Annotated in this window: 184 protein-coding genes, 1 pseudogene and 2 riboswitches (2 of these 187 only partly in view); of the genes and pseudogenes, 96 read left to right on the forward strand and 89 right to left on the reverse strand. The window is 50.5% G+C overall.

Features of this window, described 5'->3' with window-relative positions; all coding sequences use genetic code 11:
• On the reverse strand, positions 1-882 hold the 5' portion of the coding sequence (gene prfA / locus B156_RS0101735; protein WP_018617884.1) for a peptide chain release factor 1. 192 nt of this gene lie to the left of the window's left edge; 882 of the gene's 1,074 nt are visible here — the first part of the coding sequence; it begins with the start codon at positions 880-882; the stop codon falls past the left edge of the window.
• Between the two features lie 169 nt (positions 883-1,051).
• Here prfA and B156_RS0101740 point away from each other — a divergent pair, with 169 nt between their 5' ends.
• Complete coding sequence (locus tag B156_RS0101740; RefSeq protein ID WP_245563663.1) at positions 1,052-1,633, forward strand: hypothetical protein; 582 nt, start codon at positions 1,052-1,054, stop codon at positions 1,631-1,633.
• A 30-nt stretch (positions 1,634-1,663) separates the two neighbouring features.
• Positions 1,664-2,305, forward strand: coding sequence for a Uma2 family endonuclease (locus tag B156_RS0101745; RefSeq protein ID WP_018617886.1), 642 nt, complete (start codon positions 1,664-1,666; stop codon positions 2,303-2,305).
• On the opposite strand, the gene mnmH is transcribed toward B156_RS0101745, so the two are convergent.
• Together mnmH and B156_RS0101755 are read right to left on the reverse strand one after the other, a co-directional pair.
• Positions 2,278-3,327: a tRNA 2-selenouridine(34) synthase MnmH gene (gene mnmH / locus B156_RS0101750; protein WP_018617887.1), complete on the reverse strand. Its 1,050-nt coding sequence runs from the start codon at positions 3,325-3,327 to the stop codon at positions 2,278-2,280. The two genes, B156_RS0101745 and mnmH, sit on opposite strands and share 28 nt — an antisense overlap.
• On the reverse strand, positions 3,324-4,043 hold the full coding sequence (locus B156_RS0101755; RefSeq protein ID WP_018617888.1) for a pyridoxine 5'-phosphate synthase: 720 nt from the start codon (positions 4,041-4,043) through the stop codon (positions 3,324-3,326). The genes mnmH and B156_RS0101755 overlap by 4 nt, the downstream gene beginning before the upstream one ends.
• A gap of 134 nt (positions 4,044-4,177) precedes the next feature.
• On the opposite strand from B156_RS0101755, the gene B156_RS0101760 reads away from it, so the two are divergent.
• The 4 genes from B156_RS0101760 to B156_RS0101775 all read left to right on the forward strand — a co-directional run bounded on the left by B156_RS0101760 (position 4,178) and on the right by B156_RS0101775 (position 7,928).
• Positions 4,178-4,627, forward strand: a complete 450-nt coding sequence (locus B156_RS0101760) for a GatB/YqeY domain-containing protein (protein ID WP_018617889.1) — start codon at positions 4,178-4,180, stop codon at positions 4,625-4,627.
• Positions 4,628-4,735: 108 nt separating this feature from the next.
• On the forward strand, positions 4,736-5,263 hold the full coding sequence (locus tag B156_RS0101765; protein WP_018617890.1) for a CvpA family protein: 528 nt from the start codon (positions 4,736-4,738) through the stop codon (positions 5,261-5,263).
• 56 nt (positions 5,264-5,319) lie between these two features.
• The gene (rlmN, locus tag B156_RS0101770; protein ID WP_018617891.1) at positions 5,320-6,381 is read left to right on the forward strand and encodes a dual-specificity RNA methyltransferase RlmN; all 1,062 of its coding nucleotides are present in this window, start codon (positions 5,320-5,322) and stop codon (positions 6,379-6,381) included.
• 125 nt (positions 6,382-6,506) lie between these two features.
• Positions 6,507-7,928, forward strand: coding sequence for an inorganic phosphate transporter (locus B156_RS0101775; RefSeq protein WP_026260535.1), 1,422 nt, complete (start codon positions 6,507-6,509; stop codon positions 7,926-7,928).
• A gap of 12 nt (positions 7,929-7,940) precedes the next feature.
• On the opposite strand, the gene B156_RS0101780 is transcribed toward B156_RS0101775, so the two are convergent.
• Positions 7,941-8,816 carry a transglutaminase-like domain-containing protein gene (locus tag B156_RS0101780; protein WP_018617894.1) on the reverse strand — a complete coding sequence of 292 codons (876 nt, stop codon included), beginning with the start codon at positions 8,814-8,816 and terminating at the stop codon, positions 7,941-7,943.
• Positions 8,817-8,946: 130 nt separating this feature from the next.
• Here B156_RS0101780 and galE point away from each other — a divergent pair, with 130 nt between their 5' ends.
• The 10 genes from galE to B156_RS0101830 all read left to right on the forward strand — a co-directional run bounded on the left by galE (position 8,947) and on the right by B156_RS0101830 (position 17,359).
• Entirely contained in the window at positions 8,947-9,993 is a 1,047-nt protein-coding gene (gene galE, locus B156_RS0101785; protein WP_018617895.1) for a UDP-glucose 4-epimerase GalE, read from the forward strand.
• A 58-nt stretch (positions 9,994-10,051) separates the two neighbouring features.
• Positions 10,052-11,119, forward strand: coding sequence for a dTDP-glucose 4,6-dehydratase (gene rfbB, locus B156_RS0101790; protein WP_018617896.1), 1,068 nt, complete (start codon positions 10,052-10,054; stop codon positions 11,117-11,119).
• A gap of 81 nt (positions 11,120-11,200) precedes the next feature.
• A complete protein-coding gene (gene rfbA, locus B156_RS0101795) occupies positions 11,201-12,061 on the forward strand; it encodes a glucose-1-phosphate thymidylyltransferase RfbA (protein WP_018617897.1) in 861 nt (286 codons plus the stop codon).
• Between the two features lie 414 nt (positions 12,062-12,475).
• A complete protein-coding gene (locus B156_RS0101800) occupies positions 12,476-12,880 on the forward strand; it encodes a hypothetical protein (protein ID WP_026260536.1) in 405 nt (134 codons plus the stop codon).
• Positions 12,881-12,955: 75 nt separating this feature from the next.
• A complete protein-coding gene (locus B156_RS0101805) occupies positions 12,956-13,570 on the forward strand; it encodes a hypothetical protein (protein ID WP_245563664.1) in 615 nt (204 codons plus the stop codon).
• 114 nt (positions 13,571-13,684) lie between these two features.
• Positions 13,685-14,497, forward strand: a complete 813-nt coding sequence (locus B156_RS0101810) for a sensor histidine kinase (protein ID WP_018617900.1) — start codon at positions 13,685-13,687, stop codon at positions 14,495-14,497.
• A 67-nt stretch (positions 14,498-14,564) separates the two neighbouring features.
• On the forward strand, positions 14,565-15,239 hold the full coding sequence (locus tag B156_RS0101815; protein ID WP_018617901.1) for a response regulator transcription factor: 675 nt from the start codon (positions 14,565-14,567) through the stop codon (positions 15,237-15,239).
• 173 nt (positions 15,240-15,412) lie between these two features.
• The gene (locus tag B156_RS0101820; protein ID WP_018617902.1) at positions 15,413-15,994 is read left to right on the forward strand and encodes a LemA family protein; all 582 of its coding nucleotides are present in this window, start codon (positions 15,413-15,415) and stop codon (positions 15,992-15,994) included.
• Between the two features lie 92 nt (positions 15,995-16,086).
• A complete protein-coding gene (locus B156_RS0101825; RefSeq protein WP_018617903.1) occupies positions 16,087-16,515 on the forward strand; it encodes a TPM domain-containing protein in 429 nt (142 codons plus the stop codon).
• On the forward strand, positions 16,508-17,359 hold the full coding sequence (locus tag B156_RS0101830) for a TPM domain-containing protein (protein ID WP_018617904.1): 852 nt from the start codon (positions 16,508-16,510) through the stop codon (positions 17,357-17,359). The genes B156_RS0101825 and B156_RS0101830 overlap by 8 nt, the downstream gene beginning before the upstream one ends.
• 20 nt (positions 17,360-17,379) lie before the next feature.
• Here the strand turns inward: B156_RS0101830 and lpcA are convergent, their stop codons facing one another.
• Together lpcA and B156_RS0101840 are read right to left on the reverse strand one after the other, a co-directional pair.
• On the reverse strand, positions 17,380-17,952 hold the full coding sequence (gene lpcA / locus B156_RS0101835; RefSeq protein WP_018617905.1) for a D-sedoheptulose 7-phosphate isomerase: 573 nt from the start codon (positions 17,950-17,952) through the stop codon (positions 17,380-17,382).
• A 41-nt stretch (positions 17,953-17,993) separates the two neighbouring features.
• The gene (locus tag B156_RS0101840) at positions 17,994-19,775 is read right to left on the reverse strand and encodes a hypothetical protein (protein ID WP_018617906.1); all 1,782 of its coding nucleotides are present in this window, start codon (positions 19,773-19,775) and stop codon (positions 17,994-17,996) included.
• 124 nt (positions 19,776-19,899) lie between these two features.
• Here B156_RS0101840 and upp point away from each other — a divergent pair, with 124 nt between their 5' ends.
• Complete coding sequence (upp, locus tag B156_RS0101845) at positions 19,900-20,550, forward strand: uracil phosphoribosyltransferase (RefSeq protein ID WP_018617907.1); 651 nt, start codon at positions 19,900-19,902, stop codon at positions 20,548-20,550.
• Between the two features lie 269 nt (positions 20,551-20,819).
• Complete coding sequence (locus B156_RS0101850) at positions 20,820-23,471, forward strand: S8 family serine peptidase (protein WP_018617908.1); 2,652 nt, start codon at positions 20,820-20,822, stop codon at positions 23,469-23,471.
• An 88-nt stretch (positions 23,472-23,559) separates the two neighbouring features.
• Here the strand turns inward: B156_RS0101850 and lolA1 are convergent, their stop codons facing one another.
• From lolA1 to cysM, 4 genes are all read right to left on the reverse strand, one after another.
• Positions 23,560-24,189: an outer membrane lipoprotein periplasmic chaperone LolA1 gene (lolA1, locus tag B156_RS0101855; RefSeq protein ID WP_018617909.1), complete on the reverse strand. Its 630-nt coding sequence runs from the start codon at positions 24,187-24,189 to the stop codon at positions 23,560-23,562.
• A 117-nt stretch (positions 24,190-24,306) separates the two neighbouring features.
• A complete protein-coding gene (locus B156_RS0101860) occupies positions 24,307-26,880 on the reverse strand; it encodes an FtsK/SpoIIIE family DNA translocase (RefSeq protein WP_018617910.1) in 2,574 nt (857 codons plus the stop codon).
• Between the two features lie 150 nt (positions 26,881-27,030).
• A complete protein-coding gene (locus B156_RS0101865; protein ID WP_018617911.1) occupies positions 27,031-28,080 on the reverse strand; it encodes a quinone-dependent dihydroorotate dehydrogenase in 1,050 nt (349 codons plus the stop codon).
• Positions 28,081-28,138: 58 nt separating this feature from the next.
• On the reverse strand, positions 28,139-29,011 hold the full coding sequence (cysM, locus tag B156_RS0101870) for a cysteine synthase CysM (protein ID WP_018617912.1): 873 nt from the start codon (positions 29,009-29,011) through the stop codon (positions 28,139-28,141).
• A 253-nt stretch (positions 29,012-29,264) separates the two neighbouring features.
• Here cysM and B156_RS0101880 point away from each other — a divergent pair, with 253 nt between their 5' ends.
• Positions 29,265-29,720, forward strand: a complete 456-nt coding sequence (locus B156_RS0101880; RefSeq protein WP_018617914.1) for a LytR/AlgR family response regulator transcription factor — start codon at positions 29,265-29,267, stop codon at positions 29,718-29,720.
• A 49-nt stretch (positions 29,721-29,769) separates the two neighbouring features.
• On the opposite strand, the gene B156_RS0101885 is transcribed toward B156_RS0101880, so the two are convergent.
• On the reverse strand, positions 29,770-31,473 hold the full coding sequence (locus B156_RS0101885; RefSeq protein WP_018617915.1) for an AMP-binding protein: 1,704 nt from the start codon (positions 31,471-31,473) through the stop codon (positions 29,770-29,772).
• Positions 31,474-32,165: 692 nt separating this feature from the next.
• Here B156_RS0101885 and B156_RS0101890 point away from each other — a divergent pair.
• A complete protein-coding gene (locus B156_RS0101890) occupies positions 32,166-32,636 on the forward strand; it encodes an Lrp/AsnC family transcriptional regulator (RefSeq protein ID WP_018617916.1) in 471 nt (156 codons plus the stop codon).
• 47 nt (positions 32,637-32,683) lie between these two features.
• Here B156_RS0101890 and B156_RS0101895 read toward each other — a convergent pair whose 3' ends face one another.
• Positions 32,684-33,898 (reverse strand): tetratricopeptide repeat protein, encoded by a 1,215-nt coding sequence (locus B156_RS0101895; protein ID WP_018617917.1) that lies wholly within the window; start codon positions 33,896-33,898, stop codon positions 32,684-32,686.
• Positions 33,899-34,028: 130 nt separating this feature from the next.
• Between B156_RS0101895 and hpt the strand changes: the two genes are divergently transcribed.
• Positions 34,029-34,559 carry a hypoxanthine phosphoribosyltransferase gene (gene hpt / locus B156_RS0101900; protein ID WP_018617918.1) on the forward strand — a complete coding sequence of 177 codons (531 nt, stop codon included), beginning with the start codon at positions 34,029-34,031 and terminating at the stop codon, positions 34,557-34,559.
• Positions 34,560-34,591: 32 nt separating this feature from the next.
• Here hpt and B156_RS0101905 read toward each other — a convergent pair whose 3' ends face one another.
• A complete protein-coding gene (locus B156_RS0101905) occupies positions 34,592-35,812 on the reverse strand; it encodes an NADH-quinone oxidoreductase subunit D (RefSeq protein ID WP_018617919.1) in 1,221 nt (406 codons plus the stop codon).
• A 159-nt stretch (positions 35,813-35,971) separates the two neighbouring features.
• Between B156_RS0101905 and rpmG the strand changes: the two genes are divergently transcribed.
• The 6 genes from rpmG to rimO all read left to right on the forward strand — a co-directional run bounded on the left by rpmG (position 35,972) and on the right by rimO (position 40,125).
• On the forward strand, positions 35,972-36,157 hold the full coding sequence (gene rpmG, locus B156_RS0101910; RefSeq protein ID WP_012929817.1) for a 50S ribosomal protein L33: 186 nt from the start codon (positions 35,972-35,974) through the stop codon (positions 36,155-36,157).
• 81 nt (positions 36,158-36,238) lie between these two features.
• Entirely contained in the window at positions 36,239-36,394 is a 156-nt protein-coding gene (locus B156_RS30680; protein ID WP_012929818.1) for a DUF4295 domain-containing protein, read from the forward strand.
• Between the two features lie 233 nt (positions 36,395-36,627).
• Entirely contained in the window at positions 36,628-37,593 is a 966-nt protein-coding gene (gene ftsY, locus B156_RS0101920; protein WP_018617920.1) for a signal recognition particle-docking protein FtsY, read from the forward strand.
• Between the two features lie 32 nt (positions 37,594-37,625).
• Positions 37,626-38,054, forward strand: coding sequence for a hypothetical protein (locus tag B156_RS0101925; protein ID WP_245563666.1), 429 nt, complete (start codon positions 37,626-37,628; stop codon positions 38,052-38,054).
• Between the two features lie 4 nt (positions 38,055-38,058).
• Positions 38,059-38,763, forward strand: coding sequence for a PH domain-containing protein (locus tag B156_RS0101930; protein ID WP_018617922.1), 705 nt, complete (start codon positions 38,059-38,061; stop codon positions 38,761-38,763).
• A gap of 51 nt (positions 38,764-38,814) precedes the next feature.
• Positions 38,815-40,125 (forward strand): 30S ribosomal protein S12 methylthiotransferase RimO, encoded by a 1,311-nt coding sequence (gene rimO / locus B156_RS0101935; RefSeq protein ID WP_026260538.1) that lies wholly within the window; start codon positions 38,815-38,817, stop codon positions 40,123-40,125.
• Between the two features lie 76 nt (positions 40,126-40,201).
• Here rimO and B156_RS32045 read toward each other — a convergent pair whose 3' ends face one another.
• Together B156_RS32045 and B156_RS32470 are read right to left on the reverse strand one after the other, a co-directional pair.
• Positions 40,202-41,221, reverse strand: coding sequence for a hypothetical protein (locus B156_RS32045; RefSeq protein WP_245563688.1), 1,020 nt, complete (start codon positions 41,219-41,221; stop codon positions 40,202-40,204).
• A gap of 12 nt (positions 41,222-41,233) precedes the next feature.
• Positions 41,234-41,857: pseudogene (locus B156_RS32470) on the reverse strand (glycosyltransferase family 39 protein); the annotation flags it as partial.
• A 419-nt stretch (positions 41,858-42,276) separates the two neighbouring features.
• Here B156_RS32470 and bshC point away from each other — a divergent pair.
• Genes bshC through B156_RS0101955 form a run of 3 tightly spaced genes read left to right on the forward strand, consistent with a single transcriptional unit; the run spans position 42,277 to position 45,129 of the window.
• Complete coding sequence (gene bshC / locus B156_RS0101945) at positions 42,277-43,836, forward strand: bacillithiol biosynthesis cysteine-adding enzyme BshC (RefSeq protein ID WP_018617925.1); 1,560 nt, start codon at positions 42,277-42,279, stop codon at positions 43,834-43,836.
• A 7-nt stretch (positions 43,837-43,843) separates the two neighbouring features.
• Positions 43,844-44,440 (forward strand): 5-formyltetrahydrofolate cyclo-ligase, encoded by a 597-nt coding sequence (locus B156_RS0101950; RefSeq protein ID WP_018617926.1) that lies wholly within the window; start codon positions 43,844-43,846, stop codon positions 44,438-44,440.
• A gap of 56 nt (positions 44,441-44,496) precedes the next feature.
• Entirely contained in the window at positions 44,497-45,129 is a 633-nt protein-coding gene (locus tag B156_RS0101955) for a porin family protein (protein ID WP_018617927.1), read from the forward strand.
• A gap of 79 nt (positions 45,130-45,208) precedes the next feature.
• Here B156_RS0101955 and pseG read toward each other — a convergent pair whose 3' ends face one another.
• The 6 genes from pseG to B156_RS0101985 form a co-directional block, all read right to left on the reverse strand.
• Complete coding sequence (gene pseG, locus B156_RS0101960; RefSeq protein WP_018617928.1) at positions 45,209-46,240, reverse strand: UDP-2,4-diacetamido-2,4,6-trideoxy-beta-L-altropyranose hydrolase; 1,032 nt, start codon at positions 46,238-46,240, stop codon at positions 45,209-45,211.
• Between the two features lie 54 nt (positions 46,241-46,294).
• A complete protein-coding gene (pseF, locus tag B156_RS0101965) occupies positions 46,295-46,987 on the reverse strand; it encodes a pseudaminic acid cytidylyltransferase (protein ID WP_018617929.1) in 693 nt (230 codons plus the stop codon).
• Positions 46,984-48,159, reverse strand: a complete 1,176-nt coding sequence (gene pseC / locus B156_RS0101970) for a UDP-4-amino-4,6-dideoxy-N-acetyl-beta-L-altrosamine transaminase (protein WP_018617930.1) — start codon at positions 48,157-48,159, stop codon at positions 46,984-46,986. Before pseC ends, pseF begins: the two co-directional genes overlap by 4 nt.
• Before the next feature lie 27 nt (positions 48,160-48,186).
• Positions 48,187-49,203 (reverse strand): UDP-N-acetylglucosamine 4,6-dehydratase (inverting), encoded by a 1,017-nt coding sequence (pseB, locus tag B156_RS0101975; RefSeq protein ID WP_018617931.1) that lies wholly within the window; start codon positions 49,201-49,203, stop codon positions 48,187-48,189.
• A gap of 93 nt (positions 49,204-49,296) precedes the next feature.
• Positions 49,297-50,199 carry a hypothetical protein gene (locus tag B156_RS0101980; protein ID WP_018617932.1) on the reverse strand — a complete coding sequence of 301 codons (903 nt, stop codon included), beginning with the start codon at positions 50,197-50,199 and terminating at the stop codon, positions 49,297-49,299.
• 72 nt (positions 50,200-50,271) lie between these two features.
• Positions 50,272-51,312 (reverse strand): GNAT family N-acetyltransferase, encoded by a 1,041-nt coding sequence (locus B156_RS0101985; protein WP_245563668.1) that lies wholly within the window; start codon positions 51,310-51,312, stop codon positions 50,272-50,274.
• A 312-nt stretch (positions 51,313-51,624) separates the two neighbouring features.
• Here B156_RS0101985 and B156_RS28740 point away from each other — a divergent pair, with 312 nt between their 5' ends.
• The gene (locus B156_RS28740; protein ID WP_018617934.1) at positions 51,625-52,185 is read left to right on the forward strand and encodes a hypothetical protein; all 561 of its coding nucleotides are present in this window, start codon (positions 51,625-51,627) and stop codon (positions 52,183-52,185) included.
• Positions 52,186-52,234: 49 nt separating this feature from the next.
• Here the strand turns inward: B156_RS28740 and B156_RS0101995 are convergent, their stop codons facing one another.
• Positions 52,235-53,119 (reverse strand): Ppx/GppA phosphatase family protein, encoded by an 885-nt coding sequence (locus B156_RS0101995; protein WP_018617935.1) that lies wholly within the window; start codon positions 53,117-53,119, stop codon positions 52,235-52,237.
• 265 nt (positions 53,120-53,384) lie between these two features.
• Positions 53,385-53,492: riboswitch (SAM riboswitch) on the forward strand.
• A gap of 107 nt (positions 53,493-53,599) precedes the next feature.
• On the opposite strand from B156_RS0101995, the gene metH reads away from it, so the two are divergent.
• Positions 53,600-57,391: a methionine synthase gene (metH, locus tag B156_RS0102000; RefSeq protein WP_018617936.1), complete on the forward strand. Its 3,792-nt coding sequence runs from the start codon at positions 53,600-53,602 to the stop codon at positions 57,389-57,391.
• A gap of 161 nt (positions 57,392-57,552) precedes the next feature.
• Positions 57,553-57,720 carry a lmo0937 family membrane protein gene (locus B156_RS31240; protein ID WP_018617937.1) on the forward strand — a complete coding sequence of 56 codons (168 nt, stop codon included), beginning with the start codon at positions 57,553-57,555 and terminating at the stop codon, positions 57,718-57,720.
• Between the two features lie 103 nt (positions 57,721-57,823).
• Here B156_RS31240 and tsf read toward each other — a convergent pair whose 3' ends face one another.
• The 4 genes from tsf to rplM form a co-directional block, all read right to left on the reverse strand.
• Positions 57,824-58,657 carry a translation elongation factor Ts gene (gene tsf, locus B156_RS0102010; RefSeq protein WP_018617938.1) on the reverse strand — a complete coding sequence of 278 codons (834 nt, stop codon included), beginning with the start codon at positions 58,655-58,657 and terminating at the stop codon, positions 57,824-57,826.
• A gap of 196 nt (positions 58,658-58,853) precedes the next feature.
• Complete coding sequence (gene rpsB / locus B156_RS0102015) at positions 58,854-59,687, reverse strand: 30S ribosomal protein S2 (protein ID WP_018617939.1); 834 nt, start codon at positions 59,685-59,687, stop codon at positions 58,854-58,856.
• Between the two features lie 188 nt (positions 59,688-59,875).
• The gene (gene rpsI / locus B156_RS0102020; RefSeq protein WP_018617940.1) at positions 59,876-60,262 is read right to left on the reverse strand and encodes a 30S ribosomal protein S9; all 387 of its coding nucleotides are present in this window, start codon (positions 60,260-60,262) and stop codon (positions 59,876-59,878) included.
• On the reverse strand, positions 60,262-60,711 hold the full coding sequence (rplM, locus tag B156_RS0102025) for a 50S ribosomal protein L13 (RefSeq protein ID WP_018617941.1): 450 nt from the start codon (positions 60,709-60,711) through the stop codon (positions 60,262-60,264). The genes rpsI and rplM overlap by 1 nt, the downstream gene beginning before the upstream one ends.
• A gap of 291 nt (positions 60,712-61,002) precedes the next feature.
• Here rplM and B156_RS0102030 point away from each other — a divergent pair, with 291 nt between their 5' ends.
• Positions 61,003-62,160 carry a zinc-dependent alcohol dehydrogenase gene (locus tag B156_RS0102030; protein ID WP_018617942.1) on the forward strand — a complete coding sequence of 386 codons (1,158 nt, stop codon included), beginning with the start codon at positions 61,003-61,005 and terminating at the stop codon, positions 62,158-62,160.
• Positions 62,161-62,233: 73 nt separating this feature from the next.
• Positions 62,234-63,289: an SDR family NAD(P)-dependent oxidoreductase gene (locus tag B156_RS0102035; RefSeq protein WP_018617943.1), complete on the forward strand. Its 1,056-nt coding sequence runs from the start codon at positions 62,234-62,236 to the stop codon at positions 63,287-63,289.
• A 67-nt stretch (positions 63,290-63,356) separates the two neighbouring features.
• Here the strand turns inward: B156_RS0102035 and mraY are convergent, their stop codons facing one another.
• The 6 genes from mraY to B156_RS0102065 all read right to left on the reverse strand — a co-directional run bounded on the left by mraY (position 63,357) and on the right by B156_RS0102065 (position 71,283).
• Entirely contained in the window at positions 63,357-64,565 is a 1,209-nt protein-coding gene (mraY, locus tag B156_RS0102040; protein ID WP_018617944.1) for a phospho-N-acetylmuramoyl-pentapeptide-transferase, read from the reverse strand.
• Between the two features lie 99 nt (positions 64,566-64,664).
• Positions 64,665-66,143, reverse strand: coding sequence for a UDP-N-acetylmuramoyl-L-alanyl-D-glutamate--2,6-diaminopimelate ligase (locus B156_RS0102045; RefSeq protein WP_018617945.1), 1,479 nt, complete (start codon positions 66,141-66,143; stop codon positions 64,665-64,667).
• A gap of 83 nt (positions 66,144-66,226) precedes the next feature.
• Positions 66,227-68,362: a penicillin-binding protein gene (locus B156_RS0102050; protein ID WP_018617946.1), complete on the reverse strand. Its 2,136-nt coding sequence runs from the start codon at positions 68,360-68,362 to the stop codon at positions 66,227-66,229.
• Positions 68,346-68,765, reverse strand: coding sequence for an FtsL-like putative cell division protein (locus B156_RS0102055; RefSeq protein ID WP_018617947.1), 420 nt, complete (start codon positions 68,763-68,765; stop codon positions 68,346-68,348). Before B156_RS0102055 ends, B156_RS0102050 begins: the two co-directional genes overlap by 17 nt.
• Positions 68,766-68,855: 90 nt before the next feature.
• Positions 68,856-70,364 (reverse strand): M20/M25/M40 family metallo-hydrolase, encoded by a 1,509-nt coding sequence (locus B156_RS0102060; RefSeq protein WP_018617948.1) that lies wholly within the window; start codon positions 70,362-70,364, stop codon positions 68,856-68,858.
• Between the two features lie 220 nt (positions 70,365-70,584).
• A complete protein-coding gene (locus B156_RS0102065; RefSeq protein ID WP_018617949.1) occupies positions 70,585-71,283 on the reverse strand; it encodes a DUF3431 domain-containing protein in 699 nt (232 codons plus the stop codon).
• A gap of 132 nt (positions 71,284-71,415) precedes the next feature.
• On the opposite strand from B156_RS0102065, the gene B156_RS0102070 reads away from it, so the two are divergent.
• The 4 genes from B156_RS0102070 (at position 71,416) to B156_RS0102085 (ending at position 76,753) form a co-directional block, all read left to right on the forward strand.
• Positions 71,416-73,548: a S9 family peptidase gene (locus tag B156_RS0102070; RefSeq protein WP_018617950.1), complete on the forward strand. Its 2,133-nt coding sequence runs from the start codon at positions 71,416-71,418 to the stop codon at positions 73,546-73,548.
• A gap of 81 nt (positions 73,549-73,629) precedes the next feature.
• Positions 73,630-74,226: a hypothetical protein gene (locus B156_RS0102075; RefSeq protein WP_018617951.1), complete on the forward strand. Its 597-nt coding sequence runs from the start codon at positions 73,630-73,632 to the stop codon at positions 74,224-74,226.
• 81 nt (positions 74,227-74,307) lie between these two features.
• Positions 74,308-75,300 carry an aspartate-semialdehyde dehydrogenase gene (locus B156_RS0102080; RefSeq protein ID WP_018617952.1) on the forward strand — a complete coding sequence of 331 codons (993 nt, stop codon included), beginning with the start codon at positions 74,308-74,310 and terminating at the stop codon, positions 75,298-75,300.
• Positions 75,301-75,436: 136 nt separating this feature from the next.
• The gene (locus B156_RS0102085; RefSeq protein ID WP_018617953.1) at positions 75,437-76,753 is read left to right on the forward strand and encodes a cryptochrome/photolyase family protein; all 1,317 of its coding nucleotides are present in this window, start codon (positions 75,437-75,439) and stop codon (positions 76,751-76,753) included.
• 23 nt (positions 76,754-76,776) lie between these two features.
• On the opposite strand, the gene B156_RS0102090 is transcribed toward B156_RS0102085, so the two are convergent.
• The 4 genes from B156_RS0102090 to recQ all read right to left on the reverse strand — a co-directional run bounded on the left by B156_RS0102090 (position 76,777) and on the right by recQ (position 82,915).
• Positions 76,777-78,006 (reverse strand): lytic transglycosylase domain-containing protein, encoded by a 1,230-nt coding sequence (locus B156_RS0102090; RefSeq protein ID WP_018617954.1) that lies wholly within the window; start codon positions 78,004-78,006, stop codon positions 76,777-76,779.
• Between the two features lie 57 nt (positions 78,007-78,063).
• Positions 78,064-79,302 carry a lytic transglycosylase domain-containing protein gene (locus tag B156_RS0102095; RefSeq protein ID WP_018617955.1) on the reverse strand — a complete coding sequence of 413 codons (1,239 nt, stop codon included), beginning with the start codon at positions 79,300-79,302 and terminating at the stop codon, positions 78,064-78,066.
• Positions 79,303-79,541: 239 nt separating this feature from the next.
• Entirely contained in the window at positions 79,542-80,606 is a 1,065-nt protein-coding gene (locus B156_RS0102100; protein ID WP_018617956.1) for a lytic transglycosylase domain-containing protein, read from the reverse strand.
• A 182-nt stretch (positions 80,607-80,788) separates the two neighbouring features.
• Positions 80,789-82,915, reverse strand: a complete 2,127-nt coding sequence (recQ, locus tag B156_RS0102105; protein ID WP_018617957.1) for a DNA helicase RecQ — start codon at positions 82,913-82,915, stop codon at positions 80,789-80,791.
• Positions 82,916-83,126: 211 nt separating this feature from the next.
• On the opposite strand from recQ, the gene B156_RS0102110 reads away from it, so the two are divergent.
• From B156_RS0102110 to B156_RS0102120, 3 genes are all read left to right on the forward strand, one after another.
• Positions 83,127-83,735 (forward strand): hypothetical protein, encoded by a 609-nt coding sequence (locus B156_RS0102110; protein ID WP_026260539.1) that lies wholly within the window; start codon positions 83,127-83,129, stop codon positions 83,733-83,735.
• A 266-nt stretch (positions 83,736-84,001) separates the two neighbouring features.
• Positions 84,002-84,664, forward strand: coding sequence for an NAD-dependent epimerase/dehydratase family protein (locus B156_RS0102115; protein ID WP_018617959.1), 663 nt, complete (start codon positions 84,002-84,004; stop codon positions 84,662-84,664).
• A 7-nt stretch (positions 84,665-84,671) separates the two neighbouring features.
• Positions 84,672-85,388 carry a pseudouridine synthase gene (locus tag B156_RS0102120; protein ID WP_018617960.1) on the forward strand — a complete coding sequence of 239 codons (717 nt, stop codon included), beginning with the start codon at positions 84,672-84,674 and terminating at the stop codon, positions 85,386-85,388.
• A 51-nt stretch (positions 85,389-85,439) separates the two neighbouring features.
• Here B156_RS0102120 and B156_RS0102125 read toward each other — a convergent pair whose 3' ends face one another.
• Complete coding sequence (locus B156_RS0102125) at positions 85,440-86,645, reverse strand: FG-GAP repeat domain-containing protein (protein WP_018617961.1); 1,206 nt, start codon at positions 86,643-86,645, stop codon at positions 85,440-85,442.
• Between the two features lie 16 nt (positions 86,646-86,661).
• Entirely contained in the window at positions 86,662-89,535 is a 2,874-nt protein-coding gene (locus B156_RS0102130) for a PVC-type heme-binding CxxCH protein (RefSeq protein ID WP_018617962.1), read from the reverse strand.
• A gap of 152 nt (positions 89,536-89,687) precedes the next feature.
• Here B156_RS0102130 and B156_RS0102135 point away from each other — a divergent pair, with 152 nt between their 5' ends.
• Positions 89,688-91,460 carry an ABC transporter ATP-binding protein gene (locus B156_RS0102135; protein ID WP_018617963.1) on the forward strand — a complete coding sequence of 591 codons (1,773 nt, stop codon included), beginning with the start codon at positions 89,688-89,690 and terminating at the stop codon, positions 91,458-91,460.
• 182 nt (positions 91,461-91,642) lie between these two features.
• Here the strand turns inward: B156_RS0102135 and B156_RS0102140 are convergent, their stop codons facing one another.
• Positions 91,643-92,422: an O-methyltransferase gene (locus tag B156_RS0102140; protein ID WP_018617964.1), complete on the reverse strand. Its 780-nt coding sequence runs from the start codon at positions 92,420-92,422 to the stop codon at positions 91,643-91,645.
• Positions 92,423-92,512: 90 nt separating this feature from the next.
• Complete coding sequence (gene apaG, locus B156_RS0102145) at positions 92,513-92,899, reverse strand: Co2+/Mg2+ efflux protein ApaG (RefSeq protein WP_018617965.1); 387 nt, start codon at positions 92,897-92,899, stop codon at positions 92,513-92,515.
• 141 nt (positions 92,900-93,040) lie between these two features.
• Between apaG and ung the strand changes: the two genes are divergently transcribed.
• On the forward strand, positions 93,041-93,706 hold the full coding sequence (ung, locus tag B156_RS0102150; RefSeq protein ID WP_018617966.1) for a uracil-DNA glycosylase: 666 nt from the start codon (positions 93,041-93,043) through the stop codon (positions 93,704-93,706).
• A gap of 12 nt (positions 93,707-93,718) precedes the next feature.
• On the opposite strand, the gene B156_RS0102155 is transcribed toward ung, so the two are convergent.
• The 6 genes from B156_RS0102155 to B156_RS0102180 all read right to left on the reverse strand — a co-directional run bounded on the left by B156_RS0102155 (position 93,719) and on the right by B156_RS0102180 (position 99,751).
• Complete coding sequence (locus B156_RS0102155) at positions 93,719-94,438, reverse strand: N-acetylmuramoyl-L-alanine amidase (RefSeq protein ID WP_018617967.1); 720 nt, start codon at positions 94,436-94,438, stop codon at positions 93,719-93,721.
• A 431-nt stretch (positions 94,439-94,869) separates the two neighbouring features.
• A complete protein-coding gene (gene lepB / locus B156_RS0102160; protein ID WP_018617968.1) occupies positions 94,870-96,042 on the reverse strand; it encodes a signal peptidase I in 1,173 nt (390 codons plus the stop codon).
• A gap of 157 nt (positions 96,043-96,199) precedes the next feature.
• Entirely contained in the window at positions 96,200-96,931 is a 732-nt protein-coding gene (gene dapB, locus B156_RS0102165; RefSeq protein ID WP_018617969.1) for a 4-hydroxy-tetrahydrodipicolinate reductase, read from the reverse strand.
• Between the two features lie 81 nt (positions 96,932-97,012).
• The gene (locus B156_RS0102170) at positions 97,013-97,858 is read right to left on the reverse strand and encodes a DUF5683 domain-containing protein (protein ID WP_018617970.1); all 846 of its coding nucleotides are present in this window, start codon (positions 97,856-97,858) and stop codon (positions 97,013-97,015) included.
• A 68-nt stretch (positions 97,859-97,926) separates the two neighbouring features.
• Positions 97,927-98,847, reverse strand: a complete 921-nt coding sequence (locus B156_RS0102175) for a ParB/RepB/Spo0J family partition protein (RefSeq protein WP_018617971.1) — start codon at positions 98,845-98,847, stop codon at positions 97,927-97,929.
• Positions 98,848-98,968: 121 nt separating this feature from the next.
• A complete protein-coding gene (locus B156_RS0102180; protein WP_018617972.1) occupies positions 98,969-99,751 on the reverse strand; it encodes a ParA family protein in 783 nt (260 codons plus the stop codon).
• 334 nt (positions 99,752-100,085) lie between these two features.
• Here B156_RS0102180 and B156_RS0102185 point away from each other — a divergent pair, with 334 nt between their 5' ends.
• From B156_RS0102185 to B156_RS0102195, 3 genes are read left to right on the forward strand one after another with little or no spacing between them, the layout of a single operon-like run.
• A complete protein-coding gene (locus tag B156_RS0102185; RefSeq protein ID WP_018617973.1) occupies positions 100,086-102,827 on the forward strand; it encodes a bifunctional YncE family protein/alkaline phosphatase family protein in 2,742 nt (913 codons plus the stop codon).
• Positions 102,828-102,868: 41 nt separating this feature from the next.
• The gene (locus B156_RS0102190) at positions 102,869-105,379 is read left to right on the forward strand and encodes a bifunctional YncE family protein/alkaline phosphatase family protein (RefSeq protein WP_018617974.1); all 2,511 of its coding nucleotides are present in this window, start codon (positions 102,869-102,871) and stop codon (positions 105,377-105,379) included.
• A 9-nt stretch (positions 105,380-105,388) separates the two neighbouring features.
• On the forward strand, positions 105,389-106,228 hold the full coding sequence (locus B156_RS0102195) for a polysaccharide deacetylase family protein (RefSeq protein WP_018617975.1): 840 nt from the start codon (positions 105,389-105,391) through the stop codon (positions 106,226-106,228).
• An 88-nt stretch (positions 106,229-106,316) separates the two neighbouring features.
• Here B156_RS0102195 and B156_RS0102200 read toward each other — a convergent pair whose 3' ends face one another.
• From B156_RS0102200 to B156_RS0102225, 5 genes are all read right to left on the reverse strand, one after another.
• Positions 106,317-107,339 (reverse strand): SPASM domain-containing protein, encoded by a 1,023-nt coding sequence (locus B156_RS0102200; protein WP_018617976.1) that lies wholly within the window; start codon positions 107,337-107,339, stop codon positions 106,317-106,319.
• Positions 107,340-107,431: 92 nt separating this feature from the next.
• The gene (locus B156_RS0102205; protein ID WP_018617977.1) at positions 107,432-109,423 is read right to left on the reverse strand and encodes a hypothetical protein; all 1,992 of its coding nucleotides are present in this window, start codon (positions 109,421-109,423) and stop codon (positions 107,432-107,434) included.
• Between the two features lie 250 nt (positions 109,424-109,673).
• Entirely contained in the window at positions 109,674-111,455 is a 1,782-nt protein-coding gene (locus B156_RS0102210; RefSeq protein ID WP_157626891.1) for a M28 family peptidase, read from the reverse strand.
• A 682-nt stretch (positions 111,456-112,137) separates the two neighbouring features.
• Positions 112,138-112,713 carry a DinB family protein gene (locus B156_RS0102220; protein WP_018617980.1) on the reverse strand — a complete coding sequence of 192 codons (576 nt, stop codon included), beginning with the start codon at positions 112,711-112,713 and terminating at the stop codon, positions 112,138-112,140.
• An 88-nt stretch (positions 112,714-112,801) separates the two neighbouring features.
• Entirely contained in the window at positions 112,802-113,386 is a 585-nt protein-coding gene (locus B156_RS0102225) for a hypothetical protein (protein WP_018617981.1), read from the reverse strand.
• Positions 113,387-113,490: 104 nt separating this feature from the next.
• Here B156_RS0102225 and B156_RS0102230 point away from each other — a divergent pair, with 104 nt between their 5' ends.
• Positions 113,491-114,558: an Ldh family oxidoreductase gene (locus B156_RS0102230; RefSeq protein WP_018617982.1), complete on the forward strand. Its 1,068-nt coding sequence runs from the start codon at positions 113,491-113,493 to the stop codon at positions 114,556-114,558.
• A 51-nt stretch (positions 114,559-114,609) separates the two neighbouring features.
• On the forward strand, positions 114,610-115,596 hold the full coding sequence (locus B156_RS0102235) for an aldo/keto reductase (RefSeq protein ID WP_018617983.1): 987 nt from the start codon (positions 114,610-114,612) through the stop codon (positions 115,594-115,596).
• Between the two features lie 96 nt (positions 115,597-115,692).
• Here B156_RS0102235 and B156_RS0102240 read toward each other — a convergent pair whose 3' ends face one another.
• Positions 115,693-116,244: a fasciclin domain-containing protein gene (locus B156_RS0102240; protein ID WP_018617984.1), complete on the reverse strand. Its 552-nt coding sequence runs from the start codon at positions 116,242-116,244 to the stop codon at positions 115,693-115,695.
• Positions 116,245-116,735: 491 nt separating this feature from the next.
• Between B156_RS0102240 and B156_RS0102245 the strand changes: the two genes are divergently transcribed.
• The 5 genes from B156_RS0102245 (at position 116,736) to B156_RS0102270 (ending at position 121,540) form a co-directional block, all read left to right on the forward strand.
• Positions 116,736-117,107 carry a hypothetical protein gene (locus B156_RS0102245; protein WP_018617985.1) on the forward strand — a complete coding sequence of 124 codons (372 nt, stop codon included), beginning with the start codon at positions 116,736-116,738 and terminating at the stop codon, positions 117,105-117,107.
• An 860-nt stretch (positions 117,108-117,967) separates the two neighbouring features.
• Positions 117,968-118,639: a sensor histidine kinase gene (locus B156_RS0102255; protein ID WP_018617987.1), complete on the forward strand. Its 672-nt coding sequence runs from the start codon at positions 117,968-117,970 to the stop codon at positions 118,637-118,639.
• An 80-nt stretch (positions 118,640-118,719) separates the two neighbouring features.
• Entirely contained in the window at positions 118,720-119,367 is a 648-nt protein-coding gene (locus B156_RS0102260) for a response regulator transcription factor (protein ID WP_018617988.1), read from the forward strand.
• Between the two features lie 44 nt (positions 119,368-119,411).
• Positions 119,412-120,446 (forward strand): dipeptide epimerase, encoded by a 1,035-nt coding sequence (locus B156_RS0102265; RefSeq protein ID WP_018617989.1) that lies wholly within the window; start codon positions 119,412-119,414, stop codon positions 120,444-120,446.
• Positions 120,443-121,540: an aminotransferase class I/II-fold pyridoxal phosphate-dependent enzyme gene (locus tag B156_RS0102270; protein ID WP_018617990.1), complete on the forward strand. Its 1,098-nt coding sequence runs from the start codon at positions 120,443-120,445 to the stop codon at positions 121,538-121,540. Before B156_RS0102265 ends, B156_RS0102270 begins: the two co-directional genes overlap by 4 nt.
• A 36-nt stretch (positions 121,541-121,576) precedes the next feature.
• Here the strand turns inward: B156_RS0102270 and B156_RS0102275 are convergent, their stop codons facing one another.
• The 3 genes from B156_RS0102275 to B156_RS0102285 form a co-directional block, all read right to left on the reverse strand.
• Positions 121,577-122,407, reverse strand: coding sequence for a sugar phosphate isomerase/epimerase family protein (locus B156_RS0102275; protein ID WP_018617991.1), 831 nt, complete (start codon positions 122,405-122,407; stop codon positions 121,577-121,579).
• Between the two features lie 75 nt (positions 122,408-122,482).
• Positions 122,483-123,406, reverse strand: a complete 924-nt coding sequence (locus B156_RS0102280; protein ID WP_018617992.1) for a DUF1338 domain-containing protein — start codon at positions 123,404-123,406, stop codon at positions 122,483-122,485.
• 21 nt (positions 123,407-123,427) lie between these two features.
• Positions 123,428-124,177, reverse strand: a complete 750-nt coding sequence (locus B156_RS0102285; RefSeq protein WP_018617993.1) for an acyl-[acyl-carrier-protein] thioesterase — start codon at positions 124,175-124,177, stop codon at positions 123,428-123,430.
• A 286-nt stretch (positions 124,178-124,463) separates the two neighbouring features.
• On the opposite strand from B156_RS0102285, the gene B156_RS0102290 reads away from it, so the two are divergent.
• From B156_RS0102290 to B156_RS0102300, 3 genes are all read left to right on the forward strand, one after another.
• Positions 124,464-125,969, forward strand: a complete 1,506-nt coding sequence (locus B156_RS0102290) for a circularly permuted type 2 ATP-grasp protein (protein WP_026260542.1) — start codon at positions 124,464-124,466, stop codon at positions 125,967-125,969.
• A 157-nt stretch (positions 125,970-126,126) separates the two neighbouring features.
• Entirely contained in the window at positions 126,127-127,107 is a 981-nt protein-coding gene (locus B156_RS0102295) for a glycosyltransferase (RefSeq protein WP_018617995.1), read from the forward strand.
• Between the two features lie 79 nt (positions 127,108-127,186).
• Positions 127,187-130,072, forward strand: a complete 2,886-nt coding sequence (locus tag B156_RS0102300) for a T9SS C-terminal target domain-containing protein (protein WP_018617996.1) — start codon at positions 127,187-127,189, stop codon at positions 130,070-130,072.
• A 78-nt stretch (positions 130,073-130,150) separates the two neighbouring features.
• Here the strand turns inward: B156_RS0102300 and B156_RS0102305 are convergent, their stop codons facing one another.
• Entirely contained in the window at positions 130,151-130,864 is a 714-nt protein-coding gene (locus B156_RS0102305; RefSeq protein WP_018617997.1) for a YebC/PmpR family DNA-binding transcriptional regulator, read from the reverse strand.
• Positions 130,865-130,977: 113 nt separating this feature from the next.
• Positions 130,978-132,234 (reverse strand): diaminopimelate decarboxylase, encoded by a 1,257-nt coding sequence (gene lysA, locus B156_RS0102310; protein WP_018617998.1) that lies wholly within the window; start codon positions 132,232-132,234, stop codon positions 130,978-130,980.
• A gap of 41 nt (positions 132,235-132,275) precedes the next feature.
• On the opposite strand from lysA, the gene B156_RS0102315 reads away from it, so the two are divergent.
• The 4 genes from B156_RS0102315 to B156_RS0102330 all read left to right on the forward strand — a co-directional run bounded on the left by B156_RS0102315 (position 132,276) and on the right by B156_RS0102330 (position 135,860).
• Positions 132,276-132,560, forward strand: a complete 285-nt coding sequence (locus tag B156_RS0102315) for a hypothetical protein (RefSeq protein ID WP_018617999.1) — start codon at positions 132,276-132,278, stop codon at positions 132,558-132,560.
• A gap of 185 nt (positions 132,561-132,745) precedes the next feature.
• On the forward strand, positions 132,746-133,477 hold the full coding sequence (locus tag B156_RS0102320; RefSeq protein ID WP_018618000.1) for a glucosamine-6-phosphate deaminase: 732 nt from the start codon (positions 132,746-132,748) through the stop codon (positions 133,475-133,477).
• A 58-nt stretch (positions 133,478-133,535) separates the two neighbouring features.
• On the forward strand, positions 133,536-134,864 hold the full coding sequence (locus tag B156_RS0102325) for an NCS2 family permease (protein ID WP_026260543.1): 1,329 nt from the start codon (positions 133,536-133,538) through the stop codon (positions 134,862-134,864).
• Positions 134,865-135,023: 159 nt separating this feature from the next.
• A complete protein-coding gene (locus tag B156_RS0102330) occupies positions 135,024-135,860 on the forward strand; it encodes a 5'-methylthioadenosine/adenosylhomocysteine nucleosidase (RefSeq protein WP_018618002.1) in 837 nt (278 codons plus the stop codon).
• Between the two features lie 2 nt (positions 135,861-135,862).
• Here the strand turns inward: B156_RS0102330 and B156_RS0102335 are convergent, their stop codons facing one another.
• From B156_RS0102335 to B156_RS0102350, 4 genes are all read right to left on the reverse strand, one after another.
• Positions 135,863-136,591, reverse strand: coding sequence for an esterase family protein (locus tag B156_RS0102335; RefSeq protein ID WP_018618003.1), 729 nt, complete (start codon positions 136,589-136,591; stop codon positions 135,863-135,865).
• A gap of 58 nt (positions 136,592-136,649) precedes the next feature.
• Positions 136,650-137,258, reverse strand: a complete 609-nt coding sequence (locus B156_RS0102340; RefSeq protein ID WP_018618004.1) for a GDSL-type esterase/lipase family protein — start codon at positions 137,256-137,258, stop codon at positions 136,650-136,652.
• A gap of 3 nt (positions 137,259-137,261) precedes the next feature.
• Positions 137,262-138,341, reverse strand: a complete 1,080-nt coding sequence (locus B156_RS0102345; protein WP_018618005.1) for a homoserine O-acetyltransferase family protein — start codon at positions 138,339-138,341, stop codon at positions 137,262-137,264.
• A 69-nt stretch (positions 138,342-138,410) separates the two neighbouring features.
• Positions 138,411-139,724, reverse strand: a complete 1,314-nt coding sequence (locus tag B156_RS0102350; protein ID WP_018618006.1) for an O-acetylhomoserine aminocarboxypropyltransferase/cysteine synthase family protein — start codon at positions 139,722-139,724, stop codon at positions 138,411-138,413.
• A gap of 167 nt (positions 139,725-139,891) precedes the next feature.
• A riboswitch (SAM riboswitch) is annotated at positions 139,892-139,996 on the reverse strand.
• Positions 139,997-140,284: 288 nt separating this feature from the next.
• Between B156_RS0102350 and B156_RS0102355 the strand changes: the two genes are divergently transcribed.
• The 3 genes from B156_RS0102355 (at position 140,285) to B156_RS0102365 (ending at position 144,586) form a co-directional block, all read left to right on the forward strand.
• A complete protein-coding gene (locus B156_RS0102355; protein WP_018618007.1) occupies positions 140,285-141,868 on the forward strand; it encodes a M61 family metallopeptidase in 1,584 nt (527 codons plus the stop codon).
• 81 nt (positions 141,869-141,949) lie between these two features.
• Complete coding sequence (locus B156_RS0102360; RefSeq protein WP_018618008.1) at positions 141,950-143,026, forward strand: glycoside hydrolase family 130 protein; 1,077 nt, start codon at positions 141,950-141,952, stop codon at positions 143,024-143,026.
• A 30-nt stretch (positions 143,027-143,056) separates the two neighbouring features.
• Positions 143,057-144,586: an amidase gene (locus B156_RS0102365; protein ID WP_018618009.1), complete on the forward strand. Its 1,530-nt coding sequence runs from the start codon at positions 143,057-143,059 to the stop codon at positions 144,584-144,586.
• Positions 144,587-144,738: 152 nt separating this feature from the next.
• On the opposite strand, the gene B156_RS0102370 is transcribed toward B156_RS0102365, so the two are convergent.
• From B156_RS0102370 to B156_RS0102380, 3 genes are all read right to left on the reverse strand, one after another.
• The gene (locus tag B156_RS0102370) at positions 144,739-145,956 is read right to left on the reverse strand and encodes an MFS transporter (RefSeq protein WP_018618010.1); all 1,218 of its coding nucleotides are present in this window, start codon (positions 145,954-145,956) and stop codon (positions 144,739-144,741) included.
• Positions 145,957-146,029: 73 nt separating this feature from the next.
• Positions 146,030-147,727 carry a sodium:solute symporter family transporter gene (locus B156_RS0102375; protein WP_018618012.1) on the reverse strand — a complete coding sequence of 566 codons (1,698 nt, stop codon included), beginning with the start codon at positions 147,725-147,727 and terminating at the stop codon, positions 146,030-146,032.
• Positions 147,728-147,930: 203 nt separating this feature from the next.
• Positions 147,931-148,899 (reverse strand): YihY/virulence factor BrkB family protein, encoded by a 969-nt coding sequence (locus B156_RS0102380; protein ID WP_018618016.1) that lies wholly within the window; start codon positions 148,897-148,899, stop codon positions 147,931-147,933.
• A 221-nt stretch (positions 148,900-149,120) separates the two neighbouring features.
• Here B156_RS0102380 and B156_RS0102385 point away from each other — a divergent pair, with 221 nt between their 5' ends.
• The 15 genes from B156_RS0102385 to B156_RS28745 all read left to right on the forward strand — a co-directional run bounded on the left by B156_RS0102385 (position 149,121) and on the right by B156_RS28745 (position 165,475).
• The gene (locus B156_RS0102385; protein WP_018618017.1) at positions 149,121-150,167 is read left to right on the forward strand and encodes a sialidase family protein; all 1,047 of its coding nucleotides are present in this window, start codon (positions 149,121-149,123) and stop codon (positions 150,165-150,167) included.
• Positions 150,164-152,002, forward strand: coding sequence for a D-apionate lactonase family protein (locus tag B156_RS0102390; protein ID WP_018618018.1), 1,839 nt, complete (start codon positions 150,164-150,166; stop codon positions 152,000-152,002). Before B156_RS0102385 ends, B156_RS0102390 begins: the two co-directional genes overlap by 4 nt.
• 124 nt (positions 152,003-152,126) lie before the next feature.
• A complete protein-coding gene (locus B156_RS0102395) occupies positions 152,127-153,023 on the forward strand; it encodes an alpha/beta hydrolase (RefSeq protein ID WP_018618019.1) in 897 nt (298 codons plus the stop codon).
• 85 nt (positions 153,024-153,108) lie between these two features.
• The gene (locus tag B156_RS0102400) at positions 153,109-153,729 is read left to right on the forward strand and encodes a thioredoxin family protein (RefSeq protein WP_018618020.1); all 621 of its coding nucleotides are present in this window, start codon (positions 153,109-153,111) and stop codon (positions 153,727-153,729) included.
• A 234-nt stretch (positions 153,730-153,963) separates the two neighbouring features.
• Complete coding sequence (locus B156_RS0102405; RefSeq protein WP_018618021.1) at positions 153,964-154,467, forward strand: Rad52/Rad22 family DNA repair protein; 504 nt, start codon at positions 153,964-153,966, stop codon at positions 154,465-154,467.
• Between the two features lie 172 nt (positions 154,468-154,639).
• Entirely contained in the window at positions 154,640-155,200 is a 561-nt protein-coding gene (locus B156_RS0102410) for an RNA polymerase sigma factor (protein ID WP_018618022.1), read from the forward strand.
• A gap of 246 nt (positions 155,201-155,446) precedes the next feature.
• Positions 155,447-155,779, forward strand: a complete 333-nt coding sequence (gene mscL, locus B156_RS0102420) for a large conductance mechanosensitive channel protein MscL (protein WP_018618024.1) — start codon at positions 155,447-155,449, stop codon at positions 155,777-155,779.
• 91 nt (positions 155,780-155,870) lie between these two features.
• Complete coding sequence (gene murD, locus B156_RS0102425; protein WP_018618025.1) at positions 155,871-157,223, forward strand: UDP-N-acetylmuramoyl-L-alanine--D-glutamate ligase; 1,353 nt, start codon at positions 155,871-155,873, stop codon at positions 157,221-157,223.
• Between the two features lie 32 nt (positions 157,224-157,255).
• Positions 157,256-158,377: an FtsW/RodA/SpoVE family cell cycle protein gene (locus B156_RS0102430; RefSeq protein WP_018618026.1), complete on the forward strand. Its 1,122-nt coding sequence runs from the start codon at positions 157,256-157,258 to the stop codon at positions 158,375-158,377.
• Between the two features lie 5 nt (positions 158,378-158,382).
• Entirely contained in the window at positions 158,383-159,480 is a 1,098-nt protein-coding gene (gene murG, locus B156_RS0102435; RefSeq protein ID WP_018618027.1) for an undecaprenyldiphospho-muramoylpentapeptide beta-N-acetylglucosaminyltransferase, read from the forward strand.
• A gap of 82 nt (positions 159,481-159,562) precedes the next feature.
• On the forward strand, positions 159,563-160,948 hold the full coding sequence (gene murC, locus B156_RS0102440) for a UDP-N-acetylmuramate--L-alanine ligase (protein WP_018618028.1): 1,386 nt from the start codon (positions 159,563-159,565) through the stop codon (positions 160,946-160,948).
• A gap of 37 nt (positions 160,949-160,985) precedes the next feature.
• On the forward strand, positions 160,986-161,759 hold the full coding sequence (locus tag B156_RS0102445; RefSeq protein WP_018618029.1) for a cell division protein FtsQ/DivIB: 774 nt from the start codon (positions 160,986-160,988) through the stop codon (positions 161,757-161,759).
• Positions 161,760-161,767: 8 nt separating this feature from the next.
• Positions 161,768-163,159 carry a cell division protein FtsA gene (gene ftsA, locus B156_RS0102450; RefSeq protein ID WP_018618030.1) on the forward strand — a complete coding sequence of 464 codons (1,392 nt, stop codon included), beginning with the start codon at positions 161,768-161,770 and terminating at the stop codon, positions 163,157-163,159.
• A 70-nt stretch (positions 163,160-163,229) separates the two neighbouring features.
• Positions 163,230-164,699, forward strand: coding sequence for a cell division protein FtsZ (ftsZ, locus tag B156_RS0102455; protein ID WP_018618031.1), 1,470 nt, complete (start codon positions 163,230-163,232; stop codon positions 164,697-164,699).
• Positions 164,700-164,761: 62 nt separating this feature from the next.
• Positions 164,762-165,475, forward strand: coding sequence for a DNA alkylation repair protein (locus B156_RS28745; protein ID WP_018618032.1), 714 nt, complete (start codon positions 164,762-164,764; stop codon positions 165,473-165,475).
• Positions 165,476-165,549: 74 nt separating this feature from the next.
• Here B156_RS28745 and ffh read toward each other — a convergent pair whose 3' ends face one another.
• Entirely contained in the window at positions 165,550-166,869 is a 1,320-nt protein-coding gene (ffh, locus tag B156_RS0102465) for a signal recognition particle protein (RefSeq protein ID WP_018618033.1), read from the reverse strand.
• Between the two features lie 342 nt (positions 166,870-167,211).
• Here ffh and B156_RS0102470 point away from each other — a divergent pair, with 342 nt between their 5' ends.
• Positions 167,212-167,523: a hypothetical protein gene (locus tag B156_RS0102470; protein ID WP_018618034.1), complete on the forward strand. Its 312-nt coding sequence runs from the start codon at positions 167,212-167,214 to the stop codon at positions 167,521-167,523.
• Positions 167,524-167,575: 52 nt separating this feature from the next.
• Here B156_RS0102470 and B156_RS0102475 read toward each other — a convergent pair whose 3' ends face one another.
• From B156_RS0102475 to B156_RS0102490, 4 genes are all read right to left on the reverse strand, one after another.
• On the reverse strand, positions 167,576-169,231 hold the full coding sequence (locus B156_RS0102475; RefSeq protein ID WP_018618035.1) for a glycerol-3-phosphate dehydrogenase/oxidase: 1,656 nt from the start codon (positions 169,229-169,231) through the stop codon (positions 167,576-167,578).
• A 95-nt stretch (positions 169,232-169,326) separates the two neighbouring features.
• Entirely contained in the window at positions 169,327-169,938 is a 612-nt protein-coding gene (locus B156_RS0102480) for a Cj0371 family chemotaxis-regulating polar lipoprotein (RefSeq protein WP_018618036.1), read from the reverse strand.
• A 98-nt stretch (positions 169,939-170,036) separates the two neighbouring features.
• On the reverse strand, positions 170,037-170,789 hold the full coding sequence (locus B156_RS0102485; RefSeq protein WP_018618037.1) for a hypothetical protein: 753 nt from the start codon (positions 170,787-170,789) through the stop codon (positions 170,037-170,039).
• A gap of 85 nt (positions 170,790-170,874) precedes the next feature.
• Complete coding sequence (locus B156_RS0102490; protein WP_018618038.1) at positions 170,875-172,473, reverse strand: N-acyl-D-amino-acid deacylase family protein; 1,599 nt, start codon at positions 172,471-172,473, stop codon at positions 170,875-170,877.
• Between the two features lie 228 nt (positions 172,474-172,701).
• On the opposite strand from B156_RS0102490, the gene B156_RS0102495 reads away from it, so the two are divergent.
• A complete protein-coding gene (locus tag B156_RS0102495; RefSeq protein ID WP_018618039.1) occupies positions 172,702-173,448 on the forward strand; it encodes an HAD family hydrolase in 747 nt (248 codons plus the stop codon).
• An 81-nt stretch (positions 173,449-173,529) separates the two neighbouring features.
• On the forward strand, positions 173,530-174,666 hold the full coding sequence (locus B156_RS0102500; protein WP_040585012.1) for a TIGR03364 family FAD-dependent oxidoreductase: 1,137 nt from the start codon (positions 173,530-173,532) through the stop codon (positions 174,664-174,666).
• A 39-nt stretch (positions 174,667-174,705) separates the two neighbouring features.
• On the opposite strand, the gene B156_RS0102505 is transcribed toward B156_RS0102500, so the two are convergent.
• Positions 174,706-178,086, reverse strand: a complete 3,381-nt coding sequence (locus B156_RS0102505) for a fibronectin type III domain-containing protein (RefSeq protein ID WP_018618041.1) — start codon at positions 178,084-178,086, stop codon at positions 174,706-174,708.
• Positions 178,087-178,409: 323 nt separating this feature from the next.
• Here B156_RS0102505 and B156_RS0102510 point away from each other — a divergent pair, with 323 nt between their 5' ends.
• From B156_RS0102510 to B156_RS0102535, 6 genes are all read left to right on the forward strand, one after another.
• Entirely contained in the window at positions 178,410-181,613 is a 3,204-nt protein-coding gene (locus B156_RS0102510) for a SusC/RagA family TonB-linked outer membrane protein (RefSeq protein ID WP_026260545.1), read from the forward strand.
• A gap of 59 nt (positions 181,614-181,672) precedes the next feature.
• Complete coding sequence (locus B156_RS0102515) at positions 181,673-183,241, forward strand: SusD/RagB family nutrient-binding outer membrane lipoprotein (RefSeq protein ID WP_018618043.1); 1,569 nt, start codon at positions 181,673-181,675, stop codon at positions 183,239-183,241.
• 85 nt (positions 183,242-183,326) lie between these two features.
• Entirely contained in the window at positions 183,327-184,244 is a 918-nt protein-coding gene (locus B156_RS0102520; RefSeq protein ID WP_018618044.1) for a metallophosphoesterase family protein, read from the forward strand.
• A 121-nt stretch (positions 184,245-184,365) separates the two neighbouring features.
• The gene (locus tag B156_RS0102525) at positions 184,366-184,911 is read left to right on the forward strand and encodes an HD domain-containing protein (RefSeq protein WP_018618045.1); all 546 of its coding nucleotides are present in this window, start codon (positions 184,366-184,368) and stop codon (positions 184,909-184,911) included.
• Positions 184,912-184,917: 6 nt separating this feature from the next.
• Positions 184,918-187,764, forward strand: a complete 2,847-nt coding sequence (locus B156_RS0102530; RefSeq protein WP_018618046.1) for a phosphoesterase — start codon at positions 184,918-184,920, stop codon at positions 187,762-187,764.
• A gap of 39 nt (positions 187,765-187,803) precedes the next feature.
• On the forward strand, positions 187,804-190,623 hold the full coding sequence (locus tag B156_RS0102535) for a bifunctional YncE family protein/alkaline phosphatase family protein (RefSeq protein ID WP_018618047.1): 2,820 nt from the start codon (positions 187,804-187,806) through the stop codon (positions 190,621-190,623).
• 662 nt (positions 190,624-191,285) lie between these two features.
• Here B156_RS0102535 and B156_RS0102540 read toward each other — a convergent pair.
• Entirely contained in the window at positions 191,286-192,488 is a 1,203-nt protein-coding gene (locus tag B156_RS0102540; RefSeq protein WP_018618048.1) for an alpha/beta hydrolase family protein, read from the reverse strand.
• Between the two features lie 755 nt (positions 192,489-193,243).
• Between B156_RS0102540 and B156_RS0102545 the strand changes: the two genes are divergently transcribed.
• From B156_RS0102545 to B156_RS28750, 3 genes are read left to right on the forward strand one after another with little or no spacing between them, the layout of a single operon-like run.
• Entirely contained in the window at positions 193,244-194,518 is a 1,275-nt protein-coding gene (locus tag B156_RS0102545; RefSeq protein WP_040584944.1) for a DUF5690 family protein, read from the forward strand.
• A 42-nt stretch (positions 194,519-194,560) separates the two neighbouring features.
• Positions 194,561-195,232, forward strand: coding sequence for a class I SAM-dependent methyltransferase (locus B156_RS0102550; RefSeq protein WP_018618050.1), 672 nt, complete (start codon positions 194,561-194,563; stop codon positions 195,230-195,232).
• Positions 195,195-195,695, forward strand: coding sequence for an AAA family ATPase (locus tag B156_RS28750; RefSeq protein ID WP_245563669.1), 501 nt, complete (start codon positions 195,195-195,197; stop codon positions 195,693-195,695). The genes B156_RS0102550 and B156_RS28750 overlap by 38 nt, the downstream gene beginning before the upstream one ends.
• 192 nt (positions 195,696-195,887) lie before the next feature.
• Here the strand turns inward: B156_RS28750 and B156_RS0102560 are convergent, their stop codons facing one another.
• From B156_RS0102560 to B156_RS0102610, 11 genes are all read right to left on the reverse strand, one after another.
• Positions 195,888-198,518 (reverse strand): M14 family metallopeptidase, encoded by a 2,631-nt coding sequence (locus B156_RS0102560; protein ID WP_018618052.1) that lies wholly within the window; start codon positions 198,516-198,518, stop codon positions 195,888-195,890.
• A 145-nt stretch (positions 198,519-198,663) separates the two neighbouring features.
• Positions 198,664-201,486: a M14 family metallopeptidase gene (locus B156_RS0102565; protein ID WP_018618053.1), complete on the reverse strand. Its 2,823-nt coding sequence runs from the start codon at positions 201,484-201,486 to the stop codon at positions 198,664-198,666.
• A 43-nt stretch (positions 201,487-201,529) separates the two neighbouring features.
• Complete coding sequence (locus B156_RS0102570) at positions 201,530-202,156, reverse strand: hypothetical protein (RefSeq protein WP_018618054.1); 627 nt, start codon at positions 202,154-202,156, stop codon at positions 201,530-201,532.
• Positions 202,157-202,168: 12 nt separating this feature from the next.
• Entirely contained in the window at positions 202,169-203,767 is a 1,599-nt protein-coding gene (locus B156_RS0102575; RefSeq protein ID WP_018618055.1) for a SusD/RagB family nutrient-binding outer membrane lipoprotein, read from the reverse strand.
• Between the two features lie 77 nt (positions 203,768-203,844).
• A complete protein-coding gene (locus B156_RS0102580) occupies positions 203,845-207,090 on the reverse strand; it encodes a SusC/RagA family TonB-linked outer membrane protein (protein ID WP_026260547.1) in 3,246 nt (1,081 codons plus the stop codon).
• 554 nt (positions 207,091-207,644) lie between these two features.
• Positions 207,645-208,994: an argininosuccinate lyase gene (gene argH, locus B156_RS0102585; protein WP_018618057.1), complete on the reverse strand. Its 1,350-nt coding sequence runs from the start codon at positions 208,992-208,994 to the stop codon at positions 207,645-207,647.
• A 161-nt stretch (positions 208,995-209,155) separates the two neighbouring features.
• Entirely contained in the window at positions 209,156-212,809 is a 3,654-nt protein-coding gene (locus tag B156_RS0102590; protein ID WP_018618058.1) for an ABC transporter permease/M1 family aminopeptidase, read from the reverse strand.
• Between the two features lie 69 nt (positions 212,810-212,878).
• Positions 212,879-213,781 carry an ABC transporter ATP-binding protein gene (locus B156_RS0102595; RefSeq protein ID WP_018618059.1) on the reverse strand — a complete coding sequence of 301 codons (903 nt, stop codon included), beginning with the start codon at positions 213,779-213,781 and terminating at the stop codon, positions 212,879-212,881.
• 145 nt (positions 213,782-213,926) lie between these two features.
• Complete coding sequence (locus B156_RS0102600) at positions 213,927-215,195, reverse strand: MFS transporter (protein WP_018618060.1); 1,269 nt, start codon at positions 215,193-215,195, stop codon at positions 213,927-213,929.
• Positions 215,196-215,274: 79 nt separating this feature from the next.
• Positions 215,275-215,886: a hypothetical protein gene (locus tag B156_RS0102605; RefSeq protein WP_018618061.1), complete on the reverse strand. Its 612-nt coding sequence runs from the start codon at positions 215,884-215,886 to the stop codon at positions 215,275-215,277.
• A 54-nt stretch (positions 215,887-215,940) separates the two neighbouring features.
• Complete coding sequence (locus tag B156_RS0102610) at positions 215,941-216,384, reverse strand: DMT family transporter (protein WP_026260548.1); 444 nt, start codon at positions 216,382-216,384, stop codon at positions 215,941-215,943.
• A gap of 357 nt (positions 216,385-216,741) precedes the next feature.
• Here B156_RS0102610 and B156_RS0102615 point away from each other — a divergent pair, with 357 nt between their 5' ends.
• Positions 216,742-217,356 carry a porin family protein gene (locus tag B156_RS0102615; RefSeq protein WP_018618063.1) on the forward strand — a complete coding sequence of 205 codons (615 nt, stop codon included), beginning with the start codon at positions 216,742-216,744 and terminating at the stop codon, positions 217,354-217,356.
• A 77-nt stretch (positions 217,357-217,433) separates the two neighbouring features.
• Here the strand turns inward: B156_RS0102615 and B156_RS0102620 are convergent, their stop codons facing one another.
• Entirely contained in the window at positions 217,434-218,591 is a 1,158-nt protein-coding gene (locus tag B156_RS0102620) for a hypothetical protein (RefSeq protein ID WP_245563670.1), read from the reverse strand.
• 236 nt (positions 218,592-218,827) lie between these two features.
• On the opposite strand from B156_RS0102620, the gene B156_RS0102625 reads away from it, so the two are divergent.
• The 3 genes from B156_RS0102625 to B156_RS0102635 are packed head-to-tail and all read left to right on the forward strand — an operon-like array spanning position 218,828 to position 222,105.
• Positions 218,828-221,074 carry an ATP-binding protein gene (locus B156_RS0102625; RefSeq protein ID WP_018618065.1) on the forward strand — a complete coding sequence of 749 codons (2,247 nt, stop codon included), beginning with the start codon at positions 218,828-218,830 and terminating at the stop codon, positions 221,072-221,074.
• Between the two features lie 21 nt (positions 221,075-221,095).
• A complete protein-coding gene (locus tag B156_RS0102630; RefSeq protein ID WP_018618066.1) occupies positions 221,096-221,518 on the forward strand; it encodes a response regulator in 423 nt (140 codons plus the stop codon).
• Positions 221,515-222,105: a biliverdin-producing heme oxygenase gene (locus B156_RS0102635; protein ID WP_018618067.1), complete on the forward strand. Its 591-nt coding sequence runs from the start codon at positions 221,515-221,517 to the stop codon at positions 222,103-222,105. The genes B156_RS0102630 and B156_RS0102635 overlap by 4 nt, the downstream gene beginning before the upstream one ends.
• On the opposite strand, the gene B156_RS0102640 is transcribed toward B156_RS0102635, so the two are convergent.
• Positions 222,092-224,131: a PAS domain-containing protein gene (locus B156_RS0102640; RefSeq protein WP_018618068.1), complete on the reverse strand. Its 2,040-nt coding sequence runs from the start codon at positions 224,129-224,131 to the stop codon at positions 222,092-222,094. The genes B156_RS0102635 and B156_RS0102640 overlap by 14 nt on opposite strands.
• Before the next feature lie 148 nt (positions 224,132-224,279).
• Positions 224,280-224,780, reverse strand: coding sequence for a low affinity iron permease family protein (locus B156_RS0102645; RefSeq protein WP_018618069.1), 501 nt, complete (start codon positions 224,778-224,780; stop codon positions 224,280-224,282).
• Between the two features lie 325 nt (positions 224,781-225,105).
• On the opposite strand from B156_RS0102645, the gene B156_RS0102650 reads away from it, so the two are divergent.
• Positions 225,106-226,632: a T9SS type B sorting domain-containing protein gene (locus B156_RS0102650; protein WP_018618070.1), complete on the forward strand. Its 1,527-nt coding sequence runs from the start codon at positions 225,106-225,108 to the stop codon at positions 226,630-226,632.
• Between the two features lie 43 nt (positions 226,633-226,675).
• On the opposite strand, the gene B156_RS0102655 is transcribed toward B156_RS0102650, so the two are convergent.
• From B156_RS0102655 to B156_RS0102670, 4 genes are all read right to left on the reverse strand, one after another.
• Complete coding sequence (locus tag B156_RS0102655) at positions 226,676-227,884, reverse strand: MFS transporter (RefSeq protein ID WP_018618071.1); 1,209 nt, start codon at positions 227,882-227,884, stop codon at positions 226,676-226,678.
• A gap of 86 nt (positions 227,885-227,970) precedes the next feature.
• Positions 227,971-228,633, reverse strand: a complete 663-nt coding sequence (msrA, locus tag B156_RS0102660) for a peptide-methionine (S)-S-oxide reductase MsrA (protein ID WP_018618072.1) — start codon at positions 228,631-228,633, stop codon at positions 227,971-227,973.
• Positions 228,634-228,893: 260 nt separating this feature from the next.
• Complete coding sequence (locus tag B156_RS0102665) at positions 228,894-230,459, reverse strand: RagB/SusD family nutrient uptake outer membrane protein (RefSeq protein WP_018618073.1); 1,566 nt, start codon at positions 230,457-230,459, stop codon at positions 228,894-228,896.
• 81 nt (positions 230,460-230,540) lie between these two features.
• On the reverse strand, positions 230,541-230,686 hold the final stretch of the coding sequence (locus B156_RS0102670) for a SusC/RagA family TonB-linked outer membrane protein (protein WP_018618074.1). Its footprint extends 3,085 nt past the window's final position; 146 of the gene's 3,231 nt are visible here — the last part of the coding sequence; its start codon lies beyond the right edge, outside the window; its stop codon occupies positions 230,541-230,543.

Genomic DNA, 230,686 nt, shown 5'->3' on the forward strand with positions numbered 1-230,686 from the left:
CGTTTTGCGCTGGGAAGCAATAGCCTCGTTGTGCTTCTTGAGTTCCATCTCGTAGATACGGGAACGCAGAACGGTCAGGGCTTTGTCGAAGTTTTTCAACTGCGAACGTTCATCCTGACACTGCACGACCATTCCCGTGGGGATGTGGGTCAACCGAACGGCGGAGTAGGTTGTGTTTACGGACTGACCACCCGCACCCGACGAGCAGAAGGTATCTTTCCGAATATCGTTCATGTTGATGTCAACATCCACCTCTTCCGCTTCGGGCAGTACGGCCACGCTGGCCGCGGAGGTATGAATGCGTCCCTGCGTTTCGGTGGCGGGTACGCGCTGCACCCGGTGAACGCCCGATTCGAATTTGAGTTTGCCGTACACATCCTCTCCTTCTATTTCGGTCACGATTTCCTTGTAGCCGCCCGATGTGCCTTCGGTAAAATCAACCAGCGACATGCGCCAGCCCATTTTTTCGCAGAAACGCTGGTACATCCGGAAAATATCGCCCGCAAAAATAGCGGCTTCGTCGCCCCCGGTGCCGCCCCGAATTTCCAGAATGACGTTCTTGCTGTCATTGGGGTCTTTCGGCATTAGCATCTCTTTCAGCAGCTCCTCCAGCTCCTCCCGGCGGGGTAGTAACTCATCAAGCTCCGCTTTGGCTAAGTCTCTGAAATCTTCGTCCTTTTCGGTCGCCACGATCTGTTTGGCATTTTCGATTTCCTCGAGCAGTTGCGTATAAGCCCGATACTGCGCTACAATCTTCTCCAGATCTTTATATTCTTTACTCAGCTTCATAAATCGCTTCTGGTCAGAAACGGCTTCTGGCTGCACAATTTGCTGGGATACTTCGTTGAAGCGTTCGCGAATGGCTTCTAACTGGTCAAGCATAGTATATTACTTTATCTGCCAGGGTTGTGGCAGTGATACAGACAAGTATGAAATACAAAATTACAAAAATCGCGGCAGTTCGATTATGTATTGGTTGATTGCAACCAAGCCGTTGTTGGTGTGGTTTTCTATCTGAATGACGATATGTATCACTATTGAGTTCCTGTTTATGAAACGCCACCTGCTTTCCAGTCTATTACTAATTACTTTTTTATTTTCCTGCAATCCCGAGCGGGTGCATTATACCACCGAATTAAAGCAGGAAATGGCCGACTCAAAAATCAAGCGTATAACCAACGCCGACCTTATTGCCACGGTAGATAATCTGGGCGGAAAGATTAGTGCGGTTATTCAGAAAGATTTAGCGACGCAGCTTCAGAGAACAACCGACCCGGCGGAGCGGGCCAAACTTTGCCAGTTAGTGAACTTGCCCCGAATCAAAGCCATTGCTAAGAGTTATGAAGTCGATATAAGGCTGCTGGGAGCGGCTGATATACAGAGCAAAATGCTGGACGCAAAAGAACGGGAAATTCTGGATGCGTACCGGTATAGCGTGGGGCAGAAACAGGTACCAATTTCCAATATTCAGAAAATCGATGATACATCGTACGTGTACAACGCGGTTGTTCCGCTGAATAGTCTAATCTGCGATGCCTGTTTCGGGAAAGACACCCTTCCCTTTGCCGTCTGGCACATCGGTTTTCAGAAGCGTGAAGTGGTCCGTCGGATGCAGTCCTCGAAGAAAAAGTAAGTATCTTTCGTAGAAACAGATTTTGCTGACATGGAAGCAGTTGCTCTTAAACTACCGATGACTCTCCAGGAGCGTAGTGATGCGCCTGACGAAATTCGTATTCAGGCTACGTGGGAGGAATACCTGGAACTGGCCGGGCAGGTTCCCTATAACATTGACTACTATGAAGGGGAAATTATTTCGATGAGCCAGGCCACTGATTTACACGAGCAGTTGATTGCACAACTTATTACGCTGTTTAACAATTTTCTCGACGACCAACCCGATTATCGGGTGCTGGGCAGCAATGTCAAAATTTGTATTTCGGAGGGATTGGCCGAATTCAACGCTGATTTGTCCGTTGTCAACGGGCCTTCAGACTATGCGCTTTTGCCAAGTGGACGCCAATCGACAGCCCGTATTAAAAACCCGGAAATTGTAGTCGAGGTTTTATCAAAGAGTACCAAAGCCTATGATCAGTCCGATAAACTGGACCAGTATCGGCTAATCCCGTCTCTGCGACATATTCTTTTCATTAGCCAGGAAGAGGTATTTGCGCGGGTGTATTCCCGCACGGAGCAACCCTTTCAGTGGATTGATACCGATTACCGGTCTATTAATGATGCCATTCAGGTAGGCCAGCTGGCACTACCCCTGCGAACTATTTACCGTAAAACGGCTTTAGCTGTCTGACCATCAGCCCAGGCAATCAACTGCCTTGCCGTTTCTGTCGGCTTATCTTCCCGAATTTCTATAGGATGAACCTGAGTCGCATCGCGCTGGGACAGGCCGTGTAAATAGGCTTTATCGTAGTAGTCCAGCGTAAGGTCGGCCACGGTAGCATAATCGTTTCGCATCAGGGCATCCAGTGCCTCTTTCGTTACTTTCCCGCCCAGGCGCTTCTGAATCCGTTCCGTTGCATCCACTAATAGCTGATGGTCGATACCGGCGTATTCGTGAACCAGACGTTCTACCCGGCACGATTTTGTTACATCGATAAAAGCAACCGGCGCGGCCCGCATCTGGTGCCAGAGTGGCATCGGAATAAAGCAGGAACCGATGCTCCGGCTTTCGTCTTCAAGCCAGATGCGTTTGGTACAGTCGAGTTGCCGCCACTGCTGATGAATAAGATTTTCAAACTGTTCCGTAGCGGGTTGTGGGTCCTGACCAATAGCCCCGTAGGTTGAGCCTTTATGATTGGCCAGCCCTTCCAGGTCGATGATTTGTTCACCCTGCCGGGCCAGTTCCTTCAGAATATCGGTTTTGCCGCTCCCCGTTTTACCCCCCAGAATTAGCAGCTTTTTAGGCTCCAGAAAGGCTGAAAGTACCGTGTTTCGGTACGCTTTGTAGCCGCCCACCAGCGTCGATGCCGTGAGTCCGGCAGTGTCCAGCAACCAGGCAAACGAGCTGCTGCGCATGCCGCCACGCCAACAGTGAACCAGTACTTCTTTCCCCTGTGGGTTGAGTTTTTTCGACTGTTTTACAAAGTCAGCCAATTTTGGTCCTACCAGAGAAAGTCCGAGCAAAACCGCTGAATCTTTGCCCGCGTTTTTATACTTTGTACCCACCTGCGCCCGCTCGTCATTATCGAATAGGGGAATACTAACCGCCCCCGGAATATGCGCATGCTGGTACTCTCCCGGCGACCGGACATCGATAATGGGCAGGGTTTGGGCTTTGTCTAAAAACTCTTCAACCGGGTGTTTGTGAATCATTGGATGCTCAGGCAGCGTAAATAGAGTTGAATAGTATTCTCCAGACCCAGATAAAGAGCATCGCTTATCAGCGCATGGCCAATGGAAACTTCTTCGAGGTGGGGTATCTGCTCATTAAAATAACGTAGATTTTCCAGGCTCAAATCGTGCCCGGCATTCAGGCCCAGGCCAATTTCCGTAGCTCGTTTGGCCGCGCGAACAAAGGGAGCAACGGCCGATTCCGGGTCCTGGAGATACTGCGTGGCGTATGGTTCGGTGTACAGCTCAATCCGGTCCGTACCAACTGCTTTCGCGCCATCAATCATCCGTTCGTCGGCATCCACGAAAATGGAAACGCGGATACCATCGGCTTTAAACGTGTCGATCAGTTTTCGCAGGTGGTCGGCGTGGCGAATGGTGTCCCAGCCTGCATTGGATGTAATGGCATCGGGCGCATCGGGCACGAGCGTTACTTGGGCTGGTTTTACCCGTTTCACTAACTCAATAAATCGCTCGTCGGGATTGCCTTCAATGTTGAACTCAGTCGTAACCACTTCATGTAGGTCCAGCACATCCTGATACCGAATGTGCCGTTCATCGGGGCGGGGGTGTACGGTAATGCCCTGCGCACCAAAACGTTCACAATCGAGGGCAACCTGTACCAGATTCGGGTTATTGCCGCCCCGCGCATTCCGAAGGGTCGCAATTTTGTTAATATTTACGCTTAAACGGGCCATGTATAGTAAAGAGCGAAAGTACGAAAGAGCGAAAGAGTTAATTGGCGCTCTTGGTTTTGTAACTTTGCAGCAAGAGTGAAGGTTCAGTAGTTTTTTATCGCTCTTTCACTCATTCACTCTTTCGTTCTTTAACTATGTCGCTAAAACAACAAATCGACGCGGATATAAAGCAGGCCATGCTGGCTAAAGATCAGGATAAATTACGGGCACTCCGGGCTATAAAATCAATGATTTTGCTCGAAGAAACCAAAGAAGGACAGCACGGCGATCTTAAACCCGAAGACGAGACCCGAATTCTGACCAAAGCGGTGAAGCAGCGAAAAGACTCGGCCGATATTTACCGGCAGCAAAACCGCCCCGATCTGCTGACCGTAGAAGAAGCCGAGATTGCCGTTATCGAGAAATACCTGCCCCAGCAACTATCGGAAGCTGAGTTGAAAGAAAAACTACAGACCATCATGAATCGCATCGGTGCATCGGCTTCCTCGGATATGGGTAAGGTGATGGGAGTTGCCACGAAGGAACTGGCTGGTCAGGCGGATGGGAAAGCCATCTCCGCCATGGTGAAGACGCTACTTTCTTAAAGAGCAAAAGAGTGAAAAGTGAAAGAGTGAATGAACGACTCCGATAACTTTCACTCTTTCGCTCTTTCACTCATTCGCTCTTTAAATTTGAACACACTCGACTTACTTATGCTGATTCCCCTGGCCTGGGGAGCGTTTAACGGTTACCGCAAAGGACTTCTGGTCGAAATTGTGGGCATCATTGCGTTTGTGGTGGCTATGATTGTGGGCTTCAAGTTTCTGGGATTTGGTATTGAGCTTTTAAGCCCGTATATCAGCCGGGAAGTGGCCCGACGAATTCTGCCGTGGCTGGGTTTTTCCATCATCTTTTTCCCGACGGTGATGATGATTAATCAGGTAGGCTTCACTATCCGGCGATCCCTCAAATACTCGGTGCTAGGTACGTTCGATAGCGTAGCGGGGGCAGCCGTCGGTGTTTTTACGTGGGTATTTGGAATTAGTGTCATTCTTTGGCTGTTGAGTTATATGAATGTAAAAATGCCGCCCCGCCAGGTCGAAACGGCTTTTTTGTATCCTTATATTCGGCCCATTGCCCCAAAAGTGATGGATAAAGCCGCGGTATGGGTGCCGAAAGGACTGGAAGAAGGGAAAAAATGGCGGGCAGAAAATATAATGAGTGAAAGAGCGATAGAGTGAAAGGCCAGTTTTATTCCTGACGCTCTTTTATTCTATCGCTCTTTCACTCTTTGACCATGAAACAGGACATCCGCAAAACAACGCCCGCTCAACTGAAAGACTGGCTTACCCAGCAGGGTGAACAGGGCTTCCGGGCGAAACAGGTGCACGAGTGGCTTTGGAAGAAATCGGCCCGGTCGTTTGAGCAAATGACGAACCTGTCATTGTCCACGCGGGACTTGCTCAATGCTCATTTTGAGATTCGACCGCTTACCATTGCTGAAGAACAGCGCAGTAACGACGGCACCATCAAATCCTCGTTCCGGCTCTTCGACGGTAATCTGGTGGAAGGGGTGCTGATTCCAGCTTTGCGTAATAGCGACCAGGAGCGCGACGGCGCACCGAGAATGACGGCCTGTGTATCGAGTCAGGTAGGTTGCTCGCTGACCTGCAAATTCTGCGCGACGGGCTATATGGACCGTAAGCGCAACCTGGATGCCGCCGAAATTTATGACCAGGTAGTGGCCATTGACCGGCAGGCGAAAGAGAATTATGATGCCCCGCTTTCCAACATCGTGTACATGGGCATGGGAGAGCCGCTGTTGAACTACAAAAACGTCCTCGAATCCGTCGACCGCATCACCTCGCCCGATGGCCTGGGAATGTCGCCGAAGCGAATTACGGTTTCTACAGCGGGTATCGCCAAAATGATACGGCAACTGGGCGATGATGCCGTGAAGTTTAATCTGGCGTTGTCCTTACACGCGGCTAATGACCAGAAACGCGATCAGATTATGCCCATCAACGAGAGCAATACGCTTGACGTGCTGGGCGATGCGCTGGGTTATTTTTACAAAAAGACGGGTACCCGGATTACCTTCGAATACATCCTGTTCTACAACTTCAACGACACAGTACAGGACGCTCAGGAACTCTGGAAGTTTACAAAGCGTGTTCCGGCCAAGATTAATATCATTGAATACAACCCCATTGCGGAGGCAAACTTCAAAAATACCGATCCTCAGACACTGGATAAGTTTGCCGGATTCCTGGAAAGTAAAGGCGTGACGGTCAATGTGCGTCGGAGCCGCGGAAAAGACATCGATGCCGCCTGTGGTCAACTGGCCGGAAAGAAGTAACGGGGTCAACTACCTTACGTGTGTTAACAATTTGGTAATACGGCTCTGCGCTGTTTGGCGTACTTTTGTGGCAATCATCAGCTTACGGACCCACCGTTGGCCTGTTCACAGAAGACAACTTTCTCATGTTTGGATTAGAAACGGATGTTTTTATCCTCCTCTTCATCAGCCTCTTCGCTGCCTGTGCCTTTGAATTTGTAAATGGTTTTCATGATACGGCAAACGCCGTTGCTACCGTCATTTACACCAACTCGCTAAAACCAACCGTTGCCGTTGTCTGGTCGGGCATTTGCAACTTTGCGGGGGTTTTACTGGGCGGTATCGGGGTGGCCATGGGTATTGTGAACCTACTGCCGGTCGAGTTGCTGGTCGATCAGAACGTATACCACAGCATCGCCATGGTATTAGCCCTGCTGATCAGCGCTATTATCTGGAACTTGGGAACCTGGTATTTTGGTTTGCCCAGTTCCAGTTCGCATACGTTGATTGGTTCTATTCTGGGAGTGGGCCTGGCGTTTGCCACAATGCCCGAAAACAAGACAGGGTCTGCCGTTAACTGGGATAAAGCCATCGAAACGGGCGAAGCGCTGCTGCTGTCACCCCTGCTGGGTTTTAGCCTGGCCATTATATTGATGTTTTTACTTCGCCGGTTCGTGAATGAGGAAGCCAAAGCCCAGTTGTTCAAAGAGCCTAAAAAAAATGCTCCTCCGCCAGCCTGGATTCGGGCTATCCTGGTCACGACCTGTTCGCTGGTGAGTTTCTTCCACGGAAGTAATGACGGTCAGAAAGGAGTAGGGTTAATTATGCTTATCCTGATTGGCGTCGTTCCGTACCATTTTGCCATTAAAACCGATCTCGACCCCAGCCTTCTAAGTACTAATATTAGCGGGATTGAGCAAAGCATCGCTACGCTGGATTCAACCCGCCTTTCGGCGGTTAACCGGGCCCGGTTAATGCAGACGCGAAACGAACTGGCCGGATTGAATAAACTGGTCAATGGTCCTTTGGTTGACAACAGGATTCCAAACGAGGAGAGACTGGAAGTTCGTCGTGACCTGTTGCTGATTAACAGCAATATGAAAAAAATTGTGGAAGACGAAGGGGCTAACCTGAGTGCGAGTCAGGTGGCAACGCTGAACGTAAACCTGGGCGAAGAAAAAGGGCTGCGCCGGTTCACGGACTACGCGCCGTTGTGGGTTATTTTGATGATTGCCCTATCCTTAGGACTCGGGACCATGATTGGTTGGCGACGGATTGTAGTGACCGTAGGCGAAAAGATTGGTAAACAGCACCTGACGTACGCGCAGGGTGCGTCTGCCGAGCTGGTAGCCGCCGTCATGATTGGCGTAGCGTCGGGCCTGAAACTACCCGTTAGTACTACACACGTGCTCTCATCGGGCATTGCGGGTACTATGGTAGCTAACAAAGGCATTAAAAACCTCCAGGCTGATACGGTTCGTAACATTGCTCTTGCCTGGATACTTACACTGCCCGTTACGGTACTGTTATCGTTTACGCTCTACATATTCTTCCGCTGGCTGTTGTAGAAGCCAGGTTCGTTAGCGTTGCGTGTAATCAGACAAAGGTAAGCCGTCGCCATCATCGCGAACGGTATTGAGAATCTGTTCAACTTCGCGAACCCGTTCGGTATCGCCGTTTTTCTCGAAAGCCAGGGTCAAATTCCGGAGTACCCGCCGAACGATGTCGGCATTGGTGCAGGGCTGATAAAAGGTGTCCAGCCGTTTAATGTTCAACTGGTCGATGTACTGGTCAATGTCCTTGGTAGTGAAAACCAGCCCCCGGTTAAATACGTTGATGTAAAACTGAACACCCGCGTTGTTTTTGTAGGTGAGCACAAACAAGTTAGGCAGATTTACGCCGTAAACGGGCAGATTTAACCGTTTGGCAATGAGCATATACAGTACACAAAGCGTGATGGGATTGCCCCGGCGCGATTCGAGCACCTGATTGATCATGGAATTGGCCGGGGAGTGGAAATGCTTCGTGTTGGGCGCAAATTTCAGTTTCGAGAAAAAAGCCGTATTCATCGCCTTTATCTGTTCATCGGGATGCATATCCATTTTGAAGTCCACCCACACATCATAGAACAACTGTTCAACATCCTGCTTGAGCTTATGCAGCGAGAGGTCAGGATATTGATAGGTGGCCACAATCCACAGTCCTTCCAGTAAATCCATTGCCCCGCCGTTTTTCCAGTCGCGCATCCGGTCCAGAACGGATTCGTATTGGAGGTCATGGATAATTTCTTCGATGCGCTTCTGGAGGGCGGAATTAAAACTCCCTTCCCACTCCGTTTCCAGGAGTGGAATCATTTGCCCGCCCATCTGCCGAATTCGCTGTTCGACGTGGTCCACAACTTCCGGGTCTTCGTCGTCCAGAAGCGAAATAAGGGCTTTCAACTCGTTGTCGTTCATTCGTATAGATTACCAGGCTGAGTATCCTCAGAATAAATACTACTTTCGTAAACCTCCTGAATATACTACTTTTGTTGGGTTGTACGACCTGCTACGTTAAAGTAGCAACAAAATTTTCATAGAAAACAGTTTGACTCCTACAGGCAATTCCCCCAAAATTCTGGTTACCGGCGGAGCTGGGTTTATTGGTTCCCACACGGTTGTTTCGCTGGTTGAGGCTGGTTTTGAACCGGTTATCATTGATGATTTCTATAACTCAGAGCGTTCTGTACTCGACGGATTAAAGGCGATTTTAAATCGGGATATTACCTGCTACCCGGTTGATTGTAATGACGCTGCGGCCATGGCCGACATCTTCCAGAAAGAAAGCCCCGCTGGTATTATTCACTTTGCGGCTTACAAAGCCGTTGGTGAATCGGTGGCTGAACCGCTGAAATACTACCGTAATAATCTGGACTCGCTGTTATTATTGCTGGAAATGATGCCCAAATACGGTGTGCAAAACCTCGTGTTTTCGTCGTCCTGCACCGTTTATGGTCAGCCAGAGCAGTTGCCCGTTACGGAAGAAACGCCCCGTCTGCCTGCGCAGTCACCTTATGGGAACACGAAAGCCATTGGCGAAGACATCATTCGGGATGCTGTACGGGCCAAGCTGCCCGTCAAAGCGCTGGCGCTTCGGTATTTCAATCCAATCGGGGCACATCCTTCTGCCGAAATCGGTGAGTTACCCTTGGGCGTTCCCGCCAATCTTGTTCCCTTTATCACGCAGACGGCGGCCGGTATCCGGTCCAGCCTGACCGTGTATGGCAACGACTATGACACGCCGGATGGTACCTGCATTCGCGACTATATTGATGTAATGGATTTGGCGGATGCCCACGTGGCGGCTCTCCGTAAGCTAATCAATGAGTCAGCCACGAGTCTCTACGATGTGATTAACATTGGCACTGGCAGGGGTGAAACCGTTCTAAACGTTATAAAAACGTTTGAACAGGTAACGGGTGTCGATGTAAACTATCAGATTGGCCCACGCCGGGCTGGCGATGTGGAACAGGTTTATGCCGATGTCTCGAAAGCCAATCAGGTGCTGGGATGGACAGCCCGTCGTTCGCTGGCCGAATCATTGCGTGATGCCTGGAAGTGGCAGCAGAAAATCAGCCAGCGTGAGCGAAAGTAAGGTTCGCCGGTATGCTTATTGCACATTGCTAAAAACAGTAGATAAGAAACAATAAATCATGAAACTATTAATCACCGGTGGGGCCGGATTTATCGGGTCGCACGTTGTCCGGCTGTTCGTTACCAAATACCCTGAATACCAGATTTACAACCTCGATGCGTTGACCTACGCCGGGAACCTGGCCAACCTGTCGGACATTGAGCACGCGCCAAACTATACGTTCATAAAAGGGGATATTACCGACGCCAAATTTCTGGAGGATATGTTCACCGAACTTTCCTTTGATGGGGTCATCCACCTCGCAGCCGAATCGCACGTCGACCGCTCCATTACCGACCCCATGTCGTTCGTGATGACCAACGTGGTTGGAACGGTAAACCTGCTCAATGCCGCCAAAGATAGCTGGAAGGGTACCGACGGTAAGGCAGCTTACGAGGGTAAGCGTTTCTATCATGTCTCAACCGATGAGGTGTACGGTTCCCTCCACAATCCGGAAGATTTCTTTACCGAAGAAACGGCTTATGAGCCGCAGTCTCCTTATTCCGCTTCCAAAGCGGCTTCGGATCATTTTGTTCGGGCTTATGGCAACACCTACAAGTTGCCGGTAGTAATCTCTAACTGCTCCAATAACTACGGTCCGAATCACTTCCCGGAGAAACTGATTCCGCTGATGATTCATAACATCCAGACCAACAAACCGCTGCCCGTGTACGGCAAAGGAGAGAACGTCCGGGACTGGCTGTATGTCGTCGATCATGCCCGCGCTATCGATGCCGTTTTCCACACCGGCAAACTGGGCGAAACTTATAATATTGGTGGTTTTAATGAATGGAAGAACCTCGATCTGGTACACCTGCTATGCCAGATTATGGACCGCAAGCTGAATAGGGAAGAGGGTACTTCCGCTAAATTAATTACCTACGTAACGGATCGGGCCGGGCATGACCTTCGGTACGCCATTGATGCCCATAAGATTATGAATGAACTGGGCTGGCAACCGTCGCTTCAGTTTGAAGAAGGTCTCGAAAAAACGGTCGACTGGTTCCTGGCCAATCAATCCTGGCTCGACAATGTCACATCAGGTGCCTACCAAGGCTATTATCAGGACATGTACGCAAATCGTTAACAAAGGTGAAAGAGCGAATGAGTGAATGAGCGTTTTCAATGCTTTCACTCATTTGCTCTTTCACTCTTTTACTCGTTAAACATGAAAGGAATTATATTGGCCGGAGGTTCCGGCACGCGTCTTCATCCGCTTACGCTTGCGGTATCCAAGCAGTTGATGCCCGTTTACGATAAGCCGATGATTTATTATCCGCTGTCGATTTTGATGTTGGCTGGTATCCGGGAAATTCTCATTATTTCGACTCCGCACGACCTGCCTCATTTTGAGAAACTCCTCGGCGATGGTGAACGGCTTGGTTGCCAGTTTACGTACGCCGTTCAGCCTAGCCCCGATGGGCTGGCGCAGGCATTTATCATTGGCGAAGAGTTCATTGGCAATGAAAAGGTGGCTCTGGTGCTGGGCGATAATATTTTTTACGGTTCGGGACTATCTAAGTTGCTTCAGGCCAATAATGATCCGGATGGTGGCGTGGTATATGCTTACCAGGTAAACGATCCTGAACGCTACGGCGTGGTTGAATTCGATGAGCAGTTCAATGTTTTATCCGTTGAGGAGAAACCCGACAACCCGAAGTCAAATTATGCCGTTCCGGGGTTGTACTTCTACGATAATGAAGTAGTTGATATTGCTAAAAACATTAAGCCTTCCCCACGCGGTGAACTGGAAATTACGGATATAAACCGGGTCTATCTGGAGCGTGGCAAACTAAAAGTCGGCGTTCTGGACCGGGGAACCGCCTGGCTCGATACGGGTACATTTGAATCATTGATACAGGCCGGGCAGTTCGTACACGTAATTGAAGAGCGACAGGGGCTGAAAATTGGTTGTCCGGAAGAGATTGCCTATCGCATGAAATTCATCACAGCCGACCAGTTGACAACCATTGCCAAGCCATTGGTTAAAAGTGGTTATGGTGCCTACCTGCTAAACCTCCTGAAATAAGAAAAGAAACTGACCACATCAGCGCCTTGTGGGTTGACTGATAAAAAAATGCCGGGGCAAATTGCTCCGGCATTTTTTATTAACCTAACCTATAAGAAATATCATTATTGGTGCTTGCTCCAGTAGCAATGGCATCAACTATAGGCCAAAGGTACAACCTGAAGCAGGCCAGATAAAGAGAATAAATACTGTTTTTAGTTACTGTAATCAGAGTAGGCGAAAATCCGCACTTTAGTACGTAGTTCTACGTAATAGTATATTCTTTGTTTAAGTTAAACTGTTGTCTATTAGTTAATTAAGTTATTTCGTTAGTGAACAGGAAATATGGGAATAAGCGCTTCATGTTGTATGTTCGCTACGCTTTCCGGTTTTATCCATCCCCCTATTTTTTACTTTATTATCTCTTTTAAGCGCATGAACGATTCTATTTTTAATGAAAATGCAGGGCGTTTTCTCACTGCTAAAGAAACCCAATCCCTCAAAGAGGCATACCGCAATTGTAAATTGGCCTGTGGTGGAAAAGAGGAGGAATACACTCGCTCGGAGTTTTTCGGTCTCGACAGAGTAAAGCAACTGCTGAAGCAAGCTGGCTGTGTGGGGATTCGTGTCCATTATGCCAACCGTTGGGAAAATGAGGATGGGAAGCCTACCGAAGTGGGCAAGGGGGAATTTAAGCCCCGTGTTTTGCTAACGGGTGTCGATGCAAGGGGGAGGGATTTGGGCACTCAGCCAAACACGGGTGGCCTTAAAGATGATGGCGATTCGGGGGATATGGTAGTGGGTGATGGATGGACGTGTCCCAAACAGTGTGCTACGTAGTTGGAAGGGCATTAAATCATGATAGAAAGACTTTTTCATCTAATTGAAAAATACCCTTTAAATTTAGTTTCTCATTTGTTCAGTCTGCTTCCAATCGTGCTGGGGCTGACCTTTTTCAATTGTCTGTCAAAGAGTTATAGGCTTGTTCTGTTGCTGTTTGCGCTCTATTTCATCAGTGATACGTATTCGCTCTGGCTGGTTATGGCGCGGGTGAGTACGTACCCCATCCAAAACCTACAACCGCTATTTGAAATAAGCATCGTAACTGCCGTTTACCTAAACAGTTTTCAAAAAAACGAGACGGAGAAATGGGTGAAACTCGCTGCTATTCTGAGTGCAATCATTATTATTTTCAGTTATCGGCAAAATACTATTTCAACGGTTGGCCTTACCACACAACGCCTGTTTGAAACAGTAGTGGTACTGCTCTACTTCAATAAAATACTGATAGAAGCACGGGTGAAAAATATCCTGTTCCATAGCATGTTCTGGCTAAGTTCGGGATTGTTGATTTATTCGGCCGGTACATTCTTCTTTTCACTTTTTAGCTCATACCTGTACAGCGATACCATTACAAATGAAGAATTCGACCCGTTCTGGAAACTGAATCAAATTTTGTTCATTATACTCTGCCTGATGTCGTCCGTTGGTATATGGGTTTGCAGGTACGAAACGGATAACCTGTCTTAACAGGGAAATCAATAAAACGGGGTTGCCGTTTACTCAATGGTTCGGGTAAGCAATTGACATTCAGTCAGGTATTTTTGACCTTTACTCATCATGGATTACCTGTAAATCGAGATAATGTCGACAAACGCCGGTTTTGCAATTGCCGTTGGGACGGCTATATTATTGATAATGGCCGTGTTCATTATCATCTTTGTCGCCTATTATCAGCAAAAACAAACCCAGCAGCAGCTCGCCATCAAAGAGCTACAGGCGCAGCATCGGCAGCAGCTGATGGAGGCTACATTCCGGGGGCAGGAAGAAGAACGCAAGCGGCTCGCCGAAGATATGCACGACGGTATTGGCACTATGCTGTCAATTACCAAAATGAGCCTGAACCAACTGGAAAAACAGTTGAGTAGTACGATGGAACTGGCGTTACAGTTTCAGAAGACGCGCTCCATGATTGACGAAACCATGACAAATGTCCGGCGTATCAGTCGGAACCTGGTTCCGACAACCCTGGAGCGGTTTGGTTTGCTGGCCGCTCTGGAAGAACTTGCCGAACGCGCAACAACACCCGAAACGGAGGTGCAGCTCGTATACACCGAATCGGCCATCCATTTGCTCCCCGTTACGGAGTTGATGTTTTATCGCATTGCGCAGGAGTTGGTAAACAATGCCATCCGCCATGCCCGTGCCGGGCACATAACGATTCAACTGGTTTATTTTGATAGCGAAGTCAGACTAGCTGTACTGGATGATGGCGTTGGGTTTGATGTTGATGCCGTTATGGAGAACAGGCAAACCGGGCTGGGGCTGCGCAACATTGAGAGTCGCCTGAACGTAGTCAATGGCCATGTAACGTTCGATTCATCCCCCGGCCGGGGTTCCCGAATTCATGTGCAGGTTCATCTGCATGAAATACAGCCGGCAAAAATAATGAGTTGATTTGTTTGCGGGATAATGGCTACTTTCGACTAATGATTATGGCTTTAACCCTAACGCTTCCTTTCCCATGAGAAAAATTAAACTAGCCCTCTGCGACGATCATACGCTGTTCCGCATCGGCATGGCCACCATTGTTGGCCAGATTCATGATTTCGAACTGGTTCTGGAAGCAGGTAATGGTCAGGAATTGATCGACAAAATTCCCCGCAAGATGCCCGATGTGGTGCTGCTCGACCTTCAAATGCCGGTTATGGATGGAACCGCTACCGCCGATTACTTGCGGGAACATTATCCACTCATCAAGATTGTGGTGTTAACGATGCATGACGAAGATAGAATGGTCCTGCATTTACTGGAGAAAGGGGTTAGCGGCTATCTGCTCAAGGATGCCGAAGCGGGTGAAGTAGAAAAAGCCGTTCGTAAGGTGATGGATGAAGGGGTATACCTAAACGAGTTCGTATCGAAGGCTATGCTTCGCAAAATGACTAATAAAACAACGGTCAATAAGCCGGTCAACGCTTTCTACAACAGTAAAGTACTCTTATCGGAACGGGAAAAAGAAGTACTGATGCTCATTTGCGAAGGCCTTTCGACGAATGAAATCAGCGAAAAAATCTTTTTGAGTCCCCGCACGGTCGAAGGGCATCGGCTACGTATTCTTGAAAAAACGGGTACCAAAAATACGGCCGGTATGGTGGCTTATGCCTTTAAGAATGATCTGGTTAGCAACACTATGGTTTAGGGAAGCGGATTCGATGGGTCCGGTAGCGGGTAAACCCATTAGTCGATTACCAGTTATCAAAGCAGAGGCCGGATAAAATTGGTAAAAACGCCGTTGGCGTAGTTTTACACCAACAAATTAGTAGTTTTGACCAACTTTGCCCCTAATCACATAACACTGGTCTCTGCTATACCATGTCAAAAACATTAATTGTCGTAGTTGTTATCGCCCTCGCGCTGGGTGTGTTTGGTTGCAGTTCGTACAACGGTCTGGTTCAGGAAGACACGAACGTGCAGGAGAAATGGGCGCAGGTTCAAACCCAGTACCAGCGCCGGTCGGACCTGATTCCCAACCTGGTTCGAACCGTACAGGGAGCGGCCAATTTCGAGAAGAGTACGCTGACCGAGGTCATTCAGGCCCGTGCCAGAGCAACTAGTATCAACCTTAATGCTGATCAGCTTACCCCCGAAAACATTCAGAAATTTCAGGCGGCACAGGATCAGTTGAGTGGTTCGCTGTCCAAACTGCTGGCGGTAGCGGAGGCTTATCCGCAACTGAAAGCAACGCAGAATTTCTCTGAGTTACAGGCCCAGTTGGAAGGGACGGAAAATCGAATCTCTGTTTCCCGGAACGACTTCAATGGAGCGGTAAAAACCTACAATCAGTCGGTTCGTTCGTTCCCGAACAACATCTTCGCCGGCATTTTTGGCTTCCCCGTAAAAGGATTCTTCGAAGCTTCACAGGCCGCCCAAAGTGCACCAACGGTTCAGTTTTAATGAACGATGTAGCCTGAATAATGGATGATGACGATCCCGGAGGTAGTCATTGTCCATTATTCGTTAGTCATTTTACATTTTCAGGATAAATCATGAATCCCTTCACCGCCGATGAACAGCAGCGCATTGTAGCCTCCATTCGGCAAGCCGAAAGGAATACATCGGGCGAAATCCGGGTACATGTAGAAGCGCACTGTACGACGGCCGACCCCGTTCAACGGGCTATTGATGTATTTGCTCACCTGGGGATGCATCAGACCAAAGACCAAAACGGCGTCCTGTTCTACCTCGCTCATGCCGACCGTAAATTTGCCGTTGTTGGTGATAAAGGAATCGATGCGAAAGTGCCCGCTGATTTTTGGGAGACTACCAAGGATCTACTCCGTAGTCATTTTGCAAAGGGAGCCTATGCGGATGGCTTGAGCCGGGGAATAGAACAGGCCGGGCAACAGTTGAAACAGTATTTCCCTTACGCCAGCGATGATACCAACGAACTAGCTGACGATATCTCGTTTGACTGATACCGCCGTGACCGTACCGAATTTTTTCTATACAATTGTTCGTATTCTCCGTCTTGCACTCGTGGTACTGCTGCTGCTTGCGCCAGCCGGTGTATGGGCGCAGGACTCCGCCACCGATACCGGCACATCGACTGTAATTCCCGATAAGCCAAATCCACCCCGGCTGGTCAACGATTTTGTGGGTATTTTATCCAGCTCTGACCGGGCCCAACTGGAACAGAAACTCCGGGTTTACAATGACTCAACGTCAACCCAAATTGTTGTTGTGATCGTTAAAACGACCGAACCTTATCCCATTGGCGATTTTGCCTTTCAGGTAGGGCGAAAATGGGGTATCGGTCAAAAGGGAAAAAATAATGGTCTGGTGCTTGCCTGGGCTACGGAAACCCGCAAAGTATACATTGCCACGGGCTATGGACTGGAGGGTGCCATCCCGGATGCCATTGCCAAGCGGATTATATCGAACACCATTGTTCCGGCCTTTAAACAGGAGCAATACTACCAGGGGTTGGACAACGCAACGACCGAAATCATTCAGCGGGCCAGTGGCGAATACAAAGCCGACCCCGACACGGATACGGGTGATGGCGGAATACCAATTATCTTCATCGTTTTTGGTGTCATCCTCATTATCTTTTTCTTTTCCCGACGTAACAACGGGGGTGGGGGAAGCAACCGCAATAGGGGAGGAGGTTGGGGCCCCATCTTCCTGCCAACCTCAACGTACTCTGGCTGGGGTGGCTCAGGCGGTGGTGGCTGGAGTGGCGGTGGTGGAAGTGGAGGAGGGTTCGGTGGCTTTGGTGGTGGTAGTTTCGGGGGTGGGGGTGCCGGAGGAAGTTACTAAAGCCAGATTAACCGAGTCACTTAAACAAGCTGTTTCTCAATTAGCAGGATGAACAGATGAATCACTTTGATGTGAATCTCCTGAATGCGGTCGGCATAGCCAAAATGGGGTACCCGAATCTCAACATCGGCCTGACTGGCCAGCTTTCCGCCGTCTTTACCGGTCAATAAAACCACCTTCATTCCTTTGTGCCGGGCGGCTTCAACAGCTTTCACCACATTGGCCGAATTGCCGCTTGTGCTTAGGCCCAGCAGCACATCACCCTCACTGCCCAGGCCTTCTACAAACCGGGAAAAAACGTAATCGTATCCATAGTCATTACTAACGCAGGAAAGATGGCTGACGTCAGAAATGGCAATGGCTGCCAGGGAACGACGATCATCGCGATAACGGCCTGATAATTCTTCCGCAAAATGCATGGCATCGCAATGGGAGCCTCCGTTGCCACAGGAAATAATTTTACGGCCATTGCGCAGGGCGTCAGCCATCAGCGTTGCCGCCTGTTCAATGGCCGTCAGATGAGCAGGATCGTTGAGAAACGTATTCAAAACCGATTGTGCTTCGGCTAGTTCCTGCCGGATAATATCAAGCATTAATGACGTAGTAAAGTAGAAAATCGGTAAGGCGTGGCGTGTTAAAATACCCAGTTCTGGTAAGGCATATTCCAACGCAGGGCAAAGCTAGCGACTTGTTCGGAATAACTGTTAGGGCGAAACTGGCTGTCCTGAAACCGGTACAGGAAACGACTTTCCAGAAATATGTTGTGCCGAATCATGTAAGAAGCGCGTAAATCAGCGTAGGTCACAACGGTTTTTCGTCCCTGTCCAATAAAATTTCCTTCGTTACGAAAGCGGTACGTATAATCCTTCAGGATATTACCGCCGTAATTAATATCAGCCGCCGGATCGGTGCCGTACATCATGACCCCGGCAATAAGATTACCCGACAAACGCTTTCGCTGATACCGGACAATGCCCAGCCCTTCGGCAAAATTACTACCCAGTGGGTGGGCCAATGGCTGGCTAAAATGGGCGTAGTTGGTTTGACCGGCACTAACCGTTGCCGAGGCTTCGTGCGAGTACGTGTACGGGCGGGCCAGATTGAGTTCGAGTTGCAAATCCAGGTTAGGCACCTGAAACGCATCGATGTATTTGCCGCCAAGCTGAAAGGCAAACTTATTAGTCCAGTCGCCTGTGCCACGCAGTAAGGGCCTTAGTCGGAATTCGTCCAGCATGAACTGGGTGTACACCATGAACTGCGATAAGAAATTAGCTTTCAGGTCGATCCCAATAAACGCGTTATCACTACTGCCCACACTCGACTCTACGTAACGGTATAAAATAATGGGATTCAGGTAGTTAAGGTCCAGTCGGTCGCGGCTAAACACTTCCGCTTCAAACACGCCCAGATTGATATTGTCGGTTATGTTAACGCTCAGGTGGTGCATAGCCGCAAACTTGGGCGGAATGAGTCTGACCCCCGTCGGTAGGGGAGCCTGGGTATTTTGGAGCTGTGTAAACAGGTTGGTATATTGAATCCGGCTCCCTAAGCGCGTGGAGAACTTCATAAATAGGTGTGGGGGGCTGTTATCCGACAGGAAAAGTGACCGGAATCCGTTTCCGAAAAAATTGCGGTCGTGCCCAAATTGTACGTTGATAATCTTGAGGGCATTGAACGTAATGTATCCCCTTGCCGACAGGAAATCGACACCGTTGTTGCGAAACGGTTTTACAAAGCTCTGGCCCGGAGCCGCAACCAGTTGATCGCTTTTTTGGCCATACGTTTGACCATATTGCTGTATGTATTCGGGGTAAATAGCCTGATTGTCGGAGAAGAACGTGTAAAAGCCCAGTTTTTTACCAATCGTTCCCCGGACCTCCAGCCCCCGGCTGTTAACAAAAAGTAATTGCCGGTTATTGGTCAGCACATCCGACTGGCCGGATGTATTGTCGACCCCCACGCCAAAATAGAACGCTGGATTAACGTGCAAATCAAAATCCGGGGTTTGTAAGCTGTAGAAATCTGCTTTCTTTTTATAGAAATGCTTTAGCAGTGGCTTCCCACTTTCCCAGATGGATGGGGCTACGTCTGAACTGCGGGTAAATGGGTTTTTCTGTAACGAATCGTAGTTGGATACCCACTCCCAACTGTCATTGCGAAGGTAATCGAAATTGAAATAGTCGGAGTCGGAAAGGTCACGGCCAGGGTTAGCCTCTATACTATCAACCAACTGAATAATACTTTCCCGATTATAAGGCTTTACGGAGCTGTGAAAACCTTTGGCCCAGCTGTTTTGCCGGATTTCCAGCCGGTCAATGAGGTGGTAATAATCAGCGTTGAGTGGTACAAATGGGCTCTGGGCCCGGACACACAAAGAGAGTAAAAAAAAACAGAAAACGTAAACGGTGCTACGCATGTAACTTACTGGCTGTTGAGCTTATTTATAACGATTGGGCCGCTATTGACCGCTCAAATTAGTTATTTGGTTTGGATATACGCCAACCTTGCGGCTAATTTACGGCGAAAGACACCCACAAACTATGTTTGTTTTCTCGCAACAGCCCTCGGTGGCCAATCAGTTCATCGCCGAACTGCGAAATGTATCGATTCAGCAGGACAGGCTCCGGTTTCGCCGAAATCTGGAGCGGCTGGGCGAACTGATGGCGTATGAAATCTCGAAAGTATTGCCGTATCATTCCATCGACGTACAAACGCCACTGGGGATATGCCGTACGCAGGTACTCCGGCAGCAGCCGGTACTGGCCACTATATTACGGGCCGGATTGCCATTCCATCAGGGATTTGCCAATTATTTCGATCAGGCGGAGAGTGCGTTTGCTGGTGCCTATCGTGGACAATCGGCGGCCGGTAGTGAGGAGTTCGAAATTTCGATGGACTACATGGCGTGCCCTGATTTAAGCGGAAAAGCGCTGATTCTCTGCGACCCCATGCTGGCAACGGGCCGTTCCCTCGAAAAAGTGTACCATGCACTGCTCCAGTATGGTATTCCGTCCCAAACGCATATTGCCGCCATTATTGCCAGCCCGGAAGGGGTCCGGCATATACAGCAACAACTACCGCAATGCCATCTGTGGCTGGGTGCTGTTGACGATTACCTTGATGACCATTTCTACATTGTTCCTGGTCTCGGTGATTCGGGAGATTTGTCCTTCGGTGAAAAAATTTGTTAGCCCCAAACAGCGTAAAACACAGGACTTTTAATGAGTTAGCAAAATAGATTTGCCCATTCAGTAAAAATTCAGGAAGCTATTGAGTATAGTATTGAATTTTTCTTTTTCTTACGCCATAGCCAGTAATCCAATTCAATATATATACTATTAGTAATATGTACTATAACTATGGTATACAAAGGGTACTGGCTGTGTTTCTCTATTTTATCACAAATTAACCCATTTCAATTCTCATGATTAAAAATTTACGAAGGTTTAGAGTTAGTTCAATGCTTGCGCTGGCTCTACTAATAACACCGTTTGCCATTAATGCGCAAACCGTAGACGGCCTGAAGCAACAGGCAAGAGAGGCCAAAGTTTCCAGCGACCTGTTAACCGTTATTTCCAACGGGGGGATTGTCCAGCAGGCACCTATCGCTGGTCTACAGCGGGATAACCTGTTTGTAACCTCCGGTAATTCAATTGCTATCGATGCGGTGGCCAATTCGGAAAGTGAGGGGCAGGCACTTCTGCAGACTTTACAGGCGATGGGACTCCGCGATGGGATTATTTCTCAGCAACGCGTATCGGGGTATCTACCTATTGATAAACTCGACGAGTTAAAGAATGTATCATCCCTGAAATTTGTCCGCCCGTCTTATCAGCCCATCCATAGCGTTGGTGCTGTAACATCGCAGGGCGATACGTCATTACGGTCCTACGTAGCCCGTACAACGTATAGTGTAGACGGAACAGGGGTTAAGGTAGGTGTCCTGTCGGATTCATATAATAATCTGGGTGGTGCCCCTGCCGGTGTTGCTTCGGGCGATTTACCGCCGAACGTGCAGGTGCTGAAAGATATGCCGAGTGGGGGTTCTGACGAGGGACGTGGTATGGCCGAGTTAATTCATGACGTGGCTCCTGGTTCTCCACTGGCGTTTTATACGGCGTTTGTTAATCAACTTGATTTTGCCAAAGGAATTCGGGACTTAGCCACAGCCGGTTGTAAAATTATTACGGATGATGTTTTGTATTTCGCCGAGCCATTTTTTCAGGATGGGCCCATTGCCCAGGCTATCGATGATGTGGTGAATAACGGTGGGGTCACTTACTTCTCATCGGCGGGTAATAACGCGCGGACTTCATACGAGAAGGCCTATAATCCCATTCCTGCCAATACGCTTCCAGCCTCGGTTACACTTCCGCCAGGCTACGTATCGGCGCATAACTTTGGTAGTGGCGATATCCGTCAATCCTTCTTACTGCGTGGTGGTAACCGCACAACCATTATTTCGTTCCAGTGGGATGATCCGTTCTTCTCCGTTAGCGGTGGGGCTGGTGCTCAAACCGATATGGATATACTCGTTTATATTGGTGGAACTTATCGTGGCAACCTTTCGGGAACTTCCGATAACCTGGGAGGAGATCCTTTAGAGATTATTGCTATAAGGAACCCTGGTGCAGACGTTACGATTGAGTTGGTACTGGCCAAATACGCCGGGCCTGATCCAAATATCGTAAAATGGGTCTATTTCGGTAACGGTGTCACGACAACCATCGAATACGACACGAAAAGCTCAACGGCGGTAGGGCATACCAATTCAAGTCGCTGTATCAGTGTAGGAGCGGCTGCGTTCTACAACACACCTGCTTATAATGGTGCTACAACGGCTACAGTTGAGGGTTTTTCATCGGCCGGTGGTACGCCCATCTATTTCACTACTTCGGGTGCGCGTCTTGGGGCACCTGTTACGCGCCAAAAACCGGAGATTACCAGTGTGGATGGCGGTAATACAACATTCTTTGGGTCAGATACCAACAGGGATACCGATGCGTTCCCGAACTTTTTCGGTACGTCGGCAGCGGCTCCTCACGCAGCGGCTGTGGCAGCCTTGATGAAACAGAAAGTGCCAGGTATCACATCGGCGGCCATTTTGTCGACGCTGGAAAATACTGCTCTGGACATGGATGACCCCGTCACGGCGGGCTTCGATACGGGCTTTGACTTTGGCACTGGCTACGGCTTTATCCAGGCTGACAAGGCTTTGCAGGCTTTACAGACTATTACCAGCACCTTTAGTATTACAGGGGTAACGACGGTAAGCTGTGCTACGGTATCGGCTGGCCTGCGCACACTCACCTTCACGCCCCAGTACAGCGGACTGAATGGCCAGCCGGTGAGTTTCTCGGTGGTCAATGAAATGCTGCCCACCACCGCTCCGGGCCCATACACCCTCAACCTGTACATCGATAACCCCACCATCACCCTGAAAGCTACCCAGACGGGCACTCCGGGCGAAGCCAGTTTCGTCTACAACTGGCTGGTGGCCTGTGGTGGCAGTACCACACCGCCCCCCACACCACCAACCTCAGGTCCGTTTTCTATCACGGGGGTAACTACGGTGAGTTGTAGCCCCGTGTCGGCTGGAGCACGGCTGCTGACCTTTAACCCGGAATACAGCGGTGTGAATGGCCAGCCAATCAGTTTCTCGGTGGTCAATGAAATGCTGCCCACCACCGCTCCGGGTCCCTACACGTTGCGGGTTTACACCGATAACCCGGTTATTACCCTGAAGGCCACCCAGAGTGGCACCCCCGGGGAAGCGAGCTTCTCCTACAACTGGCTGGTGGCCTGCAATGGCGGTACTCCGGGCAGTGCGCGGGTGGGTACTGGCTCGGAGCTGAGGGGCAAACTGAAAGCTACGATTCTGCCCAACCCGGTATCGGATGAGTTCCGGCTTCGTCTGGAAGGGTTGCAGGGTCAGACGGTTCGTCTGGAGTTGAGTGATGTGAGTGGTCATTCGGTGATAAATCGTCTGGTTGAGGTGGTCAGTGACGATCATCAGGAGTCGGTACGGTTCGCTCAGCCGGGTCGTGGGTTGTACCTGTTGCGGGTGAGCCAGGGTCAGCAGGCGGTGACTCTGAAAGTGATTCGGGAGTAAGCACCGACCAGTAATAGTCAATAAAAAAGGGTCGGCCTGTCCATCACTGGACAGGCCGACCCTTTTTCTATGCTATCCGTTTATAATTCTAGCGCAAGTCCACGACTTCAACACCTGGATGCTTCGAATTGTCGAAAACGAAGTAAGAATCAGAGACCTTTACGTTCGGCGTGAATTTCGTGATGGTATACGACGTTTTTTTGCCATCCTTATTCGTTATCACCCAATTACGGATAGATTTGTCGGCTTTGTCAACCGAAATCTGCACGTTAGAAACAGCGTTTTTTGTTTGTGTAGGCGTTAACTCGATTACTTCCAGCGTACGCTTACCCTGCTTTTGTTCTTTCAGGAAACGGTAATTGTAGCCCTTCTTATAGAGGGAATAGATCTGCGTAGGGTTTAGCTCACCGCTGCTATTGGCATCGTAATCCTGAACGTTCACTTCGTTTGATTCCCTCATGTAGGTCGACATGGTCTTGCCATCATTATAAACTTCCTGTCCACCTACCGCTAGCCTGAACTTATCATCTTTTACGGTCAAATCACCCTTTTCGGATCCTCCTGCACCGCCGTAGGTGAATGAGGCCTGGTAGGAGTTGAGGGATTTATAGCGACCACTCATCGCATCTAAAATAGTCTGTGCCCGTTTGTCTTTTTGCGCTACGGCTGGTAGTACAGCAAACAACGTCAGGCTTAATATCCATGCTAATTTTTTCATTTTTTATCCTTTTTACTTTTCTGTGCAGGTTTATGTATACCTATTAGACAGCATTCAGGCCCGAAACGTTTAATCCGTTTCGGGCCTGAATTGTTTCGGGTGATATGAGTCAGAGAGCTACTCGCCTTTAAGTCGTTTCAGGATTTCTTCCAAATGCTGTAGATCCTGAACCAGCACCTCCCGGGCTTTACTACCTTCAAACGGGCCAACGATTTTAGCCGCTTCCAACTGGTCGATTAGTCGCCCGGCACGGTTGTAGCCGAGTTTGAGTTTACGCTGAATAAGCGACGTACTACCCTGTTGGTGAATGACGATGAGCCGGGCGGCTTCGTCAAACATAGGATCGCGGTTGTCGAGGTCCACATCTTTGTCGTCGCTCTGACCACCATCATCGCCAACGAACTCGGGCAGCGCGTAGGCATCGTCGTAGCCGCGCTGGTTGCCAACAAACTCGCACAGGTCTTCTATTTCGTTCGTATCCACAAACGGACATTGCAGCCGGATAATATCGGAGTTTGACGACAGCAGCATATCACCCATGCCTACCAGTTGCTCAGCCCCGCCCGTGTCCAGGATGGTGCGGGAGTCTATTTTGGAGGTCACCTTAAACGACAGACGGGCCGGGAAGTTGGCCTTTATCAGACCGGTAATAACGTTTACAGAGGGGCGTTGCGTAGCTACAACCAGGTGAATACCAATGGCCCGTGCCAACTGAGCTAACCGGGCAATGGGCTGCTCTACTTCCTTCCCGGCAGTCATCATCAGGTCGGCTAATTCGTCGATAATGAGAACGATATAGGGCAGGAACCGGTGGCCCTTTTCGGGGTTTAACCGGCGTTTGACAAACTTTGCGTTGTATTCCTTCAGATTTCGGCAGCCGCCATCCTTCAGCAGGTTATAGCGATTGTCCATTTCGATACAAAGCGAATTGAGCGTGTTGACCACCTTCTTCGTATCCGTGATAATCGGCTCTTCGGAATCGGGAAGTTTAGCCAGAAAATGGCGTTCCAGTTTATTGAACAGGGTCAACTCTACTTTTTTTGGATCAACCAGCACCAGTTTCAGTTGCGAAGGGTGCTTTTTATAAATCAACGAAGTAAGCAGCACATTCAATCCCACGGATTTGCCCTGACCAGTAGCACCCGCCATGAGCAGGTGGGGCATTTTGGCCAGGTCGGCTACATAAATTTCGTTCGAGATGGTCTTGCCCAGCACAATCGGTAAATCAAATTTGCTGTTGCTGAACACGTCGCTGGTAATCATCGACCGCATCGAAACCATTTCCCGGTTCTTGTTCGGTACTTCGATACCAATAGTTCCCATACCCGGCATGGGGGCAATGATACGAATACCCAGGGCGGACAGGCTCAGGGCAATATCGTCTTCCAGGCTTTTGATTTTGGAAATCCGGACCCCCTTCGCCGGAACAATTTCATACAGCGTAACCGTGGGGCCGATAGATGCCTGAATGGAGTCTATTTCAATGCCAAAGTTACGGAGTGTACTCTCGATTCGCTCTTTGTTAACCGTCAGCTCATCGTCAGATACCTGCGCTTTCCGGCTGTTCTGGTAGTCGGTCAGCAGATCATTGGTTGGGTATTGGTACTGCGGTAAGTCGAGCGTCGGGTCGTACAAACCATGAACCGAAACCAAGTCGTCTTCCTCAAACGGGTCAGGTTCGAAGGTAGGGGCTGGTACGGCACTAAGTTCGTCGGTATCAATTGGGTCATCCGCTACGGCTTCCCTGTTTTTGATAGTCAGCGTAACGCCCGTGGGTTTATTTGCTGCTTCGGGCTGCGGGGACTCGGGCTCCACCACATCGGGCTGGACGGTATCATTGGAATAAGGGGTAGCCGGTCTGGCAACTGCGTGGCTATGCGTTTCCGGTGAGGTGTCCTGTGGGTCAAATTCGCTATCCTCATCCGGCTCAAGTTCGCTTTCCTCGTACGTTTGTAGCGGGTCGCTACTGTAACTGCGGGGCCGTGGCTGAGTGGGGAGCGATAAATCCGGCAGCTTTATCTGCCGCACATTGAAAAAGTAAACGATGAAGAAGAATAGCAAAAAAGTGATGAATGCTAAATTACCCCAGCCAAACAGGCTATATAGCGTCACATTGGTTTCGTAACCAATACCCCCGCACCATACACTGGCGGTAGCGGCAGAATCGGTAACCAACACTATGTATCCTAAAAACAGGCTCAGCCAAATGGCCATAAACAATAAGGCTGTGGTAGTGCGGCTGAGGGGTAACAACTCCACGCCAAAGGTTAATTTATAACCAGCCAGAAAAACAATAAAGGGCAACGCGAGGGCACCTACTCCAAACCAGCGAAACACGAACGCATGGGCAATGTAGGCACCAACCAGACCAACCCAGTTGCGGGTTTCGCTGGCTGATTCAACCAGGGGTGCCGAAAAGGCGGCCCCTACCACACTCTGGTCGGCGGAGCCGTTGAGCAGGTAGGATACGAAAGCGACTAATAGTCCTATGGCCAGACCCATTAGCAAAACGCCGAATGTAAGTGTTGAGCGTTGGTCGGTAAACCAGCGGTCGAGTGCTGCCCCCCAGTTATACGAATCCCTGCGGGTAGGGCTGGCAGTTTTGCCATTCGGTACGCGGGGGCGAGGCTCATTACGGTCAGCCGGACGTCGGAGTGTATTCTGTCGCGGAGAAGTGGTTGGTTGGGCCATGCGTAGGGTTAAGGACTATAGCAGTAGGTAAATTTCCCACTTTTTGACGAATAAGCGTGACGAATTGAAAAATATTGCGCCTTTTTACCCAACGGGAATTTTACCCACTGCTATTTAGTGATAATACAGTACACGGAAAGAGACCCGGTTCTATAAATCCTGGAGTAGTTTCTGATTGATACGTTTGGCCAGGCCAGGTCCTTCGTAGATAAAACTCGTGTAAACCTGCACCAGGCTGGCCCCGGCACGTAATTTCTCCTGAGCATCTTCGGGTGAGAAAATGCCGCCCACACCAATAATGGGAAAAGCACCCCCGGATTGTTGATGCAGATAACGAATTACTTCGGTTGACCGATCACGCAACGGGCGACCGCTTACGCCACCCGCTCCCAGTTGAGAAACTGTATCCGAATCGGTTAGGAGCCGGTCGCGGCTAATGGTTGTGTTTGTGGCTACTACGCCCGAAATTTTGGTTTCGGCTACAATACCCACAATATCGTCCAGTTGACCATTGGTCAGGTCAGGCGCAATTTTTAATAATATCGGTTTAGGAATGGATTGCCGGTTATTTTCCTGCTGTAGTGCCGTTAGTATTTTCGTGAGGGGTTCCCGTTCCTGCAAATCGCGCAGACCGGGCGTGTTGGGTGAGCTGACATTGACCACAAAATAGTCTACAGCAGCAAATAATTCGCGGAAGCTAATCAGGTAATCTGTCAGCGCGTCCTCATTGGGCGTGTCTTTATTTTTGCCAATATTGCCCCCCACAATAACGCGTCGTTCCCCTTTATTTTTCCCGAAATACTGAAGCTTTGCCGTAGCCACACTAACGCCCTTATTATTAAATCCCATCCGGTTGATAAGACCGCCATCGGCTTTCAGGCGAAAAAGACGGGGGCGGGGGTTGCCGGGTTGCGGGCGGGGTGTAACGGTACCGATTTCAACAAATCCAAACCCCAAATCGCTCAACTCGCTAACCATCTCTGCGTTTTTGTCGAACCCGGCCGCCATACCAACCGGATTGGGAAACGTAAGCCCAAATACGGTTCGGGCCAGTCGTGGGTCATTTATAACGTAAAGTTTCTGGCAAAGGGTAGAAACACCCGGAATAGAAAGGGCTAGCTTGAGTACTGTCGTAACCGTATGGTGAATGGTCTCCGCATCAAAACGAAACAAAATGGGAAGAATAATGCGCTTGTACATACGGGCAAAAGTACGCAAGTCTTGCGTGTCCTATCAACTTTGTCCGATAGAGAATAGGTTAAGCAAACAGGTCAGAGGATAAATACCGATCACCCCGGTCGCAGATAATGCAAACGATCACGCCCGACTCCAGTTCCTGCGCTAACCGAACGGCTGCGTGTACCGCTCCCCCGCTGCTCATACCGGCAAAAACGCCTTCAACGCCGGCCAGTTTACGGGTCATCATCGTTGCCTCCTGGGCAGATACTTCCATAACCCGGTCGACTCGCTGAGGCTCAAAAATTTTGGGCAGATACTCAACGGGCCACTTTCGAATACCCGGAATAGACGACCCATCGGTCGGCTGGCAACCCACAATCTGCACATCGGGGTTTTGTTCCTTCAAATAACGGGAAGTGCCCATAATGGTCCCTGTAGTGCCCATTGACGATACGAAATGAGTTACCTGACCATCCGTATCACGCCATATTTCGGGGCCTGTTGTCCGGTAGTGAGACAGGTAATTATCCGGGTTGGCAAACTGGTTTAGCATCAGAAAGCCACCTTTCTGCACCTGTTCTTCGGCATAATCGCGGGCTTTTTCGATGGTTTCGGTCAGGGTAACTTTAGCCCCGAAGGCTTCCATCGTCAGAACACGCTCATGGGTCGAGTTTTCGGGCATCACCAATTCAATGGCAATGTCGTACAACCGGGCAATCATCGCCAGTGCAATGCCCGTATTTCCGCTGGTTGCTTCAATCAGTTTCATACCGGGTTTCAGTTCACCCCTTGCCAGGGCACCCTGAATCATACTGGCTGCGGCCCGGTCTTTTACACTACCACCGGGGTTGTTTCCTTCGAGCTTGCCGTACAGTCTTACGTTTGGATTGGGATTTAGCCGGTTCAATTCAACCAGGGGTGTATTACCGACTAAATCGAGCAGGGTTGCCATGCTGATTTATTGGAGGCTTGTTCTTGAGTTGTCAAGGTCAAAGACACCAAATAAGTTCGCCAGTGCCTTTTTTGTGGACAAAATCAACTCGTTGAAAATGGGACTGTAACGAGCTTGATGCACTTATTGTCGTACGATTGAATTTATTTTTAATAACAAATTGCCGGATGCAAAATTTTGCGTAAACTTGCTGACACAGAAAGGTATAGCAATGTATCGACTGTTTATTTCACACCTTTAATTCAACCCTACAATGAAAGCATTTCTGCTTACCCAATCGCTCACGCCCATCCATGTTGAGCAGCTCGCCGGTCAATTTGCCCTCCCCGATATGACCCTTCCCTTTTTAGGGAGCCGCCGTAAAATGCCTATGCACCGTATTGTACGATTGGAAGGAGAAGGGAATTACACGTTGTTTCACTTTTCTGATGGCAGCCATTTGATGGTGTCCATCACCCTGAAAAAACTGGAGGAACGCCTGTCTGATAAAGTGTTCGTACGGCCGCACAAAAAAAACATTATTAATCTGCTCTACCTGGAAGCGCTTCATCCAGAAAACCAGCAGCTGAGTGTAAGTCTGGTCAATGGCGACCGGGTGGAGGTATCGCGCCGGAAAGCTAGTTCATTCATGAAACAGGTTCGCGGATTCCAGGAGGAGTTGCTCATACTTAGTGCGAACCCCTTTGCCATCAGTAAGATTGTAGCCTGAATAGTTACCGGTTCCTGATATACACCAGGAACCGGTAACCAATAAAAAGTTATTTTTTCAACTTTGCCAGTTCCTCATCCCGCAGGGGCCGACGCAGGATTTTACCCACGTTTGATTTTGGCAGTTCGTCGCGAAATTCGATTTCGCGTGGTACTTTGTAAGCGGTCAGGTTTTCGCGGCAAAAATCCTTAATTGTTTCTGCCGTGAGGGCGGGATCTTTGCGAACCACAAAAATCTTCACTACCTCGGTCGATTTCTCATTGGGAATGCCAATACAGGCCACTTCCAGCACGCCGGGGCATTGTGCCACCACATCTTCCACCTCGTTCGGGTATACATTGAAACCGGATACCAGAATCATATCCTTTTTACGGTCAACAATCTTGAAAAAGCCGTCTTCATTCATCACGCCAATATCACCGGTTTTAATCCAATCACCCATCATGGAATTGGCCGTTTCTTCGGGGCGATTGTAGTATCCTTTAAATACCTGTGGACCCCGCGCTATAATCTCACCGGCTTCGCCAATGGGTGCATCAGTTCCGTCATCCAGAATAATTTTCATGTCGGTACTGGGCCAGGGAATGCCAATCGTGCCTACCCGCACGCCCCCGTCAATGGGGTTTGAAGACAGGACGGGCGATGTTTCGGTAAGTCCGTAGCCTTCACAGGGTGTATTACCGGTTAGTTTAGCCCAACGTTCGGCCACGGATGTCTGCAAGGCCATACCACCGGCCGATGTTACTTTGAGGTGGCTAAAATCTACCTCACTGATTCGCGGGTGATTGAGCAGGCCATTATACAGCGTATTGACACCGGTAAAGGCCGTGATTTTGTATTTTTTCAGGTCGTCGATAAACGCGTTCAGGTCGCGTGGGTTGGTGATGAGCAGGTTCATCCAACCGCTTTTGAGGGCTGCCAGCGCATTCGTTGTCAGGGCATACACGTGGTAGAGGGGAAGGGCTGCCACAATGACGCCTTCACCATCAGGAATGCCACCGGGTTTCATCCAAAAATCCTGTCCCTCTACATTGGCTATAACGTTCCGGTGGGTTAGCATAGCTCCCTTCGAAACGCCCGTAGTGCCACCCGTATATTGCACAAAAGCAAGATCGGTGTTGCTAATCTCTACCGACCTAAACGGTTGGGTATTTCCCCGCCTTAATGCGTCATTGAATGAGATAGCATCGGGGAGTTTATAAGCAGGAACCAGTTTCTTTACGTATTTGACAACTACGTTGACAAGCTGCTTCTTCGGAAATCCCAGCAAATCACCCAGCTCGGTAACTACCACGTGCTGGATATCGGTACGATCAATTATTTTTTCCAGATGGCTGGCAAAATTGGCCAGAATCACAACGGCTTTGGCACCAGAGTCTTTAAACTGGTGCTGCATCTCGCGGGGCGTATAGAGTGGATTCGTATTGACCACCGCCAGGCCCGCCCGCAAAGCCCCGAACATGGCTACCGGATATTGCAGCGTATTAGGCATTTGGATAGCCAACCGGTCCCCCTTTCGAAGGCCCAGTTCATTTTGCAGAAAAGACGCGAACTGTGCCGATAATTTGTCTAATTCTCCGAACGTAATCTGTTTATCCATGCATGCATAGGCAGGGCGGTCAGTGAACCGGCGGCAACCCTCTTCCAGCAATGCTGCCAGTGATGAGTAGGCATCGGGGTTTATCTCGTAAGGAACTCCCTGCGGATAAAACCGTCGCCAGGGATATGTATTGAGAGTTGATTCTGTATCCATATGGAGATTAATGTTTAAGAGCAGAAAACGCTGCACCCTAGTCCCTTATAATACCTAATAATGCAGGGTATTAGTCGCATTTTTAGACAATTGACGTATGCAACAAAACTAGCAAAATTGTTCAATTTTTTCATGGATGTATATCAATCCTTTCCAAACGTGCTTTGGACACTGTGTACATAGCTATTAATGAGTGCCTTAACCGCTTGTCAATACATTTCACCTCTCATATAAGACTGATGCTAAACTGCAACATTACGCTGGTAAACATGTCCTTACTCTAAACGCCCCAACGCGTTTAAGTTAAGATAAGAGTGCGTAAACGCCGGAACAACGATGTGTCCGGCGTTTTTTGATTTTTTGGCTAACGAACCGATCATTTATCCAATGGGTATATATCGAAAAAAATAACCTGAAAAACCATACTTCAACCTAAAAGGTAAAACAAGCAATCATTATCTGTGCATAACAATTTTACCGGTATACCTGAAATATAAACTAATCGGCACACTATTTGGTAATAGAGGCATATTCGGTGTTCAGCTAGGTTTACTTAATTTTGTGCCGATTTAAGGGGGTTTTGGTTCTATTTCTTTTGATTTTTGCAAAAAATCAATATCTTTTAAGAATTTTCTATTGGAAAAGGTAGTAGCTTTGTGACGTTTTGTAACCAAGTTTCAACTGACTGTTTTATGTCGAGTCAAAAATTAGATCAGATAGATCGCAATGTTTTAGAGATTCTGCAAGCCAACGCTAAAATCACCAACGCACAACTTTCTAAAGAAATTGGCCTTTCGCCCGCCCCCACACTGGAACGGGTTAAAAAACTGGAAACGTCGGGCATTATTCAAAGCTACCATGCGCAGCTCAACCGGGATAAAATCGGGCTGGGGGTTACAACCTTTGTGATGGTTACGCTTGTGGGTCACAAAAAGGATACAACCATGTCTTTTGTGGAGAAAGTCAACCAAATTCCGGAAATCATTGAATGCCACCACATCACTGGCTCCGGTGATTTTTTGCTGAAAGTAATTGCAAAAGATATCTCTTCGTATCAAGCCCTGATGCTGGATGTTATCAACGAAATTGATGAGGTGGCCAGCACACAGACGATGGTTATCATGTCTACCTTCAAGGAAAGCAAAGTGTTGCCAATTCCCTGATGTGAAAGTGAGTTATCAGTTGGCTTGTTACCAACTGATAACTCACTTTATACCCGTTTTCTTCGCTCCTGCCGTCGTGCCTTCTTCGCGTCGTCAATCGCTTTCTTTGCTTCTTTATATTGGCTGGACTTTCGCTCCCCCTTATCAATCACCTCGTTGAAGTAGGTTTGAGCAAGATCATAATCCTTTTCCTCCGTCGCTATCTTTGCCAATCCCAGTACCGACGATAAATAGTAGCCTGTATTCACGGAGTTCGTCTGTTTGGCAAAATCTATCGCTTTCTGATAATAGATTTTTGCTTCGGGTCGATTCTTATAAAATAGCTGGTTTGTATAAGCCAGAATATACGCTGCCGTTCGGCCACTAACTCCTTCATAACCCGTTTTTCCCTGTTCAATCTTCGCCAGAATATCTTTGGAAACGCGTTCTGCTTCCGGTAAACGACCCGTTACGAATGCTGACCGGGCGTAGTAGCGCTCAAAAAAAGGATTATCCGGATATTGCTCCGTCATATACTTCGACATTTCGTACGCTTTGTCGTACTGATTCTCCATGCCATAAATCTGGACCAGAAAGTAGCGGGCCTCCACACGGGTATAAAAAGCCGTATTTGCCGTTTTCTCCAGTTCCTTAATACCTGCATTTTTGTTTCCCTTCGGAAAGAGCATCAAAACAGGCTTCAGCAAGGGGTAATTCTCGGGAATCCACTGGGCGTAGTAATTATACATGCCATCGCCAAAAAGCAGTTCAGGGTTCAAATCAGAATTGCCTTTACATTTCTGAAAATATTTAAGGGCGTTTTTTCCGGCTAAGGTTGCCTTTGTCCATTTCTTCCGCTCGGAGTACAACCGTCCTTTGAAGGCATAGGCGGCTGCCAGAAAAAAGGCAGGTTCCAGCTTATTTTCGCTGTCATCATACAGTTTTTCGGCCAGCGTAATGGTCGTATCCATCAGGGCGAGGCACCGGTCGTCGTAATCCGTAACATCCGTATTCGGAACAATTTTCCACCACTCTGCCAGGCCCATTAAAAAGTAGGGCATAGGGTGGTTCGGATAGCGCAACCGTAACCACCGGAATTCTTTGTCAGCTTCGTAAAACTTATAATTATACATCTGGTTGATGGCCTCTGCCGACTCAATCTGAACGCCGGGGTGCTTGAGCAGGCCATCATATTTCTTATCGAAAGCCGACGGGTCATAGAGCTGGGCTTTGGCTAAAATAGCTAGTCCTAACAGGCATACCGTCAACAATATTTTCTTCATTCGTTAAAATAGCTTTAGTAGTACATCAACGTAAACAGACGTAAGTCCGTTTGCAGACATTTATTTTTCCGGCAATTTTTTTCCCGCTTCCCGCGCATCCGCGTACCTTTGAGATTCCGCCAACATCATTATGGTAACCATTAAAGATAAAACGTTTGTCCCGTTTATTAGTGCTGAAGTCATTCAGGCCCGCATTCAGGAATTGGCTGGTCAGATTAATGAGGATTACGCCCATAGGCAGCCGTTGATTGTTATTGTCCTGAACGGCGCATTCATATTTGCCGCAGATCTGGTCAAACACCTGACCATTCCGTGCGAGATTACGTTTATCCGGGTTGCTTCCTACGCGGCTACGGAGTCGAGCGGTCAGGTTAAAGAAATTCTGGGTTTGACCGATACAATTGCCGGGCGAGACCTGATTCTGGTAGAAGACATTGTTGATACAGGGCTTACCATTAGTGAAGTATGCAGTCAGCTTCAGGCGCAGAATCCTGCATCTCTGGCTGTAACTACCTTATTGTTTAAGCCGGATGCTCTCAAGAAACCGCTTGATTTATCCTATGTAGGCTTTGAAATTGAAAACCGGTTTGTGCTGGGCTACGGACTCGACTACGATGGGTGGGGGCGTAATACTAAAGATATACTCGTATTGGAGTCATAAATCTTCCTGGTCAATGAATACTGGCGGATCAATTAACGGTCCACTTCTCCCATCACCACATCAATTGATCCGATAATAGCTACCAGATCGGCCAGCATGGCTCCTTTGCTGATTTCGCTGATGACCGACAGGTTGTGGAAACAGCATGACCGGGCTTTGCACCGCACTGGTATATCCGATTTGCCATCGGTACGGAAGAAAAACCCTAACTCACCCTTCGCACTTTCGGCACGGGCGTAAAAATCCATGGCTTTGGGCCGTATCTTCTTCGGGACAATTGCCTGAGGGTCATAGTCCGGTGTACGTTGGTAATTGCCAAGAAGCTGGTCGAGACACTGTTCAATGATTCGTATGGACTGATGGCATTCCTGAACACGCACGTTGTTCCGGTCCCAGCAATCCCCAACGGTACCCATCTGTCCCTCACCAATAGGAATATCGAAGTCAAGTTCGGGATAGACAGAGTAACCATCTACCCGGCGTAAGTCGTATCGCAGTCCCGAGCCGCGCAACATGGGGCCGGTACAACCATAATTGATAGCAACGGACAAAGGCAACACCCCCACGTTGGCTGTTCGTTTTATGAATATATCGTTTTCAATGACCAGTTGCTGCAACTCGGTCATTTTGGGTTTTAGGTACTGAACAAACTCCCGGCACCGTTCCTCAAAACCTACCGGAAGGTCATAAAACAATCCGCCAACCCAGATGTAATTGTATAGCATTCGGGCACCGCTAACCCATTCCAATAGTCGCTGGATGTGCTCCCGGTCGCGCATCAGCCATAAAAAAGGCGTGTAGGCACCAATGTCGAGTGCGTACGTGCCAATTCCCACAAAGTGAGCGGCAATCCGGTTGAGTTCTGCCACCAATACCCGAATGTATTCGGTTCGCTTCGGTATGTCCTTCTCAATACCCAGCATTCGCTCTACCCCCATCACGTACGCGTGTTCGCTGTTCATGGCAGCCAGATAATCGAGCCGGTCAACGAATGGGATTGTTTGATTGAAGGGGAGTGACTGAGCGTGCTTCTCGAAACAACGGTGCAGGTAACCCAGGTGGGGCACTACATCAACAATAATTTCGCCATCGGTAACCACCTCAAAACGCAGTACTCCATGGGTGGATGGGTGTTGCGGTCCCATATTCAGGATCATCTCACCCTCATTAAGGTCCGTGGGGCTATAAACACCCGGTTCCGAAGCCCGAAAATGGCCGGGAGCGTAGTCGTATTGAATTTTTTGCGTAGTCATTGCTGGGCCAAATGTCGAAAAAGCCAATCCGAATGCAAAATTGTATTGGCTTTTGTGATCTAATCCACTACAAATCATTAGTTTTTCTGATAAAGCTATTGGCTAAATGAAAGGCATTTTGTACCTTTGCGGTCCTTATCGAGAAAACAGACTTTAGCAATGGCAAAGAAAGGCGCCAATAGAATCCAGGTTATTCTGGAATGCACCGAACAGAAAGACAGCGGTGTTCCCGGCATGTCCCGGTATATCACGACAAAAAACCGGAAAAACACTCCGGCTCGTATCGAACGGAAAAAATACAACCCGTTCCTTAAGAAAGTAACGCTGCATAAAGAAATCAAATAGGTTTTCGTTTTTAGTCTATGATCAATGCCACGGCAACGTGGATCACATACTACAAAACGAACACCATAAACCGACAAAGTCATGGCAAAAAAGGTAGTTGCTACCCTGAAAACAAAGGACAACGGCAAGGCATTCGCCAAAATCATTAAAGCCGTTAAGTCGCCTAAAACCGGCGCCTATACGTTCAAAGAAGAAATGGTGCCAGTTGATGAAGTACAAGCCGCGCTGAAAAGCTAGTCTTTTTACCATCAACTGTACCGGCTAGCCGCATTTTAGGGGCTGGTTTCATGCATAAAGACGTTTGTCCCACATCCCTTTGTGGGACTTTTTTTGTTGAAAAACAGTTAGTGAAATCGTACACTCGGTCCGTTGGTAAGTTAGTCAGCTAATTTTTGCTCATCATTTGACTAACTCACTACCGACCGGGTCTTTGACTGACCAACCTACTAACTCACTCACTACCTTTTCACATGGCTTTATTCGGCTTATTCTCAAAAGAAAAGAAAGAAACTCTCGATAAAGGACTGGAGAAAACGAAAGACAGTTTTTTCTCCAAGCTAGGACGGGCCGTAGCGGGCAAATCGACCGTTGATGAAGACGTACTCGACGAAGTCGAAAATGTCCTGATTTCATCGGATGTAGGGGTAGAGACAACGGTTAAAATCATCCGCCGGGTTGAAGAGCGCGTTGCACGCGACAAGTACGTAAGCACCGATGAGCTGGATCGGATACTGCGGGAGGAAATAGCGGGCCTGCTTTCTGAAACGAATACGGCGGGAAACCACCCGGAGCGAGATGACTTCGATTTGCCTGCGGGCATAAAACCCTACGTTATCATGGTTGTAGGGGTCAATGGAGTTGGCAAGACCACAACCATTGGCAAACTGGCTGCCCAATTTCACAAGCGGGGTAAAAAAGTGGTACTGGGAGCGGGTGATACCTTCCGTGCCGCTGCCGTTGATCAGCTTATCCTGTGGGGCAATCGGGTAGGAGTGCCGGTTATTTCGCACGGGATGAATACCGACCCATCGGCAGTTGCTTTCGATGCGGTAAAGAAAGCGACTGAAATCAATGCCGATGTTGTCATTATCGATACCGCAGGCCGACTCCATACTAAAGTCAACCTGATGAATGAGCTGACCAAAATAAAACGGGTGATGCAGAAATTTACGCCCGATGCGCCCCACGAAGTATTACTGGTGCTGGATGGCTCAACGGGGCAGAATGCGTTTATTCAGGCAACGGAGTTTACAAAGGCTACCGATGTAACTGCCCTTGCCATCACAAAACTGGATGGCACCGCTAAAGGGGGTGTTGTAATTGGTATCTCGGATCAGTTCAAGATTCCAGTCAAGTATATTGGTGTTGGCGAAAAGATAGACGACCTGCAAATGTTCAACAAGATGGAGTTTGTGGATTCGTTTTTCAAGAAGTGATGCGTGAATCATCTGTCATTCTCCTGTTGATCTTGGCCATTTCCATAACCGCCTGCGCTCAGAAGGTTTCCCGTTCTGGTAACACGCAGGGCATTTGCGGAACCGTGCTGGAAAAGCGGGGAAACCACATGCCCAGCCCTGATTCGCCCCCGTCGAAAGGGCATCCCGTTGACCGTGAAATTCTTATTTTCCCCCTTCTGAACATGAGCCAGGTAGAGGCAGGGGATAACGGTTTCATTGAATCCGTTGGAGCGGTAAAACCGGTAAAAACAGTCAAATCCCATAAGGCGGGCAAGTTTTGTGTCTCGCTGCCCGCTGGTCGATACTCTGTAGTGGTTCGGGAGCCGAAAGGTTTATATGCAAACCTGTTCGATGCGCAAAACAATATCTTTCCGGTAACAGTCAAAAAAGGTAAGAAGGAAACTATTTCCGTGGAGATTATCCATCAGGCAGTGTTTTGAGTCTATGGAGACATTTCTTATCCTGCTAACCATCGTAGGGGTTCCTTTCGTCTGGTTCATCATTCGTATGTTGCGCTTCACGGAGGAAACCGTTGGCGAGAATTCACTCGTGTATGGCCTAGAATCATCGGAAAACCGCACGCGTACTTACCATTTTTCAGTTTCTCAGTACTTCGGCACGTTTCTTAAAGTACTGTACGCCATCATGTTCGTTCAGATGCTTGCATCTGCTTTCATCACAGCAAAGGTCATACTGCGGCAGGAACCTATGATATTGATGCTACTCTTATCTCTTGTGTTAATATTTCTCGCCTTTGCCCTCCTCATCGTTTTTTACTTTTACGTCGACTGGAAATTCTGGACCATTACCCGGAGAGTATGGGTTACATTCAACCCGTATGTGCCCAGTATTACCGTGGAGGAACCAGCAGAAATCGATGTTTTAACACCCGAGACAGTTAGTCGTATCGAACATCATCAGATAGAAAGTAGAAACCCCCGTTATCCCCTCAATGGGTACGGTTGTCTTTGCTTTTACAAAACGGACGGTCAGCTTATCTGGCTGAACAATAGCTATTTCGCCAACTTTGGCCCGAGCGAGTTTCTTATAAAATTCTTCTCTCACGTTCCTGTTACCACGATTTGGTATCAGTTTCCGTATCATTCGCTGCTTGCTCAAATCGGAAGTATGCCGACCGCTGAACTTTGACCACCAAAACCAGCGTTGATTAAAATTAATGCGCTGAAATCTGAACTAGTCTTGAAAACCAAAGGAATACGTACCAATAAAATCAATATCGTTACGCTGGGTTGCTCGAAGAATCTGGTCGATTCGGAGGTGCTGTTTACGCAACTCAAGGGTAATGGCATTGCTGTAACGCATGAATCGAAAAAAGATAATGCCAACATCGTTGTGATTAATACCTGCGGGTTTATCGACAACGCGAAGGAAGAGTCAATCAATACCATTCTTCGCTATGTGGATGCTAAAGACGCAGGTGTGGTCGACAAAGTGTACGTAACGGGTTGTCTGTCGCACCGGTACAAGGATGAACTTGAAGTCGAAATGCCGACCGTAGATGCCTGGTTCGGTACGAATGAACTACCCCGACTGCTTAAAACCCTCCGCGCCGATTACAAGCATGAACTTGTAGGCGAACGATTACTCACCACGCCTTCTCACTTCGCTTACCTTAAAATTGCCGAAGGCTGCGACCGCCCCTGCTCGTTCTGCGCCATTCCGCTCATGCGCGGAGGCCATGTATCGAGGTCGATGGATGAGTTGGTGATGGAAGCGAAATCGCTGGCCCGGCGTGGCACTAAAGAATTAATTTTGATTGCTCAGGACCTGACGTATTACGGGTTGGACCTGTACAAAAAGCGTAATCTTTCAGACCTTATCAACCGCCTGGCGGATGTAGAAGGCATTGACTGGATTCGGTTGCAATATGCGTACCCGTCTGGTTTTCCGCTGGATGTGCTGGACGTTATGCGCGACCGTCCCAACGTTTGTAAGTACCTGGATATGCCCCTGCAAACCGGTTCGACGGAGTTGCTGAAAGTTATGCGCCGGGGTATTACCCGCGAGAAAACTGAAAGCCTGATTGAAACTATCCGGGAAAAAATACCCGACATCACCCTCCGTACGACGCTCATTGTGGGGCACCCCGGCGAAACTTACGCGATGTTTCAGGAAACGTACGATTTTGTAGAGCGGATGCGCTTCGACCGTATGGGTGCCTTTACGTACTCGCACGAAGATAACACGCACTCATTCTCAATGCCCGACGATATTCCTGCCGACACAAAGCAGGAACGTGTTGATGACCTGATGGAGTTACAACAGGGAATTTCGCAGGAACTAAACCAGCAGAAAGTAGGCAAAACCTACAAAGTACTGTTTGACCGGAAAGAAGGCGGTTATTTTGTTGGCCGCACCGAAGGCGACTCGCCCGAAGTTGACAACGAAGTACTTGTACCGGTGAGCGGGCAGTACGTCCGGATTGGTGATTTCGCCACTGTCCGCATCAACCGGGCCGAAGAGTTTGACTTGTACGGAGAGGTTTTATAAAATCTCCTTCTTAATCGGTTGGTGTACAGGGATTGGCTATATCAGCTTCACACGCAGCCGCACCGTTCTGACCGCATTAGGGACTTTGTTTGGTCGGCTGATTATACGAAACAGGGACATCCATAACCCGGTATATCTTTATCGTATCAGTTGGAAACCGGGAGAAGGCCCAACTAACGCCCTGCCCATAGAAGCTGTTATAATAATTCGTTGACAAAAAAGTCAGCCAGCTAACCGGTTTTGTCAAATAATTAACGGGTTGAAGTTGAATATCAGCGGGAATTTGCTGACTGTCAATGCCGGTGGGTCTCAGCAAATAATCTCCCCGCCGAAGGTTAATTGAATCAGCCTGCACTTCTTGGAAGCCCTGCTGTTTGGCGTACCACTGCCAGCCCCAGTGCCCAACTGTCCATACTCGCTTTTGCCCAGATAACACGGCTGCTGCCTCGGTTGCTTTCTGACGGTAAAAGTTGGCAAATTGCCAATCAGAAATCGCCAGAATCAGGCAGATAGTAACAGCTACCAGGAGGGTTTGTGCTGCATTAATACTGGATAAATGAGCCAGCCAGCGGCCTCCCAGAAACAATACCGGAGGAATGATTAACAGAACGTGTCGACTGGCAATAAAGGGCGCGAAAAGAATAATAAATCCTCCCATCGCCAGTATCCAAAGCAATAGTATTAAATCTGTAGTGACAAGCCTGTGTGACACGGTTGTCTTTTTCCAGACACTCATTAAAACAAGGCCACTAATAATCAGACCGTTTACCAGAAAAAAGACGGCCAAAATATCATTGGCTATCAAAATGTCTATTCTTTTTTTAGCCGTTGCCACTGTTAAAAAAACAAAGAGAAAAGCAATTAAAGGCGTTAATAGGGTAGCAAGTCTATATCTGGAGAAATAACCGGTAAGGAGTGCCAATGAAAAAGGAGCAATAGCTCCTAGGCAGGTAATATAAGTAATCAGATTGTTACTGACTATAGAAAAATTCAGAGCTTTATGGGGTCTGTTTAGCAAGTGGATGTCCGAAAACTCAATGTAGTTCCAGCATGACCAAAGTCCCAGCATACCAATTGGTATAATCAGCACGTACAACAAGCGGTACTGTTTTCGCCAAAGCAACGTAATCAGTAAAACGACCAGCAAAGGGAGACTGCTGTATTTAATTAACAGGCTTAAGCCGAGTAGCAGCCCAACCGTCCAGTAGCGTTTTGTTTCGGATTGAACATCCTCTTTCAGCAAATAGTATAGGAGCCAAAGAGTAAAACATAGTAAAGGGACATCGAGCATTAAATTCTGATTTATCAGAAATGCCGGACAAAAGGCGAAAAAAGCAGTCAGCAATAATCCTTTTTTAAGCCTTAAAAGCTGCGTTATTTTGTAGAAACAAACCAACGAGAGGAGGGTGAAAATGGATTGAAAAAGGTGCAGGATAATTTCTCCATTTCCGAATAAAGCACTAACAGGTGCTAGTATATAAAAGTATAAAGGCGGCTGGTTCTCCGCGTACATCGGTTGTTTGCTTTCATTCCAGTTAATCAAGCCGGACATGGGCCGGAATGGATGGCTTTTTATCCAGTCAACAGCCTCCAGGTGAAATGTATCATCAATGTGATAGGCTTTATCGATATTGATGGCCGTAGTAACCAGGTAAAGTAATCCAATTATCAACCATTCTTTTCTGAATATATTCGTTGATTGATACTGGTTGTCAGTAGTTTGTTGATTCATTTCGGCTTAAATAATGGTAGTAGGCCGAATACTATTGTAGTAGGACTACCAAAAATTAAAAGACCAATCAGCGTGCAACTAAGCTGGATGCTCTTTCCGCTGCAGTCGTTTGGCAGAATCCATCGACCCGTATTGTTAACCACGCGGCTCCTGCGAAAAAGAAACGACAACTCCGGCCTCCTGATTAACTTATCTGTCAACACTAAGCAGTAACAGGGGCCAGACACCTTAATCCGCATTCGTTTAATTTCAGTAAAACTCATCTGAGTTTCAATTGTACCTCCTCTCAGAGGTATAATCATAGTTTGCCTGAATTGGTCCTGCAAGATAGCGAGTCAACCGACAAGTACCATTCCAAACCCGAACCTTGCGGGTTCTTTCATTGTTAAAATCCGGTAAACGCAACCCCCGCCTACCGCATGAACTGTCAGTACCTGCCGCTTGCCCAAACCGGCCAGTTTTCCTCTCTTTTTCTCGATTACATTAACAAACAAGAAGAACTTACGCCTTTTTACAACCGCTTCCCCGATGTAGCCGCTTTTGGTGGACAATTGGCCGACAAAAAGTTTGATGAGTTGAAACGGCAAATTCTGGTGGATGCACTGGAACGGCAATATCAGGCAATTGAGACTAAACCCGATTTTTCGGTACTGCTTCAACCTAATACGTTTACGGTAACGACGGGCCATCAGCTAAACATTTTTTCGGGACCACTCTACATCGTCTATAAACTGATTACGACCATTAAGCTGGCCAGGAAATTGAAGGAAACCTACCCAGACTATAATTTCGTGCCAGTTTACTGGATGGCTACTGAAGACCACGACTTCGCCGAGATCAACCACTTCTCCCTGTTTGGCAACAATTATTTCTGGCAAACCGAGCAACGCGGGGCTGTTGGGCGTATGAATCCCCAGGAGTTGAAAACACTCTTCAAACAGATTCCCGAAAAATTATTTTTGTTTGAGGAAGCTTATTTAAAGCAAAGCACACTGGCTGATGCCACCCGGTATTATGTTAATGAACTGTTTGGTGCCGAAGGGTTAGTTTGTCTGGATGCTGATGATGCAGCCCTCAAACGGATTTTTACTCCAATCATGCGGGATGAACTGACACAGCAGAAATCGGGTGAGTTGGTACAGCGTCAAACCAAAAAATTAGAAGAATTAGGCTATAAAACCGTAATTGCCCCGCGCGACATCAACCTGTTTTACCTGGATGACCAGGTTCGTGAGCGTATCGAACGCAAAGAAAATGGTACGTACCGGGTGCTGCACACGTCACTGACATTCCCGGGGGACGAGCTACTTGCCGTGTTGGAGGAGCACCCGGAGCGGTTTAGCCCGAACGTAGTACTGCGCCCCTTGTATCAGGAAACGATTCTGCCAAATCTAGCCTACATTGGTGGACCGTCGGAGGTGCCTTACTGGTTACAGCTGAAGCCCGTATTTGACCACTACCAAACGGCCTTCCCGATTTTAATGCCCCGTAATTTTGCTCTTTATGTGCCATCTGTATCGGCCAAACGCATCACGAAACTGGGCCTGACTCCCGAAGAACTTTTTCAGGATATAATTACGCTCAAACGCGAATATGTCGAGCACCACGCCCGACATTCGCTTAAATTCGATACGGAGAATAAAATGGTAAATAAGGCGCTGGATGCTATCCTGCACAAAGCGCAAATGGTTGACCCGACACTGGAGAAAGCTGTTCTGGCCGAAACAAAGCGGTTTGCCAACGCCGTAGCCCGGCTGGAAAAGAAAATGCGACGCGCTGAAGAACGAAACCAGGAAGTGGGTATCCGGCAGTTGATAGGTGTAAAAAACGAACTCTTCCCCAATGGAGGGCCGCAGGAGCGAAGCGAGAATTTTCTGACGTTTTACCTCAATGACCCAACGTTTTTACAGCAAATATTAGCCGCTTTTGACCCCTTTGATTACCGGATGCAACTTTGTCTGGCGCAGACTCTTCAGTAGTTGTGATATGACGAAAACAGCGTTACGCAGAGAGTTCCTGGCTCGGCGCCGGGCGTTAGCACCGGCTGAAATTAAACGACGAAGCCAACTGATTGCGGGGCATTTTTTTGATTATTTCGCAAACGAAGGCCTTACCAGCGAGCCAGCGGTCGTTCATTCTTTCCTGGCTATCCGGCGGCAAAATGAGGTGGATACATGGCCCATTATTACCTGTTTTTGGGCAAAATTTGCACACATTGCTATCAGTGTTCCGGTTATGGACGTTGGTAACCGCCAAATGACTCACTACACCCTCCTCCCCGAAACGCCACTGGTCGAGAATAAACTAGGCATTCCTGAACCGGTTCTTCAGGAAAGGGAAAAAACAGACCTTCAGTTTGTAAAAATCGTTCTGACCCCCTTGCTGGCGTTCGATTTACAGGGGCATCGGGTTGGGTATGGGGGTGGTTATTACGACCGGTTTCTGGCCGAGGATGTACCCCATAGCCGAAAAATTGGCTTGTCACTTTTCGAGCCGGTTGACTCAATTAGTGATGTTGAAGCAACTGATGTGCGGCTGGACGCCTGCATCACGCCTACCCAGGTTTATCAGTTCATCGACTAGTTACCGATTCATTCTCCATTCGTTTTCTTTGTCCTTTTCGCGCAACCACCACTTGTATGCATACTATCTATCAATCATTCCTGCTCGTTTTCATCACCGCAATCACCTCGTTTGGGCAGGTACGCGTGGGCGCAACGGCTGGCTTTCAGCTGGCTACGCACACACCGGCAGATGTAGGCGTCCGGAACAAAATAAAGACAGGCTATTTTGCTGGTGTGCTGCTCGATGTTCCGCTGAGCCCTACTTTGTCCTTACGCCCTCAATTGCTTTATTCGGCCAAAGGGGCTAGGAAAGACATACCCGGACCCCTTGATGTTGACTTATCGCTTAATTATGTTGAAGTGCCGGTACAACTGGTTTATACCATCGAATCAGGAACAGGATACCTGAGTTTTGGAGCAGGAGTATACGTAGCTTATGGACTGAGTAGTAAAGCAATTGTCACCAGCAATGGACAGACCAGAACTTTTACTGACGATTTTGGCCCGAATGCCGACCAGTACCGGCGTAATGATATAGGCGGTCGGCTCTCGATTGATTATGAACTACCCTACGGCCTTTCTATCGGCACCTACTACGCACCCGGTCTAGCTAACCTGAACAACCCGTCTGCTACATCATTGGGAAATGTAGCTACCCATAACTCAGCCCTGGGAATTTCCGTTGGGTACTGGCTGAAAAAGCGGTGAGGTTTTACACGTTGGTAGGAAACAGGTTGAAGGGCGTTGGCTATTTAGCTTTTTTGTGCTGCATAAATAGCCACTTGGTTCAGGCCAGAAGTCGGCCAAATAACGCCTGAAGCCGCTCCCGTGAGGAACCATCAAAAAAACGTCGTTGACTGGCTAATGACTCTGCCACAGTATCGGGCGAAAACTGAAACCCTTGTATCGCCAGTTTTAACATGTTCTCCAAACTAATTACGGGCGTTAACCGGGTTAGCAGCGTTGGGAAATTAACTGAAAGGGCCAGCTTTTCTTCCGACAGAAATTGCGCCAGCCGTGCTTGGTTGTCGGCCGTGACAACTGTAATTAACGGTCGATTGACAGCGCAAACTTCATAGGCAATGGTACTACAGGCAGTAATGGCCAGACTGCATTGCTGTAACGCAGCAACCATTTGAGCAGCTGTCAGATTTTTTCGGATAGTTAGATTGGGCAACTGATTCTGGAATGCGTCGATAGCTACCCGGTCGGGGTGAAATGGCCCTAAAATTAGGTGGACCGGTAGATGCGCATCTACCTGCCGAATGGCTTTCAGTGCGGTTACTGACACGTTTCCCGTATCAGTACCACCGAAACTAACAAAGATAGGCCCATCGGTTAGGGGAGCGCCAAAGCCGCCGGGTTGACGGAATTCGGGTCGGAGCAGGGCGTAGTGCGGTCCCAGATAAAACTGTGTGTAGGATTCAGCCTCATAATCGGCTTCCGTTACGCCACCCGCATGATTGATGACTACATCGGCCACCTGATGCCCGGTTAGTAAGTCATCGATAAAAACCAGTTTCTTCGCCCGTTCCTGAACAGCCCGCTGAAACGCTTCATCGAATACGTATCCGTCCAGCACTACAATAGTATCCGGCTGGATATGGTCTAGAAAAGCCGTTTCAGTGTCTACTACTGGGAGTTCTGTAATGGCTATTCCTGCCTTTTCAATTAATGCCCGAACCTCGATAGAAGGGGTTACCAGCGCAAATTGCATTGAAAAGCCACCCTGTAGCATGTCAGCCAGGGCCAGGCAGCGCATTACGTGCCCGAGTCCAATTTGGGCATTGCCATCCGCACGGAAAATAAGTTTATTCATTATTTAATGGGTGTGTTTGGCGAGTCGTTCGGTATGACGAGGACTAAATACTGTTTATTGCTCAATGTTTATACTAAACTTCATCTCCGCCAACTGCCAGTCAGCTTCAGTATCAATATCGTGCGCTTCCAGTTCGGAAATGATGATACCGCCCGAATTAGGGGGGATGAGTATGCCGCTTTCCAGGAAGCTGGGTACGCGGAAAAAATAGAATTGCCCGGCATCGTGGTAGGCGGGTTCCAGGTCCTGCGAACGGGTTAGGGCATGTTCGGGCTGGAACCACTGTATCTGTTGTGATTCGCTCAACCGAACGGCCCGCTGGATGGGAAAACTAAAGGGCTGGACCGGATACACTGTGTCAAACTGCTTTTCAGTTAGGGTGACAAACGCGTGCTTTAATAATTCTGGCGTTATAAACGGCGCTGTAGGGTACAGGCAACAGGCATAATCAAATACCTGTTGCTGTTCTTCATATTGATTCAATACTTCTAGGAGTACGTCAGCCGTGGTGGCTACATCGCTGGCCGTTTCGACTTTTCGTAAGAATGGGACGGAGGCCCCACACTGCCGGGCAATCGCTGCAATCTCCGCATCATCTGTCGACACCATCACTTCGCTAAACAGGCCGGATGACAGTGCTGCTTCGATGGCATAGGCAATGATAGGTTTCCCCAGAAAAGCCCGGATATTCTTTCGTGGGATGCGTTTGCTGCCACCCCGCGCCGGTATGATGGCTACATTGCTCATGCGCCAACAAAATCGTTGACGGAGTCAATAACATACGCCTGTTCGTCGTCGGTCAGCGTCGGGAACATGGGTAAACTCAGACAGTGAGCGTAAAAATGTTCGGCATTCGGAAAATCACCCGGTTTCCAGCCGAATTGCCGATAATAAGGCATCAGATGTACGGGAACGTAATGTACCTGCGCCATGATGTTTTTTGTCCGTAGAGAATCATACAATCCTTTTCGGTCGTCCACCTGAACAATGTAGAGGTGGTACGCATGATTGACGCTATCGGGTGGGATAATAGTAGTAACATCTGTTCCGGCGAAGGCTTCGTCATAACGGCGGGCAATTTCCTGCCGACGGGCCAGCATAGTACCGGCACGGTTCAACTGACTCATACCTAAAGCCGCTTGCATGTCGGTCAGGCGGTAATTATAGCCCAATTCCTGCAACTCCATATACCAGCCTCCGCGTTCGGGTTCGCCCGGATACGGATCGGTCAAATCGCCGGGTTTGTTGGTGATACCATGGGTTCGGAGCCGGAGTAAGTGATTGTACAGGGATTCACTGTGGGCCGTAATCATGCCGCCTTCTCCAGCCGCAATGTGCTTTACGGGGTGAAAACTAAAAATGGCTAAATCGGCCAGAGAGCTATCTCCACAGCGGTGTTCCTGACCGCTGGCATCCTGAAACGATCCCCCCGGAGAATGGCAGCTATCCTCCAGTAACCAAAGCCCGTATTCATCGGCTAATGCCCTAAAAGCGGTTAAATCGACCGGATAACCTGCGTAATCAACGGGAATAATCCCCGAAAAATACCCTTTGGGGTGTTGCTCCAGCAAGGCTCTAACCGCGTTCACATCGAGCAGGGCCGTGTTGGGGTCAATATCGGCAAAGAAAACCTCGCCCCCGCAGTAGCGTACACAATTAGCCGAGGCCGAAAAGGTAATAGGCGTTGTGATAACCCGTGTGCCCTCCTTTACGCCAAGTGCCATACAGCACAGGTGCAGGGCCGCCGTGCCATTGGCTACGGCCACCGCGTAGGGGCTGCCGATATAGGCGGAGAAAGCTGCTTCAAATGCGCCGACGGTTGGACCTTGGGTAAGGAACGGACCACGCAGTACGTCGGCCACGGCCGCAATGTCTTCCTCTGTAATGTGTTGACGACCGTATGGGATGGAGTGGTTCATAGGTATAGAACGGACAATCCGGCTTGATTATACACTGAAATCAGCATCGACATGTTCCCGAATCTGCTCACGCAGTTGGTCTACATTGAGCCAGTCGGTGTTAGTACCTGAGTTGTATTTGAAACCCATTTCTACCTGCCGTCCGTTGAACGCCTTCATATACGCTTCTACATCCCAGGTAGGTGTTGAGGGCGTAATTACGTAATATTTAGCCGTCTCAACGGTGTTGAGCGAGTCGGTTTCGGTTATCATTTCCTCGTGTAACTTCTCGCCCGGCCGGATACCCACTATTTTCTGCTCACAATTTGGCCCGATAGCTTCGGCCACGTCGGTGATGCGGTAGGAGGGGATTTTAGGAACGAAAATCTCTCCCCCCCAGGCGTGTTCAAGCGCGTGAAACACCATCTCGACGCCGTCTTCCAGCGATATATTGAACCGGGTCATGTCAGTGTGGGTGATGGGTAGTACACCGTCTTTACGCTTCTCCATAAAGAACGGCACAACCGACCCCCGCGAGCCGATTACGTTTCCGTATCGAACCACCGAAAAGCGTAAATCACGACTGCCTTTCATGTTGTTAGCCGCCACAAACAGCTTGTCGGAGCAGAGTTTAGTGGCACCGTAGAGGTTGATTGGTGCGGCCGCCTTATCGGTCGAGAGCGCTACTACACGCTGTACGCCGTTATCCAGGGCCGCGTTTATTACGTTCTCTGCCCCGAATACATTGGTTTTGATACATTCCATTGGGTTGTACTCGGCCGCCGGTACCTGCTTCAATGCGGCTGCGTGGATAATGATGTCTACCCCTTCGCAAGCGCGCTTGAGCCGTTCCGCATCGCGGACATCGCCAATGAAAAAGCGGATGGATTTATAGTTTGATTGGGGGTAGTACTGCGCCATTTCGAACTGCTTCAGTTCATCGCGGGAGTAAATAACCAGGCGTTTCAGGTTCGGGTGGCGCTGATACACCATTTCGACAAACTTCTTGCCGAAGGAGCCGGTGCCGCCCGTAATCAAAATAGATTTATTGGTCAAGTCAAGCATATCTTTTGTTGGTCAGTCAATCAGTTGGCTAATCAAAGAGTTGGTCAGTTAATTGGTCGGTCAGTCGAGTTGTCTATCAGCTGGTACCAATGATTAGACTACTGATTCATCAACTAATTTAGTTCGCTCAAAGGCATCAATGTAACTTTTCGCGCTGGCATTCAAAATTTTCACCCCCCGATGGTCGGCATAGTCACGAAGAACCTCGTATCCCCGAAATACTTTGTGCAGGGATAAAAACTGTGAGGCCATCGAGAACGTGCGTTGCCGCTGGGCATCGGAATATACGGGCTGATGAGTGACATCTTTCGGTTTATCGTAAAAGTGTATTTGCTTGATAAGCAATTGATTCTGCTCGTTCAGGCGAATCTCCTCATGCCACGACGTATCGGCACCGAATAGATAAATCTGCTCAAATTTTCGGTTAATCATCAACGTCAGTGCCGCAATGATAACTGTTTGTGCCTGTGGCATTCCAAGACCCGTAGTGTATAACCAGTAAACCAGCCACTGGAAGCCACGAACCACGGTATAATTGAAATAAACTACGTTGATGCTTGGGTTGCCCTGCTCAATCTGCCGGAGCAGATACGACCCTCGGGCAAAGTGCGGCACGTAGAGGGTCATTGCCCAGTCGACACGCGTCAAAAAAATATTAAGTGTCTGCCTGATATCGTCACGGTCACTGGTCTGCTCCGTAAAAAGAAAGTAGTTGGGGTCGGAGATGATATAGTTCTGCGGACGTAGTTGCGTAAAAACAGCAGCGTGGGCAAAGTTATTGACACAAACAATCTCCGTCTGACGAATAAATTCAAACTGCTCTGCCAGTGACTCTTTAAGGGATGGACCATTGCCTAAAACGGAGCATATGGGTTGCTGCCGGACGGGCAGTTTGGTGGCGTACCGCCCACGAATCACTACTTTCAGTAGTGAGAGCAGTGAGGTAAACAGCTCACTCAAAAATTGACTAAATGAATTGAAACCGGCTTCTATCATGCAAACAGCTCCTGACGCAGAGCCTTTCTACCACAAAATAACGAAGAAAATAGCAGATCAGACTAGTCTGGATCATAGCACCGACAAGTCCCGCTCGAAAACCAGCCGGGGTGATTCCTGCGCACCAAGATTTCGTTTAAATCGCACCAGTCCGGGTTTAGCCTGCCGGTTTTCATCCAGGGACGGGCCAAGATCCAGTAACCCGATTTGGTGTTGCTGACAATACCTATATAATCCTTTCGTCAATAGGACCATTGGGCTGAAAGCAGTATAGTCGGGGTTAGAGGCAGGCTGGAAATTGTATAGAATATCGTGGCGGACCCGGATGGCAATTGTTAGTGCGGCTATCGTATAGCCATCCATCACGGTAAAAGCGGTACACTCACTTGGGAATGTATGCAACAAATCCGCCAGTCGTTCGGGAGAGATGGTCAGCGTATATCCTTTCTGACGGCGCGTTTTTACCAGGAAATTTATCACATCAGTACTATTGGACGACTGCCATTGATTGAAGCGGAAACCTGCTTCGAGACACCGGGCAATTCGTCGTCGTTCTGCCGGAACAAGATTTACGTCGAAAGGGGAATTGGAAACGGGTAGATAGAAGGTAGGATGGGTTTCACCGATGACAAACCCATGGGTAAGTAATTTTTTGGCCAGATGCTCTGCCGATTCAGGAGCGTAACATAGTGGGTAATTGACCAGTTGTAAGGTAACTGCTCCCGCCAAACGGACTGTCTGAATTAGCGTTCGGATAAACAAGTCGAGTACTTCTTCGGGGAGAACAGAGGAGTATTCAATAGAGCCAAATGGCGCGGCAACGGGGCTAACCGCTTTGCCTGACTGAACGAAAAAGGCGCAACGGGCGTCGGCGAACCGGGTTACAGCATTCACTGCCGACAGTATATAAACACCATCCTTTTGCTGATGTTGGAGATGTTCGTACGTATTAAACAAAAAACCGGCCTCACTGAATGGAGGAACAAGGGCGCTGGGCGGTTCATGCTGTAGGATCATTTCATAGTGGCGCATAGAAACGGTGTTGGAGCTATCGATGATGGTGCCCGCGGGAAAGTAACGAAAAGGGAGCTTTATAGTCAAAAGACGAAACATGGCTAGACGGTGGGCTATCATCAACCCCGTTGGGCATGAGTAGTTGGCACAGACTAACTCCTTCTTTCTTCTAGAAAACGTACGGAAATGATAAGTTCATTGCAGGGTGATACTGGATACAGTAAAGGTCGAATCCTGCTTAAAGCAAGTTTCCTGGTTGCTTGTTGCCAGTCACTATTGACCAGCCTATACGCCCAAACTGGTTGTCCGACCGTTACGAATACGAATCAAACGTCGGTAACAGTTTGCACGGGTTATATCGTGGATAGTTTACAGGTTAGGACAACGGCTTTTTTTCCAACCAAAATAGGTATGATTCGATTTGATACGCCCCAGTCCAATCCGTACGAAGGGAGCAATGGCGTGTATCTTGGTGAGTTGATCTCGTCTAACGGCATTGCTACCATGCGAACGATTTCCTTTCCGCCCAATACTGAAACAACCAGCAAAACTTACTACGTGTACGGGTATCTCAAACCCACACCGGCCGATGCCTCCTGCCGCCCATTTGCGTTACTTACGGTTACCATCAAACCCAATCCAGTGGCTACCGTAAAGACTATGGAAGCAACGTGTGCCGGAACCGTTTCGGCCGCCGACGGGTCGGTGGCAATCGTTGGCTTTAAACCGACGGATACATACGAACTGGCAAACAACGGTATATTTTCCGGTACAAGCTATCCAATACCTGGTGATGGTTTGATTGTCAGAAACCTGAGTCGGACGGGTGCGGTCACAACGTACGGAACTCGGGTATACAACTCCTTTGGCTGTTATCTGGAAAAAGCGGTGATGCTGATGAATACGCCCTGCTCCTGCGTGCCGGGATTATGTATTCCGTTTGTTGTTCAGCGAATAGTATCCCGAAAGTAAGACGATTGGTCAGGCAAGTTCCAAGTCTAACTGCTGGTTATAAATCCCGTTAGTGGGATTTTCTTCGCCCCAACTGGCTGTACACCAATTGAATAATACCATCTTTCAGGCCGAGGTCCGGTACAATTATTTTTTCAGCTCCTGCCCATTTCATGACGGATATATAGATGTCTGCTGCCGGAACGATCACATCGGCACGGTCGGCATTCAGGCGAAGTTTATTGATTCGTTCATCCAGACTGAATCCCGCTATGTAGTTTCGAATGCGTTCAATTTCGGTTTGGGTCGTTTCTGAGTCGGCTGTTTTGGAGGCCAGATTAAACAGCTTACTAATATTGCCGCCCGTACCAACAGCCGTGATTTCGCGGGACGACTCAACGTTTTCCTCCACCCAGTCTTCTATTTTTTTCCAGGCTCCTTTTGTCTCTTTCCCTTCCAGTAGACGAACCGATCCAATCTTAAAAGATTTGGAGTTTATCTTCTGCCGGTTTTCATACAGGTTAAGTTCGGTGCTGCCGCCCCCCACATCGATGTGTAAATACTGTTTATCGTCCAGCGCATGAACCACTACATCATTAATAAGTTCTGCTTCTTTACGACCATCGATAATATTGATTTTAATACCCGTCAGCGCTTCTATTCGTTTAGCAACTTCATGACCGTTCGAAGATTCACGTATGGCCGAGGTAGCACAAGCCATGTAATCTTCCACCTCATGCAACTCCATAAGCAGTTTATACACCTGCATCAATTTGGTTGTTCGGGCTTCGCTCTCCGGTGTCAGCGTACCGAAATTGAATACATCGTGGCCTAGTCTGAGCGGAAATCGTACATACTCGATCCGCTTAAAACTCACCAGGCTGTCGTTGTGAAGGACCCTTGAAATTTGCAGTCGGGCTGCATTCGAACCGATATCAATAGCTGCCAGTTTCACAATAAAATAATGCGTTAGGGTAGTAAAAAACGGCCAAATATACTGTTTTTTGCCACCGGAAGCCTCACATTCTGACAGCCTAAAAGCTAGCTCTCAAACAGACCAAGGAGCAATAGGTTCGTAAGGAACGTTATTGCCTGTGTATCATAAGTGACTTCGGCACTACAGGCTACCCTGTATTCTTTGCTGACAGGGCAGAAGCAGAATTGTATTTAGTGGAGTACACGGTTAACCGGCATACCTTTTTTTTTCGTATTTTTGCCAATACTTATCCAGAAAGACGGAGGGAACGGACCCGACGATGTCTTGGCAACCAACCCATTCTGGGAAATGGTGCCAATTTCCTCCTGCCAATAAACAGGATAGATAAGTCAGCCTTCCGCTACGAGGCTTTCTGCTGATAAGTCTTTTCTATTTTGGACTTTTTTAAGGATACTGTTTGTTAAGCACTCTAACAAACACGCCTTGCAGCACTCGCTTTTGAAAACGATATACGAACTTCTGAACGAACGAATCCTCGTCCTCGATGGGGCGATGGGTACCATGATTCAACGGTACAACCTGACCGAAGACGACTACCGGGGTGAACGATTCCGCAGCTGGGAGCACGATTTGAAAGGAAATAACGACTTGCTGTCGCTCACTAAACCGGACATTATTCAGGCTATCCATCGGCAGTACCTCGAAGCGGGAGCTGATATTATCGAGACCAATACCTTCAGTGGAACAACCATCGCCATGGCGGACTACCACATGGAAGAGTTAGCCTATGAGTTAAATTATGAATCGGCCCGGATTGCTAAAGAAGTTGCCGTAGACGTTTCCCGAGCCAATCCCGACAAACCCCGTTTTGTGGCGGGTGCTATGGGGCCAACGAACCGAACAGCCTCCCTATCCCCCGATGTCAATAACCCGGCTTACCGTGCCGTCACATTTGATGAACTGGTGGATGCTTACTATGAGCAGGTCAGCGGCCTGGTAGAGGGTGGGGCCGACCTGTTGCTGGTCGAAACGATATTCGATACGCTCAATGCCAAGGCGGCCATGTTCGCTATCGACAAGTACTTCAATCTGAATCCGCAGCAGGTGGTTCGGCCCATCATGATTTCGGGCACGATTACGGATGCCAGTGGCCGAACCTTATCCGGGCAGACAACGGAAGCCTTTTTGTACTCCGTTTCGCACCTGCCGCTACTGAGTATTGGCCTAAACTGTGCGCTGGGTGCCGAACTGATGCGCCCCTATATCCAGACGCTGGCCAAAGAGTCACCGTTTTTTACATCGGCTTACCCAAACGCCGGGTTACCCAATGAGTTTGGCGAATACGACGAAACGCCGGAGATGATGGCGCTGCAAGTCGAAGATTTTATTAAAAGTAGTTTTGTTAATATCGTAGGCGGTTGTTGTGGCTCCACGCCCGACCATATTCGGGCCATTGCGGAGGCCGCAGCTAAATACCCACCCCGGCAACGGCCTGAGCCGGAAATTTACCAGAAGCTGAGTGGCTTGGAACCGTTGAAAATTACCGAGCAAACCAACTTCCTGAACGTAGGTGAACGAACTAATGTAACGGGTTCTAAGAAGTTTGCCCGTCTTATCAAAGAAGGGAATTACGACGAAGCCCTCAGCATTGCCCGTGGGCAGGTAGAAGGCGGGGCGCAGGTAATTGACGTGAACATGGATGAAGGGATGCTGGATTCGGTAGAAGCCATGACGACCTTCCTGAACCTGATTGCGGCCGAACCCGATATAGCCCGCGTACCCATCATGGTCGACTCCTCTAAGTGGGAGGTTATCGAGGCCGGTCTGAAATGCGTACAGGGTAAAGCTATCGTGAATTCCATTTCGATGAAAGAGGGCGAGGAAGCGTTCATTGAGCGGGCGAAACTGGTAAAACGGTATGGAGCCGCTGCGGTGGTCATGGCGTTTGACGAAGCCGGACAGGCCGACTCTTACCAGCGACGCATTGACATCTGTGAACGGGCCTACCGCATTCTGGTGGACAAAGTCCATTTCGCTCCGCAGGATATTATTTTTGACCCCAATATTCTGACGGTTGCCACCGGTATTGAGGAGCATAACAATTATGCCGTCGATTTTATCAATGCTACCCGCTGGATTAAGCAAAACTTGCCGCTGGCCAAAGTAAGCGGGGGGGTGTCGAATATTTCGTTTAGTTTTCGGGGGAATGATGTGGTGCGGGAAGCGATGCACTCTGCCTTTTTGTACCATGCTATTCGGGCTGGTATGGATATGGGTATCGTGAATGCCGGGCAGTTGGAGGTGTACGATAGCATTCCAAAAGATTTACTGGAGCGTTGCGAAGACGTACTGTTAAACCGGCGGGACGATGCGACCGAACGCCTAGTCGATTTTGCCGAAACGGTGAAGGCCAAAGGTAAAGCGATTGTTCAGGATGAAAGCTGGCGGCTCGAATCCGTACACGAACGGCTCAAACACGCCCTTATAAAAGGTATTACCGACTATATTGATCAGGACGTTGAAGAAATTCGCTTGCAGGTCGAGCGGCCTTTGCACGTTATTGAAGGGCCATTAATGGATGGCATGAACGTAGTGGGTGATTTGTTCGGCGCGGGCAAGATGTTTCTGCCGCAAGTGGTAAAGTCGGCCCGGGTAATGAAAAAAGCGGTGGCTTATTTGACGCCATTTATTGAAGCAGAGAAACTTATTGGTGGAGACACATCGACCAATGCCGGTACTATCTTGCTGGCAACGGTAAAAGGCGATGTACACGACATCGGTAAAAATATTGTAGGGGTAGTGCTGGGCTGCAATAATTACGAAATTATTGACCTTGGCGTGATGGTGCCGACTCAGAAAATTCTGGACGAAGCCCGCAGGCTTAATGTAGATATCATTGGACTGAGCGGTCTTATAACCCCTTCACTCGATGAGATGGTGGGTGTTGCCAAAGAGATGGAACGCCAGGGGTTCAAAACGCCCTTGCTGATTGGTGGGGCAACCACCTCACGGGTGCATACCGCCGTAAAAATTGACCCGCATTATTCAGGACCTGTTGTTCACGTACTGGATGCCAGCCGGAGCGTACCCGTAGCCGGTCGTTTAGTGAGCGAAGCGGAAGATACCCGTGACCTGATTTTTACTGAAATCAAAGCCGAGTACGCCAGGATGCGGGTGGACCATGCAAAGCGGCAGAAAGAAAAAAATACCCTCGGCATTGAAAAAGCCCGGGCTAATCGTGCCCCCATCGACTGGAGTTCTTTCGAGCCAACAAAACCAACATTCCTCGGTAATCGCTACTTCGATGAGTATGATATAGCTGAACTAGCGAAATACATCGACTGGACGCCCTTCTTCCAGACCTGGCAGTTGCACGGCAAATACCCGGCTATTTTTAACGATGCTGTAGTTGGTAAAGAGGCTCAGCAGTTGTTTGATGATGCTAATAAACTGCTGAAGGAAATTATCGCCAATAAGCTCTTGAAAGCAAAGGCAGTAGTGGGATTTTTTCCCGCTAACTCCGCTGGCGATGACATACTGTTGCATGAGTTTGAAGAACAGGTTCGGGATATTTCCTGCGAACGGCACGGTTCCCATCAGCACATTGAATACAAAATTAGCAGGGCAGAATCACAACTGGCGGCTGCTTCGGCAGGAGAATTAGTTTACGACACAAAAACGGTGTTACACTTTTTGCGGCAGCAGAACCAGAAAGCGGCTGGATTGCCTAATTATTGTTTGTCGGATTTCATTGCCCCGCTGGAAAGCGGTCGTGAGGATTACATTGGTGGATTTGCCGTTACGGCGGGAATTGGCATCGAAGCGCTGCTGGATAAATATGAACGCGACCACGATGACTACAACAGCATTATGGTGAAGGCCCTGGCCGATCGCCTGGCCGAAGCCTTTGCCGAGCGGATGCATGAACGTGTTCGTACTGAGTTTTGGCCTTATGCTACGGGCGAAACACTGTCGAACGAACAACTTATCAAAGAAGATTACCAGGGCATCCGGCCGGCGCCAGGCTACCCCGCCTGTCCCGACCACACTGAGAAGGGAACCTTGTTCAATTTGTTGGATGCCAACAAAATTGGAATCGAACTAACCGAAAGTTACGCGATGTACCCAGCCTCGTCGGTGAGTGGCTTCTACTTCTCCCACCCTGAGTCCCGGTATTTTCCGGTCGGAAAAATCAACAAGGATCAAGTGCTGAATTATGCCCAGCGTAAGGATATGCCCCTGGAAGAGATTGAGCGGTGGTTGAGTCCGGTATTGAGTTATGACGTTTAAATAGGAGTTATTTATTGTGATTGGTTTGACTGGAAGTGATGGTCGCGCCCCTCTTTATTCCGTATCAATCTATAGGCGTAAAATCGACTTCTAAAACATTTAGTAAAAGCACTAGTTATACTGGAGAAATCCTTATTCTCACTTTATAACAAAACAAACCAATGGGCAATCTTTTGTATACAATCGCAGTAATCCTGATCATCATTTGGTTACTGGGTTTCCTAGGTGTACTGGGTGCTGGTATAGCTAGTAGCGGTTTAATCCACATTTTGCTGGTTATTGCAGTTATCGCTATTATTCTTCGTCTGATCCAGGGGCGAGGTATATAGGGATTCCATTCATTATAAAAGAAAATAATCCTGTTCTAGAACAGGAACCACAAAAAAGCCCGGCTTATGGCCGGGCTTTTTTGTGGTTCCTGAGCTGTAGCAATTAGCTAATGGCTACCCGCTTGAAAGCTGATACCGTCAGGCCTTTACTGGTTTTTTCCAGCAATTGCGAAATCGTTAGGGAAGTATCCTTCACAAACTCCTGGTTGAGCAGTGTGTTATCTTTGTAAAACTTGTTAAGTTTTCCCAGCGCGATTCGCTCCAGCATGGCTTCGGGCTTGCCTTCCTGACGAGCCTGCTCTTTCCCGATCTCGATTTCACGTTCTACGGTAGTAGCATCAACGCCATCCTTATCCAAAGCAATGGGCTTCATAGCCGCAATCTGCATGGCGATGTCTTTACCTACTTCGTCAACATCAGTTCCGCTGGTGTTGATTAAACCGACCAGTACACCAAGCTTACCGTTCGAGTGGATGTAAGAAACAACCTTATCGGCAGAAACGGTTTCAAATGAAGCTACACTTACTTTCTCACCAATCTTACCCATCAGGTCCGTAATGTGGTCCTGTAAGGAACGACCATCCGCCTGGGGCGTGGCCAGCAGTGCTTCTTTACTGGTAGCATCCGTTGCAACAGCCGTACTCATCACGGTCATCGCCAGGTTTTGAAAATCAGCTACCTTCGATACGGGTTCCGTTTCGCAGGCTAGTGCTATTACTTTTCCTGTCTTGCCATTCTGACTAACGTGCGCCAGTACGATGCCTTCGGCAGTGGCGTTGTCAGCTCGTTTATCGGCTATTTTCTGGCCCTGCTTCCGCAGAACCTCCTTTGCTTTTTCAAAATCGCCATCCGCTTCGGTAAGGGCTTTTTTACAGTCCATCATACCGGCTCCGGTCTCTTGCCGAAGTTTATTTACGTCAGCAGCAGTAATTGCCATAGTAAAAGGGTGTTTATTAAATTAAACGCCAAATAAAAAATAAGTATTGAATTGCTGTTGTTGAAATGGAATAGCCCATAGCGGCTGGCTACGGGCTATTTTTTGTTTACGGTATACGCTTTATCATTTTCGGTTAGCTACCATCCAGTGTACTAACCAGCCAACCAAAAACTGTGAACTATAAACCGTAAACTAATTATCCTTCCTGCTCATCTTCCACTACCGCAGTGGGAGCGGGAGCTGCCTCAGGCTGGGTCTCGCCTTCGGCACTAGCCTGGGCCATGTCCTGCTTGCGCTTTGCTTCCTCTTCTTCCTGAATCCGCTGATCATCTTTATCCTGCTTCCGCTCCATCAGACCTTCTTCGATGGCCTTCCCAATGGCAAGCGTAATCAGTGAAATAGATTTGTAAGCGTCATCGTTAGCCGGAATAGCAAACTCAACATCTTCTGGATTCGAGTTTGTATCGCACATAGCAAATACAGGAATACCCAGCCGGTGCGCTTCAGATACGGCAATGTGTTCACGCTTTACGTCAACTATGAACAAAGCGGCTGGCAAACGGGTCAGATCGGCAATACCGCCCAACACACGCTCCAGTTTCTCTTTGTCGCGGCTACGGGTCAAACGCTCCCGCTTGGCAATGCTCTTGACGGTCTCCTCGTCTTTCAGCATTTTTTCCAGCGTTTGCATTTTTTTCAGCGACTTCCGGATGGTAGCGAAGTTCGTTAACATACCACCTTGCCAACGGTCTGTGACGTACGGCATTTTCAGGCGACGAGCTTCTTCCGAAACAATTTCCTGTGCCTGTTTTTTGGTGGCAACAAACATGATCTTACGTCCCGAACGAACAATACCTTTCAGGGCATTACAGGCTTCGTCGAGCGCAGCTACCGTTTTGTTGAGGTCAATAATATGGATGCCGTTTTTCTCCATAAAAATATACGGAGCCATCCGGGGATCCCACTTGCGCGTAAGGTGGCCAAAATGCACACCAGCGTCTAATAGTTCTTTATATTCGATTTGTGCCATTTCTAAAAATGAACCGGAACGCCGGCGCGAATAAAAAATGAGTAATAATAAAGTACGCAGCACCACGCATCGGCATCATCTAAGCGCAGTCTGGACTAAATCAGGTGCCAGTTGATTCGTTAGCCAGTTAGTCATATAAAATAATATAGACTGACAGACTCACTACCTGAAAAACTGGGGGACTGGTATTAACGTTTGGAGAACTGGAACCGGCGACGGGCTTTTTTCCGACCTGGCTTTTTCCGTTCTACCATACGCGAATCCCGTGTCAGGAATCCCTCTTTCTTGAGGGCCGGACGAAACTCAGCGTTCATTTCGACCAGCGCGCGGGCAATGGCCATACGGGTAGCTTCTGCCTGACCGGCTACACCACCACCACGAACGTTGACTTTTACGTCGTATCCACCCACGCCGTTTACCGTAGCAAAGGGTTGGTTAAGAATGATTTGCAGGACTTCGGTTGGAAAATACTGTTTGTAATCTTTTCCGTTTACCGAGATGGCTCCGCTGCCCGCCGACATATAAATGCGGGAGATGGCAGTTTTACGGCGGCCAATGGTATTAATACGATCCATTATATGTTGAATTTAACTGCGGTGGGTTGCTGTGCCTCGTGCGGGTGTTGATTACCGGCATATACGTACAGGTTGGTGTATAAACGCCGACCAAGCCGATTTTTCGGCAACATACCTTTCACTGCATGTTCGATGATGCGCTCGGGATGTTTCTCGAGCAGCAACCGGGGCGATGCGAACCGTTGGCCGCCGGGATAACCCGTGTGGCGAACGTAAACTTTGTCGGTCATCTTGGCACCCGTAAGGCGCACCTTGTCGGCGTTGATGACAATCACGTTGTCTCCGCAATCAACATGCGGGGTGAAGTTGGTCTTGTGTTTGCCGCGGATCAGGTGAGCAATTTGGCTGGCCAGCCGACCGAGCACTTCACCCTGAGCGTCAACCACAATCCATTCCTTCTGCGCCGTTTCTTTGTTGGCCGAGATGGTTTTGTAACTGAGCGTATTCACTTTATGGAGACTAATTGGTTTGTTTTCAATAGATTACCTATCAAAAAGATAGGCCCGTTTCGAAACGGGAGTGCAAATATAGGCCTTATGACCCTTAAAAGCAAGGGTGGAGCAGGAATATAACTACTGAACGCTCAACCCATTAGGTAGGTAAGAGCTGGCTAATCAAATAATTCCACTCAATAACAAAGTCTGTATTACAAGTAGGTTTTTAAAACCAATGCCAAACCGGATAGTTAGTCTCTTAATTCAGCCTGTTGGCTGATTTTAAAAAACCAACTCAACGTATTTATGAAAGCAGCCGTTTTTCACAAAGTAGGTGATATTCGTTACGAAGCGACGGATGATCCAACAATCGAACAGTCAAGGGATGTTATTCTGCGCGTTACCTCAACGGCCATCTGCGGCTCCGATCTGCATATCTACGATGGGTTCCTGCCCCAGTTTCAGAATGAGGTGCTGGGCCACGAGTTTATGGGTATTGTGGAAGATGTCGGATCGGAGGTAACCAATTTAAAGAAAGGAGATCGGGTAGTAGTACCGTTTACCATTGCCTGCGGGCACTGCTTTTTCTGCGAGCATAATCTTCAGATGCACTGCGAAAATTCGAATCCAGAACACTACGGTCCCGATGGTGGCTTGCTGACAGAAAAGGGCGGTGGCCTGTTTGGTTATTCAGACCTGTATGGTGGTTACAACGGAGGACAGGCGGAGTACGTCCGGGTGCCCTATGCCGATTATAGCTTGCGTCACGTTCCCGAGACTCTGAAGGACGAGCAGGTACTTTTTCTGACCGATATCTTCCCGACCGGCTGGAGTGCTATTGAATGGGGAGAGCTGCGGGGCGGGGAAACAGTAGCCATTTTTGGCTCTGGACCTGTGGGGCTGATGGCGCAGAAATCAGCCTGGCTACAGGGAGCCGGACGGGTAATTGCCATTGATCCGCTGCCCTATCGACTCGAGCGGGCCCGGCGGGTAAACAACGTGGAAACGATAAATCCACACGATGTTGACGTTGTGGAAGCAATCCGCAACATGACTCACGGCCGTGGCGCTGATTTATGTGTTGATGCCGTTGGTATGGAAGCCGAACGGTCGATACTGGACAAGGCAAAAGCTGTTATCAACCTGGAAAAAGGGACAACCAAGGTGTTGGAACTGTGTTTTCAGGCCGTTCGGCGCGGAGGAATTGTATCGGTAGTTGGTGTATACGGAGCCCCATCTGACAATTTTCCAATCGGGCGTCTGTTCGATAAAGGCGTTACCATGCGCATGGGGCAGTCGCAGGTTCATAAAAATATTGACCATCTGCTCGATTTGGTGGTGCAGGGCAAGGTTGTACTCGATGATATTGTGTCGCACATACTGCCGTTAGCCGACATTAGCCGGGGCTATGAGATATTCAAGAAGAAGAAAGACGATTGTACTAAAGTGATTTTGAAACCCTGATTAAAGTAGGAACATGGTTTTGGGCGCCATAACGGGCAGTTAATTGCGTAGAACAAAAAATAATAACTCAACAATGGAAGAACATAAAAATGGAAAAACTGCGCTCATTACCGGGGCAAGCAGCGGCATCGGGCAGGAATTAACCCGGCTTTTTGCCAAAGACGGTTACAATCTGGTGTTGGTGGGGCGTAACCAGGAGAGTCTGGAGCAACTAGCGTCCAACTTTCATAATCAGTATGGTACCCAGACAACCATTCTGACTAAAGATCTGGCGAATACCAGTGCCCCGGAGGAAATCTATGCCGAAACACAGCAAAAGAGTATTCAGGTTGATGTGCTGGTAAACGATGCTGGTTTTGGCGAGTACGGGCAGTTTGCTACCGAAACGGATTTACAAAAGGAGTTAAGCGTTATTCAGGTTAACGCTACAGCACTGGTTCATCTCACCAAGTTATACCTGAACGACATGGTGAGTCGCAACGAGGGTAAAATTCTGATGCTTGGGTCTGAAGTATCGGTCATCCCCAATCCGTTAATGGCCGTGTATGGGGCGACAAAAGCGTTTATCAAGTCATTTTCAGAAGCGATTCGGAATGAGGTTAAACACACGAACGTAACTATTACGGTGCTGATGCCCGGCGCAACCAACACTAATTTCTTCAAAGTCGCCGGTGCAGAGAATATAAAAGGAGCCGACCCGCAAAAAACAGCCAGCCCGGCCGATGTGGCCAAAGAAGGCTATGAGGCTCTTATGCAGGGCAAAGATCACGTAGTAGCGGGTTGGATGAACAAAGCCCGTGTTGCCGTTGCCCACATCCTGCCTGACCCGTTGCTGGCTGCCAATGTACGCAGGGACATGACACCCAAAGATCAGGCGGAAGAAGATCAGAAGAATGTCATAACGATTGCGGTGCTGACGGGTGCCCTTGTACTTGGCGGTCTTTGGCTATTCTCAAAAAAGGGAGGGAGCCTTAATCTGAAGTCGATCAGTGCCTATGACCGCGCCCGTTACCGACACAAAGCGAAAGCGGCCGGAAAATCAGCGAAAAAAACGCTTGAAACGGCTAGTGATGCGGTGAAGGATACCTACAAAAAGGCAAAAACGGCCGTAGAAGAAGAACTGGCCTAACCTGCACGTTACGCTGAACCGACAGTCGAATATAACAAATACTCGATTGTCGGTTCAGCGTGAAAAACTACCGTAGTTTTAACGTAGCCAGGGCCAGGACGGCCAGAATGATACCAACAATCCATAGTCGGGTCACGATTTTGGCTTCGTGGTAACCCAGTTTCTGGAAATGATGGTGTAGGGGTGACATGAGGAAGATTCGCCTGCCCTCTCCGTATTTTCGTTTTGTGTACTTAAAATAACTTACCTGCGTGATTACGGATACCAGTTCGGCCAGAAAAATGCCGCAGATAACGGGGATCATCAGCTCCTTCCGAATTGCCAAGAACAACACGGCAATAACACCGCCCAGCATCAGACTCCCCGTATCGCCCATGAATACCTGAGCCGGATATGAATTGTACCATAAAAAGCCGACACAGGCCCCAACAAAGGCCGCACAAAAAATTACCAGTTCACCCGCATTTGGTATGTACATAATATTGAGGTACTGCGAGAAAACCTTGTTCCCAGACAGATAGGCCAGTACACCAATGGTTAACCCAATAATAACGGATGTGCCAGCCGCCAACCCGTCAATGCCATCGGTAATGTTCGCGCCGTTGGAAACTGCCGTGATGATGAAAATGCAAATGCCTACGTACACAATCCATGTGTAATTTTCCGGCAGGAATCCGAACAGCAGCGAGCTATAATCGAACTCGTTATTTTTCATGAACGGCACCGTTGTTAGCGTGGATTTCATATCCTGGTACACATCGGGAACCGTCGATGTGCTAAACATACGGGGGGCGTATTTACGGATTTTTACGGACTCGTTGAAATATAGGGTAAGACCTACTATAAGCCCCAATCCAACTTGCCCAACTACTTTAAACTTCCCTTGCAAGCCCTCTTTGTTTTTCTTGAAAACCTTGATGTAGTCGTCCAGGAAGCCAATCATACCCGTCCAGACGGTTGATACGATGGCGAGAATAACATACACGTTAGATAGTTTCGCGAAGAGTAAGGCCGGAATCAGTAGCGAAGCCAGAATAATAAAACCACCCATAGTGGGCGTACCGCGCTTCTGCATCTGCCCTTCCAGCCCCAGGTCGCGGATGGACTCGCCAATTTGCAGGTTACGGAGTTTATCAATGATTCGCCGGCCAAATAGGGCCGCTACCAGCAACGACGTGATGACGGCACCCAGAGCCCGAAACGATATGTATTGGAAAACCCCGGCTCCGGGAAAGTTATATTGTTCGTCGAGAAACTGGAAAAGGTAGTAGAGCATAGGGTATGAATGAGTGAGTAATAAGATGACAGAATGAGTGAATGGTAAAAGAACAGTCACTCATTCTGTCATCTTATTATTCGCAATTGATTTTCAAAGTTATTGATTTCCGCGTTCTTCAAAAGACTCCCGTAGTACAAGCCGGTCATCAAAGTCGTACTTGACCCCGCTTATTTCCTGATACGTTTCATGCCCTTTACCCGCCACCAGAATAATGTCGTGCGGATGGGCCAGTGAAACGGCCTGCCGGATAGCTTCGTGCCGATCTTCGATGGTTACTGTCTTTTTGACGTCGACGGGTGGAACGCCAGCCTGCATCTGTTCCAGAATGGCCATTGGGTCTTCATTGCGCGGATTGTCGGAAGTTAGAATAACCCGGTTACTGAAGCGGCAGGCGATTTCAGCCATAATAGGCCGTTTGGCCGCATCACGATTCCCGCCACACCCTACAATGGTGATAATTTGCGGCAGACGTCCCTGGTCATTATCCTGCCGTAAGTCATTGATGGTTTCTAATACATTCTGCAGCGCGTCGGGTGTATGGGCGTAATCGACAATGCCCACAATTTTGTCGGATGATACAATCTGCTCAAAGCGGCCCTGTGGGGGAGTGATACCCGAAAGCAGCGTTAATACATCGGTTGGGTCTTCGCCAAGCAAAACAGAGGCTCCGTATACACTCAGTAGATTATAGGCATTGAAACGACCAATCAATTTAAACCACACTTCCCGGTCATCCACCAGCATCTGTAAGCCAAATAAACTATCAGCCAGTACTTTTCCTTTGAAACTGGCCAGCGTCTGGAGGGAGTAGGTTTCCTTGCGGGCGTTTGTGTTTTGAAGCATCACCAGCCCCCGCTTATCGTCTACGTTAGTTAGCGCGAAAGCAGTGGCGGGGAGTTGATCGAAGAAGCTCTTTTTTGCCCGGATGTAATTATCGAAGGTACCGTGAAAATCAAGGTGGTCGTGGGTAATGTTCGTGAAAATACCACCGGTAAATGTCAATCCCGCCACCCGTTCCTGCACCATGGCGTGTGAACTGACTTCCATAAATACGTGCGTACACCCATGCGCCAGCATTTGGGTTAACAGTTGATTGATGGTAATGGCGTCGGGTGTGGTGTGCGTGGCGGGGAGAATTTTCTCATCAATCTGGTTCTGGACCGTCGATAATAGGCCGCATCGGTAGCCCAGTGCCCGAAACAAACGAAAGAGCAATGTGGCAACAGACGTTTTGCCATTGGTACCCGTTATACCAACCAGTTTGAGTTTGCTTGATGGATGTTCGTAGAAACTGGCAGCCAGCAATCCCATGGTTCGGGCCGCGTTCTGCACCCGTACATACGCTACGTCGGGTGATAGACTGGCCGGTAGTTCTTCGCAGAGAATGGCCGATGCGCCCTGGCTCACCGCCGTATCAATGAAGGCGTGACCATCCGTAACCGTGCCACGCAGAGCAATGAACAAACAACCGGGGCTAACCCGGCGCGAGTCCATTATCATGCTGGTTACCTCGGCATCCATATTACCGGAAGTAGCCAGCAGCGGAATTTTATAGAGAAGATTTTTTAGCAGCATACAGTTTGGACAAACCACCCGTTCGGTTGTCATCTGCAAAAAAACAGGTAGAAAAGCGGACTACCTAATTTTACGGCTCCTGTTTACCCCAACCGTAATGTAATCAGCTTTCCTATCGTTTTAGCAATTTCGATTCCCGGATCTACGGATTGCTGTTTTACCTTACCCTTGCCTTCTACCTGTACCCGAAAGCCACGGTTTTCGAGCAGAAACAGCGCGTCGCGCAGGCTAAGACCCCGCACATCGGGAACCTGGTCAGGGCGGGTCGGGCGTGATTTCCAGCGTCCGCTGGGTGTGGTTTCAACCCATCCCTCAACAGCGGGTTCGCTTTTGATATGTAAGGCATCGCTAATCGTATGCAGATCATCGGCATAGCCCGCCACCATGCTTGTTGTGGATTGCGGCTGCGCGTTGCTGGCTTTCATCGGGGCGTGCATCCGAATATCATACGCCACGATTCGGTCGGCTACCGCCTTGAACACGGGGGCGGACACCGCACCGGCATACAGACTACCGCCGTTTTCTCCCTGATGCGGATTATCCACAACGACAATCATGCTGTACTTTGGCTTGTCGGCCGGGAAATACCCAATGAATGAGGTGTAATACCGACCACGCTGGTAAAGCCCGCCAATTATTTTCTGGGCTGTTCCCGTTTTTCCGGCAATTTCGTAATAAGGGTTGTCGATATGTTTGGCTGTTCCGTGCGCTACCACACCCCTTAGCAGTTCGTGGGCTTTCCGAATGGTTTCTTTCGAGCAGAAGGGTGAGGAGGATACGTAGGGCTTGTTTTCTTCAACCAGTTCATCGGCCAGCTTGATCTGCTTCACCAGCAACGGACGAACCCAGTAGCCGTTATTCGCTACCGCGTTATAAAATGTGAGCATCTGTAAGGGCGTCAACTGCATTTCGTAGCCATACGACATAGACGTAATGGAGGCCCGGCTCCAGCCTTTCATGTCGGGGTTACGAACAACGGGCATCGCTTCGCCTTTCATACGAATACCGGTTGGCTGCGTTAGATGAAACTGGCTCAGGTACTGGCAATATAATGCAGGCCGCTGGTAGAAATAGCTGCGCATAAGCAGGTGGGTGCCTATGTTCGACGATTTCTCAAAGACCTCACGAGCGGTAAGCGGGCCTGAGCCGCCCCCATTGGAATCGGTTATCCAGATGCTATTGTACCGAACCGCGTGGGTGCCTGTCTGTACCATCTGATTTAAAGAAATGGCCTTCTCTTCCATCAGGGCCATCATTGTAGCCAGTTTGAAGGTCGAGCCAGGGTCATTGCTACCAGCCAGGGCATGATTGAAATTCTCTACGTAGTTTCCAGCCTTGGTACGGGTGAGGTTAGCCATTGCCCTGATTTCGCCGGTTGCTACTTCCATCACGATAACGGAGCCTTTAGCCGCCTTGTACTTCTCCAGCGTTTCGTGCAGGGCCGATTCGGCTATATCCTGGTAGTTGACATCAATGGTGGTGTATAGGTCCATGCCCGGTTCGGGCTTCATATCGGGGCCATCATTAACGGGTTTGCGAACACCCCCCGCCAGAACTTCTACCAGACCAACGGCATTTCTACCAGCCAGCTCGGGCTGGAAAGAGGCTTCTAGGCCAATTAGACCACGTCCTGTTTTGGCATCGAGGTTGCCAATGGTACGTTCGGCCATGCGATTGAAGGGGTGATAGCGCTCATAATACGCCCGTAGTACGCCACCCCGGGCATTTACTTTCGATGTTGATCGAAAAAAGGGGGCTTTGAGCAAAATAGTTCGCTCCTGGAACGTGATTCGCCGGTGGTTTAGCAAAACGTAGCGTCGTTTGTGTTTACGCGCATCCCTGATAACACCGGCATAATCGCGGGCAGAACGATCCCGGTAGATCCGGGCGAGTGTTTGGGCGAGGGAATCTACTTTATCCGCGAAGTAAGCCGGTTTGGCCACGGTGGGGTCAATGCCCACAACGTAAGTAGGTAGCGACGTAGCCAGCAGTCGTCCGTCGTTGGCGTAAATATTTCCCCGCATAGCCCGAATCGTGTCCCGCTGAATAAGGGTAGCTGCAACGCGCTCCCGCCAGAACTTACCTTTTACGTCCTTATGGAAATATTGCAGGTAAACGAGCCGAACCATCACGCTGACAGCAAGAACAATAACCAGATAGAATATATGGTCGGCCCGCTGAATGATGTCCTGCTTGATGTTATTAGTTTGGTTCTTCATGGGACTTAACAACAATTTTGTAGGGTGGAGTCTGGCTATCGGACAACCCCAATGGGGCTACACGCCGGCTAATCTCGGATTGTTTGCCGCTTTTATCGAAATCTGCCTGCAATACAGTAGCCTGCGAGCGAAGCTCGCTAACCTGCGCTTTGGTACGCAGGATGCGCCGAAACAATCGTTCTGCGTTGTGATTCAGGCCAATGTACAGGATGAGCAGGAAGGTAACCCACAAAATACGGTCGATGTGGTAAATAGGCCAGGCGTTGTCTTCCCCAAAAAGACGGTTGAGGGGGATAAGATCGTCTAGCCACGCAGCCAGTCGTAATCGTCGGCGTTCCCTTTTTCGTTTGATGACTCGTTCTGGAACAACCCGCTCTGGTTTCCGAAAGGTATTTTTAGCCATTTTTGGGTAGGATGAGATAGGATTACAAAGTAACAAAAACATCCTTTCTCCAGGTGCCTACTATTAAAGTAAAACTTTAATAGTAGGCACTTACTCCTTCCATCGCCATTCGTTGGCAATCTGCAAAGGCGTACGTAGTCCCTGCGTGACCAGGTAATCGCGGGTTTGGGTATCGTTTTGCCGTTTTGCCGGAATAGCGTCGGCACTGGCAAGAGCGTAGAGCAGCATGGTCGAGTACCGAACGGTATTTTTTAATTGTCCGGCATTGACGAGGTTTATCCGGTCACAATTGGCATGGTAGCAGTCGAGCACTTCCTTATCCAGGTGACCGTTCATGCCCACTACGGGAACTCCCTGTAGCATAAAGGGTTGGTGGTCGGAGTGTAATCCCGCCTGATTGCGCATGTCGTTGGCAAAGGCTGGTTCAACCTCCTTCATTGTTTCGCCAATGGCGGTCAGAAAAGGCAACATGGCTGAATGACCAAAGGCATTCAGGCCCGTTGGATCATTGGTCATGTCGAGGTTTAGCATGTACCGTACCTGGTCAATCTGTCCGGTCTTCTTTAATTTGTCGACCAGTGCCTTGGAGCCTAGCAGACCCTGTTCTTCACCCATGAAAAGAACGAATTCAACCGTACGCTTCGGTTTCAATTTAAGGGCTTTAAACGTACGGGCAATGTCCATAACGGCAAAGGAGCCAATACCATTATCAATCGCTCCGGTGGCTAAGTCCCAGGAATCTAGGTGGCCGCCAACAATGATTTTTTCGTCAGGATAGGTAGAGCCTTTGAGGGTTGCTATCACATTACGAGCGCGTATTTTACGGCTCGTGTTGGTCATGTCAATCATAGCCTGTAGTCGACCATGTTCTTCCTGCATCCACGAGCGGAGAGCCTCGCCACTTTCGAGAGAAATGCAAACGGATGGAATTGGAATGAGTTGACCCGTTACCGAAGCCGTCCCGGTGAGCAACACATTGCCGGGCACCAGATTGACCATAATCACACCCGACGCCCCGTATTGGATAGCCAGGGCCGTTTTTTCGGAGCGGTGCAGATTACGGGCACCCTTTACCGGAGCTGCCAAACCGATGTTTACCAGTGCTACTTTACCCTTTATTTTGTCCCGGAGGGCGGCAAAGTCGCCTTCCAGCCCGTTGCCAATGTCCAGGATTTCACCCTTAATGTGGGCCTCTGTTGGCGAGTGCGCCAGGGCTACCACGGGCACATCCCGGAAATTATCACTCTTTTCCGGTACGATTGATAATGTAACCGTATCCCGCATCCAGGCTTCCACCTCAAATGGCTGGTAACGGACATCTTTAGCCCCGTACCCATATGAGGACAATAGATCGAAGGCATACGTTTCGGCGCGAGTTCCATTCGCACTGCCTGTTAGCCGGTGGCCTACCAGATTTGAGGCATCAACCAGCGTTTCGTACGCACGGCTGTGTTCGCTTACTTCCCTGTTAATACGGGTAAAAGCCTTCTGAAAGGAGTCTTTTTCGGGGTAATAGCCAGTCAATACGGTCAGCGTACCAGCGGTACCGATACAGAACAGAACGAGCCGAAATTGGGGCACGTAGAATCTCCGGGCCATGAATAAGTAATGGTAGTTGTTATTGATTAAAGATACGAAAAAGCGTATTTGTTTTTGAATACCAGACAGTAAGACCGCATATTTCTTAAAAGGGTTCGATTTGACCAGTCTTTTTGAGGCAGCTCTACCATTCCCTTTTGTCTGTAGCGATTAGTTTTTAGGTAACGGTAGCCGCTCAATGACGCGTAATTCGTTTGGTTAGATAAAACGGGCTATCGTTTCACTTTATCTGGTCAGGACCAATCGATACCGTTTGCTGGTGTTTCATTGGTTTCATATACACCGTCTGGCGCCCTGCTAGCCAGTCAGGGTTGATGCCAGCCACCCTAAAAACGCGGTCCCAGCTGCGCTCATAGCAATGGGCCGCGTCAGGGAATGACGTAGCTACTGCCAGTGCCCGTTCGTAAAATGAAACGGGTTGCCGCAAAACAATGCTGCGATTCACAACAAATTGAGCACCCAGCACAAACGTGTACTGGTCAGGACCATCCGCTCCGAACAGGGCGAGGTGAAATCCGTTTAAATCAAGTCCCCGGCCATCCTCATTCTTGCTCCACGGCCGAAAAAGGCGATGCCCCTGCTTATCGTCGGTATCGATTAGGTGGCCGAGCCACCGGAAACCGGTTGAGCTGATGGCATCGGGATTAGCGACAAATTCGCGCAGGTTTTTTTTGAAATCGTAGGCGTGGTCGAAGGGTTTGCCTTGGCAAAAAATGGTCCATTCGGCCAATGAATTGTACCGGCTAATGATGTGATGCAGATACGTATGCGCTTCGCGGCCCACATTAGGTACGGGAGTTGCTTTATGCTCGCTTTGCTCGTCAGGCCCTTTGGTATAAACGGTGGTTGCCAATCCAGCGGGCAGGTTTCTCAGCCAGTTCAGGTTTTCGGTATAGTGAGCAACGACGAGTTCGGGCATGATTTCCTGTACGCAGCAAGGTGCAGTGGAGACAAAGGTCGCGGAGTTCTGCCATTTTCTACACTACCGACGCGTGCAAATAAGGGTTACTTTTACAGAAATTTTCCGGAAAGAAACGAGCAGAACTTCATCATGAAACTGATTTGTTCAACGATACTTACTACCCTCACGCTCTACAGCATGACTCAGGCACAAACTCCATCGGCACCAAAAGCGGCTATCAAGGCTAAGGAACTTATCACCAACGGCAGCAAACGGATCGATAATTATTACTACCTCAACGAACGCGAGAATCCCGAGGTAATCAGCTACCTGAACGCCGAAAACGCGTACCTCGAACAAGTGCTGGCTCCTGTTAAAGACCTGCAAGCGAAACTGTTTGAAGAAATGAAAGGGCGCATCAAGCAGCAGGACGAGTCGGTTCCGTACCGGGAGGGAGGCTATTTTTATTACACTCGCTACGTTACCGGGGGGGAATATCCACTGTACTGCCGTAAAAAAGGCTCGCTGCAAGGTACCGAAGAAATTATGTTCGACGGAAACAAGCTGGCGAAAGGGCATAACTACTACCAGCTTGGCGGCTACGAAGTGTCGGATAACGATGAACTGGCCATTTTTGCGGAGGATACCGTTAGTCGGCGGTTGTATTCCCTGCGGGTGAAAAACTTGAAAACCGGCAAAATTTATCCCGAAATCATCCCGAATACCGAAGCCGGTAGTTTTGCCTGGGCTACGGATAACAAAACGCTTTTCTACGTCAAAAAAGACCCGCAAACACTGCTGGGTTACCAGGTCTATCGGCATGTGCTGGGAACCGACCCCAAAGCCGATGTACTGGTGTACGAAGAAAAAGACAACCAGTTTTACATGGGTCTAAGTCGATCCAAGTCAAAGAAGTATATCGAAATCAGCTCCGACCATAACGGCGTATCAACCGAGTTTCAACTGCTGGAAGCCAGTAACCCGATGGGTAAGTTCGTGACGTTTCTGCCCCGTGAAAAGGGGCATGAGTACGACATCGTTCATTATAAAAACAAGTTTTACGTCCGCACTAACTGGAAGGCCGAAAACTTCCGGCTGATGGAAGTGCCCGAAGGTAAAACCACCGACCGAACTGCCTGGAAGGAAGTAATTGCGCATCGCCCGGATGTGTATCTGGCTAATATGGATGTGTTCGTCAACCACCTGGTTCTCGGCGAACGTAAAGCGGGCCTGACCAATATTCGCGTTATCAATCAAAATAGGAACGCCGACGAATACCTCAATTTTGGTGAACCGGCCTATGTGGCTGGTATTGCCTACAATCCTGATTTCAACACGAACGTACTGCGTTACAGCTATTCATCGCTCACCACGCCCAATTCTACCTTCGATTATAATATGGACACGAAGGAGAAAACGCTGAAAAAACAGCAGGACGTGCTGGGAGGCTTCGATAAAAACAATTACGTGTCGGAACGGGTCTACGCCACCGCGCGTGATGGCGTGCAGGTACCCGTTTCGCTGGTGTATCGGAAGGGTACTAAAAAGGATGGTGCGGCTCCGTTGCTGCAATACGCGTACGGCTCCTACGGTTACTCCATGGACCCCGGCTTTAGTTCGACTCGCCTGAGCCTGCTCGACCGGGGCTTTATCTTCGCCATCGCCCACATCCGGGGTGGTCAGGAAATGGGCCGTCGGTGGTATGAAGATGGGAAGATGCTGAAGAAGAAAAATACCTTCAATGACTTCGTTGATGTATCTGAATACCTGATTAAAAACAAGTACACGAGTGCCGACAAACTCTTCGCCATGGGCGGCAGTGCGGGTGGTCTGCTGATGGGGGCAGTCATCAATCAGGCCCCGCAACTGTACCGGGGCGTGGTGGCAGCTGTACCCTTTGTGGACGTGGTAACGACTATGCTCGACGAAACGATTCCGCTTACCACCGGCGAATTTGAGGAGTGGGGGAATCCTAAAAATAAGGAGTATTATGACTACATGCTGTCGTACTCGCCTTATGACAATGTGAAGCAGCAAGCCTACCCGAACCTACTGGTTACCACGGGCCTGCACGATTCGCAGGTACAGTACTGGGAGCCTGCCAAGTGGGTAGCCAAACTCCGCGTCATGAAAACGAATACCAACCCCGGCGAGGAAACCCAGTTGCTGCTGCACACCAATATGGAAGCAGGACATGGGGGCGCATCGGGCCGTTTTCAAGCCCTAAAGGAAATTGCTTTGGAATACGCGTTTATGTTGAATCTGGCAGGAGTGAGAGAGTAGAGGGAAGACGCGAAAATTTACCCGATTTCGATTTGTTTATATGGTCAGTTGTTTATATTTATTCAACTAAACGGACTGAGTATGAAAACGCTTTTCCTTTTCCTCATAATCCTGCCAGCCAGCGTATGGGCACAGACTGAACCGCTTAAGCCAATAGAAACTACATCGGAGCCGACCTATCAATACTTCCATCATGGAAACGGATATGGCCTTAGTCAGCGCTATATCTACGACGGTATCGAAGTCAGGCGTGCCCCGGATCTGGCTCCGTACATAGAGGCTTCCGGCGACAAAAATGCCATTCAGGAATTTCAGCAATACGTTCGCCAACGAAGGTTACGTACAATTATGCTTGTGGTAGGTGGCTCTACAATGCTACTGGGCGGTATTATTACTACCAGATTAGGTGCTTCCCAGACACTTACGGGTCCGCTCACTGCAACTAGTCTTGGCGCATTCACAAACGAGGCAAGAAAAACGCATACAACTGCCTTACTGACAGCGGGCGTAGGTTTTGCTATTGCAGCCATCGGAGCGTTAGCTCTTCACCCGGACTTTCACCTTCGTCGTTCAATACAATATTACAACCGCAGCTTGAAACAGCAGGGTGTTTCCTGGCAGGTAATGCCTTATTCCAGCATTAGCCATTCGGGCATTGGACTGATGGCACAATTCTGACTTTTTTAAACCAATGGGTCTGTACGTCAAACTTTTGGCGTAATTTTGCGGGCAATTTCTTAATCAATTGTTCGTAAAACCATGAAAATTGCCGTTGTTGGCGCTACTGGCCTGGTCGGTAGTGAAATCCTGAAAGTGCTGGAGGAACGAAACTTCCCCGTGTCCGAACTTATTCCTGTTGCTTCCGAGCGGTCGGTTGGTAAACAGGTTGCGTTCAAGGGTAAGTCGTACTCAATCGTAAGCTTTGAGGATGCCATTGCTGCCAAACCAGCCATTGCGATTTTTTCGGCCGGGGGAGGCACCTCACTGGAACTGGCCCCGAAGTTTGCCGAAGCGGGTATTACGGTGGTCGACAACTCGTCGGCCTGGCGGATGGACCCAACCAAAAAACTGGTTGTTCCGGAAATAAATGCCAATACACTAACGCCCGAAGACAAGATTATTGCCAACCCTAATTGCTCGACCATTCAGATGGTCGTCGCCCTGAAACCCCTGCACGACAAATATAAAATCAAACGTGTAGTGGTATCGACATACCAATCCGTGACGGGTACGGGCAAGGCAGCTGTCGACCAGCTTTTCGCCGAACGTGCCGGTAATACGGATGCGCCGAAAGTGTATCCGCACCCCATCGATCTCAACGTGCTGCCCCATATCGACGTTTTCCTCGATAACGGTTATACGAAAGAGGAGATGAAGATGGTGAATGAGACCAAGAAGATAATGGGCGACGATTCGATTCAGGTAACCGCTACTACGGTCCGTATTCCAACGATCGGTGGTCACTCGGAAGCCGTGAACATCGAATTTGAAAATGAGTTTGAACTACCGGATGTCGTTGATTTGCTGAGCAAAGCCGAAGGTGTTATTGTGCAGGACGACCCGGCTAATAAAATTTACCCCATGCCACTGACGGCCCACGGTAGAGACGAAGTCTTCGTCGGCCGTATTCGTCGTGACGAAAGCCAGCCCAAAACGCTGAATATGTGGATTGTGGCCGATAACCTCCGCAAAGGAGCGGCCACCAACGCCGTGCAAATTGCCGAGTACTTAATGAAGCATAAACTGGTGTAAACAGCACTTACGTTGATTTTTAGCGTGTATTTGACTTGTTGAGTCAAGTACACGCTTTTTTTATTGAGAAAGCGCAACGTAGGGTTTGCTTAACATTTCATGTCAACAGCGGGTTTGAAGGCAAAATAGTCCCTGTATGAACGAGTCAGAACCCCTGTCACTTGTGTGGCTTCGCCGAGACCTGCGACTGCACGACAATGCCGCTTTGTATTGTGCCCTCAAAAGTGGGCGGCCTGTAGTGCCCGTTTTCATTTTCGACCGTACCATTCTGGATGATTTGGACGACCGTACGGACCGGCGGGTGGAGTTTCTGGTGCAGGAAGTCAATCGTCTGCACAACGAGCTTGCCAAAATGGAGTCCACAATCATCGTACGTTATGGGCATCCGGTAGAAGTCTGGAAAGAACTAATTGAGCAATATTCCATTGGGGAAGTGTTTGCCAACCGCGACTACGAAGTATACGCCAAAGAACGGGATAAGGCCATTGGCGATCTTCTTAAAGAACACAACATTGGTTTCCAGACCGGTAAAGACCAGACAATTTTTGACCAGGATGAAATCCTGACCGGCAAAAAAACGCCTTATACCGTTTTCACGCCTTACAGCCGCAAGTGGCACGACAAGCTGGACACGTTCTACCTGAAATCTTACCCTACGGAAGAATACTTCGGCCAGTTCTGGCAAACAAAACCGACACCGGTTCCTACGTTGACCGATATGGATTTTCAGCCGGTGAAGGAGCCATTTCCGCCCCGTACGGTTCCTGATACACTGTTAGATAACTACGCCAAAACCCGTGATTTCCCGGCCTTGCCGGAAAGTACGAGTGAGCTCAGTATGCACCTGCGTTTTGGTACCATCAGCATTCGTGACCTGTCCCGGCAGGCGAAGGAAGCCAGCAACAAAACATTTTTGAATGAACTATGCTGGCGGGACTTCTATTTTCAGGTGCTTGACCATTTCCCGCACGTAGAGAAAAACTCTTTCCGGCGGCAATACGACCAGATTGAATGGCGGAACAATGAAGACGAATTCGATAAATGGTGCCGGGGCGAAACGGGCTACCCCATTGTAGATGCCGGTATGCGCCAACTCAATACAATAGGCTGGATGCACAACCGGGTTCGGATGATTACGGCCAGTTTCCTGTGCAAACACCTGCTCATTGACTGGCGGTGGGGTGAGGCTTACTTCGGAAAAAAACTGCGGGATTACGACCTGTCTGCTAATAATGGCGGCTGGCAGTGGGCAGCCGGGTCAGGCACTGATGCCGCCCCTTACTTTCGGGTCTTTAACCCCACGTTGCAGGCGAAAAAGTTCGACCCTGAAAATGAGTATGTGGAGCAATGGGTGCCGGAAGTCAATAAGGGTGACTACCCCAAACCGATGGTTGAGCATACAATGGCCCGCCAACGTGCTATTGATACGTACAAAAAGACACTGGCTAAATGAAGGTAGCACTGGAACAAACTTGACTACAGCTTCCACTGTACAATCCAGCCTGGCTCAACCTTTTTTGGGAGTACCAGACCAGCCATACCCGTAACTGGATTCATGCCAAGCAGCGTAAGCGAAATAGGTTTTTTGGTATCGGCTGGAATTGCTTTGGTAGCCCGAAGAAACAGATTACCCCGTGCATCTACGTCGTCCACAACAGCATATAGAACATCACCAATTTTTAGAGCATCTTCGCCAATCTGCACATCTTCTGTCAGCGTAAATGCCCAGCTTTTGCCCACTTTTAAGGGACCGGCTTTAACCAGTTTAGTGGCTACATCTCCTATATAAACCATTGGTTTGCGGGGTTTGCTTTTCAGCAGTTCTGCCAACAGGCTGTCCACCACGACGGATTCCTTACGTGTGGGACTACCATAGAATGATTCAACGGGTATTCCCTCTGGTTCAGGTTCGTCTTCCTGAAGCCACCCCATTTTCCGGGCCTGTTCCCGTTCTTTCTCGTAGGCGGTCCCGGCTGAAGCCAGCATAATACCCACTGAACCAATGCCGTAGGATGGATTAGTGAATAGTTCTTTCATCGCCAGAATCCGGTAGAGATAATGACCCGTTTCGGCATTCATGGCCATTGTGTAATAATCGCGCCGGCCTGATTTCGTAATCTTCCGCTGTATCATACCAACGCCCCCATTGTAGGCAGCCGCTACCAGCGTCCAGGAACCCAGCTTGCGGTACAAAAATTTGATGTAGGTACAGGCTGCTTCAGTCGATTTCCGAAGGTCGGTACGTTCGTCGTTGCTGGGGGTGATGGAAAGCCCCATATCCTGCGCCGTTTCATCCATAAACTGCCAGTAGCCAACTGCCCCCGCCGACGATACCGCATTGGCGCGCCAGTCACTCTCGATGAGCGGGAGATATTTGAAATCGTTGGGAATATTGTGCTTCTGAAGGATTGGCTCAATAACGGCAAAATGAGGAGCCGAACGGGCTCTCAGGCTATTGATATGCCGGGCGTAGCCCGCGTTACTGGCCAGGGCAAAAGCCAGTTTAGCCGAAACATCGCCCTGTTCAGTTGGTACAGCTTCTCCACAGAAATGCAGCCTGTTTGGGCCAGTCGATACGCGGGACTGATAGGTTGCCTGGTGAAACTGCTTGTTTTTTTTGGAGGGTATTCTCTGGGCACTGGCTGAAACAAAAAGTAGCAGGTGAATCAGCGTTAGTACGGTTGTGCTTGTTGGAGATAAAGTCAAAACTAAGATTGATGGTCAGACGATTGGACAACGAACCGACCTCATGGTTTAGTTCGGTTATAAGGTTTTCCAGGTAAGGATCCACCCTTCTTTCACCTGGTTCACGTCGGGTAGCTTGATGCCAATGCGGCCGGTAGATGCATCAATAGCCGACAATGACAGGTTGTAGGTGTACTTTTCACTGGTCGAGTATAACTTATCGGCACGCAGGTATACTTTGCCCGTTTTTGGATCAATGTCTTCCACCACGGCGTACAGAATATCACCTTCTTCCACCGCTCTTCCATCGGCCATACCGTTTCGGGTGAGGTGAAATACCCAGATTTTTCCTCGCTGCACATCCCCTGCTTCCCATAGCCGGGCCTTGATGCCCTCCCGAAAAACATCCGCAGCATTGGGGAGTGGAATATCCTCCGGTTGGTCGGGGGTTGGATGTAGTACCTCGCCAGCGGTAGCACTGACCGCTACCTGGGTTGCCTCATTCAACACAACTTCTGGCAGTAATACCTCTCCCTCGTCAGGCTCAGCATCCGGGTTAAGCGGTTCGCTCAGATACGCCATCATCTGTTCGGGAATAAGATGCTGGTAGGCCCCGGAGTTAGAGAAAAGTTCTTTAAACGCCAGAATGCGATACAGGTACTTGCCCGTTTCGGCGTTTAGGCGCAGGTAATAATAGTCGTGTTGCTGCTGTCGGCGAATGTTGGAGAGTAGTGCGCCGATACCGTTATTGTAAGCTGCTGCGGCCAGGGTCCAGGAGCCTAGTTGCGTGTGAAGCCACCGCAGATACCGACAGGCGGCATTGGTGGATTTAATCAAATTCTTTCGTTCGTCATTCCCCGGCTTTATGGACAAGCCCAGTTCACGGGCGGTAGCGGGCATAAACTGCCAGTAGCCAACGGCTCCCTTTGGCGACACCGCCATACCTTTAAGCGCACTTTCAACCAGAGGCAGGTACTTGAAATCCAGCGGTATGTGATGGCGGGCCAGAATAGGCTCAATGATGGGGAAAAACACAGCCGCCCGTCGCCTAATCAGGTACAGAGCCTGGTTCTCGGTCGTGTTTCTTACTAATGCCGTCACCAAACGGCGTGCTACGGCTTCTTCATGCAGGGGGACCGATTCGCCACAAAAATAGACCGGCGGCAACAAACGGGTCAGACCTGGCCCCACAGTGGGAATTGGTGCAATTTTAGGTATGAGTGGCCCGTCTGCCAAAGCAGGCAACAGATAGGTTGGTGCCGATGCCGCAGCCACAACTAATCCAGCCGTCAGTGAAAGTGAGGCTATTATGTGCATGAAAAAAGAAGTAAAAATAGCTTATGGGTTCAAATTTTTAGACTTCTTTCTTAATCTCCGGTAACATGATGGAGTTAGTATTATTTATTATGTGGTAGCTAAACAAAAAGAAAAGGCTACCCGGTAAAAGCAGCCTTTCAAACGTATACGAACATAGTGGCTCTATTACCAGAGTAATCCAGTAATAGGAATGGCATAGAGTGTAAGAACGAAGGCCTATCTGGCTAGTTGTGAGGAGATTAAAGCCAATCCCAGAAGTGAACTGGCCGGATGCCCCGCCCTTTTTTCCAGGGCGGTATCCGCGGCCGACGGAAGCGAAGAATCATCAGACCCATCATTAATTTTTGAATAGGCAGATGTGTACCGTGTTGCTCCAAATCAGAAACAGGGGCATTTGGGGTCTTTTGGGTGGCAGTGGCATGGGCAATCAGTTGCTCCGAATCAGACAGCGTTTTGGTTAGTGCTGTATTAGGACGCGGTCCCCAATTGGGAGCAGCGTAGTCTTCGTCAATCAACTCAATTGTTGGTGAGTCCTTAATCTTTTTGGGTTGGGCCAGTGGCTTGTTCCAGCTGGGAAGTGGCTTGGTTAATTCCGCAATCGTTGAGCCACTCAAAAGCTGCGCATACTGCCGGGGGTTGGTGAGCAATTCTTTAAATGCCAGAATCCGAAACAGGTAGTGGCTTGTTTCGCGGTGCAGCCGGAGTCGAAAATAATTCGTCTGGCCCTGTTGCTTCATTTTGTGCCGAACGTGGTTGATACCGCCATTATAAGCAGCAGCTACCAGGGTCCAGGAGCCTAATTCACCGTATAACTGGTGCAAGTGATGGCAAACTGCTACGGTCGACTTTTCCAAATCGAAGCGTTCATCTACTTCACTGTTTACAATGAGACCCAAATCGCGGGCGGTACCGGGCATAATTTGCCAGTAGCCCGCGGCTCCTTTGTAGGAAACGCTGCGGCTATCCAGGGCACTTTCTGCCAGAGGCATAAAACGAAAGTCGCGGGGAATTTTATGTTTACGAAGAATGGGGTCGATGATTCTGAAAAACTCCGAAGCGCGTGAGCGGAGGTCAAGCAAAAACTCCTGTTCAGCTCCGTACGTACGCAGTGTTTGCACCCACCGGAGCGAAACCCGTTTTTCGTTGATCGGTACTTCTTCTCCGCAAAAGTAAACGGGAAATATACGCTTCGTTGAATCGACAACCAATAATTGGGGCGTATCTAACGGGTTCTCATAGGCAATAATCCGACTCGTATCTGCTTCGAAAGCAGGTGCTGCCAAAACCGGTGAAACAGCGGCCATGAGCAGACATAAACTAACTTCTTTTATCAAAATAACCGATCTTTTTGTCTGGTATAAACATAGACAAACCCGCACTGTCGTAACGGGTTTGTCCAAACTCTATAAGACAAATAAAGGTCATTTATTGGTATATACCAAACAATTTCTAAAAATTATCCAACGGTAACCCGTAAAATAGGATTTTATGTTTGTGAGAGGCCCATTACCAGGGTCAGTTTACCATAATCGTATTTACCCTCAAAATAGTCGAACAGGGGCTTTAAACGGCCTTCTTCAAGCCCTGCCACGCCTATGGCCTGCTCAATTTCCCGCCGTTCGGCGGGGGTGATGAGAGTGGATAAATCAATGGTGTAGCCTGCTTTGGAAAGCTGTACCAAATGGCTCGCTACGGAGCCAGTAGTGAGTTGTCGCTCGGCGGCAATCTCCTGCATAGTCATCCCGGTATTGTACAAGTCCAGGGTAATCAACTGCGTAGAGCCTTTGGGCTTCTCGCCCGACTGGACCCGCTCCCGCACGTAGTCGAGAATGACGTCCAGAAATTTCCTGCCAAACAGCTGAAGTTTGCGTTCGCCTACCCCGCTCACATTACGCAGGGCATCGGGCGTGGTTGGCCGCTGACGGGCCATGTCTTCCAGGGTTGTATCGGTGAAGACAACGTAGGCGGGCACATTCTGCTCGTCGGCTACCTGCTTGCGCAGTGTCCGTAACCGCTCGAACAAATCGTCGCGCTGGGTCTCGGTTTTAGCCTTTGTTTTTTCAACTACTGGTTTTGGAGCATCGTCGGGCCGGACTAGGCTGATGGTCTTTCCGCCAAATAACACCTGGTCGGCCAGAATACCCCGACGCAGGGCGTAGTGCTGGTCGTAAGCAATTTCAATGACGCCGATATTAATCAACTGGTGCAGGTAACTTCGCCAGTCTTCAAAGCGTAAATCACGCCCGGCTCCGTAGGTTTTTACTTGGTCGTAACCGCCCTGAATAACCTGCTGGCTACGCGAGCCCCGCAGGATATCAATCAATAAATTCATCGGCACTCGCTCGCCCGTACGGATAATAGCCGACAGGGCTTTCTGGGCCAGCACAGTACCGTCAAACGTAATACGAGGGTCCCGGCAAACGTCGCAGTTGCCGCAGGGTTCGGGTAACTCTTCCGAGAAATAGGAAAGCAGTATCTGACGGCGGCAGGTGTGCGCATCGGCGTACTGCTGCATCCGTTCCAGCTTGGCCAGCTGAAGGCCGAGGTTAGCCGGACTGTTTTCGGCCAGCATCTCTTTATACGTAGCCACATCGGCGAAGCTATAAAACAGAACCGTTTGGGCGGCTGCTCCATCACGCCCTGCCCGCCCAATTTCCTGATAGAAACTCTCGATGTTTTTGGGCATGTTGTAATGAATCACCCACCGCACGTTGGACTTGTCGATGCCCATCCCAAACGCAATGGTCGCACACATAATCCGAACATCATCGCGCAGGAAAGCTTCCTGCGTTTTGGCCCGGTCGGTGGGATCCATTTTAGCGTGGTAGAAAGCCGCGCTAAACCCTTTCTCCTGCAATTTAGCGGCCAGCGATTCGGTCGATTTCCGACTCAGGCAATAGATGATGCCCGAGGTATCGGGTTTTTGCTGAAGCAGCCGAAGAATCTGCTGAATCCGGTTCTGGCCCGGCAGCACCTGCAAGCTCAGGTTTTTTCGGTTGAACGAATCCAGAAAGATGGCCGGGTCGTTCATGCCGAGCCGGGTAGCAATGTCATGTCGGGTAAGTTTATCGGCGGTGGCCGTCAGCGCAATAGTTGGAATGGCTGGAAACTGCTCTTTCAGGATATGCAGTTGCGTGTATTCCGGCCTGAAATCGTGCCCCCAGGAGGAAATACAGTGTGCTTCGTCAATGGCAAAGAGCGAGATAGTCGTTCGCCGGAGGAAATCCATGAAGGACGTCGTCAGGAGTTTTTCGGGCGAAACGTACAGTAGTTTAAGTTTTCCGCTGAGGCAATCGTCCTCAATATCACGCTGTTCGCGGCTGGTTTGGGTACTGTTGTAGAAAGCCGCCTTGATACCGTTCATGTGGAGCGCGTTGACCTGGTCTTTCATCAGCGCAATCAGGGGCGATACCACTACCGTCAGGCCGGGTAGCATGAGAGCCGGAATCTGAAAGCATACCGATTTCCCTCCTCCTGTGGGCATGAGCACTACCGTATCGCGCCCACTCAGAATCGACTGGATAATGGCTTCCTGCGTAGGCCGAAAGCGGTCGTAGCCATAATAACGTTTAAGGTAGTCAGCGGGTGTTTGGGTCAATTGGGTACCAAGCATCAAGGTTGTTCGGAAGAATTTATGCGTCGATACGCGTGATGGCGGATGGTGCACGCTAACTGGCTGTGCCTGATGGCCGTTTTGTTAATTACCAGCCTATCAAATTTAAGCAGAATTTAAGTTATTTTTAGTAAAAAATTCGTGATTTTTTGCTCATCTTTCCGTCTCAAGTTCCTAATATTTTCGTACCATAAACCCCAATCCAATTTTCATGAGAAAGCCCCTTTTGATGTGTTGCCTCGCCATCAGCCTGTTGATGGCTGTTGATGGTATTGCTCAGGAAACCAAACCGTCGCCGAGCAAAGCCAAAAAAGAATTGAAAGCAGAGAATGCTTCGGCTAAAGCAGCCGCAAAAGCCGAAACGAAAGCGGCAAAGGACGCAGTTAAAGCAACCAAAGCCGACGTAAAAGCAACGGCCGATGCTTCTGCCGATGCCGCAAAGAAAGCTGCGATGAACGACCGGATGGCGGCCGCCCGTGCCGCAAAAACGGCCAAGAAGGACATGGCCAATGCCGCAGCAACGACCACGACTAGTACCAAAATGGATAAGGTGACCAAAAGAACGGATAAGATGACCGATAATGCCGGGATGAAAGATGACAGGATGAATAAGTCGGCCACAATGGAAAAAACGACCAAAGTAACAAAGGCATCAAAGCCTGTTATGAAGGAAGAGAAAGCCACGCCTGCTGATTACAAAGCCCCTGTTGACCGCTCGAAAAAGGGCCCTAATGGAGAAGCCGTTATGACAGGCCCACGTGGGGGTAAGTATTACATCAACAAAAATGGAAACAAGACGTATGTAAGTGGTGTAAACTAACGGGTTCTTTTTCTTTCCACCAATAAGCAGCGGGACCCGGTTTTAGACCGGGTCCCGCTGCTTATTGGTGGCATTCACTAACGTTGAAATCACCGCCAAAAGTGCATATCAGAAAGTTAATCCCGGTTGATTTTACGTTGTAGTTCAGGCCAGGATTAGATAATTGGACTACTATAATTTCTTTATGAGTAGCCTATTTGGATGCTGCCGGACGACCCGGTACATTTATCGGATTCGATAGTATAAACTGCCACGGCAATCAGCCTATGAAAATAAGAGCCATTATAACCGGCGCTACCGGCATGGTAGGGGAAGGGGTGTTGCACGAATGTCTGAACGATGCTAACGTTGAACAGGTGCTGGTTATCAACCGGAAACCGGGTGGGGTGTCGCACCCTAAACTACGCGAAATCATCCACGCTGATTTTTTCAATCTGACATCCATTGAGAGCCAGTTGAGCGGTTACAACGCCTGTTTTTTCTGCCTGGGTGTATCATCCGTGGGCATGAAAGAACCGGAATACCGTCAACTCACGTATGACCTGACCCTGCATCTAGCCCAGATGCTGGCAAAACTAAATCCAGATATGACATTTTGTTACGTTTCCGGCACGGGTACCGACAGCACCGAGCAGGGTAGTAGCATGTGGGCCAGGGTAAAAGGCGAAACCGAAAATGCCCTCCTGCGGCTACCGTTCAAAAAAGCCTATATGTTCAGACCGGGATTTATGAAACCCACCCCTGGTCTGAAAAACGTGAAGAGTTATTACAAGTTTATCGCCTGGATTTACCCCATTGGCCGGGCACTTTTCCCCGCTGGCTTTTCCACGTTGCAGGAACTGGCGCTCGCCATGATTAAGTCGGTTAGCCTGGGCTATGAAAAACCGGTACTGGAGGTGAAAGATATTGTTGCGCTGGCCAAACGATAACGGATACATGGATGATTCTGCTCCCGATTTGTTGCCCATTCTGTACCAATCAACTGAGTTGGTAGCCATTAATAAACCGCATGGTCTGCTGGTTCACCGGTCGCCAATAGCGAGTGATGCAACGGAGTTTGCTGTGCAACTTCTTCGCGACCAGTTGGGGCAGCGGGTATACCCCGTTCACCGGCTTGACCGCAAAACGGGTGGTGTTTTACTCTTTGCGTTAACCGAACCCATGAATTCAGTGATGCAGCAGCAGTTTATGGATGGCCATATCCACAAAACCTATATCGCCATTGTGCGGGGTTACGCACCAGATACCCAAACCATCGACTACTCCCTCCGCAACGACGAAACGGGTGTATCGCAGGATGCGGTTACTCACATCAAAACGTTGCACCGCACTGAAATTCCGTTGCCAAACGGCAAGCACGCAACATCCCGGTATTCGCTGCTGGAGTTGACGCCCACTACGGGTCGGATGCACCAGTTGCGGAAACACATGGCCCACATCCTTCATCCCATCATTGGCGACCGGCCCCATGGCTGCAACAAGCAGAACAAACTATTCAAGGAGCATTTCGGGATGAACACCATGCTGTTACACGCCCAGCAACTTACGTTCACCCATCCCATTTCAGCGGAACAAATCAGCATCACAGCTCCCATTCAGGCGGAGTTTACGCGGATGCTGGGTGAGTTGTTTGGTGAGAAGTGGGAAGTTTGACAAATCATATCAATGGTTTTTAATCAGTCATATGCGCTGAACGGTATTTGACTATTTACTTTTTAGCTGGTTCTCAAATAGAAACACCCCGTTCTTGTTGGCAATTACGATGTCGGGTTTCCGGTCGCCGTTCATGTCATGCACGGCAATGTTCAGGCCCGCGCCGGAGTTGCTGTCAATGAGGTGCTCTTTGTAATAAGGTTCCTGACCCGGCGTAAACTCGAACCACATCAGCATAGGTGCATCGGCATCGCCGGAGTCTCGACCGTTATGAGCCAGAAATCGTTTGCCGGTAATGTAGTCAGCTCGGCCATCGCCATTGAGGTCGGCCATGATGGAGGAATGGGTCTGGGCAGTCGTGTTGCTCATCAGATGAGTTTTAAAGTTGAGCTTCCCCGACTCATCGGACACCTGTTCGTACCACCATACGCCCAGGGCATGAGCCGATGCGCTCACTACATCATTTTTCCCGTCGCCGTTAACATCCAGAATCTGCATGTGGGAGCAGGGTTCGCCCAGACTGGCCGGATGAAATAGCCAGTTGCCGGATTTTTTATCCGTCTTTCCCTCAAACCATCCTTCGCGAATAACCACGTCTTTGATGCCATCATTATTTACATCCCCGTAGCCAATACCATGCGAATACTGTTCCGTTCCGGGAACATTCTCCTGACTCAGCGCAAACCGTTTCCATTCCGTTTCGCCAGGTTTGGAGGGCGGTTTCAGCCAGACAATCTGCTTTTTTGCCATGTCGCCACAGAGGATATCCAGCCGACCATCCCCATCTATATCAATAAAACCCGGCGACTCATTGGCGATGCCCACTGAATCGGCAATGATATGCTTTTTCCACTCGCCCGACTTACTCTTTGGGTTCTCAAACCAGAAACCGGGTTTGCCGGGATAATCAACAACCACTACATCGTCCCAGCCATCCTGATTCACGTCCATTCCCAGGTTTAGGAACGAATTGCTGTATTCTTTTCGTGGGTCAAACGTGCGGGATGGGGCCATCTCGTGGCGGGTCCAGTTAGGTGCTTCAAACCAATAGTAACCGGCCACGATATCCATTTTTCCGTCTTTATTCAGGTCGGCAACAGCTACCCCCTCCGAAACAAAATCACGGGTCAAAATTGTCTTTTTGAAACCGCTGGACGGAAGGGCAGTCGGTTGTCCGTTCGACAGCGTAGCGGACAAACAAAGTAGCAGGATGCCACCCAGCAGGTATTGGGAGTTGATATTGGTTGGTCTGTTCATAGTCGTCAGTCAGTTTTTACTCGCCCAGTACCTTGGCAATCAGCATCTGAACCTCATGGGTTTCGGGCGAATGATCGCGTTTGCCTACCCGGTCGTTCAGCTCTTTCAGCAGTTTTTTTGATTCGTCGGTACCGATGGCCCCAATGCGCTGAACGGTATAGGGCAGTAGTTTAGGCATTTTTGCTTTCTCGGCCAGTTGGAGCGCCCGTTTCGCATCCACCGTTGCCAGCGGTTCGGTGGCGTACCACACCATCAGCGGCAGGTTATGGTCTTCTTTATCCTCCGATTTCTGGACGAGGGCATCCATTACATCCCACCGCTGGTTTGGCGGAAGGCGCAGCATAGCTGAAGTCAGGTAAAGTCGCACCATGGCCGAATTATCCGTTTTGGCCAGCGTTGCCATCTGTTTCATTGCTTCGGGCGAAATAGTTTTGTCTTCGGCCAGCAACTGAATGGCCCAACTCCGAATGTAGTCATTTTCATGGCTTAGTAAGTCCGTCAACTCCTTTTTGGAAATTCCCTTCGTGACGTGCAACGCCCAGAGCGCACGAAGTTTGCGGGTGACATCGGGGTTTTTGGTCAATATATCTTTAAGGGCTTTGTGTACTTTGTTGTTCGGGCCACGCTCCTGCAACATTGTTCGGGCTTGCCGTACGTACCACTCGTTGGGATGCAGCTGATAATTGACCAGTTCTTTATCCGACGCTTTGGCTAAATCGACCTGAACCCATTTATCGGTTGAGTGCGTGATTTTGAAAATCCGGCCCATCGTTTTATCGTGGACATCCGGGTTCGGGCTGTGGCATTGATTTTTGTCGTACCAGTCGATGGCCCATACCGAACCGCTGGGATCATATTTCATATTCAGCCACTGCGACCAGGAATCGTTCATGGCCAGAAAATCCGGCCGGTGCGTAACCATGTACCCAGAACCAGCCCGAACGGGATGATCGTGGTTCAGCCGTGCCCCGTTGATGTTGTTCATGAAAATATCATTGCGGTATTCCTTCGGCCAGCTATTGCCGAGGTAAATCATGGCTCCGGAGTGGGCGTGACCACCACCCGCCGAAGCCGACCGGAAGTTCCCGGCGTGCGGACCCCGTTCGCCCAGCCAGTGTACGTGATCGGCATGGGTTTTAAGGTCGTCGTACGTGTAGGGGTTGAAATGCTTGCCACCCTGCCGGAAGTACCGCCCGCCCTGTATCATGTTGTACATGTGCGGAATGACACAGGCGGTGATGAAGGCGTGGCCGTAATCGTTAAAGTCAAGCCCCCAGGGATTGCTGGTTCCTTCGGCAAACAACTCGAACTGGTGCGTGGTGGGGTGAAACCGCCAGACTCCCGCGTTTAGTTTGGTGCGTTCGGAATCAGGTGCCCCCGGCTTGCCTACGTTGGAGTGGGTAAATACGCCATGAGTGCCGTATAACCAACCATCGGGACCCCACCGGAAACTGTTCAGTACTTCGTGCGTATCCTGTGTGCCCCAGCCATCGAGCAATATCTGGGGCGGTCCGGCTGGCGTTGGGGTATCGACATTAATATCGGCAGGAATAAACAGCAGATTCGGGGCCGCCCCGAGCCACACACCGCCCATACCGACCTCAATCCCACTGACGAGGTTTAGCCCTTCAGCAAAAACTTTCCGCTTATCCAGCGTTCCATCCCCATTGGTATCGTCAAAAATAAGCACTCGGTCTTTACCCTGACCTTCGGGCGCGGGGATAGGATAGGTATGTCCTTCTACCACCCACAGTCTACCACGCGGGTCGAAGGTGAAACAGATGGGTCGTACTACATCCGGCTCAGAAGCGGCCAGGGTGATGGTAAAGCCTTTAGGAAGGGTCATCACGTTGGCCGCTTCGGTGCCGGAAAGCCCGGCGTGGAGGACGGGGTCTAGTGGGGGCAGAATGATGATATCAGCCGGTTTCAGTTCGTTGGGGAAGGTGGGGCGGGTGGGATAAAACTGAAAATCATCGAAATTGATGTGCGCCCATTTGTCATTGGGGATGTAGGGAATCTGCGAAATACCGGTCTCGTTGTCGACAATCCGAATGAAAATGGCCTGATTCATGTACGGTTTCAGGTCAACCACAACCGGCTGCAAGGTAGCACGGCCCTGTCCGGTGCTATGAAAGATGACCTTGTCCGTTCCAGCCTGTACCAGTTCGACGCGGGTATCCTGCAAGGCTCCCCCCGACACCAGAAAGGACGCAAATGGCTGGGTTACGGTGAAAGGCACGGAGGTGAGGGTACCAGTAAGTTTAGCATTGGTGACTCCTCCACTGCTCAGAAAATGGCTTCCCGAAAAACCGATGTGCATATCTTTTTCATGCACGGGGGATGGGTCGTTCCCGAAAATCGGGCTGGTAAACGCATCTCCCGTAGCGGTCCAGTCTTTCAGGGTACCCGTCTCAAAATTCAGGTTGACGGGTTGCCCCTTTTTCATGGGTAGTTGGCCCACAAGGGTGACGGTAGAAATTGCTCCTTCGACGACCTCAAACTGACCAACCATACCAGCAGCCCGGTGACCCGGAACGGTACAGAAATACGTATCACTTTTGTCGGCGGTGAAGGTGATGCTGGCGGTGGCTCCTTTTTCATTAATCGACTTGCTTTTCAGGCCCATCTTTTCCAGAGCGATGTCGTGGGTCATAAGTTCGCCATCGGTAATGGTGATGCGAACCCGGTCGCCTTTGTTGGCCTTCAGCGTTGGATTTCGGGCACCATCTTTGGCAAAGTAGCCCAGCATCGTTGCTTCCAGGGCATACTCCCTGTCAATCTTTGCGGTATCAATAGTCGACTTTAGCACAGCACTGTAATCCTTACTCGTCGTACCGGCGAACGCAAAAAGGACAGAAAATATCGGGATCAACAAACGCGACAGGTACATAAGAGTATATTGACGATTATGTGGTACTAGTCACGTTAAAAGTAGAAGAAAAGGAGTTTTACTCAATTGTAATAGGATACACCAGGTCAGGTCGGTAAAAGACCAACTGATTGATTGCTAAACACTACTGGTTTAGCGGGCGTTACTGTCCTATGCCTATTATCTGGAAGTACCTGTATCCGTACCGATGGCTGGCCGGGCTCGCCCTTCTTCTGGCTGGTATCGCTCAGATTCTGGCCCTGGTAGACCCAATCATTTTCGGTAAACTTATTGATCAGTACGCCACCCATCCCGGTCAGAAAACGGAATCAGAGAAAGTGACGGGTGTTCTATGGCTTCTGGCATTGGCAGTCGGAGTAGCTGTACTCTCGAATATTATCAAAGCGTTTCAGGAGTACACGACGCGGCTGGTGGTACAGAAATTCGGTACCGATATCTTCAATGATGGATTGAAACAAACCCTGCGGTTGTCGTACCAGGAATTTGGCGACCAGAGTAGCGGTGCCACCTTGTCGATTCTCCAGAAAGTGCGTACCGATACCGAGAAGTTCATCAACTCGTTTGTCAACGTACTCTTCTCGTCGGTGGTAGGAATGGGTTTCCTGATCTGGTATGCCGTGACGAAGCACTGGGCCCTGGTGCCCGTTTTCATGATTGGTGTCCTGTTTCTGGGCGGACTCACGGGCCTGCTCAGCAAGCAGATAAAAACCACTCAACGTGCCATAAATCGCGAAACAGCCCTGCTGTCGGGTGTCATTACAGAATCATTTCGCAATATCGAACTGGTTAAAAGTCTCGGTCTTACCTTCTCCGAAATTCGTCGGTTAAAGGCTCAAACGGGCCGTATTCTCGAACTGGAAATGTTTAAAGTTCGGCGGGTGCGGATGCTGTCGTTCTGGCAAAGCACAACCCTGAACATTCTGAAACAGTCAGTTCTATTTACGCTTCTCTGGCTTATTTTTAGAAATGTGCTGAGCACGGGTGAACTGATCTCCATGCAGTTTATTTCGGTCGCTATTTTTAATCCGCTCCAGGAGCTGGGCAACATCATTCTGGCCTATCGGGAGGCCGAAGCGGGCTTGAGCAGTTTCGCACAGTTGATGGAAAAACCCATCGAGCGCAATCCTGAATTGCCACAGGAAGTTGGTCCACTTGAACGGCTGCGCTTTGAGAAGGTAGTATTCCGGCATAAAGGGGCGAATCAGAATGCGATTGATGGAGTGTCTTTCGATGCTAATCTGGGCGATACAATTGCGTTTGTTGGCCCATCGGGCTCGGGTAAGTCCACGATGGTGAAATTGCTGGTGGGCCTGTACCGACCCGTTGAAGGAGAGATTTATTATAATGACATTTCGACTAAAGACCTCCGTTTCAATCCAATGCGCCGACAAATCGGGTTTGTTACGCAGGATACTCACCTGTTTGCCGGAACGATTCGGGAAAATCTGTTATTCGTTAAACCCGATGCTACGGACGTTGAGATGCTCGATGCGCTGGATAAAGCTGCCTGCAACCACCTGCTGGCGCGCTCTGAAAAAGGCCTCGATACACCCATTGGCGAAGGTGGCGTGAAAATGTCGGGGGGAGAAAAGCAGCGCCTGTCCATTGCCCGCGCCCTGGTCCGTCGCCCGCGTCTGCTGATTTTCGACGAAGCTACATCCGCGCTGGATTCACTGACAGAAGAGGAGATTACGGATACCGTACGGGAAGTGTCAGCCCTGAATGAGCAGATTACCATTCTGATTGCTCACCGGCTTTCTACCATCCTGCACGCCAACACCATCTTCGTCCTCGAAAAAGGAAAAATCGTCGAGACCGGCAACCATGAGGAGTTGGTGGCCCAAAAAGGACTTTACTACGCCATGTGGCGGCAGCAAATTGGTGAGCGTAAGTCGGTAAGTTTCGCCGGGCTACCAACAGCATAAAGCTTGTGTGTACCTGCCTATACGATACCGTAATGAGTACACCAATAATCGCTTGTGGACGAATAACATTGCCAGATTTTTGAAGCAGTGGACACCTGTCTGGATAAAACTACCTCCGAACAGAAGCCTATTTTAGGTAATTACCTGAAGCGTTGTACTGGTAAACAGGCGACTTCCTACTATCAAAAACGGAGTATGAAATCTTCCCGTGGCTGTTCTTGCCGGAAAAAGACCAACCCGACCCAGAATAGATCGATGGTGACGGTGACGGACGGGTGTTTTTGGATGTACGCCCAGGCCTGCTCCATCTCATCCGACCAATGGATGTCATCGAACACAAAAACGGTATCATTATGAATATGACGCAGACACGTTTCAAAGTAGCGAACGGTCGGTTCGTAGCGGTGGTTAGCGTCGAAGAAAACGAAGTCGACCGGGCCGAGTGAGGCAATGCCGGTAGCGAGCGTTTTGTCCAGATTCCCCACAACGATGGTTACGTTTTGCTGCTTCAGCTGGTCGAAGTTTTGCCGGGCTACGGCGGCTGTTTCGGCACATCCTTCAAAAGTCATTACACGACCATCATAAACTCTGGTAGCTTCGGCCATGTAAGCAGTTGTCAGCCCCAGCGATGTTCCCAGGTCAACAATGGTCGTCGCCTGAAATCGCTGGACAAGGCGAAAAAGAAGCCGTCCAAAACGGGCGGATTTCTGGGAGTGGCGGGCAATATCGCCAATGGTACGTTGTCGGGATGGATTTACTTTAGAGCCCGCGCCCAGGTCTGTAATCGTAATCTGCTGCTGACTTCGGCGAAGTTTTTTTCGTACCGCCTGAATCGGAGCAAAGGCCTTTTCTGGGCTGCGTCTGGCCCGAATCACTTCGGTATATAAGGCGTAAAGAAAGGGGGAATGAAGCGAATGTTCGTCGCGGGCGCGACTTAGGTAACGAAAATAAGCGGTAATCACAAGGGACAATAAGACGCCGGAGCGGATGTAAAATGAACACTAATGCGGCTGCTCCTATTCAGAATTGCCTATCGAAGTCACTTTACCTGTTTAGTTTAACCGGAATGGAACAACCATCGTAAATTCGGGAATCGTTACCCGGAGTTGTTTTCCGTCAATGATGCGCTCAACGAGGTAAGTGCCCGACATTTTACCGATACTGGAACGAAGATTACAACCCGATACATACTCATGTATTTCGCCCGGCTCCAGTACAGGTTGCAGGCCAACTACCCCTTCGCCTTCAACCTCGCGAACGGTACCATTGGAGTCGTAAATAAACCAGTGCCGCCGAAGCAATTGAAGGGTATGATCGCTGGCGTTCTCGATGGTAATGCGGTACGTGAACACGTAATGAGCCTGAAGTGGGCTGGAGTAACTGGACTGATACTCCGTCTTTACGCTAACTTTCACACCTTCTGTGATTGTGGAAACCATAAATTTACGATCGTTTACAACCTTAGAACGAAAATTAGGTTGATTATTTCAGTTAGGCAAGTACTATGCCTAAAAACTTACGTAAACAACGTCAAAACATTTGTAGGCGTATAATTTCTTAACCACTTTATCAGTTCCCTCATGAACGTATCTATTGACGAATCGTGGCAAAGCCGGCTGCAATCAGAATTCGACAAACCTTATTTTACGCAACTGGCTGAGTTTTTACGGCACGAGTACAGCACTCAGCGTGTTTATCCGCCCGGTCGCCTGATTTTCAATGCGTTCAATACCTGTAGTTTTGATGATGCCCGCGTCGTTATTCTGGGGCAGGATCCGTATCATGGTGAGGGGCAGGCGAATGGTCTGGCTTTTTCGGTGGCCGACGGTGTCGCAAAGCCGCCGTCTTTAATCAATGTCTTCAAAGAAATTCAGGATGATCTGGGAAGGCCCGTACCAAAATCCGGTAATCTGGAACGCTGGGCTACGCAGGGAGTGATGCTGCTCAATTCTACCCTCACCGTCCGAGCCGGGCAAGCCGGTTCTCACCAGGGTAAGGGATGGGAAACGTTTACCGATACGGTTATCAAGCTGATTTCAGACGAGAAACAGCACGTAGTTTTTATGCTATGGGGCGCTTACGCCCAGAAAAAGGGAGCCGTTATCGATGGAAAAAAACACCTGATTCTGAAGGCTAAACACCCCTCGCCGATGGCGGCTAATTACGGCGGCTGGTTTGGAAACAAACATTTTAGTCAGGCCAATGCTTACTTGGAAAGCAAGGGACTAACACCGGTAGAGTGGTAAGTATGGGTCTAATCAGCGTGTTTTATAGGCCGTCTGCAAACCACTGCTTATCCAGTTTGCCAATGCCTGCCGGTTGTTGGCTAACAGGAACCGTTGCTGATCTTTCGCATTACGGATGTTTCCTAACTCGATAAAAACGGTGGGAGGATGACAATTCCTGACCACGTATAAATTACTACGGTTCGAGACGGTACCCAGGTAGTTTCGGTTAGGCTGACTGCGCTTATAGCCAGACTGAAAGCTTTTATGAATGTGCGTGGCCAGTTTCTTACCAACTTTGCTGGCCTCGTGGTGATAAAAAAAGACATCGATATTCTGCCCCTCACTTCGACTATCGACGTGAATAGTGACCATCCGCTGATAAGCTCCTTTGTGTTTTCGATGCAAATTATTAACGGCATCCACGCCTTGGCGCAACCGCTTAACCTGGCTTAGGGGAATTTTCTGGCTGGGGTACGTCAGTTCATCGTGATCCAGTTTCAATACCGGTTCATCGCGTATGCCGTCATTCGGGTCGCGAACAATCATGTAAACGGTCGCGCCGTGCTCCATCAGTACCCGGGCCAGCCGGATTGTTACATCGTAGGCATACTCGTCTTCGGCCAGCGGGTACTTGCCATAATGCCCAATGGCACCGGGGTCTGGCCCGCCATGACCCGAAACCAGGTAATAAACAGCGCCTGCCAGCGTACGGTCTTTTATCGTCACACGGGCATATTTGGGCCCCAGCATGGGCACATTCAGCGCAGTGATCGACTTTATTAACGTCTTTACCGTTCGTACAGACTTACTGTTTTTATTGCCAGATACGCTCGTTTTAGTATTGGCAGGACGCTTGATACTCTTTTTCTGAACGGACGAGTGGCTCCTTTTCCCTTGAGCCAGACCAACGTGAACGCTGCTGTGAACAAACAGTAAGACTACTAAAAATGGAAACCAATTATGATTGCGACCGGGTAATTTCTTGGCTGTCTTTACTATGACACTTATCAATAAAAGCGGATTCAACACATCAATACAGGTACGTAGAAAAATCAGGAAACGGTGAAGTTCTTATTTCACAAACGGAGTAACCATGAACAGGAACATAAAACAAATCCCCAATTTGCTACGATACACGTAAACAAACCGGGGGATTTGGGCTAATCGTTACGCGGGCCTCCTCAGTCTACCGTTCTGAACAGGCGGTTCCAGCGAATTTTATTCCAGGCGTTAGCGGGGTTTGGGTCCAGAGACATCCAGACGAACACGGCTTTCCCAACGATGTGGTCTTCAGGAACAAAGCCCCAGAACCGGGAGTCCAGTGAGTTATCCCGGTTGTCGCCCATCATGAAGTAATAATCCTGTTTGAACGTATAGGACGTAATAGGCTGACCGCCAATTTTGATACTCGCGGTGTTGAGTTCTACAGCCTCATTACCTTCATATTGTTGAATAACCGGCCCGTAAAGCGCGACAGTTTGCGCGTTAATGGAAATGGTAGCCCCTTTCTTCGGGATTGTGATTGGTCCGAAGTTGTCGTGGTTCCAGTGGAACGTGGGAGCGCCATAAATCATTGGCGACGTTTCTCCGGGCTTGTCAACCATGGGTTCGATTCCTTTTACCCAGGGGAAGTCCTTGAATTTAGCTATCGTGCTTTCAGTCGTGTTGAGCATGTACCCAACCATGGCCGTTGCTTTGGTCGAGTCGTTATACTGCTCCAGCGGTTTCCAGTTTTCGGTGGGCTGGCTGGGGTCGCGGTAATCATTAACGATATCGTACTTACGGAAGAAAGCTTCATCAAGCACTTCCGTTGTTTTGATAAAATACTTCTGCTCAGAGCGGGGAGGGGTAGGGAAGGGTTTCCCGTTTATATATACCTCACGAAGCCGAACTTCCAGCACATCGCCCGGAATACCAATGCACCGCTTGATGTAGTTGGTTTTCAGGTCAACCGGATAATCAATGTTATCGTTGAGGTACTTTGGCGGTACGTTGAACACAACAACATCACCGTTTTTGACGTGGGTGAATCCCGGTAGCCGATAGGATGGTAACTGGATGGCGGTACTGTAGGAGGGGATATCGGTACCCCATATTTTCTGGTGCGTTAGGGGAACCTGCAAAGGCGTTCGGGGGGTCCGGGTGCCGTAGTGCAGTTTACTGACAAACAGAAAGTCACCCACCATCAGGCTATTTTCCATTGACGGTGTTGGAATCGTAAAGGCTTCCATGAACAGCCATCGGATAAGGGTAGCGGCCACAACGGCAAACAAAACAGAATCGAACCACTCCCGAATGGGTGATTTTTTCGCTCTAGCCGTTCTCTCTTCGGCTCTGGTTTTTACTTCCGACACGTAGGTTGATTATGAATGATTAATGATAAATTATAACCGGTTCGCCGGCAAATGTCAGGCTATGTGATTGATTGTTAACTGCAAGCGGATAAATCAAAGACGAAATTACGAAGATGTGCTGGTTTTAGGTAACCGCTTATCCTGCCTAATTCATCATCTATCCCAAAAGGTCATCCATACCAAACACGCCTTCTTTTCCTGCCAGCCATTCAGCAGCCACTACAGCCCCGACAGCAAAACCCTGTCGGCTATGTGCCTGATGGGTAATCTCAATTCGGTCAACGTCTGATTCGTACCGGACTGTATGTGTACCAGGTACATTACCCTCCCGTAACGACGCTATTTCAATGGTATCTTCACCCGTATTTTCCGGGTTGCTGTCCGTTTCACTGCTTACCCAACGCTGTTTGGTCGGCAACTGTTCCAGTATGCCTTCGGCCAAGGTAATAGCCGTTCCACTTGGGGCATCCTTCTTCTCGATGTGATGAATCTCCGTCATCGAAACGTGATACGATGGGTAGTTCTGCATAAACTGGGCCAGCGTTTTGTTCAGGCGAAAAAACAGATTGACACCAATGCTGTAGTTGGATGCGTAGAAAAAAGCACCCTTCGTTTTCCGGCACACTGTTTCGATTTCTGCCCGATGGCTGAGCCACCCGGTAGTACCGCAAACGACGGGCCAGCCCCGTTTCAGACAGTACGTTATATTGTCAACGGCCGACTCGGGTGAACTGAACTCAATAACGACATCAACCTCATCGGGTTCGAGGTTTTCCAGGTCCGTGTAGTTGTCAGCGTCAATGCGGCCTGCAATCTGGTGGCCCCGTTCGAGCGCAATCTGCTCAATCGTTTTGCCCATTTTGCCGTAGCCAAGGAGAAGAATATTCATAGGAAGTTCACGGTTTTGGTTTAAGGTTGGTGGGCACGTAACTAATGTAGACAGGCTATTCGTTAACCACAAACTCAAAACCTATTTAAACGTAAATGCCATCCGAACACCGGGCACGAAGCCTGTACCGGGTATGGTAAGTACATTAGGTTCAACCTTCATGGAAATGTCGTCGGTCAAATCAAACGTTTTCAGGTGAGCTGCCACATTGGCTTCTACAATGTTTATGGCGTACAAAACTACGGATAAAAGGATATTCAAATCCCGATAGCGCCGAAAGGTATCGTAAACGTTTTTGGCCCCCGCCGTTGTGCGGAACACACCGGCTTTGTCGGAGAGCGGATCAATACCAATTGTTACTTCGGTAACGGGCTGTATGTCGGCTGGTATCAGAACGGGCTGCGTTAGTATAGCCGGTGCGTATCCGGGTGGCAGCATAGCCTCGTAGGCATTTGCCAGTTTATCCCCATACAGCAAACGCCGGTAACCGGTCTCTGCTTCTTTCGCTAAGCCACGATATTTGACGAACAGGTAACCCATAACGCCAAAACCAATGTAGATGAACGGTATTTTGTAATACTGCCTATTGTACGCCTGCCCCAAACCGGGTAGCATTACTGACCGCATGGTCGCTTTGCTGGGAATTATTTTATGAATTCTGGCTTCCTGCTTCGCCGTAACATAGGTCGTATCCGGTTTATCCAGCGTCGTCGAATCGTCATCGAGTTTGAATGGGCTGGTCCTGACCTGAACCCCGTTTCGCCGTATTGTTCCTGGAATCGTATCAGCGGCTGAGCGAATCAGTTTGGTCGAATCGACGGCGATTGGCGTAGGGGCGGGCTCAATGGCTGGTTTTTGAGCAAAGAGTGCCCAGGCAGGCAACAAAAAAAACAGGACGGTAATGAGCAGCGAGACAGGCCATTTCATAGCTGTAAAACGTACGAATTGCCTTTTCTCCCGCCCATTGCTCACCCTTTTAAGGTAATTTAACACGGTTACGTCTGGGAGTTCAGCACTTCCAGGATTTTGGTTAACTCATCCTGCGAGGTAAATAATATCTTTATTTCACCCTTGTGCTTCTCGTCGGCCTTTATGGATACGCGGGTGCCAAACAACGAGGATAACTTAAACTGAAGACTTCGCATCTCCTGCTTGGGCAGCGTAATCCGCCGGGTCGATGCCAGTTCACTGCCGTCTTTTGATAGGTTTCGAACGGCCTCTTCCACTTTTCTCACCGACCATTCTTCGTCCACCGCCTTGGTAAAAAGCTTGATTTGAGTCTCCGGGTTTTCGATGTTGATAATGGCCCGGGCGTGGCCCATGGAAATTTTGTTGTCGCGTAACGAGGCCTGAATAACGGGGGGCAGTTTCAGTAACCGGATGTAGTTGTTTACCGTAGTGCGGTTTTTACCGACACGCTCGCCCAGTTCCTCCTGTTTCAGGCTACACTCCGTAATGAGCCGCTGATAGCTAAGGGCAATTTCTATGGCATTCAGATTTTCCCGCTGAATGTTCTCAATCAGGGCCATTTCCAGCATTTGCTGGTCATTGGCCGTGCGAACATAAGCGGGAATGTGTGACAGGCCAACAATTTTCGAAGCCTGCAAACGACGTTCACCCGCAATGAGTTGGTACTGGTCCTTTCCTAGTTGCCGTACGGTAATAGGCTGGATAATACCCTGCGTACGGATGGAGTCTGCCAGGTCCTGAAGGGCTTCTTCATCGAACCGGGTCCGGGGTTGGAACGGATTGGCTTCAATCAATGACAGACCAATTTCTGTCATGGTACTAATAGACTCGAAAGGCGATGGCTTGGGCTGCCGACTAACCGATTCATTATCGTGTAGCAAGGCACCTAAGCCACGACCCAATCCTATCATTTTCTTGCCTGGTGCTTTGGCGTTTGCGTTGTCCATCTAAAAATGGATTTACGGTTTTCGGTTTATAGTTTTCGGTTGAGCGGTGCGGGTTGAAAAACGACCCACCAGAGCACTGGAACTGCTTCGCGCAACTGTAAACATGAACGGAAAACCTTGATTATGCTTCCTGTGGCATTAAGCCATTCTTAATCAAAATTTCACGGGCCAGGTTCAGGTAACTCACCGCCCCCTTGCTGTCGGCATCCTGCGCCAAGGCTGGTACGCCAAAACTGGGCGATTCGCTCAACCGGATATTACGCGGAATAATGGTGCTGAATACCATTTGCTGGAAATGGCTTGTTACCTCACCTACTACCTGATTCGACAGCCGAACCCGCAAATCGTACATCGTCAGCAAAATACCTTCAATGGTTAGATGCGTATTGAGTCGCGACTGAATAATCTTGATTGTATTGAGCAGTTTACCCAACCCTTCAAGCGCAAAATACTCGCACTGAACCGGAATAATAACCGAGTCGGCTGCGGTCAGGCTATTGATAGTAATGAGGCCCAGCGAAGGCGAACAGTCGATGATAATGAAATCGTATTCATCGCGAAGTCCGTCGAGTGTGTGCTTCATCTTGTCTTCCCGATTCTGCAAGTTAATCATCTCAATTTCGGCCCCGACAAGGTCGATATGAGACGGTAACAAATCCAGGTTTGGAAAGTCCGTATGAATAATGGCATCGTGTGGGCGAACCCCTTCTACCATACATTCGTAAATGCTGTTCTCAATTTCTTTCGGATTGTATCCCAGCCCCGACGTGGAATTCGCCTGCGGGTCTGCATCAACAATAAGCGTCTGAAATTCGAGGGCGGCCAAACTGGCGGCTAGATTGATCGTTGTTGTAGTTTTACCGACGCCACCTTTTTGGTTGGCGATAGCAATGACTTTACCCATGGGTCTGTGCGTTGCAGTCCCAAAGATGCCGGATAGTTTTCATGAATGCAAGAACTGTTTCACGGAATGTTTCACAAAATTTTATTCGGCTTAAACGCGTGTTTGTTTTATTAAGGATTAATGAATGGTCAATGGATGAAGTTTATAATCCTTTAACGCGGTAAGGCATTGGGTGTTAGGATAGAACCCGTACGGCTAAGTAAATTGCTGAAAATTCGGTACAGACGCATTCATCGAGTTCTGCTTTTGTCAGATTAAATGTGGGGTACTTGCCAATAGCAGGTAATAAACGTGAGTTCTTCGGCTTTAGGATGTTGAAGGCTACCAGCATACCATGAAAATCAACAGTACGTTCGCCATTTACGGATCAATTTGTCTTTCGTTACTCGTTCTGCTGGGTAGTTGTCGCCGGGCTGGCTCTAAAGTCAGTCATACCGATGGCATTACGTCTGCCTATAAAACGGCTACGGACGATAGCACGTTAGCAAGCAGTAAGTCGCCGTTTCTAATGCCCTATAACCGGATTATCGATGGAGCGGGGCAATCTGTCAGTTTTGGCGATGCCAGTCTGGAGAATCATAGCCTGGATGCCGTGTTGCTACCCGATAAGCAGACACTGGTGGTGGAAGACCGCTTCGGAATCGCTTTTTTTAACGTAAAAACGCACCAGCTTCTTTCGCGCTGGGATTATAACAAAGGCTCGGCTCTTAAAGGCAGTATGAGTTCTTTCTCCGGCATCAAGGCCATAGTACAGCATGATTCCACCTATATTTTTTGGGGGGCGGGTGGCCGGGGTAAACCAAACTCCTATGTAATGCAGGCCGTTTGGGACGGTACCCGCGCTCAATTGATACAAACTATTCCCTTCGAACCGGTAGCCCCGGCCACCATTGCGCTGCCCAATGAGGTAGCGGTAAAAGAGGAAAATGGTGAATTGTATCTGTACACGGTTCTGAATGGTAACAATCAATTGGTAAAGATTCGGGTGGCGGACAGAAAGGTAGTCTGGACCGTGCCAACTGGTGTGGCTCCCTTCGGTCTGACCATCGTGGGCAACAAAGCCTATGTGACTAACTGGGCAGGCCCCGTACCTGATGCGGCCGATGGGCTGGAAACAGCGGGCGTTCCCTGGGGAAGCGCGTACATTGATCCCAAAACGGGTGCCCTGTCGCGGGGAACGGTTTCTATTATCGACATACAGCAGGGTAAGGCAGAGCGGGAAGTACCCGTTGGACTGCATCCCAACGCTATCATCAGCAGCCCCGACCAGCGGTTTCTGTACGTAGCCAATGGCAACAGTGATTATGTTTCTGTATTGGATGTGCAGAAACAGCAGGTTACCGATTCCATTTTTGTGGGTTTGTACAACCGGGGAAATGGCTATATCGGCAGTACGCCGAATGCGTTGGCAATCCATCCCTCCGGCAACACGCTGTACGTGGCCAACGGGATGGATAATGCACTCTGTGTCGTTGCGCTGGGTAGCCGGGTGGCCACGTCCGGCACCGGCACTACCACTATAAAAGGCTATATTCCCACGCAGGCATACCCATCCGGCATCGTGTTGAACAACGATGAACTGTACGTGACGAATCTGGAGGCATCCGGTGCCCGAATTGCCAACCCTGTCGATCAGAGTGGACAAGGTAAAAGCCCATCCAGGAAAGAGATAAAGGCTTACAACTCCCACAAGCAATTGGCGTCCGTTTCGTTTATTCCCGTTCCCGGTCAATCGGAGTTGGATGCCTTTACGGAGAAAGTGAAAAAAATGAGCATGCAGTTTCGGCTGGCGTTGACGGAACAGATGCCCCGCCCCGGCATCGCGCCCAAACCCGTGCCCGAGCGGATTGGCGAGCCATCTGTTTTCAAACACGTGCTCTACATTATAAAGGAGAACCGCACGTATGACCAGGTGCTGGGCGATATGAAAGAAGGTAACGGGATGCCTGAACTGTGCATCTTTGGCGATAGCATTACCCCAAATCAGCACCGGCTGGCGAAGGATTATCTGTTGATGGATAACTACCACGTTTCAGGAAAATCATCGGCTGAAGGGCACCACTGGGCCAGTGCGGCTATCGTAACGGACTACACCGAAAAAAGCGTGCGGGCCTGGTTCCGCAGTTATCCCCACGTTTTATACGATGCGCTGGTGTACGATAAAAAGGGCCTGATCTGGAACAACGCCCTCGACCATGGCAAAACGGTTCGTATCTATGGCGAAGCCTGCACCTGTCATTTCGATAAAAAACAGTACAACTGGAAAGACCTGTACCAGCTTCAGCAAACGGGTCAGCCGTTTTCCTACACCAATACCACCACCATTTCGCGCGTGAGGCCCATTCTGGCGCAGGATTTCCCCGGCTGCGATGACGAAACCATCAGCGACCAGATGCGGGCCGATGCGTTTATCAAGGAGTTGAACGAAACGGCGGCCAATCCCAACGCCGACCTGCCTAACCTGATGGTAATGTCGTTACCCAACGACCACACGGCGGGCACGAACCCGGCCTTCCCCACGCCCAAAGCCATGGTGGCCGATAATGACCTGGCCGTTGGCCGGATTGTGGATGCTATTACGCACAGCCGGTTTGCGGAATCGACCGTTATTTTCATCACGGAAGATGACTCGCAGGCGGGTTGGGACCACCTATCGGCTTACCGAACCACTGGTTTTATTATCAGCCCTTATTCCCGGCTGAAAACAACTATTCATACGAACTACAACCAGACCTCTATGGTCCGGACGATGGAACAGATACTGGGTCTCCCGCCCATGAATGTCATCGACGCTACGGCCCTGCCCATGTTCGACTGCTTCACGAACAAACCCGACCGTTCGTTCGCGTACACGAAGCAACCGAACCTCGTCAATCTGGCCGAGATGAACCCGTCACCCACCGGTCTGAAAGGGCCAGCCCTGCGATTTGCCACTCAGTCAATCAAGTACAAGTTTGACCTTATTGACCGGGGACATGACGACCTGCTCAATCGTATCTTGTGGTTCAGTGCGAAAGGTAAAAAACGGTATCCAGCCGAGTTGGCTGGTGCCGAGGATGATGACGATGATGATTGAGCCCGAATCTACCTTAAAAACCCTACAATACTTTATCAACCATGGCAAAACATACCACTATTCTGTACGCGCTGGGGGCTTTGGTACTCCTTACTTTAGCAGCCAGTTGTAACCGAAAAAGTAATTCGGCCCAGACCTCCCAGGAAGCCGATGTATACAAAAGTCTGGCCGCCAAACGGGTCAATCTGCCGAATGGGTGGTCACTAACGCCCACCGGTCGGAGTCTGAACCTGGACGATTTACCGCTGAATCTGGTGGTTTCTCCATCCAAAAAGTATCTCGCCGTTACGAACAATGGGCAGAGTACCCAAAGCATCATGCTGATTGATGCTAAAACCGAAAAGCTTATTGACTCCACCAAAGTGGCCAAAGCTTATCTGGGGCTGGCCTTCAGCGATGACGAAACGCGGTTGTATGCATCGGGCGGTAACGACAACAAAATCTTGGTGTACAAAATTGAAAACCAGAAGCTGGTGCCTGGCGAAGCGATTGTACTGGGAAAACCCTGGCCGGTGAAAATTTCGCCGACGGGCTTGTGTGTAGATGATGCGAAGAACCGTCTTTACGTGGTCACGAAAGAAGACAGTTCGCTGTACATCTGCGACACGAAAAACCGGCAAGTGCTGCGCCGGATAAACGTAGGCAATAAAGCCTATACCTGCACGCTCTCCCCCGACAAAAATGAGTTGTTTATTTCGATTTGGGGTGGTGCCAAAGTACTAATGATTAATACGAGTACGCAGGCCATCACGGCTGAAATTGCCACCAATAAAAACCCCAATGACCTGCTGCTCACCCGCGATGGCAAGTACCTTTATGTTGCCAATGGCAATGATAATACAGTAGCTTTAATTGATGTGGCCAAACGGCAGGTTATTGAAACACTGACGTCTTCACTCTTTCCCAACGCGCCCGTGGGCACCACGCCCAATGGACTTGCTCTGAGCGACGATCAAAATACCCTGTATATTGCCAATGCGGATAACAACTGCCTGGCTGTGTTCGATGTAACCCGAAAAGGCCACAGCCAGTCCAGCGGGTTTATTCCAACGGGCTGGTATCCAACGGCTGTAGAAGTGATTGGTTCGAAAGTTTTTGTAACGAACGGAAAAGGGTTTTCTTCCAAAGCCAATCCCCGCGGACCAAACCCCGTGAAATCCCGAACAGCGCAGGAAGTTGGCCCTAATCCACAGGCCAACCTCGGTCCGGTTCAGTACATTGGGGGCCTGTTTAAAGGCACACTCTCCATCATCGACGTACCCGGCACCGATGTTTTAGCAGCCTATTCCCGGCTGGTTTATGCCAATACACCCTACACCAAAACAAAAGAACTTCAGGCCGAAGGGGAAGCGGGTAACCCAATTCCGATGCGGGTTGGTGGCAACGGTCCGTCGTCACGGTCACCCATTAAATACGTGTTTTATATCATCAAGGAGAACCGTACCTACGACCAGATTCTGGGTGATATGAAGGAAGGTAATGGCGATGCTTCCCTTTGTTTATTTCCCCAGAAAATAACGCCAAATCATCACGCGCTGGCGAAGCAATTTGTGTTGCTGGATAATTTTTACGTGGATGCCGAAGTCAGTGCCGATGGGCACAACTGGTCGTCGGCAGCGTACGCTAATGACTACATCGAAAAAAACTGGGTGACCAGTTACGGTGGTCGTGGCGGTACGTATGATTATGAGGGCAGTAAAGAAATTGCTCACCCACGGGATGGCTTCATCTGGGATCACGCACAGCGTGCCGGTATATCCTATCGTAGTTACGGCTGGTTTGCTGATGATGCTAAAGCTAATGTGAAAGTGCTTGATGGTCATTTTTGCCCCGACTTCAAAGGCTTTAATCTGGGTTATCTCGACGTCAATCGTGAAGAGGTGTGGGAAAAGGATTTTGATCAGTTAGTGGCTGCCGGTAAAGTTCCCGCCCTCAATACCGTACGCTTTGGCAACGACCATACCTCGGGGGCACGGGTGGGTATGCCAACGCCAGAAGCCGCCGTTGCCGATAATGATCTGGCCGTTGGGCGATTCGTCGAACACCTGTCCAAAAGTCCTATCTGGAACGAATCCGTTGTGTTTATTCTGGAAGACGATGCTCAGAATGGCCCTGACCACGTAGATGCGCACCGTTCCATTGCCTTTATGGCTGGGGGATATGTAAAACGGGGATTCGTCGATCATACCATGTATTCGACTTCGGGTATGTTGCGCACCATAGAGTTGATTCTGGGTCTCAAGCCCATGAGCCAGTACGATGCGGCTGCTACGCCCATGTGGCGGTGTTTCGCCAAAAAGGCGGACTCGACGCCGTTTAAAGCACAGGAAGCAGGCGTTAATATCAACGAGAAGAACGTGGCTGTCAACCGAAACTCAAAACGCTCGTCGCTGTTCAACCTGACTCATCCCGATGATATTGATGACCTTGTTTTCAGTGAGATTGTCTGGCAAACGGTACGGGGAGAAAGGAGCGTTATGCCCGCCCCCCGGCGCGGTGCTTTTGTGCGATTGGGGCAAAAAGGTGAGGACGACGATGATGATGACGATTAGGTTTACAAAATGAGGCATCTTCTCTTTTTTCTACTGCTTGTTAATACGGCTTTTGCCCAAACGGTACCACCCCGATTGATTATTCGGGGTGATGATATGGGCTATGCACACAGTGGAAATGAAGCACTGATTACCTGCTATAAAGACGGTATCGAAACGTCCATTGAGGTGCTCGTACCATCGCCCTGGTTTCCGGAAGCGGTGCAACTGCTGGCCGAAAACCCGACTGTCGATGTGGGTATCCACCTGACCCTTAGTAGTGAGTGGGACAACCTCAAGTGGCGCCCCGTATCGGATTGCCCCAGCCTGCGGGATGCCGACGGGTATTTTTATCCCATGATTTACCCGAATAAAAACTACCCGAAACGCTCGGTTGTCGAAAACAACTGGCAACTGGCCGATGTCGAAAAGGAATTTCGGGCGCAGATTGAACTGGCCCTGAAAAAGATTCCGCGCATCAGTCATATTTCCGGTCATATGGGGTGCACCAGCATGGGCGATGACGTGAAAGCACTGGTCAAAAAACTGGCGCAGGAATATAAAATTGATATTGATCCAGTAGCAAAGGGCGTAACCAGCATCGGCTACATCGGTGCACACGCCACGTCGGAAGAGAAAATCGCCGGCTTTATGAAGATGCTCGAACGTCTGGAACCGGGCAAAACGTACCTGTTTGTCGACCACCCCGGCCTGGACACGCCCGAACTAAAGGCCATTCACCACATCGGCTACGAGCAGGTTACCCAGGACCGGCAGGGCGTAACCGACTGCTGGACCAACGACCGCGTGAAGGCACTAATTAAAACCAAAGGCGTTCAGCTAATTAGCTACAAGGATTTAGTAAAATGAATTTTGAATGAGCCAATGATAGAGTGAGTGAATAAGTATTGTTGCTAACTATTCACTCACTCTATCATTGGCTCATTCAAAATTCATTTTACGCCCACACCTTCGTTCCCTCGGTGCAATTCCGGCACATCTCAATTTCTGAGCGGGAACGGAACAGGGTTTCGCGGAAATCCTGGTAAGCCGGGCCATGCCAGAGGTCGGCAAAGGATTGGGTTTGTAAGTCGCCGAGCCGGTGATGCGCATCTTTGTCAAAACAGCAGGGCACCACTAGGCCATCCCAGGTAATGACGCAGGAGTGCCACATCTTCCAGCAATGGTCGCCAAAGCCATTTTTAATCTGGTAAGTGCCGTCGGTTTGAGGGGCGTAGCGGCTGTACTCGTCCAGCGAAGGGATGAGTTCATTGCCCTGTTCGTAGTCGTAAATCTGAGCCGTTTTCAGCCCTACTTCATCCACGCCCAGTTCGCGAGCCAATTTTTTGACTTCGGCAATTTGATGCTCGTTGGGTTTTACCACCAAAAACTGAAAGACAACGTGGGGCGTGCGTGATTTCAGTTCTTTTTTCCAGCGTAAAATATTCTTTGTGCCTTCCAATACTTTTTCCAGCTTTCCCCCCACTCGATATTGCTGGTACACCTCCTGCGTAGTGCCATCAATCGAGATAATGAGCCGGTCCAGCCCCGACTCAACCGTTTTACGGGCGTTGGCATCGGTCAGGTAATGGGCGTTGGTGCTGGTAGCGGTGTAGATGTTCCGCTCCGTAGCGTACCGAACCAGGTCCAGAAACTGAGGGTGCAAATAAGGCTCGCCCTGGAAGTAGAAAATCAGATAAAGCAGTGTATCGTGCAGTTCGTCGATGGTGCGTTTGTACAGGTCCTCACCCAGCATCCCCGTCGGGCGGGTAAACGACCGGAGCCCGCTGGGGCATTCCGGGCAGCGCAAATTACAGCTTGTGGTTGGCTCAAACGAGATGGACATGGGCAAGCCCCGCTGTACGGGCTTGCCCGTTTGCTTCGCCAGATAATAACTCGACAGCACCCTGAGCGCATTCGCCACCCGTTTGGGCGTTAGTTTGGACACAAAGTTGAGGCCGTCTGACAGATTGCGATTCATGAAGCAAAGGTACGGCCAATCGGCTACCGAGATACTTTTTTAAACCAGAGGCCTTGTAGGGGCCGACTAAGTAATTTCGCAATGCGACCTGATTACCGGAGCGCATAAACGCGGCAGCCGCTTTCCTCAAAAACAATTTCGCCTGCCGGGATTCCCGCTATTTTCTTCGGTAACTCCCCTGTCATGCTGGCCGCAAAAGCGTAATTAGGAACAGATTCCTCTGTTGAGGCTGCCAGCCTCCAGACAATGTATTTTCTTGTGCTGCCGGGGGGTATCAGACAGGTTGTTTCTTTACCGGCAATATCCGGCCAGATACGCTCTGCAAACTGGCGCATTCGTGAGATAACCACGAACTGGTCGGCGTTTTGCCCCCATACGAAAGGGCCATGCGTTACTTTGTCGGGCTGCCGTTCGTCCTCTATTCTAAATACATACAGTTTTGTGTATTCTTCATTGGCTCCCCGCTGTTCGTGCAGGTTCCGTACTTCGAAGCCAAGCCCTACGTAACTGGGCATATCGGTTAGGAAGAGGGCCGTGAAGTAGCGAAATAGATTACCCGTCCGGTAAAACTCGTCGAAACGAGGGTCATCTTTATCGGCTGTCATCACCGTAAAGTTGGGGGCGAACCGGCGTGTTTTAAGGTAAGTATAATAATCAGCAAACTGGCGTTTGAATTCTTTCGATCCAACCACGAGCGACTGTAAGTCTCCCAGGGTCGAATCGGCTTCGATAGCATCCAGGTGGTCGAGTTCATTACCGTATCCCATCGTGTTTGGGGGAGCCAGGAAGGTTTCGGCGAAGAAGGCGAAATGGGGTACGCCATTTGCCTGAACGTATTTTTTGATGGCCCGTAACGGGTCGTAAAAGTCGCCTATTGCGGCAGGTACGCCACCCGGTCTCATCTGGACGTGGGCCATATCACCCCGCATGAAATCGAAGTTGTACGTGCGCTGGCAGTCGGACACTTTCCGGCAGATGTAGTCCCAGGCGGGTACGTTGGGTCGGTCGAAGTCCAACTCCCAATGCTGATTATTATCTTTTGATTCGTAAAACCGATAGCGCGCCAAAGGGCCAAACACCCGCGACATAGGCTCTGGCTTATTGAACGCGTACTGGTACCAGGTTTGTCCAAAACCATCCAGCACAAAATCAGTCGGATCAATGTGGATACCCCGGTAGGGTGGAGCCATCGTCATGGGCAGGGTTTCAAATCCCTGCGCCACCAGATGCCTGATAAGAGCCAGCCGCCGATTCAGTCGGCCGCCGTGGTCGTTTGGGTAGCCAAATAGTATACGCAAGCGTTGCTCGTCGGTCAAAATGGCAATATCCGTCGAGAAAAAAGTGTCTTTTGTAAATGTCAGCTGGCTAGTATCGGCCGCCCCGTGAAATTTCAGAAACTGCCAGATGGCTTCTTCTACGTATCGGTAAACATAGCTGGAATGATCGATCAATTCGGCAGGTTTTCCCTGCTTAACACCCCGCTGGACCCACTCAAATAAGGATGGGCAAGCCAGTACCATCTCCGACAGACGGTCGGTGTGCGGAATAACGTCCATACCAATGGTTCGACCCAGGGCATGAATCAGGTTTGTAACGACTTTCAACTGCTTCTCAACCGAATCGAGCGCGGGAACGAAACTGGCCAGCGACACGTCGAAAAACTCCGGGTTTATCTGCCAGCTTACCATGCCATATAAACTACCGACTACGCCCGGCTCCCAGATGGGCAATAGGTGAATACTGTCATGGCAGGCGGGTAAGGTGAGGGTATAATTGATAAGCTTCCAGAAGGAGCCAATAGTCCGTACATTGACCCCAATCATGTTGCTTTTCTTTAGCCACGACCCATCAGCGTATTGGCTGGCCGGACTTTCAACGGTTTCGGCTGGATTCAATGCCTTTCGCAGCACGTCATTTCCCAGTCGCTTATGTAGCATGTCGAGCGTTTGGTACACCGTAAACTGTACGGCTGTCTGCGGCAACAGATTTGGTATAAACGACAGCTTACCGGACTGATAGGTGTCAGTACGCTGTTTATATTGCCGATTCCAGTCGGCTTGTAGATTGGCGATTGAGTCGGACATAAGGCAAATGTAAACCAGTTTTTATAAAAGCTGTTTACACCATCGTTTGTGCGTATTGCTAACCAGAAAAGTCCATTCTCTTACCATTACCTGTCGACCAGCAAAAAAATGGTCACGCAGTCAGAAAGGAAGGTAGATAGAGGGTATTCCGGATACTTTTGGGCGACCGGTACCATTAAAATGCCAGGGCCTTTCCCAGTAGCATGATAGCTTGCTGAAAAAGGCCCTGGCACACGGAACAGAATGGATTTTACTGTCTCATCATCATTCGATTGGTAGCAATAACCTGATTGTTAGCCTCAAATGTATAGTAGAACACTTCTATCCGGCCCTCATTTTTATAGTCGAACAGGTATTCATTAAGACCCGACTTAATCTGGATTTTTCTTTTCTCGACCAATGTCCCATCGCCTTTTCTGATGGTTAGGTAAGCATCGTCGAATTGCTGGTCGGCCTCATTTTTCAACACGACATAGGTCGATTCATCAAATGGATTCGGGTAGTTTCGGAGAATTTCTATTCCCTTTATCGGCGATGCTGGTGTTCTTAACACCTGATCCATATAATTGAGCCCTGCCACCATATTCGTTGCAGGGGTGGTAGCGGGTACCGTAACGGATAGTTCGCCCGAAAAGAGACTTTCTACGCTATTGGTATTCACGGAGGCTACACTAACATACCGTACGGTGCTGCCATTGCCAACAAAAATAACCGAAGGAGTTTTGCCGGTAACCGTATACACCGAATCCCAGTCGTTGGTAGCCGAACGCAGAGCCACCCGGTAAGCAGGGGCATTGGTAGCGTCCGTGATGGTCAGTGAAATTTTGTTCGGACTAACGTACTTTGCGGTAAAGCTGGTAGGGGCTTTAACGGATTGTGCAGCCATGGCAATGGCATTGGCATTGATAACCGCATTGCGGGTCAAATAATCGAAATCGACGCTAAAATCATCCAGGATACCATCATTGTTGGTGTCAATCTGCTCATTGTCTTTAACCGTGTGAACGATACCGCAACTGCCCGACCCATCGCCATTTTCATTCTGGCACATAACTCTCATTGCCGCGTAGCCCTTGCTCCGGAAAGGGACGTGGTCACTTGAGCGGCCGGTCCGGTCTTCGGCACTCATAATGTTAATCGTCATCGGTACTGCCGCTATTGGCTTTATTTGCTCTCCGTATTCCAGCTTTACGAAGCGGACTAACTGCTTATGAATGGAGTTAGTACTGCCGTACGAAAAAATCCGCAGGCTATTGGTGGCCACATCCCCCGGTGCACAGGATGGCGATGATGAGCAGGGACCACAAAGCGTAGTACCGGCAATGTCATTATTCAGAACCATTCGGATGCTACGGCTTTTGCTGTACGAATAATTGGCAAATGCGGTACTGCCATACAACCCCTGTTCTTCGCCCACCGTTAGCAGAAACACGACGGTGGCCTTCAGGTTATATTTCGATAAAACCCTGGCTGCTTCCAGTACCAGTGCCGAACCAGTGGCATTGTCTGAAACACCAGGCGCATTACAGTTTACATCACAGTTGCTTTCGCAACGGGAATCCATGTGTCCCTCTACAATAATAATTGACTTGTCGGTCAGGTCGGTACCCGGCAAAACGGCGAATACTTCGTTAAACGTCTTTGTCGATGAGCAGACAGTGGCGGTAAAATTCATTCGGGAAACCAGCAACCGGTTATTACGCTGGGCACTCAGTTGCCTGAATTTTGCTTCTACCCAATTATTAGCAGCTCCCAGACCAGTAATGGTCGATGGGTTGGATATACTACTGGTATTTCGATTGGTGAACGATGCTAACTTCCGGACGTAGGTTTTTAGTGAATCGGCGGAAATAGACTGATTAAGATCAGCCGCAATCGTAGATGGTAACGCATTGATTCCGGAGTTATAACTGGCTGGATTGTAGTTCCCTGCCATAACAGCGTCGGCGGTGGTGTTGGTAACAACCATGTTGGTTTGTGCCCAGGCAAGGTTGCTTACCAGAAAACTAATCAGGTAGAAACATTTTTTCATAAATTGGTAGTTTGAAAAATTATAGATGAGAACGATAAAGTGAAGCATTAAAAAGGTACCCTCGGTGTACGTCTGGTCGTGGCTGATTACCTTACTCGCTTGGTTAGCATTACCATGGCTAGTCACTGTTGATTAAGCGGTATATTGTAACTAAACATCTTTTTTTATTACAAAAGTAGATGTTTAAGTATATCAACAAAGGGAAAGTTAAAATAAACTACTAATGCTATATATAATATTTTTTATAGTAGCAGCATTTACTAACTAGTCCCGGAATTCAGCCGTAGGTTTTGTTATTTACCTTACTATATAAGTTATTGATAATAAGTCATATAAGAGGAGGTATTTCCATATTAACAGAAAAAGGGAGCCGGGTTAAGTCCCTGATGGACTAACAGGATGAGACTGCTAAAATGGGAAGAGTACAGCGGGTGCTGTTCCTGGCGCAGGCGCAAGGTTGCCGTTGAAGAAAGCAGATTGAAAAAAACAGGCTTGAGCGATGCAAGCTGGAAAAGCGTTTTAGGCTTCTGGAATGAGGATTATCGGAGCTGGATCAGCTACAGAGATAATAATCTGAAGCCAGTGCTGGCTTCAGACGTGATGGGTTACAGTGAGGATTAATTATTTCTTAAAAATACAAAGGAGTAACTTATGTAGAAACTGGCAACCAGAATTTCAGGCGCTATCGCGGAAATTCGGTATCTGCTTTGATTTCTTCAATCTGCTTGCGGTGTCGCTCCGAATGGTTAGCCATCATTAGTAAAGCCTGAAAAATATCAATCGTACCAAAAATCTTATTGTCGAAGTAGTGCGACCTCAGGTCTTCCTGCGTGTTTTGACCAAAGTCAATTACGGCATTGCGCACCCTATCGAACGCTTGTAGTGCGCCCGCAGCGTCGCCAAACCGACCCGTTGGTTCAGTACCAGCCGGAGCCAGCCGGGCATTCTTTCGGCTACGCATCGCTTTGATAACATCCACATCCGACACACTTATTTCGGCTCGTCTTTCCCGGTTAACCGGGGTTTCCATACCGAATTGAACGCCCTTGAAAATACGACCTTCAACCAGGGCAATGTGTTCGACACAGGCAGCAACAGACCACCGCTCAGCACTGGGTTTGTAAGAAAGCTGGTAGTCTGATAAGCCTTCGAGCGACTGATGGAGGTCGGCCTGCGTCGTTTTCAGTACGTCGATGGCGTAGGATCGTTCATCATTAGTAAAGGGACCGGTTAGCTCGGTGGGTGGACGATTTTCCATCGTATAATAGTCGTGATTTTTGACCTATTTTGACGGGCAAACTTAACGTAAATTACGTTACCCGATTACGTATTGTTAAGCCAGCTTATCAATACGTACGCAACACCTTAAGCCGGTGGTTTTTGTTTATCTGTATGTGCGGGTTGCTGATGAGGTGAAACAGTAGGCCACTGCCCGCCAGTATGCCCACGACGGGGAGGGTATTACTATAAAATCCCCGATTGTTTACGACATCGGCTAACAGATAAACCCCACCCGCAATGGGAAAAATGGTTCCAGCCGCCGTCACGAACGGAATACGGCGGTGCAATAACACTTTCTCCACTTCATCAAGCCGGAAGGTTACCGGCTCGTCACGATTCATGACTTCATTAGCCATCAGAATGCTGAACGTGCTATCCGTTACCTCGTAAAGCTGCTCGTTGTATTTTTCCCCTCGTGCTTTGAAATGTAGTTCGTCACCAACGAAGAAACGATAGCGGTGGAAACCGCCAGGCGCGTGAAGTACATCCAGGGCCAGGTATCGGGATGGTCGGAGCAAAGCCGTGTAGGCCGTTCCTTTTCGTTGTAGCAGTTGCTCCGTCGTGAGCGTGTCACGCGGCTGGGCGAAAACCGTGCTGCTAAATGAGCATAAAAAGATAATACCGAACAGGAAGGCAAGGGTCAACTTCATAGTAAATGGAGAGTAGATTCTCCAATAACATGAAAAACACAGTCGATAGCCTATTTTTCAGAAAAATTTAACCCATTCGCTCCCGGTTAGCTAAGTTTGCGGGCATGATGACTGCCAATCAACTCCGAACGTTTACCGAACAGATTTTTAGCGCTATCGGCTGTTCCGAAACCGATGCCCGCCTGGCTGCCGATGTGCTGGTCAGTGCTGACCTTAGAGGGGTCGATTCGCACGGCGTAGCGCGTTTGCCGGGTTACGTCCGGCTCTATGACCTCGGACGGATTAACCCGCAGCCCCAGATGCGCATCGTTCACGAAACCCCATCGACGGCAGTAGTGGATGGCGACCGGGGGCTGGGCCTGGTTGTTGGCCCCTGGGCTATGCAGGTAGCCATTGACAAAGCCAGGATAGCCGGAACGGGCTGGGTAGCGGTGCGAAACTCCAATCACTTCGGCATTGCGGGGTATCATGCGTTGCTGGCCACGGAACACGATATGATTGGGCAGGCCATGACCCACGCGGCCCCGCTGGTGGCCCCTACGTTTTCACTGGAGAAGATGCTCGGCACCAATCCCATTGCCGTAGCTGTGCCGGCCGCTACCGAGCCTACTTTTCTGGCCGATTTCGCGTCGACAGCCGTAGCCTATGGAAAACTGGAAATTTTGCAGCGGAAAGGTCAGGACATACCGGCGGGTTGGGCACAAGATGCCACTGGTCAAATTACCAATGATGCCAATGCCATTCGGAATGGGGGTGCCTTACTACCCCTTGGTACCGACCGGGAGCATGGTTCGCACAAGGGGTACGGGCTGGGTGCGATTGTCGATATTTTTTCGGGTGTGTTGTCCGGTGCAAATTATGGTCCCTGGGTACCACCCTTCGCTACAGCCGGCTTTATGCAGGCCAACGAAGGTGTGGGTGTAGGTACCGGCCATTTTTTCGGGGCCATGCGCATTGACGCTTTCCGGCCCGCCGATGAGTTTAAAACGCACATGGATACTTGGATTCAGCGGTTTCGGCAGGCTAAAGCCGTTGAAGGGAAGCAGGTGTTAATTCCCGGCGACCCGGAGCGGATGATGAAAGCAGAGCGGATGGCCAACGGTATTCCCGTGGTTGAACCCGTCATAAAAAGTCTGGAAGAACTGGGTGAACGCTTTGGGATTAAACTATAGGTAGGGCCATTTTCTACACAACGAATTATCAATTTTTACTTACTCAATTGTATGAATTATCGAACACTGGGTAAAACCGGCTTTACTATTTCTGAAATCAGCTTGGGTACCTGGCAGGTAGGAGGCAAATGGGGAGAACCCTTTAGCCATGCCAATGCCGACCAGATTCTGAACGATGCCGTGGATGCAGGCATTAATTTTATTGATACGGCTGATGTGTATGGCGATGGCGAAAGCGAAAAAGCCGTTGGGCGGCTGGTTCGCTCGCGTTCCGAGCGAATCTACGTTGCTACCAAGTGTGGTCGGCGGTTGCAGCCGCACACCAACGAAGCTTATCAGCCCTCTGTACTTCGGGCTTTCGTGGAAGATAGTTTGCGAAACATGGGCCTGGAAACCCTCGACCTGATTCAACTTCACTGCCCACCAACCGATGTCTATTATCGACCAGAAATATTTGAACTGTTCGACCGATTGAAGGAGGAAGGCAAAATTCAGCATCTGGGTGTCAGCGTTGAAAAAGTGGAAGAGGGGCTGAAAGCCATCGAATTCCCGAACGTGACGACGGTACAGATTATTTTCAATATGTTCCGGCAGCGACCAGCCGAACTGTTTTTTACAGAAGCCGCAAAACGAAACGTTGGCATCATTGTGCGGGTGCCGCTGGCCAGTGGAATGCTTACGGGCAAGTTCAGCCCAGATACTAGTTTTTCGGCCGATGACCACCGGAATTTTAACCGGCAGGGCGCAGCCTTCGACCAGGGTGAAACGTTTTCGGGAGTAGACTATGAAACGGGCCTTGCTGCCGTGGATGAGCTGCGAACTATTTTTCCTGGCGATGCTAATCTGGCCCCCGATGCTCTGCGCTGGATTCTGACTTTTGATGCTGTAAGCTGCATTATTCCGGGTGCCTCGAAGCCGGACCACCTCATCTCGAATGTACAGGCATCAGAACGGTCGGCTCCTTCATCAGAGCAGATAACTTCCGTAAAAAAAGTGTACGATACCTACATTAAAAACCCGGTTCATTATCGGTGGTAAAAGCGTTATCTGATAGTGACAACCATTGAAGCGCAAAAACGCCCGACCAGCATTGGTCGGGCGTTTTTATAGGGTTGAATAAATCAGAGAAGCCAATTAGGGCATCAGAACCGTGTCGATTACGTGAATCACACCGTTGGATTGATTTACGTCGGCAATCGTAACCGTCGATGTGCCACCTTTGGCATCTGTCAATACTACTTTCTTGCCTTTTACCATGGCCGTTAGCGTACCACCTTCAACGGTTTTAAGTTCAGCTTTGCCACCGCCATCGGTGATCATTTTCATGAGGTCGGCCGCACTTACTTTACCCGCTACAACGTGGTAGGTTAAAATCTTGGTCAGCGTTTCTTTGCTTTCCGGCTTCACAAGTGTTTCAACAGTACCTTTTGGCAGTTTGTCGAACGCTTTGTTCGTTGGGGCAAACACCGTGAATGGACCAGCACTCGACAGTGTCTCAACCAGACCAGCTGCTTTTACAGCTGCTACCAGCGTCGTGTGATCTTTCGAGTTTACAGCATTCTCAACAATATTTTTAGATGGGTACATCGCGGCACCACCAACCATTACTGTTTTCTCCTGGGCAAATGATACCTGGCTGATAGCCAGCAGACTAAGTATAGCAAACGTGAATTTGAACGTCTTCATTGTCGTTATTCTTTTTTTAAAATGGTTAAACTCTTTACTCAATAGGTTACTACTTGTGTCGATCAACGGGAAGACTTACGGCTTTGTCGTGGTGATTGGATTTAATTCCTAACAAACTTTTTTATAAGCGCCTATCAGTAAGTGGGTTATCATAAAGTAGGGACCAATTAAGGATGCTTGATATGCCACAAAAACAGACCGCCGGACAATGGCCCGGCGGAACTGACATCAGGAAAGTGGGGTGGATAGAAACGACGTTACAAAGTTGCTGATTGACTTAATGCTCCGGTAGGGGAGATGCCACCAAACTGGGCTGGGGAAAGGCTGGTGCCGAATACGGGGATTTTCCCGTATTTTTACTCGAATACAGTAACTGTGTGTAAGTAATAGTCTGATTATCAAATATCTAATTTGGGTGGTAGAAATTGGTCATTTGCTAACTAGTTAATAATCTTATTAACTTAACAACACTAATTTTAAACCACTCTATCATGTCCTCGGAAAAGCTAACGATTACAGAATTAAAGGCTCAGGTTAAAAATTACATTGACTACATGGTCGGTAAAAATATGAAGTCGGATGAGTTTTTTTTGGCCGCTACCATCAACAAAGAGGCACTTAGAAAAATTACGGATAGCTATCCAGATTGTACCGGTGTACGCATTTACCTGACAAAGGAAACATTAGATGGCTCAGGTGATATTTGGCCATTGATTGTACCAGTACGACATGACGCGGATGGTATAGTTACCGATTTAATGAAGGACGAACACGCATTCATGGCCAGTAATGATATGAGTAATTTTGATTGTCGTAATCCGCCCTGTACTCTACGAAATCAAGGTAATATATTGTTGCCGTAATAAATTAAAAATATCGAACAGGAGAAGAGGTAGATAGTTGCCTTGCCTCTCTTGGGGAAATATGGTCTGGCTAAGAAATATTTCAATATTAAATCAAGTCTACCTTACGATTCTAATCGTAGATATATTTATTATAATAATTAAATATAGTAGATTGCCAAATCACTTACGACCATTATTATTTCTGGTGGTAAGTGATTTTCTGGTTGAGTTTATATCCGATTATATAAAGGGTACCGATGATAGTAATAATTTATACCTTTATCATCTATACGCTCCTGTTGAATATGCTTCTATTGCATTTATATTTTATCTTACTCTCGGGAACCGAACCATACAAGACAATATAAAAATTTCAGTATTTATATATGTAATAATAGTGGTTATCAGTACTGTATATTGGCAGCCGCTGACTCATAATAATTCAATTACCTACATGATTGAAAGCACTTTCGTTATTTACTGGTGCTTTATTTTTTTTCAAAATATATTAAAAAGAGAGGACTTATATCAACCAGAAAAAGATCCTACTTTCTGGATTATAGTAGCCATACTTATCTATTTCACTGGCACCTTTTTTACAATCGGTCTAATTGATTATTTCATTATTAGTAATAAAACATTAGCCTCCATGATTTATTATGCTACATTTCCATTTAGCTTTATACTTTACCTGACTATTGGGTTAGTCACTGCAATGTCTACTATACTAAGCAATTATGTCGAATAACTCATTACGAGACGTTCTAATCGCTTCTATAGCTGGTAGTGTTGTCTTGATATTGATGGCGATCTTTAGTATAAGTTTTATTATATATTATTATCGTCGGCGGAGAGAAACTTTTCATGAACGTGAAATAATGAAAGAAACCTACCAGCGGGAACTCCTTCAGTCACAACTCGAAACGCAGAACCAGACCCTCGAATACGTGGGGCAGGAACTGCATGATAACATTGGACAGATGCTGTCAGTAGCCATGCTGCACCTGAATGGTCTGGAAGAAGAACTTGCTCAGTCGACCCATCAATCGGCGGTACGGCGTATGGTGGAGAGTATAGAAGGAACCATTACGGCGGTGCGGCAACTCAGTAAGACGCTGGATAAAAGCACCGTGAAACGCTTCGGGTTAACCGAAAGCCTAAACCTTGAGCTGGAACGAATCCGGCAAACGGGCCGCTACCAGACGAGTTTGCGGGTGTTGGGGCAACCCTACGCGCTTGGCGACGAAGTTGGGATTATTCTGTTTCGAATGGCGCAGGAGTCGCTTAATAACGCCCTGAAACATGCCCGTGCCAAAAACCTCACCATCGAAGCTGATTACCAACCCGATACCTTTACCCTTAGAATACTGGACGACGGACAAGGTTTCGACCAGACGAAAGTGGCCGCCCGTGAATTAAGTCAGTCAGGGTCAGGGTTGCATAATTTACGTCAGCGCGCCCAGCTATTGGGCGGAACCTGCACTATCGACTCCCGGCCGGGTGCCGGAACGCGTGTTTCTATTACGCTGCCACAACCGTCTGCCCAGTGAAAAATACCCCGATTGGGGTATTGACGCCAGTAGGTTAACAGGCTACCTTTCCGCTCCATTACTAACCTGCCCTACAAACCATGACCACAACCATTGCTATCGCTGATGACCATAGCCTGCTGGCTCAGGCCCTGTCCGATCTTATTCAGAGAATTGAGGGCTACGACGTGCTGTACGTTGCGGAAAATGGCCGGGATTTACTCCGGCACCTGAATCGAAAGCAGATTCCTGATATAGTGCTGCTAGATATCAACATGCCCGAAATGAACGGGTTCGAAACCGCAGAGTATTTGCAGCAACACCACCCCGATGTAAAAATAATTGTTCTTTCCATGTTCGACCGGGAAGAAGACGTGGCCAAAATGGTTCGGTTTGGCGTTCGGGGTTACTTGCTGAAAGGATGCCGCCCGTCGGAGTTGCGGCTGGCCCTGGATGATGTCAGTAAAAAAGGATTTCACTACTCCGAGTTTCTGACCAATAAGCTCATCCGTAATTTGGCTCCCGGAGAAAAAAATGGTTTGGCTTCCAAACCATTCCTCAACGAACGCGAACGTGCGTTCCTTAAACTAGCCTGTAGTGACCTGACCTACGCAGAAATTGCTGACAAAATGTGCGTAGCACTCCGAACAGTAGACGGCTACCGGGAGGTTCTGTTCCAGAAACTGAATGTCAAAAGTAAGACGGGTATGATACTGGAAGCCTTGCGTCTTGGCCTGATCGACCTATAGGTATCCCAAAATGAGGGGTATCTTTGTGGGAAATCGCCAGATCCATGCAGTTGCTTTTCCACCGGGTCGATCTTCGCCTGAAGCATACGTTTACTATTGCTCACGACAGCCGGGATGTACAGCCCACGCTGATTGTCGAGCTTCGCGATGGCCGGTTCAGTGGTTTTGGCGAAGCTACGGCTACCCGCTATTATGGCATTACGATTGAGGGCATGGTTGCGTCGCTGGAAGCCATTCGTACCTTGATTGAAGCCGATGATGTAGCCGATCCGGAGCAATTCTGGGCTACCATGCACCCCCATTTGGCAGATAACCCGTTTGCGCTTTGTGCCCTCGATCAGGCTGCCTGGGATTTGTGGGCCAAAAAGCTGGGCCAGCCGCTCTACAAACGCTGGCAACTCGATCCCGGAAAAAGCCCCCTCACCGATTACACCATCGGACTCGACACGCCGGAGCGAATGGTGGAGAAAATGCAGGAATGCCCCTGGCCACTCTACAAAATAAAACTCGGCCGACCGGACCAGGATATCGACCTCGTTCGGGCGTTAAGGCGGCATACCGGCGCCGTGTTCCGGGTCGATGCTAATTGTGGCTGGTCGGTGGAGGAAACCATTACAAAATCAATCCAATTGCGCGATTTAGGCGTCGAGTTTATCGAACAACCCTTACCGGCCAACGATTGGGAAGGGGCTAAAAAAGTATATCAGCAATCGGCATTGCCCATTATCGCCGATGAAAGCTGCATCGTCGAATCAGACGTCGACCGGTGCGCGGGCTGTTTTCACGGCGTAAATATTAAGTTAACCAAGTGCGGAGGTCTGACCCCCGCCCGACGCATGATTGCCCGCGCCCGCGAATTGAATTTACGGGTTATGGTCGGCTGCATGACCGAATCGAGTGTAGGCATTTCGGCCATTGCCCAGTTGCTGCCACTCCTCGACTATGCCGATCTGGACGGGGCCATGCTCATTGCTAACGACCCCGCAACGGGTGTCACCTTCGAGCATGGCCGGGTGGTGTACGCAACCGAAAATGGAACGGGTGTGCAGTTGGTCCCGTATGAAAAGGCGGAAGGATGAGCGAGCCAGGGCAACAGTCAATTTTTACGATCAATCACCTTCCGGGCCGCACCATCGAGCACAACGGTAAATCATACCTTTTTTTCAGCGGTACGGCGTACCTGGGTCTGCCGCAGAATCCGGTTTTTCAGCAGTTGATGATTGACGCCACTCGCCAGTATGGTACTGTTTTTGGCAGTTCGCGCAACGGAAACGTACGACTTGGCATTTACGAGGAAGCCGAAGCGAAACTGGCTACTTTCGTTACCGATAAACTAACGGATAAATTCGCAGCCCTGACGCTATCATCAGGTATGATGGCGGGGCAGGTCGTCATTAACTGGTTGCGGGGGCAGGGTATGTCTATTGTTTACGGCTCCCATACACACCCGGCACTCTGGCATGAGCCGGTTGTGAGTCTGCCCACGTTGGCATTTAGGGATTGGGGGGCACAGGTAACCGACCAACTTGCGAACCTCCCTGCTGGTCCCGTAGCCATTCTGGTCAATTCGCTCGATGCCGTTCGGTCGGTCTACTTTGACTTCGACTGGGTCGAAAGCTTACCCGACGACCGGGCTATTACCCTCGTTGTAGATGATTCGCACGGGCTGGGCGTGTTGACTAACGGGCGGGGTATCTGGCCGCAAATTCCGAAGAAACCGAACGTCAGGCTGGTTGTTACGGCTTCACTGGCTAAAGCGATGGGGTTGCCGGGTGGCGCTGTGTTCAGTGATGGAGAAACGATAGACGAAATCCGTAAAACCGCTTTTTTTGGTGCCTGCTCCCCTATGCCCCCCGCCTGTTTGTCGGCTTTCATGAAGGCGGATAGTGTGTATGACGAAGCAGGGGAACGACTTCGTACAACCATTCGTCTGGCAGAAGAATTATTACTGCCAACGGGCCTATTTCAACACGCCAATGGGTATCCAGTTTTTTTTACGGAGCAGGATGATTTATACCCTTACCTGCTTCAGCAAGGTATCTGCATTTACTCATTCGCGTACCCAACAGCGGCCGACCGGGCCAATACCCGCATCGTGATTAGTGCCTTCCATGAGCCCAATGATATTGAGCAACTGGCCAGGCAGGTTTATGCCTACCTGGAAGCCGCCTGATGAGAGAAAGTGCCGTTCGGGATGTTGAAACGGCTGTTATAACGACCGAAGGAAATCCAGGCTTTGCGGCACCTGCTCCATGGAGCGCGAGGATTCGTCTTCGATAAAAAAGTGCTTCACTCCCGATTTTTTGGCCTGTTTCATTATGGCCGTAATGCCCACATCGCCTTTACCCAGCGTTACGTTCGATTCTACGTCGGCACGGCCATTCTGACTATCGGGTGTGCCGGGTTTGCGGTCCTTGAGGTGCATGAGCGCAAACCGTTTTGGGTACTTCTGCAACAAAGCCACCGGGTCGTAGCCGGGCATTTTTACCCAGAAAACATCCATCTCGAAATGGACTGATTTTGGGTCAAAATTTTCGGCCAGATAGTCAAAGAAAGTCCCGTCTTTATAGGTTTGAAACTCGTAGCCGTGGGTGTGATAGCAGAAGGTCAGGTCGTTGTCGGCCAGGAGTTTACCCGCCGTATTGAACACGTCCACAGCCCGATCCGCATCGTAGATGGTGAAGGCATCGCCAGCGTGCGGAATCCAGGCACAAACGACATATTTAGCCCCCAGTGCTTTGGCTTCAGCAATGATTTTTGGCACGTTGGAGTCCAGGTCCTCATAGCTTGCTCCGGTACTGATGGCCTTGATATTGTTCTTGTCCAGTAACGTTCGGAAGTCGCTTAAACTAAGTCCGTACGTTCCGGCAATTTCAGCCTCCCGAAAGCCCATCTGCTTTACTTTCGCCATGGTGCCCGGCACATCTTTGGCAAACTGGTCACGGAAACTATACAACTGTATGCCAACGGGCGCGGCTTTCTGAGCCAGCGTAGCCAGATTGCCCAGCAACAGAAAGGTGAGGAGATATACGTTTTTCATTAGCAGAATCAGGCTAGTATTGTACGGTGACTGGTGACATTGGTCAATAGTAAACGGTAAACCAGATTGTATCAACTATTTACCCGTTTGGGTCGTAAACGTACTTTCAAAAATTTTGTCGGCATTACCCGTTTCAAACCCTTCGCGCCGGTGCTGCCGGGTAAGCTGGTTGGCGGGCAAATACTGAAACTGGGGCAGTACCCGCCGTTCGGCGAATTCAACGTAAGAACTGGCAATCCGGGCAAAATCGGCAGGCGACCCTGGAGCCCCGGCAAATTCAGCGTCAATCAGTTGTGCCACGGTCGACGCCTGTCGTAAATTTTTGTCCGGGCTGATTTTGATGGTGCCCCCTGCCGAGTTGAGCCGAAATCCCCGATTTTCCAGAAACTGCACGAATTCCTCGATGGTGTTATAGCCCGGCTTGAGGTTATGCACGCTGATGGTGAAATGGTTCAGGTAATACCGGTTATAAATCACCCAGGCTGCGTATTCACTTTCGCGCAGCAACGCCTGATAGTCGGCCAGAGTAGGGGTCTCCCAGAGTGGCTGATGCAGAAAACGGTCGACCGCTTCCCCATCGTCCAGGTTTAGCGCATCGACCGGATCGCTGGTGACGGTAGCAGTATAGCGGTGAATAATTCGCTTTGCTTCGGCAGACAGGTCATCGACGCGGAGTTCACTGGCGAAGATGCGGGGGTAGTGTGGTTCCGGCGGTGCGTACCAGTACGCCGTTAATTTCTTCTCGATGAAGTTGTACTCATCCCGGCGTTCGTAGCCGTAATGCAGGAATATTTTCTCGAACGAAGCCAGCCCCAGATTCGGGACGCCCATTGTACGGAAGGCAATGTGGTCATTCTCAACGTCGCCCGCCGATTGAATGATACCGGCATCGAGCATGGCATCGAACACGTGCTGCACGTCAGGTACGCGTTCGCTGTACCGGCGCATCAGGCCGTTCAGTACGGTATCGAGGGTTGTTTGCCGGGAAGTAGTTATCATACTATTGTCGTTCAGAAGCCATCAATCTGTTACCCACCGACTGCGGGCCAGCAGGACATCCTTACCTGATTCGGTGTGAATAATCCGATGCAGAAACGTTTGCGGGGTTTCAACGGCAGATTGTATCTGAACGGAATCCTGCCAGTGGCTTTCAGTCCGGTAAACTAAATCAATTTCGGTCAATTTTTTCGTTTCCAGTGTTTCATTATCAACGGTTTCGAGTAGCCATTCCACATACGCCACGTTGTTTACATGCTGATTCTGGTCGATACTTAGCCAGCCTACTACACTTTCTTTCGTTTTGGTTGGCGTAAAAGGCGTTGATTGAAAGTCTGGTTTGTGGGGCAGTTTGGGTAAGTGCGTCAGGCCAGCCGGGGGATTCAGGCTGCGAATAAAATCGGGCATTGGCACCATCGACCGTTTTTCGATGCTGAAAACGAGCCACGTACTACCTGCTTCGGCGAGGAGCGTGTCATCCTCCGCCAGTATCCGAAAGTCGCGGTAGATAAAGTACTTTTCCACCTCCGTTGGGTAGGTGACTACGCGAATAGTCTCGCCGTAGCGCGGGTACTGGTGCATCCGCAATTGAAAGCGCATGAGCATCCAGCCAACGCCCCGTTTCGCCAAATCGGCAATGCCGATGCCGTAATCGAGCGCATTCCGGTTGGCCGATTCCTGCATCATATTCATTAATGCCGGAACGCTCATTCGCCCGGATGCATCGCACTCGTAGCCGCGAATGGTAAAGGTATCAGTCTGAATAAATGCCATACGGCAAAGGTAACGGACGGTGGGGCAGGTGCGACGTGAAAAGCACATTTTGGTGTAGCAGGAAACACAATTGACGGAAAATATTTCGCGCCCTGTCGCAACTAAATAACGCAGTCAGGCGTCCTTTAACTGTGAAAAAATCGTTGTAGCGAACGAGTTCAGTGTGCCTCAGCGACAAACTGGGCAATCATGAGTTCATCCGGTACAGGATTACTTTTTATTTGCATAATACCACACAATTCAAAAGAGTGTTTGGCATCTTTGCCGGCTGTACATATATTGTTCCATGAAAAAACAAAACGCCCGCCAATCGCAATCCCAATCGCTCAAAGGCATGACCCAGTCGCAGGGTCAGTCTTCGGCTAACTTTTCCTTCGAGGATTATCAGACCGATAATTTCTTTGACGAGATGTTTGCCACCGAAATGCAGGTTCGGGAAGGGTATGCACCCTTTCAGCAACGGGTGGAACAAATGACCCGAAAAGACCTTGTGGGGCGGCAGCACGCGGCCGAACGTGCGCTGATGAGCATGGGTATTACGTTCAATGTGTACTCGGAAGGAGAAGGTACGGAACGGATTATGCCGATTGATATTATTCCCCGCGTTATTGAGTCGGCAGAATGGAATCAGCTGGAAGCCGGTCTTATTCAGCGTATCAAGGCAATCAATATGTTTCTGGACGATGTGTACAACGATCAGAAAATTCTGAACGATGGCATCGTGCCGCGTGACCTGATTGAATCCAGTAAATCATTTTTACCTGCTTGTCTGGGCGTGAAGCCTCCTAAAGGTATCTGGTGCCACATAACCGGTACGGATTTGATTCGGGGTGATGATGGACAGTACATGGTGCTCGAAGACAATCTTCGTTGTCCGTCGGGGGTGTCGTATATGCTGGAAAACCGGGAATTGATAAAGCAGACATTTCCCGAAGTATTGACCCAGACGGGTGTTCGCCCCGTATCTGATTACCCGATGCGGCTGCTCCAGATGCTCCAGTTCATTGCCGACCGGCCTAACCCAACTGTGGTGGTATTAACACCGGGTATTTATAACTCTGCCTATTTCGAACATTCTTACCTTGCCCAGCAAATGGGGGTAGAACTGGTGGAAGCCCGGGATCTGGTGGTATCGGGTGGGTATGTTAAAATGCGCACGACCAAAGGATTTCAGATTGTCGATGTCATTTACCGACGCATCGACGATACGTTCCTGGACCCGGAAGCGTTCAATCCCGATTCGATGATTGGGGTGCCGGGCATTTTTGAGGTGTATAAAAGAGGGCGTGTTGCCCTGGCCAATGCCCCCGGTACCGGCGTTGCCGACGATAAAGTGATTTACGCCTATGTGCCACGAATCATCAAGTACTATCTGAACGAAGAAGCCATCATTCCCAACGTGCAAACCTACATCTGCCGGGAAGAAGAAGATTGTAAGTACGTGATGGAGAATATTGAAAAACTGGTGGTAAAAGAAGCAAACGAAGCGGGTGGGTACGGCATGCTGATTGGCCCCAAAGCTACCCCGGAAGAACACGATTTGTTTCGGCAGAAAATCAAGGAAAATCCGCGTAATTACATCGCTCAACCCACTATTTCGCTCTCACGGGTGCCGTGTCTGGTCGATGGCCACGCCGAAGGTCGCCATGTGGACCTCCGGCCTTACATTTTGTATGGTGATACGGTGAGCGTCATTCCGGGAGGACTAACACGGGTAGCCCTTCGCAAAGGGTCCCTGGTCGTGAACTCCTCACAGGGTGGGGGTGGTAAGGATACGTGGGTTCTTTATTGAAGTATACAGTTTTTCGCTTGGAGTGACTAACCAATACACCACGCATCGGCCAACAACAAACCAGTTTCGCTTCTCTTCCGTCAGCGGGGGAATTAATTCCCCCGCTGACGGAAGAGAACTCCTTACCTTTGCTGCTCAAACTACTTCAACTGCTGCCTTGCCAGATTTAAGTATCATCATTGTCAACTACAAGACGCCCCAGCTCATTTTGGATTGTCTGAAGTCGGTTTGTCAATACACATCTGACATACGTTTCGAGGTACTAATCGTCGATAATCAGTCTGGAGATGCCAGTCAGGCTATTGTTCAGGCAGCTTATCCAACTGTACGCTGGTTCGATATGGGCTACAATGCCGGCTTTGCCCGGGCTAACAACCTGGGTATCCGACAGGCAGAGGGTCGGAACATTCTGCTCCTCAACTCGGATACGCTCCTGCTGGATGATGTATTGAGCCATTGCGTACGGGTGCTGGATACCCAGCCCGACGTTGCTGCCGTAAGCGCGATTCAGTTGCAGGCCAACAGGCAGGTGCGCCCCAATCTGTACACGACATTCGGGCAGATGCGCCGGGCGTTTTACATCCTGCCCGGTGGCGTGGCAGCCGATAAGTTTCTGTACTGGCTCATGCCCGACCCGCACTACGCCGACCCCAACCAGGTGGAGTGGTTGTCGGGGGCTTTCCTGATGACCCGGCCCTCGGTTATTGAAAAAGCAGGGTTACTGGACGAGAGTTTTTTCATGTACGGCGAAGATGTGGAATGGGGGTATAGGCTGGGAAAACAGGGCCGACTTTTGTTGCTGCAAAACGAAAAGTTTGTTCATCTGGAATATGGCAGCAACGAAGACAATCAACAGCACGTAGTAACGCATATCAACCGCTTTAAACCACAGGTGCAGGTGTCGCAGTTGCTTTGGGTGCGGAAACAGTATGGCGCTGGTGCGTATCTGATTCTGATAGGGCATTATGTGCTGATGATTCCGGTTGTGTTTATCTGGAAGATGGCCGTCAACCTCCGAAACCGGCGGCTTCCGTGGGCTGAACTCGATAATCAGTGGGCTTTTACGAAGCAGGTTGGTATCTTTCTGCGGTTCTTCTGGAAAACCCTGTTCAACCGACCCGGATTTTATAAAGTTTAGTCCGCTTTTCCGGAAGGCCGACGGCAATTAATACACTTTTGCCGGTAGAAATCGTTGTACTTGAAAACCAAATACTGCAATGCGATTTGTTTACCCGATTGGCCTTTTCTGTCTTTTCTTAGGTGCCAGCCTGTGGCCTCATGTCAGTCAGGCTACCCACGTACGGGCGGGTGAGATTACCACCAAACGAATCTCCAATACCTCGCTCACTTATCTGATCACGTTTACTGCCTATTACGATGAAGTAGGCGGCCGGGCCGCGTCTAATCAGGCCGAACCCTATACGTTTTGCTTTGGTGATGGCAGCACGCAGGAAGTAAACCGCAGCGGCCGGAAATTCATTAACGGAAACACCTCGTCCGTCAACAGCTATACGGCTGTGCATACGTATCCTGGTCCGGGGGCTTATACCATTGGCATAACCGTTCAGAACCGAAACCAGGGAACCAACAACCTGCCTCCCCCGGGTTCGTCGCAGAACATTCCTTTTTACGTATCGACCACGATTCTGATTAACGCAAACCTGCTGACCAATTCCACACCGGTGATGCTCAACCCGCCCCTGGATTCGGGCCGTGTGGGTCAGAAGTTCTGCCATAACCCGGCGGCTTTCGATGCTGATGGGGACAGCCTCGCTTATCGACTCAGTGTCCCCAAAACATCCACCACGCCCACTAGCTGCGTGGGGCGTAATATTCCGGTCTATCAGGACCCCACCCGATTCAGCACCGCCAGCGAAGCGGGTGGCGCCCCCACCTTCTCCATCGACCCCCGCACTGGCGAACTCTGCTGGGACGCCCCCGGCGAAGCCGGTCAGTACAACTTCGCTTTCATCATTGAAGAGTGGCGCAACGGGGTACTCATCGGCGAGATTACCCGCGACATGCAGATCATCGTCGTTGACTCCAAAAATAAGCGACCCCTGCTCCAACCCATCCCTGACCTGTGCGTGGAAGCGGGTACTCTCATCAACCAGCCCGTTACGGCCACTGATCCCGACGGGCAGGCGGTTATCATCTCGGGCTTCGGGGGCGTTTTCAACGTCAGTCAGGATGGAACCCCTTTACCAGCCGGGGAGCTTATCCTGCCCGCTTACGCCACTCTGACCCGGGGCGGTATCCCGCAGGCTCAACCCGCCACGGCCATTTTCAACTGGCAAACCAATTGTAGCCAGATTCGGGTGGCTCCTTACGATGTGACCTTCAAGGTGGCCGATGTGCCGCCTAAGCCCACCCCGGCCCTGGTCTCCTTCCAGACCTTCCGCATTCAGATTGTGGGACCCGCCATCAGGAACCTCACGGCACGACCTACCGCTACGGCAAACGGACGAGCGGTACTCCTGAACTGGGATGCCTACAGTTGCGGCAACCCCGGCACCACTATTGTCATCTACCGAAAAGAAGGTTGTGAGACTGCTGTTATCCCGCCCTGTACCACCGGAATTCCGGCCGGTTACACCAGGATAGCCGAAATACCCAGCACGGCCACCACCTATACCGATACGAGCAGTCTACGCCGGGGTACCAGCTATGGCTACCGACTGGTGGCCCAGTATCCCGATGTGAACGGGGGGTTCAACGGCGGGGTGAGCCGGGCCTCCAACCAGGCCTGCCTGGAACTGCCCCTGCTGGCCCCGGTCATCACCCAGGTTACCGTCGACTCCACCAAAACCGTCACCGGCCAGATTACCGTCCGCTGGACGCGGCCCCTGGGGCTGAACCCGGCTGATTTGGCGGGGCCTTACCAGTACCGATTGCAGCGGGCCACCGGGCAGGGGGGCACTAACTTTACTCCCGTTGCCACCATCAACACCACGCTGAGCCCCACAGCCGCTGACACAGTTTACACCGATAAGGGCACGTCGGCTTCGGCTCTCAACACCGATGCTAATGCCTACACCTACCGGCTGGAGTTCTACTACACTAACCCGGCGGGTCAGCTTACCCGGCTGGATGTAACGGATGCGGCCTCCTCGGTGCGGCTGGCAGCGGCCCCAGACAACCGGCGGGTGGTGCTGAGTTGGCAGGCCACGGTACCCTGGAGTAACAACGGTCAGACCCACGACGTGTTCCGCAGCCGGACGGGTCCCAACGGAGTTTTTAATAAAATAGCCGAGGTGCGGGTGAGCAGTCAGCCCTACAGCTTTACTGACACGGGTCAGGATGGTTTTGTGGCCGATGGCAATACAAGTCTGGCTTTGTCGGCCGACAGCAGCTACTGCTACCGGGTTATGACCCGGGGGGCGTACACGGATGCTCAACTGGTGCGGCTAGGGGTGTTGCTCAACTACAGCCAGATTATCTGCGCCACGCCTACTGACACAACCCGCCCCTGTCCGCCTGCGCTGCGGGTGGATAGTTTGAATTGTGCCAGTCTGAACAATGAGAGTTTCTGTGACCAGACCAGTTTCACCAACAACCTGAACTGGACGCCCGGGAGTGGTCCCAACTGTGACCCCAACATTGCTACTTATAAAATTTACTATGCCCGCTATCAGTCCGACACGCTGGGGGTGTTGAGCAGTGTGGCAGCTCCGACGCTGAGTTACGCCCACACGCCATTGAGCACGGTGGCGGGCTGCTACTACGTGACGGCGGTAAGTAAACGGGGGCTGGAGAGCGTTCCCTCCAATAAAGTATGTGTGGATGCGTGTCCGAGCTTCATGCTGCCCAATGTGTTCACGCCCAATGGGGATGGCAAAAATGATTTGTTTGTGCCGTTGCGTTGCCCCCGTTTTGTGGAGACTGTGAATTTTGTGGTCTATAACCGGTGGGGAGCAAAGGTGTACGAAACAACTGGTCCTACACTGGCCTGGGATGGTCGGAGTAGTGACGGAGTGGAACTGCCCAGCGGTTTGTACTACTACCAGGCGAGCGTGAATTATGCGTTGCTGGATCGCAACGCCCCCCCTCAGATTATAAAAGGGTGGGTCCAGATCCTTCGGGAAGGCGTGACTAGCCGGTAATTCAATTCTATCCAAACGCAAAGGGGGAACGTCAGCGACGTTCCCCCTTTGCGTTTGGATAACTTTCCTCTAGTTTCTTTACTTCATATTGTGGTAAACCATCTGCACATCGTCATCTTCTTCGATTCGCTCGATCAGTTTTTCCACATCGGCCACTTCTTCGTCCGATAGTTCTTTAAAATCGTTGGGAATGCGCTCGAATTCGGCCTGCTGGATGTCGAATCCCTTTTCTTCCAGAAACTTCTGGACACTACCGAAGGCCGTGAACTCACCGTATATAACGAACTGATTCATTTCCTCATCGAACTCAACATCATCCCCGCCTACGTCGATGAGTTCCAACTCCAGTTCTTCCTGGTCGATACCATCGGCTGGTATCCGAAACACCGACTTCCGGTCAAACATGAAGTCCAGCATGCCCTGCGTCCCCAGGCTACCACCCAGTTTGTTGAGGTAACTCCGGACGTTGGCTACCGTACGGTTGTGGTTGTCGGTAGCCGTTTCAATCACCAGCGCGATGCCGTGCGGTGCGTAGGCTTCGTACACGATTTCCTTGTAATCTTCCTGGTCTTTGGAAGAGGCTTTTTTGATGGCCCTATCCACATTCTCCTTCGGCATATTAGCCGCTTTGGCGTTCTGGATAATAGCCCGGAGCCGTCCGTTGGAGTCCGGGTCGGGGCCACCGCTTTTCACGGCCATGACAATGTCTTTGCCGATTCGGGTAAAGGTCTTGGCCATTTGCCCCCACCGTTTCATTTTTCGGGCTTTTCTGTATTCAAATGCGCGTCCCATTGGTTGAGGTTTGAGGTTTATGGTTTTAGGTTTACGGTTAATAGTTGGCTGACTGACGTACAAGTGTTGTTTTCGCATCAGTCAGCCGTAAACTGAAGACCGCAAACCGTAAACTATACATCGATTACTTCTGAATTTAAAACGGCAACATCCACCTGCCCCCGTACCAGATCCTCGAACGTTTCGCGCTGGCGAATCAGGTAGGGTTTGCCTTCGTACACCAGCACTTCGGCCGGGCGAAAGCGGGCATTGTAATTCGATGCCATGCTAAAGCCGTAGGCACCGGCATTCTCAAACGAGAGTACATCCCCCGCCTGTACGTCGGGCAATGCCCGGTCGGTGGCGAAGGTATCCGTTTCGCAGATATAGCCTACAACCGTATAGGTTTTTTCGTCTCCGGACGGGTTCGATACGTTTTTTATATCGTGGTACGCGTCGTACATCATTGGGCGAATGAGGTGGTTCAGGCCCGAATCGACTTGCACGAACGTGCGGGTTGGGGTTTCTTTCACCACGTTGACTCCTGCCAGCAAATGGCCACTTTCGCTCACCAGCAATTTACCCGGTTCAAAACAAAGCTCCAGTTCACGGCCGTACCGGTCACAAAATGACCGAAAAGCCGCCGAAACCTTCGTACCCAGTTCGGCAAGATCGGTGGCGTAATCATCTTCCCGGTAGCGAACTTTGAAACCGCTGCCGAAGTCGATAAACTGCAAATCGGGGTAATCTGTTGCCAGGTCGAAGAGAACGTCGGCAATTTTAAGGAAGGTATTCCCATCCTTAAAATCAGAACCGGTGTGGATGTGCAACCCAACGACCGGAATACCGTACTGCTCCGTAACCGCTTTAATCTGCTCGCGATAGCTGTAGGGTATCCCGAACTTAGAATCGCCGTGGCCGGTTTGAATCTTGAAATTCCCCCCTTCGGCAATGTTGGGATTGATACGCAGGGCAACCGGGTAACGGTTGCCGTAGGTCTGGCCAATCTGCTCGAGCAGGGGCAGGCTGTCAGCATTCAGTTGAAAACCCATTTCGAGCGCTTCCTGAATCTCGGACCAGGCGTTACCGCTGGGTGTGTACATAATCTGCGCCGGTTCAAACCCTGCCATCCGCGCTATTCGGGCCTCATTCACAGATACCACTTCGATGTCCACACCCTGCTGACGCATCAGTTTCAGGATGGATACATTGGTAAGGGCTTTGGCAGCATACTTTATCTTTAGGTTCACCCCGCTAAAGGAAGACCGGAGCGAGCCGATTTTTTCGATAATTTTGTCGGCGTCATACACGTACAGCGGTAAGCCGAACTCATCGGCGATAGCCAGTACATTGACACCCTGAATTTGATACGTCTGGTTAGTTAGTTGCATAATTCATGAAACGAGCCGCAAAATTACGCCATCTTTCCCCTATGTACAAGATTCTCTGTTATCTGCTGACCCTTATGCTGTCGGGTACGCACGGGGCGTTCGGTCAGAAGTCCCCCGTTACTCCTGCCCGACCGGATAATCCAGTTGAAAAACTTATTCCCAGTCGCCCTGCCAGTGAGGAAATCACCAACCGGAAAACGACTTTTACAACCCACCTGCTCGCCGGCAAGGTGGACCCCGGCAAAAAGTACGCGTACGGCGGATGGGTAATGGACAGAACGGTGAGCCTGCTTTACCCGAACCCGTATCAAACCCAACCCCAGTAGCTGTGGCCGACCGCCCGCCCGGTTTTTCGTTCCGGCGCCGGAAGCTGACCATACGGCAACGAACCTAAACCGCTCAGTGAGTTGAAATATAGATGAATCGTCGATGGCCAGACGGACCAGCGAAAACAACCACGCGTCAGCCAACCGCTCCGGCAGACTGACATAACCCTAAACCGACAAACCCTATGACCTTTCACCAATTCCCGGATTACGCATCTCTGTCCCAGTATACGGCCGAACATATTGCCGCCATTATCAACCATAAGCCGGATGCGCTGCTTTGTCTTGCTTCCGGCGATACGCCCATCGAAACGTACCACCATTTGGTAGAGCTGGCAAAAGCGAAGCGGGTGGATATGAGCCAATGCACGTTTGTGGGTCTCGACGAGTGGGTTGGTTTCGGACCGGAGGATGCGGGAAGTTGTTCGTACTATGTATTCCGTGACCTGTTTACACCGTTGCAGCTACGCCCGGACCAGGTATATGTTTTCAACGCAAAAGCCTCTGACCTGGCGGCCGAGTGCGCCCGCATCGACGCCCTCATCGACTCGCGGGGTGGCCTGGATTTACTACTGGTGGGGATGGGCATGAATGGCCACATCGCCCTGAACGAACCGGGAACGTCCTTTAAACTGGGTTGCCACGTTGGCAAACTGGCCGAAAGCACCATAACTGTTGGGCAGAAATACTTTGAGCAGGAAACTGTTCTTGAAGAGGGTATTACCCTTGGGCTACGCCACTTAACGGCCGCCTACGAAGTGATTTTACTCGTGAGCGGAGACAAAAAAGCAGCCATGCTACAGCAGGCTCTCAAAGGCCCGGTTTCGGAAGATGTACCCGCCAGTATTCTGCAAACGCACCCCAATGGTCAGATTTGGCTGGATGCAGCTGCCGGAAGTTTACTGACAGGTTTTTGAGTTTTTGGCCGGGAGTTTGTTATTTGTCCGTCTGATTCAACCTGAACCGTAAAACTGCTTGGCCATCCATCTCCCTACCACCCACCCGCCCGTTTCCCGACGGACCGAACTAGTGGCTGGTGTTTCTACTTTTCTGGCAACGATGTACATCATTGTGGTCAATCCAGCCATTCTGAGTCAGGCGGGTTTACCCTTTGGCGGGGTGCTCACGGCAACCGTTCTACTGTCGTTTTTTTGCAGCCTGATGATGGGTCTTTACGCCCGTAACCCCATTGTGGTAGCGCCCGGGATGGGTATGAACGCGTTTTTCACGTTCACCGCCGTGAAGGGAATGGGCATCAGCCCGGAAGTTGCACTGGGTGCGGTGTTCTGGGCCGGGGTATTATTTCTGTTGCTGTCGGTATTTAACATCCGGTCGGCTATTGTACGGGCTATTCCGCAACCCCTTCGCTACGCCGTTTCGGCGGGTATTGGTTTGTTTATTACGTTGATTGGCTTTGAGAATGCCCACTTTATCGTGGCTAATCCGGCCACGTTAATCAGCGTTGCCCGGCTGACCGACCCCATCATTATGACCTTTGTATTTGGGTTGCTCTTAACGAGCGTGCTGGTGGTGCGCAACGTGCCGGGAGGCATCATTATCGGCATTGTGCTGACCACGCTGGCGGCCTGGCCCGTTGGTCGTTTCTGGGGTGATGCCTCGGCGGTTAATTTTGGGCAGAAGACGCTGGTCAACTACCAGGGACTTTTCGCAGCCCCCGATTTTTCTTTACTGGGTAAACTGGACTTGTGGGGCTCGCTCTCATGGTCACTGTGGCCGGTTATTTTTGCCTTTGCTTTCACCGATTTATTCGATAGCCTGTCCACCTTCGTGGGTGTGGCCGAAGCGGGTGATTTACAGGATGAGGAAGGGAACCCACGCAACATGAACCGTTCCCTGCTGACCGATGCTGTGGCCACTACCCTGGCTGGGGTGCTGGGAACCAGCCCCGGCACCGCTTACATTGAGTCGGCGGTGGGGATTGCGCAGGGCGGGCGTACAGGACTAACGGCTATCGTAGCCGGTTGCTGTTTTCTGCCATTCCTTTTTTTATCCCCGATACTATCCGTTATTCCGGCTATTGCCACAGCACCGGCCCTGGTGCTGGTCGGTGCGTTTATGATGAAACCTGTTACCCGCATCAACTGGAGCCAACTGGATGATGCGCTGCCCGCTTTCCTGGCGTTGGTGCTCATTCCGTTTAGTTACTCCATCACGCAGGGGCTGATTTGGGGGTTCTTGTCGTGGACGTTGATAAAAGTTGCCGTGGGCAAATCGGGCGAAGTATCGGCAGGCTTGTGGATTGTAGACGTATTTTGCGTGCTGGCACTAATGAGCAGTGGTTGATGAGGAAATAAACAACGATAAGCACTCAAGTGAAATTAGTTTAGCCTAACCGATTTTTTTGTCATCCCGACGCAGGAGGGATCTCAAGTATCATGACAATCGAGATCCCTCCTGCGTCGGGATGACAAAAAACCAATGTGCTCCTTTCACCTGGATACTATGAAAAAAAGCTTTGTACTGACACTGCTGTTCACGCTTTCGCTCACGTACTCATTCACGTTTGCCCAGCGCTACAAACCCCGACCCGTTACAGGTTTGCTGGGCGCTTTCGGGGCCGAAGTGGCGTTGGTCAAAGAATCGCTGAAAAAGGCTAAGACGGTCTCAGTCGATGGGGTTCTTTTCACGACCGGGCGCATCGGAAAACAACGGGTGGTAGTGGCCGAAACGGGTATCGGCAAAGTGAATGCGGCCATGACAACAGCGTTGATGCTGGATCATTTTCGTCCCCGGCGAGTGTTGTTTACGGGCATTGCGGGTGGCACAAATCCCGAGTTACAACCCGGTGACATTGTAATTGCCAAGCGAACAGCGCACCATGATTACGGTTCCATCACTGATAAGAATACCCCGACCCGCCAAACCCGTAATGCCATTACCAAGCAGTTCAATCCAGCCTATTTTCCCGCCGATTCTGTATTACTCCATCTGGCAGAGCAGGTGGTGAAAACGGTATCGCTGGAAGGTATTCCCCTGGAATCTGGCGGTGTTTCCAGTCGGCCGGTTAAGGTCATGACGGGCACCGTCGTGACGGGGGATGTCTTTGTGGCTTCGCCTGAGAAAGGCAAAAGTTTACGGGCTGATTTCGGGGCCGATGCCACCGAAATGGAAGGAGCCGCCATTGCGCAGGTCTGTTACCAGCTTCAGGTACCCTGCCTGATTATTCGCAGCCTGAGTGACCGCGCCGATGCAGAAGCACACATTGCCTACGATAAATTTTATCCAACTGCCGCCCGAAACTCCGCTAAAGTCGTTATTGCGCTCGTGAAGGCGTTGTGATATTACAGGTATAAAGGTGCCATCTTCTGCCAGTCGTTGGCCTGGTGGGCGCGGCCATCCCAGCAATAGAGTTCATGCGCTACCTGCTTGGACCGAAGCGTTTCGCTTAGGGTAAGGTTGCTGGGTAAAAACGGGTCCGCTGTGCCAACGGTCATCACAATTTGTAGTCGGCGCAAGTGATTGAGTGCTTCGCAATCGCCCAGGTTCGGCAAAAAATGATTGGGACTGTGGAAGTAGATCTCTTCGTCGTAGTAATCATCAAACAGACCACGAAATTCGGCCACTGGTTCCGACAAACTGTAACGGCCGCTAAATGCCACTACTTTGGCGAACCATTGCGGATGCCGAAGCGCAATGTTCATGGCGTGGTAAGCCCCCAGGCTACACCCGTGCGAAATCATAAACGGTTGTGGGTTCTTCAGGCGGGAGAGCGTCAAAACTTCCTGTAAAATGTACTGTTCGTACTGTCCATGCCGCCGAATACGGTCGCAGGGGGATACGTGGCGGTTATAAATGCTTTCCCGATCGATACTATCGACGCAATACAACTGTAGCCAACCCCTCTCAAGTTTGTCGGTTAATGCCTCTACAAGTCCCAGGTCTTCATATTCATGAAATCGTCCCCGGCGGGTAGGGTAAACCAGCACCCGCGCCCCGGCGTGGCCGAAAACAAGCAATTCCATATCGCGGTTCAGGTTCGGGCTAAACCACTTGTGATACTCGCGGTGCATACCATTCCGTTTTAAGAAGTAGTGAAATTGCACGCTTTTACAGTAACAACGAAGTCTCCTAGATGAACAAATCGTTAAAAATTCGGGCCTGTTGCTGAAACGTCTGCGCCCATATCTGATACCCAGCCGGGCTTAGGTGCAATCCATCGTTTTCGAAGAACTCCTGCCGTGGGCTACCATGCTGGTCCAGCAAGGGCGTTGTCATATCGATGTACTGCCAGTCGGGGTACTGCTCAATTTCGCGACTGATCAATCTGTTTGTGTACTGAATTTCATCCGCAATTCCCCAGCGGGCCAGACTGATTTTTACCGACAGAAAATAAAGCGGTACGTCAGGTAGTAAGGTACGCATTTTACCGGCAAAAGCGCAGAAGAACTGGTATATTTCTTCAGGGTGTCGGCCGTTCCCCAGGTCATTATCACCCGCGTAAAACACAACGGCTTTCGGTAGGGTTGGTGCCACTATTCGCTCAAAAAACCAGGTGCAGGCTGCCAGCGTTGAACCGCCAAAACCCAGATTCAGGGTGTCGAGGTGGGGGAAATCCTGGTCCAGTGTTGTCCATAACCGAATGGATGAACTGCCATAAAAAACTGTCTTCTCTGTTGCTGGTGCAAGGGTTTGCACTTTTTCTTCCAATAACCGAACGTCGGCTTCATACCAAATCATACATCATTGATTAACAGGCTCAGTGCCAATTGTATCTCTGTTTATAGGTGGAGCTATGGCTGATTCGCCAGCCTGCATCCATTTCCGGATAATTGTAGTGAGTGGTCGAAATTCAATTAAAAAACCATCGTGCCCATATAACGAATCAATCTCCTCGTAAGACGCATTATGAATGTGACGGGCCAGAAATTGCTGTTCTGACGGTGGAAACAGCAAATCGGACCGAATACCGACGACTAATGTTCGGGCCTTAATCTGGCCCAGTGCATTGAGAATACTACCCCGGTTGCGCCCCACATTGTGCGAGTCCATGATTTTAGTAAGCAGCCAGTAGGTAAAGGCGTTGAACCGTTCCACTATTTTCTCGCCCTGGTATCGCTGGTAACCGGCCGCTTTGTAGCCATCAAGCTGTTCATTATTGTCGAGTGCCTGCGTAAAGCCGTACGTATCGTAGTTTCGGTACGAAATCATGGCCATGGCCCGGGCCGCTTTCATTCCCGCCAACCCGGCATTGTCGCAGTTTTCGGCCCAGGTAGGATCGGCTTCTATCGCCATCCGCTGCGATTCATTGAAGGCAATGCACCAGGGAGAGGCCATAGCACTGGCGGCAATCAGTATCAGATTGTCGATAAGGCCGGGGTGCAGAATAGCCCACTCTACTGCCTGCTCACCCCCCAGCGAACCGCCGATGCAGGTGCGGATTTTTTCGATGTTCAGTTCCTGCCGTAGCAAATCAAAAGCATTGACAATGTCCCGAACCGTAACGGCAGGAAATGCGTGATGATACGGTTTTGCCGTTGCCGGATTAACAGACAAAGGCCCGGTAGACCCATAACACGAGCCAAGCACGTTGGCACAGATAATAAAATCCGTTGCCGGGTCAAAGTACTTGCCCGGTCCAACCATGCCGCCCCACCAGTCGGCCACGTTGGCATTGCCGGTCAGGGCATGGCACACCCACACGACGTTCGACCGGTCGGCATTGAGCGTACCGCGTGTGGTGTAGGCTAGTCGGAAACCCGGCAGGCTTGCTCCCGATTCGAGCGGGAACGAATATTTATAATCGAAGTAAGTCAGGTCCAATCAACAGGTAGTTTGTGGTTTGTAGTTTGCCGTTCGTAGTGCAACTACGAACGGCAAACTACAAACGGCTTAACTCAATACAGGCTCGGCAATTTGGGCAAAAGCCTGCTCGAAGTCTGCCTTAATATCGTCAATATGCTCAATACCGGCCGATACCCGTAATGTGCCTACCTCAACGCCCGCGCTGGCCTGCTCCAACTCGCTTAGTTGCTGGTGGGTGGTGGCCGCCGGGTGAATAATCAGCGTTTTGGAATCGCCCACATTGGCCAGATGGCTAACCAGTTTCAGGCTGTTTACAAACTGGTCAGCTGCCTTGGCATCTCCTTTTACCTTGAATGAGAAAACGCCCCCAAAGCCCCGCTTAAGGTATTTCTTAGCCAGGTCATGGTACTTGCTGCTTTCCAGACCGGGGTAATTGACCGACTCGACCTGCTCATGCTGTTCGAGCCATTTGGCAAGTTCCAGCGCATTTTGCACCGTACGGTCAACCCGCAGGGACAGTGTTTCCACCCCTTGCAAGAGCAGGAAAGAATTGAAAGGGCTGATGGCCGGGCCGTAATCACGCAGCCCTTCAACCCGGGCACGGATGATAAACTGGATATTGCCGAACGGACCGTTTACCCCGAACACATCGCTGAAAACCATGCCATGATAGCCCTCCGACGGTTCGCTGAACTGCGGAAACTTGCCATTACCCCAGTTGTAGTTACCACTATCCACAATTACCCCACCAATACTGGTGCCGTGCCCGCCAATCCATTTTGTGGCCGACTCGACCACGACGGCTGCACCGTGTTCGATGGGCCGGAACAGATAACCGCCCGCCCCGAACGTATTATCGACAATGAGCGGCAAGTCATGTTGCTTCGCTAACTCGGCAAAAGCGTCGAAATCCGGGATGTTGAAACCCGGATTACCGATGGTTTCGAGGTAAATGGCTTTCGTTTTATTGTCAATCAGTTTGGCAAACGATGCCGGCTTGTCGCCATCGGCAAAGCGGGCTTCGATACCCATTCGTTTGAATGAAACCTTAAACTGATTATAGGTTCCTCCGTACAAAAATGACGTGGTTACGAAGTTGTCGCCAGCGCTCAGGATATTGCTCAGCGCAATAAACTGGGCTGCCTGACCCGATGCGACCGCCAGCGCGGCTACGCCCCCTTCCAGAGCCGCTATCCGTTTCTCAAACACATCGGACGTGGGGTTCATGATGCGGGTGTAAATGTTCCCGAAGGCTTTCAGGGCAAACAAGTCCGCACCATGGGCCGAATCGTTAAAAACGAATGAGGTCGTCTGATAAATGGGTACCGCCCGTGAGTTGGTCGTTGGGTCAACTTCCTGACCGGCGTGCAACTGAAGGGTATCAAAATGAAGTTGTGACATGAGTATAAGGGTTAATTGTGATTAAGCAGCAGGCTTTGTGCTGTCATCTGCCTTCGGCGTATAGCCATACATACGACAAACCCTCCCGGTTTTCGTGAGCAATTAGTGGTGAATTCTCAGTAAGCCCTCCGGGGCATACATGACCAGATGTAGCGCATAGTAGTTCCGATTTATAGTCCCTAAAATAACTTTAGGCAGGAGTTAGCACCTTGCCATGTGGTAGGTTGCCAGCGGTTTGCAGAGCCTGATCTCTCCCCGCTTCTGTATAAATCAACGCGCGCTGGTGTAGTTGGAAATAGCGCGAAGCAATTGACTTGATGGCGCAAGTATACTAGCCAGACGGCGAGATTCCAAACGGGAGTCAGCCGAAATGCACGAATGGGTGAATAAATGGGTAGGCCAACGAATAGGCCTTTTCACCGTCATGAAATCGTTTTGTTGATTTTGCCGTTATTTTTAGAAACGGGTTGATTTTACGATTTGAGTCGAAAAAACGTGTCTTTTTGCTAATCTGATCAACGAAAACAGTTTCTTATAGCCTTACACCGCTGCAACTATTTATGCACTACCGCTTATCTGCCGACCCTACTTTGCCCCATTACATTGCCGTTGAAGCCTATTTAGCCGCCATCACCACGCCGGCCGTTGAGTTGCAGTTGCCTGCCTGGCGACCAGGCCGCTACGAGTTGCAGAACTTTGCCAAAAACATTCAGCGGTTCGATATTGTGGATGGAGCGGGGAAACCCCTGCCGTTTCACAAAATCACCAAAGACCGCTGGCGCATACAAACGAATGGGGTAACAGAGCTGGTTGCCCGGTATAATTATCACGCCCTGTTGGCCACCCCCTACCAGCTCAATGCGGGTAGTAGCTTCATTAGCGACACACTCCTGTACGTTAACCCCGTCAATCTTTGCCTGTATGCCGAGGGGCGTATTGATGAGCCCTGCACGCTGGAGATAGGCGTTCCTGATAGCTGGACGCTGGCCTGTGGCCTGAAACAACAGGACGCAACTACGTTGCTGGCGGCTGATTTTTACGAACTGGTCGATTGTCCGCTCATAGCGGCACCCGTGCTGCAACACATTCAGTATACGGTGGGGGATACCCCTTTCCACGTCTGGATTCAGGGGGGGCGACGAACCGATGGAGCTCCCACGTTCGATGCCGAACGGATACAGCGGGATTTCAGGCGGTTTTCAGAAACGCAACTGACCCTTTTTGGCGAGTTTCCCGAAGAGGCTTACCATTTTTTGACCCTTATTTTGCCCGTACCTTATTACCACGGGGTGGAACATCGTACCAGTACGGTGCTCGTTCTGGGGCCAAATGATGAGGGCGAAGGATTATATCAGGATTTGCTGGGTGTAGCTTCACACGAGTTGTTTCACGCCTGGAATATTATCCGAATCCGTCCGGCTGAACTGCTTCCGTACAATTTTACGCGGGAAAACTATTTTACCACCTGTTTTGTGGCCGAGGGTGTAACAACCTACTACGGTGATTTGATGCTTCGGCAGTCGGGCATTTTTTCGGATGAAGACTACCTGAAAGAATTACAGGTGCTGTTTAAACGACACTTCGAGAACAGCGGACTTGCCTTCCAGTCGCTGACGGAATCGTCATGGGATTTGTGGCTCGATGGGTACGAGAAGGGAGTACCCGACCGTAAAGTATCCGTTTACCACAAAGGGGCTATTGCTGCCCTGATTCTCGATTTACACATTCGCCGGGCCACGAACCACACCCGTTCGCTGGACAACGTCATGCAACAAATGTGGCAGCAATTCGGCAAGCCTTTTATCGGCTATACGCTGGACGATTACCGGACTATAACCGAATTGGTGGCGGGCGAGTCGCTGGCCTGGTATTATGACCTGTGCATTTTTGGCAATGAGCCGCTCCAGCCCAAGCTAAATGAGTATTTAGCCTGGGTGGGTTTACAGGTCGTTCAGGAAGAACCCATTGCCGAACAGGCCGGCGGTATCCGACTCCTGGAACTGGATGATGCTGGTGCCGACGGCCTGCTGAGCCGTCAGCACCAGATGCGGTGGTTTGGCAACCCGCTCACTGAGCCAGCGCACGAGGGACAGGCTGAATTGGTGTCGGAACAAAAACCGGGAAAGGACGTAGTTGCCAAGTAGGCACTCCGTGTGATGCCTGTCCGCTTCTAGTAGCCTGACCGCTAATTCTGCTTTAACGTATTTCCCCTTATCATCAAAATCATGGTAAAACAGCTTTGTCTGCTCTTTCTTCTTCCCAGCCTGCTACTGGCCCAGCCAAAACCCGAAAAGCCGTGGATGCTGGGGCCTTTCAAGAAAGAGAATGCGAACAACCCTATCCTGAGTGCTAAATCAGGCACTACCTTCTATTGCCCCGTGCGGAAAGAGACCATTCAGTGGGAACAAAAAGACGTGTATAATCCGGCGGCAGTAGTGCGCAACAACAAAGTGTACATGATCTACCGGGCCGAAGACACAGTCCGAAGCGTGGGGGGGACATCGCGTTTGGGACTGGCTGTCAGTACGGATGGAATCCACTTCAACCGAATGCCCAGGCCCGTCTTTTATCCGGACAATGACCCCATGAAAATCTACGAATGGGAGGGGGGTTGCGAAGACCCGCGTGTGGTAGAAAGCCCCAACGGGGTGTATGTGCTGACCTATACGGCGTACGACGGCGACAAAGCCCGACTCTGCGTAGCTACCTCGCGCAACCTCACCGACTGGCATAAACAGGGGCTGGCTTTTGCTGACGACCGCAACAGCTGGTCGAAATCGGGTGCTATTGTGTGCAAACGAATCGGTAGTCGGCTGGTAGCCCAGAAAATAAACGGTAAATACTGGATGTACTGGGGCGACCAGCCCCAGCTTCGTCTGGCCACGTCCGACAACCTCCTGCACTGGACACCCTTGGAAAACAATGCCGGACAGCCATTGGTGGTGGCCGAGTCGCGGAAGGGTAAATACGACTCCCGCCTGCTTGAACCCGGCCCCTTTGCCATGCTTACCAGTAAGGGTATCCTGCTGATTTACAACGGCATGAATGCCGACCAGAATGGGGACGATGTCCTACCCAAAGGGGCGTATACGGGGGGGCAGCTCCTGTTCGATGCCAGTGACCCGACTAAACTTATCGACCGTTCCGATACGTATTTTATTAAACCCGACCAGCCGTACGAAATGGAAGGGCAGGTAAACCAAGTCGTTTTTCTGGAAGGGATGGTGCCTTTTAAAGGCCGCTGGTTTTTGTACTACGGCACCGCCGACTCGAAAATTGGTGTAGCTGTTGCGAATCAATAAAATGATAACTACCTACTGCTGAACGCAACCATGCAACCCTTCGCCCCAAAGGCCCTGTCTTTCGAGGAGTACGTCAAACACGATGCCACGGCTTTGGCTGAACTGGTCCAGACCGGACAGACTACGTCTGGTGAGCTTTTGCAAACGGCTATTGCCCGCGCTGAAGCCGTTAACCCAACGCTAAACGCCATCGTTACACCCCTGTATGACCAAGGGCGTACGATGGCCGCCCATGTACCGGCAGATGGTCCCTTTTGCGGGGTGCCATTTTTGCTGAAAGACCTGGAAATGGAATGGGCTGGAACGCCCATGAAATCCGGTAGTAAGGGGTACCAGAACTATGTTTCCACTACCGATAGCGAAGTAGTCAAACGGCTAAAAAAGGCTGGACTCGTATTCTTCGGCAAAACAAACACGCCTGAATTCGGGCTGACACCCTACACGGAGTCAACGCTCTACGGCCCGGCCCGTAATCCCTGGAAACTGACTCACTCGCCGGGAGGGTCTAGTGGTGGTTCGGCCGCTGCCGTGGCCGCTGGCATTGTACCCGCGGCTACGGCTAGTGATGGGGGCGGTTCTATCCGCATTCCGGCTTCCTGTTGCGGCCTGTTCGGGTTAAAACCATCGCGGGGGCGCGTTACACTGGGTCCGCGTTTTGGTGAACTATGGAATGGGGCGGTAGCGGGCCATGCCGTTACGCGGAGTGTGCGCGACAGTGCGGGTCTGCTGGATGTTATTGCGGGTGGCCCGACGTACCGTCCGCTGGCTGGTGAACCCTACAGTATTGCCCCGCCCGAACGGCCATTCCGGGAGGAAGTGGGCCGGGAGCCGGGTAAACTACGAATCGCTTTTTCTACCCAGTCGCTTATGCCCTTACAGGTAACGGACCCGGAATGCGTTAACGCCGTACAGGAAACGGCCCGACTACTCGAACGCCTGGGGCATAGCGTTGACGAAGTGCCGTTACCCTATGAGAAAACCATTGTAACGGAGACTTTTTTTGTAAACGTACTCAGCGAAACAGCGGCCGTACTGCGTGAATTGGGTGATTATCTGGGGAGACCCGTTCGGCGCAGCGATGTGGAACTAAATACTTGGGCACAGGCCCGGCTGGCCGAGGGCTTTTCGGCCGCTGACGCAGCGTACCAGAAACGCCGTTGGAATACGCTGAACCGACGTATGGGGCAACTCCATGAAACCTACGACCTGTTTTTAACGCCAACGTTGCCGCGTCCGCCTATCGAAATTGGGGCCTTTCAGAACAAATCATCCGAACAGCGACTACTCAAATTGGTGGATTCTTACGGAGGATTGAAGTACCTGAAAGGCAGTAAAACGGTAGAGGCTCTGGCCGAACGGTCGCTGGGGTACATCTCGTTTACGGTAATTACCAACATGACGGGCCAGCCATCCATGTCCGTACCCTTACACTGGTCGGCAAACGGGTTGCCTGTCGGGGTGATGTTTGCGGCTAAACTCGGGGACGAAGCAACACTGTTCCGGCTGGCAGGGCAACTGGAGCAGGAGAAACCCTGGTTTGATAAACGGCCGGTTTTATAAGAGTTACTCTTTTTATGAACGTGAATTTATAGCTGCGCCTGATTAAGCATTATCAGTCGATTAGCGCTAATAAAACCACCCGCCAGAACACGTTGCAGGCATGGAATAAGGTCGCACCGAAGAAAGTGTAAGGGGGAGTCATTGTTGTGTGTTTACTCGCTGTAATCCAGTTCTTTCCCGAACGTCTCCTCTATCGTTATCAGCGCCCAGAATCCAATACCGAAACAGACAAAGGCTACGATAGCCCCCGCTTCAATGACGCCCATCGTCTGTTTCATCGCCTGGAAAGCGGGGATAGTAAGCAACGTGGTGGCCCGTACATTGTTGGCAACGGATGTGGTAGCCGTAGCCCGCAAATTGGTCCCGAAACTTTCGGCAGTTATGGTCAGGAACATAGCAATATACCCAATCCCAAACCCCAAGGCTACACAAACGGCGTAGAAGGCACCAGCGGTGCCAATACCACCAAACAAATAAATGACGACAAAGAAGAAGGTCAATCCCATCATCAGGCCAATGGCTTTCCGGCGCGAGCGAAGCCACTGACTCAGAAAGCCGCTGAACAAGTCGCCAGTAACGGTGCCGATATACGTAAACATAACGCAACGGCCCGGCTGTATGACCTCCTCAATTCCTATCGCTTTGCCAAACTCATTCCCAAAGGTGGCCAGAATACCAATAATCAGATAGGTGGGAACGGCAATACCCATGCAGCGCAGATAGCGTAAGGTAGTTGCCCGGTTACGAAACAAAGCCCAGAAATTTCCCCGTACCACGCCTGCTTCCTGTGCCCGTTTGAACATACCGGATTCCAATATACTTACCCGCAGGACCAATAACCCCAGGCCTAGCCCGCCACCGATAAAATAAGTTGTCCGCCAGTCGAAGAGAGAAACCGTAAAATAGGCCACTACGGCGCCCAGCAGGCCCACACTGGCTACGAGTGAGGAGCCATAGCCGCGCAAGCGGGGTGGCAAAATTTCACTTACCAGGGTTATACCCGCCCCCAGTTCACCGGCCAGCCCTACACCAGCCACTAACCGAAGAATAGCATATAATTGCGGATCCCGGACGAAACCACAGGCTACATTGGCCAGAGAATACGTGATTATACTCCCGAAAAGAACAGACAAACGTCCACGCTTATCGCCCAATATACCCCATAGAATTCCCCCAATCAGGAGGCCTGCCTGCTGGTAGTTAAGAATACGCCCGCCAACGAGAGAAACATCGGCTTCTGACAGGCCCAAATCGTGCAGGCTTGGTACCCGTACGATGTTGAACAATAGCAGGTCATACACATCGACGAAGTAACCCAGAGCCGCCACGATAACCGGCAGGGTAAAAAGAGGGCGGATATTCGTGTTCATTTCAGGTAATATGATTCGAGGTCATTGATTGTCTCAAAAACAATCAATGACCTCGAATGACCAAACATTTATTTTACCAGAATCGGATATACAGCATGGATACCAGCATAATAATGATGACCGCCATAGCCAGGTTAGTTGGAGCCAGTTTGAACATGGACGCGTCGATGGCCAGTCCTTTAGGATTTATTTTCGGTCCGGCCAGACTAAGGAGCACCATCATGGCAACAGTCAAGAAGAACGCCCAACCCATAGCAATCAGGAAGGGAATTTCATAAACGCCATCACTGTTTAGAAACGCCGTGTACATAATCGTTTCGGGGCCGAACAGGCTGGGTGCGAAATTATTGAACAGGACTGCAAAGCCGAAGCCGCCCAAAATACCGGCAATGGCCGCTACACCGGTGGTGCGTTTCCAGAAGAAACCCAGCAGGAACACCGCGAAAATACCGGGGCTGATATAGCCGGTATATTTTTGAATAAACGTAAAACCACCTTCGCCACCAATGCCAAGGGCATCATCCCAGGCCAGCGCAATGGATAGGGCAACTGCCACCAGAATCGTGATTCGTCCGATCCAGAGCGAACGGGCTTCGCTGGCAGTTTTATTAATGTACTTCTGGTAAATATCGAGGGTGAAAATGGTTGAAATAGAGTTGGCTTTACCCGCCAGTGAGGCTACGATAGCGGCCGTTAGGGCGGCAACTGATAGCCCTTTCAGACCCGTCGGTAAAAACGTCAGTACTGCCGAATAAGCGTTATCGCCCGATACGACGCCATTGCGGAGCATTTCGCCCTGTAGGCCACCGTTCTTGTGAATCACATAAGCGGCAATACCGGGAAGCATTACAATAATAGGCATGAAAATTTTCAGTATGGCTGCAAAGAGAATACCGGTACGGGCGGTTTTGAGATCAGCTCCCAGCGCTCGTTGCGTAATGTATTGGTTACAACCCCAGTAGTTGAGGTTAACAACCCACATACCGCCGAGGTACATAGCAATGCCCGGGAGCGTCAGGTATCGCTTGATATCCTCCTGGGGTGCCCCGGGAGCCGGTTTTTCGAAAATCATGTGGAAGTGATCATCGGCGTCTTTGAACATGGCACCCAGGCCCGAAATGATACCCCCGTCCAATCCCATCGTCAGGCTTACCTGTTGCAGAGCCAGATAGGTAGTAACCAGACCACCAATGATCAGGACCAGCACCTGGATAACATCGGTATAGCCAATGACATTCATGCCGCCCAGGGTGATGAAAATAGCGAATACACTCAGGCAAAGGATGACTATGTGAAAACTATCCCCCCCTATCAGGCTACTGATAGCCAGCGCACCCAGGAATAAAATGGAGGTCAGGTTAACAAATACGTACAGAAACAACCAGAAAACAGCCATTATTAAACTCACCGTTTCGTTGTAGCGCGTACTCAGAAACTGCGGCATGGTGTAAATCTTGTTCTTGAGATAAATTGGAATGAACCACACCGCTACAATAATAAGGGAGATAGCCGCCAGCCATTCGTAAACCGCAATAGCAACCCCAAAACGATAGCCATCACCCGACATGCCGATGAACTGCTCGGCCGATATGTTAGACGCGATAAGGGAGGCTCCGATAGCCCACCAGGTTAGCGATCCTTCGGCCAGAAAAAAATCTTTGGTGTCTTGTTTTGTCTTTTGATTTCGCCGGTAGATCCAGTATCCATACGAGGAAACACCGATAAAATACAGGAAGAAAATAACGTAATCGGTTAGGGCAAGTTGGTTCATTGGAACAGTCTGGTAATTGTGTGTTTAAATCAGCCTGTAAAAAAGCAATTAATTCTTTAAATAGGCTTACAGTCGGTTAAAATCATTTAAAGTTTAATCAATTATCAACCACCTTTCGGCCAAAAACTGTCAATTTGACATTTATACTTAAAAATCGGGTAGTATACGGTCTATTATTCGTTTCCGCCCTCCAAGTGTTGGCGTCATTTTTTTCGAATCTGTTCAGCTTTCTTTTCTGACGGAATGACCGCTACTTTTTCCTCCCGCTCAGTTTGGTCGAGGTATACCGCGTACTCGGCTGGCTGGATTCGTATACCAAAATGATTGGCATATGCCTGCGTAAACTCCGCCCCGAAATACAGAATAATGGCCGTGTAGTAAATCCAGGTCAAAATAACGGTTAGGGAACCAGCCGCTCCATAGGTTGATTGGGTACCGGCCGTCTCGATGTATAAACCAATCAGGTACTGACCCAGCATAAAGAGCAGCGCCGTAAAAACAGCTCCCAGCCGAACATCCTTCCAGGCAATTTTAGCATCGGGAAGCACTTTGAAAATAGTGCCGAACAGTATGGTTATAACAGCCGTACTAATGAAGAAATTAGCGCCACTAATGATATACACACCCAGATCGGGCAACCAATTGGTAAGGTGGCTTCTCAACACCAGCAGAAACCCGTTGACCAACAGCGAGACCATCAGTAAAAACCCCAGACTTACCACCAGTGAAGAGGATAGCAGCCGGTCTTTGATCAACTTCAGCCAGCCCCGCCTGGGTTTCGCCTTGACGCGCCAGATTATATTGACCGATTCCTGGATTTCGACGAATATGCTTGTTGCACCAATTAGCAGTGTGATGATACCGATGGCTAAGGCGGTGTTTGTTTTGCCCGACAGCCCAACGTTTTTGATCATATCCTGAACCTGCTTGGCCGCTTCGTTGCCAACCAACCCGTTTATTTGCGCAAAGATCTGTCCCCGTATAGCTTCCTCACCAAAAAAAATACTGCTCAGTGATATGACCAGTACTAACAGGGGAGCCAGCGAAAAAACAGTGTAATAAGCCAGGGCCGCACTAAGTTTCAAACAACGATCATCCAGGAAACCATTGAACGAATCACGAAGGACAATCCAGGTATTGCTAAAAAAACGTTTGATCGTTTTTGTATCCATAATCCATATACGAATAGAGCGCGTTGAAGCGAGTTATGATGCATGCCAATGAGTCAACTACGTAACCGAAACGAGGTTGGGTTGTTGCTGATTGGTCTATTGATACCCTCAAGTCGATATCAAATATAGCCGTCAGGACCCTCACAGCAGTAGCCACACGTTGTTTTATCAGTAAAGAAGCGAAATAGCTGACTTCTGTCAGCGAAAGCATAGCACATGGTATGATAAAATTTAATTACCCCGTATTCGCGGTTCTTGTCGGGCTGACGCTAACAGTCGATAGCACCTTTGGCCAGTCAGACAAAGCGGTTTCACTACAGAAAGAATGGATTTACGAGCAGGCTCCCTTTCCGGAGTGCCATGCTTCTACTATCGCCGAAACCCCGCAGGGCCTGGTAACGGCCTGGTTTGGGGGCACCCATGAGCGTCACCCCGATGTGGGCATATGGACGAGTAGAAAGACCGCATCAAACTGGACTCCTCCCGTAGAGGTAGCCACGGGAGTGCAACCCGATGGGAAGCGGTTACCCTGCTGGAATCCGGTTTTGTTTCAAATACCCGACGGCGACCTGCTTCTGTTTTATAAAATTGGCCCCAGCCCATCTACCTGGTGGGGTATGCTGAAGCGGTCGGCAGATGGGGGTAAAACCTGGTCAGAAGCTGAACGCCTGCCCGATGGCATTGCGGGGCCCATCAAAAACAAGCCGGTTTTACTCCCGTCAGGCGTGTTGCTTTGCCCAACCAGTTCCGAAGATCACAACTGGCGGGTGCATTTTGAAATGACCAGCGATTGGGGTAAAACCTGGCAGAAAACCGCACCTATCAACGATGGGGTTGAGAACGGAGCCATTCAGCCCAGTGTCCTGTTCCATCCAAATGGTCAGTTGCAGGCCCTGTGCCGTAGTCAGAAAAGTGGCTTCATTCTGGAGACATGGTCTAAGGATGGGGGTAAAACCTGGTCGGCGCTGCAGAAAACCACCCTGCCCAATCCGAATTCAGGTACGGATGCCGTAACCCTTAAAGACGGTCGGCAGGTGCTGGTGTACAACCCTACGTCGCCGGTTAATGGCAAATCCGGGCCACGAACTCCACTGGACGTTGCTATTTCTGACGATGGAAAAACCTGGAGAACGCTGGCCGTGCTCGAAAATGAACCGGGGGAATATTCCTATCCGGCTGTGATTCAAACCAGTGATGGCCGGGTTCACATCACTTATACCTGGAAACGTAACCGCATCCGGCACGTTGTGTTTGACCCGAAGCCATGACCATAAACCAGCAACTTTACGGAAGTGATGCACCCCTGCCGGTCTACACCGAACTAAGGGCTGGCCCGCTGACGGTTGGGTACGAAGAAGGTTCGTTTCGGTACTTCCGATGGGGAAACGAAGAACTGCTGCGGATGATTTACGTTTCGATGAGGGACGAAAACTGGGGCACCCTGACGCCTATCCGCACGAATGAAGAAGTAATTATCGGCGCAGACCATTTTCAGGTTCGGTACGACTGCCATTACGAGCGCGGTACGACCGTATTATTCACCTGGAAAGTAACCGCTGAAGGGAAGGCTGATGGCTCGTTCAGGATGACGATTGATGGACTGGCGCACCAATCATTCCTGCGAAATCGGGCGGGCTTTTGCATGCTGCATCCCATTCAGGGCATGGCCGGGCAGCCTTGTCAGTTGCTCCATCCGAACGGGCAATGGGAGACCACGCACTTCCCGCAGACCATAAGCCTGGAAAACCCCTTCAAGCAAGTTGCCGGGATGCGCTGGCAACAGGCTGATGGTATTTGGTTCAGACTGGATATGACCGGCGATATTTTTGAAACGGAAGACCAGCGCAACTGGACGGATGCTTCGTACAAAACGTTCTGCACCCCGTCGACCCTACCTATTCCGGTTCAACTTCAGGCCGGAGACCGGGTCCGTCAGCAAATCGGGTTTCGACCCGAACAACCGCTGCCGGTTTCATCTACAGTGCAGATGCGGGAGGTTACCGTTCGGGTATTTGAGCAGGAACGCACCCTGCTGCCTGCCATTGGTGTCGGTGCCTCTACCGAAGTTCGGGTCTTGACCGAGTCCGTTCGGGAAGTGCTTCAGTCATGTCACTTTGCCCATTACCGGATTGAGGTAGTTCCGGCTCAGGCTGACTGGGAAACGGATTTTCTGGCGGAGGTTGCCAATGCCCTTGCCTGCGAGACACCCATGCTCGTTGCTTTACATCTAACAAGCAAGCATGCTGCTGAACTAAACGATTTTCTGGCGATTACGCGGCAGCATGCCGTAGCACTGGCTGAAATCATGCTGTTTTCGGTCAATGAGCCGGTCACGATGGCGGCTGTGCTGGCTACGGCTCCCGACATCCTGAGAAAAGCGTTGCCGCAAACGCGTATCGGTGCAGGAACCAACTACAACTTTACCGAACTGAACCGCAACCGGCTGGCAACGTATGAGGCCGATTTTATCAGCTACAGTGTTCATCCGCAGGTACATGCCTTCGATAACCGGTCGATGATAGAGACGCTCGCCACCCAGGGCGATACCGTGCAAACGGCCAGAACATTCGCCGGTTCAGTACCCATTCACGTATCGCCCGTAACGCTCCGGCAGCGGGTTAATCCCTACGCGCACGACCCGAAAGACAGCGTACAGACCAATAGCCAGAAGGCCGATCCCCGGCAACCATCGCTCTGGGCCGCAGGCTGGACGCTGGGTAGTATAAAGTATCTGGCCGAAGCGGGTGCGCAGTCGATAACCTATTTTCAAACGGTTGGTCATCAGGGAATCATTTCGGCTGGTGGGCAATCATACCCGTTAGGAGTGCTTTTGGTAGCTGTACAGAGTTTCAGGAGAGGGGAGGTCATTCGGACCGAAAGCAGTCAGCCGCTGACCTGTAGTACGTTGCTCCTGACTGATGGCACCCATCGGTGTTGGCTGGTGACCAACCATACAGACCAGTCCCTGCCGATTTCGCTACCCGAAAGGGTGCAACGCGGATACAGGATTACGCTCGTACCGGCGCAACGAATGGAGCTGGATGTGGCTAATACCCAGCCGCTAGTTATTGAGCCTTTTGGAACGTGGGTACTATCGTGTTAGCCGGTACTAATCCGGCTGGTTGGTTTTCCATACTCCACGAACTGGTTTAGGCTGGTTAGGGTTAGAAACAACAGCCGGATACCGTCAGGTGTCCGCGTAAAAAAGGCTGTATACTGACTACTGCATGTTTTCTTTATTTTCGTCCCCCTTCCTTTGGCGGGTTCCGGTTGCCCTGCTCACGCTGGCGGTTGTCTTGTTTTCCATGAGTGGTTATGCTATTTCCTGCCAGAGCCATCGCATCAAAGACGTAACCTATGTAGCATCAACTTCTCCCGATTTTGACCCCGAACGGCATATATTAGACCTTTATACGCCCAGTAAAAAATCGGCAACGGCCCGACCGGTGGTGGTTTTTATTCACGGAGGGAGCTGGACTAGCGGGAGTAAAAATATCTACTGGTTTATTGGCAGACGGCTGGCCAAACAGGGTGTAATAACCGCTATCATTAACTACCGCCTGGCCCCGGCGGTAGAAGTACCTTCGATGGCCAGCGACTGCGCCCGGGCGGTGCAATGGACCAAACAGCACATTGGCGAATACGGGGGCGACCCTAACCGCATCTTTGTGATGGGGCACTCGGCAGGAGCCGGTTTAGCGGCTCTGCTGGCCACCAACAACCAGCTATTCACCAACCTAGGTCTTGCCCGGAATCCAGTGAAAGGGGTTATTCTCGATGACCCTGCCGGACTGGATATGTTCGACTATCTGACCAAAATGCAGTACCCCGGCGACGAACGATACCTGATTCCGTACGGGAAGAACCCCGCCCTCTGGCGGACGGTATCGCCGATGTACCACGTTGAAGCCGGTTGCCCACCCATGCTGATTTACGTGGGCGGAAAAACGTATCCCAGCATTACCAGCAGCTCAAAACGGTTCCACGAGAAACTACAGGAACAGGGTGTGAAAAACGAACTAACAACCCTGCCCGGTAAAAAACACATTCCGATGGTGACGCAGCTGTTCTGGAAAGATAACATCATCTACCGAGACCTGCTGAAGTTTGTAGGGGCGGAGTAGGTCGAAAACTCGTTTACCCTCACTTCGGTCGGATTAATCTTTTCGATAGGTTTGCCATCTAAGGCTTAAACGCGTTAAACAAGTAATGGAAAAATACACAGGGCGGTTTCTACTCACAGGACTGTTTCTCCTGCTTACCGGAATCAGTATCCTGGCTCAGTCGGTAAAAGGCTATAATCTGGGCGATGCGGTTGCCGATTTTAACCTAAAAAATATTGACGGACTTTCAGTCTCGCTGAGTAACTATCGCGATAAGAAAGGACTGATTGTGGTATTCACGAGCAATCACTGCCCATTCTCAAAAGCATACGAAGAGCGGCTTATTTCGCTGGATCGGAATTTTGCCGGGCAGGGTTACCCGGTACTGGCAGTGATGGCTAATGACCCGGAAGCCTACAATGAAGATTCATTCGAAAACATGAAAGCCCGTGCCCAGACTAAAAATTATCCTTATCCTTATGTGATGGACGAAGCACAGTCAATAGCCCGCGCTTTTGGGGCTACACGACTGCCGGAAGTATACGTCCTCAAACAGAACGCTGGTCAGTTCATTCTTGAATACAAAGGGGCCATTGACGATAATCCGCAGGATGCCGACAGCGTGCAACGTCGGTATGTTTATGAAGCAGTTAGTGGTTTGTTAGCGGACAAGCCAGTGCAGTCGCCTATTACAAAACCGATTGGGTGCGGTATCAAGTGGAAATGATACATACACCAGACTAGTATAGAAAATAGTTATATTAGTGTGTTTTAGTTGTATTATGTGGTAACTTTATGGCGTTGCTGTACGCAACCCAGAATGAAAACATCAAATACTATTCTGGAAGATAACACTAGTGCCTAACGGGCTGTTAGTCAGATTGAAAATAGACTAGTCAGGATAACCTCCCGTGTTTTTTGTAGTAGATAACCCAACGGAAAATACAACGCCAAACTTACCATGGAGTTAAATGCATTGACTGCCCCACTTACTATACACGAAATAGAATGGCGGGTGCAAAGCCAGACCAAAGACGGTCAGAAAATTATTGTGGTGCCGTACATCACCAACCGCTGTGTGATGCAACGTTTCGATGACCAGTTTGGCTGGGCGGGCTGGCAAAATGAGATTAAGGAAATAGACGGAGGCTTTTTGTGTACCATTACGGCCATTTTGCCCGGTGGCGAAATTGTGAAGAAGACGGATGGTGCCAGTCGCACCGCCGTTGAACCGGTGAAGGGAGGTATCAGCGATGCCATGAAACGTTGCGCTGTGCAGTTTGGCCTGGGCCGGGCTTTGTACGATTTTCCTAAAGTAATGATTCAAACCACAGACAAGTATATTCCAAACTGGGCTGCTCCCCTGCTGGACAAAATGGTAGAGAAACTCAACGCGGGCGGTTTGGTTCGTGATGTGGTAGTGCTTAAACCTGAACACGCTAAGGTTCCCCCGAAGGAAGTATAAAACTACTTCTGATTCTGCCTCAGGCGGACGAACGTATAGACAGCCCACAAATTCATTGATCAGTAAATGCATTCTACTTAGTCAATTATACTCACGGTTCGGTAATTTCGCATCCCTAAATCCAAGAACGCTGAAACTGCGTTTATTTGGTATCTACTTACCGTTACCCTGTATGCATAAAGACTACACTGACGAAGAATTGGTTGACTGGTATTTGAAGACCCGTCAAAACACGTACTTCGAGCAACTCTATGAACGCTACAGTCATAAGGTACACAACAAATGCCTGTCGTTTACCAAAGACAGGATGCAGGCCGACGATCTGACGCAGGATATATTTTTGCGGCTATTGGGCAAACTCGAAAGCTATAAACAAAACGCCAAGTTTTCCACCTGGCTTTATTCCATTACCTCCAATTACTGTACAGATCGGATTCGTTCTATCCGTGCCCGTCATCACCCCATACTACTGGACAACTGGGGAAGTATGACCCTGATATCCGACGATAATGAAGTAGACCAGCAAACGGAGTTGAACCGGGTAAAAATTCAGTACGCGCTCACCCGTATGCCGCTTATCGAACAACATCTGCTGCAAAAAAAATACCAGGAAGATACCAGTATACAGGAATTAGCCATTCATTACTCTCTGACGGAAAGTGCCATAAAGATGCGCTTAAAGCGATCACGTGACCGACTGCGTCAGTTCTACGGAGAGATAAGAATACATTGAGCATTTTATTCCATAAGGCACTATAGAACAGTAGATTAACTGAAAGGCCGAGTTCTTGTATCGATTAGTTAAGTTCATCTGCAAACGCTGGCTGTCAGGATGGTTCATAACCTGCATTCATTCAAAAAGAAGCAGGACGTTCCGAAAGCCACTACCCCTTCAGGCGGTTTTGATTTTACCCAAAAGAGTATATTCTTTGCCTGATTACGCGGTTTCAAAATTCCCTAACCCACAAATCAATTGTTTATGCTAAGTGAATTCAAACTGTTCATTGCCCAGGGAAACGTCCTTGACCTGGCTGTGGGTGTCATTATTGGTGCTGCTTTTAGCAAAATTACAACCTCACTGGTAGAAGATATTCTTAACCCGATTATTGGGTTGGCATTGGGTGGTATTGATTTGAGTCAGTTGAAAATTGTACTGAGAGAAGCCGTTGGAACCGTTCCTGAAGTAGCCATACGGTATGGTAATTTCCTGAATACGCTAATCCAGTTTTTAATCATTGCCTGGGTTGTTTTCCTGATTGTAAAAGGGGCTAATCATATGCGGTTATCTAGGTCGCTGGCTCCGAAAGAATAGATGATTCAAAATAAATTTTTGGTGGAAAAGCCCCGACTGATAGCCGGGGCTTTTTATTTATGCGTTATTTTGCCATTGGTATAGATTTGCTATGGTAGTGCAGAAAATAGTTGTTCTTGGCGGGGGCGAAAGTGGTGTCGGTGCTGCTTTGCTGGCACAGGCAAAAGGGTTTGACGTTTTCCTGTCCGACAAAGGAGCGCTGGCCGACAGTTACCGATTGACGTTACAGGACGCTGGTATTCCCTTCGAAGAGGGACAACATACGGAGGAGCGTATTCTGGCTGCCAGCGAAGTAATAAAAAGCCCCGGTATTCCGGCAACAGTGCCATTGGTACAAAAACTCCGGGCGCAGGGAATTTCCGTTATCTCCGAAATTGAGTTTGCCGCCCGCTATACCAATGCCCGATTGATTGGTATTACGGGCAGCAATGGCAAAACTACCACCACCCTGCTGATTTATCACCTGCTGAAAACGGCCGGACTGAATGTTGGGCTGGCAGGAAACATTGGGGATAGCTTTGCCGAACAGGTGATAACCGATACGTTCGACTATTTCGTGCTGGAGCTGAGTAGTTTTCAATTGGATGATATGTACCATACGCATCTGGACGTGATGGTACTGCTCAACATTACGCCCGACCATCTAGACCGGTACAACTACGACTTTGACCAGTACGTAGCATCTAAATTCAGGATTTTACAGAACGCTCTGCCCGAAGACGATTTCATTTATTTCGCCGAAAGTCAGCCCATTATGACTGAACTGGCCCGGCATACGCCCGCCGTTCAGGCCCTGCCCATCTCGCTAGCGAAAACCGTTTCGCCCGGTGGTCAGTTGATAGATGGTCAGTTGACAGCAACAAACGGGGAGCAGTCATTTACCCTTGCACAGGCCGAAACACCCCTGCGGGGCCCGCACAACGCCATCAATATGCTGGCGGCTATACTGGCCGCACAATCGCTTGGCGTATCAAGGGAAACTATTGAAACCGGCCTGAAAACTTTTCAGAATGCGGCCCACCGGCTAGAGCCAGCTGGAATCATCAACGGGGTTCAATTCATCAATGACTCGAAAGCAACGAATGTCGACTCGGTATTTTACGCCCTGTCCAGTATGGATGCACCCGTGATATGGATTGCCGGTGGTCTGGACAAAGGCAATGACTATAGCCAACTCGACGAATTGGTTGGTCAAAAAGTAAAAGCACTTATCTGTCTGGGTGTAGATAATCATAAATTAGTGGAGTATTTCGGTAACACCCTCTCGTCCATCCACGAAACCCGGCAGGTTGAGGATGCCGTAGCACAGGGGCTTGCCTGGGCACAGCCGGGCGATGTGGTCCTGCTGTCACCCGCCTGCGCCAGTTTTGATTTGTTCAAAAATTACGAAGACCGGGGTAATCAGTTCAAAGCCGCGGTAAGAAACTTACTGATGAATGCCTGATAACGCATTCATCATTCATCATTCAAAAAAACATGGCACTAAGTGAATGGATTCGTACGCATCTGAAAGGTGACCGCCAAATCTGGTGGATTGTTCTTTATCTGTCTATCATGAGTATTCTGGTTGTATATAGCGCAACGGGTACCAAGGCATTTAGAGAACTGGATGGCAACACCGAAGCATTCCTGCTCAAACATGGGCTGCTGTTGCTGATTGGTGTTGCCTGCACGTATTTTGCTCACAAAATCAACTACGTTCACTACGCCCAACTCTCTAAATTCGGTCTCTGGCTGTCTATTCCTCTATTGCTGTGGGCTTACTGGAAGGGAGAAACGCTGAATGATGCATCCCGCTGGGTTACTATTCCCATTATCAATCAAACGTTTCAGCCGTCCGATTTGGCCAAGCTGGCCCTTATTTCCAATCTGGCCGCTATGCTGGCTAAGCGGCAGCGGTTCATGGATAACCCGGCGGTACTGTTCAATCTTATTTTGTGGATTGCCATTATCTGCTCCCTCATTATTCTTTCGAACACATCAACTGCCTTACTGCTGGCGGCCACGTGTTTTTTACTGATGTACATTGGGCGGGTACCCGTTCGCTACCTGGGCTACATGATTGTTGCCTGTCTGCTGTTCGGCGGTATTGCGCTGGCGTATGGGCAGCGGCTGGGTACGGCCGTTAGCCGGGTCAGTATGTTTACCCGGTCGGATACGATTCCGTTTCAGGTCGAGCAGTCCTATATCGCATTGGCCAACGGAGGTATTACCGGACAGGGGCCGGGCAACAGTCACCAGCGTAATACGCTGCCCAACCCATTTTCCGATTTCATCTATGCCATCATTGTCGAAGAATACGGCCTGATACTGGGTGGTATACCCGTGGTATTGGCTTACCTCTGGTTTTTGTGGCGAGGGTTAAAAACACTCCAGAAAGCAACCCGACCGTTTGGCGGGTTATTATCGGCGGGGCTAACGTTCAGCATTGTATTTCAGGCCTTTGCCAGTATCTGCGTAGCGGTCGGTCTGGCTCCCGTAACGGGGCAACCATTGCCACTGCTAAGTATGGGGGGCACATCGCTTATATTCACCGGTCTGGCAATTGGTATTATCCTGAGCGTTAGCCGGGATGAAGCCGACGAGAGTAAAATATAAACGATATGAAAGTTATCATTAGCGGGGGTGGAACCGGTGGCCATATTTATCCGGCTATTGCCATTGCCAATGAACTGAAAGCCATTGACCCTACCACAGAAATCCTGTTTGTTGGGGCCGAGGGTAAAATGGAGATGGAAAAGGTGCCCCGTGCCGGTTATACTATTGTGGGCTTACCGGTGGTGGGTATAAGGCGCGAACTAACGCTGGCAAATCTCGGCTTTCCCATAAAGCTGGGCCGGAGCTTGCTACGTGCCCGGCAAATTGTCCGCGACTTTCAACCCGATGCCGCCGTGGGGGTTGGCGGATACGCCAGTGGTCCCGTTCTGCTGGCAGCATCGCTGAAAGGAATCCCCACGCTGATTCAGGAACAGAATTCGTATGCCGGGTTAACTAACAAGGTGCTGGCCCGCTGGGCAAAACGCATCTGTGTTGCCTATCCGGGCATGGAAGCATTCTTCCCCGCTAACAAAATAAAACTAACCGGTAATCCCGTTCGAAGTGATATCCAGTCTGCTGACAGGCAGGTTGAAGCGGGCCGGGTATTGTTTACCCTTGAGACCAATCGTCCTACGCTGCTGATTATCGGCGGTAGTCAGGGAGCACGAACGATTAACGAGAGTATAGAGGCTGGGCTATCCCGCTTTATTGAGGCAGGCGTTCAGGTAATCTGGCAAACGGGTACGGCGTTTATTGAGCGGGCGCGGGTGGCCGTTTCTATGTTAGGTTCGCCCCTGATTAAACCCTATGATTTTATTTACGATATGGACAAAGCCTACGCCGTTGCTGATGCTGTCGTATCGCGGGCGGGTGCCCTATCGGTGTCCGAACTGTGTCTGGTAGGCCGGGCAGCTATTCTGGTGCCTTTCCCGGATGCGTCCGAAGACCATCAAACCAAAAATGCGATGAGCCTGGTCGATCACAACGCTGCTTTGCTCGTTAGCGACCAGAAAGCACGAACCGAACTCATAACAACCGCATTGGCCCTACTCAACAATCCTGCTCAGCAGCAGAAGTTAAGCACCCGGATTAAAACATTGGCAAAACCCAATGCCGCCCGCGACATTGCCGAAGAAGTAATAAAACTAACTAAACGCACGTAATTGTCACATTAAACCGGTGGTTGTTGCTCATTCCTTAATGACCATCTACTGATGACAGAATGACAATCTGCTACACTATAGAATGACGCTTTCTACGTTCAAATACATTTATTTTCTGGGTATCGGTGGTATCGGTATGAGTGCCCTGGCCCGCTGGTTTGGGGTTAATGGCTACACCGTGGCGGGGTATGATAAGACGCCAACGGCCCTGACGGACGCGCTACAGGCCGAAGGTATGGTTGTCCATTTTGCGGACGCTGTTGACCTGATACCAGCCGCATTCCGGGAAAATCCTGCCGAAACGCTGGTGATTTACACACCCGCTGTGCCGAAAAACCATACCGAATACATTTATTTTACGGAGAATGACTTCACGCTCCAGAAACGGTCGCAGGTGCTGGGTTTACTGGCGGGGCAGATGACCACTATTGGTGTGGCGGGCACACATGGCAAAACCACCACGTCGTCGATGGTGGCGCATATCCTGCGCGATTCGGGAGTGAACTGCGCGGCTTTTCTAGGGGGTATTACCAATAATTACGGTACCAATTTTTTACTAAACGAACCCGCCGATGACCTGAAATCGGTGGTTTGTGTGGTTGAAGCAGACGAGTTTGACCGCTCGTTTCTGACACTGTTTCCTAAATATGCCATTGTCACCTCAACCGATGCCGACCACCTGGATATTTACGGCGCGCACGATGCGGTGCTGGAATCGTTCGGGAAGTTCGTTAGCCAGATTGACGATGACGGGGTTCTTTTTATGAAAGAGGGCTTGTCTCTAACCGACAAAACAAAAGCGGAGGTGCGGCCCTATTCACTCCCGTCGGGACAGTATCACTGCCAGAATCTTCGGATTGAACAGGCTACTTTTGTGTTTGATCTTGTTCATCCACAGGGTGTAATTACCGATATTGCCATGTTGATTCCCGGCTTCCATAACGTAGAAAATGCCGTGGCGGCCGGGGCTGTGGCTCTGGAAGTGGGGGTCTCGCCCGATGCAATCCGGTCGGCACTGAACACTTATCGGGGCGTTCGTCGTCGGTTTGAATATGTTCTCAAAACCGACGGAGCTGTATTGATTGACGACTATGCCCATCATCCGGCCGAAGTACAGGCGTTTCTATCATCGGTGAAAGCTTTGTATCCTGATCGGGAGTTAACGGCTATTTTTCAGCCCCACTTGTTTACCCGCACCCGCGATTTTGCCGACGGTTTTGCCGAAAGTCTGTCGTTGGCTGATTCTGTTATCCTACTGGATATTTATCCCGCCCGCGAATTGCCGATAGAAGGAGTCAGCTCCGACTTAATTTTTCGGGGCATACAATCGAAAAGCAAACAAAAATGCACCAAAGCTGAACTGCCCGGCGTTGTGCGAGAAATGAAGCCTTCTCTGCTGGTTACCATTGGTGCGGGAGACATTGACCAGATGGTGCCTATACTAAAATCAATATTAACCGACCAATAGATAAAAAAATCTTACAAACAATCCATCTTATTTACAGATGTTTTCTACCTTTAAATCATCCAAAAAGTGGTTGTTCACCCTCGGAGGGCTTTTGGGGCTGTTCGGTCTTATCGCTTTTACCGAGATACGGCACGGACAGAAGCACGTTCGGAAGGTAGTTATACAGATCGATCAGATGGACGGAAACCGTTTTTTGACCCGACGTGATGTAATGGGCTACCTCACAAATGAAGGTGCAGACCCCATTATTGGTAAGGATTATGCCAGTGTCAACCTAAAACGGTTGGAAAAAAGGTTGCAACAACACGGATTGGTTAAAAATTGCCAGATTTCGCGTGATCTGCCGGGAGATTTGCTCGTCGTTATTGAGCAACCTCATCCACTGGCCCGATTACTGGTTTCTGGAGAGGGTGTTCGGATATTGTCGGGGCAGTACGTAAGTGAGGAAGGGCGATTTTTTCCAATCTCAATGAATTACTCGGCCCGTGTGCCCATACTGACGGGTCGTTATTTTGAACAGAATCGGTCGTTAACGAGTGAACGGAATCGGCCTTTGCTGGAACTATTGAAACGAATAAACGATGACCCGTTCTGGCGGGCACAGATCGCAGAACTATCTGTGGATAAAGAAGGGATGGTAACAATGCAGCCTCAACTGGGTAATCATCAAATTGAGTTTGGATTGCCTACTGAACTGGATGCGAAATTTAGAAAGTTAAAACTAGTCTATACTGATATTTTACCCGCTAAAACATGGGATCGTTATAGTAGGATAAACGTTCAGTATCGGAACCAAATAATTTGCGAATAACAACGGGCATGGACGATAAGATTGTAGTAGGCCTGGATATTGGGAGTACAAAAATATGCGCGGTGGCCGGGCGTGTAATCAGAAATAACAAAGAGCAGGAAACGCTCGAAGTACTGGGTGTGGGCGAAACGACCCTAACCGATGGGGTAGCCAAAGGATCGGTCGTTAACGTCAACAACACCGTTAATGCCATTCGGAAGGCAGTTGCAGAAGCGTCAAACCAGTCGAATCTGGATATTTACGAAGTGAACGTGAGTTTTAGTGGTTCGCACGTAACCTCCGTCAAAGCGAGTGGGAGTATTACCCGCTCCTCCTTTGGCGATGAGGTGCAAACGGACGACATCGATCATCTGCTCAACGATATGTACCGGACCTCGGTCCCGGCCGACAAGGAAATTATCCATGTGCTTCCCATGGATTTTGTGGTGGATACAGAAACCAATATTCAGCAACCCGTTGGGCGCAATGGGGTGAAGCTTGGGGCCGATTTTCAGCTCATTACGGCGCAGACAACCGCCGTTCGGAACACCCGGAAATGTATTTCGCGCAACAACCTATTGCAGGATACCATGATGCTGTCTGCTTTGGCATCGGGTCTGGCCGTGTTAACAGATGAGGAGAAATACGCCGGTGTAGCCATTGTCGATATTGGCGGTGGTACGACCGAAATGGCTATTTACTACCGAAACGTGCTGCGCCATATTGCCGTTTTGCCCTGGGCGGGTAACAGCCTGACATCGGATATTCAGGCAGGTTGTAAAATTCTGCCCAACCAGGCAGAGTTGCTCAAGAAGAAATTCGGTAATGCCAATCCAAATGAATTTAATCTAAACGAAGTCGTCGCCGTACCCGGTCTGATTAATCGCAAACCGAAAGACGTGCTGCTGAAAAATGTAGCGGTTATTATTGAAGACCGGCTGCGCGAAATTGCTGCCCTGGTGCAGGCTGAAATTGTTCGGTCAGGCTACGAAGGTAAACTGCTGGGAGGCATTGTATTGACGGGCGGCTCAGCACTGATTCCGGGCGTAGAAGCCATTTTTACCCGCGTAACCGGAATTGAAGAAGTTCGGGTTGGGTATCCTGAAAATCTCGAACCTAATGGCCGCGCCGACCTTGTTGGTGATCCTACCTATGCTACGGCCGTTGGCCTGGTGTGGGCTGGCTATAAAACTATCGACAACCGGATTTCGTTTATCAGTGACCCAAACCGGTCTAACAAAGAAGAGGAACTGGTTGCCTCGCCCAATGTCGTTCGGTCTGGCCCCGCGCCATCCAGTCGGCCCGTTGCTCCCGCTCCTGCGCCGGCACCACCGGTTGAGGAACCAAAGAAAAACTGGTACGATAAACTGAAAGAAATGTTCCAACCCATAAAAGGTGATGAAACGGGTTATTATCCGTAATATTTCGACTGTATACCGTTGATATGGGCACTGCTCATTCGTAAACTAACAGACATCACAAACCCACACGATGACTAATCAGGGCTACAAATTTGAAATAACTCCGAACGATAACCCTATCATCATTAAGGTTGTAGGTGTTGGAGGCATGGGCGGTAATGCCGTAAAGCACATGCGGAAAATGAACATGCAGGATGTCAGTTTTGCCGTGTGCAATACAGACCGTCAGGCGCTCATGAGCAATCCCGTCGAAACGAAACTACAGCTGGGAGACGGATTAGGAGCCGGTACCGAAGCTAAAGCGGGCGAAGAAGCTGCCCGTGCCAGTATCGATGAGATACGAAACCTGCTGGCCCCGCCCACCAAAATGGTGTTCATTACGGCGGGCATGGGCGGGGGCACCGGTACAGGAGCCGCACCTGTAGTGGCCGAAGTAGCGCGGGAAATGGGCCTGCTTACAGTGGCCGTTGTAACCGCTCCGTACTGGTATGAAGGCACCGATAAAAAAGATCAGGCCCGGGAAGGTATCGAAAAACTCAAAGTAAGCTGCGATACTGTACTGGTTGTACTGAACGATAAGCTGGCTGAACTATACAGCGAGCTGACCTGGACGGAAGCTTACGCCCATGCTGATGATGTACTCGCCAATGCCGTGAAAAGTATTGCCGAAATTATTACCACCCAGGGGGATATCAACGCGGACTTTGCCGACGTGAAGAAGGTGCTCGAAAAGGCCGGTCAGTCCGTTATGGGTTCGGCCGAGATTGGCGGGGGCGAAGACCGGGCTGTTCGAGCTATCGAAGCCGCCCTGAACTCTCCTTTGCTCAATGACCACGACATCCGGGGAGCAAAGCGGATTCTGCTTACGATTTCCTCAAGTAAAAAGCACGCCATGAAGCTAAAGGAACAAACCGCGATTTCGGAGTTTGTTTCCCACAAGATTCAGAGCGAAGCCAAAATGTTTAAATTCGGAGCTATCACCGATGATAACCTGGGCGAAAATCTGCGCGTAACCATTATTGCCGCTGGCTTTGATGGCGGACCGCTCGATGGGCTGAAGGGTAGCCTCCCTTTGGCCGGTGATACGGTTTTGCAGGAGTTGGAACCACAGTCGGAGCAGGACGATACACCGCAGGATGGGGTATTGCTGGAGGATATACCCCAGGACGAAAACCTGGAAGAACTTGTACTGGTTGATGCCAATGGGGAGGAAGAAGAGCCTAAGCTCAGGATGCCCGTTGATAAGCAAACGCCTACAAATGGACACAACGGAGGAAAAATTATTGTTGCCTCCGAACCACCCGTCATTGATACAAATCCCTATAAGAACGATACCCACGATACCGATGTACTGGAACTGGATAGTGAGGAACGCCCCAGCGATGAGCGCCTGATTGAGCAGATCGTAACGGCCTTCGTGAAAAATCAGTACCTGGCTGCCGATCTCGACAAGCCGGCTTTCGAGCGGAACAAAACGGTGTTATATTCGATTCCTATGCTGGCCGAGCAGGACTTTGTACGGTCAAAACTAAACGATTAGGGTACCCAAACGCTTCATTTACGGCAGAGACGCATAAAACGTCTCTGCTTTTTTTATGACCGATGCAACCATCCTTCACCACCGTTAAAGAGACAATTCTGACATTAGCCCAACCTGAACGGGCTATTGCACTGGCCCGCTTTTTCAAGACAGCGCCGGGTCAATATGGGGAAGGAGATCGTTTTCTGGGCCTGTCAATGCCGCAACAGCATGCCATCGTTAACCAATACCGCCAGCTACCTGTTAGCGAAGCCGAATACTTGGTACGCGACGTGTATCACGAGTGCCGAATGGTAGGTCTGCTCATATGGGTTGTGCAGACCCGTAAAGGCAGTTCGATTCAACGAGCCGAAATACTGGAACGCTATCTGGCAAATCGGCCATACATCAATAACTGGGATTTGGTCGATGTTACGTGTCCGCATATAGTAGGGCGACATATCATTCAGGGTGATCGGTCTGTGTTGTATGATTTGGCTCGTGAAGACCACCTGTGGAGTCAGCGCATAGCCATCGTCTCGACTATTGCCTTGATCCGGTTGGGGCAGTTCAGTGACACCTTCGCCCTTGCTGAACTATTATTACCCCACAGGCACGACCTTATTCACAAGGCCATTGGCTGGATGCTGCGTGAAACAGGCAAGCGCAGTGCCGATGCTCTGGAAGAATTTCTTCACGACCACATTCGGCAATTACCCCACACCACGCTCCGGTACGCCATTGAACGATTTGATGCACCCCCAGGCGCTATTACCTTGATTTATGATGCGGTGTGACTCAATAAAACGAGCCTGCTCAGTAGGAGGTGATCTCCGTCCTGAACAGGCTCGTTTTATGCATTTGGCGTAGGCTATCGCATCATTTTATTGAGCTTACCCGATGCCTGCATTGTATTCATTTTTTTCATCATCTTACGCATCTCGTCAAACTGCTTCAGCAGGTTATTCACCTGTTGAATATCCGTACCACTGCCAGTGGCAATACGCTTTTTACGGCTTCCATCAATGATATCGGGGCGTTGGCGTTCTTTGGGCGTCATAGAGCCAATTATAGCTTCGATAGGCTTGAACGAGTCATTGTCAATGTCCAGATCCTTGACCATCTTACCCATACCCGGAATCATACCGAGCAAGTCTTTCACGTTCCCCATCTTTTTGATCTGTTGCAACTGCGACAGGAAATCATCGAAGTCGAACTGATTCTTGCGCATCTTGGCGTTGATGCGTTTGGCTTCATCTTCGTCGAATGCCTGCTGCGCCCGCTCTACCAGCGAAATAACGTCGCCCATGCCCAGAATCCGGCTTGCCATCCGGTCGGGGTAGAACACATCGAGGGCTTCCATTTTCTCGCCCGTGCTGATAAACTTGATGGGCTTATTAACGACCGTCTTGATTGACAGGGCAGCACCACCGCGCGCATCGCCATCGAGTTTGGTAAGCACAACACCATCAAAGTTGAGCCGTTCGTTAAATGTTTTAGCCGTGTTGACGGCATCCTGCCCCGTCATGGAGTCAACTACAAACAGGGTTTCGGTAGGTGAAATGGCTCGTTTGACGGCCTCAATTTCCTGCATCATGACCTCATCCACCGCTAGGCGACCGGCAGTGTCTACAATCACGATTTTTTTACCCGTTTTACGGGCCTGGCTAATAGCATTGGTCACGATGGCAACTGCATCCTTATTCTCCGGTTCGGCATATACATCCACGCCGACCTGCTCGCCCAGTACTTTCAGCTGGTCGATAGCAGCCGGGCGATAAATATCGGCGGCAACCAAGAGTACATTACGCCCCTGCTTTTTCAGGTAAGCGGCCAGCTTACCCGAAAAAGTTGTTTTTCCCGACCCCTGTAACCCGGCAATCAGAATTACGGCTGGTTCTCCTTTAATATTGATACCCTGCGCTTCGCCCCCCATCAGTTCAGTCAATTCCTCCTGAACGATTTTGACGAACAACTGCCCTGGCTCAACGGAAATAAGCACCTTCCGGTCAAGTGCTTTTTCCCGAATCCGGTCCGTTATATCCTTGGCCACTTTATAGTTCACATCGGCATCGGTAAGCGCACGACGAACTTCCTTTATGGTAGCGGCAACGTTGATTTCGGTAATGCGACCCTGCCCTTTCAGGGTTTTGATGGCCTTATTTAATTTATCCTGGAGGTTTTCGAACATGCGTTTTCAGACTTCATTCCGGTAAAAACCGGCTGGTTTGTCACTCTATAATTTTTAACAGCACAAAGATAAGGGTTTCCGGCGCGTAATAGGTAGTTGTAAGCCATCAATTGGGCATGGGCACAAGGCACGCTGAAACCTTGTTAATTCAGTTTTAACTGCTTTCAGTACAATATTTTTTTGGCATTATAGTTGATAGAGTACAGAAACCAGGTGCTGGTGTTTTCGTTTTAATTCTACTATATGAAGCAATAGTACTATTTGATTGTTATATTCGCGGTGTAATCTTTTTTGCTGAAACGACTGATGTAACTTATACGGTAACCCTAACCTATTGCCTTTATGAGAACTCTTTTGACAAAAAAAGCAGCATGTCTTGTAGTGACTGCTTCGCTGGTTTTTTACCCCATCCTGTCATCAGTAGCACTTAAAATGCCAACTCAGTCAGTTGTTAAAACAACACAACCGGCTGGACCGATCAAGCAGAACGAGAATCCCGCTATGGCGCGTAACACAGCAAAAAAAACGGAATCTCCAGTCACCGAATCACCAGCAAAAGAGAAGGTACAGGACAAAAAGGCCATTGGCCGATGCTGGAAAAGATTAATGAACACCGTCCGGGAAATCAGGCATGCCCAGGCCAACAAAAGATAAGCTTACGCATTTTCTTTCGGATCTCATTCCGGCCCATAATAGTCTTGTACAGTTAGAGGGGAGCGGTGACCGACTGTTCAAAAAGCAGTCCGGCTTCCTGCGTAAAAGCCATCAGTTTCTGCCGGTAATCCTGTACCTGTTGCTGGCTATAGTCGTCACTCCAACCTAATTCCAATGCCATCAACCCGGCAACCTGTGGAGTAACCTGAGCGGTTAATTGCCAATCGGCAAGTTCCAGCCGCCACCGGCGCGCCAGTACGTCCCGGAGGGTAACGGCCATTTCTTCCCGTACCTGATATACTACCTCCGCTTTCAAAAAAGGTAGCTGGTCGATAAGTTTTTCGGCCAGTGCGGGCTGCTCCTGTGTGATTTGTGCTACCTGCCCCGCCCGAACGCCGTAGGTCTGAACCAGGTGTTTACACACATCGTCCGAAAAGCCGTATTGCGTTTGTAATGTCTGCCAAGCGTCGAAACGGTAATTTTCGCCCCCAACCAGGTAATGGGTCTCCGTAGTGCCAGGAACCGATTTTCCCAGTACTTCACCGATGCGGTCAATAGCATCCTGCGCCATCAACCGATACGTTGTCCACTTACCACCGAGCAAACTAAGCAACCCTGACTCCGTATCGTGTTCAACTTCATGGTCGCGGAGCAACGTTTTTGTATCGGCCCGACTGCTGACTATCAACGGGCGAATGCCGCCAAAGCCAGCCTGAACGTCTGATCGGCCCGGCGCTTTGTCCAGATAAGGACGTACCGTTTCAAGAAGGTAATCGACCTCGCTGGATTCCAGTACGGGTTCGTGAGTCAGGTCCTGATAATCATTATCCGTTGTACCAACAAATACATTGTTGTCGAACGGGATAGCGAAAACAACCCGCCCGTCACTCGTTTTTGGAATCAGGATGGCATGGTCACTTTGCAGGGTTTCGCGGGGGAGTACAATATGAACGCCTTTACTGGGCCGGATTCGCTGGTCGAGCCGGGGGTTGGCCAGTAGCCGAATACCATCGGCATACGGGCCGGTGCAGTTAAGAAAGACGGTAGCCCGTACGGTGATTGTCTCGCCGGTAAGCTGGTCTTGTACCAGGGCTGATTTTATGCGCCCCTCTACCTTATCAAAACCAGTTACAGCCGCGTGATTGACTACGGCCGCACCTGCTTCATCGGCGGAATGAGTTAGGGCCAGGGCGTAGCGGGCGTCGTTGAGCTGTCCGTCATAATACAAAACGGCACTGTGCATCTTCCGGGTTAGCATCGGACTTCTGTCCAGGGCCTTTGCTTTGGTAAGCCAGCGGCTCTTCGGAAAATTATCCTTACCCGAAATGAAGCCGTAGAGCGTTAACCCAATGGTCATGTACATACCCTCAAACCAGCTGAACACGGGGGTAAGGATAGCCAGTGGATGCGCCAGGTGGGGGGCATTCCGGATAACCGTCCGGCGTTCGGCTAGTCCATGACGGACCTGTTTAAGCTGGGCCAGGTCCAGTTTTTTAATTGCCTGCTCCAGATACCGGACCCCGCCATGAATCAATTTAGTTGACCGGGACGAGGTTTCTCCGGCGAAATCACCCCGGTCTACCAGCGCAACTCTGTACCCACGAAGGGCCGCGTCCAGGGCCGCACCCGCCCCACTGGCCCCGGCACCAATGATGCAAATATCAAATGATTCCTGTTGCAGCCGCTCCCGGTTCCTGTCCCGATTCATACGGTAAATATAAGGCAAAATTGTGGTGGGGTACTGTTAACAAAGTGAGTATCTGACCGACGGATAGTTCTACCCAGCACCCACGAATCACCCTATCAGGCAGAAAAACCGCGACTGCGTCCGCCAAAGAAGCCACTCCGGCCACGTGATGGCCGGACGGTACGTGTTACGCGGGACGTCCGAATGTTTTCGCCAACCCGCGCAGAGCGCTGGTACAGCGAAGAATTGGCATAAACCCCCGCACCATACCGCTGGGCATCGGCACGATACTGCGGACCCGAAGAGCGGCCCAGCATGTAACCCATACTGCCCCAAAGCAGGACGTTGGCTAAACCGCTGCTATGGTGGTAACCCTGCGGATTATTCAGGTAAGTACTTGTCGACTGGTCGGTTTCTACCAAGCGTTTGGCGGCTTCTACACTCAGCGTGTCCCGGTGACCATCGTGATAACTGACAATGGCACCCGCTCTGGTAGGGTCTGTTTCCTCTTCGTCCGTAATTTTGAAGTTGCCGGGAGCCGTTTCCGTAATGTACGTGCGAACACCCCGCTTAAAGCTGGTTTCGGTTCGCTGCTCATCGTCCGTGTTGTTATTGTTGCCGCAACTTTGCAGCACAGCCGAACCGCTGAGCAGGGCTACTGTAAGCGTGGTGCTAAGGGTAATATCTTTTACGCGCCGAAGAACGGCGTGTCGGCGAATGAGTGTCATGGCCTGTATTAGTAAGAATTGACTACTAAACTACCATACTGCCGGGAAGAAGACAACTCAATACGGATAAACTACGTACCGGGATAGATTAACGGTTGTCAGAAGGGATGATATTTTGTACTGAATAATATAGACAGACCGGCCGATACACCCACTACACTAACGGTACGGTCGCTGCTGTACGACAAACTTTCAGAGCGCTTATCGGTGCTGATAGCCGTTGACGTCAGGTTTTTGAACGTGAAGTCAGACCGGCTATAATCAGCATCGAGGTGCACGGATATGAGCCGACCGAGCCGGTACCGGAGAGATACCCCCCCGCCCAGTGCCAGTGCCATACTTTGGGAACCCGTTGTGGTGACCGACATTTCTGTTCGCCCAAAGTTGCCGGACATTGACGTGTTTGGTAATACCGCCAGCGCACGCCCCGCCAGCAGCCGGGCATCGGCCGAAAAGCGACCCATAGGAAAGGTAACATACGGCCCTGCCATAACCGTCATGACCGACCAGTTATCGGCTTTAGCCGTCCAGATGTCGGAGTCGTTGCGATACAGGGCGTCGAGCATAGCGCCCGTATCGACCGTATTCCGGTGTTGCTCACCACGAACCATCAGGCCCACTGGTCCTGCCAGCCGGTAACCGAGCGCTGCATTAAAAGCTACTCCCTGACCAGCCATGCAGGCCTGAGGGGCTGACGAGTTGCAATTGGCAAAACTGCCCACGGGCAGACTAACACCGGCTGAGGCAGAAATAAATCCTTTTTTATCCTGATGCGATAAAATAAACGTCTTCTGGCAGAAAGCAGTCGTGGTTAGACCAACTGCCAGTATAGTGTAGAAGAGCTTTTTCATGGCGTAATTCGTTGCTATGTAAGTGTATACCTAGCCTTACAAATTCAATGCCACTTTTGCCAAACAGTTAAGATAATGGTAGTTTCTATCTGTTTTTAGTAACATAACCGGGACCCATGAGTAACTGCCCCGGTCGTTGCCCCGTATGGGTACTATTGTCAATAACGGGTGTCCCATTGACAAGTACCCAGACGATGCCCGTCGTATAGGCGTGGGGTTGCTCGTAGGTAGCCCGGTCGGCAATTGTCTTCTCGTCAAACACTACAATGTCAGCCGCATAGCCAGAACGAAGCAATCCCCGGTCGGTCAGTCGGAAACGCTGGGCGGGTAGGGAAGTCATCCGACGGATGGCTTCTTCGAGCGGGATAATATGCCGTTCCCGTACGTATCGCCCCAGTACGCGGGCGTTAGTACCGTAAGCGCGGGGGTGCGGCATACCCGAGCCAAACGCGGCCACCCCGGCATCTGAGGCAATCAGGGTATTTGGGTAGCGTAAAATGGTTTCGACATCCGTTTCCGACATGGTATGGTACACCATCTGAACGCGTTTTAGACTGGCCCGTTCCATTAGGTCCATGATCAGATCGGCCTCCGTATCCGGCGTGTTGGGGCGACCCAGTTTTTGATTGATCTGGCTAATCGCCAGGCCGTTGAACGTGGTGTCGGGTTTGTAACTGGCAACAACGGCATACGCATAATCTTTCCGCAGATTTCTCTTCAGGCTTGCCAGCATTTCCGTTCTGATTTTGGCTCTGGTAACCGGGTTGTGGAAACGTAACAATACGGCCGAATCGCCATCGGCCAATACCCAGGAGGGTAAAATACTTTCCAAAGAAGTACTGGAAGCCGTGTAGGGGTATTGGTCTACAGTCACGTCCAGCCCCTCGCGCCGGGCCGACTCCACCAGGTCAACGGTTTCGGTGCTTTTTCCCCACAGGGGCTTACTGGCTACTTTAAAGTGCGAAATCTCTACCGGTAGCCGGGCTTCCCGACCAATTTGAATCGCTTCTTCAATGGCTTGTTTTACTTGCTCTCCCTCGTTACGTATGTGGGAGGCATACACGCCACCGTAGCGGGCCACTACTTTGGCCAGATTCACTACTTCGGGAGTACGGGCATAGGTGCCGGGGGTGTAAATGAGCCCGGTCGACAGGCCAACGGCTCCGTCCTGCATTGCCTGCGCCACCAGGCTATCCATAGCGGCCTGTTCGCGGGTGGTCGGGTCGCGGAAGGCCAGCTTCATGACCTGCAGACGGACCGAGTTATGGCCAATCAGCGAGGCTACATTAACCGACGTTCCCATTAGCCGGAGGGTATCGAAATAGCTGCGCAGGTTGGCACTCGAACCCCCGCAGTTGCCGGTTATAACGGTTGTAACACCATCATAAATAAAATTGGGCGCGCCGGGCTGTGCTTCCAGACTACCCTCCACGTGGGCGTGGACGTCAATAAAACCTGGAGCAACAACCAGACCAGTGGCGTCGATGGTCCGTTTGGCATCAGTGGACGACAGGGTTCCTATCTGAACGATGCGCCCGTTTTGGATCGCTACATCGGCATACATCCAGGGGTTACCTGTTCCATCGATGACCCGTCCATTTTTTATAAGCAGGTCATAGGACTGAGCATACGTGAGACTGATAGCGGGTAAATAAAGAAGCAGTAACAGAAAACGGCGGGGCATAAACAGATGAAGGAGAGTGAAACGAGCTAACTGACGCTGAATATACCCGGTTTAGGCTATAAATAAAGTCCTCCGTATCGGTTCATTGCAATCTGACCGGCATATTCTGACTGAGCTGGCAACCGCCTGATTTTCTTGTTTTCTTAACATTGCTTAAGCCAGCCTTCGTAAATTTTTGTGTTGCTTTGCCGTTGCACTTTGTGACCAGCCCTTTTTACCTACTCTACTATGCAATCAATTGAGCAGCCCCCCCTGTCGTTAGTGGTGTTCGACATGGCTGGTACCACCGTTACGGATCATCACGAGGTAGAGCGCTGTTTTGCTGAGGCAGCCGCTCAAACGGGACTCTCCGTTTCGGCCGGACGCATTCTGGCCATGCAGGGTTTTGCTAAACGCTACGTATTTGAAACGCTCTGGAAAGAACAACTGGGCAACGAGCATCCCGCTATTCAGACGCGGGTAGATGAGTCATACGCAGCATTCCGGCACGTACTGGAGCAGCATTACAAAACCCAGGGAGCAACACCTACCGAAGGGTGTCTGGAATCGTTTGCCTGGCTGCACAAGCGGGGTATTGCTATTGCCCTCACTACGGGTTTCTACCGGGTTGTGACCGACATTATCCTCGAAAAACTTGGCTGGTTAACCGGGCTTAATGAACAGCGGGTGGGTACGGCTGATAGTCTGATTCAGGTATCCATTGCCAGTGATGAAGTAGAACGGGGCCGCCCGTACCCCAATATGATTGAGCGGGCTATGCAACTGACGGGTATAAGTAACCCGAAAGCCGTTGTGAACATTGGCGATACGCCATCCGATTTATTGTCGGGCCGGGCGGCTGGCGTAGCCCTCAACCTGGGCGTTAGTAACGGCACGCATACCCAGGAACAACTAGCGGAGTACCCGCACGATAAATTGCTGGGGTCGTTGGCTGAATTACCCGCTCTGCTGGCATCCTGGCCTGTTAGTTTGTAGTTGTTATGTCGTCATTACTTGTCAGTCAATCGCCATGCGGTTGTATCGTGATTAATGACTGCCAATGACCAATACCCAATCATGTACGACCTCATTATTATTGGTGCCGGGGTACTCGGTACGTTTCACGCCTATCATGCCGCTAAAGCGGGCAAACGGGTACTGCTGCTCGAAAAAGACCGATACCCGGTTGGTGCAACGGTGCGTAATTTTGGGCAGGTAGTGCCATCCGGACTGGCCGGGCGATGGTTCGGCTACGGGCGAAGAAGCTTGGAAATCTACCGGGATATTCAGCAGGAAACTGATATCACGATTCGGGAAAACGGTACCGTTTATATCGCGTCGGATGAGGATGAATGGACACTGGCTACTGAACTCCACGACCGTTATGAGCGCATCGGCTATGCCAGTGAGCTATTGACCAAAGCGCAGTGTCTGGCCAGATACCCGTCTTTACGGCCGGATTACGCGCTGGGGGGCATCTACTTTCCGCAGGAAATGAGTGTGGAGCCGGAGCAGATGATTCATCGGCTGATTGCCCACACGCAACAGAAATACGGGGTCGATTACCGGCCTGGTTCCGCGGTTGTCGATGTGGAGCCGCGGGCGTTTGGTGCGGTTGTGACGCTCAGTAACCGGCAGCGATTTGAAGCCGGGCAGGTGCTCATCTGCTCGGGCCATGAGGTTCGGCTGTTGTTCCCGGACGTACTGGCTGATGCGGGATTGGTGGTGAGTAAGTTACAGATGTTGCTGGCGGCACCGGTGGCAGGACTGAACCTGCCGGGGAATATCCTGACGGGCCTGAGTATCCGGCGGTACGAAGCTTTTCAGGAATGTCCGTCCTACAAACGAATTGCCGCCCATACCCCCGATCATTTGGCCGAACCCAAAAAATGGGGGATTCACATCCTGTTCAAACAGGCGACGGACGGAAGCATTATAGTGGGAGATTCACACGAGTATGCCCCTGCTACCGAAGCCGAAGACCTGGGCTACCACACGCAGGATTTTATCAACGACCTGATGCTGGCCGAAGCCCGGCGCATTGTCACCTTCCCCTTAACCATCCAAAAAACGTGGGCGGGTTTTTACAGCCAGACCCCGGCCGAAATTTTTGAGCATCGTATTGACAAATCCATTCGCATCATAACCGGTATTGGCGGAAAGGGGATGAGTTCAAGTGCCGGGTATGCTGAAGCGACTATGAAAAACTGGTAGGGTTGGATTAAATCTATTAGCGACGACACCCTGATTTACTCACTGACCCAGTTTCAGTCTGGCATTGGTTCCGTAATTGATTTGTGCCCCGGGCTCAAGTACTACCCGAAGGGCCGTGGCCGTATAACCAGTCGGTAGCGTTACGGTATGTTTAATCTGTACCACATCATAACAAGTTGGTACTCGGTGACACGACCAGGTGGCCGTGTCATACCAAAATCCTGCCTGAACGGTGTAAAAAGCACCACACGTCTGAAATAAGGACGATGACGAGAAGTCCGAACTTTCGGTGGGTGAGCAGACTGCTTTGATCTGCCATTCGTAGTGGGAATCTGTAGACAGGTTTGTTATCACAACACTGCCTGAAGTTCCCGTTCCGGCCAGATCGCTGAGCGTTGTCCAGTCGGGTGACCCAACCACCCGGTAACGAATCTGAAACATTGTTGTATTATCCCCGTAGTAAAAGTACCAGCTCAGCCTGGCTGACGTAGGCCCCAGGATACTAACCGGTTGACTATTGGGTGGGTAACAGGAATAGGTACCAAAGGAACTGGAGGTTGAGTACTCAGAGAAGACACCGTCGCCACAGTTCGATCGGACCTGCCATTCGTAACCAGTGTTTGCCTGTAATCCTGTAATCGTGGTGCTGAAACTTGTCAGGCCACTAACGTTTGTCCAGTCCGTTGTACCACTGCGTCGGTAACGGAGATCGTAGGTAACGCCTATACCCATGATTCCCCAGCTTAGGTAAGCAGAACTGATTTTAGGTGTAGTATACATTCCCGTAGGAACCTGGCAACGGGTAGTAAATTGCTGTCCCGACGTGTACGTTGAGTTGTCGACGGTAGAGCAAACCGTTCGAACATCCCAATCGTAGATTGTGTTATTCGTCAGCCCTGTTAAACTGTAAGCAAATGTGCTGCCATTATCCGTAACCGCCAGCTGATTGAGGGTCGTCCAGTCAGAAGTTCCGGCTATCCGATAACGAACGTCGAATAATGTACCCGTTTCGACGGAGGTGGACCATCGGAGGCTTATGGACGTAGCGGATGGTAGATACGTATATGGGTAGGAAGGAGCTAAACAAACCGTGGTAAAGGAAGCGCCTGTTGCGTAATCAGACTGAGTATTGGACGAACAACTATTCCGAACCCGCCACTCATAGGTTGTATTACTGGTTAGCCCCGTGAGGGAATATGTTAGGCTGGAGCTGGCTGAAGCCGCCATAATGTTGCTGATAGTGAGCCAGTCAGTAGTGCCTGATGGCCGGTATTGCACTTGAAAAGTAGCATTGGTTTCAGGAATATAGGCGTAAGGAATGTACCAGGACAGTTTCGCTGTGGAGGCTTTGGGAGATGCATACAGGTTTATGGGCGTTTGGCAGGTTGGAGTAAAGGTGAGTGTGGTAGAATAGTCAGAACTCTCAGTCATGGAACAAACGCTTTTGACCTGTGCCTCATACATAACGTTGGACGTCAACCCGCTAAGGAGATAGGGGGTATATTCCCCAGTAGTTGTCTGATCAATAGTTGTCCAGGTAGAGCTACCTACAGGACGGTACCGAAGGGCGTACGTACGCCCTGTTTCGTAGAAGGGAGCGCCCCACACCAGTGAGACAGCCGTTGAATTATTCGAACTTACCTGCAAGGTGGGTATCGGGCAGGCCAGGGTAGTAAACAATTGCACTGGGCTAAAATCGGTTGTGACAGTCATTGAGCCAGGACAGGTACCCTGTACCCGCCACTCATAGGATGAGACCGAGTTCAGACCCGATAGGGAATAATAAGTACTGCTAATGCCGTCAATGGTGGTCCAGTCCGTTGAACTCAGGGGACGCCATTGTAGCGTGTGAACTTCGGGGTAACCAGATACCCAACTCAGTGAGGCTGTTGTACGGGATGGGTAGGCAGTATACGGAACGGGGATGGGACAAATGGTTGTAAAATTAACCGGGTTGGTGTAGGTAGTTGTCCCTGTCGTTCTGACCTGCCATTCATAGGATGTATTAGCGGATAATCCGGTTAACGTTGTCGTGAAATCTGGCAGATTAGTGTACAGTATCCAGCTTGAAGACCCCACGGCACGCCATTGTACATCGTAGGTGGCTCCCATCCCGGCACTGTTCCAGTTCAACCGGGCAGAGGTCCCCGTAATGTTGGTGGTCGTGGGGGTCAGGTAGGACACAAATCGGATGGCGAAGGTTGTGCTAAGGCTGCCCGTTGTCGTGTTGGATGGCCGAACGCGATAATAGTATTGCGTATTCAACACCACGTTGTCATCTGTATACGTTGAAACGTTCGGCGCTACACCAGCAATGGGCACAAAACCCTCATTGGGTAAACTGGAGCGTTCAATAAAATACCCCATTGCATTGACCGCATTGGCCTGCCATGTCAGCATAATGGATTGACCACTCACACTCCCGGTCAGGCTGCCGGGAGCCGTTACATTAGTGGCCGGTGCATCGAGGGTGTAAGCGGTGTGCGTTTGCCGCAGTGCCAGGGCAGCCTGCATTCGTTCGTATTGACCGGGAGAAAAATCGTGCGTACACGAACCGTAATAGGACATTATGTTGGTAGTGGATGGCATGTAAGCATCCCCATTCGCATCACGTGCCGTACTGTTGGGGTCATAGTGTAAACAATCATTGGGGTATATCAGGTTTGCTCCGGCCATATTGTACGGGTCGGCGGGTGTATCACAAATCAGATCGCCATCGGTCGTACAGTTGGCACCGGGGCCCCTGGTAACCAACTCCGTTGTTACACCTGTACCCAGCGAACCATTGCCGGAATTCTGACCAAACGTGTGAATCAGGTTGAAGTTGTGCCCCAATTCATGGGGTACCAGGCGGTTTCCCATATCCTCAATGTTGTTTTCGTTAAGTATAAATGACCGGGTAGAGTAAATGGCATTATCCGGATAAGAAGCATAGCCACCCAGCCCCTGAGTTGAAAACTGATTGACATAATATTGATTCATGGCATTATACGCATCATAGGCATCTACTGACTGGCCATCGTACGAATTGTACATAGCATCGTTGTCGATGTAATCAGGTGTTGACCCGGCAAAGTAGAACTGGATGCCCATCCCGTTGAGCAGATAGTAGCTGTTGGTCAAAGCCATTATTTGATTCATGCTGGCCAGATTGTAGCCACCGGTACCATTGCTTAGCCGTATAATGTGCGGACGAATAGGGACGTAAGTGATGGGCTGCGTGGTGGTAGATGTGGTCTTCTTCTGGAGTAACGCTCTGTCACCTTCTGCTACCAGCGCCCGGGCCTGCCCAGGCGTAAGGTCTACGGTGCCGCAAAACGGGATGGGAACAGGAACGGGAGCTGTTTGAGCCTTTACCGCTGAGGCAGTTAGCAACAGGCCTGATAAAGAGCACAGGATTAAAAATAGAAAGTTTAGCATGGGAGGGAGGGGTAGGGAACGGGAGGCAAGTAAGTGAATTTGCTAGTTGTATACAATACCGAATAATATGTTTAGATACTAAGCGGATGAGAAAAGAGGGGAATCGATCTGGTACCAGATTTACGGTATTATTTTTCCGTGACCAACGCGGATAACTAGTCACAATCGCTTGATATACAATTAATAATGGCGTAATCTCATACGTCTACTTTTGCAGGTAGTTACCTACTTACTACTAACCTGTATATGTTATGACGTCTACTTTACCAATCCTGGTATCATCCTCCGGGTCAGCTGCCAATCGTGCGCCAGGCCGATTATGGGTGGTCCTTTTGTTTTGTCTGCTGCCTGGTTTCGCAGCCGTGGCACAAACTATTTCAGGGCGGGTTACCTCTACTGATGACAACCAGCCGCTTCCGGGGGTCTCTATCCTGGTGAAAGGGAGCACCACCGGAACCACTACCCTGGCCAATGGTACGTACTCGATAAGTACACCGGCAAATGCTACGCTGACGTTCTCCTTTATCGGATACGAAGCAAAGGAAGTACTCGTCAGTAACCGCACTACGGTTGATGTTTCGCTGGCTGTTGGTACATCGACGCTGAGCGAGATAGTCGTTACGGCCCTCGGCATCAAAAAAGATAGTCGCACTATTGGCGTGGCTATTCAATCGCTCGATGGAGCCAGCGTGACCAAAGCCCGCGAACCGAACCCGATCAACTCACTAGTGGGAAAGGTGGCCGGACTAACCATTGGGGCCAGTGCCGAGCTGCTGCGCCGACCCAACATCGTGCTACGGGGTAATACCGATGTACTGTTCGTTATTGATGGGGTACCTGTCAACTCGGATACCTGGAACATCAGCCCCGACGACATCGAGACTTATTCGGTTCTGAAAGGGGCTTCGGCTTCGGCCCTGTACGGATTCCGGGGTAAAAACGGAGCCATCATGATTACGACCAAACGCGGCTCGAAAGACAAACGTGGTTTCCAGGTCGACGTGAATACGAGCCAGATGTTCGACAATGGCTTTCTGGCCATTCCCAGGCTACAGAACGAATATGGCCCCGGCGACCACGGTGTGTACGCCTTCCGTGATGGCCGAGGTGGTGGTTATAATGATGGCGATTACGACATCTGGGGGCCTGCTTTTAATGGGCAGTTGATTCCACAGTACGACAGCCCGGTTACCCCTGGCCAGAGCTACACCACTACGTATGCTAATCCGGCGGTTCAGCCGTTCGTTAGCGACCGCCAGCCGACGCCTTATGTGGCCCGGGGTGCTGATAACCTGTCCCGCTTTTTGCAGACCGGCATTCTATCAACCAACAATATTGCCGTTTCATCATCGGGGGAGAAATATGACCTCCGCTTCTCACTCTCGCACAGTTACCAGCGTGGTCTGGTGCCCAATACGAAGCTGAACAGCACTACGTTCAAAATATCGACCGGCTATACTTTTACCGACCGACTCCGGTTTATGGCCGATGTTCAGGTGAACCGCCAGTATACGCCTAATATTCCGGATGTGGATTACGGTCCCAACTCGCTGATTTACAACGTGGGTATTTGGGGTGGTGCCGACTGGGATGTCGATCAGTTGAAGAGCTACTGGCAGCCCGGTAAAGAAGGTATCCAGCAGATTTACGCCGAATACCAGCGATACAACAACCCCTGGTTCGTATCCAGGGAGTGGCTGCGGAGTCATTATAAAACGGACATTATTGGTCAGACTTCGCTGAATTATACCATAGCACCGGGGCTGGATGCCACCTTACGGACGCAGGTATCGACCTGGAACCTGCTGCGGACGGAAAAAATGCCCTACTCGGCTACGGCTTATGGCCGCGAGGAAGCCCGGGGCGACTACCGCGAAGACCGCCGGAATCTGCTCGACAATAACACCGACCTGCTCATTAAATTCAATCGGCAGGTAATGCCCTCCCTGAGCATCAATGCTATTGCCGGGGGTAACATGCGGGTGTATAATTACAACTCGAACTTTACCTCCACCAACTACCTGAACGTGCCGGGTGTTTACACGTTTGCCAACTCGGCCAACCCGCTGATTGCCTCCAGCTACTCGGCCGATATGCGGGTACTGTCGGCCTATTATTCGGCCGATTTCACCCTGCGCGATTTTGTTACTCTCTCCACTACGGGCCGGGTCGACAAACTCTCGACGCTGCCGCAAGGGAATAACACATTCTTCTATCCATCGGTAGCCCTGAGTACGGTGGTATCCGACTACGTGAAACTGCCTGCGGCCATTTCGTTTCTGAAGATACGCGGCTCTTTTGCCAACGTGAAAGATGCCCTCACCCAGTCGACCATTGGGGTGCCGCAGTTTCCTCTGGGCTACGGTCAGCAATACCAGTCGGCTTATGATGGCCCAACGTATCAGAACTCGGCCGTATATGGCACACCCCTTACGTACAACAACCAACCATCGGCCTACTATACCAACACGCTGAATAATCCGGATATTAAACCCAACTCGACCTCCCAGTTCGAGACCGGGCTGGATGTGCGTTTCCTCAACAACCGGCTCACCTTCGATGCCGCTTACTACATCAGCAACGATGGCCCGCGGATTTTTAACCTGCCCATCTCCGAAACCACGGGCTACTCGTCGTTGCTGGTGAACGGCATCAAGACCCAGAAAAAAGGGGTTGAACTCTCGTTAACGGGCCAGGTACTGCGTCGGCCAAACGGGCTGAACTGGAATGTGCTGGCCAACTGGTCGACGTACACCGAGCGGTACAAAGAGTTTTACCCCGGTGTAAATTCGCTAAACACGTTCTTTAAAGTGGGAGATCGCGTCGATAGCTACTACACCAGAACGTACGTCTACTCGCCCGATGAACAAATTATCAATGATGCCGGTGGTCGGCCAATTATCGGACCGGTATCCCAATATGTTGGGAATATCAACCCCGACTGGGTGTGGGGTGTTAACAACCGGTTTAATTACAAAGCATTTTCCTTCAGCTTCCAGTTCGATGGACGCGTAGGTGGCGTTATCTCCGACTATGTCCAGCAGAAGACTTACGCTGGTGGTCGGATTATCAATACGGTGCAGGGCATCATGGGCGAGGCCCGCAAACAGGATGTACTGGGTGTGAAGTCGTACGTAGGTGAAGGCGTCGTAGTCTCCAACGGGGGGCAAATCAACTACGACGCCGACGGTCGCGTGACCAACTACGGAGAGCTTCAATTTGCGCCAAACACAACGAAAGCCTTTTTGCAGGATTACATCGCCCGCCGGTATGGGTTTGATGGGGGCAATATCATCAGCCGCACGTTTACCAAACTGCGGGAGGTTGTCATCGGCTATAGTTTGCCGTCCGGCCTGCTGAGCCGTGTTGGCGTAAAGCAGGCGACGGTATCACTCGTAGGGCGTAACCTGCTGTACTTTGCTGAGCGCAGCGACATCGACATCGACCAGTTTACGGGCAATGGCCGCTCCGATTTACAAACGCCTACCACGCGCCGGTACGGAATTAACCTCAATCTAACTTTTTAAGAACACCAGCCCGGCTCCCTGTCTAACCCGATAGAGAGCCGGGTAAACCATTATATACCATGAGCATTCGTATCTTATTCTGCCTGTCGATAACCGCGCTGTCGCTACTGCTGACAAGCTGCGAAAAGTCGTTCGACGAACTCGAGAAAGACCCCAACCGTCCGGTCAACGCCCCGGCCTCGCTGGTGCTCCGGGGTATTCTGAATGATATGTACAGCAATGTAACCGCCGAACCCTGGGGGAGCGAGCAGCGCTACAACCAGTTTTACGACAGTAATTACAACTACTACGCGACCAACGAGTATTCCTGGACCACTACCCCGCTCAACTTCTACACCCTGAAAGATGTGATCAAGATGGAGCAGGAAGCCAAACGAGCCGGTGCCGCCGACGTAAATCCATACTCGGCTCTCGGTAAATTTTTCCGGGCGTATTTTTATGAGAACATGACCCGGCGCGTGGGCGATGTGCCGCTTTCGGAAGCCCTGCAAGGCCAAACTGCCCTGGAGCCGAAGTACGACGACCAGAAAACGGTGTACATACAGATTCTGAAATGGCTGGAGGAAGCCAACACCGACCTGACTGCTGTCATTACCAAGGGCGACAATACCCTGGCTGGCGACTACCTGCTGGGCAACGATTTGCGCAAATGGCAGAAAGTGGTGAACACCTATAAACTGCGGGTATTAATAAATCTGAGCAAAAAAGAAGGCGATACCGACCTGAACATCAAACAGAAGTTTGCCGATGTTATCACCAATTCGGCAAAGTACCCGGTGATGACCAGTATGGACGACAACCTTCAGTTTATCTACAACAGCGTTACGAAGTACCCCCGAAATCAGGATAACTTTGGTCAGAACGCAACCCGCGAGAACATGGCCAAAACGTATATTGACCTGTTGGTAGTTCAACAGGATCCACGCCTGTTTGTCGTGGCCGAACCAGCCGCTGCCAAATTGAAAGCGGGCCTGAAGCCAACCGATTTTGCCGCTTTTGTGGGGGCTAGTTCGGGGGAGGATTTGCAGGATATGTCGACCAAAGCACTACAGGGGGAATATTCGTTTCAAAATCGTAAACGCTATTACACCACCTACGCGGGCGAACCGGTTTTTATCATCGGTTATCCCGAACTACAGTTCAACATTGCCGAAGGCATCAACCGGGGCTGGTCTACCGGCAATGCCGCCGATTATTACCAGAAAGGCATCAGCGCGTCGATGGGTTTTTACGGCCTGAAGGATGGCGATAATACGGTTACTTTTTCGCGGGATGGCGGCATCAGCAACTTCGATACGTATACCGTTAAATTTACAATGGCCAATTACCTGGCACAGCCGACTGTAAAATATGCTGGCAACACAGCCGATGGCCTGAAACAGATTCTGACCCAGAAGTACCTGGCATTTTTCCAGAACTCGGGGATGGAGGCCTGGTATAACCAGCGTAGGACGGGTGTGCCGACCTTTCTGACAGGGGTTGGTACCGGAAACAGCGGCCGTATCCCAAAACGGTGGCAGTATCCGAATAACGAACGAACCACCAATGGCACCAACCTCAATGCAACCCTGATGAGCCAATATGGTGGTAATGATGATATCAATGCCACCATGTGGCTGTTGAAGTAGGCAATGGACAATGGATAAAGAATAGGGGCAGCGTGACAGCCAGGCTATTCTTTATCCATTATTCCGTTTAACTTGTCCCGAAAAAATGATGAATCGCCGAACCCTTCTCAAATCTGCCGGGCTGCTGCCGCTGTTAACCGCGCCCGGCCTGACAATCGCTGCCGGTACGCGTAAACGCAATCTGCGCTTTGCTTACGTCGGTGATACGCATATCCTGCCCGAAACCAAACCAATGACCGGCGTGGCAAAGTGCCTGCACCAGGTGCAGCAACAGCGCGACAAGCCCGCTTTTATCCTGCACGGGGGCGACGTAATTATGGATGCGCTGAAGGAGGATCGGGCGAAGGTGCAGCAGCAGTGGGACGCCTGGCATTCGGTCATGAAAGCAGAGAATAGTCTGCCGGTTGAATACTGCATTGGCAACCACGATATCTGGGGATTTGACAACGCGAAAAACGACCCATTGTACGGCAAGAAATGGGCCGTCGACCAGATGCAGATTAGTGGGCGGTACCGCAGCTTTGCTAAAAGTGGCTGGCATTTCATCATTCTTGATAGTGTGCAGCCCCGACCCGATGGGAATTGGTACACCGGTGGTATCGACCCCGAACAATTGGAATGGCTGAAAGGGGAACTGGCCAGAATTGACGCTAAAACCCCGATACTGGTCATGTCGCACATCCCGATTGTATCCGTAACGGCCTTTGCCTTTCCAACCAATGTAAAGGAAGGTAGCTGGCAGATTCCCGGTGGCATTGCCCTCCCCGATGCCGCCCAGCTGATTACGCTGTTCAGCAAACACCCAAACGTGAAAGCCTGCCTGAGCGGCCACATGCACCTGCTCGACCAGGCCGTGTACAATGGCGTCACCTACCTCTGCAACGGAGCCGTGTCGGGCAACTGGTGGAAAGCGGATACTTACCAGCAAACCCACGCAGGCTACGCGCTGTTTGATCTGTACGACGACGGCACCGTTGAACGAACGTATTTGCCGTATTCCTAACACCCCACCCCCAGCCCCTCCCCATTAGGGAGAGGAGTGATGACGCATTGCTTGTTCGCCCAAGTAATTTTGCACTCCTCTCTGCCGGGTAGGGGCCGGGGGCGGGGTAAATCCCTCAAAAATGATTGCACAGCTTTTTGCCCAAAGTGGCCAGGATGCCTATTATGGCGAACCCGTTACGCAGCTCGAACACGCCCTGCAGTGCGCCCATTTAGCAGAGCAGCACGGAGCCGACCACGAAACGGTTGCCGCTGCTTTTCTGCATGACATTGGTCATCTATTGCCCTCCGAGCTGGCCAACGGCGAATCCACGCTGGGCTACATGGATGAATACGGCACAGTAGACCACGAAAAACTCGGTGCCGACTTCCTGCGGAAGCAGGGATTTCCGGAAAAAGTAGCACAACTCATTGAAAACCACGTTAACGCCAAGCGGTATCTGGTATTCAAACACCCCGATTACTTTGCCCGGCTATCGGAAGCGAGTGTGAGAACACTGGAGTTTCAGGGTGGCCCCATGAAAGCGGGCGAAGCACTGTCGTTTGAAACCAATCCGTATTTTAAAGGAATTCTGCAGCTACGTGCCTGGGATGAACAGGCCAAAATTCCGGGCCTGCCAACGCCCGACACCGCCCACTACCTATCCCTCTGCGAAAGCTTGTTGTAGCTTTTTATGAAACACTGCCCTCTCTGTTTCCTGCTCCTCTTCTCCATTAGTGCTTTCGCACAGAAAACCTACACCACGCTGCAGGTTCCCGGACGAAACGAGTTCTGTGAAATCGACACCAGTGGGAAATCGGTGCTGCCGAGCGGGCGATATGTAACCCCGGCGGGGCAGACAATCCGCATCACCAACGACCCTTTCGGACTGGCGCTGTCGCCCGACGGGAAACGGGTGGTTACGCTGCACGACGGTGTTTTAACGGTGCTGAATCTGACTGGAAAAATCCCCGTTGCCACCCGGATTCCTGATTACGCCGGTAAAATTCCGTCGCCGGTCGATGGCGCTACGTTTCTGGGTATCGCTTTCGCTGCTAATAATCGGACCGTTTACCTGAGCAATGGCGACAAGGGTCGCGTGATTGTTTTCGATACGGAAACACTCCTTAAAACCGACAGTATCGACCTTAACGGCAATGGCTATGCCGATAGCTTTACCTCAGATCTGCTCCTGAATGGTAATGAACTGCTGGTGCTGGACCGGGCTAATTTCCGACTGGTACGCATTAACCTGAAAACCAAACAGATTACAGCCTCTATCCCCACCGGGAGGCAACCCTTCGGCCTGGCCATCAGCCCGGACAAACGAACAGCGTTCGTGGCCAACGTTGGGTTATACTCGTACCCGTTAGTACCGGGCGTGACCCGGACGAATAAAGACACCATGATGCTCAAATTCCCGGCTTATGGTGCGCATACTAAAGAGTCTCGGGAGGGAGTAGAGATTGAGGGGCGCAAAATTCCGGGACTGGGCAGCCCCCTGGCCGATGAAGCCATGAGTGTCTGGCTGATCAATTTAGCGACGAACAAGGTCACGGCGAAATTGAAAACGGGGGTACAGATTGGTGAAATGATTGAAGACGCTGAAGTTGTGGGCGGGGCATCGCCAAACTCGGTGGTGGTAGGAAGCCGCTATGCTTACGTGTCCAACGCCACCAACGATAACATCTCGATTATTGACTACAAAGCAAGGAAATTGGTAGGTATCATCCCGCTCAAAACGGACCGGAACGCCGGGCCGCCCCGCATTGACAAATACCGGGGTATGACCCCGTTTGGCCTGGCGCTTTCCAGGGATGAAAAAACCATTTACGTAGCCCTGCTGGCCTTTAATGCGGTAGCGGTGGTAGACGTGCCGACCCGCAACGTACGCGGCCTGATTCCCACCGGCTGGGGCCCTACCCGCGTGGCGCTCTCACCGGATGAGAAGGCCCTATATATCACCTCCGCACGCGGTTACGGAGCCGGGCCCAACGGCGGAGCGGGATTCGTGAAACCACCCGCCGGAACCTATATCGGTGACATTCAACTGGGGACGTTTCAGGCAGTAAACATAGACCCCACCCCAACCCCTCCCCCGAAGGGAGGGGCTAATAGCCGAGTCCAAAGCCCCTCCCTTCGGGGGAGGGGTTGGGGTGGGGTACTTGCTACCTACACCAAACAGGTATTGGCCAACACCTACCAGACCGTCTCGATAACTGACAATGGTAAAAACCCGTTGCCAGTCCTGCCGACATCGCGTAAATCGAACCGTCGGACCCCCATCAAACACATCGTATACATCACCAAAGAAAACCGGACCTATGATGAGGTACTGGGGCAGCTTGAAACGGGCAAAGGCGACGCTACCCTGGCCCGCTTCGGCACGAACGTGACAATAAAAACCAACATCAACACCACACGGGGTAACAGCGGCCGCACCACCGATTTGCCCGCTGATTCCGTCAGCGTAGTGGGTGCCGACGTAATGCCCAACCACACTAGACTGGCCCGGGAATGGGCGTTCTCCGACAATTTCTACTGCGACTCGGATGCCAGCATTCACGGCCATCACTGGATGATGGGGACCATCCCGAACGAGTGGGTGGAGGCTAATGAGGCCTCGGCGGGTCGATTCGATGCCTTTTCGAAAGCTCCCGGTCGTCGTTTCCCGAAATCGTCTGGTGCCATCGACCCCGAAGATTACAACGAAATTGGCGGACTGTGGGAGGCTTTGGAACGTAGCAAGGTGTCATTCTACAATTTTGGGCAGGTCAACGAATTTGCGGGGAACTACGAAGAACAGTACGACACCACCTTTGGCACGGCAACGCCGGTTGTTTTTCCAATGCCCGCAGCGGCTTTCCGCCATACCTCGCGCAATTTTGCCGGGTACAACACCAATATTCCCGATCAGTTTCGGATGGACCAGTTCGAGCGGGAGTTTACGGCGAAGTGGCTGGGGAAGAACAAACAGCCCCTGCCGCAGCTTATCACGGCTATGCTGCCCAACGACCACGGAGCAGGGCCGCGCCCGGCAGAAGGTTACCCGTACCTGCATTCGTACATGGCCGATAATGACCTGGCCCTGGGCCGGATGCTGCATTTTCTGTCGCGAACACCCTACTGGAAAAATATGCTGGTGATTGTAACCGAAGATGACCCGCAGGGGGGCGTCGACCATGTTGATGCTCACCGCTCGGTACTGATGATGGCAGGACCGTACGTGAAACGAAACTATGTTTCGCATACCCACGCTAACTTCGGCTCGATTCTGAAAGTGATTTACAATATCCTCGGCGTGAACTACGTGAACCAGTACGACGCAACGGCTTCCCTGTTGCAGGATTTCTTCACGGATAAACCCGTTTATACGCCCTACGATGCCGTCCTGCCCGATGGGCGGGTGTTCAATCCGCAGCAAGCCATGAAGCCCTATAAAAGTCACTCGTTCAACTGGCGCAAAATTCAGCAGGGCCCTGAAATGGATGATAAAACCGACCAGCGCCGGGAACATTATCGACAACAGGGAAATAAATAGCCTTTACAATCACCAACAAACGGGGATTACTTTATTACTATGCGCGCAACGTTCCTTCTTTTTCTGACTTCTCTGAGTGCTATGGGGCAGCCAGTACCCCGTTATGTTATCTCAGCCCCGGCGGGGAATGAACAAACCAAGATTGATAAAACCGGCAAGACCGTGCTGCCCAATGGCCGGTATATTACCCCGCGCGGCACGCAGATTGAAACGGCTCCGCACCCCTACGGCCTGATTCTGAGTCCCGACCGTGGCGACGGTGCGGGGCAAACCGTTATTACGGCCAATTCGGGGATAAATCCGTTTTCGATTTCTATCCTGCGCGACGTGTTCGGCAATAATCCGACGGTGAAGCAAATTCCCGAAGGGGTCAAAACGGATAACGGCGTTCTCGAAGCCTGTTTTATGGGTTTGGCCGTAACACCAGACGGAAAGACCGTTTACGTAGCGGGGGGCGAAACCAACAGAATTTTCTCGTTCGACCTGGCTACCGGCAAACCCGGTGATGTAATTAACTGTAGCGCAAAAACGCCAACGGCTGACTACCGGCACGGCTACATTGGCGATATGGCCCTCACGCGGGACGGTAAAACACTGTATGCCGTCGACCAGATTGGCTTTCGGATGCTGGTCATTGACATGGTTACCAAAAAGATTCTGTACAACGTGCCTACGGGTCGCTATCCATTCGGAATTACCCTGTCGCCGGATGAAAAAACGGCTTACGTGGCCAACGTGGGCGTTTTTGAGTATAAACCGTTCACGGATTTAGATAAAAAAGACCTCAAAGAAACTGCCCATAATTTTCCGGCTACCAAATACGGTTCGACCGAAATGAAGGAAGGCATCCCGACCGAAGGAGTCCCCGCCCTCGGCGATCCGAATGCGCCGGAAGCGTTTTCGGTCTGGAGTATTCGGCTGGGTAGTCAGCCAGTGGTTACGGCTAAAATCAAGACCGGGTTCCTGGTTGGTGAAATGGTCGAGGATTTTCCGGCGGTGGGTGGCAGCAGCCCTAACTCGGTAGTAGCAACTGACCAGTACGTGTTCGTAAGCAACGGCAATAACGACTGCGTATCGGTCATCGACGTGAAAACCAGTAAGGTGCTCAAAAATATTGGTCTTTCGCCCGATCAGCGGCTGGGCAGTCTGCGCGGTATTATTCCCTTCGGGCTGGCCCTTTCGCCAGACCAAAAACGCCTGTTCGTGGCTGAAGCCGGCATCAACGCGGTGGCCGTAGTGGATGTGCCGACGCTTACCGTATTAGGGCATATTCCAACGGGCTGGTTTCCCTCAAAGCTAAAAGTGAGTTCAGACAATAAGAAACTTATCGTCGCTAATGCCAAGGGATTTGGCAGCGGCCCTAATGGAGGCAGAAGCTTCCAGCTTGGGCCGAAAGGCAGCTACATCGGTAGCCTGATGAATGGTACGGTGTCGGTCATGGATATCCCGACGGATGCCCGGCTAAAGGCTGAAACCGAGCAGGTGATGGCCAATAATTTCACGATTCGCCCGGTGTCGGAGGTGAAACCATCGGCAAACCCCATCCCGGCATTCCCCGGTCAAAAGCAGTCGCCGGATGGCCGGACTCCCATCAAACACATTGTTTTTCTGGCGAAAGAGAACCGCACGTACGACGAGATATTTGGACAGGTGACTAACGGTGATGGTGATTCGACGCTGGCCCGCTACGGCGTGGGCGTACCCGTAAAAGCACGGGGCAGTAATCAGGTCGTGGAAAATGCCAGCGTCATGCCGAATCACCTCGCGCTGGCCCGCCGGTTTGCCATGTCCGACAATTTTTACTGCGACTCCGACGTGTCTGCCGATGGTCACCGATGGCTCGTCAACACGTACCCAAATGAGTGGGTCGAAACGGGTACGGCGGCAGCTTACGGCGGCAAACGCACCATGCGCGATACATCCAGCGCACCCGGCAATCTGGCTTTTTACGGGTCGGCGGGGTCTATTTATCCCGAAGACTACAACGAAGGCGGCTCTATGTGGGAACACCTCGAACGCTGGAAAAAGGACTTCTTTAACTTTGGTTTCGGCGTTGAAATGGCGGGTGCTTACAGCGACAGCACCATGAAATACATCGGTGAAAAATACACCATCAACTATCCCCTGCCCGCGCCCCTCTTCGACCGTTCATCGCGTACGTTCCCGACTTACAACATGGCCGTTCCCGACCAGTTTCGGGCCGATGTGTTCATCAAAGAATTCAACGAGAAGTGGATGCCGAACGCTACGGGTAAAGGCGACACATTACCGTCAGTCATTACGTTGATGCTACCCAACGACCACGGCACCAAGCCGCGCCCAAAAGCCGGCTTCCCGTTCACGGAGAGCTACATGGCAGATAACGACCTGGCCGTGGGCCGCACCATCGAATTTCTGTCGAACACCCCCTACTGGAAAAACATGGCCATTTTTATCGTGGAAGACGACCCGCAGGGGGGCGTCGACCACGTTGACGCACACCGTAGCCTGATGGTCGCCATTTCGCCCTACGCCAAAAAGAACTACGTGGGCCACGTACATTACAGCTTTGGCAGCGTGTTCAAAACGTTTTGGAACATCCTGGGCATTCCCTGCCTGAACCAATACGACGCCGGGGCCACCGATATGAGCGATTTGTTCACCGATACGCCCGACTTCACGCCCTTCCGCGCCCTACCCGCCGACGTTCGCCTGTTCGACCCGCAAAAGGCTCTGGACCCATTCGACGAAAAATTCGATTGGAAAGCCTTCTCCGAATCGGAAGAAATGGACCGCACCGAAACCATGCAGAAACGCCGGGCCGAAGACGACGATGATGCGCGGGAGAAAACAAAGAAGAAAAAGAAAGGAAATCGGTAAGTTAATAGCCCATGCAAACGGACAGAAAGAGCGACAATTGGTGCAAACTCCCGGCAAGCTTAGAAGTGCAGGATTATACTAACCTATGTTGAGGTAATTGTCAGTCGAATTGCCTAAAAGACAGGCACATACACGCTACCAGGATGGTTAAAACAGTCCATTAATTGGACTATACGTAGAACACGTATTATGCTGTTTATTTTTTGCAGATAATAGTTGATTAAGTGATTGATTTGGAGCAACTTCATATTGAAATATCTACTGCCCATGACACTTAAATCAATCACTCTGCTAATCTTCGTCGGTATAGCTATACTGGCTGTGCTATTTTACCTTTTTCGAAAGGTTAGATTCAAGAAAGACTGCCCTGTTTGCGGGAACATGTACACCGATCGTATTGCAAGGCCAAAGTGGCTACGAATCCTCCCGAGCAAAGCGTACCAGTGTAACGCCTGTCGTCACCGATATTACTACATTGGCCGGAAGTACGAGCCTACTACGCCGACATTGACGATATAATGTCAATGTGACTTTACTTAGTTTGTTATCGGGTCCACCAGCAGTTGGCTGCTGGTGTCTGGACTTTTTTTGACAGCTAGTTAACCGCCCGGTAGAAAGTCTTCTCCTGAAATCCTGCCTGACCTTTTACTCGGCCACGCCCCCTACTGAACCGAGCCAAAGAAGGCGTAAGTACCGGTGATGAATTCCAGAATGCCGGTGGCATGGGTGGCTCCCTTCATGGTTTTTAGTTCCACATTCGTGGCACCCCTTTTCTGCATAGCCTGGTAAGTGTTTGCAGAATTAAGGTACAGGACGATCTCATCAGCATCGCCATGATAAAGTTGCGTACGGGTATTGGGTTTCCAGTCGTGGATGTCATTATCCTGCACAGCAGCCAGAAACTCTTTATCCGTCCCGTTGTTGATAGCCTGCCTGAAGCTATCCGTGAATAGTTTGTTCAGACTGACGTTGATGGAAGCGTCTTTCCCCTGGGCCTTAATCTGCGAGGCATAAGGCTCTTTGAAATAGTACGTCATGGGGCGATTCAGGCCATAAATGCGGTCGTAGGTGAGCAGTACCCATAGGTAAAGCCGATTGATATAATCCACACCTGCCGTCTCATTATTGATAATCTGTTTCATAAAAGCCGGTTTGTCATAGGCCCCGGCCCCGCAACTCGATGCCACCAGATTAAACTCATTGCCCGTTTCTTCTTCCAGTTTCTTTTGCAGGGACAGTGTAGCGTAGCCTCCTTCCGAATAGCCTGCAATAAACAACCGCTTGTCCCAGTTCACCTGTTGGTCGGCCAGAAAATCGCGGGTGGCCCGCAGCATATCGAGCGAAGCCGTTGCCAGTCCGTTTCGGTGCTCATAGGTATGAGGTAAGTCTTTCGAGGCTCCGTAGCCAATGTAATCGGGGGCTGCAATGATATAGCCCTGCGACGCAAACACCGAACCATAGGTATAGGCTTCGCTGCCCGACCCGAAGTTGGAGGGGGCATCACTGTCACTCGTAATGGTGCCGTGTTGCATACTGAGCAGCGGCAGGGCGGCCTGTGCTACTGGAACAAGGAGGGCACCCGATGCTTTAACGGATTTTCCGTCGGTGTTTGTCGTGGTATATTCCAGCCGATACGCTTTAATGCCGTAGCGGATGAAGAATTGAAGCGGAGCCAAAGCACCACTAAATCGGTTCCGTAACTGATTCGTTGAATACTCACCAATGAGTGTACTGCTGACTAAGGTTCGGGTAGAAACGGGTAAAAGGGAGTCACTTTCACCATTCTGACGACAGCCTGAGGGGGCTATCAATACCAGGCAACCAGCGAGTAATAGCGTGACGATTGATTCGATTTTTAGTAGCATGAAAGCGTGCAATATGACTTCTTTGGGTCTACTTTTTTAACGTTTAATACCCGATTTTCGTTTGCGCCAGCGCATCGCTTCCCAGCGATTTTCTTATTCTTAAACCTGGATTCAGCCCTATAGCTCAATGTATTTCTCCGTTGTTACGGTGAAAAAATTGGGTACTTTTTCTAGGGATGCTACCCTGTGGAACTCACTCGATGAGGCCGGGATGTCCAATGCGATAACCTATTTTAGTGGGTACAGGACAACCTGAGTCGGGAGGTGAATTCTAATGAAGGCACAAAGGTTTTGGGCGGAATTTGTCTATTTTTGAGAAAACGTACGGTATGAAGTACACGGTCAACGTGATTTATGAGAAGGACGAGCATGGGTATTACGTCTTTTGTCCGCAACTGGAAGATTGCCAGCCTTAGGGAGACACTTTTGAAGAGGCACGGGCCAATATTCAGGAAGCCATCGAGTTGCATTTGGAAACTTTGAGTCCCAACAAGATTACTGAGCGTCTGTCGCATGAGGTTATTACTTCATCACTGGAGGTAGCTGTTGGCTAAACTACCTGTTCTTAGCGCAAAGGAGGCTGAAAGCCTGTTGATGAAGAATGGCTTCGCGTGGATACGCATGAAGGGGAGCCATCTAATCTATTAGAAAGATGCGGTAAGAGTTGTTCTGCCTTTTCACGCCGGTAAAAGTATACACCCCAACATCGTCAAAGAAGTGCTACTTGCTATTGACGAACTGTAATGCCAGTTTTTATGCGTTCTCCCGCTTTCCTGCGTAATCCCACTACCTTCACTATCTTCGGCGCGGTGGCGGCTTTTTGTACCTACGCCTGCGCGTATGCGTTCAGAAAAGGCATCACTGCCGTTACGTTTGAGGGTATGGTTGTGGCGGGTATCAGCTACAAGATATGGCTCGTTACAGCGCAGGTGCTTGGCTACGCAGCTTCCAAACGAATTGGCGTAAAGGTTGTATCAGAGATGTCGCCGGGCCGCCGGGCCGGTAGTATTTTACTGTTTATTGGTCTTGCAGGACTGTCTCTACTGGGGTTTGCCCTCGTGCCTCCACCCTACAACATTGTTTTTCTGTTCCTGAATGGCCTGCCACTGGGCATGGTGTACGGCATCATGCTTGGCTTTCTGGAAGGCCGTCGGCAAACGGATGCGCTGGTGGCCGGACTGACCGCTTCCTTTATTTTTGCGTCGGGTTTTGTCAAGACGGTAGCGCTGACTATCCGCGCTGACTGGGGTGTATCGGAGTTCTGGCTTCCCTTTGTAACGAGTTTACTGTTCATTCCACCGCTCCTGCTGTCGGTGTATGCGCTCATGTTGCTGCCCCCGCCCACGGCCGAAGATCGAACCCTTCGGACGGAACGTAAACCAATGGACGGGGCCGAGCGGAGTGCCTTTGTCGGCACCTTCCGGGTGGGGCTGGTGCTGCTCATTGCCTCTTACGTGTTGCTATCGGCCTTTCGTGATTTCCGTGATAACTTCGGTCCTGAGATTCTGCGGGATGCGGGTGTTGAAAACCCGGGCATCTTTGCCAAAACCGAAACACTGGTGGCGCTGGGTATCCTGTTCATGATGGGATTGCTCCAGCGCGTAACTGATAACTTCCGGGCATTTGCCCTGCTCAATGGCCTGATGCTGCTGGGTGGAGCCCTGGTAGGCCTGAGCACCTATGCCTATTCAACCGGATTACTATCGGCAGGCAACTGGTTTTTATTGACGGGCCTTGGCCTGTACATGGCTTATGTGCCCTGCAACGGGCTGTATTTTGAGCGACTGATTGCCTCATTTCGGTATGTGAGCACAGTAGGGTTCATCGTTACCCTGGCCGACTGGTACGGGTATCTGGGCAGCGTGGGGGTGCTGCTGTACAAGAACTTCGGGCAGTCAACCATCAGTTACCGGGAGTTTTTTATGTATGGAGCCTACATCATGTCGGTATCCTACATCCTGCTGGTTGTGGCTTCATTTGTGTACTTTAGAAAGCGATTTCGGGAAGTGCCTGAACCTGTTTCGGCCTGATTAGGTTGGGATGAGGACTGATTTTCCCCGAAAACTACCCCTATGAATCCCTGGAATACCGTACCCTCCGCTGATTATGAACGCCATATGAGCCATGAAACGGTGGGTCAACTGGCTGCGCTAAACGAAATTACTCTTGAGAAGGTAGAACAGCGGTATCCGCAGACGGTGGCTGTGTACGGAGCCTGTACGGGCAATGGATTCGCCCACTTCGTGGATACACAAACGGTCTATGCTGTTGATATTAACCCTGCTTACTTAGCTACTTGCTACGACCGATACGACCCTATTCTGAACAATCTGGTACTGATACAGGCTGATATCAATCACGACGACGTACTTATTCCGCCAGACTCTATCGATCTGATTATCTGTCATCTGTTTCTGGAATACGTCGATCTGGATCGCGCTTTTGCCAGTTTTCGGCAGATACTCCGGCGGGGTGGATTACTCAATGTGGTGTTGCAGCGCAGCAATGATACGGGTTGGGTGAGCAACACGGGTGTAACGACGCTCCGGCCCGTGGCGGCCATCGCTAATGAGGTGACAGACGAAACGTTACGGCAACAGGCGTCGCCGGATTTGCGTTTTGAGGGCAGTCAAACCTACCGGATGCCGAATGGAAAAAGTCTGGTGTCCTACGATTTTATTAACGGGGAAGTTACCCAATCGACGAGTGAAGAAAGTACTGATTTTGAGTGGCCTGAGTGGTAGCGGGAAGTCAACTTTTGCCCGGCAGTTCTGTGCCGAAAACCTAAACTGGCTGCGGGTGAACCGCGACGACCTGCGCCGGAGTCTGCTGCCCGTGTCCCTGCCTGAATATTGGCAAACCTGGCCCGACGACCAGAGAAATCGGATTGAGAATCTGGTCAATGCGTTGCAGCAAACGGCTATTATCGAGGGGCTACGCCAGGACTGGAACGTCCTGATCGACAATACAAACCTCCGGCTGAGTTATATCAACGAGTTTCGAAAATTGCTGTCGGCGCATTTCGATCAGGTTGACGTCAGTTACCGACTTATCGATGTGCCGGTAGCGGAGTGCATTCTGCGCGACAAATACCGCGACGATTCGGTGGGGGAGGCCGTTATCCGAAAACAGGCCGAACAGCTGGCGGTGCTGAAACAGAATTTCAACTTCCAGCCCGAAATTCTCACCCGTCCCATCCGGTTTTAACGCAAACCGGTCGCGGGTTCATCCCAACCGACCTGTTGAATCGTTTTCTTCTTCAGTTGTATTGCCGGTTGCCATCCCGAAATGATTAACCATCGTAGAAGCCGTTCCTATCAGCTCATTTTTGGCGGACACATAAAGCCATTGACCGGGCCAGTAAACAAATTGGGTCTGTCGACAGACAGACCCAATTTGTTATTCACTTTTTCCGGTTGTACTTCCCGCCGTCTTGGGGAGCGTACTTTCGTACAGCGCGTTAAAAATTAGTTTGTACGTAGCGCGTGGCTGACCCCGAAACTGGGGCCGGAACCCGAATAGCACGACACTTCCCTTGTTTTGGTGCGCCCGCAGCACGGCTGCTTTTCCGGCAATGTATTTATCTTCGTTCAATGCCCAACCGCTCATCAACAGGTCTTTTTTGGCGTAGCTGGCAATCAGTTCAACAGTCGGTTCGGGAGCGGCTTTTATGGTTTCTTTACCGCCTTCACCTTCCCTGCGCTGCCGGACTATGTCGAACGCCCGGCTGTTCGAGAACGCGGCTGCCACCTCGGGCTGCATACCGGCAGCGAGGGCATTCCGGGTGTCTATCGTCGTCCGAATCAGGGAGCCGGGAATGTAAAACTGCTGATTGGATAGCCCGTCCGTCACGTTTTTGACCGGCAGGCCCAGCAATTCGATGGCAAAATCACTGGCTTCATCGAAGGTGACGAGCATCCCACCGTTATTTACGTACTGGCTCAGGGCCAGTGTACCGCCCAGCCCTAAACCGCCCGTGTACTGAGCGGGCATGGTGTTCGGCGTGTGGCCGTTTAGAATCTCTTTCACGCTCTGGTCGGGGATGATGATAGCGCTGTAGGCCGACAGGTCTTTTTTGGCGATGTCGGCATCGTGCAGCGTATCGACCGGGAACCCGTAGCTTTCCAGAAACCAGCGCGTCCATCCCTCATCCATGTTGGCCACCCACGATTTGTACAGACCCACTTTGGGTAGTTTGAGGGGCGTAATCCCGCTGGCCGGTTTGCTGTCCAGAGCCGTAAACCGTAAGCCTAACTCAGCCGCTAATTTTTTGACGCTACTTTCGGTATTAGCTCCTTTCTGAATGAAAAACGAATTTGCGTCGGCCGATCCAATGAATACACTCTCGCCCTGGCTCAGTAGCTGGTTCACGGCCATAACGCTGGCGTTCTCCTTACGCGATAACTGATAGCCGTAGCCTGCACTGGTAGCTACTTCACCCGTTTCTGCCGCGGCCATTCCGGTTACCGGACTAGTTGTGGCCGCAAATCCGGCATCGACCCGATTCACCTTTACGCCCATTTGCATGGGGAGTGTCCAGCCCGCCAGGTCATAGGGCGGAATAGGCGGACCGCCCGGATAAAGCCGCTGATTGGGGTGTACCTGCTTCTCCATCAGATCCATTACGTAGGGTATGAACGCCTGCGCTCCGTAAATGATGTACCCCCCCGCCGGGTAGCTGATGTTATTGGCCTGAAACGGCTGGGTTGCTTTGTTGACCTCCACCCCACTTTGCCGCAGCATATTGATGAGATTGATGGCTTCGCCTTTGTCCCACTGATCGGCGGGGATCACGTAGGCGTATGGCTTGGTTTTGCCAACGGCTTCGATGGCATCACGGCCCATTTGATAAATGTTGTACAGAAACTCCTCGCGTTTGTCGGCCGCCAGCACCAGGGTGGCCATTGAGGCTTCTTCCATGTAATTGACGGCATCCCGGAAGTGCGATTCGCCCCCTTTCCACGGATTGGCATAAAAAATCTCGGTTCCGTCAGTAGCCGCCGTCACACCCACGCCCACCGTTTTAGGCAGCGAATCGGGTGGGTAAAAACGGGGCGACGGCGTAGCGTGGGCTGTTTCGGTCAGAATACCGATCTGGTTATGAAAATACGGTACGGTACGCATCCCGCCGTTCCACCACATACTAAAGCGCAGTTGCGATACCACGCCGGGCATCTTTTTCATGGCAAACCGGCTGGCCATAGCCGACCCCACCATATTCACTCCTGATGTAACGCCGGGGTGAATGTGTGGATTGACCGGATTGGCAAAGGGCGGGATGAAAATACGCGTCCAGGCCGGGGATGTCTGGTGCTGGTTGTACACAATTTGTGGGTACCACTGGTTATACAGCACCTCCGATACCGCCTTTGTTTCGGGCATGTTGTTGGTAAACCAGTCGCGGTTGTTGTCGTGGCCAACGTAGTGATGGTAAAGCCAGGGGGGCGAGGTAGTTTCGTAGGGTGTGCCGAGGTTACCATTATACCAGTCGGCCACAATATTGAGTCCGTCGGGGTTCATTTCGATCATGAGCAGCGCTACCACCTGATCGCGGATTTTTTTCATCTCCGTCGACTCTTCAGTGGCCATCCGATACGCCAGTTCAGGCATCATCTGGGCGGCTGCCACTTCCGACGCGTGCAAACCCACGTCAATCCAGACAACCGCTTTACCCGTTTCGGCTAATGTCCGGGCTTGTTTCGCATCGATTTTGGCCCGCGACAGTTGCTCGCTGATGCTGCGCCATTTGTCCAGCTGTTTCATGTTGGCTTCGCTCGATACCATCAACAACATCAGCGGTTTGCCCAGCACCGATTTACCGATTTGCACCATCTTGACCCGGTTGCTGGCCTTATCCAGTCGCTGATAATAGTCCATCAGCAGGTTGTATTTGGCTAATTTGTAATCGGCACCCGGCTCAAAGCCAAACACGTCGACTGGTTTGGGTACCTGCGCCAACACAGTACTCGTTAGGCCGAGAACAGTAAGGAGTAAAAAGATAGCCTGGTTAAGAGTTGTAAGTTGTTTCATAGGGCAGAGGTCAGTCCGTTTAAAGTTAGATTGTTTTTGTCATGCTGAGGGACGAAGCATCTTCGGTAGCAGAATACTTCCGGCTACCGAAGATGCTTCGTCCCTCAGCATGACAAAGAAATGGCTGGGTAGCCGGAATCAGTCCTTACTCCCCGGCAGCATCGCTGCCCGATGCACTGGTTTTACCAACGCTATAAAGCTGATTGAAGAGCATTTTGAAGGTGCCCTGTGCCTGCGCCCGGAAGGTGATTTCCGGACCAAAAGCATAAAACTTACCCGCTCCTATTGGAGCCATGAAAGCCGCTACGCCATCCTGCAGGTACGACTGGCCCCAGGCCCAGCCGCTCCGAAGAGGCTTGTCTGTGTCGAACCAGGCAAGGGGCGTTACCTGTCCTTTGGCAATGGCTTCTGGGGCCAGCTTGAATACGGGACTGGCATCGAAGTACACATCCGTTTGGGAAGGCAAACCCCAGGTGGCCTGCTGGGTCGAATCGACCGCTACGCGGAGTACACTGCCGGGAATGTAGTATTTCTCGTTGGGAAGGGGCCGGTCTTTGCCACTACCGGTCATCTCCACCAGTGCATTGCGAACGGGGAGTTTCAGGTGGTAAGCCAGATTGGTGCTGCTGCCAATGGTAACTACGTTGCCGCCCGCTTCCATAAACGCCTTCAGTTGCGGTATCGACTTTTCGGCCGTGATTTTGCCCAAACGCGGCTGGTATTCGGCGGGGGTGTTTTCTTTCTGCGGCTCACGCTCCATACCCCGGAATGGGTTATCGTCCTCCCCCTTCATCGAAGGAATAGCGCGGGTAACAAACACAATCACGTCATATTTCTTCTTCAGATTCCCGGCATCTACATCATTTGGGTAAATTACGTCTATCGGGAAATGGTATTGCTCCATCAGCCAGCGCACCCAACCCGACGGCATCGACCCGCCATAGGTGTCCCACAACGCAATCCGCATGGGCGATACTTTGCTCAAAGCTGTAGCAGGTCGTTTGGCTATCCCACTTACTTCCAGCCCCAGCTCTCTGGCCGACTTGTCTAACAACGTTTTGGCTTTAGCCGAAGCAGAAACGAAAAAGTCACCAGCTTCGCTACCCGATTTGGCACCCGTACCATTCGGCATACGGAACACCTCGATACCCGAGGCCAGCAGGTCGTTCACTGCAATGAACGAGTTATTGGCTTTGGCACTCAGTACGTAACCCGCCGATGGTGTACCCGTAACGTGGCCTTCCGGCGATTGAAGTTCGCCGATGGGCAGCTTTTTGAATGGCCCATCGAAGCTGTCCAGCACCCGGTCAAACTGCACGTTCATGAGGTAAGCCAGCGTCCAGCCAGCGGCATCATACGGCCGCACGGGCGGGCCACCCGGATACTGAAAATCATTGGGGTGGTCCTGCGGCTCGAACATATCCAGCAGGTGAGGCCGGAACGCCTGATCGGTTTTAACGACAAAGGACCCTGACGGATATTTTTTGCCTGCTACGGTAAAATCGGCGGTGGCCTGCTGAATCTGAATACCCGTTTTGATGAGGGCATTCACGAATTTAGTAGCCGTAGCAAAATCGGGCTGACTGGCCGGTATAATGAACCCACGCGGATCGCGCTGGGTGGGAGCCGTCATGATGGTATCGTAATATTTGATCGGCATACCGCCCCCGCGTGGCACGAAACCATACTGTGCCAGGGCTGCGTTGGTGGGTGGTTTCACTTTTTTCGGATCGCTGTTGAAGGCTTCCTCAATGGCGTCGATACGTTTTGGGGTCAAGGCCCAGTAATCTTTACTGCCCCGCTCAATGGAGTTTTTGCCCATGCGGTATATGTTGAACAGCAGGTCGTCGCGGTAGCGGGCGGCATAACCCAGCACGGCATAATTGAGCGATACCGAATAGTCGATGGATTGCTTGAAATGCCACTTCTGGGGCGTAACCGGAAAGGGTGTGTTACCGTTAGGGATCAATCGTTTGGGTATAAGTGGAATGTCTTCCGGCGTGGGGTTGCCGATGATTTCGGTCAGCAACCCAATCATGTTGTGGAAGTGCGTGGTGGTACGCAGACCGCCATTGTACCAGGTCGAGAAGACCGAGCCACCCAGACGCGTAAAGCCCGGTTTGTTTTCCTGATGGAGCCGGTTAATCATGGCGGCTCCCAGCGCATCAATACCCGTTACCATGAGCGGGTCGAACACATAGTTGAACGGGTCGCGGTAGGGTGGGCCAGCTACCACAGAACCCGCTGGGCCACGCTGGTGGTGGTTGTACATAATCTGCGGTATCCATTCGACAAACAGCTGGCGACCCATATTCTGGGTTTCCTTCATGTTCATGATGAAAAAGTCGCGGTTGTTGTCGTGGCCAATGTACTTCTGGTATAGCCGGGGCAGGTTATCGGTCAGCCGTTTTTCGGGCGTTTTCTCCCGCATGTACCAGTTGCTGACCAGTTCCTGCCCGTCGGGGTTGGCGTGGACAAACATGATGATGTCATTATCCAGAATCCGCATCGTTTCGGGGTCGTTGCGGCTCACAATCTGGTAGATGGTTTCGATAAGCTGGTGTGCTCCCACTACCTCGGTAGCGTGCAGCCCGCCATCAATCCAGACGATAGATTTACCCTCATTGGCCAGCGCGCGAGCCTGCTCATCGGAGAGGTTTTCTGCGCGGGCCAGTTTGGTGGAAATTTCTTTGTAACGGTCTAATTTGGCTAAGTTGGCGGGTGAAGAGACAAGCAGCATATACTGATGTCGGCCTTCTTCGGTAAGACCCATGTCCACTAATTTAACCCGGTCAGATGCTGCGGCTATTTTCTTGAAATAGGCTTCGGTCTGGGTGTAATTGGCCAGGTGGTAATCGTCGCCGATGGCGAACCCAAAATGTTCTTTGGGTGAGGGAATGGTTTGGGCTGTAGCCTTACTCAGACTAGTCAGCAGCAGAAAAACGAGTAGGTAGAGGGGCGCGCGCATTGGGTAAAAAAATAGCGGTTAGATTAATTACTGGTTAGTTAGTCTACTTCTTCCGGAAACGGACACCCACCCGGCAATCGCCGACTTCGCCCCGCGCTTCGTCGCACACGTTTTCCTGAAATCCTTCAATCCGGCGACCGTCTTTCAGATTCAGGATGAATTTGAACACAAAATAGTCGTTCTGAACCACTTTGGTTAGATCAGTACCCGTAAACGCAGCCATCTGAGCCGCCGTTACGGTGAATGTTTTAGGGAATTGGGTAACGGTTTCGTACAGTTTGTCAGTTGCCACAACCCGGCTTGGCAAGGGAAACTGCGTAACACTCGGGTACAAGCCACCGGGGTTGGAGAGGATAATCGGGTAAGACGGATTGCCGGTAGCGGGGGCTTTTACAAACCCCAGATACACCTCGATGGAATTGACCTCGGCTTTGCCAAAACCCTCCCAGTTCAGGCTGTATTCAAACTCCTGACTCGCCAGATTAGCGGCTCCCAGATCGAAAAAGGATGTATTGGCCGTAACTACTGTAGGCAGGGCCGATTTGGCCGTATTCACCGCCACCAGCGGCACAGCGGTATAGGCCCAGTTTTCCCATTCGTACGTTTCGGTTTTACAGGCGTCCAGGGCCAGTAGTCCGAAGAAAGACAGATAAATAAGTATTTTTTTCATGAAGTCAGTTGATTATTTGTCCCAGAAAACGGGCGTAATTTGTTGAGCGGCCTGCAGTTTCTCCGCGTTATCGGACACGCTGCCGTTGGTAGACAGTTCGGTAACGGAGTAGCTCAGGCGCAGTGGAAAGGTGTTCAGTGGGGCAATGGGCGCGGCCAGCACGGGCAAATCCGTTCGGCGGTAGTCGTTGTAGGATTCGATGCCGTTACCAAATTGAGCAATGTACTTCTGGGTCATCACGGCATTCAGTTTACCAGCCGCATTGGCCGCATCATACTGAGCGGTGCGGCTTGCTACAAACGCTGTGATGGTAGCCGTGGGTAGTACGGGGGCCGAGTTGCCGCCCGATGTGGAAATGGTGTTAACGCTGTTCAGGTGCGCCGTAATTCCGTCCTGAAACAACAGCTTCGCATCGCCGGTAGTGCCCATGGTAAGGGCCGCTTCGGCCAGAATAAACTTGACCATCGCGTTGGTAATAAACGGAAATACACCCGCCCCGGAGCCATCCGTATTGGTCACGACCTTGGGTGCACCCGTAACCCCCGAATTACTGACGAACACATTGGCCGCCGTGAGGTTGTTGATGGGTGCGCTGTCATACAGCCCACCCGCCGGATACACGCCAAAGGTGGCTTTCAGGGCGTTGTCGTTGGGCGATGCCGTCGCATCGCCGGTGTAACGGCCAAAATAACCGTTGCCGGTAGGCGTAAACCCGACGGTGTAGTTCGACGTTTGCCGGAAGAAAAAGTAGCGAATTCGGGGGTCGTCGGTACCAAAAAGCCGTTCCATGAAGTTCTGACTCATGTAGTAGCTTTTACTGGCCTGGTACTCGGCCCGGTGCCACGGATGGCGGTTGGCGGGTGTTTCGGACGAGCCGAAGCGGAACGAAAAATCCTGGGCGTTGGTGCTGATAAGCGGGGCGTTACTGCTCAGCAGGGCCGCAATACCCGCCTTGGCTTTGTCGGGTTGCACCAGTCGGATCTGGTTGAATAGCTTCAATTTCAGCGAGTTACCCATCCGAATCCAGGACGCTTTGTCGCCTTTATAGATTAGGTCGGCGGTGGTGGGCTGGATGGCGAAGTTTCCCTTAGCCGCGTCGGCCAGACCGTCGTCGATAAGGGTGAATAGTTTGTCATAAATCACGTCGCCTTTCTCAAAGGCCGGGTCGGTTACGGTTAGCCCTTTTATGGCATCGGTATAGGGAATGTCGCCCCATAAATCAACCATCAGGCTGTAGATGTAAGCCTTCTGGAGTTTGGCGATGGACACATAGTCCCACCGTTGCTGTATGGTACCTTCGCGGATAATAATTTCGAGGTCGCCAAGCACCTGCGTGTACAGGGCGTTCCAGGATGCCTGATAATCGGTGCCCTCCTGAAAGTTGCGGCTGGTGTTAGTGGTATACAACTGCTGCGTCAGGATGGATGCTCCCACGTTTACGTCGCGCAGGCTACCCGCCATAGAAACCTGCGTGGCAGGCAAAATGAGATCGAGTACCGGCGTTGTGGGATTATTGGGGTCGCCATTGATATCGACAAAGTCTTTGCAGGAACCTGCCAGAAAGAGCAATCCCAGCAACGAAGCCGTTCGGATGGTATTGATGAAATTCATACGTTTTTTTGCTTATGGAGATTTTGTCCCAACTCCATTCCCGAACAAGAGGGGTGGAGTATAATGGGATGATCCGATTAGAAACTGAACCGCAGGTTTACACCCAATCGGCGCGTGGTGGGAATACCAATGAAATCAAAGCCCTGCGAGTTGCCAGACCCCAGCGAACTCACTTCGGGGTCGAAGTTGAGGTGCTTGGGGAAGTTAGGGGCCAGGTACCACAGGTTCCGGCCACTAATAGACAGGAAAGCGCCACCGAAGGGCGTTTTAGCCAGCCACGCTTTAGGGAACTGATACCCCAGCGATACTTCACGCAGGCGGAACACCGTAGCATCTAATATGTTGGCTTCGGCAGCACCACCGGGGCCAAAGCCGCCAGTGAAGTAGTAATCTGCCACGCCGATGCCAATGTTGTTCGGGATTTTTCGGCCCTCACCATCCAGAATCGGCTGTAACGTGTTTACGTTGCCCAGTACACCCGGCCCAACCAGAATGGCTTCCCGCTCTTCGGTATCTCTGGTGACACCCCGGCTCAGAAGCTCGTAGGCCGTAAACGAGTACATATCCCCACCCTGTTTCCAGTCGAACAGGGCATTTAGCGTGATACCCTTGAAACTGAACGTGTTGGTAATGCCCCAGATAAAATCGGGATTAGGATTGCCAACAGCTGTGGTGCGCCCAGATAGGATAGGCTTCCCCGTATTGGGGTTGACCAGGATATTGCCCTCGTCGTCGCGGGCGAAGGTTGACCCCCGAATTTGGCCGTAGGGCTGACCGGCAATATGGACACTGCCCAGGTCGGAGAAACCGCCATAGGGAAGTTCTTTCAGGTTGCCAATGTCGCGCACAACGTTGCGGTTCAGGGTAAAGGCCGACGAAATGTCCCAGCGGAAGCCGTTGGCTAACTTAACCGGGGTGGCATTCAGCCCAATTTCAATACCTTCATTAGTGGAGCGGCCCAGGTTGATTACCTTCTGGGTATAGCCCGTTGAGGGGGCCGCGTTCACCGTGAAAATCTGCGAGGTACTTTCCTTGTTGTAGTAGGTGATGTCCAGACCAAACCGGTTGTTGAAAAACTGGAGTTCAGTGCCCAGTTCGAGTTCGGTAATGAACTCCGGTTTAAGTTCGGCGTTGGCCAGCAGGTCGGATTCGGTCAGGGTACTCTGCCCGTTGAAAGGCGAGGCAATGGAGCCGGTACCCGAGCCAATCCCTAACACGGGATTGGCAATGTAAACCGTTTGGGTCTGGTAAGGCGTGGCTTCGTTACCCACCTTTGTGTAGCCCGCCCGGAGTTTACCAAACGAGAGTATATTCTTGGGAATCTTCAGGGCTTCGGTGAAAATCAGCGACGCACTGGCCCCGCCATACAGGTAACTCCGGTTACTGATGGGCAGCGTAGACGATATGTCATTGCGGGCCACGACGTTCAGGAAGGCGAAGTTTTTGTAATCCAGCGAAATATCGGTAAAGAAGGCGAAGTAGCGCTGCTTAAAATCGTTGCGGTTGTTGGGCAGCACGCGGGGAATGGTAACGCGGGTGTTATTGAGCGAGTTGATACCCCGGAAAATAATGCCATCGCCGAATACGACCTGCCGCTCGGTAAGCCGCTGGTTTACGTTGTTGCCCAGAATCACTTTCAGGCCAATATTCTCACTAATGGGTTTGGTTGCCGTCACCAGAAACGTATTGTCCAGTTCCTGCCGATAGATGTTGTCGGTGGTTATGTTACCGTTAGGGAAATAGTCTCCACCTTTTCCATTCACCGTTACGCGCCGGTCGGTGTAGGCATTGAAACCCACCGTGTTTTGTACATTAAGCCACGGCAGCACATCCACGCCAAGTACCACATTGCCGTAATACCGGTCCACCTTGCTGGTTGTGGGGCTGTTGGTCACCGACCAGTAGGGGTTATCGGTACCCACCCGGTCGTAAACGTTATTGCCGTTTAGCGGATTGGTGTTCGGGTAGCCGGTCAGGTCGTAACTGGTTGGTACAAACAGCAGAATATCCAGGATGGACGCGCCACTACCGTTGGCCGCTGTAACCTGGGGCGACACCTGCGCCGTATTGACGTAGTTGAGGGCGCCCCGAACGTAAAACTTATTGTCCAGCTGGGCATTGCCCCCAATGTTCACGCCCGTCCGGGTAATCTCGTTCTCAGGCACAACACCCTGATTCCCGGTCCGTGACAGTCCCACCGTTAGGTTACCCTTTTCCCCACCCGATGATACCGATAAGGCGTTCTCAAAGACATTACCCGTGCGAAAAAAGTTTTTGGCGTTATACTGAGAAAATGACTCATACGGCACCTGAACAGGCGTAGTGCCATCGGCTCCGTAAAACTGCGGGAATACCGACGACGGGTAGCGGTTATTGGTTGTTACGGGGTGCGGAATGGTTTGCCGCGTTGGAATAAGACTGGGAACACCCGGATAGGGAGGCCCCCAGGAGCCGAATACCCCGCTCCGGTAATCGAAGTTGGTGCCCTGCCCGTAGCTAGTCTGGTAATCAGGTAAGCCCGCAACGGTTTCGGCGGCATAACCCACGTTGTACGTGATTTCCAGCCCTTTTTTACTCTGACTTTTTCCGGCTTTAGTCGTAACAATGATGGCCCCGTTAGCCGCCCGCGACCCGTAAAGCGCAGCCGCTGCGGCCCCCTTCAATACGGTCATGGTCAGAATATTGTTCGGGTCAAGGTCGAAGGCGCGGTTGGTGGTCGTTGAGCCACCCACGAAGCCGTCGGGCTGGGTGAAACTGGAATTGTCGAAGGGTACGCCGTCTACCACAAACAGTGGCTGGTTGTTGTTGCCCAGTGATGAGTTGCCCCGGATTGTAATGTTAGTGGCTCCACCCGCGGCCCCACCCGAACCCTGCACGTTTACCCCCGCCACTTTGCCCGTAAGGGCCCGGAGGGGGTCTGGCTCCGACCGCTGCGCCAGTTTGGTAGCATCCAGGGTGCTGACGGAGTAGCCCAGCGCGTTTTTATCCCGCACAATACCGGCGGCCGTTACTACCACCTCGCTGAGTTGTTTGGTGTCGGCAGTCAGCGAAACATTAATAATTTGCTGTGAACCAACCACAACTTCTTTGGCTTCAAAACCAACGGACGAAAACACAAGCACCGCTTTCCGGTCCGGGGCTACTATCTGGTAGCGTCCGTCGGCATCGGTAACGGTTCCGGTAGTGGTACCTTTTACCGTTATGGTAGTGCCGGGCAATGGAGCTTTCTCGCCCGAGTCGCTCACCCGCCCACTCACTGTGCTGGTTTGGCACAGGGCATACAGCGGAATCAGCATGATAAACACTAGTATTCTTAGTTTCATATAATTTGGGATGAGCGTTAGGTAATGACAGAAATTACGGAAACGAGGACAAGTATAAAGAATAATAGACTGTTAAAAGTAGATTAAAATAAATAAAATTTTATCATACAGGTATAATTGAAAATATTTTATCTATTATACTATAAAATACAGTATAAAATAATAACTGGAAGAAAACGCTTGTTTCCGGTAGAGTAGAGCCAATTGCCCCTTTAACTCGTTTTTTGTCGAGTTAAAGGGGGCGGTCAAACAGCCTGCAACATGGCCCGGCAAGTACATCAGGCCACTCAGATTCTGTTGTCGAGCCATCAAGGGTGTTTCGAATTGCCATCGCGTTTTACCTGCTTCCCGTCGGAAAAGCCCGGTAGCCCGGTAGCGGCATAGCCGTATCCTCCCTCCGGAAAAATACCAGGCCTGAAAGTGAGTTCGGTACCCGAACACCTGGCTTACCATCACTTCACAGACGTTCGTGAGAAAAAAGGTGAGGTTCGTGATAGGAAACTAAACGTTTGTGGTATAGGCTAACCCGCCCCGGGCACAATGTTTCAACCGGGTCAGCCCAGCAACGTATCAATAGCCTGCTGCGCCCGGTCGGCACCGAAACCGGCCAGATTTTGTGCCATCTGCTGCTGAATGAGGTCATTCCCCAGGTTGCCGATGCTGCCTTCGTGGGTGTGGTGTAGCTGACGAGGGGGGGTGTAAGAATGTTCGGCAATTTCTTTGCCCACGGTACGGTAGGCTTCACGAAAGGGAACTCCCTGTAACACGAGTTCATTGACCCGCTCCACGCTGAACAGCAGATCGTACTTAGACTCGTCGAGCAGATTTTCTTTCACCTGAATGTGTTCCAGCATGAAGTCGGTAATATCCAGGCAATCCAGTAGCTCATCGAAGGCGGGCATCAGGATTTCTTTTAGCAACTGCATATCCCGGTGGTAGCCGGAGGGCAGGTTACTCATTACGAGTGTCACTTCCATCGGCAGCGCCTTCATTTTGTTGGTTTTGGCGCGCAGTAGTTCCGCCACGTCGGGATTCTTCTTGTGCGGCATGATGCTGGAGCCCGTGGTCATGGCATCGGGCAGGGTCAGGAAGCTGAAATTCTGGCTGTTGTAGAGACAAATATCCATCGCCATCCGGGAAAGGGTAGTAGCTATGGCCGCCAGTGCCGTCAGTGCTGTCTGTTCGGTTTTTCCCCGACTCATCTGGGCGTATACTACGTTGACGTGCATCCCTTCAAAACCCAGCAGCTTAGTGGTGAGGGTCCGGTTAAGTGGGAATGACGAACCGTAGCCAGCCCCCGAACCCAATGGGTTCCGGTTTGCCAGTCGGTAGGCTGTTTGCAGGGTGAGTACATCGTCGGCGAGGGCTTCGGCGTAGGCACCAAACCACAGCCCGAAGGAGGAGGGCATGGCAATTTGTAGGTGCGTGTAGCCCGGTAATAAGTCATCTTTGTGTTGCTCCGACCGGCTGATGAGTCGGTCAAAAACACGCTGAACGCTGTTTGTTACCTGCCAGAGCCGGTCGCGGGTGAAAAGCTTCATGTCCACCAGCACCTGGTCATTGCGCGACCGGCCCGAGTGAATTTTTTTACCCACATCGCCCAGTTTCCGGGTTAGCATCAGTTCCACCTGCGAATGCACATCCTCGATACCCTCTTCAATGACAAATTCTCCCCGCTCAACCTGTTGATAAATGACCTTCAATTCATCATTCATCATTTTTAATTCATCATTAGAAATGAGGCCAATGGTTTCGAGCATCTGCGCGTGGGCCAGGTTGCCCAGCACATCGAACGGGGCCAGGAAAAGGTCCATCTCCCGGTCGCGCCCGACGGTGAAGCGGTCGATTTTATCCGCGATGGCCGTGGATTCGGCGGGTGTACCTTCTTTTTGCCAGAGTTTCAAGAGAGAAAGAGTTTCAAGAGTGAAAGAGTGGATTGCCACAAAACCAGCACGTAAAAAGACGGGTAACCGCGCTGGTTTTGTGGCAAAGTTCGCAAAGAAAGTCCGGGAGGCAAAGAGCCCGTTCGTTTTCGCGATTGTTCGCTGGTAAAAGCAAGGCTGTTTTAAGGCATATCCACGTTCACCAGGTTATCGTCCGAAACGCGGTCAATCAACTTATTGTACGGGTCGATACCAGCTTTGACGGGTTTGCCTTTTACGGTTACCTCGATAACGTGCTCACCAGGCGTTAGGCTATGTTTCTGCATGTAGAGCGGCACTTTAGTGGTTAGCCCGTCTTTGTTTTTACCATCGGTGGTGAGCACGGCAATATCGACCAGGAGGGGCGCTTTGCCTTTGGCCAGTTCTTTACCGGTTTTGTCGTAATACTCCGTCGCCGTTTTTACGTGCAGTGTCACGGTGTACTTGCCATTACCGATGGCTTTCGCTTCGGCTTTGGTGATGCGGTTATCGTAGAGGGTTAGTTTCTCGAAATTATCCGTCAGCCAGCTTTTGAGCGAATCGGGCGTGGCGGCTTTCAGGAAACTGTACCATTCCAGCGAGGTCGTGAACGGGGCGCTTTGCCGGAATCGGGCCGCTTTCATGTAGTCGTTCATGGCCTGATTAACGCGGGCTTCACCAAGGTAATCCTGCAATGCATACATCAGCATGGACCCTTTCTGGTACCAGACGTAACTACGGGTGTCATTATCCAGCATCGTGGCTTCAAACTTATCTTCATTGGCCCGGCCACTCAGGTATCTGTCGAGCGCATACTTCAAAAACTTGGGCATAGCATCGGGGCCGTACCGCTCCTTGAGCACCATCAGGGCCGAGTATTCGGCCATCGTCTCCGAAATTTGATTGGCTCCGCGTGTCCGGCTGGGCATAATCTGGTGCCCCCACCATTGGTGGGCCACTTCGTGCGCCGTCACGTAAAAAGCGTAATCCGTTTTGTCCGGGTCATGGAAATCACCCACCCAGCCAAACTCCTCCGAATACGGTACAGTAGTTGGAAACGACTGCGCAAAAGCAGCGTAGCGCGGGAACTCCAGTACCCGCAACACCGGATACGGATAAGGCGCGTAGTTTTTGGTGTAATAACTCAGCGACGCTTTCATACTGGACACAAACCGATCGAGGTTGCGGTCGTGGGTAGGGTGGTGGTATACCTCCAGTGCAACCGCCTGGCCGTTTGGCCCCATCCAGGTGTCGCGTTTGACCCCGTATTTGGCCGAACACATACTGAAAAAGTAATCGGAGAAATCGGGAAGTTTGTACCGGAAGTACTTGCGGGGTTTTCCGTCGGGGCCGTTGGCGGTCCAGGTTTTTACCAACTGACCGGGCAAAATGCCCGTTTGGTCGGGGGTAGTGGAAATAGTACCCTCAAACGTAACCCAGTTCGCATCGTCGGTAAAGAGGAAATCACGCAGACCGGCGGGGTCATTCTGCTTAGGAAGCGTCCATTCCTTGGTGGGTAGTTTGTATTTCTTCCGGTACTTATCACTGGTTAACTCCTGGCTGTCATCGTAGCCGAAGCCGGGGAAAATACCCACGTTGAAAAATGTTCCGTTGCTCACCACATCCCGGCTGTTGCTGTTGTTGGCGAAACCTACATACTGCCCCGAAACGATCATCTCCATCCGGGCCGTGTCGCCGGGGTTCAGGGTTTTGGGGAGTCGGTAAATGGAATAGCCTAAGTCGGTATCGTTCAAAATTTTGACTGGTTCTTTGCCATCCACCAAAAACTTGGTCAGTTGCCGATGGAAGTTATCTGTCGGCATCGTAAAATGCAGGGAGTCGATGGGTTGGTTGCCCTTGTTGACGATGAGAAACTGCCCCGCAGCCAGAGCTTTGAATTCATCCGGGAACACATCGACGGTCAGTTTCGCGCTGGTAATTTTTGGTTGCAGCGCGTTGGCGTATTTATGGTATGTTTTCTCGAACGTGGCTGATTGTTCGCGCTGCTCATCGGCGGAGAGGTAGCGATTCTGCACGCTGACATTGGTGTAAATCCACGCTCCCGTACTAACAAAGGTCACCAGACACAGCGCGAACAGGGCCATAGATCCGCGCCCGATACGCTGCCGGGCCAGTTGCCAGCGTGCTTTGAAACCGCTGTCGGAACCCCGGTTCCAGAACCACAACGCCAGCACCAGCAGTAACCCGCCGAACGCGTACCAGTAGACCCGAAACGAGAATAAACCGGTCAGGTAATGCCCGAAGCCGTTCAGGTCCGAAATCTGCACGTTACCCCCCGAAAAGGGTAGGGCCAGCCGGTAGCCGAACTCGGCAAACTGGGGTACTGCCCAGATAACAATGTACACCGCCAGCGTAACGATATGCCCGACAAACTTCTGATTGACCAGCGTATGCACGAAGAATGCCAGCATCACGTATTGAAAATACTGCGTGAAGGCAATGCCAAGCAGGTCGCGGAGATACAACCCGAACTCATAGTTGAAATAGCCTTTCACGGTTTGATTGACCACGCCCGAAACCAGTACCAGCCCGCATAGCAGCAGGCAAACGTAGGTCATAGATAGCAGTTTAGCTCCGTAATTCATCCAGTCGGGCACGGGCAGGGCATCGGCAATGGTGTCGTAATGCACCACTTTATCGCGGTGAACGACCTCGCCGGTGTAGAAGATAATGACAATCAGCACGAAGAAGAAAAACGTGCCGTTGCGGGCTTCCAGCATAGCGTAGGTTGTTGGCAGGGAAGGCGTACCGTAAATCTGCGACCCGAACCACCCATCCAAAAACAGGAATAAAACGGCACCCAGCATAATAGCGATGAAATAAGGGTCGCGGATAATACTCCGAAACTCCAGCCCGGCCTGCCCCAGCATTTGCCGGATGTAAACGCCCGTACTAAATACCGGTTTGGGCGTGGGCAAACTCGCCAGTGATGGAGCTACTTCGCTAACGCCTTCCTCTTTCACCCGCCTGCTTTTTCCCAGTTTTACGGCCAGAAACCGGGCGAAGCTAAACCGGAACAGTGTTGCCCCAAACACCAGCAGCGCCACACCAAACCAGATGAGTCGGTTGGTGAGTAAATCACCCTCCAGCGGGGCCAGCAACGCGTTTTGCTCCACCGGCGACCAGTATTTGGTAGCAGCATCGTAGGCATAAGAGCCAAACGGGTCGAGCAAATTGACGAGGTGTTTGTTCTCTAAATCCTGCGACAGCGTAGAGCCCAGCAGGTAAGCAATGAATAGCAGAATACTGCCTGCGTAGGTCGTAAACACCTGCCGCGAGAAGGCCACCAGCGCGAAGAAGATGCTACCCACCAGGAACATGTTGGGTAAAACGAACAGCAGAAACGGGTAGGCATAATCCCGGAAACGTATCGGGCCGAAGCGTTCGACATTATCCGCTAAGTTAAAAACCGGCCCCAGTAGCGAGCCGAGAACAATGCCCAGCAACCCAACGAGCATGATGCCCAGCAACACCACGAAGGAGCCCAAATATCGCCCCAGAATGTAACCCCGCTCGGTAATGGGAAAGCTGAAAAAGTAGTTTTTAGTGTTGTGCTCCACATCACGGTACACGGGTACACCCATAACTGCCGAAGCCACCAGCATCCCAAAAATGGTCATCACCACCACAAACTGGCTGACCGCGTAGGGCGAGTTGATATTCGTTTTCTCCGACGCGGGGCCATTACCATAAATGACAAAGAGAAACGTAAACAGAAACAGAATCAGGGCGTAGAGGTACGTGGCCGGGCGTTTGAGTCGGTAAGCGAGTTCAAAGCGGAAGATTTCTGCGAACATGGGGGATTAGTATTTGGCGTGAGGAGTGAAGGATACAATTCGTCGTTATCTTAGCTGTAGTTAGGTTTTTTAAACAGTGGCTACTTCCATTTTCTCCGAAATCTTCGCGAAGTACACATCCTCCAGGTCGGGGGAAACGGAGTCGAAATCAGCCAATGGAATATCGCTGTAGGCATGCAGTCGGGTTTTTCCCCCTTTGAGCTGGGTCGAAATAATCCGGTGTGACTGGCGGTACGTTTCGATTTCTGATTTCTCCACCGATTTCTGCCATATCTTTCCGTTCAGGTCTTTTACTAGTTCGTTCGGGTTGCCCGTTGCCACTACCTCGCCGAGACAGATAATAGCCATGTCGGAGCACAGATTCGTAACATCCTCCACAATGTGCGTGGATAAAATAACGATGGTGTTCTCCCCAATTTCGGCCAGCAGGTTGTGGAACCGGTTTCGTTCGGCAGGGTCAAGTCCGGCGGTGGGTTCATCGACGATGATGAGCCGGGGACTGCCGATGAGGGCCTGGGCAATGCCAAACCGCTGTTTCATCCCACCCGAATACGTGCCCAGATTTTTCTTCCGAACATCGTATAAGTTCACTTTCTGCAACAGACCCTGTACCAGCGCTTTGCGCTCACTGCCATTGGCTATTCCCTTAAGCGAGGCAATATGATCGAGCATGGACTCGGCCGTAACGCGTGGATATACGCCAAATTCCTGGGGTAAGTAGCCCAGTACCCGACGCACTGCGTCTTTCTGCGTCAGTACATTCAACTCGCCACCATCGGACAAACCCGTTAGCCGAATGCTGCCGCTATCCGCTTCCTGCAAGGTGGAAATGGTCCGCATCAGGGACGATTTACCCGCGCCGTTCGGGCCAAGCAAGCCAAACATGCCCTGTTTAATGGTGAGTGAGAGGTGCTGAAGTGCGCGCACCCCATTGGAGTAGGTTTTGGAGAGACCGTTGATTTCGAGTTGCATATAAATGACAGGGGATAATTTGTCGGAAAGCCCTTACAGACAAATATGTTGACTATACGCGAAATATAATGTTCTATTTTTGCAAACGGTCAGGATTGAGCTTTGAGAGGTAGAAATAAGTAGTGCTGAGTGCTTTGTAAGAAATTTAGCCAGGGTTGGCAGGCTGTTGGCGGCCCAGCCACCAGAATCCACCCGCCGATACCAGGCTAATTCCTGAGACAGCCAGCCAGTGGACTGAAAACCCCGCACTGGCCACCACCAGCGACCCTAAAGCGGGGGCGGCTGTTTGGGCCAGGGCGCCCCCCATGGCGTACAGAGCCAGGTATTGCCCCCGCGTAGCCGGACTGGCCCGCTCAACCGTAAACGACTGCAAAAAAGGCATAACCAGCATTTCGCTGGCGGTGACGAATAGGATGTAGAGCAGGGCGATTACTGCTCCTGCGGACGAGATTCCGTAATAATTCTGGAAGCCGGACAGGGCCAGAACGGCGTACGAAACCGCCGTCAGCAGAACGCCTAGTATAATAAGATCTATCTTGGACCGTTTCTGCTCTTCCACAGTATAAACCAGTGCCATCTCGATAGCTACCACCAGCAGCCCGTTCAGGGTCATCAACAGCCCGATGGACCCTTCACTCAGGTGCAGCCGCTCCTTGAAAAACAACGGTACCATCGTAAATAACTGCATGAAGGCAATCAGGTACAGCGTGTTGCAGACAACGAAGGCGATAAAAAATGGGTCGCGGTGGGGTAGCAGAGCCGGCAATACCGGTTGAACGTGGGTCAATTCCGCCGAACTTCTTGTCTGTCTATCCGCCGGGCTCTCTGTTGGTATGGGCAGATATAGCCACAATACGATACCAGCAGCCACACAAGTTAGCCCGTCGACCCAGAACAGCAGGTTGTACTGGATGCTGGCCAGCCAGCCACCCAATCCTCCCCCCACGGCCCAGCCGAGGTTGATGGCCAGTCGGTTAAAGGAGAAGGCCCGCGTGCGCGTTTCGGTGTCGGAGTAGTAGGCAATAGCAGCCTGATTGGCCGGGCGGAATGTATCGCCCAGCAGTGTGAATGTAAACACACTCCCGCACAGCAGGTAGAAATCCGTGACGAACTGAAGCAGAATCAGGGCTATTCCCCCCGCCAGCAAACTAAAGACCTGAATGGCGTGAAAACCGATACGGTCCGTGAGCCGACCGCCGAGGAAGGTACCCACAAAAGCACCTGCCCCGTACACGGCCATCACCGTGCCCGCTTTGGTTACGGAGTAGTGCAGTTGCTGCGTGAGGTACAGTGTCATAAACGGTAGTACCATCGTGCCACATCGGTTGATGAGCATGACTCCCGCCAGCAGCCACACCGACGGCGACAGGCCCCGGTACGCCCGCTGGTAGAGAGACACTGTTCGCTGCAACATGGGCGCAAAAGTACGACGAACCGAGTTTCCTAATACTTGTTATTCAGGGAGAGAAATGAGCGGACTGTTTCGGTAAAACTCAACGCGATTTCCTGCGGGCATCCGGCTCTTCGCCGGGGGCGACAAATATCTTTTTATCGGTAATGAGTGGGCGGTGCTCTTCCAGAAAGGCTTTCAACTGCCGGATTTCCTCTAATTGCCGGTCGATGGGGTGCGTGAGGGTGTAACTTTCTACGTACACATCGGTAAAATCCGTGATAACGTATTCCATGAGTTTGATGCCTTTGCGCTTGAGGGCGTGGAGGTACAGGTTCTGGTGGTTGAACAGGTACCGGTCTTTCTGATACGAGCCCGTCGTCTTTAAATCCACCGCCTTGAATTTGCCAATCAGGTCGACGTACCCGTAAAACAGCACATCCTCAATTTCCCACTGGCAATACACCTGCGTATCCACAATGGGGCGGGGGAGCAGCTTCCGCACCTTGTTGACGATATCGGGGTCGAACCGGGCTTCATCCGTGCCTTTCACGATGGCTTCTTCAAACGAAGTGCCCCGTTCCTGCGCTACTGTGGTGGGTGTGGGCACGCGGTTAATCGAATCAATCAACGCCTGAACCGGCATAGTACCAGCCTGCAGGTAGCGGGAAAAATTATTAAGTAGGGAAGGATAAAAGCGGTAGTTTATAGACACAGGACTGTGGTTTTACGTCAATCAGTTTCCAACTAAAACCGACGGATGACGTAGTTAGTTTTTCACTACCAGCAACACCCCCGCCACAATCAGGCCGACACCCAGCATCCGCCAGCCGTTGGCCGGATGGACCGCAAAGTTTAGCAGGCCGTAATGGTCCAGCACAATGGCCGCTGTCAACTGCCCCGCCACGCTCAGGCTGACCAGATTGGCCGTTCCTATTTTCTGCACGCTGACAATGACCGTTATCATGTAAACGGCACCCATTACGCCCCCCATCCATTTCCACCAGCTTACCTGCCTGATTACATCTACAGTGGGGACCGAGCCGCCCGATGCCAGCAGCATCAGCATCAGTGCCACCAGCCCGGAACCGAATGAAACGACGGCAGCCAGGACAGGGCTGGACAGGGCCTCACGCAGGTTAGCGTTTACACCTGCCTGAACGGTAATGGCTATACCAATCAGGAAGGCAAAGAGCAGAAAAAGCACATTCATGCCTGTAAAGGTAGGAAACCGTGCCATTGGAATGCAGTACCCAGTACTGATTTTCAATGGCACGGCACATTGGTGCAATAAGTACAGGCTGTAAAGTACTCTACGCTTACCGCAGACCCCTGTTTTCATCGTAATTATGCCTGTGACATTCTTCCCCTGAGCCTGTTGCTGATATGGGTTGGTAGTGCGCTCTGCTTCGTTTTCATATAGTTTAAACAGGCATACTGCAACGAAAACAGGAATTTGGTTGTACAGCGTATAGCTGCTTATGGAAACGTACTGGTTATAATACTGGCTACAAATCCCTGTGGGTGGCTTTTCTGCCATTACTGGCTCCCGGACAAATCATTAAAGCTCATGCGTACATTATTTCTTGCCCTTTTATTGTCGACCTCTTTTGTCGCCATTGCTCAGGATACCAAACCCGCCCAGCCTGCAAGACCCTTCAAAGTGAAAATTGGCGGAGGGTATGCGCTGCCTGCTTACCAGTCTACGAATGCCAGTGATAGTAAGGGTGGGTTTTTGTATATGATTGAACCCCAGTATGAGATAGTGAAAAACCTGGATTTGGGCGTTCGGCTGGAGCAGGCACTGGTGAAGCGGGCCGAGGTTCTGGGCAACGTTATCTACTATCAGAGCAAAGCCAACGCTGTCTCATCGGCTTTGGTGACGGCAAATTATACCATTCCTGTCGGGAGTTCACTGCGGGCCTATCTAGGCGTGGGAACGGGCCTGTACTACGTTGATGCCAGCGAGCAGATTAACCAGACAATCCGTTATCCCCTGCCCGTAACAACTACCCTGGGGGGTATGGGCCGGGTGGGGGTCAAGTTCAGCCTTGTGTACCTCGAAGCCGACTATAATCTGATTGGTGATACAAACGTGACCAACAACGCCAGCCGACTCACGCTAACGGCTAAAAACTCGTATTTCAGCGTAAAAGCGGGTATCACCATCGGCGGTTCACGCTGACAGAAAGGGAACGGGCGGGATGAGAGACACAAATTAAAAGGCGCAGGAAACCAACTCACCTCTTTCAACTGCACTCATCAAGGAACATGCAGCAACAGAAACATTTCGGCCGCGTGCCAGGCGTGGGTGAATGCTAACTTCTGTTTTGCCAGGTCTTTCTCCAGCACGGTCATGCCGGGATAATGGGCATCGCTATCGTGCTGTTGCCAGCTAAGGGGATAGTCGACGGTGCCCACCACTCCATGCTTCTGGTTACTGAAGTGATCGTCTGCCCAAACGTAATAGGGAGAATTGATGGCTATCTTTTTGTCGAATTCCGGCCCGGCTACGTGTTCATTCCGGTACGCCCACCAGAACAGTGACGAATAACTATCATACTGGTTGGGGATATTGTACGGGTCGGGCAAATCGAGCGATTTCAGCCCATATTTGAGCCATTTGGTTTGATAGACCGGGTGTTCGGCATCATCGGTCTGACCAGCCACGTAGCTGCCCCGCCGAAAACGGCCCGCCGAATCCAGTACCGCCTGCACAACAGGATGTTTTTTGTCAGAAACCAGGGACACTAAAAAAAGCACCTGACCGAGATTGTCGACTTCAGGAATCCCGTGGTTGTTGCGGTCGAATGGCTTGTTGATAGCCATAATCCAGTCCTGAATCAGGGATAGGTTATGGGTTTCCCGCAGTACCATAGCCATCACTGCCGCATCCCGATACCAGGGTTTGAGATACACCAGAAAGTTAGGAACAGGGCGGCCGTGAATGACGTTGATAAGGACTTCTTGATGCAATACCCGAAGTATGGGGCCCCAGGGTTGTTTGGCAAAGCCGGGTAGGTTCAGTTGGGAGCGGGTGCCCGGAATTAATTTTGGTTTTCTGGGCGGCTGGAGCAGCCAGACACCGCTTTCATTTTCCCGAATCTGGATTTGTTGCCCGTCGGTCAATACCAGATGAACGAGGTATTCCGACGGAACAATGATTTCTTCCTTTACCCGCCACTGTTCCTCTATGTTGCCCGTCAGGGCATTAATCAGGCGTCCGTTGCGGTAAATGAGTTTAAGCCGATCACCCATACCGAACAGGAAAAACGGCAGGTTGGGTAGTTCGCGCAGGGCTGTGTGTTCACGCCGAAGACGCGTCAGATTATCCCGATACACCGTCAGTGCCCCGGCCGGGTCGGCATGTACTGCCGGTGGAATGGGCTTCTGGGCCTCAACCGATAGGGTAATTGCCAAAAAAAGAAGGAACCAGGGGAGAGACATAGACCGGTAAAGGTACCCATTTTGTTCGGTGAGTCAGTGTCTGAATCGGGTTGATTCAACCGCAAATCGACTGGTTCACTGGATAAGTCTTTATGGCAAATTAACGCTGTGTGCTTATCTTGCTCCATTGTTCTGTGTACCCGTTTAATGTACAACGTTCTCGTTTGCGCGTCCCGGCGATTACGTTTAAAGCAAGAGGCTTCTAGTCAATGAGTTTAGCAAACGTCGACCTGTCCAACTGCGACCGGGAGCCTATTCATATTCTTGGTCAGATTCAGTCATACGGCTACCTACTGGCCATCCATCCTGAAACGTATACCATTGTCCATGCCAGCGAAAATATCGCTGACTTGATTGGTATGTCTGCTACTCAGGTGCTGGGACAGCCGCTGGAAGATGTAGTAGTTAAAACAGCCCTGCCGGCAGGGAGGCTGATGGCATTGCTGAAAGCAGACGACCCAGATAGATCGTGGGAAACCCTGAATCCCTACCCGATGACCGTGAATGGTCAGTCGTTGAATTTGGTTGTCCATCAGCACGAACGACTTATTGTACTGGAATGGGAACCTTCCACCGACACCCACGATGCCGGCAGCAGCCTTGCCTTACTGAATCAGCGACTGATTACGGAATCGCTTACGGAAGTGCAGGCCAGTCAAACCCTGACCGAACTGTTGCAGAATACGGCCCGCCGGGTAAAGGCGATTACGGGTTTTGACCGGGTAATGGTGTACCGGTTTAGTGCCGATTGGCATGGGCAGGTAATTGCGGAAGAAAAAGAGGACCATCTGGAGCCGTTCCTGGGCCTGCACTATCCCGCATCCGACATTCCGAAGCAGGCCCGCGAGTTGTATAAAGTCAATCTGGTTCGATTAATTGCCGATGTGGGCAGCACCCCATCCCGAATTCTGTCGCAGCCCGACTGGCCTGACGATAAGCCGCTGGACTTAACACATTCGGTGCTGCGGGCGGTATCACCCATTCATATCGAGTACCTGAAAAATATGGGCGTGCAGGCTTCCATGAGTATTTCGCTGATATACCAGGACGAACTGTGGGGACTTATTTCCTGCCATAACACAATGCCCCGTTTTGTTGATTATCCGGCGCGTAGGGCGGCCAAATTCGTAAGTCAGCTTTTGTCCGTAGCCCTGGAGTTTCGTAAGGATAAAGAGGACCTGGCCGCCCAGCAACTATATCAGCAGGCCGGACAACGGTTGCACGAGCAATTATTACTGAGCGATACAATTGTACGGGCCATTACCCAGTTCCCCACCACGGCACTGGACGTGACCAATGCTACCGGAGCCGCCCTGCTGTTTGATGGCAGGCTTTACTTACTGGGGCAGACACCCGACGAACCGGCCATTCGCGCCATGGCCGACTGGATGGGTACCACGAATACGACAACATCGCTGGAAACCAGTCAGCTCCCAAGCCTGTACCCACCGGCAGAGGGGTTTAGGGAAGTAGGCGCGGGTTTGCTGGCTATTGTGCTGTCGCGGGAGCTGAACGAATATCTCTTTTGGTTCAAACCGGAGCGGATTCGGGAAGTGTCGTGGGCGGGTAATCCGAATAAGCCCATCACGTTTAACGATAGTGGTGCTGGGAAAATAAGCCCCCGAACCAGTTTTGCTACCTGGACAGAAATGGTCCGTAACACCTCAGCGCCCTGGAGCAAAGCCGAGGTATCGGCGGCTGTTAAGCTGCGCGATGATGCCTTGCAGATTGTGAACAAACAGGCCAACGAAATTCGTATGCTCAATCAACAACTGAAGCTGGCCTACGAAGAACTGGATGCGTTTAGCTACACCGTTTCGCATGATTTGCGAACGCCCCTATCGTCTATCCGGTGTTATTCCGAAATTCTGCTCGAAGAGTACGGGCAGGACCTCGTTCCGGATGCGCACTCGCTTCTTAACAAGGTAATCGACTCAACGGACAAGATGCGTCGCCTGATCCGGCACATACTGTATTATTCGCGGATGGGCCGTAGTGAACTGGATACCCAGTATGTAGACATGGATAAACTGCTGAACGATATCCGGGAGGAAATTATGGTAGCTGCCCAGGGGCGTTCACTACGCCTGGAAATAGGCGATACCCCGTCAATTTATGCCGATCAGCTGATGATTCTTCAATTGTTCACGAATCTGCTCGGCAATGCCGCCAAATACACAAAGCTGGCACAGGATGGAGTTGTCAAAGTGTCTGGTTATCAGAATGATACCGAAGTGGTTTATGCCGTAGAAGATAATGGTATCGGATTTGATATGAGCCAGGCCGACAAAATGTTTGACCTGTTTAAACGGTTAGAGAATGCCAGAAACTTTGAAGGAACCGGCGTTGGCCTAACCATTGTCAAACGCATCATCGACCGGCACCAGGGTAAAATCTGGTTCCAAAGCGCGCCAAACAAAGGCACAACTTTTTTTGTTTCATTCCCAGTAAGGTAGCTGGTATTAGCCAAACACATCATGGTAGATGTATTGTATATTGAAGACAATCCGAACGATGCGGATATATTTAGCCGCCTGATGCGTAAGCTGAACAGACCGGTTACGTACACTATCCTGAATAATGGTCATGAAGCAATTGCCTATCTTATAGGAACAGAGCAGCAAAAAGCAGCCTTGCCTAAAGTAGTTATCCTGGATTTAGACCTGGGCGGGGTGAGCGGATTTGAAGTAATTGAAAAAACGCGGGCTTCTGACCGAACCAAATACCTCCCCATTGTGGCCTTCAGCACGTCCGACAGTCCGCGGGATATTCAACAGGCGTACGATGCCGGTATCAATGCGTACGTTGTAAAGCCCGGCAGCTATCAGGCTACGGGTATGGCACTAACGAAAGTGTGTGATTTCTGGCTGGAAAATAACACCCGAATAGACAATAGATGAGCCTTTTGTTAGACCGGTTGCGTCAGGAAACGCAACGGTTGCACCAGCAGACAGAACAACTTTTTTACGCAGAATCCTTACGGAACGGTACGATTTCTCCAGCTCAGTATGCTCATTTGCTCCGCACGCACCTAGCCTTCCACCAGGCCCTGGAAACCGCTATTGGTCACCATCCCGATTTCTTTCGGGAGTACACCCCACAGACCCGGATAAAAACTCCCTGGCTATTAGCCGATTTAGCTCAATTGAATGAGCCGCTCCAGCCGGCCATCTCTACTCTGTTTACCAATTGGTCTGCCATTGATTTACTGGGGGCAGTTTACGTAGGGGAGGGGTCCATGCTGGGCGGGACCGTGATCAATCGATTATTGCAGCAAAGTGCGTCTATTCAAACTATCCTCCCAATTGCTTCCCGATTTTATCAGGGATACGGTACCGATACGGGTAAGCAATGGCGCAGGTGTGGCGAATTCATAACTCAGCGTGGGGCACTCCACGCCGATGCCGTTGTGGCGGCTGCCGAACAGACCTTCGGTCAATATCAACAGGCTTTTTTGAGCAGTCAGGACAGCATTACGCAGGCGTAGCGCCAGGAACGGGTAGGAAAATTTTGAAGGTAGAGCCGTTGCCCACTTCACTGTCTACATCAATAGCTCCCCCGTGATTTTGGGCAACCCGCTGGCAAATGGCCAGACCGATACCCGTGCCGCTGTAGGTTACCGGACTATGCAGCCGCTGGAAGGGCGTAAACACCCGGTCTTTATACCGCACATCGAAGCCAATGCCATTATCTTTTACGGAAATTAACCAAAATGATCGTTGGGGAGCTGATTGAAGCGATTCGGGCAACTCATCGGGTCTTGCCTCCCGGAAGTCAATTCGAATGAAAGGGGCGATGCCAGCCGAACTGAATTTAAGCGCATTGGCAATCAGGTTCTGAAAAAGCTGCCGTAGCCGCGATGCATTACCACGTACCTGCGGCAAGGTGCCTACCTGCACTGTTGCCTTCTTTTCAGCAATTGTCATTTCGAGGTCACTCAGCACATCCCCAACGATGTCGGTAAGCAAAATTAATTTGAACGAATCCCGAAGAACGCTTAGCTGCGAGTAAAACAACAAATCTTTAACGAGCGACTGCATCCGGCCAGCCGATTTCTGAATTCGCTGAACCATATCTTTTTCCCCATCAGACAGGCTATCGGAAAACTGGCTCTGGAGTAAATCACTGAACGACTGAATCCGCCGTAGGGGTTCCTGTAAATCATGCGACGCAATATGCGCAAACTGTTGCAGGCTTTCGTTCGAACGTTTGAGTTCTGCGTTGGCTTCGCTCAGTTCGGCGGCCTGCTGCTGCGCCGTTTGTTCGTTCTCCTTGCGGTCGGTAATATTATTGAAGGTGATAACTACACTATCTCCGTCCTGTCTGACTGCCGATATCTCAAACCAGCCTTCCAGCCCCAGTTCATCGCGGTAAAACTGACTGGCCTGTTCTGACTGACCTGAGTCGACCACGCGGGCATAAAGATCAAAAAAGCCATTGTCCTTGTTGCCCGGAAATACCGTCAGTAAACTTCGTCCGACCAACTCTTCGGGCGTTTTGAACAGGCTTTGGGCTACCGCTTTATTGGCGGTATGTATCATGAAATCGACAATGATGTTCTGATCATCCCGAATGGCTGTCATGGCAATGATACTGTTCAATGACGCATTCAGGGTTGTGCGCAACTGATGGGCCTGCTGTTCCAGTGCCCTGGTTTGTTCATTGACGCGTTGCTGAAGTGTTTCTTTATTCTGTCTGTCGGCGGTTATATCGACAACCGTACCAATAAACCGATAGGGAACCCGCTTTTCAGTAAAGAAAACGTGGCCATTGGAGCGTAACCAGCGTGAATTTTTCCTGTCAATACCACCTGCCGTTCGGTACTCATGATGAAAATGCCCGGTACTGCTGGATTGCATAACCGCCTGAACTGCCTGGTTTGTTGCATCACGATCATCCGGATGCAGGCATTGCAGAAAAACTGAGTAATTGACCGGGGCGGAAGCAGGCAGGCCAAAAAGCTCTCTGGTTCGGTCGGACCAGATCAACTCGCCGGTAAGCAGGTTGTAATCCCAGGTGCCTAGCTGGGCTGATTCAATGGCAAGCCGAAGCTCTTCATCGGCTATCCGCGCTGTCAGTTCAACTTCTTTCCGGTCACTGATATTAATTAGTATGCCCGAGAAAGTAACTGGTTCCTGCTGTTGATTGTACGTGAACTGCCCCCTTGAAAAAAACCATTTCGATTCAGATTGGGCAGTCAGTATTCGATAGTCCGTTTCAAAAGGAGTGCCTTTTTTCTTAGCTTCATCAATCAGATCGATTACCCGCTGGCGGTCAGCCGGATGGACTGCATCCGTGAATATATGCGTGGGAAGGTTAATCTGCTCCTGCTCAATACCCAACAGGTTGAATAGGGCAGGATCGCCATACAGAGCATCGTTGGTAATATCCCAGAACCAGGTCGCTGTTAGACCTGAACGAAGTGCCGCATGCAAATGATCGAACGAAGGCTGGAATAACACGGCTTCCTGGATGGGGTGGGAAGTAGATTCCGCAGCAAACGGCTGACTCATAGCATAGCTTCTTGGTAAAATACAGAGGGTTAAAAGGCCGCAGACAACGTAAATGCCGAATCCCGCTAACAGAAAGCTTGGGTGACCAGAACAAAAATACACACAAACTCACCAGGTAGTACCCATCTTTAGGTAACCTGGCTCATGGTCAATTGTTTGCCGGGTGTTTTTGGGACTCCTTATGGGCGGCTCGTCGTTCCATTCGGGCAGCTATCTTATCCTCGTGTATATCTTCGGCCTCTTCTATCGAATGGGACTCCGACAGGGACGCTTCGTTTTTAGATTCCTCGGCCAGTTTACAAAAAAACTGGTGCAGCTTTTGGAGTTCTTCTTCCGTCAGATCCTCTACGTTCAGTATCCTGTTGCTGGCTTTCCGATTTACGGCAAGCAGTTCATTCAGTTTTATCTGCATTGCCAGGGAGTCTTTGTTCTGAGCTTTCTGGATCAGAAACACCATCAGAAACGTAACAATGGTTGTGCTGGTGTTTATTATGAGCTGCCACGTGTCCGAATAATTAAAAATAGGCCCGGTAATGAGCCAGACAATAATGGACAGGGAGGCCAGTAGGAAAGCTCCGGACGAGCCGGTTGCTTTGGTGGCTTTAGACGCAAAATGGTCAAAAAACCGAGTGAATTTGTTCTGGTTCATGTGCTTAGTGATTGGGGTGATTTATCGTTAAACCAATTTGTTTACTAATTGTGAGATTAAATTACTCTGATACACTAGCATTCATTGAAGGCGATTCTCAGTGGGGTAACGGCTGGAATAAAAGAAGAAACCAGAACTAACCGCAGAAAAACCGTAAGCCACTACACAGGCCGCCTTTTGCCGTCACCTACTGCGTTCCCAAAACGCTGGTTTGCGGAAGGCTGAATAAAATGCGTTCGGTCAAAAATCCGTATATTCGATACTCTCATCTGGAAATCTGCCCCGGCGGTTCCCGTTCCTATCATAGCAAGGGCGCATTAGGATTATGCAAATACGGTTTATCTGGCTATTTCTGGGCGTTGCAGTCCTCCTGCCGGGGTGGGTTGCCAGCCAGAACCTTGTTCCGAACGGGAGTTTTGAAACCTACCGAACCTGTCCGCAAAAGGATAATCTTTTCGAAGAAGCCATTCCCTGGTATAACCCAAACCGGGCTACCCCCGATTTTTATCATCGCTGTTTTGATTTCGGTCAGCTTATTCTGCCCCCTCACTCTGGGCAGGGAGTTGGACACTTGTTTTTCGATCAGGGATGGGCCGAATACATGGGTATAAAACTAACAAAGCCACTGTCGGTTAGTACGTGCTACTATTACGAAATGTACGTAGCAACAGACACCCCCAACAAATACCTCACCGAAACCATTGGTACCTATTTCTCTAATCAGCCGGTTACCGGCACAACGACTGATCGGCTAAGCGCAACACCGCAAATTCTTGATACGAATCCACGTAGCAGCATAGGTGTGTTACAGTGGCAGCGTGTCTCGGGTTTTTTGAATCCCAAGGGGGGAGAGCAATACCTGACTATTGGCAGTTTTAACAAGGAACCACCGTTTCTGGGATTTTACTACCTGTTTGTCGATGATGTGTCTTTAGTGCCCGTTGTTCTTGAACTGGGTAAGGACACCACGTTGTGTAACCGTCGGAATGCACTTTTGCTCGACGGAACTGTGCCCGGGGCCAGTGATTACCGCTGGCAGGATGGCAGCACCAGTCCGAAATTTCAGGTAACCAAACCCGGCAAGTATTCCGTAACGGCTATTACTACCTGCAAAATTCTTACCGACTCAATAAAAGTTGACTACGCCATTGATTTTGACCTCGGTCCCGATACGACCCTTTGCACCGGTCAAACACTCGCTCTGGCTGTACCGCAAACGCCAGCCTCCCAGTACCGCTGGCAGGACGGTTCGGCACAAAATACCTATTCGGCGAAGCAGCAGGGTCAGTATAGTGTGCGGGTTACCCAAGCTAACTGCGTGGCGACGGATACTATTCAGGTGCGGTACATTCAACCCCCGCGTCTGGACTTAGGCCCCGATAAAGAACTTTGCGGGGCTGAAAAGTTCACAATAAAGCCGATTGTTGCCGAAGGAAAGTTTAGCTGGCAGGATGGTTTCACCGACACCCTGCGTACCGTTAGCAGTTCCGGTGTGTTCCGGGCCAGCGTTCGTAACGACTGCGCTACCGTGACGGACTCCATTGACATCGACTACGGAGCCTGCGACTGTATCCTCTATGCACCAAACAGTTTTACTCCCAATGGTGATGGCATGAACGACAATTTTTCAGCCTTCGGATGCGGTGACCTGACTATTACCTCGCTCGCCATTTTCAACCGTTGGGGCGAAGTGATTTTTACAACGGCAAGTCCACCTTTCCAGTGGAATGGCTACTATCGGGATGAGGCTTGTACGCAGGGCGTTTACGCATGGCGCATACAATATCAGTTAAATCGAGGGAAGAAGATTAAAGCTGACCAGAAAGAGGGATATATCACATTGGTTCGCTGATAAGGCAACTCATCCTGATAGTCATGTCTTGTTGAAAGGGGTGCTAAAACAGTTTAACCATCCGGGCCAGTCCGGCTGAAAGTAATAGCACAATCGCTACCAGTCCGAGTCCGTAATATAAACCAAAGCCTTCGGACACAAAGCCAATGACGGGGGGACCCGCCAGAAACCCAATGAAACTAAAGGTGGCAAACGTAGCCAGCCCGGCGGCTGGTGGAATGCCCGGCACCCGTAGCGAAGCAGAATAAAGAACGGGGGCCCCCAGTGAACAACCCACTCCCAGCAGAGCGAAACCAGCAAGGGCAGTAGACGGGAAAGGTAAAACGATAGCTACTAAAATGCCTAGTGCGCCCAAGACTCCGCCAATCTGTAACCAGCGGGTAGCCCCGATTTTGGGCAAAATAGCGTCGCCCAGGAAACGAAAACCGGTCATTGTCAGCGAAAAGCTGGCAAAACCCAGCGCGGCAATCTGCGCACTGGCCCCCAGCGTTTCGCGCAGGTAAACAGCACTCCAGTCGAAGGCAAGTCCTTCTCCCATGGCCAGCGCCAGGCCAATCAGAATCATCAACAGTAAATCCCGATTGGGTCGCACAAAAGAAGAGCCCGCTTTCTCACCCGACTCTGTCCGGCTGCTCGACGGTATCTGTTTCAACTGGGGTTGCAACACGAAAGTGAGTATCAGAATCAGTGCGGCCATTACGGCCATGTGTACTGGTGGGGCTACATGCAGGGCAATGACCGCCCCGGTGATACCCGAACCGAACAGCCCACCCAAACTCCACATTCCGTGACAGGACGACATGATGACAATCCCCTGGGACCGCTCCAGGTTGGTGGCACTCGTGTTCATGGCCACGTTGATAAGCGCGCCCGAAAGGCCGGCCAGGAATAACCCCGCAGCCATTATGTAGATGTTAGGCGCATTGATGGGAATGCACACCGCCACTGTCAATCCTATGGCAGCCCAGAAACAGGACCGGGCCTCACCCAGTTTGGCAATGATAAAGCCCGTCAGCGGATTCATGATGAGTAACCCGGCCGGCATGGCAAATAGCGTGAGACCCAGCTCGGCATCGGAGAGCATCAGTTTCGCTTTCACGTAGGGAATATGCGAAACCCAGCTACCGAACAGCAAACTGTCGGACGAAAAAACCAGTCCAACTGCCAGTGCCCGTCTGTTCAGGAAAAACGAGAGGATAGTCTGGATGAGCGTGTTTCGGGGTGGCTTTGGTAAGGAAGCGGTTGTGTTCATAGCACAAAAATAGCCGGTCTTAACCGGCTATTTTTACTAATTGGTTATCCTATTTGGATGACGTATTAATTTTTCAGTACCGCCTTCTAGTCAACCATCGTCAGTGATGTGCTATTCTTGAGATGTCCAACCATCGCTTTACGCAGTTTCTGCACTTTGGGCAGGGATACGCTCTGAATGTATGGCTGGTTGGGGTGCAGCGCAAAATAGTTCTGGTGGTACATTTCTGCCGGGTAGAAAACTGTAAGAGGGGTCACCTCGGTTACCACTTTGCCACTGTAATGACCTGATTCATTGGTTTCTTTGATAGCGGCCATTATAGCTGCCTTTTCTTCGGGTGTCCGGTAGAAGGCTACCGACCGGTAATCGCGGCCCGCATCGGGTCCCTGCCGGTTCAGCGTGGTTGGATCATGGCCCGCAAAGAAGGCTTCGAGCAGTTGCGGGTAGCTGACTACTTTCGGGTCATAATACACCTGTACCGATTCAGCATGGCCAGTCCGGTCGGTACCAACCTGCTCGTAGGTTGGGTTCTTAACGGTGCCGCCAGCGTAGCCGGAAACCACCTCCCGAACGCCTTTGAGCTGGTTCATGCCTTCTTCCAGTGCCCAAAAGCAACCACCGGCAAACGTAGCGACAGCTTCGCCCGATTTTAGGTCGGGAAGTTTGGCGGGGGCATGGTCATTTGATTGTCCCTGTGCGTAACCGGCCAGAAAGAGGAGGCTTAAAGCGTATAAATGGATTTTTTTCATCGTCTTTTCTATCATATCGTGTTACTATATAAACGATTAAAAAACGATTGTGGTTTCTTGACGGTACAGCATTATACCCGACTGGTGGCCAACAATGGGTTTGCCACAGCACATAACCACCTGTTTAGGTTGATAAAAGCGGTCAGCCTCATAAACCGCCGGGACCAGGCATGAAACCATACCTGGACAGAAACAACAGAGGCCCTGACAAAATCTGTCAGGGCCTCTCTTATTGACTCAATTAACATGTGTACCCCATTTTATACGCCCGGATACCCTTCATTCTGTGTCTTCAGATTAGGGTTATTGAGCAGCTCCTGCTTGGGTATTGGAAGCAACAGGTGCTTCTTCTGCAATGGCTGATTGGAACTAGGGTTTATATGGCCAATGAAAGGGTCGAAGCCATTAGTTTTGCCATTGTACACTTTCTGGAGCCGTACCATATCGAACCAGGTGATTTGCTCGTAGGCCAGTTCATGCCAGCGCTCCCGCCAAACGGCTTCCCGGAAGGTAGCCTGTGTATAGGCGCCCAAAGCGGGGGTAGTGAGCGTAGCCCGGTCACGGATTCGCTTCAGAGCATTGTAGGCTTCCTGTGTTGGACCACCCACTTCATTCTGCGCTTCGGCATAAATCAACAGTGTTTCGGCGTAGCGGATCTGGGGTACGTTCAGGTTATTCTGACGGGAACCGGCAACCCCGGCCGTACCATTGGCAGTCCGGTTAAAGTGCTTGAACACGTAGGGAGCTCCCAACTCAAAGGGTGCACCATTGCCATTCGTAAAATAGCTGGTATAAAAGTACCCTTCCTGATTCTTGGCCCGTAGGTCGCCTTTTTCGTAAGAGTTGTAAAAGACAGATGTAGGTACCGAGCTTCCCGTTCCGCCGGGGCCATTAAACGTAACCGGCTTAAAGTTGGGATAAAAGTTATTCATTGGGTTACCAGCAACCAGCGTATTGTACTGCAACATATACAGATGCTCCAGGCGGTTCTCGGTACTCTCGCGGTGTACGTCCTCGTAGGTTGCAAACAGGTTGATAACCGATGGGTTCGCGTTGGCGTAGGTAATTACCTCAAAGGCTTTGTCGGCCGCTAACTTGTAGTGCGAAGCGCCTTTTTTGAGTGGCTCTCCGGCCATGGTCAGGTATACTTTAGCCAGCTGCGTTTTTACAGCAGCCAGATTTACCCGTCCACTCACGTCCATCCAGGCCAGACCTGCTTTTTCAGCTGTAGTTAAATCGTCGACAATCAGCTTGTATACTTCCTCCTGAGAAGTGCGGGCGGGCAGGAAATCCTCCGAAGAGGCTGTTTGTGGTTTGGTAATTAGCGGAATATCGCCCCATAACCGAACGGCCGTGAAGTAAGCAGTAGCCCGCAGAAACCGAGCCTCACCCAGAATTTTGGTCTTCTGTGCCTCAGGCATCGGCGTGATTCCCGGCACTTTATCCAGCACCTGGTTCGCCTGGGCAATAACCTTATACAAGCCATTCCAGTAGTTAACCACGTGACCGGTATTGCCGTCGTGTACCAGACTATACAGGTTGTTCAGGTCGGAATTTTGCGCGGTTTCCGTTGTAGAGGTACCGGTTAGCGCTTCCAGTAGCTGCCAGTTGCTGGAGAAAATACCAGCGTCCCCCCCCATAAAGCGGGCATCTGAGTAAACGGCGGCCAGTGCAGCCTCCGCATGGTCAGGAATAGTGTAAAAGTTAGTTGGCGTCAGGTTAGAAGGAGCCTGTTCCGTCAGGAAGTCCTTGCAACCCAGGGGAGCCGTTAGTGCAACACCGCACAGCAGCACCTTACTTATGTTTTTTACGAGCGTATGTCTCATAATGACTATCAATGAATTTAAAGTTTTTAACGATTGTCGTTGGTCGAACGGCGGTTAAGCTATCAACCAACGACAGCTTGTTTATAAACCAATCTGGAGCCCCAGCAGGTAGGTTGTTGGTTTTGGATAATTGTGCCAGATCATACCCTGCGAGAAAGCACTGTTGCCACCACCCTGGTTGGTTGGTGTTACTTCCGGATCGCCAACAATGGGGTCCTTTACCAACA

Source organism: Spirosoma luteum DSM 19990 (assembly GCF_000374065.1).
In the GTDB taxonomy this organism is placed as follows: domain Bacteria; phylum Bacteroidota; class Bacteroidia; order Cytophagales; family Spirosomataceae; genus Spirosoma; species Spirosoma luteum.

What these genes read in the sequence shown, in the direction of transcription:
- B156_RS0101740 (WP_245563663.1), top strand. Translation starts at nt 1,052, where the DNA reads ATGAAACGCCACCTGCTTTCCAGTCTATTACTAATTACTTTTTTATTT.
- B156_RS0101745 (WP_018617886.1), top strand. Translation starts at nt 1,664, where the DNA reads ATGGAAGCAGTTGCTCTTAAACTACCGATGACTCTCCAGGAGCGTAGT.
- mnmH (WP_018617887.1), bottom strand. Translation starts at nt 3,327, where the DNA reads ATGATTCACAAACACCCGGTTGAAGAGTTTTTAGACAAAGCCCAAACC.
- B156_RS0101755 (WP_018617888.1), bottom strand. Translation starts at nt 4,043, where the DNA reads ATGGCCCGTTTAAGCGTAAATATTAACAAAATTGCGACCCTTCGGAAT.
- B156_RS0101760 (WP_018617889.1), top strand. Translation starts at nt 4,178, where the DNA reads ATGTCGCTAAAACAACAAATCGACGCGGATATAAAGCAGGCCATGCTG.
- B156_RS0101765 (WP_018617890.1), top strand. Translation starts at nt 4,736, where the DNA reads ATGCTGATTCCCCTGGCCTGGGGAGCGTTTAACGGTTACCGCAAAGGA.
- rlmN (WP_018617891.1), top strand. Translation starts at nt 5,320, where the DNA reads ATGAAACAGGACATCCGCAAAACAACGCCCGCTCAACTGAAAGACTGG.
- B156_RS0101775 (WP_026260535.1), top strand. Translation starts at nt 6,507, where the DNA reads ATGTTTGGATTAGAAACGGATGTTTTTATCCTCCTCTTCATCAGCCTC.
- B156_RS0101780 (WP_018617894.1), bottom strand. Translation starts at nt 8,816, where the DNA reads ATGAACGACAACGAGTTGAAAGCCCTTATTTCGCTTCTGGACGACGAA.
- rfbB (WP_018617896.1), top strand. Translation starts at nt 10,052, where the DNA reads ATGAAACTATTAATCACCGGTGGGGCCGGATTTATCGGGTCGCACGTT.
- rfbA (WP_018617897.1), top strand. Translation starts at nt 11,201, where the DNA reads ATGAAAGGAATTATATTGGCCGGAGGTTCCGGCACGCGTCTTCATCCG.
- B156_RS0101800 (WP_026260536.1), top strand. Translation starts at nt 12,476, where the DNA reads ATGAACGATTCTATTTTTAATGAAAATGCAGGGCGTTTTCTCACTGCT.
- B156_RS0101810 (WP_018617900.1), top strand. Translation starts at nt 13,685, where the DNA reads ATGTCGACAAACGCCGGTTTTGCAATTGCCGTTGGGACGGCTATATTA.
- B156_RS0101815 (WP_018617901.1), top strand. Translation starts at nt 14,565, where the DNA reads ATGAGAAAAATTAAACTAGCCCTCTGCGACGATCATACGCTGTTCCGC.
- B156_RS0101820 (WP_018617902.1), top strand. Translation starts at nt 15,413, where the DNA reads ATGTCAAAAACATTAATTGTCGTAGTTGTTATCGCCCTCGCGCTGGGT.
- B156_RS0101825 (WP_018617903.1), top strand. Translation starts at nt 16,087, where the DNA reads ATGAATCCCTTCACCGCCGATGAACAGCAGCGCATTGTAGCCTCCATT.
- lpcA (WP_018617905.1), bottom strand. Translation starts at nt 17,952, where the DNA reads ATGCTTGATATTATCCGGCAGGAACTAGCCGAAGCACAATCGGTTTTG.
- B156_RS0101840 (WP_018617906.1), bottom strand. Translation starts at nt 19,775, where the DNA reads ATGCGTAGCACCGTTTACGTTTTCTGTTTTTTTTTACTCTCTTTGTGT.
- upp (WP_018617907.1), top strand. Translation starts at nt 19,900, where the DNA reads ATGTTTGTTTTCTCGCAACAGCCCTCGGTGGCCAATCAGTTCATCGCC.
- B156_RS0101850 (WP_018617908.1), top strand. Translation starts at nt 20,820, where the DNA reads ATGCTTGCGCTGGCTCTACTAATAACACCGTTTGCCATTAATGCGCAA.
- lolA1 (WP_018617909.1), bottom strand. Translation starts at nt 24,189, where the DNA reads ATGAAAAAATTAGCATGGATATTAAGCCTGACGTTGTTTGCTGTACTA.
- B156_RS0101860 (WP_018617910.1), bottom strand. Translation starts at nt 26,880, where the DNA reads ATGGCCCAACCAACCACTTCTCCGCGACAGAATACACTCCGACGTCCG.
- B156_RS0101865 (WP_018617911.1), bottom strand. Translation starts at nt 28,080, where the DNA reads ATGTACAAGCGCATTATTCTTCCCATTTTGTTTCGTTTTGATGCGGAG.
- cysM (WP_018617912.1), bottom strand. Translation starts at nt 29,011, where the DNA reads ATGGCAACCCTGCTCGATTTAGTCGGTAATACACCCCTGGTTGAATTG.
- B156_RS0101880 (WP_018617914.1), top strand. Translation starts at nt 29,265, where the DNA reads ATGAAAGCATTTCTGCTTACCCAATCGCTCACGCCCATCCATGTTGAG.
- B156_RS0101885 (WP_018617915.1), bottom strand. Translation starts at nt 31,473, where the DNA reads ATGGATACAGAATCAACTCTCAATACATATCCCTGGCGACGGTTTTAT.
- B156_RS0101890 (WP_018617916.1), top strand. Translation starts at nt 32,166, where the DNA reads ATGTCGAGTCAAAAATTAGATCAGATAGATCGCAATGTTTTAGAGATT.
- B156_RS0101895 (WP_018617917.1), bottom strand. Translation starts at nt 33,898, where the DNA reads ATGAAGAAAATATTGTTGACGGTATGCCTGTTAGGACTAGCTATTTTA.
- hpt (WP_018617918.1), top strand. Translation starts at nt 34,029, where the DNA reads ATGGTAACCATTAAAGATAAAACGTTTGTCCCGTTTATTAGTGCTGAA.
- B156_RS0101905 (WP_018617919.1), bottom strand. Translation starts at nt 35,812, where the DNA reads ATGACTACGCAAAAAATTCAATACGACTACGCTCCCGGCCATTTTCGG.
- rpmG (WP_012929817.1), top strand. Translation starts at nt 35,972, where the DNA reads ATGGCAAAGAAAGGCGCCAATAGAATCCAGGTTATTCTGGAATGCACC.
- B156_RS30680 (WP_012929818.1), top strand. Translation starts at nt 36,239, where the DNA reads ATGGCAAAAAAGGTAGTTGCTACCCTGAAAACAAAGGACAACGGCAAG.
- ftsY (WP_018617920.1), top strand. Translation starts at nt 36,628, where the DNA reads ATGGCTTTATTCGGCTTATTCTCAAAAGAAAAGAAAGAAACTCTCGAT.
- B156_RS0101930 (WP_018617922.1), top strand. Translation starts at nt 38,059, where the DNA reads ATGGAGACATTTCTTATCCTGCTAACCATCGTAGGGGTTCCTTTCGTC.
- bshC (WP_018617925.1), top strand. Translation starts at nt 42,277, where the DNA reads ATGAACTGTCAGTACCTGCCGCTTGCCCAAACCGGCCAGTTTTCCTCT.
- B156_RS0101950 (WP_018617926.1), top strand. Translation starts at nt 43,844, where the DNA reads ATGACGAAAACAGCGTTACGCAGAGAGTTCCTGGCTCGGCGCCGGGCG.
- B156_RS0101955 (WP_018617927.1), top strand. Translation starts at nt 44,497, where the DNA reads ATGCATACTATCTATCAATCATTCCTGCTCGTTTTCATCACCGCAATC.
- pseG (WP_018617928.1), bottom strand. Translation starts at nt 46,240, where the DNA reads ATGAATAAACTTATTTTCCGTGCGGATGGCAATGCCCAAATTGGACTC.
- pseF (WP_018617929.1), bottom strand. Translation starts at nt 46,987, where the DNA reads ATGAGCAATGTAGCCATCATACCGGCGCGGGGTGGCAGCAAACGCATC.
- pseC (WP_018617930.1), bottom strand. Translation starts at nt 48,159, where the DNA reads ATGAACCACTCCATCCCATACGGTCGTCAACACATTACAGAGGAAGAC.
- pseB (WP_018617931.1), bottom strand. Translation starts at nt 49,203, where the DNA reads ATGCTTGACTTGACCAATAAATCTATTTTGATTACGGGCGGCACCGGC.
- B156_RS0101980 (WP_018617932.1), bottom strand. Translation starts at nt 50,199, where the DNA reads ATGATAGAAGCCGGTTTCAATTCATTTAGTCAATTTTTGAGTGAGCTG.
- B156_RS0101985 (WP_245563668.1), bottom strand. Translation starts at nt 51,312, where the DNA reads ATGTTTCGTCTTTTGACTATAAAGCTCCCTTTTCGTTACTTTCCCGCG.
- B156_RS28740 (WP_018617934.1), top strand. Translation starts at nt 51,625, where the DNA reads ATGATTCGATTTGATACGCCCCAGTCCAATCCGTACGAAGGGAGCAAT.
- B156_RS31240 (WP_018617937.1), top strand. Translation starts at nt 57,553, where the DNA reads ATGGGCAATCTTTTGTATACAATCGCAGTAATCCTGATCATCATTTGG.
- tsf (WP_018617938.1), bottom strand. Translation starts at nt 58,657, where the DNA reads ATGGCAATTACTGCTGCTGACGTAAATAAACTTCGGCAAGAGACCGGA.
- rpsB (WP_018617939.1), bottom strand. Translation starts at nt 59,687, where the DNA reads ATGGCACAAATCGAATATAAAGAACTATTAGACGCTGGTGTGCATTTT.
- rpsI (WP_018617940.1), bottom strand. Translation starts at nt 60,262, where the DNA reads ATGGATCGTATTAATACCATTGGCCGCCGTAAAACTGCCATCTCCCGC.
- B156_RS0102030 (WP_018617942.1), top strand. Translation starts at nt 61,003, where the DNA reads ATGAAAGCAGCCGTTTTTCACAAAGTAGGTGATATTCGTTACGAAGCG.
- B156_RS0102035 (WP_018617943.1), top strand. Translation starts at nt 62,234, where the DNA reads ATGGAAGAACATAAAAATGGAAAAACTGCGCTCATTACCGGGGCAAGC.
- mraY (WP_018617944.1), bottom strand. Translation starts at nt 64,565, where the DNA reads ATGCTCTACTACCTTTTCCAGTTTCTCGACGAACAATATAACTTTCCC.
- B156_RS0102045 (WP_018617945.1), bottom strand. Translation starts at nt 66,143, where the DNA reads ATGCTGCTAAAAAATCTTCTCTATAAAATTCCGCTGCTGGCTACTTCC.
- B156_RS0102050 (WP_018617946.1), bottom strand. Translation starts at nt 68,362, where the DNA reads ATGAAGAACCAAACTAATAACATCAAGCAGGACATCATTCAGCGGGCC.
- B156_RS0102055 (WP_018617947.1), bottom strand. Translation starts at nt 68,765, where the DNA reads ATGGCTAAAAATACCTTTCGGAAACCAGAGCGGGTTGTTCCAGAACGA.
- B156_RS0102060 (WP_018617948.1), bottom strand. Translation starts at nt 70,364, where the DNA reads ATGGCCCGGAGATTCTACGTGCCCCAATTTCGGCTCGTTCTGTTCTGT.
- B156_RS0102065 (WP_018617949.1), bottom strand. Translation starts at nt 71,283, where the DNA reads ATGCCCGAACTCGTCGTTGCTCACTATACCGAAAACCTGAACTGGCTG.
- B156_RS0102070 (WP_018617950.1), top strand. Translation starts at nt 71,416, where the DNA reads ATGAAACTGATTTGTTCAACGATACTTACTACCCTCACGCTCTACAGC.
- B156_RS0102075 (WP_018617951.1), top strand. Translation starts at nt 73,630, where the DNA reads ATGAAAACGCTTTTCCTTTTCCTCATAATCCTGCCAGCCAGCGTATGG.
- B156_RS0102080 (WP_018617952.1), top strand. Translation starts at nt 74,308, where the DNA reads ATGAAAATTGCCGTTGTTGGCGCTACTGGCCTGGTCGGTAGTGAAATC.
- B156_RS0102085 (WP_018617953.1), top strand. Translation starts at nt 75,437, where the DNA reads ATGAACGAGTCAGAACCCCTGTCACTTGTGTGGCTTCGCCGAGACCTG.
- B156_RS0102095 (WP_018617955.1), bottom strand. Translation starts at nt 79,302, where the DNA reads ATGCACATAATAGCCTCACTTTCACTGACGGCTGGATTAGTTGTGGCT.
- B156_RS0102100 (WP_018617956.1), bottom strand. Translation starts at nt 80,606, where the DNA reads ATGGCCGCTGTTTCACCGGTTTTGGCAGCACCTGCTTTCGAAGCAGAT.
- recQ (WP_018617957.1), bottom strand. Translation starts at nt 82,915, where the DNA reads ATGCTTGGTACCCAATTGACCCAAACACCCGCTGACTACCTTAAACGT.
- B156_RS0102110 (WP_026260539.1), top strand. Translation starts at nt 83,127, where the DNA reads ATGAGAAAGCCCCTTTTGATGTGTTGCCTCGCCATCAGCCTGTTGATG.
- B156_RS0102115 (WP_018617959.1), top strand. Translation starts at nt 84,002, where the DNA reads ATGAAAATAAGAGCCATTATAACCGGCGCTACCGGCATGGTAGGGGAA.
- B156_RS0102120 (WP_018617960.1), top strand. Translation starts at nt 84,672, where the DNA reads ATGGATGATTCTGCTCCCGATTTGTTGCCCATTCTGTACCAATCAACT.
- B156_RS0102125 (WP_018617961.1), bottom strand. Translation starts at nt 86,645, where the DNA reads ATGAACAGACCAACCAATATCAACTCCCAATACCTGCTGGGTGGCATC.
- B156_RS0102130 (WP_018617962.1), bottom strand. Translation starts at nt 89,535, where the DNA reads ATGTACCTGTCGCGTTTGTTGATCCCGATATTTTCTGTCCTTTTTGCG.
- B156_RS0102135 (WP_018617963.1), top strand. Translation starts at nt 89,688, where the DNA reads ATGCCTATTATCTGGAAGTACCTGTATCCGTACCGATGGCTGGCCGGG.
- apaG (WP_018617965.1), bottom strand. Translation starts at nt 92,899, where the DNA reads ATGGTTTCCACAATCACAGAAGGTGTGAAAGTTAGCGTAAAGACGGAG.
- ung (WP_018617966.1), top strand. Translation starts at nt 93,041, where the DNA reads ATGAACGTATCTATTGACGAATCGTGGCAAAGCCGGCTGCAATCAGAA.
- B156_RS0102155 (WP_018617967.1), bottom strand. Translation starts at nt 94,438, where the DNA reads ATGCTGGGGCCCAAATATGCCCGTGTGACGATAAAAGACCGTACGCTG.
- dapB (WP_018617969.1), bottom strand. Translation starts at nt 96,931, where the DNA reads ATGAATATTCTTCTCCTTGGCTACGGCAAAATGGGCAAAACGATTGAG.
- B156_RS0102170 (WP_018617970.1), bottom strand. Translation starts at nt 97,858, where the DNA reads ATGAAATGGCCTGTCTCGCTGCTCATTACCGTCCTGTTTTTTTTGTTG.
- B156_RS0102175 (WP_018617971.1), bottom strand. Translation starts at nt 98,847, where the DNA reads ATGGACAACGCAAACGCCAAAGCACCAGGCAAGAAAATGATAGGATTG.
- B156_RS0102180 (WP_018617972.1), bottom strand. Translation starts at nt 99,751, where the DNA reads ATGGGTAAAGTCATTGCTATCGCCAACCAAAAAGGTGGCGTCGGTAAA.
- B156_RS0102185 (WP_018617973.1), top strand. Translation starts at nt 100,086, where the DNA reads ATGAAAATCAACAGTACGTTCGCCATTTACGGATCAATTTGTCTTTCG.
- B156_RS0102190 (WP_018617974.1), top strand. Translation starts at nt 102,869, where the DNA reads ATGGCAAAACATACCACTATTCTGTACGCGCTGGGGGCTTTGGTACTC.
- B156_RS0102195 (WP_018617975.1), top strand. Translation starts at nt 105,389, where the DNA reads ATGAGGCATCTTCTCTTTTTTCTACTGCTTGTTAATACGGCTTTTGCC.
- B156_RS0102200 (WP_018617976.1), bottom strand. Translation starts at nt 107,339, where the DNA reads ATGAATCGCAATCTGTCAGACGGCCTCAACTTTGTGTCCAAACTAACG.
- B156_RS0102205 (WP_018617977.1), bottom strand. Translation starts at nt 109,423, where the DNA reads ATGTCCGACTCAATCGCCAATCTACAAGCCGACTGGAATCGGCAATAT.
- B156_RS0102210 (WP_157626891.1), bottom strand. Translation starts at nt 111,455, where the DNA reads ATGAAAAAATGTTTCTACCTGATTAGTTTTCTGGTAAGCAACCTTGCC.
- B156_RS0102220 (WP_018617980.1), bottom strand. Translation starts at nt 112,713, where the DNA reads ATGGAAAATCGTCCACCCACCGAGCTAACCGGTCCCTTTACTAATGAT.
- B156_RS0102225 (WP_018617981.1), bottom strand. Translation starts at nt 113,386, where the DNA reads ATGAAGTTGACCCTTGCCTTCCTGTTCGGTATTATCTTTTTATGCTCA.
- B156_RS0102230 (WP_018617982.1), top strand. Translation starts at nt 113,491, where the DNA reads ATGATGACTGCCAATCAACTCCGAACGTTTACCGAACAGATTTTTAGC.
- B156_RS0102235 (WP_018617983.1), top strand. Translation starts at nt 114,610, where the DNA reads ATGAATTATCGAACACTGGGTAAAACCGGCTTTACTATTTCTGAAATC.
- B156_RS0102240 (WP_018617984.1), bottom strand. Translation starts at nt 116,244, where the DNA reads ATGAAGACGTTCAAATTCACGTTTGCTATACTTAGTCTGCTGGCTATC.
- B156_RS0102245 (WP_018617985.1), top strand. Translation starts at nt 116,736, where the DNA reads ATGTCCTCGGAAAAGCTAACGATTACAGAATTAAAGGCTCAGGTTAAA.
- B156_RS0102255 (WP_018617987.1), top strand. Translation starts at nt 117,968, where the DNA reads ATGAAAGAAACCTACCAGCGGGAACTCCTTCAGTCACAACTCGAAACG.
- B156_RS0102260 (WP_018617988.1), top strand. Translation starts at nt 118,720, where the DNA reads ATGACCACAACCATTGCTATCGCTGATGACCATAGCCTGCTGGCTCAG.
- B156_RS0102265 (WP_018617989.1), top strand. Translation starts at nt 119,412, where the DNA reads ATGCAGTTGCTTTTCCACCGGGTCGATCTTCGCCTGAAGCATACGTTT.
- B156_RS0102270 (WP_018617990.1), top strand. Translation starts at nt 120,443, where the DNA reads ATGAGCGAGCCAGGGCAACAGTCAATTTTTACGATCAATCACCTTCCG.
- B156_RS0102275 (WP_018617991.1), bottom strand. Translation starts at nt 122,407, where the DNA reads ATGAAAAACGTATATCTCCTCACCTTTCTGTTGCTGGGCAATCTGGCT.
- B156_RS0102280 (WP_018617992.1), bottom strand. Translation starts at nt 123,406, where the DNA reads ATGATAACTACTTCCCGGCAAACAACCCTCGATACCGTACTGAACGGC.
- B156_RS0102285 (WP_018617993.1), bottom strand. Translation starts at nt 124,177, where the DNA reads ATGGCATTTATTCAGACTGATACCTTTACCATTCGCGGCTACGAGTGC.
- B156_RS0102290 (WP_026260542.1), top strand. Translation starts at nt 124,464, where the DNA reads ATGAAAAAACAAAACGCCCGCCAATCGCAATCCCAATCGCTCAAAGGC.
- B156_RS0102300 (WP_018617996.1), top strand. Translation starts at nt 127,187, where the DNA reads ATGCGATTTGTTTACCCGATTGGCCTTTTCTGTCTTTTCTTAGGTGCC.
- B156_RS0102305 (WP_018617997.1), bottom strand. Translation starts at nt 130,864, where the DNA reads ATGGGACGCGCATTTGAATACAGAAAAGCCCGAAAAATGAAACGGTGG.
- lysA (WP_018617998.1), bottom strand. Translation starts at nt 132,234, where the DNA reads ATGCAACTAACTAACCAGACGTATCAAATTCAGGGTGTCAATGTACTG.
- B156_RS0102315 (WP_018617999.1), top strand. Translation starts at nt 132,276, where the DNA reads ATGTACAAGATTCTCTGTTATCTGCTGACCCTTATGCTGTCGGGTACG.
- B156_RS0102320 (WP_018618000.1), top strand. Translation starts at nt 132,746, where the DNA reads ATGACCTTTCACCAATTCCCGGATTACGCATCTCTGTCCCAGTATACG.
- B156_RS0102330 (WP_018618002.1), top strand. Translation starts at nt 135,024, where the DNA reads ATGAAAAAAAGCTTTGTACTGACACTGCTGTTCACGCTTTCGCTCACG.
- B156_RS0102335 (WP_018618003.1), bottom strand. Translation starts at nt 136,591, where the DNA reads ATGCACCGCGAGTATCACAAGTGGTTTAGCCCGAACCTGAACCGCGAT.
- B156_RS0102340 (WP_018618004.1), bottom strand. Translation starts at nt 137,258, where the DNA reads ATGATTTGGTATGAAGCCGACGTTCGGTTATTGGAAGAAAAAGTGCAA.
- B156_RS0102350 (WP_018618006.1), bottom strand. Translation starts at nt 139,724, where the DNA reads ATGTCACAACTTCATTTTGATACCCTTCAGTTGCACGCCGGTCAGGAA.
- B156_RS0102355 (WP_018618007.1), top strand. Translation starts at nt 140,285, where the DNA reads ATGCACTACCGCTTATCTGCCGACCCTACTTTGCCCCATTACATTGCC.
- B156_RS0102360 (WP_018618008.1), top strand. Translation starts at nt 141,950, where the DNA reads ATGGTAAAACAGCTTTGTCTGCTCTTTCTTCTTCCCAGCCTGCTACTG.
- B156_RS0102365 (WP_018618009.1), top strand. Translation starts at nt 143,057, where the DNA reads ATGCAACCCTTCGCCCCAAAGGCCCTGTCTTTCGAGGAGTACGTCAAA.
- B156_RS0102370 (WP_018618010.1), bottom strand. Translation starts at nt 145,956, where the DNA reads ATGAACACGAATATCCGCCCTCTTTTTACCCTGCCGGTTATCGTGGCG.
- B156_RS0102375 (WP_018618012.1), bottom strand. Translation starts at nt 147,727, where the DNA reads ATGAACCAACTTGCCCTAACCGATTACGTTATTTTCTTCCTGTATTTT.
- B156_RS0102380 (WP_018618016.1), bottom strand. Translation starts at nt 148,899, where the DNA reads ATGGATACAAAAACGATCAAACGTTTTTTTAGCAATACCTGGATTGTC.
- B156_RS0102385 (WP_018618017.1), top strand. Translation starts at nt 149,121, where the DNA reads ATGATAAAATTTAATTACCCCGTATTCGCGGTTCTTGTCGGGCTGACG.
- B156_RS0102390 (WP_018618018.1), top strand. Translation starts at nt 150,164, where the DNA reads ATGACCATAAACCAGCAACTTTACGGAAGTGATGCACCCCTGCCGGTC.
- B156_RS0102395 (WP_018618019.1), top strand. Translation starts at nt 152,127, where the DNA reads ATGTTTTCTTTATTTTCGTCCCCCTTCCTTTGGCGGGTTCCGGTTGCC.
- B156_RS0102400 (WP_018618020.1), top strand. Translation starts at nt 153,109, where the DNA reads ATGGAAAAATACACAGGGCGGTTTCTACTCACAGGACTGTTTCTCCTG.
- B156_RS0102405 (WP_018618021.1), top strand. Translation starts at nt 153,964, where the DNA reads ATGGAGTTAAATGCATTGACTGCCCCACTTACTATACACGAAATAGAA.
- B156_RS0102410 (WP_018618022.1), top strand. Translation starts at nt 154,640, where the DNA reads ATGCATAAAGACTACACTGACGAAGAATTGGTTGACTGGTATTTGAAG.
- mscL (WP_018618024.1), top strand. Translation starts at nt 155,447, where the DNA reads ATGCTAAGTGAATTCAAACTGTTCATTGCCCAGGGAAACGTCCTTGAC.
- murD (WP_018618025.1), top strand. Translation starts at nt 155,871, where the DNA reads ATGGTAGTGCAGAAAATAGTTGTTCTTGGCGGGGGCGAAAGTGGTGTC.
- B156_RS0102430 (WP_018618026.1), top strand. Translation starts at nt 157,256, where the DNA reads ATGGCACTAAGTGAATGGATTCGTACGCATCTGAAAGGTGACCGCCAA.
- murG (WP_018618027.1), top strand. Translation starts at nt 158,383, where the DNA reads ATGAAAGTTATCATTAGCGGGGGTGGAACCGGTGGCCATATTTATCCG.
- murC (WP_018618028.1), top strand. Translation starts at nt 159,563, where the DNA reads ATGACGCTTTCTACGTTCAAATACATTTATTTTCTGGGTATCGGTGGT.
- B156_RS0102445 (WP_018618029.1), top strand. Translation starts at nt 160,986, where the DNA reads ATGTTTTCTACCTTTAAATCATCCAAAAAGTGGTTGTTCACCCTCGGA.
- ftsA (WP_018618030.1), top strand. Translation starts at nt 161,768, where the DNA reads ATGGACGATAAGATTGTAGTAGGCCTGGATATTGGGAGTACAAAAATA.
- ftsZ (WP_018618031.1), top strand. Translation starts at nt 163,230, where the DNA reads ATGACTAATCAGGGCTACAAATTTGAAATAACTCCGAACGATAACCCT.
- B156_RS28745 (WP_018618032.1), top strand. Translation starts at nt 164,762, where the DNA reads ATGCAACCATCCTTCACCACCGTTAAAGAGACAATTCTGACATTAGCC.
- ffh (WP_018618033.1), bottom strand. Translation starts at nt 166,869, where the DNA reads ATGTTCGAAAACCTCCAGGATAAATTAAATAAGGCCATCAAAACCCTG.
- B156_RS0102470 (WP_018618034.1), top strand. Translation starts at nt 167,212, where the DNA reads ATGAGAACTCTTTTGACAAAAAAAGCAGCATGTCTTGTAGTGACTGCT.
- B156_RS0102475 (WP_018618035.1), bottom strand. Translation starts at nt 169,231, where the DNA reads ATGAATCGGGACAGGAACCGGGAGCGGCTGCAACAGGAATCATTTGAT.
- B156_RS0102480 (WP_018618036.1), bottom strand. Translation starts at nt 169,938, where the DNA reads ATGACACTCATTCGCCGACACGCCGTTCTTCGGCGCGTAAAAGATATT.
- B156_RS0102485 (WP_018618037.1), bottom strand. Translation starts at nt 170,789, where the DNA reads ATGAAAAAGCTCTTCTACACTATACTGGCAGTTGGTCTAACCACGACT.
- B156_RS0102490 (WP_018618038.1), bottom strand. Translation starts at nt 172,473, where the DNA reads ATGCCCCGCCGTTTTCTGTTACTGCTTCTTTATTTACCCGCTATCAGT.
- B156_RS0102495 (WP_018618039.1), top strand. Translation starts at nt 172,702, where the DNA reads ATGCAATCAATTGAGCAGCCCCCCCTGTCGTTAGTGGTGTTCGACATG.
- B156_RS0102500 (WP_040585012.1), top strand. Translation starts at nt 173,530, where the DNA reads ATGTACGACCTCATTATTATTGGTGCCGGGGTACTCGGTACGTTTCAC.
- B156_RS0102505 (WP_018618041.1), bottom strand. Translation starts at nt 178,086, where the DNA reads ATGCTAAACTTTCTATTTTTAATCCTGTGCTCTTTATCAGGCCTGTTG.
- B156_RS0102515 (WP_018618043.1), top strand. Translation starts at nt 181,673, where the DNA reads ATGAGCATTCGTATCTTATTCTGCCTGTCGATAACCGCGCTGTCGCTA.
- B156_RS0102520 (WP_018618044.1), top strand. Translation starts at nt 183,327, where the DNA reads ATGATGAATCGCCGAACCCTTCTCAAATCTGCCGGGCTGCTGCCGCTG.
- B156_RS0102525 (WP_018618045.1), top strand. Translation starts at nt 184,366, where the DNA reads ATGATTGCACAGCTTTTTGCCCAAAGTGGCCAGGATGCCTATTATGGC.
- B156_RS0102530 (WP_018618046.1), top strand. Translation starts at nt 184,918, where the DNA reads ATGAAACACTGCCCTCTCTGTTTCCTGCTCCTCTTCTCCATTAGTGCT.
- B156_RS0102535 (WP_018618047.1), top strand. Translation starts at nt 187,804, where the DNA reads ATGCGCGCAACGTTCCTTCTTTTTCTGACTTCTCTGAGTGCTATGGGG.
- B156_RS0102540 (WP_018618048.1), bottom strand. Translation starts at nt 192,488, where the DNA reads ATGCTACTAAAAATCGAATCAATCGTCACGCTATTACTCGCTGGTTGC.
- B156_RS0102545 (WP_040584944.1), top strand. Translation starts at nt 193,244, where the DNA reads ATGCGTTCTCCCGCTTTCCTGCGTAATCCCACTACCTTCACTATCTTC.
- B156_RS0102550 (WP_018618050.1), top strand. Translation starts at nt 194,561, where the DNA reads ATGAATCCCTGGAATACCGTACCCTCCGCTGATTATGAACGCCATATG.
- B156_RS0102560 (WP_018618052.1), bottom strand. Translation starts at nt 198,518, where the DNA reads ATGAAACAACTTACAACTCTTAACCAGGCTATCTTTTTACTCCTTACT.
- B156_RS0102565 (WP_018618053.1), bottom strand. Translation starts at nt 201,486, where the DNA reads ATGCGCGCGCCCCTCTACCTACTCGTTTTTCTGCTGCTGACTAGTCTG.
- B156_RS0102570 (WP_018618054.1), bottom strand. Translation starts at nt 202,156, where the DNA reads ATGAAAAAAATACTTATTTATCTGTCTTTCTTCGGACTACTGGCCCTG.
- B156_RS0102575 (WP_018618055.1), bottom strand. Translation starts at nt 203,767, where the DNA reads ATGAATTTCATCAATACCATCCGAACGGCTTCGTTGCTGGGATTGCTC.
- B156_RS0102580 (WP_026260547.1), bottom strand. Translation starts at nt 207,090, where the DNA reads ATGAAACTAAGAATACTAGTGTTTATCATGCTGATTCCGCTGTATGCC.
- B156_RS0102590 (WP_018618058.1), bottom strand. Translation starts at nt 212,809, where the DNA reads ATGTTCGCAGAAATCTTCCGCTTTGAACTCGCTTACCGACTCAAACGC.
- B156_RS0102595 (WP_018618059.1), bottom strand. Translation starts at nt 213,781, where the DNA reads ATGCAACTCGAAATCAACGGTCTCTCCAAAACCTACTCCAATGGGGTG.
- B156_RS0102600 (WP_018618060.1), bottom strand. Translation starts at nt 215,195, where the DNA reads ATGTTGCAGCGAACAGTGTCTCTCTACCAGCGGGCGTACCGGGGCCTG.
- B156_RS0102610 (WP_026260548.1), bottom strand. Translation starts at nt 216,384, where the DNA reads ATGAATGTGCTTTTTCTGCTCTTTGCCTTCCTGATTGGTATAGCCATT.
- B156_RS0102615 (WP_018618063.1), top strand. Translation starts at nt 216,742, where the DNA reads ATGCGTACATTATTTCTTGCCCTTTTATTGTCGACCTCTTTTGTCGCC.
- B156_RS0102625 (WP_018618065.1), top strand. Translation starts at nt 218,828, where the DNA reads ATGAGTTTAGCAAACGTCGACCTGTCCAACTGCGACCGGGAGCCTATT.
- B156_RS0102630 (WP_018618066.1), top strand. Translation starts at nt 221,096, where the DNA reads ATGGTAGATGTATTGTATATTGAAGACAATCCGAACGATGCGGATATA.
- B156_RS0102635 (WP_018618067.1), top strand. Translation starts at nt 221,515, where the DNA reads ATGAGCCTTTTGTTAGACCGGTTGCGTCAGGAAACGCAACGGTTGCAC.
- B156_RS0102640 (WP_018618068.1), bottom strand. Translation starts at nt 224,131, where the DNA reads ATGAGTCAGCCGTTTGCTGCGGAATCTACTTCCCACCCCATCCAGGAA.
- B156_RS0102645 (WP_018618069.1), bottom strand. Translation starts at nt 224,780, where the DNA reads ATGAACCAGAACAAATTCACTCGGTTTTTTGACCATTTTGCGTCTAAA.
- B156_RS0102650 (WP_018618070.1), top strand. Translation starts at nt 225,106, where the DNA reads ATGCAAATACGGTTTATCTGGCTATTTCTGGGCGTTGCAGTCCTCCTG.
- B156_RS0102655 (WP_018618071.1), bottom strand. Translation starts at nt 227,884, where the DNA reads ATGAACACAACCGCTTCCTTACCAAAGCCACCCCGAAACACGCTCATC.
- msrA (WP_018618072.1), bottom strand. Translation starts at nt 228,633, where the DNA reads ATGAAAAAAATCCATTTATACGCTTTAAGCCTCCTCTTTCTGGCCGGT.
- B156_RS0102665 (WP_018618073.1), bottom strand. Translation starts at nt 230,459, where the DNA reads ATGAGACATACGCTCGTAAAAAACATAAGTAAGGTGCTGCTGTGCGGT.